The 230,686-nt window shown below is 54.1% G+C and carries 187 protein-coding genes and 5 pseudogenes (2 of these 192 only partly in view); 101 read left to right on the plus strand and 91 right to left on the minus strand.

Going from position 1 to position 230,686, the window contains the following annotated elements:
• Nucleotides 1-67: the end of an MFS transporter gene (locus ACG0Z5_RS00870; protein WP_394444869.1), read on the plus strand. Its footprint begins 1,310 nt before the window's first position; the window shows 67 of its 1,377 coding nt (coding positions 1,311-1,377); its start codon lies beyond the left edge, outside the window; its stop codon occupies nt 65-67.
• A 155-nt stretch (nt 68-222) separates the two neighbouring features.
• On the plus strand, nt 223-1,686 hold the full coding sequence (locus ACG0Z5_RS00875) for a mannitol dehydrogenase family protein (protein ID WP_394444870.1): 1,464 nt from the start codon (nt 223-225) through the stop codon (nt 1,684-1,686).
• Nucleotides 1,687-1,729: 43 nt separating this feature from the next.
• Here ACG0Z5_RS00875 and ACG0Z5_RS00880 read toward each other — a convergent pair whose 3' ends face one another.
• Nucleotides 1,730-2,416, minus strand: a complete 687-nt coding sequence (locus tag ACG0Z5_RS00880) for a GntR family transcriptional regulator (protein WP_394444871.1) — start codon at nt 2,414-2,416, stop codon at nt 1,730-1,732.
• Nucleotides 2,417-2,509: 93 nt separating this feature from the next.
• Entirely contained in the window at nt 2,510-3,259 is a 750-nt protein-coding gene (ydfG, locus tag ACG0Z5_RS00885; protein WP_394444872.1) for a bifunctional NADP-dependent 3-hydroxy acid dehydrogenase/3-hydroxypropionate dehydrogenase YdfG, read from the minus strand.
• A 404-nt stretch (nt 3,260-3,663) separates the two neighbouring features.
• Between ydfG and guaD the strand changes: the two genes are divergently transcribed.
• Genes guaD through dcp form a run of 5 tightly spaced genes read left to right on the plus strand, consistent with a single transcriptional unit; the run spans nt 3,664 to nt 11,601 of the window.
• Entirely contained in the window at nt 3,664-4,992 is a 1,329-nt protein-coding gene (gene guaD / locus ACG0Z5_RS00890; protein WP_394444873.1) for a guanine deaminase, read from the plus strand.
• The gene (gene xdhA / locus ACG0Z5_RS00895) at nt 4,989-6,407 is read left to right on the plus strand and encodes a xanthine dehydrogenase small subunit (protein WP_394444874.1); all 1,419 of its coding nucleotides are present in this window, start codon (nt 4,989-4,991) and stop codon (nt 6,405-6,407) included. Before guaD ends, xdhA begins: the two co-directional genes overlap by 4 nt.
• Entirely contained in the window at nt 6,397-8,763 is a 2,367-nt protein-coding gene (gene xdhB, locus ACG0Z5_RS00900; protein ID WP_394444875.1) for a xanthine dehydrogenase molybdopterin binding subunit, read from the plus strand. The genes xdhA and xdhB overlap by 11 nt, the downstream gene beginning before the upstream one ends.
• Nucleotides 8,747-9,556: a xanthine dehydrogenase accessory protein XdhC gene (gene xdhC / locus ACG0Z5_RS00905; protein ID WP_394444876.1), complete on the plus strand. Its 810-nt coding sequence runs from the start codon at nt 8,747-8,749 to the stop codon at nt 9,554-9,556. Before xdhB ends, xdhC begins: the two co-directional genes overlap by 17 nt.
• Nucleotides 9,556-11,601, plus strand: a complete 2,046-nt coding sequence (gene dcp, locus ACG0Z5_RS00910) for a peptidyl-dipeptidase Dcp (protein WP_394445060.1) — start codon at nt 9,556-9,558, stop codon at nt 11,599-11,601. The genes xdhC and dcp overlap by 1 nt, the downstream gene beginning before the upstream one ends.
• Nucleotides 11,602-11,868: 267 nt before the next feature.
• On the opposite strand, the gene mgtS is transcribed toward dcp, so the two are convergent.
• The gene (gene mgtS, locus ACG0Z5_RS00915) at nt 11,869-11,964 is read right to left on the minus strand and encodes a protein MgtS (protein ID WP_319630398.1); all 96 of its coding nucleotides are present in this window, start codon (nt 11,962-11,964) and stop codon (nt 11,869-11,871) included.
• A gap of 354 nt (nt 11,965-12,318) precedes the next feature.
• Between mgtS and ACG0Z5_RS00920 the strand changes: the two genes are divergently transcribed.
• The 7 genes from ACG0Z5_RS00920 to zinT all read left to right on the plus strand — a co-directional run bounded on the left by ACG0Z5_RS00920 (nt 12,319) and on the right by zinT (nt 19,887).
• Nucleotides 12,319-13,422: a cobalamin-independent methionine synthase II family protein gene (locus tag ACG0Z5_RS00920; RefSeq protein WP_394444877.1), complete on the plus strand. Its 1,104-nt coding sequence runs from the start codon at nt 12,319-12,321 to the stop codon at nt 13,420-13,422.
• Nucleotides 13,423-13,627: 205 nt separating this feature from the next.
• The gene (gene urtA, locus ACG0Z5_RS00925) at nt 13,628-14,899 is read left to right on the plus strand and encodes an urea ABC transporter substrate-binding protein (protein ID WP_394444878.1); all 1,272 of its coding nucleotides are present in this window, start codon (nt 13,628-13,630) and stop codon (nt 14,897-14,899) included.
• 134 nt (nt 14,900-15,033) lie between these two features.
• On the plus strand, nt 15,034-16,599 hold the full coding sequence (gene urtB / locus ACG0Z5_RS00930) for an urea ABC transporter permease subunit UrtB (RefSeq protein WP_394444879.1): 1,566 nt from the start codon (nt 15,034-15,036) through the stop codon (nt 16,597-16,599).
• Entirely contained in the window at nt 16,599-17,672 is a 1,074-nt protein-coding gene (gene urtC, locus ACG0Z5_RS00935) for an urea ABC transporter permease subunit UrtC (RefSeq protein WP_394444880.1), read from the plus strand. Before urtB ends, urtC begins: the two co-directional genes overlap by 1 nt.
• Nucleotides 17,672-18,469 carry an urea ABC transporter ATP-binding protein UrtD gene (urtD, locus tag ACG0Z5_RS00940; protein ID WP_394444881.1) on the plus strand — a complete coding sequence of 266 codons (798 nt, stop codon included), beginning with the start codon at nt 17,672-17,674 and terminating at the stop codon, nt 18,467-18,469. Before urtC ends, urtD begins: the two co-directional genes overlap by 1 nt.
• A gap of 9 nt (nt 18,470-18,478) precedes the next feature.
• Nucleotides 18,479-19,177: an urea ABC transporter ATP-binding subunit UrtE gene (gene urtE, locus ACG0Z5_RS00945; RefSeq protein WP_394444882.1), complete on the plus strand. Its 699-nt coding sequence runs from the start codon at nt 18,479-18,481 to the stop codon at nt 19,175-19,177.
• 74 nt (nt 19,178-19,251) lie between these two features.
• Nucleotides 19,252-19,887 (plus strand): metal-binding protein ZinT, encoded by a 636-nt coding sequence (gene zinT / locus ACG0Z5_RS00950; protein ID WP_394444883.1) that lies wholly within the window; start codon nt 19,252-19,254, stop codon nt 19,885-19,887.
• 50 nt (nt 19,888-19,937) lie between these two features.
• Here the strand turns inward: zinT and ydeE are convergent, their stop codons facing one another.
• Entirely contained in the window at nt 19,938-21,137 is a 1,200-nt protein-coding gene (ydeE, locus tag ACG0Z5_RS00955; RefSeq protein ID WP_394444884.1) for an efflux MFS transporter YdeE, read from the minus strand.
• A gap of 204 nt (nt 21,138-21,341) precedes the next feature.
• On the opposite strand from ydeE, the gene eamA reads away from it, so the two are divergent.
• On the plus strand, nt 21,342-22,241 hold the full coding sequence (gene eamA, locus ACG0Z5_RS00960) for an O-acetylserine/cysteine exporter (RefSeq protein ID WP_394444885.1): 900 nt from the start codon (nt 21,342-21,344) through the stop codon (nt 22,239-22,241).
• 46 nt (nt 22,242-22,287) lie between these two features.
• On the opposite strand, the gene marB is transcribed toward eamA, so the two are convergent.
• The 3 genes from marB to marR are packed head-to-tail and all read right to left on the minus strand — an operon-like array spanning nt 22,288 to nt 23,375.
• The gene (gene marB, locus ACG0Z5_RS00965; RefSeq protein ID WP_319630387.1) at nt 22,288-22,506 is read right to left on the minus strand and encodes a multiple antibiotic resistance protein MarB; all 219 of its coding nucleotides are present in this window, start codon (nt 22,504-22,506) and stop codon (nt 22,288-22,290) included.
• A gap of 29 nt (nt 22,507-22,535) precedes the next feature.
• On the minus strand, nt 22,536-22,919 hold the full coding sequence (gene marA, locus ACG0Z5_RS00970) for an MDR efflux pump AcrAB transcriptional activator MarA (RefSeq protein WP_394444886.1): 384 nt from the start codon (nt 22,917-22,919) through the stop codon (nt 22,536-22,538).
• A 21-nt stretch (nt 22,920-22,940) separates the two neighbouring features.
• Entirely contained in the window at nt 22,941-23,375 is a 435-nt protein-coding gene (gene marR / locus ACG0Z5_RS00975; protein ID WP_319787216.1) for a multiple antibiotic resistance transcriptional regulator MarR, read from the minus strand.
• A gap of 265 nt (nt 23,376-23,640) precedes the next feature.
• On the opposite strand from marR, the gene ACG0Z5_RS00980 reads away from it, so the two are divergent.
• Entirely contained in the window at nt 23,641-24,309 is a 669-nt protein-coding gene (locus tag ACG0Z5_RS00980; RefSeq protein ID WP_394444887.1) for a MarC family NAAT transporter, read from the plus strand.
• Nucleotides 24,310-24,573: 264 nt separating this feature from the next.
• Entirely contained in the window at nt 24,574-24,954 is a 381-nt protein-coding gene (locus tag ACG0Z5_RS00985; RefSeq protein WP_394444888.1) for a tautomerase family protein, read from the plus strand.
• Nucleotides 24,955-24,978: 24 nt separating this feature from the next.
• On the opposite strand, the gene ACG0Z5_RS00990 is transcribed toward ACG0Z5_RS00985, so the two are convergent.
• From ACG0Z5_RS00990 to ACG0Z5_RS01000, 3 genes are all read right to left on the minus strand, one after another.
• Nucleotides 24,979-25,803 carry an aminoglycoside phosphotransferase family protein gene (locus ACG0Z5_RS00990; RefSeq protein ID WP_394444889.1) on the minus strand — a complete coding sequence of 275 codons (825 nt, stop codon included), beginning with the start codon at nt 25,801-25,803 and terminating at the stop codon, nt 24,979-24,981.
• A gap of 43 nt (nt 25,804-25,846) precedes the next feature.
• Nucleotides 25,847-27,043: a sugar transporter gene (locus tag ACG0Z5_RS00995; RefSeq protein ID WP_394444890.1), complete on the minus strand. Its 1,197-nt coding sequence runs from the start codon at nt 27,041-27,043 to the stop codon at nt 25,847-25,849.
• Nucleotides 27,044-27,125: 82 nt separating this feature from the next.
• Nucleotides 27,126-27,575: a hypothetical protein gene (locus tag ACG0Z5_RS01000; protein ID WP_394444891.1), complete on the minus strand. Its 450-nt coding sequence runs from the start codon at nt 27,573-27,575 to the stop codon at nt 27,126-27,128.
• A 293-nt stretch (nt 27,576-27,868) separates the two neighbouring features.
• Between ACG0Z5_RS01000 and ACG0Z5_RS01005 the strand changes: the two genes are divergently transcribed.
• Together ACG0Z5_RS01005 and ACG0Z5_RS01010 are read left to right on the plus strand one after the other, a co-directional pair.
• Nucleotides 27,869-28,669: a PhzF family phenazine biosynthesis protein gene (locus ACG0Z5_RS01005; protein ID WP_394444892.1), complete on the plus strand. Its 801-nt coding sequence runs from the start codon at nt 27,869-27,871 to the stop codon at nt 28,667-28,669.
• The gene (locus ACG0Z5_RS01010) at nt 28,669-29,457 is read left to right on the plus strand and encodes a PhzF family phenazine biosynthesis protein (protein WP_394444893.1); all 789 of its coding nucleotides are present in this window, start codon (nt 28,669-28,671) and stop codon (nt 29,455-29,457) included. Before ACG0Z5_RS01005 ends, ACG0Z5_RS01010 begins: the two co-directional genes overlap by 1 nt.
• Nucleotides 29,458-29,475: 18 nt before the next feature.
• On the opposite strand, the gene ptrR is transcribed toward ACG0Z5_RS01010, so the two are convergent.
• Nucleotides 29,476-30,354: a putrescine utilization regulator PtrR gene (gene ptrR, locus ACG0Z5_RS01015; RefSeq protein WP_394444894.1), complete on the minus strand. Its 879-nt coding sequence runs from the start codon at nt 30,352-30,354 to the stop codon at nt 29,476-29,478.
• A gap of 102 nt (nt 30,355-30,456) precedes the next feature.
• Here ptrR and sad point away from each other — a divergent pair, with 102 nt between their 5' ends.
• The 5 genes from sad to ACG0Z5_RS01040 all read left to right on the plus strand — a co-directional run bounded on the left by sad (nt 30,457) and on the right by ACG0Z5_RS01040 (nt 36,696).
• Complete coding sequence (gene sad, locus ACG0Z5_RS01020) at nt 30,457-31,845, plus strand: succinate-semialdehyde dehydrogenase (protein ID WP_394445061.1); 1,389 nt, start codon at nt 30,457-30,459, stop codon at nt 31,843-31,845.
• Nucleotides 31,846-31,975: 130 nt separating this feature from the next.
• Nucleotides 31,976-32,902: a glutaminase B gene (glsB, locus tag ACG0Z5_RS01025; protein ID WP_394444895.1), complete on the plus strand. Its 927-nt coding sequence runs from the start codon at nt 31,976-31,978 to the stop codon at nt 32,900-32,902.
• Between the two features lie 163 nt (nt 32,903-33,065).
• Complete coding sequence (locus ACG0Z5_RS01030) at nt 33,066-34,505, plus strand: diguanylate cyclase domain-containing protein (RefSeq protein ID WP_394444896.1); 1,440 nt, start codon at nt 33,066-33,068, stop codon at nt 34,503-34,505.
• A gap of 95 nt (nt 34,506-34,600) precedes the next feature.
• The gene (locus ACG0Z5_RS01035; protein ID WP_394444897.1) at nt 34,601-35,137 is read left to right on the plus strand and encodes a GNAT family N-acetyltransferase; all 537 of its coding nucleotides are present in this window, start codon (nt 34,601-34,603) and stop codon (nt 35,135-35,137) included.
• A 107-nt stretch (nt 35,138-35,244) separates the two neighbouring features.
• A complete protein-coding gene (locus ACG0Z5_RS01040; protein ID WP_394444898.1) occupies nt 35,245-36,696 on the plus strand; it encodes a tagaturonate reductase in 1,452 nt (483 codons plus the stop codon).
• 189 nt (nt 36,697-36,885) lie between these two features.
• On the opposite strand, the gene ACG0Z5_RS01045 is transcribed toward ACG0Z5_RS01040, so the two are convergent.
• A complete protein-coding gene (locus ACG0Z5_RS01045; RefSeq protein ID WP_394445062.1) occupies nt 36,886-38,010 on the minus strand; it encodes a Fic family protein in 1,125 nt (374 codons plus the stop codon).
• Between the two features lie 166 nt (nt 38,011-38,176).
• Between ACG0Z5_RS01045 and ACG0Z5_RS01050 the strand changes: the two genes are divergently transcribed.
• A complete protein-coding gene (locus tag ACG0Z5_RS01050) occupies nt 38,177-39,091 on the plus strand; it encodes a bestrophin family protein (protein WP_394444899.1) in 915 nt (304 codons plus the stop codon).
• A gap of 212 nt (nt 39,092-39,303) precedes the next feature.
• Here the strand turns inward: ACG0Z5_RS01050 and tam are convergent, their stop codons facing one another.
• The 3 genes from tam to ACG0Z5_RS01065 all read right to left on the minus strand — a co-directional run bounded on the left by tam (nt 39,304) and on the right by ACG0Z5_RS01065 (nt 42,479).
• Nucleotides 39,304-40,065 (minus strand): trans-aconitate 2-methyltransferase, encoded by a 762-nt coding sequence (gene tam, locus ACG0Z5_RS01055; protein WP_394444900.1) that lies wholly within the window; start codon nt 40,063-40,065, stop codon nt 39,304-39,306.
• A gap of 145 nt (nt 40,066-40,210) precedes the next feature.
• The gene (locus ACG0Z5_RS01060) at nt 40,211-41,485 is read right to left on the minus strand and encodes a Glu/Leu/Phe/Val family dehydrogenase (RefSeq protein WP_394444901.1); all 1,275 of its coding nucleotides are present in this window, start codon (nt 41,483-41,485) and stop codon (nt 40,211-40,213) included.
• Between the two features lie 352 nt (nt 41,486-41,837).
• Complete coding sequence (locus ACG0Z5_RS01065) at nt 41,838-42,479, minus strand: TetR/AcrR family transcriptional regulator (RefSeq protein WP_394444902.1); 642 nt, start codon at nt 42,477-42,479, stop codon at nt 41,838-41,840.
• A 299-nt stretch (nt 42,480-42,778) separates the two neighbouring features.
• Here ACG0Z5_RS01065 and ACG0Z5_RS01070 point away from each other — a divergent pair, with 299 nt between their 5' ends.
• Complete coding sequence (locus tag ACG0Z5_RS01070) at nt 42,779-43,969, plus strand: PLP-dependent aminotransferase family protein (protein WP_394444903.1); 1,191 nt, start codon at nt 42,779-42,781, stop codon at nt 43,967-43,969.
• Nucleotides 43,970-44,015: 46 nt separating this feature from the next.
• Here the strand turns inward: ACG0Z5_RS01070 and ACG0Z5_RS01075 are convergent, their stop codons facing one another.
• On the minus strand, nt 44,016-44,381 hold the full coding sequence (locus ACG0Z5_RS01075; RefSeq protein ID WP_394444904.1) for a phage holin family protein: 366 nt from the start codon (nt 44,379-44,381) through the stop codon (nt 44,016-44,018).
• A gap of 268 nt (nt 44,382-44,649) precedes the next feature.
• Between ACG0Z5_RS01075 and ACG0Z5_RS01080 the strand changes: the two genes are divergently transcribed.
• The 6 genes from ACG0Z5_RS01080 (at nt 44,650) to ACG0Z5_RS01105 (ending at nt 52,324) form a co-directional block, all read left to right on the plus strand.
• On the plus strand, nt 44,650-46,176 hold the full coding sequence (locus ACG0Z5_RS01080; protein ID WP_394444905.1) for a transglycosylase SLT domain-containing protein: 1,527 nt from the start codon (nt 44,650-44,652) through the stop codon (nt 46,174-46,176).
• Nucleotides 46,177-47,146: 970 nt separating this feature from the next.
• Nucleotides 47,147-48,259, plus strand: coding sequence for an AI-2E family transporter (locus tag ACG0Z5_RS01085; RefSeq protein WP_394444906.1), 1,113 nt, complete (start codon nt 47,147-47,149; stop codon nt 48,257-48,259).
• The gene (locus tag ACG0Z5_RS01090; RefSeq protein ID WP_394444907.1) at nt 48,228-49,772 is read left to right on the plus strand and encodes an efflux transporter outer membrane subunit; all 1,545 of its coding nucleotides are present in this window, start codon (nt 48,228-48,230) and stop codon (nt 49,770-49,772) included. The genes ACG0Z5_RS01085 and ACG0Z5_RS01090 overlap by 32 nt, the downstream gene beginning before the upstream one ends.
• Nucleotides 49,769-50,863: an HlyD family secretion protein gene (locus tag ACG0Z5_RS01095; protein ID WP_394444908.1), complete on the plus strand. Its 1,095-nt coding sequence runs from the start codon at nt 49,769-49,771 to the stop codon at nt 50,861-50,863. The genes ACG0Z5_RS01090 and ACG0Z5_RS01095 overlap by 4 nt, the downstream gene beginning before the upstream one ends.
• Nucleotides 50,864-50,874: 11 nt before the next feature.
• Nucleotides 50,875-51,897 carry a DUF2955 domain-containing protein gene (locus ACG0Z5_RS01100; protein ID WP_394444909.1) on the plus strand — a complete coding sequence of 341 codons (1,023 nt, stop codon included), beginning with the start codon at nt 50,875-50,877 and terminating at the stop codon, nt 51,895-51,897.
• A 1-nt stretch (nt 51,898) separates the two neighbouring features.
• Nucleotides 51,899-52,324, plus strand: a complete 426-nt coding sequence (locus tag ACG0Z5_RS01105; protein ID WP_394444910.1) for an ion channel — start codon at nt 51,899-51,901, stop codon at nt 52,322-52,324.
• 48 nt (nt 52,325-52,372) lie between these two features.
• Here ACG0Z5_RS01105 and ACG0Z5_RS01110 read toward each other — a convergent pair whose 3' ends face one another.
• The 7 genes from ACG0Z5_RS01110 to ACG0Z5_RS01140 all read right to left on the minus strand — a co-directional run bounded on the left by ACG0Z5_RS01110 (nt 52,373) and on the right by ACG0Z5_RS01140 (nt 60,797).
• Nucleotides 52,373-53,575, minus strand: coding sequence for a glycoside hydrolase family 5 protein (locus tag ACG0Z5_RS01110; protein WP_394444911.1), 1,203 nt, complete (start codon nt 53,573-53,575; stop codon nt 52,373-52,375).
• A gap of 78 nt (nt 53,576-53,653) precedes the next feature.
• Nucleotides 53,654-54,484 carry a DUF2861 family protein gene (locus ACG0Z5_RS01115; protein ID WP_394444912.1) on the minus strand — a complete coding sequence of 277 codons (831 nt, stop codon included), beginning with the start codon at nt 54,482-54,484 and terminating at the stop codon, nt 53,654-53,656.
• Nucleotides 54,481-55,143 (minus strand): response regulator transcription factor, encoded by a 663-nt coding sequence (locus tag ACG0Z5_RS01120; RefSeq protein WP_394444913.1) that lies wholly within the window; start codon nt 55,141-55,143, stop codon nt 54,481-54,483. Before ACG0Z5_RS01120 ends, ACG0Z5_RS01115 begins: the two co-directional genes overlap by 4 nt.
• Nucleotides 55,127-56,530: a DUF3404 domain-containing protein gene (locus tag ACG0Z5_RS01125; RefSeq protein WP_394445063.1), complete on the minus strand. Its 1,404-nt coding sequence runs from the start codon at nt 56,528-56,530 to the stop codon at nt 55,127-55,129. The genes ACG0Z5_RS01120 and ACG0Z5_RS01125 overlap by 17 nt, the downstream gene beginning before the upstream one ends.
• Before the next feature lie 21 nt (nt 56,531-56,551).
• A complete protein-coding gene (locus ACG0Z5_RS01130) occupies nt 56,552-56,797 on the minus strand; it encodes a DUF2543 family protein (RefSeq protein WP_394444914.1) in 246 nt (81 codons plus the stop codon).
• A 72-nt stretch (nt 56,798-56,869) separates the two neighbouring features.
• Nucleotides 56,870-60,169 (minus strand): transporter substrate-binding domain-containing protein, encoded by a 3,300-nt coding sequence (locus ACG0Z5_RS01135; protein WP_394444915.1) that lies wholly within the window; start codon nt 60,167-60,169, stop codon nt 56,870-56,872.
• A 4-nt stretch (nt 60,170-60,173) separates the two neighbouring features.
• The gene (locus tag ACG0Z5_RS01140; protein ID WP_394444916.1) at nt 60,174-60,797 is read right to left on the minus strand and encodes a response regulator; all 624 of its coding nucleotides are present in this window, start codon (nt 60,795-60,797) and stop codon (nt 60,174-60,176) included.
• Nucleotides 60,798-61,205: 408 nt separating this feature from the next.
• Here ACG0Z5_RS01140 and ACG0Z5_RS01145 point away from each other — a divergent pair, with 408 nt between their 5' ends.
• The 5 genes from ACG0Z5_RS01145 to ACG0Z5_RS01165 all read left to right on the plus strand — a co-directional run bounded on the left by ACG0Z5_RS01145 (nt 61,206) and on the right by ACG0Z5_RS01165 (nt 67,158).
• Complete coding sequence (locus ACG0Z5_RS01145; RefSeq protein ID WP_394444917.1) at nt 61,206-61,733, plus strand: fimbrial protein; 528 nt, start codon at nt 61,206-61,208, stop codon at nt 61,731-61,733.
• Between the two features lie 80 nt (nt 61,734-61,813).
• Entirely contained in the window at nt 61,814-62,497 is a 684-nt protein-coding gene (locus tag ACG0Z5_RS01150) for a molecular chaperone (protein ID WP_394444918.1), read from the plus strand.
• A 30-nt stretch (nt 62,498-62,527) separates the two neighbouring features.
• Complete coding sequence (locus tag ACG0Z5_RS01155) at nt 62,528-65,080, plus strand: fimbria/pilus outer membrane usher protein (RefSeq protein ID WP_394444919.1); 2,553 nt, start codon at nt 62,528-62,530, stop codon at nt 65,078-65,080.
• A 24-nt stretch (nt 65,081-65,104) separates the two neighbouring features.
• On the plus strand, nt 65,105-66,130 hold the full coding sequence (locus tag ACG0Z5_RS01160; protein WP_394444920.1) for a fimbrial protein: 1,026 nt from the start codon (nt 65,105-65,107) through the stop codon (nt 66,128-66,130).
• A gap of 11 nt (nt 66,131-66,141) precedes the next feature.
• Nucleotides 66,142-67,158, plus strand: a complete 1,017-nt coding sequence (locus ACG0Z5_RS01165; protein WP_394444921.1) for a fimbrial protein — start codon at nt 66,142-66,144, stop codon at nt 67,156-67,158.
• A gap of 44 nt (nt 67,159-67,202) precedes the next feature.
• Here the strand turns inward: ACG0Z5_RS01165 and ACG0Z5_RS01170 are convergent, their stop codons facing one another.
• The 5 genes from ACG0Z5_RS01170 to ACG0Z5_RS01190 all read right to left on the minus strand — a co-directional run bounded on the left by ACG0Z5_RS01170 (nt 67,203) and on the right by ACG0Z5_RS01190 (nt 73,348).
• Nucleotides 67,203-67,826, minus strand: a complete 624-nt coding sequence (locus tag ACG0Z5_RS01170; RefSeq protein ID WP_394444922.1) for a response regulator — start codon at nt 67,824-67,826, stop codon at nt 67,203-67,205.
• Nucleotides 67,827-67,841: 15 nt separating this feature from the next.
• Nucleotides 67,842-71,009, minus strand: coding sequence for an ATP-binding protein (locus ACG0Z5_RS01175; protein ID WP_394444923.1), 3,168 nt, complete (start codon nt 71,007-71,009; stop codon nt 67,842-67,844).
• A 242-nt stretch (nt 71,010-71,251) separates the two neighbouring features.
• Nucleotides 71,252-71,680, minus strand: a complete 429-nt coding sequence (arsC, locus tag ACG0Z5_RS01180) for a glutaredoxin-dependent arsenate reductase (protein ID WP_394444924.1) — start codon at nt 71,678-71,680, stop codon at nt 71,252-71,254.
• A 12-nt stretch (nt 71,681-71,692) separates the two neighbouring features.
• Nucleotides 71,693-72,982 (minus strand): arsenic transporter, encoded by a 1,290-nt coding sequence (locus ACG0Z5_RS01185; protein WP_394444925.1) that lies wholly within the window; start codon nt 72,980-72,982, stop codon nt 71,693-71,695.
• A gap of 45 nt (nt 72,983-73,027) precedes the next feature.
• Nucleotides 73,028-73,348 carry a transcriptional regulator gene (locus ACG0Z5_RS01190; protein WP_394444926.1) on the minus strand — a complete coding sequence of 107 codons (321 nt, stop codon included), beginning with the start codon at nt 73,346-73,348 and terminating at the stop codon, nt 73,028-73,030.
• A gap of 87 nt (nt 73,349-73,435) precedes the next feature.
• Between ACG0Z5_RS01190 and arsH the strand changes: the two genes are divergently transcribed.
• A complete protein-coding gene (gene arsH, locus ACG0Z5_RS01195; RefSeq protein ID WP_394444927.1) occupies nt 73,436-74,140 on the plus strand; it encodes an arsenical resistance protein ArsH in 705 nt (234 codons plus the stop codon).
• A gap of 165 nt (nt 74,141-74,305) precedes the next feature.
• On the opposite strand, the gene ACG0Z5_RS01200 is transcribed toward arsH, so the two are convergent.
• From ACG0Z5_RS01200 to ACG0Z5_RS01230, 7 genes are read right to left on the minus strand one after another with little or no spacing between them, the layout of a single operon-like run.
• Complete coding sequence (locus ACG0Z5_RS01200; protein ID WP_394444928.1) at nt 74,306-74,773, minus strand: tellurium resistance protein TerW; 468 nt, start codon at nt 74,771-74,773, stop codon at nt 74,306-74,308.
• 2 nt (nt 74,774-74,775) lie between these two features.
• The gene (locus ACG0Z5_RS01205; protein WP_394444929.1) at nt 74,776-75,057 is read right to left on the minus strand and encodes a hypothetical protein; all 282 of its coding nucleotides are present in this window, start codon (nt 75,055-75,057) and stop codon (nt 74,776-74,778) included.
• 10 nt (nt 75,058-75,067) lie between these two features.
• A complete protein-coding gene (locus ACG0Z5_RS01210; protein ID WP_394444930.1) occupies nt 75,068-76,024 on the minus strand; it encodes an HpcH/HpaI aldolase/citrate lyase family protein in 957 nt (318 codons plus the stop codon).
• Nucleotides 76,024-77,106 (minus strand): cysteine protease StiP family protein, encoded by a 1,083-nt coding sequence (locus ACG0Z5_RS01215; RefSeq protein WP_394444931.1) that lies wholly within the window; start codon nt 77,104-77,106, stop codon nt 76,024-76,026. Before ACG0Z5_RS01215 ends, ACG0Z5_RS01210 begins: the two co-directional genes overlap by 1 nt.
• On the minus strand, nt 77,107-77,880 hold the full coding sequence (locus ACG0Z5_RS01220; protein WP_394444932.1) for a hypothetical protein: 774 nt from the start codon (nt 77,878-77,880) through the stop codon (nt 77,107-77,109).
• Nucleotides 77,873-79,015 carry a phosphoribosyltransferase domain-containing protein gene (locus ACG0Z5_RS01225; RefSeq protein WP_394444933.1) on the minus strand — a complete coding sequence of 381 codons (1,143 nt, stop codon included), beginning with the start codon at nt 79,013-79,015 and terminating at the stop codon, nt 77,873-77,875. Before ACG0Z5_RS01225 ends, ACG0Z5_RS01220 begins: the two co-directional genes overlap by 8 nt.
• Nucleotides 79,016-79,025: 10 nt before the next feature.
• Nucleotides 79,026-80,084 carry an ATP-grasp domain-containing protein gene (locus ACG0Z5_RS01230; protein WP_394444934.1) on the minus strand — a complete coding sequence of 353 codons (1,059 nt, stop codon included), beginning with the start codon at nt 80,082-80,084 and terminating at the stop codon, nt 79,026-79,028.
• 324 nt (nt 80,085-80,408) lie between these two features.
• Here ACG0Z5_RS01230 and ACG0Z5_RS01235 point away from each other — a divergent pair, with 324 nt between their 5' ends.
• The 6 genes from ACG0Z5_RS01235 (at nt 80,409) to ACG0Z5_RS01260 (ending at nt 84,964) form a co-directional block, all read left to right on the plus strand.
• Nucleotides 80,409-80,990: a TerD family protein gene (locus tag ACG0Z5_RS01235; protein ID WP_174341385.1), complete on the plus strand. Its 582-nt coding sequence runs from the start codon at nt 80,409-80,411 to the stop codon at nt 80,988-80,990.
• Entirely contained in the window at nt 80,990-82,150 is a 1,161-nt protein-coding gene (locus tag ACG0Z5_RS01240; protein ID WP_394444935.1) for a TerD family protein, read from the plus strand. Before ACG0Z5_RS01235 ends, ACG0Z5_RS01240 begins: the two co-directional genes overlap by 1 nt.
• A 22-nt stretch (nt 82,151-82,172) precedes the next feature.
• Nucleotides 82,173-82,628, plus strand: a complete 456-nt coding sequence (locus ACG0Z5_RS01245) for a tellurite resistance TerB family protein (RefSeq protein WP_394444936.1) — start codon at nt 82,173-82,175, stop codon at nt 82,626-82,628.
• Between the two features lie 23 nt (nt 82,629-82,651).
• Complete coding sequence (gene terC / locus ACG0Z5_RS01250; protein ID WP_394444937.1) at nt 82,652-83,692, plus strand: tellurium resistance membrane protein TerC; 1,041 nt, start codon at nt 82,652-82,654, stop codon at nt 83,690-83,692.
• A 48-nt stretch (nt 83,693-83,740) separates the two neighbouring features.
• Nucleotides 83,741-84,319, plus strand: a complete 579-nt coding sequence (locus tag ACG0Z5_RS01255; RefSeq protein ID WP_394444938.1) for a TerD family protein — start codon at nt 83,741-83,743, stop codon at nt 84,317-84,319.
• Between the two features lie 69 nt (nt 84,320-84,388).
• Entirely contained in the window at nt 84,389-84,964 is a 576-nt protein-coding gene (locus tag ACG0Z5_RS01260; protein WP_174341390.1) for a TerD family protein, read from the plus strand.
• Between the two features lie 124 nt (nt 84,965-85,088).
• Here ACG0Z5_RS01260 and ACG0Z5_RS01265 read toward each other — a convergent pair whose 3' ends face one another.
• A complete protein-coding gene (locus ACG0Z5_RS01265) occupies nt 85,089-85,775 on the minus strand; it encodes an HAD-IB family hydrolase (RefSeq protein ID WP_394444939.1) in 687 nt (228 codons plus the stop codon).
• Between the two features lie 192 nt (nt 85,776-85,967).
• On the opposite strand from ACG0Z5_RS01265, the pseudogene ACG0Z5_RS01270 reads away from it, so the two are divergent.
• Nucleotides 85,968-86,623: pseudogene (locus ACG0Z5_RS01270) on the plus strand (transposase); the annotation flags it as partial.
• Between the two features lie 231 nt (nt 86,624-86,854).
• Here ACG0Z5_RS01270 and ACG0Z5_RS01275 read toward each other — a convergent pair.
• From ACG0Z5_RS01275 to ACG0Z5_RS01285, 3 genes are read right to left on the minus strand one after another with little or no spacing between them, the layout of a single operon-like run.
• Complete coding sequence (locus ACG0Z5_RS01275; protein WP_394444940.1) at nt 86,855-87,577, minus strand: hypothetical protein; 723 nt, start codon at nt 87,575-87,577, stop codon at nt 86,855-86,857.
• Between the two features lie 20 nt (nt 87,578-87,597).
• On the minus strand, nt 87,598-87,867 hold the full coding sequence (locus ACG0Z5_RS01280; protein WP_394444941.1) for a hypothetical protein: 270 nt from the start codon (nt 87,865-87,867) through the stop codon (nt 87,598-87,600).
• A gap of 57 nt (nt 87,868-87,924) precedes the next feature.
• The gene (locus ACG0Z5_RS01285; protein WP_394444942.1) at nt 87,925-88,344 is read right to left on the minus strand and encodes a hypothetical protein; all 420 of its coding nucleotides are present in this window, start codon (nt 88,342-88,344) and stop codon (nt 87,925-87,927) included.
• A 501-nt stretch (nt 88,345-88,845) separates the two neighbouring features.
• Here ACG0Z5_RS01285 and ACG0Z5_RS01290 point away from each other — a divergent pair.
• Nucleotides 88,846-89,511: pseudogene (locus ACG0Z5_RS01290) on the plus strand (IS3 family transposase); the annotation flags it as partial.
• A gap of 436 nt (nt 89,512-89,947) precedes the next feature.
• Here ACG0Z5_RS01290 and ACG0Z5_RS01295 read toward each other — a convergent pair.
• The 4 genes from ACG0Z5_RS01295 to ACG0Z5_RS01310 all read right to left on the minus strand — a co-directional run bounded on the left by ACG0Z5_RS01295 (nt 89,948) and on the right by ACG0Z5_RS01310 (nt 96,289).
• Nucleotides 89,948-90,538, minus strand: coding sequence for an NTP transferase domain-containing protein (locus ACG0Z5_RS01295; RefSeq protein ID WP_394444943.1), 591 nt, complete (start codon nt 90,536-90,538; stop codon nt 89,948-89,950).
• A gap of 62 nt (nt 90,539-90,600) precedes the next feature.
• Entirely contained in the window at nt 90,601-91,059 is a 459-nt protein-coding gene (locus ACG0Z5_RS01300; RefSeq protein WP_394444944.1) for a (2Fe-2S)-binding protein, read from the minus strand.
• Between the two features lie 12 nt (nt 91,060-91,071).
• Nucleotides 91,072-94,284, minus strand: a complete 3,213-nt coding sequence (locus tag ACG0Z5_RS01305) for a molybdopterin cofactor-binding domain-containing protein (protein WP_394444945.1) — start codon at nt 94,282-94,284, stop codon at nt 91,072-91,074.
• Nucleotides 94,285-94,513: 229 nt separating this feature from the next.
• Nucleotides 94,514-96,289, minus strand: coding sequence for a sigma 54-interacting transcriptional regulator (locus tag ACG0Z5_RS01310; RefSeq protein WP_394445064.1), 1,776 nt, complete (start codon nt 96,287-96,289; stop codon nt 94,514-94,516).
• A gap of 476 nt (nt 96,290-96,765) precedes the next feature.
• Here ACG0Z5_RS01310 and ygeW point away from each other — a divergent pair, with 476 nt between their 5' ends.
• The 5 genes from ygeW (at nt 96,766) to arcC (ending at nt 102,890) form a co-directional block, all read left to right on the plus strand.
• Nucleotides 96,766-97,953, plus strand: a complete 1,188-nt coding sequence (gene ygeW, locus ACG0Z5_RS01315) for a knotted carbamoyltransferase YgeW (RefSeq protein WP_394444946.1) — start codon at nt 96,766-96,768, stop codon at nt 97,951-97,953.
• A 58-nt stretch (nt 97,954-98,011) separates the two neighbouring features.
• On the plus strand, nt 98,012-99,211 hold the full coding sequence (dpaL, locus tag ACG0Z5_RS01320; RefSeq protein ID WP_394444947.1) for a diaminopropionate ammonia-lyase: 1,200 nt from the start codon (nt 98,012-98,014) through the stop codon (nt 99,209-99,211).
• A 65-nt stretch (nt 99,212-99,276) separates the two neighbouring features.
• Nucleotides 99,277-100,488: a YgeY family selenium metabolism-linked hydrolase gene (locus ACG0Z5_RS01325; RefSeq protein WP_394444948.1), complete on the plus strand. Its 1,212-nt coding sequence runs from the start codon at nt 99,277-99,279 to the stop codon at nt 100,486-100,488.
• Nucleotides 100,489-100,538: 50 nt separating this feature from the next.
• On the plus strand, nt 100,539-101,945 hold the full coding sequence (hydA, locus tag ACG0Z5_RS01330) for a dihydropyrimidinase (RefSeq protein ID WP_394444949.1): 1,407 nt from the start codon (nt 100,539-100,541) through the stop codon (nt 101,943-101,945).
• Between the two features lie 12 nt (nt 101,946-101,957).
• Entirely contained in the window at nt 101,958-102,890 is a 933-nt protein-coding gene (gene arcC / locus ACG0Z5_RS01335; protein ID WP_394444950.1) for a carbamate kinase, read from the plus strand.
• Nucleotides 102,891-102,924: 34 nt separating this feature from the next.
• Here arcC and ACG0Z5_RS01340 read toward each other — a convergent pair whose 3' ends face one another.
• Nucleotides 102,925-103,725 (minus strand): XdhC family protein, encoded by an 801-nt coding sequence (locus ACG0Z5_RS01340; protein WP_394444951.1) that lies wholly within the window; start codon nt 103,723-103,725, stop codon nt 102,925-102,927.
• A 447-nt stretch (nt 103,726-104,172) separates the two neighbouring features.
• On the opposite strand from ACG0Z5_RS01340, the gene ygfK reads away from it, so the two are divergent.
• Together ygfK and ssnA are read left to right on the plus strand one after the other, a co-directional pair.
• Entirely contained in the window at nt 104,173-107,277 is a 3,105-nt protein-coding gene (ygfK, locus tag ACG0Z5_RS01345; RefSeq protein ID WP_394444952.1) for a putative selenate reductase subunit YgfK, read from the plus strand.
• Complete coding sequence (ssnA, locus tag ACG0Z5_RS01350; RefSeq protein ID WP_394444953.1) at nt 107,274-108,608, plus strand: putative aminohydrolase SsnA; 1,335 nt, start codon at nt 107,274-107,276, stop codon at nt 108,606-108,608. Before ygfK ends, ssnA begins: the two co-directional genes overlap by 4 nt.
• Before the next feature lie 75 nt (nt 108,609-108,683).
• Here the strand turns inward: ssnA and ACG0Z5_RS01355 are convergent, their stop codons facing one another.
• Nucleotides 108,684-109,160, minus strand: a complete 477-nt coding sequence (locus ACG0Z5_RS01355) for a 4Fe-4S dicluster domain-containing protein (protein WP_394444954.1) — start codon at nt 109,158-109,160, stop codon at nt 108,684-108,686.
• On the minus strand, nt 109,157-111,097 hold the full coding sequence (gene ygfT, locus ACG0Z5_RS01360) for a formate-dependent uric acid utilization protein YgfT (RefSeq protein WP_394444955.1): 1,941 nt from the start codon (nt 111,095-111,097) through the stop codon (nt 109,157-109,159). The genes ACG0Z5_RS01355 and ygfT overlap by 4 nt, the downstream gene beginning before the upstream one ends.
• A 516-nt stretch (nt 111,098-111,613) precedes the next feature.
• Between ygfT and ACG0Z5_RS01365 the strand changes: the two genes are divergently transcribed.
• A complete protein-coding gene (locus tag ACG0Z5_RS01365; RefSeq protein WP_394444956.1) occupies nt 111,614-113,086 on the plus strand; it encodes a nucleobase:cation symporter-2 family protein in 1,473 nt (490 codons plus the stop codon).
• A 145-nt stretch (nt 113,087-113,231) separates the two neighbouring features.
• Nucleotides 113,232-115,379: a formate dehydrogenase subunit alpha gene (fdhF, locus tag ACG0Z5_RS01370; protein WP_394444957.1), complete on the plus strand. Its 2,148-nt coding sequence runs from the start codon at nt 113,232-113,234 to the stop codon at nt 115,377-115,379.
• A gap of 184 nt (nt 115,380-115,563) precedes the next feature.
• Here the strand turns inward: fdhF and ACG0Z5_RS01375 are convergent, their stop codons facing one another.
• From ACG0Z5_RS01375 to ACG0Z5_RS01390, 4 genes are read right to left on the minus strand one after another with little or no spacing between them, the layout of a single operon-like run.
• The gene (locus tag ACG0Z5_RS01375) at nt 115,564-116,682 is read right to left on the minus strand and encodes a Gfo/Idh/MocA family protein (RefSeq protein ID WP_394444958.1); all 1,119 of its coding nucleotides are present in this window, start codon (nt 116,680-116,682) and stop codon (nt 115,564-115,566) included.
• The gene (locus ACG0Z5_RS01380; RefSeq protein ID WP_394444959.1) at nt 116,679-117,743 is read right to left on the minus strand and encodes a sugar phosphate isomerase/epimerase family protein; all 1,065 of its coding nucleotides are present in this window, start codon (nt 117,741-117,743) and stop codon (nt 116,679-116,681) included. The genes ACG0Z5_RS01375 and ACG0Z5_RS01380 overlap by 4 nt, the downstream gene beginning before the upstream one ends.
• Nucleotides 117,743-118,831, minus strand: a complete 1,089-nt coding sequence (locus ACG0Z5_RS01385) for a Gfo/Idh/MocA family protein (RefSeq protein ID WP_394444960.1) — start codon at nt 118,829-118,831, stop codon at nt 117,743-117,745. The genes ACG0Z5_RS01380 and ACG0Z5_RS01385 overlap by 1 nt, the downstream gene beginning before the upstream one ends.
• Nucleotides 118,821-120,068: an MFS transporter gene (locus ACG0Z5_RS01390; RefSeq protein ID WP_394444961.1), complete on the minus strand. Its 1,248-nt coding sequence runs from the start codon at nt 120,066-120,068 to the stop codon at nt 118,821-118,823. Before ACG0Z5_RS01390 ends, ACG0Z5_RS01385 begins: the two co-directional genes overlap by 11 nt.
• A 185-nt stretch (nt 120,069-120,253) precedes the next feature.
• Here ACG0Z5_RS01390 and ACG0Z5_RS01395 point away from each other — a divergent pair, with 185 nt between their 5' ends.
• Nucleotides 120,254-121,225: a LacI family DNA-binding transcriptional regulator gene (locus ACG0Z5_RS01395; RefSeq protein ID WP_394444962.1), complete on the plus strand. Its 972-nt coding sequence runs from the start codon at nt 120,254-120,256 to the stop codon at nt 121,223-121,225.
• 156 nt (nt 121,226-121,381) lie between these two features.
• On the opposite strand, the gene ACG0Z5_RS01400 is transcribed toward ACG0Z5_RS01395, so the two are convergent.
• On the minus strand, nt 121,382-129,229 hold the full coding sequence (locus tag ACG0Z5_RS01400) for an Ig-like domain-containing protein (protein WP_394444963.1): 7,848 nt from the start codon (nt 129,227-129,229) through the stop codon (nt 121,382-121,384).
• 759 nt (nt 129,230-129,988) lie between these two features.
• Here ACG0Z5_RS01400 and ACG0Z5_RS01405 point away from each other — a divergent pair.
• The 6 genes from ACG0Z5_RS01405 (at nt 129,989) to ACG0Z5_RS01430 (ending at nt 135,988) form a co-directional block, all read left to right on the plus strand.
• Nucleotides 129,989-130,255, plus strand: a complete 267-nt coding sequence (locus tag ACG0Z5_RS01405; protein WP_394444964.1) for a DUF1471 domain-containing protein — start codon at nt 129,989-129,991, stop codon at nt 130,253-130,255.
• Between the two features lie 116 nt (nt 130,256-130,371).
• On the plus strand, nt 130,372-131,421 hold the full coding sequence (locus ACG0Z5_RS01410; protein ID WP_394444965.1) for a DUF4331 family protein: 1,050 nt from the start codon (nt 130,372-130,374) through the stop codon (nt 131,419-131,421).
• 70 nt (nt 131,422-131,491) lie between these two features.
• Nucleotides 131,492-132,328, plus strand: a complete 837-nt coding sequence (locus ACG0Z5_RS01415) for a DUF4198 domain-containing protein (RefSeq protein WP_394444966.1) — start codon at nt 131,492-131,494, stop codon at nt 132,326-132,328.
• A complete protein-coding gene (locus ACG0Z5_RS01420; protein ID WP_394444967.1) occupies nt 132,325-132,909 on the plus strand; it encodes a HupE/UreJ family protein in 585 nt (194 codons plus the stop codon). The genes ACG0Z5_RS01415 and ACG0Z5_RS01420 overlap by 4 nt, the downstream gene beginning before the upstream one ends.
• Nucleotides 132,910-132,974: 65 nt before the next feature.
• Nucleotides 132,975-134,657, plus strand: coding sequence for an arylsulfatase (locus tag ACG0Z5_RS01425; protein ID WP_394444968.1), 1,683 nt, complete (start codon nt 132,975-132,977; stop codon nt 134,655-134,657).
• A gap of 68 nt (nt 134,658-134,725) precedes the next feature.
• Complete coding sequence (locus tag ACG0Z5_RS01430) at nt 134,726-135,988, plus strand: anaerobic sulfatase maturase (protein ID WP_394444969.1); 1,263 nt, start codon at nt 134,726-134,728, stop codon at nt 135,986-135,988.
• 42 nt (nt 135,989-136,030) lie between these two features.
• Here the strand turns inward: ACG0Z5_RS01430 and ACG0Z5_RS01435 are convergent, their stop codons facing one another.
• The 5 genes from ACG0Z5_RS01435 to ACG0Z5_RS01455 all read right to left on the minus strand — a co-directional run bounded on the left by ACG0Z5_RS01435 (nt 136,031) and on the right by ACG0Z5_RS01455 (nt 141,812).
• Complete coding sequence (locus ACG0Z5_RS01435; RefSeq protein ID WP_394444970.1) at nt 136,031-137,032, minus strand: HAD family hydrolase; 1,002 nt, start codon at nt 137,030-137,032, stop codon at nt 136,031-136,033.
• Nucleotides 137,033-137,121: 89 nt separating this feature from the next.
• Complete coding sequence (locus ACG0Z5_RS01440) at nt 137,122-137,526, minus strand: DUF302 domain-containing protein (protein ID WP_394444971.1); 405 nt, start codon at nt 137,524-137,526, stop codon at nt 137,122-137,124.
• A gap of 33 nt (nt 137,527-137,559) precedes the next feature.
• Nucleotides 137,560-138,441, minus strand: coding sequence for a hypothetical protein (locus ACG0Z5_RS01445; RefSeq protein WP_394444972.1), 882 nt, complete (start codon nt 138,439-138,441; stop codon nt 137,560-137,562).
• 507 nt (nt 138,442-138,948) lie between these two features.
• A complete protein-coding gene (locus ACG0Z5_RS01450; RefSeq protein ID WP_394444973.1) occupies nt 138,949-140,412 on the minus strand; it encodes a pyridoxal phosphate-dependent decarboxylase family protein in 1,464 nt (487 codons plus the stop codon).
• 14 nt (nt 140,413-140,426) lie between these two features.
• The gene (locus ACG0Z5_RS01455) at nt 140,427-141,812 is read right to left on the minus strand and encodes a diaminobutyrate--2-oxoglutarate transaminase (RefSeq protein WP_319630321.1); all 1,386 of its coding nucleotides are present in this window, start codon (nt 141,810-141,812) and stop codon (nt 140,427-140,429) included.
• Nucleotides 141,813-142,380: 568 nt separating this feature from the next.
• On the opposite strand from ACG0Z5_RS01455, the gene lysC reads away from it, so the two are divergent.
• Nucleotides 142,381-143,742 carry a lysine-sensitive aspartokinase 3 gene (lysC, locus tag ACG0Z5_RS01460; protein WP_394444974.1) on the plus strand — a complete coding sequence of 454 codons (1,362 nt, stop codon included), beginning with the start codon at nt 142,381-142,383 and terminating at the stop codon, nt 143,740-143,742.
• Nucleotides 143,743-143,949: 207 nt separating this feature from the next.
• Here the strand turns inward: lysC and ACG0Z5_RS01465 are convergent, their stop codons facing one another.
• Nucleotides 143,950-144,837, minus strand: a complete 888-nt coding sequence (locus tag ACG0Z5_RS01465; RefSeq protein ID WP_394444975.1) for a LysR family transcriptional regulator — start codon at nt 144,835-144,837, stop codon at nt 143,950-143,952.
• Nucleotides 144,838-145,225: 388 nt separating this feature from the next.
• Between ACG0Z5_RS01465 and ACG0Z5_RS01470 the strand changes: the two genes are divergently transcribed.
• The 4 genes from ACG0Z5_RS01470 (at nt 145,226) to ACG0Z5_RS01485 (ending at nt 155,985) form a co-directional block, all read left to right on the plus strand.
• On the plus strand, nt 145,226-146,149 hold the full coding sequence (locus ACG0Z5_RS01470) for a LysR family transcriptional regulator (protein ID WP_394444976.1): 924 nt from the start codon (nt 145,226-145,228) through the stop codon (nt 146,147-146,149).
• 20 nt (nt 146,150-146,169) lie between these two features.
• A complete protein-coding gene (locus ACG0Z5_RS01475) occupies nt 146,170-147,012 on the plus strand; it encodes a LysR family transcriptional regulator (RefSeq protein WP_394444977.1) in 843 nt (280 codons plus the stop codon).
• Between the two features lie 71 nt (nt 147,013-147,083).
• The gene (locus tag ACG0Z5_RS01480) at nt 147,084-147,248 is read left to right on the plus strand and encodes a YnfU family zinc-binding protein (RefSeq protein ID WP_394444978.1); all 165 of its coding nucleotides are present in this window, start codon (nt 147,084-147,086) and stop codon (nt 147,246-147,248) included.
• Between the two features lie 157 nt (nt 147,249-147,405).
• On the plus strand, nt 147,406-155,985 hold the full coding sequence (locus ACG0Z5_RS01485) for a GH36-type glycosyl hydrolase domain-containing protein (protein WP_394444979.1): 8,580 nt from the start codon (nt 147,406-147,408) through the stop codon (nt 155,983-155,985).
• A 25-nt stretch (nt 155,986-156,010) separates the two neighbouring features.
• Here the strand turns inward: ACG0Z5_RS01485 and ACG0Z5_RS01490 are convergent, their stop codons facing one another.
• Nucleotides 156,011-156,295: a VF530 family DNA-binding protein gene (locus tag ACG0Z5_RS01490; protein WP_394444980.1), complete on the minus strand. Its 285-nt coding sequence runs from the start codon at nt 156,293-156,295 to the stop codon at nt 156,011-156,013.
• A gap of 205 nt (nt 156,296-156,500) precedes the next feature.
• On the opposite strand from ACG0Z5_RS01490, the gene ACG0Z5_RS01495 reads away from it, so the two are divergent.
• Both ACG0Z5_RS01495 and ACG0Z5_RS01500 read left to right on the plus strand, forming a co-directional pair.
• Nucleotides 156,501-156,839 (plus strand): ProQ/FINO family protein, encoded by a 339-nt coding sequence (locus ACG0Z5_RS01495; RefSeq protein WP_394444981.1) that lies wholly within the window; start codon nt 156,501-156,503, stop codon nt 156,837-156,839.
• 133 nt (nt 156,840-156,972) lie between these two features.
• A complete protein-coding gene (locus ACG0Z5_RS01500) occupies nt 156,973-158,277 on the plus strand; it encodes a glycoside hydrolase family 10 protein (protein WP_394444982.1) in 1,305 nt (434 codons plus the stop codon).
• 38 nt (nt 158,278-158,315) lie between these two features.
• Here the strand turns inward: ACG0Z5_RS01500 and ACG0Z5_RS01505 are convergent, their stop codons facing one another.
• The 3 genes from ACG0Z5_RS01505 to ACG0Z5_RS01515 form a co-directional block, all read right to left on the minus strand.
• Entirely contained in the window at nt 158,316-159,284 is a 969-nt protein-coding gene (locus ACG0Z5_RS01505) for a hypothetical protein (protein WP_394444983.1), read from the minus strand.
• A gap of 44 nt (nt 159,285-159,328) precedes the next feature.
• Nucleotides 159,329-160,129 (minus strand): MipA/OmpV family protein, encoded by an 801-nt coding sequence (locus ACG0Z5_RS01510; RefSeq protein WP_394444984.1) that lies wholly within the window; start codon nt 160,127-160,129, stop codon nt 159,329-159,331.
• A gap of 190 nt (nt 160,130-160,319) precedes the next feature.
• A complete protein-coding gene (locus ACG0Z5_RS01515; RefSeq protein ID WP_394444985.1) occupies nt 160,320-161,234 on the minus strand; it encodes a LysR family transcriptional regulator in 915 nt (304 codons plus the stop codon).
• A 129-nt stretch (nt 161,235-161,363) separates the two neighbouring features.
• Here ACG0Z5_RS01515 and ACG0Z5_RS01520 point away from each other — a divergent pair, with 129 nt between their 5' ends.
• On the plus strand, nt 161,364-162,788 hold the full coding sequence (locus ACG0Z5_RS01520; protein ID WP_394444986.1) for an MFS transporter: 1,425 nt from the start codon (nt 161,364-161,366) through the stop codon (nt 162,786-162,788).
• A gap of 35 nt (nt 162,789-162,823) precedes the next feature.
• Here ACG0Z5_RS01520 and ACG0Z5_RS01525 read toward each other — a convergent pair whose 3' ends face one another.
• On the minus strand, nt 162,824-163,252 hold the full coding sequence (locus ACG0Z5_RS01525) for an OsmC family protein (RefSeq protein ID WP_394444987.1): 429 nt from the start codon (nt 163,250-163,252) through the stop codon (nt 162,824-162,826).
• Between the two features lie 352 nt (nt 163,253-163,604).
• On the opposite strand from ACG0Z5_RS01525, the gene sra reads away from it, so the two are divergent.
• From sra to ACG0Z5_RS01570, 9 genes are all read left to right on the plus strand, one after another.
• Nucleotides 163,605-163,745, plus strand: a complete 141-nt coding sequence (gene sra, locus ACG0Z5_RS01530) for a stationary-phase-induced ribosome-associated protein (RefSeq protein ID WP_319630305.1) — start codon at nt 163,605-163,607, stop codon at nt 163,743-163,745.
• Between the two features lie 196 nt (nt 163,746-163,941).
• Nucleotides 163,942-165,639, plus strand: coding sequence for an NAD-dependent malic enzyme (locus tag ACG0Z5_RS01535; protein ID WP_394444988.1), 1,698 nt, complete (start codon nt 163,942-163,944; stop codon nt 165,637-165,639).
• 318 nt (nt 165,640-165,957) lie between these two features.
• Entirely contained in the window at nt 165,958-167,670 is a 1,713-nt protein-coding gene (locus ACG0Z5_RS01540; protein WP_394444989.1) for an ABC-F family ATP-binding cassette domain-containing protein, read from the plus strand.
• A gap of 226 nt (nt 167,671-167,896) precedes the next feature.
• Complete coding sequence (gene adhP / locus ACG0Z5_RS01545; protein WP_319630302.1) at nt 167,897-168,907, plus strand: alcohol dehydrogenase AdhP; 1,011 nt, start codon at nt 167,897-167,899, stop codon at nt 168,905-168,907.
• 250 nt (nt 168,908-169,157) lie between these two features.
• Nucleotides 169,158-169,841 carry a DUF1120 domain-containing protein gene (locus ACG0Z5_RS01550; protein WP_394444990.1) on the plus strand — a complete coding sequence of 228 codons (684 nt, stop codon included), beginning with the start codon at nt 169,158-169,160 and terminating at the stop codon, nt 169,839-169,841.
• 211 nt (nt 169,842-170,052) lie between these two features.
• Nucleotides 170,053-170,754 carry a fimbria/pilus chaperone family protein gene (locus tag ACG0Z5_RS01555; protein ID WP_394444991.1) on the plus strand — a complete coding sequence of 234 codons (702 nt, stop codon included), beginning with the start codon at nt 170,053-170,055 and terminating at the stop codon, nt 170,752-170,754.
• Nucleotides 170,755-170,790: 36 nt separating this feature from the next.
• On the plus strand, nt 170,791-173,205 hold the full coding sequence (locus ACG0Z5_RS01560) for a fimbrial biogenesis usher protein (RefSeq protein WP_394444992.1): 2,415 nt from the start codon (nt 170,791-170,793) through the stop codon (nt 173,203-173,205).
• On the plus strand, nt 173,202-173,774 hold the full coding sequence (locus ACG0Z5_RS01565) for a hypothetical protein (RefSeq protein ID WP_394444993.1): 573 nt from the start codon (nt 173,202-173,204) through the stop codon (nt 173,772-173,774). Before ACG0Z5_RS01560 ends, ACG0Z5_RS01565 begins: the two co-directional genes overlap by 4 nt.
• Before the next feature lie 91 nt (nt 173,775-173,865).
• On the plus strand, nt 173,866-174,798 hold the full coding sequence (locus ACG0Z5_RS01570; RefSeq protein WP_394444994.1) for a LysR family transcriptional regulator: 933 nt from the start codon (nt 173,866-173,868) through the stop codon (nt 174,796-174,798).
• Here ACG0Z5_RS01570 and ACG0Z5_RS01575 read toward each other — a convergent pair.
• Entirely contained in the window at nt 174,791-175,312 is a 522-nt protein-coding gene (locus ACG0Z5_RS01575) for an RrF2 family transcriptional regulator (RefSeq protein ID WP_394444995.1), read from the minus strand. The genes ACG0Z5_RS01570 and ACG0Z5_RS01575 overlap by 8 nt on opposite strands.
• 130 nt (nt 175,313-175,442) lie before the next feature.
• Here ACG0Z5_RS01575 and ACG0Z5_RS01580 point away from each other — a divergent pair, with 130 nt between their 5' ends.
• The 3 genes from ACG0Z5_RS01580 (at nt 175,443) to ACG0Z5_RS01590 (ending at nt 177,426) form a co-directional block, all read left to right on the plus strand.
• Nucleotides 175,443-176,645 (plus strand): NAD(P)/FAD-dependent oxidoreductase, encoded by a 1,203-nt coding sequence (locus tag ACG0Z5_RS01580; protein WP_394444996.1) that lies wholly within the window; start codon nt 175,443-175,445, stop codon nt 176,643-176,645.
• A gap of 212 nt (nt 176,646-176,857) precedes the next feature.
• Nucleotides 176,858-177,136, plus strand: a complete 279-nt coding sequence (locus ACG0Z5_RS01585) for a type II toxin-antitoxin system RelE/ParE family toxin (RefSeq protein WP_394444997.1) — start codon at nt 176,858-176,860, stop codon at nt 177,134-177,136.
• Nucleotides 177,136-177,426: a HigA family addiction module antitoxin gene (locus ACG0Z5_RS01590; RefSeq protein ID WP_394444998.1), complete on the plus strand. Its 291-nt coding sequence runs from the start codon at nt 177,136-177,138 to the stop codon at nt 177,424-177,426. Before ACG0Z5_RS01585 ends, ACG0Z5_RS01590 begins: the two co-directional genes overlap by 1 nt.
• Nucleotides 177,427-177,469: 43 nt before the next feature.
• Here the strand turns inward: ACG0Z5_RS01590 and fdnI are convergent, their stop codons facing one another.
• From fdnI to fdnG, 3 genes are read right to left on the minus strand one after another with little or no spacing between them, the layout of a single operon-like run.
• Nucleotides 177,470-178,129: a formate dehydrogenase-N subunit gamma gene (fdnI, locus tag ACG0Z5_RS01595; protein WP_394444999.1), complete on the minus strand. Its 660-nt coding sequence runs from the start codon at nt 178,127-178,129 to the stop codon at nt 177,470-177,472.
• Nucleotides 178,122-179,006 (minus strand): formate dehydrogenase subunit beta, encoded by an 885-nt coding sequence (gene fdxH / locus ACG0Z5_RS01600; RefSeq protein WP_319786799.1) that lies wholly within the window; start codon nt 179,004-179,006, stop codon nt 178,122-178,124. The genes fdnI and fdxH overlap by 8 nt, the downstream gene beginning before the upstream one ends.
• Nucleotides 179,007-179,017: 11 nt before the next feature.
• Entirely contained in the window at nt 179,018-182,065 is a 3,048-nt protein-coding gene (gene fdnG / locus ACG0Z5_RS01605) for a formate dehydrogenase-N subunit alpha (RefSeq protein ID WP_394445000.1), read from the minus strand.
• 210 nt (nt 182,066-182,275) lie between these two features.
• On the opposite strand from fdnG, the gene yddG reads away from it, so the two are divergent.
• Nucleotides 182,276-183,154, plus strand: coding sequence for an aromatic amino acid DMT transporter YddG (gene yddG, locus ACG0Z5_RS01610; RefSeq protein WP_394445001.1), 879 nt, complete (start codon nt 182,276-182,278; stop codon nt 183,152-183,154).
• Here the strand turns inward: yddG and ACG0Z5_RS01615 are convergent, their stop codons facing one another.
• Nucleotides 183,155-184,645: an MFS transporter gene (locus ACG0Z5_RS01615; RefSeq protein ID WP_394445002.1), complete on the minus strand. Its 1,491-nt coding sequence runs from the start codon at nt 184,643-184,645 to the stop codon at nt 183,155-183,157.
• A 119-nt stretch (nt 184,646-184,764) separates the two neighbouring features.
• Here ACG0Z5_RS01615 and ACG0Z5_RS01620 point away from each other — a divergent pair, with 119 nt between their 5' ends.
• From ACG0Z5_RS01620 to narI, 6 genes are all read left to right on the plus strand, one after another.
• On the plus strand, nt 184,765-185,340 hold the full coding sequence (locus tag ACG0Z5_RS01620; protein ID WP_394445003.1) for a TetR family transcriptional regulator: 576 nt from the start codon (nt 184,765-184,767) through the stop codon (nt 185,338-185,340).
• 180 nt (nt 185,341-185,520) lie between these two features.
• Nucleotides 185,521-186,915, plus strand: a complete 1,395-nt coding sequence (locus ACG0Z5_RS01625) for a NarK family nitrate/nitrite MFS transporter (protein ID WP_394445004.1) — start codon at nt 185,521-185,523, stop codon at nt 186,913-186,915.
• Complete coding sequence (locus ACG0Z5_RS01630; RefSeq protein WP_394445005.1) at nt 186,908-190,648, plus strand: nitrate reductase subunit alpha; 3,741 nt, start codon at nt 186,908-186,910, stop codon at nt 190,646-190,648. Before ACG0Z5_RS01625 ends, ACG0Z5_RS01630 begins: the two co-directional genes overlap by 8 nt.
• Nucleotides 190,645-192,189, plus strand: coding sequence for a nitrate reductase subunit beta (narH, locus tag ACG0Z5_RS01635; RefSeq protein ID WP_394445006.1), 1,545 nt, complete (start codon nt 190,645-190,647; stop codon nt 192,187-192,189). Before ACG0Z5_RS01630 ends, narH begins: the two co-directional genes overlap by 4 nt.
• Nucleotides 192,189-192,884: a nitrate reductase molybdenum cofactor assembly chaperone gene (gene narW, locus ACG0Z5_RS01640; protein ID WP_394445007.1), complete on the plus strand. Its 696-nt coding sequence runs from the start codon at nt 192,189-192,191 to the stop codon at nt 192,882-192,884. The genes narH and narW overlap by 1 nt, the downstream gene beginning before the upstream one ends.
• A complete protein-coding gene (gene narI / locus ACG0Z5_RS01645) occupies nt 192,881-193,561 on the plus strand; it encodes a respiratory nitrate reductase subunit gamma (RefSeq protein ID WP_394445008.1) in 681 nt (226 codons plus the stop codon). Before narW ends, narI begins: the two co-directional genes overlap by 4 nt.
• A 32-nt stretch (nt 193,562-193,593) precedes the next feature.
• On the opposite strand, the gene nhoA is transcribed toward narI, so the two are convergent.
• Nucleotides 193,594-194,439 (minus strand): N-hydroxyarylamine O-acetyltransferase, encoded by an 846-nt coding sequence (gene nhoA / locus ACG0Z5_RS01650; protein WP_394445009.1) that lies wholly within the window; start codon nt 194,437-194,439, stop codon nt 193,594-193,596.
• A gap of 152 nt (nt 194,440-194,591) precedes the next feature.
• Between nhoA and ACG0Z5_RS01655 the strand changes: the two genes are divergently transcribed.
• Entirely contained in the window at nt 194,592-195,164 is a 573-nt protein-coding gene (locus ACG0Z5_RS01655; RefSeq protein ID WP_394445010.1) for a flavin reductase family protein, read from the plus strand.
• Here the strand turns inward: ACG0Z5_RS01655 and ACG0Z5_RS01660 are convergent, their stop codons facing one another.
• Nucleotides 195,165-196,145: an isopenicillin N synthase family dioxygenase gene (locus ACG0Z5_RS01660; protein ID WP_394445011.1), complete on the minus strand. Its 981-nt coding sequence runs from the start codon at nt 196,143-196,145 to the stop codon at nt 195,165-195,167.
• A gap of 519 nt (nt 196,146-196,664) precedes the next feature.
• Between ACG0Z5_RS01660 and ACG0Z5_RS01665 the strand changes: the two genes are divergently transcribed.
• From ACG0Z5_RS01665 to ACG0Z5_RS01680, 4 genes are read left to right on the plus strand one after another with little or no spacing between them, the layout of a single operon-like run.
• Entirely contained in the window at nt 196,665-197,633 is a 969-nt protein-coding gene (locus ACG0Z5_RS01665; RefSeq protein ID WP_394445012.1) for an ABC transporter substrate-binding protein, read from the plus strand.
• Nucleotides 197,634-197,642: 9 nt separating this feature from the next.
• Nucleotides 197,643-198,461 carry an ABC transporter ATP-binding protein gene (locus ACG0Z5_RS01670; RefSeq protein ID WP_394445013.1) on the plus strand — a complete coding sequence of 273 codons (819 nt, stop codon included), beginning with the start codon at nt 197,643-197,645 and terminating at the stop codon, nt 198,459-198,461.
• Complete coding sequence (locus ACG0Z5_RS01675; RefSeq protein WP_394445014.1) at nt 198,454-199,248, plus strand: ABC transporter permease; 795 nt, start codon at nt 198,454-198,456, stop codon at nt 199,246-199,248. Before ACG0Z5_RS01670 ends, ACG0Z5_RS01675 begins: the two co-directional genes overlap by 8 nt.
• An 8-nt stretch (nt 199,249-199,256) precedes the next feature.
• Nucleotides 199,257-200,675, plus strand: a complete 1,419-nt coding sequence (locus ACG0Z5_RS01680) for an amidohydrolase family protein (RefSeq protein WP_394445015.1) — start codon at nt 199,257-199,259, stop codon at nt 200,673-200,675.
• 78 nt (nt 200,676-200,753) lie between these two features.
• Here the strand turns inward: ACG0Z5_RS01680 and pptA are convergent, their stop codons facing one another.
• From pptA to ACG0Z5_RS01735, 11 genes and pseudogenes are all read right to left on the minus strand, one after another.
• Nucleotides 200,754-200,984 (minus strand): tautomerase PptA, encoded by a 231-nt coding sequence (gene pptA / locus ACG0Z5_RS01685; protein WP_394445016.1) that lies wholly within the window; start codon nt 200,982-200,984, stop codon nt 200,754-200,756.
• A gap of 136 nt (nt 200,985-201,120) precedes the next feature.
• Nucleotides 201,121-201,390, minus strand: a pseudogene (locus tag ACG0Z5_RS01690) (glutathione S-transferase N-terminal domain-containing protein); the annotation flags it as partial.
• Between the two features lie 45 nt (nt 201,391-201,435).
• A pseudogene (locus ACG0Z5_RS01695) lies at nt 201,436-202,276 on the minus strand (transporter substrate-binding domain-containing protein).
• A gap of 44 nt (nt 202,277-202,320) precedes the next feature.
• Nucleotides 202,321-203,097 (minus strand): amino acid ABC transporter ATP-binding protein, encoded by a 777-nt coding sequence (locus tag ACG0Z5_RS01700; RefSeq protein ID WP_394445017.1) that lies wholly within the window; start codon nt 203,095-203,097, stop codon nt 202,321-202,323.
• Nucleotides 203,081-204,001 carry an amino acid ABC transporter permease gene (locus tag ACG0Z5_RS01705; protein WP_394445018.1) on the minus strand — a complete coding sequence of 307 codons (921 nt, stop codon included), beginning with the start codon at nt 203,999-204,001 and terminating at the stop codon, nt 203,081-203,083. Before ACG0Z5_RS01705 ends, ACG0Z5_RS01700 begins: the two co-directional genes overlap by 17 nt.
• Nucleotides 204,002-204,010: 9 nt before the next feature.
• A complete protein-coding gene (locus ACG0Z5_RS01710; RefSeq protein ID WP_394445019.1) occupies nt 204,011-204,520 on the minus strand; it encodes a GNAT family N-acetyltransferase in 510 nt (169 codons plus the stop codon).
• Nucleotides 204,521-204,530: 10 nt separating this feature from the next.
• Nucleotides 204,531-206,806 (minus strand): annotated as a pseudogene (locus ACG0Z5_RS01715) (NtaA/DmoA family FMN-dependent monooxygenase).
• A gap of 21 nt (nt 206,807-206,827) precedes the next feature.
• Nucleotides 206,828-207,949, minus strand: coding sequence for an amidohydrolase (locus ACG0Z5_RS01720; protein WP_394445020.1), 1,122 nt, complete (start codon nt 207,947-207,949; stop codon nt 206,828-206,830).
• A complete protein-coding gene (locus ACG0Z5_RS01725; protein ID WP_394445021.1) occupies nt 207,946-208,947 on the minus strand; it encodes an LLM class flavin-dependent oxidoreductase in 1,002 nt (333 codons plus the stop codon). The genes ACG0Z5_RS01720 and ACG0Z5_RS01725 overlap by 4 nt, the downstream gene beginning before the upstream one ends.
• 91 nt (nt 208,948-209,038) lie before the next feature.
• Nucleotides 209,039-209,590: an AAA family ATPase gene (locus ACG0Z5_RS01730; RefSeq protein ID WP_394445022.1), complete on the minus strand. Its 552-nt coding sequence runs from the start codon at nt 209,588-209,590 to the stop codon at nt 209,039-209,041.
• A gap of 108 nt (nt 209,591-209,698) precedes the next feature.
• A complete protein-coding gene (locus ACG0Z5_RS01735) occupies nt 209,699-210,097 on the minus strand; it encodes a cupin domain-containing protein (protein ID WP_394445023.1) in 399 nt (132 codons plus the stop codon).
• Nucleotides 210,098-210,202: 105 nt separating this feature from the next.
• Here ACG0Z5_RS01735 and ACG0Z5_RS01740 point away from each other — a divergent pair, with 105 nt between their 5' ends.
• Entirely contained in the window at nt 210,203-211,093 is an 891-nt protein-coding gene (locus ACG0Z5_RS01740; protein WP_394445024.1) for a LysR family transcriptional regulator, read from the plus strand.
• Between the two features lie 272 nt (nt 211,094-211,365).
• Nucleotides 211,366-212,829, plus strand: coding sequence for an L-asparagine permease (ansP, locus tag ACG0Z5_RS01745; protein WP_394445025.1), 1,464 nt, complete (start codon nt 211,366-211,368; stop codon nt 212,827-212,829).
• Between the two features lie 76 nt (nt 212,830-212,905).
• On the opposite strand, the gene ACG0Z5_RS01750 is transcribed toward ansP, so the two are convergent.
• Nucleotides 212,906-213,967 carry a YncE family protein gene (locus ACG0Z5_RS01750; protein WP_394445026.1) on the minus strand — a complete coding sequence of 354 codons (1,062 nt, stop codon included), beginning with the start codon at nt 213,965-213,967 and terminating at the stop codon, nt 212,906-212,908.
• Nucleotides 213,968-214,223: 256 nt separating this feature from the next.
• Here ACG0Z5_RS01750 and pqqU point away from each other — a divergent pair, with 256 nt between their 5' ends.
• Nucleotides 214,224-216,338, plus strand: a complete 2,115-nt coding sequence (gene pqqU / locus ACG0Z5_RS01755) for a TonB-dependent receptor PqqU (RefSeq protein ID WP_394445027.1) — start codon at nt 214,224-214,226, stop codon at nt 216,336-216,338.
• Between the two features lie 63 nt (nt 216,339-216,401).
• Here pqqU and ACG0Z5_RS01760 read toward each other — a convergent pair whose 3' ends face one another.
• The 3 genes from ACG0Z5_RS01760 to ACG0Z5_RS01770 form a co-directional block, all read right to left on the minus strand.
• Nucleotides 216,402-217,061 carry a GntR family transcriptional regulator gene (locus tag ACG0Z5_RS01760; RefSeq protein WP_394445028.1) on the minus strand — a complete coding sequence of 220 codons (660 nt, stop codon included), beginning with the start codon at nt 217,059-217,061 and terminating at the stop codon, nt 216,402-216,404.
• Nucleotides 217,062-217,321: 260 nt separating this feature from the next.
• Nucleotides 217,322-218,359, minus strand: a complete 1,038-nt coding sequence (locus tag ACG0Z5_RS01765) for an NADP-dependent oxidoreductase (RefSeq protein ID WP_394445029.1) — start codon at nt 218,357-218,359, stop codon at nt 217,322-217,324.
• Between the two features lie 64 nt (nt 218,360-218,423).
• A complete protein-coding gene (locus ACG0Z5_RS01770) occupies nt 218,424-218,999 on the minus strand; it encodes a helix-turn-helix domain-containing protein (RefSeq protein WP_394445030.1) in 576 nt (191 codons plus the stop codon).
• Between the two features lie 121 nt (nt 219,000-219,120).
• Here ACG0Z5_RS01770 and ACG0Z5_RS01775 point away from each other — a divergent pair, with 121 nt between their 5' ends.
• Nucleotides 219,121-219,639: a GNAT family N-acetyltransferase gene (locus ACG0Z5_RS01775; RefSeq protein ID WP_394445031.1), complete on the plus strand. Its 519-nt coding sequence runs from the start codon at nt 219,121-219,123 to the stop codon at nt 219,637-219,639.
• Entirely contained in the window at nt 219,636-220,085 is a 450-nt protein-coding gene (locus ACG0Z5_RS01780; RefSeq protein ID WP_394445032.1) for a DMT family transporter, read from the plus strand. The genes ACG0Z5_RS01775 and ACG0Z5_RS01780 overlap by 4 nt, the downstream gene beginning before the upstream one ends.
• Nucleotides 220,086-220,183: 98 nt before the next feature.
• On the opposite strand, the gene ACG0Z5_RS01785 is transcribed toward ACG0Z5_RS01780, so the two are convergent.
• From ACG0Z5_RS01785 to ACG0Z5_RS01815, 7 genes are all read right to left on the minus strand, one after another.
• Nucleotides 220,184-220,756, minus strand: coding sequence for a hypothetical protein (locus ACG0Z5_RS01785; RefSeq protein WP_394445033.1), 573 nt, complete (start codon nt 220,754-220,756; stop codon nt 220,184-220,186).
• A gap of 126 nt (nt 220,757-220,882) precedes the next feature.
• Nucleotides 220,883-221,464 carry a hypothetical protein gene (locus ACG0Z5_RS01790; protein WP_394445034.1) on the minus strand — a complete coding sequence of 194 codons (582 nt, stop codon included), beginning with the start codon at nt 221,462-221,464 and terminating at the stop codon, nt 220,883-220,885.
• A 10-nt stretch (nt 221,465-221,474) separates the two neighbouring features.
• Nucleotides 221,475-222,596 (minus strand): PAAR-like protein, encoded by a 1,122-nt coding sequence (locus ACG0Z5_RS01795; protein ID WP_394445035.1) that lies wholly within the window; start codon nt 222,594-222,596, stop codon nt 221,475-221,477.
• Nucleotides 222,596-223,480, minus strand: coding sequence for a hypothetical protein (locus ACG0Z5_RS01800; protein ID WP_394445036.1), 885 nt, complete (start codon nt 223,478-223,480; stop codon nt 222,596-222,598). Before ACG0Z5_RS01800 ends, ACG0Z5_RS01795 begins: the two co-directional genes overlap by 1 nt.
• A gap of 33 nt (nt 223,481-223,513) precedes the next feature.
• Entirely contained in the window at nt 223,514-225,400 is a 1,887-nt protein-coding gene (gene tssI / locus ACG0Z5_RS01805; protein ID WP_394445037.1) for a type VI secretion system tip protein VgrG, read from the minus strand.
• Between the two features lie 543 nt (nt 225,401-225,943).
• Entirely contained in the window at nt 225,944-226,177 is a 234-nt protein-coding gene (locus ACG0Z5_RS01810; protein WP_319630256.1) for a DUF2526 family protein, read from the minus strand.
• Between the two features lie 9 nt (nt 226,178-226,186).
• The gene (locus tag ACG0Z5_RS01815; protein WP_394445038.1) at nt 226,187-227,788 is read right to left on the minus strand and encodes an ABC transporter substrate-binding protein; all 1,602 of its coding nucleotides are present in this window, start codon (nt 227,786-227,788) and stop codon (nt 226,187-226,189) included.
• 272 nt (nt 227,789-228,060) lie between these two features.
• On the opposite strand from ACG0Z5_RS01815, the gene ACG0Z5_RS01820 reads away from it, so the two are divergent.
• Nucleotides 228,061-229,404, plus strand: a complete 1,344-nt coding sequence (locus ACG0Z5_RS01820; RefSeq protein ID WP_394445039.1) for an SrfA family protein — start codon at nt 228,061-228,063, stop codon at nt 229,402-229,404.
• 2 nt (nt 229,405-229,406) lie between these two features.
• Nucleotides 229,407-230,686: the beginning of a virulence factor SrfB gene (locus ACG0Z5_RS01825; protein WP_394445040.1), read on the plus strand. Its footprint extends 1,702 nt past the window's final position; the window shows 1,280 of its 2,982 coding nt (coding positions 1-1,280); the start codon lies at nt 229,407-229,409; its stop codon lies beyond the right edge, outside the window.

A 230,686-nucleotide genomic window follows, 5' to 3' on the forward strand; every position in this document is an offset into this window, starting at 1 on the left:
TCTGCCGCAGGATGCCGCCGAACGTGCCCCGGCGACCGCTGACTCACGACTGGGGCAATATAGCTAAAGGCAACCGTGTGGCAGCCAGAGTCTGATAAGGCTGTCACACAACTTTCATTTCATGTCATACCACTTGCACAGAAATTAATGCAAATCAAAGTACGGGATGTTCATGTGGCTATTCTAGTATGGCAATGAGCGTCCTCAACAGTGAGTCATATAATGCAAAACACGCTTTTAACCGCTAAGGCGACCGTACCCGCTTACGACCGCACCAAACTTGTTTCCCGCATCGTGCACCTCGGCTTTGGCGCGTTTCACCGCGCACATCAGGCCGTCTACACCGATATTCTGGCTCAGGAGCACAACAGCGACTGGGGCTATACCGAAGTGAATCTGATTGGCGGTGAGCAGCAAATCGCTGACCTCAAGCGCCAGGATAACCTGTATACCGTGGCAGAAATGTCTGCCGATGCCTGGACCGCACGCATGGTCGGGGTGGTCAAAGACGCCCTGCATGCGCAGGTTGATGGCCTGGAAACCGTGCTGGCAAAAATGTGCGAGCCGCAGGTGGCGATCGTCTCGCTGACCATTACCGAGAAAGGCTACTGCCACTCCCCGGCGACCGGGGAACTCAACCTTGATCACCCGCTGATCGCCGCCGATCTGCAAAACCCGCATCAGCCGACCTCCGCCCCGGGTGTCGTGGTGGAAGCGCTGGCACGTCGTAAAGCTGCGGGCCTTCCGGCGTTCAGCGTGATGTCCTGCGACAACATGCCGGAAAACGGTCACGTGCTGGGTAAAGTGGTCCGGGCCTATGCCCGGGCGCTGAACGGCGACCTGGCAGAGTGGATTGAGCAGAACGTCACTTTCCCGTCCACTATGGTTGACCGCATCGTACCGGCCGTCACGCCCGAAACGCTGGATAAAATCGAAGCCATCACCGGCGTGCGCGACCCGGCTGGGGTGGCCTGTGAGCCGTTCCGTCAGTGGGTTATCGAAGATAACTTTGTTGCTGGTCGTCCGCAGTGGGAAAAAGCCGGAGCCGAACTGGTGTCTGACGTTATCCCGTTTGAAGAAATGAAACTGCGTATGCTCAACGGCAGCCACTCGTTCCTCGCCTATCTCGGCTATCTGGCCGGTTATCAGCATATTAACGAGTGCATGGAAGACGACAACTACCGTCGTGCCGCCCATGCGCTGATGCTGAAAGAGCAGGCCCCGACCCTGAAAGTGCAGGGCGTTGACCTCGGGCGCTACGCCGATCTGCTGATCGATCGTTACAGCAACCCGGCGCTGCGCCATCGTACCTGGCAAATCGCGATGGACGGCAGCCAGAAGTTGCCCCAGCGTATGCTGGATTCCGTGCGCTGGCACCTGGCGAAAAACAACGACTTCTCGCTGCTGGCGCTGGGCGTAGCAGGCTGGATGCGTTACGTCGATGGCATCGACGAGCAGGGCAATGCGATTGAAGTATGCGATCCGCTGCTGAGCACTATCCAGACCGTGGTGCAGAACAGCGCCCAGGGCGAAGCGCGTGTTAAAGCGCTGCTGGGGATCGACGCGATTTTCGGCAACGAACTGCCGCAGGAAAGCCAGTTTGTGACGCAGGTGACGGATGCCTATCTGTCACTGCTGGAGAAAGGGGCCAAAGCCACCGTGGCGGCCTTCGCGGCCAGGCTGTAAAGTGTTTTGCCCGGCGGCGCTGTTCGCCGGGCCTACTACTGAATTACTCTTCGCTAAACCAGTCGCGATTTTCCTGACGAATGAGCAGCACCGATTCGCTAATTTCCTGTAGATGAACGGTCATCGCTTTATCCACGGCGTCGACGTCACGCTTCTCCAGCGCACTAAAAATATCCTGATGCTGACGTAACAGCATCTCCGGGGAGGAGATGTGGTCGAGGCTCATGTAGCGCACCCGGTCAATGGCGGCTTTGATGTTTTCGATAGTTTCCCACGCTAGCTGGCAATCGGCGATTTGCGACAGCAACTGGTGGAACTCATCGTCGAGTTGAAAGAAATCGGTCAGCTGCTGACGGTCGATGGCGATGCGCTGCTGATGCAGATTCTGCTCCAGCTGGTAACACTGGGCATCGGTAATCATCGCTGCGGCCCGGCGCACCACCGCACATTCAATCGCCTGGCGCACGAAGCAGCCGTTGCGCACCTGCGAGAGGGAAATCTTATTAACATAGCTGCCGCGCTGCGGTCGGATCTGAATCAGCCCGTTTTCAGCGAGTTTGATAAACGCCTCGCGTACCGGCTGGCGCGACACGTCAAAACGAACCGAAACTTCTTTCTCGGACAGCGGTGTCCCCGGGGCTATCAGGCAGTGCACGATATCCCGGCGCAAAATACGGTAGATTTGCTGGTTCACGGGCTGGGTCGGATTGAGTTGCGATTCTGCGGCCATGGCTCTTTCTTCATTGCGGGGTAAGTGCGTTATTTTACGCGGATTTTAGCGCTACGCCCAGCCCGGTCTGCTGACCGGGCGGGTTTATTATCGCTAGCCCTGGCGGTGAACGCTCAGCCCGGCGTAGGTCTGACTGACCGGCATCATCTCAAGGGTATTGATGTTGACGTGTTTTGGTAGCGTCGCCACCCACCATACCGCTTCGGTCACGTCTTCCGCCGACAGCGCATTGGCATTTTCATAGGCTTTTTCAGCTTTCGCATCGTCGCCTTTGAAGCGGACGTTGGAAAACTCAGTCCCGCCCACCAGGCCCGGCTCGATATCGGTCACGCGAACGGCGGTGCCGTGCAAATCAGTGCGCAGGTTAAGGCTGAACTGACGCACGAAGGCTTTGGTCGCCCCGTAGACGTTGCCGCCCGCATAAGGCCAGTTTCCGGCGGTTGAGCCGATATTGATGATGTGCCCACGATTACGTTCTACCATGCCCGGCAGTACCGCGCGGGTCATGTAGATCAGGCCTTTATTGTTGGTGTCGATCATCGTTTCCCAGTCATCGACGTTGGCTTGATGCGCCGGTTCCATTCCCAGCGCCAGCCCGGCGTTGTTAACCAGAATATCAATATTGCGCCAGTCGGCAGGGAGGTTGGCGATCATCTCTTCAATGGCGGCGCGGTTACGCACGTCGAGCTGTGCGGTCAGCAGATTGTCGCCGAGCTCTTCTTTCAGCTCCTGAAGGCGTTCGTGACGACGGCCAGTGGCGATAACTTTATGGCCATTGGCGATAAAACGGCGGGTGATGCTTTCCCCGAACCCGGCTGTAGCGCCGGTAACCAGTACGATCATTCTTGCTGTTCCTCAATGCTTTAACTGTCTTACTACCATAGCACGCACGGTTATTCTGCGGTAACGGAAGTTGCTGCCCCTGATAGCGGCATTTCGACCGATCGGCGTGCCCGGTAACGGTGCAAATGCGCTCCCGCTGTGCAATGAAAAACACTGCATTCGTCAGACGCCTTTAATAAAGACATCCCTATATGCAAAGCAACCGTTTGCCGAAATAAGCAATCGGTTGCGGAGTGAATATTATTCAGTTTGTTGCGCAAATGAATGAATAATAACTAACTGATTGAAATAAATAAGAAATAATAAAATCCAAAGCTGGCACTCTCTTTGCAATCTACTCTGATAATACACCTGCAAATCGTTGCCCGGCACGCATCGGGTAAGAGATAAAAAAGAGGTCAGAGATGGTGAAATACCACCGTGTGGTGCGCGGGAGCTTTTTTGATATTGCTGCCGTCGCAGAACATCCGCAAGACATTGCCCGCCAGGCGCGCTTTCTGGAGGACGGGCTACTGTTTATCGCCGACGGACGGGTGACGGCGTTAATGAGCTGGGAAGAAGGGCAGTCGCAGCTGACGCAGCCGGACGCGTGGGTCGATTTACGCGGCAAGTTAATCGTACCGGGCTTTGTCGATACCCATCTCCATTATCCGCAAACCGAAATGATCGGCGCGTTTGGCGAGCAACTGCTTGAATGGCTGACCACCTATACCTTCCCGGTGGAAAGTCAGTATGGCAACGCCGGGCACGCGGCGCAGATGTCGGCATTTTTCCTTAACCAGCTACTGTCGAACGGCACCACTACCGCGCTGGTATTTGGCACCGTGCATCCGGAATCGGTTGACGCACTGTTCGCCGCCGCCGCGCAGCAAAACATGCGAATAATTGCCGGGAAAGTGATGATGGATCGCAATGCGCCGGACTACCTGACGGAAACCGCCGAGCAGAGCTATCAGCAGACACGCGAGCTGATCCTGCGCTGGCATAACCAGCAGCGGTTGGGTTATGCCATCACGCCGCGCTTTGCGCCGACGTCGTCGCCTGCCTTGCTGGAAGCGGTGCAGCGCCTGCGGGAAGCGTTTCCTGACACCTGGCTGCACACCCATTTAAGCGAAAATGCGCAGGAAATCGAATGGGTCAAAAGCCTGTGGCCGGAGCACGAAAACTATCTCGATGTGTATCACCATTACGGTCTGACCGGGAAACGTAGCGTGTTCGCGCACGCCATCCATTTGCAGGAAGCCGAGTGGGACTGCCTGCATCACAGCGATTCGGCGGTGGCGTTTTGCCCGACCTCCAATCTGTTCCTCGGCAGTGGCCTGTTCCGGCTGCAAACCTGCTGGCAGAAGCAGGTCAAAATGGGCATCGGCACCGATGTCGGGGCAGGCACCACCTTCAGCATGCTACGCACCCTCGGCGAAGCCTACAAAATCGGCCAGTTGCAGAGTTACCGCCTGTGCGCCAGTGAAGCGTTCTATCACGCGACCCTGGGCGGCGCCCGGGCGCTGTGTCTGGATGACAAAATTGGCAATTTCGCGGTCGGTAAAGAGGCCGATTTTGTGGTACTCGACCCGGCGGTGACCCCGCTGCAACAGCTGCGCAGTGCCCGCTGTAACGACATCTATGAACGCCTGTTTATGCTGATGACCCTTGGTGACGACCGCAACATCGCCCAGACGTGGATCAACGGCGAATGCGCCTGGCGACGCGATGCTCTGGAGGTGGCGGCATGACTCAGTTCTTACTCAATCAACAGGCCATCACTATCGACAATATCGACCCGAATCTGACGGTGCTGAACTGGTTGCGTACCGACCGATTGCGCTGTGGCACCAAAGAGGGATGCGCCTCCGGTGACTGCGGGGCCTGTACCGTGGTGATCGGCAGCGTTGACGAGGGCAAAATGCGCTACCAAAGCGCCAATGCCTGTTTACTGTTAGTCGGTCAGTTGGCCGGGAAACAGTTGCTGACGGTGGAGGATCTGGCTGACGGCGGTGAATTGCATCCGCTGCAACACACTCTGGCCTGTGGACACGCCTCGCAGTGCGGATTCTGTACCCCCGGGATCGTGATGTCGGCTTTCGCGATGCACAAAAGCGGCGCGGCAGCAGATAGCGCCACCGTCACGCATCATCTCGGCGGCAATCTGTGCCGCTGTACCGGCTATCGGCCGATTGTCGAAGCGGCAAAACAGATCCTCAACATGCCCTGTAGCGATAAATTCACGGCGTCAGAGGCCCAAACGGTGAAACAGCTTCAGGCCCTGAGCGTAACGTCTGACGACGCGCTGTTGAGGCCGGGCTCGCTGGAGGCACTGGCAGACGCCTGTCTGCGCTATCCGCAGGCGAGCCTGCTGGCGGGCGGCACCGATCTCAATCTGCGGGTCACTCAGGCCCATCAGCCGCATACCCGGCTGATTTCACTGGCGCAGGTGGCGGAGCTTCACGGGGTAACACGCGAGGGTAATCAGCTGATTATCGGAGCCATGACCAGCCTGGACACGCTCCAGCATCAGCTGAAAATGGTGATCCCGACTTTCAGCGAGATGCTTAATCGTTTTGCGTCACAGCAGGTTCGTAACCAGGGCACGATCGGGGGCAATATTGCTAACGCCTCGCCAATTGGCGACTGCGCCCCGGCGTTGCTGGCGCTGGATGCTCGCCTGCGACTGCGCTGCGGAGCACACTCGCGGGAAGTGGCGCTGGCTGAGTTCTTCCCCGGCTATCGCCAGACGGGGCTTAACCCTGGGGAGTTTATCTCGCATATCGTGATTGATGACGTGACGTTGTCACAGAATCTGCGGCTGTGGAAAGTCTCTAAACGGCGCGAAGATGATATTTCAGCGGTCTTTGCAGCGATTAACCTGCAGGTAACACACGGCATGATTTCCTACGCGCGTATTGCCTTCGGCGGTATGGCGGCCACGCCTGCCAGAGCGTTTAGCGTCGAGGCGCTGCTGCTGGGCAAACCGATGGATAACACAACCCTGAAAGCCGCCTGTGCGGCACTGACGCAGGATTTTTCCCCGCTGAGCGACGTTCGCGCCAGTGCGGAATACCGTCTGCAGGTGGCGCAGAATCTGCTGAAACGCTATTTCCTGCACATCACATCTGACCACGCCGTGGAGGTTACAGACTATGTCGGCTAAACCCCCTCTATTTTCCGAAGCGGCGCTGAAAGCGCAGTTTTTACAACAGTTGCAAGGGCGGGCAGGTCAATCCCGGCCCCACGACAGCGCCGAGCGCCACGTCAGCGGCACGGCGGAGTATATCGACGATAAAACCCCGCTGGCGGGGATGTTGCATCTCTGTCCGGTCCTGAGTGATTGCGCCCATGGCCGCATTCTCCATATCGAGACCGCGGCCTGCTTCAGCGTGCCCGGCGTAGTGCGCGTTTTGAGCTGGCAGGACGTTCCCGGCGAGCTGGATATCGGCCCGTTGGCACCCGGCGATCCGCTGTTCGCCAGGGAGATCGTCGAGTATCACGGGCAGGTGGTGCTGATGATTGCCGCCGAGTCTCCCGCCGCCGCGCGCGCCGGAGCTTTAGCCGCAAAGGTTGAGATTGCGCCACTCGAGGCGGTGCTTGACGTCGAGCAGGCGCTGGCCAAAGGCCATTTTGTCGAACAGCCGCACATCCAGCAGCGTGGCGACGCCGATGCGGCGCTTGCCTCAGCACCTCAGCGTTTGCAGGGCCAGTTTCACATTGGCGGCCAGGAGCATTTTTATCTCGAGGGGCAGGTGGCGATGGCGCTACCGGGGGAAGACGGCGCGATGCAGATTTGGTCTTCCACCCAGCATCCGACTGAAGTGCAAAAGCTGGTGGCCTCGGTGCTGGGCGTGATGCAAAGCAAGGTCACCGTGGACGTGCGTCGGATGGGGGGCGGCTTCGGCGGGAAAGAGACCCAGGCGGCGGGCATCGCCTGCCATGCTGCGCTGGTGGCTCGCCTCACCGGACGCCCGGCGAAGCTGCGGCTTTCTCGCCGGGACGATATGCGGATAACCGGTAAACGCCACCCGTTTTTTGTGCGCTACGACGTGGGTTTCACCGACGAAGGTTTACTCCACGGGATCGTCATCGATCTGGCCGCGAACTGCGGCTATTCATTGGATTTATCCGGCTCTATCTGTGACCGGGCAATGTTCCATGCCGATAACGCCTATTACCTCGGCGATGCCCGGGTCACTGGCTATCGCTGTCGTACCCATCTGGCCTCGAACACCGCATTTCGCGGTTTCGGTGGGCCGCAGGGCATGGTGGCTATCGAACAAATCATGGACGCTATCGCCCGTTATCTCGGACAGGATCCGCTGCGGGTACGTCAACTGAATTTCTATGGCGGCCCCGGGCGGGACGTGACCCACTATCATCAGCCGGTAAAACAGAATCTGGCCCAGCGAGTGACCGGACAACTGGCCGATTCCGCACGCTATTGCCAGCGGCGGGCGGATATCACAGCCTTTAATGCGCAAAGCCCGGTATTGAAGCGTGGCCTGGCGCTAACGCCGGTGAAATTCGGCATTTCGTTCACGTCCAGTTTTCTCAATCAGGCTGGGGCGCTGATCCTGATTTACACCGACGGCACGGTGCAGCTCAATCACGGCGGCACGGAAATGGGCCAGGGGCTGAACACCAAAGTGGCACAGATTGTCGCCGACGTGCTGCAGATCCCGCTCGATACCATTCAGATGACGGCCACCAGCACCGGCAAAGTGCCGAATACCTCGCCCACGGCGGCCTCGTCCGGCGCTGACCTTAACGGTAAAGCGGCGGAAATCGCCGCCCAGACGCTGCGCCAGCGTTTGGTGGAGATGCTGTGTACGCGGCATGAGTGCGACGCAGAGCAAGTGCGTTTCTCAAATGGCGTGGTACAGGTCAAAGATAGCTATTACAGCTTTGCGCAGGTGGCAAATCTGGCGTGGCTGAATCAGGTCCCGCTCTCGGCGACCGGATTTTATAAAGTGCCTGGGATTCACTACGACCGTCAGGCCGGGCGAGGCGAACCGTTCTACTATTTTGCGTGGGGCGCCGCCTGTTCTGAAGTGCTGGTCGATACCCTGACCGGAGAATACCGCCTGCTGCGGACCGATATTCTGCATGACGTTGGGCACTCACTGAACCCGGCACTGGATATCGGCCAGATTGAAGGCGGATTCATGCAGGGCGTGGGATGGCTGACCACCGAAGAGTTGAAGTGGGACGATAAAGGCCGACTGCTATCCGACGGACCGATGAGCTACAAAATTCCGGCGATTACCGATATGCCGGAGGTGCTCAACGTGTCGCTGCTGGAGGCGCACGGCAATAGCGCGGAGACGGTCTATCGATCGAAAGCGGTCGGTGAACCGCCGTTTATGCTAGGGATATCTGTGTGGTGCGCGTTGCAGGACGCGGTCGCGGCGGTGGGGGATTATCGTCAGCACCCTCATTTGGACGCGCCAGCCACACCGGAGCGCGTGCTGGCCGGGGTCAGCCAACGGGAGGCGTGGGATGCAAAAAACGGATGAATGGCTCGATGTGCTGCTGCGCCTGCGTGACCGGCGGGTTCCGGCGATTATTCTTACGCTGTTGCAGGATAAAGGCTCGGTGCCGCGCGGGGCGGGCACTAAGATGGTAGTGAGTCTGGATGAAAGCTGGTTGACCATCGGCGGTGGCAATCTGGAATTTCAGTGCATGGCGATTGCCCGGGAGATGCTGGCCTCCGGACAGCAAACACCTCGCCAGGAAACCTTCGCCTTAGGTGCGCGCACCGGGCAGTGCTGCGGCGGCATGACTCAGGTGCTGTTTGAACCCTGGGGCTTGCCGCAGCCGGAAATCTATCTGTTTGGTGCCGGGCATGTGGGGCAGGCGCTGGTGGCTATTCTCGCCACGCTGCCGTGCCGGGTTAACTGGGTGGATGAACGTGAAGCGCAGTTTGGCATCATCCCGGCGAGCGTGCGCTGCCTTCATACTGATGACCCGTGCGACGTGGCCCGCCATGCCCCGAGTAACAGTTTGTTCGTCGTGATGACTCATCATCACCCGTTGGATCTGGCGCTGGCAGAAACGGTATTAAAGCGGGGTGACGCTGGCTATTTGGGCGTGATTGGTTCCCGGACCAAGCGCCAGCGCTTTGATTATCTGCTGGAAGGCAAAGGGATCAACCGTGAAAAACGCGAGACAATGCGCTGCCCGATCGGCCTGCCGGACGTCAAAGGCAAACTGCCCGCAGAAATCGCCGTGGCGGTGGCAGGGGAAATCATTGCGGTTTATCAAGGGGTTGCCTACTCTAAGGACAGTCCCGTTTTCAGGAGTGAATGATGAGCAATGAGAATCCGTTTTTAACCGTCAGCCTGCTGCCGTATCAGGCCCCACGCTTTGACCTGATTGAGGACCACCATTACCGGCCTGCGTTTGACGAAGGCCTGCGCCGTAAGCGGGAAGACGTGGCCGCCATCGCCGGGAATACGCAGCCCGCGACCTTTGACAATGTCTTTGTGGCGCTGGAAAAAAGCGGCGAACTGCTGGAGCGCGTCACCTCGGTGTTTTACGCCATGACCAACGCGCATACCAACGACACGCTTCAACAGCTCGATGAACAGTTTTCCGCTGAGCTGGCCGGACTGGCGAACGATATCTACCTCAACGACGCGCTATTCTCGCGGGTGGAGCAGGTCTGGCAGCAGCGAAGTACGTTGAATCTCGATGCCGAATCGCTGCGCCTGGTGGAGGTGGTTTATCAGCGTTTTATTCTGTCGGGGGCAAAACTGGCGCCAGCGCAAAAAGACCAACTGCGTGCCCTGAATACGCAAGCGGCTACGCTCAGCACGCAGTTCCATCAGCGTTTACTGGCCGCCGCGAAAACCGGGGGGCTGGTGCTAAATGAACGTCACTTACTCGACGGCCTGAGCGACGAAGAGATCTCCGCTGCCGCCAGCGCGGCCCGTGATAAGGGGCTAACCGACCGCTGGCTGCTGCCGCTGCTGAACTGCACTCAGCAGCCTGCGCTGGCTCAGCTTCAGAACAGGCAGACGCGTGAAAATCTGTTCAATGCGGGCTGGTTGCGCAATGAGAAAGGCGACCAGAACGATACCCGGGAACTGATTTTACGTCTTGTCAGCGTGCGCGCCGGGCAGGCAAAACTGCTCGGCTACCGCGATTACGCCAGCTGGAGCATGGCCGATCAGATGGCGAAAACGCCGGACGCGGCATTCAGCTTTATGCGTAAAATTACCCCTGCGGCTCGGGCTCGCGCCGAACGTGAATGGGCGGATATTCAGCAGGTTATCGACCAACAGCAGGGCGGTTTCCAGGCCCAGGCCTGGGACTGGGCTTACTATGCCGAACAGGTGCGGTTGGCGCGATATTCCCTCGATGAATCGCAGATAAAGCCTTATCTGGAACTGAACAACGTCCTGACCGAAGGCGTGTTCTGGACCGCGTCGCAGCTGTTCGGTATTCGCTTCGTCGAACGTTTTGACATCCCTGTTTATCATCCTGACGTGCGCGTCTGGGAAATTTTCGACGCCAACGGGGAAGGGCTGGGGCTGTTCTACGGAGATTTCTTCGCCCGTGACTCGAAAGGCGGCGGGGCGTGGATGGATAACTTTGTGCAGCAGTCGACGCTGCTTGAACAGCGGCCGGTTATCTATAACGTCTGCAATTATCAGAAACCCACGGCGGGCAATCCGGCGCTACTGACCTGGGATGATGTGGTCACCCTGTTCCACGAGTTTGGTCATACGTTGCACGGGTTGTTTGCCAGCCAGCGCTATCCGGGCCTGTCCGGCACCCGTACTCCGCGTGATTTTGTCGAGTTCCCGTCGCAAATCAACGAGCACTGGGCGCGTCATCCGCAGGTGTTTGCCCGTTTTGCCCGGCACTATCGCAGTGGCGAACCGATGCCCGAGGCGCTGCGCGACAGCATGATGCGTGCCGCGACCTTCAACAAAGGCTATGACATGACCGAACTGGTCAGTTCCGCGCTGCTGGATATGAACTGGCATAGCGTGACCCCCGAGACGGTGCCCTCTGACGTGAACGCCTTTGAAAACGAGGTCATCGTTAAGGAAAAACTCAATCTTGCTGCCGTTCCGCCACGCTATCGCAGCAGCTATTTCGCGCACATTTTCGGCGGCGGTTATGCGGCAGGATATTACGCGTATATCTGGACGCAGATGTTGGCTGACGATGGCTATAAGTGGTTTGTCGAGCACGGCGGGCTCAGCCGGGAAAATGGTCAGCGGTTCCGCGAAGCGATTTTATCTCGTGGCAACAGCAGTGATTTAGAGGCGTTGTACCGCGACTGGCGTGGGCACGATCCCCGCCCAGAGCCGATGCTTATAAATCGCGGATTAAGTGAGTGATTTCGCTACGCCATGCCCGAATTAACCGCTTCGTTTAGGCTTCATTGAAGTCAGGCGTGATAGGTTGATTTCATGTTGCATCCGGGCAAGGAATCGCCTGAGTTGCTGACTAATCAAAACACAGATCTATCCATGCAAGCATTTACCGCCACACCGTTGGCGGTTTTTTTTGTCTTTTTTTCCGCTCGCATAACAATGGCACCAACAAAAAGCCCCTTGCGCTAAAAGCAGCAAGGGGCCGTTACGGGTCGGGTGTGTCAGTGTTCATCAGTCATCCCATTTATGGCTGAAATACGCAGCAAGAAAACCACTGAATACGATAGTGCCTAAGACTGCGATAAAGACATGCATATTTCCCAGCATGATTAACCTCCGTTGATATTAAAGACGTGCGATACAAGCCTCACTTACCTTTTTATTTAGCCGCGATGAACACAGCATACCGGATGAAATCTAAACGAATCGTTAATTGTGTGAACTATTTAGTCGGTTGCGTAAATTTTTTGCGATAAGTTTGTGGGCTCACGGCGAAATGCAGGGCCAGCGACTCCACGCTGTTGCCACAACATGAATTTATTTCACGGCTGATGAATTAATCTCGTTTGCCTGCGCCTCTCCCGCATGGCAAGTTGAAGACATATAGCCATCCAGAAGTCTAAAGTTGTTTTCCCTAATTATCACGTCAGGCAATCAGTTGCCTGACGGCGAGGAGAGTCCATGTCACAGCCTACTGCCCCATTCCGCGCCGATATCGTCGGCAGTTTTTTACGTCCAGACAGCATTAAACACGCCCGTCAACAGTTCGCCGAGGGGGCCATTGATGCCCCGACGCTGCGTGCAGTTGAGGATGAAGCTATTTTGCATGTCGTACAGCATCAATGTGACTGTGGTCTGAAAGTGGTGACCGACGGTGAATTCCGTCGCGCCTGGTGGCATTTTGATTTCTTTGATGGCCTGCAGGGCGTGGAGCGCTACGATTCCGAGCAGGGGATTCAGTTTAACGGCGTGCAAACCAAGGCGCACGGCGTGCGTGTCACGGATAAACTGGGCTTTGGTCATCACCCAATGCTTGATGATTTCCGCTATCTGAAAAGCATCAGCGGTGATGCACAGCCAAAAATGACCATTCCCAGCCCGAGCGTGCTGCATTTCCGCGGCGGGCGCAAAGATATCGATGCCACGGTTTACCCGGACCTGGCCGACTATTTTGACGATTTGGCGACCACCTGGCGCGACGCTATCCGCGCGTTCTATGACGCGGGATGCCGTTATTTGCAGCTGGATGATACCGTCTGGGCGTATCTCTGTTCCGACGAGCAGCGCCAGCAGGTACGTGAGCGCGGCGACTGTCCGGATGAGCTGGCGAAAATCTACGCCCGGGTGCTGAATAAAGCGCTGGAAGGCAAACCGGCAGATTTAACCATCGGGCTGCATGTCTGTCGGGGTAACTTCCGCTCGACGTGGATCTCCTCCGGTGGTTACGAGCCGGTGGCGGAAGTGCTGTTTGGTAGCGTCAACGTCGATGCGTTCTTCCTCGAATACGATAACGATCGTTCCGGTGACTTCCAGCCGCTGCGCTTCGTCCGTCCGGGGCATCAGCAGGTGGTGCTGGGCCTGATCACCACCAAAAACGGCGAACTGGAAAACCCGGAGGGCGTTAAAGCCCGTCTGGCGGAAGCCGCGCAGTTTGTGGCGAAAGAGCAAATTTGCCTCAGCCCACAGTGCGGATTTGCTTCCACCGAAGAGGGCAACAGCCTCAGCGAATCCCAGCAGTGGCAGAAAGTACGCCTGGTGACGGAGATTGCCGCCCAGGTCTGGTAATGTCCGCTTAACCCAGGGCAACGCTGCACTCTTTTAAAGCAGCGTTGCCCTGAATCTGACGTTCCACCCTGCAACAAAAGTTGTCATTCTTCAGTCTACCCGCCTGTTTTCATCTCAGTTTTCCACTCTGGCATCTTTCTTGCCTTACTCCTGACGACTACACGATGTTCTTAACCTTGTTGCCGTCTCTATTCAGGAGTGAATCATGCGCCGTCGAACGTTACTTAAAGCTTTTGCTCTCTCTGCCTCTGTGGTTGCCATGGGTTTCAGCGTGAGTGTCTATGCCGCCGACACCATCAAAGTGGGGATCATGCATTCGCTGTCCGGGACCATGGCGATTTCCGAAACGCCGCTGAAAGATGTCGCTCTGATGACCATCGATGAGATCAACGCCAAAGGCGGCGTGCTCGGCAAAAAACTCGAGCCGGTAGTGGTCGACCCTGCGTCTAATTGGCCGCTGTTTGCGGAAAAAGCGCGTCAGCTGCTGACGCAGGATAAAGTAGCGGTGGTGTTTGGCTGCTGGACGTCGGTGTCGCGCAAATCGGTGCTGCCAGTGTTTGAGGAACTGAACGGTCTGCTGTTCTATCCGGTGCAGTATGAAGGCGAAGAGATGTCGCCAAACGTCTTTTACACCGGGGCGGCGCCTAATCAGCAGGCGATCCCGGCGGTGGAATATCTGATGAGCGAAGATGGCGGCAGCGCCAAACGCTTCTTCCTGCTCGGCACTGATTACGTCTATCCCCGCACCACCAACAAAATTCTACGGGCTTACCTGCACGACAAAGGCGTACAGGATAAGGACATCGAAGAGGTTTATACCCCGTTTGGCTACAGCGATTATCAAACGATCGTCGCCAACATTAAGAAGTTCTCCGCCGGGGGCAAAACCGCAGTGGTGTCGACCATTAACGGTGACTCTAACGTGCCGTTCTACAAAGAGCTGGCGAATCAGAGCGTGAAAGCGACCGATGTCCCGGTGGTGGCGTTCTCCGTTGGCGAAGAGGAACTGCGCGGGATTGATACCCAACCCCTGGTCGGCAACCTCGCGGCGTGGAACTACTTTGAGTCGGTCGATAACCCGACCAACAAAGCCTTTGTCGCCGATTACCGCGCCTACGCGAAAGCCCACAAGCTGCCGAACGCCGATACCGTGGTGACCAACGATCCGATGGAAGCCACCTACGTCGGGATTCATATGTGGGCGCAGGCGGTCGAAAAAGCGGGTACCACCGACGTGGATAAGGTGCGTGCTGCAATGGCCAATCAATCCTTCAAAGCGCCGTCAGGCTTCACGTTGACCATGGACGCCACCAATCACCATCTGCATAAACCGGTGATGATCGGCGAAATCGAAGGTAACGGTCAGTTCAACGTAGTGTGGCAGACCGATAAACCGGTTCGCGCGCAGCCCTGGAGCCCGTTCATTCCGGGTAACGACAAGAAACCCGATCAGCCAATGAAAATGGCCAGCAACTGAGTCTGTTCTCCCCCTCACCCTAACCCTCTCCCTCAAGGGAGAGGGAACTGTTGGCGCTGTTTTCTCCCTCTCCCTATGGGAGAGGGTCGGGGTGAGGGCACCACCAGCACAGTATTCACAAAAAGGAATTCACCATGACATTCGCTCGCTGGCTGCTGATCGTAGCCTGGCTGTTGCCCTGTTTTGCCCGCGCAGGGGATGCCGATGATTTCGTCGCCGCCACCCGCAGCCAGCAGTCAACCCTGTTGACGCAGTGGGCCGCCGATCCTCAGCCTCAGCGCCTGCCGCTCTTACAGGCGCTGGCCGCGGAAAGCGTACGCCGCGACGAGGCGAATCATGCGTTCAGCGTCGAAAGCGGCCAGCCGCAGGCTCTCGGCGAGTCGGCAACGCCCACGGGGGAACTGACACCGGTACGGCTAACCAACCGACTGCGTAACTTAGTGGCCGGGGCGTTGGCGACGCATCAGTTGGTGAGTGACAGTGTCACGCAAAGGCTGGCGGCGGCTAAGACCCTCCAGCGCGAAGCCTCGCCGGCGCTACTGCCAATGCTGGAAAAACGGCTGGAGGTTGAACCGGATGATGGTGTTAAACAGCAACTGGAAATGACGCTGGCGAATTTGCAGCTCACCAGCCCGGAGGCGGCGGTACGCCAGCTGGCGGTCACGCGGCTGGGGGATTCCAGCGATCCAGAAACGCAGGCGCGATTGTTACCTTACACCGACGCGCAGCGCGAGCCAGATGCGGGCGTGCGCGCGGCGGCGGCGGAGAGCCTGAAACACATTCAGCAGCGTCTTTTTTGGGGCGACATTCTCGGGCAGGCGTTTATGGGCATTTCGCTGGGCTCCATTTTGCTGTTAGCCGCGCTGGGGCTGGCGATCACCTACGGTCTGCTCGGCGTCATTAATATGGCGCACGGGGAAATGCTGATGCTTGGAGCCTACAGCACCTGGCTGGTGCAGCAGGCCCTGAGTCAATACGCACCGCAGTGGCTGGCATTTTACCCGCTGCTGGCGTTGCCAGTGGCGTTTGGAATAACTGGAGCGATCGGCATGCTGCTGGAGCGTACGGTCATCCGCCATCTGTACGGGCGTCCACTTGAGACGCTGTTGGCGACGTGGGGGATAAGCCTGATGCTTATCCAGTTAGTGCGGATGCTGTTTGGCGCGCAGAACGTCGAAGTGGCAAACCCCGGCTGGTTGTCGGGAGGCATTCAGGCGTTGCCAAATCTTATTCTGCCGTGGAATCGCCTGGTGGTAATAGGTTTTGTGCTGCTGGTGTTGTTCTTCACCTGGCTGATTCTGAACAAAACGCGGCTGGGTCTGCACGTGCGGGCGGTGACCCAGAATCGGGCGATGGCGGCCTGCTGCGGGGTGCCGACCGGGCGGGTGGATATGTTGGCGTTTGGCCTCGGATCAGGCATTGCCGGGCTGGGGGGCGTGGCGCTGTCGCAGTTAGGTAACGTCGGACCGGAACTCGGTCAGGGCTATATTATCGATTCCTTCCTGGTGGTGGTTCTCGGCGGCGTCGGGCAACTGGCAGGCAGCGTGGCGGCGGCGTTTGGGCTGGGCATTTTCAATAAAATTCTCGAACCCCAGATGGGCGCGGTGCTCGGTAAAATCTTGATTCTGGTGCTGATCATTCTGTTTATACAGAAGCGTCCGCAGGGGCTGTTTGCGCTGAAAGGGAGGGTGATTGACTGATGAGCCAGCCATTAACCTTAACGCTTGCCCGCCGGGCACCGCGTCCACTGCGCTGGTTAGGCGGTGCGGTGGTGATCGCCTTGCTGATGATGCCGTTTCTGGCACTGCTGCCCGCCACGCATCCGTTGGCGGTATCCACCTGGACGCTGACCCTGGTCGGGAAAATCCTTTGTTACGCAGTGGTGGCGGTGGCGCTGGATTTGGTCTGGGGCTATGCCGGGATGTTGTCGCTTGGGCACGGTCTGTTCTTCGCCCTCGGGGGCTATGCGATGGGCATGTACCTGATGCGCCAGGCCGCAGGCGATGGACTTCCGGCGTTTATGTCATTTTTGTCGTGGAATGAACTGCCGTGGTTCTGGTGGGGAACCCAGCATTTTGCCTGGGCGATGCTGCTGGTGATGCTGGTGCCGGGCCTGCTGGCGCTGGTGTTCGGCTGGTTCGCCTTCCGCTCCAAAATCAAAGGCGTCTATTTCTCGATAATGACCCAGGCGCTGACCTATGCCGGAATGCTGCTGTTTTTCCGCAATGAAACCGGGTTTGGCGGCAACAACGGCTTTACCGGGTTTTCCACCATTCTCGGCTTTTCGGTCACCGCCACCGGCACGCGGGCCGCGCTGTTTCTGGCCACGGTGCTTCTGCTGTTGGTAACCCTGGCTATCGGTTTTGCCCTGGCACGCAGCAAGTTTGGCCGCATTTTGACGGCGGTGCGTGATGCGGAAAACCGGCTGATGTTCTGCGGCTATGACCCGCGTGGCTTCAAGCTGCTGGTGTGGACGCTCTCGGCAGTGCTGTGTGGCCTGGCGGGGGCGCTGTATGTCCCGCAGGTCGGGATTATTAACCCGGGTGAAATGTCGCCGACTAACTCAATTGAGGCCGCTATCTGGGTCGCGCTCGGCGGGCGAGGCACGCTGGTGGGGCCGGTGCTCGGGGCGGCAATCGTTAACGGTGCTAAAAGCCTGTTCACGGTGGCGATGCCGGAATACTGGCAGTTGTTCCTCGGCCTGATTTTCATCGTTGTGACGCTGTTTTTACCGCGCGGCGTGATGGGCCTGCTGCGTAAAGGAGACAAATAATGCAACCTGACGAAGGACTGTTTACCCGCCAACTGCCGGGCGATCGCTACCGGAATCAGACCGACCCGGTGCTACAGCTGGAAAAAATCAACGTCAACTTTGACGGTTTTCAGGCGCTGACCGATCTGTCGTTACAGATTGGCGTCGGGGAACTGCGCTGCGTGATTGGCCCCAACGGTGCGGGAAAAACCACGCTGATGGATGTGATCACCGGCAAGACCAGACCGCAGAGCGGCAGGGCGATTTACGATCAGTCCGTCGACCTGACCGCGCTGGACCCGATTGCGATTGCTCGCCAGGGCATTGGACGTAAATTCCAGAAACCGACGGTATTCGAGGCGCTCACCGTGGCCGAAAACCTTGAGCTGGCAATGCGCGGCGATAAATCGGTCTGGGCCAGCCTGCGGGCGACGCTCTCCGGGGTACAGCACGACCGCATCGATGAGGTGCTGCAATTGTTGCGTCTGGAAGGCGAACGCGCCCGGCGGGCGGGCCTGTTGTCACACGGGCAAAAACAGTTCCTCGAAATTGGCATGCTGCTGGTGCAGGAGCCGCATTTGCTGCTGCTCGACGAACCGGCGGCAGGCATGACCGATGCAGAAACCGAATATACCGCGGAACTGTTTCGCACGCTTTCAGGCCGCCATTCGCTGATGGTGGTGGAGCACGACATGGGCTTTGTCGAAACCATCGCCGACCGCGTGACCGTCCTGCATCAGGGCCAGGTGCTGGCGGAGGGATCGCTTCGTGAAGTGCAGGCTAACGAGCAGGTCATCGAAGTCTATCTCGGGCGTTAAGGAGGCCGAATGTTACAGGTTCAGGAATTGCATCAGTATTATAGCGGGAGCCACATTCTGCGCGGGGTGAGCTTTAACGCACTGCCGGGGGAAATCACCTGTTTACTAGGCCGCAACGGGGCCGGTAAAACCACGCTGCTGAAATGTCTGATGGGGCTTATCCCGGCACGCAGCGGCAGCGTGAGCTGGCAGGAGAGCAACATCACCCATCGCAAACCGCATCAACGCGTGCAGGCCGGGATCGCTTATGTGCCGCAGGGGCGCGAAATATTTCCCAGGCTGACGGTTGAAGAGAATTTGCTGCTCGGCATGTCGCGATTTTCGGCGCGTGAGGCCAGCGTGGTGCCGGAAGACATTTATCAGCTGTTCCCGGTGCTGCGGGCAATGAAACAACGGCGAGGTGGCGACCTCTCCGGTGGGCAGCAGCAGCAGCTGGCGATAGGCCGGGCGCTGGCGAGTCGACCGCAGCTGCTGATCCTCGATGAGCCAACCGAAGGCATTCAGCCCTCGGTAATCAAAGAGATAGGCGAGGTCATCCGGCAGCTCGCCCGGCGCGGTGATATGGCTATTCTGCTGGTCGAGCAATTTTATGATTTTGCCGAAGATCTGGCTGACCGCTATCTGGTGATGTCGCGCGGGACGATTGTTCAGCAGGGGCGCGGAGAAAACATGGCGGCTGATGGCGTGCGGGGGATGGTGACGATTTGAACGGCCTAAGGGTTGATGCGGTAAATGTAATAATATAACATTGCATTTTCTGGTATCGACCCGAGGGAAAATAAGTGGCCGTGCAACGTTTATCAATGACTATTCTGGGGCTGCTGCTGAGCAGCAGCGCATTCGCGCATTCACATGGGCATCAAATGACCGAAGCCGAACAACAAGCGGCGAAAGGCATTTTTGCCGACGCTGACGTTAAAGACCGTTCGCTTGATGACTGGGACGGTATTTGGCAGTCCGTTTATCCTCTGCTACAAAGCGGTGATTTAGACCCGGTGTTTAAGCAGAAAGCTGATAAGGACAGCAGCAAAACCTTTGATCAGGTTAAAGCGTATTACCAGACGGGATACAAAACCGACGTCGGCAAAATTGAGATTGAAAATAAGGTAATGACGTTTTATCAGGGCGACAAATCAGCCTCGTGTGAGTATCGCTACGACGGTTACAAGATCCTGCACTATGCCTCGGGCAAGAAGGGCGTGCGTTACCTGTTTAGCTGCACCGACAGCGCCAGCCAGGCCCCGAAATTCGTTCAGTTCAGCGACCACACCATCGGGCCGCGCAAATCTCAGCACTTCCATATTTACACCGGCAACAGCTCGCAGGCAGAACTGCTCAAACAGATGGATAACTGGCCGACCTATTATCCAGAGCAGCTTTACGCCCGCCAGGTGGTGGACGAAATGCTGCATCACTAACCCGTAATCACGTTGCCCGGCGGTGTAAACTTGCCGGGTAACGCTGAACGTCAGGCCGTTTTTAATGTACTGTCTGCGTTCCACGCCTTTACGCTCATGCCGCGCAGGATCATCAGCCACGCCAGCACAATCGCCAGCATCATGAAGGCAAATAGCGTCCAGGCGGGCAGCGAACTGAGGATAATCCCGGTGACCATTGGGTTAATGGCAGCCCCCAGCCAACCGAGTGCCTGAGCGGAAAAATAGCTCGCTTTCATCCCCGGTGGGGCGATGTTGTCGATCAGCATATATTCGCCGGGCGCATAAATGATTTCTCCCAGTGTAAACACCGCCGCGGCAATACCCCAGTAGACAAGGTTTTCCCCCGAGAAGATAAAACCGCCGAGGCCGAGCAGGAAACAGAGCGTGCCGAGGGCCATCAGCGGCCGAATATTACTGGCGGTGATTTTCCGCCCGACGAAATATTGCAGACTAACGACCACGATGGCGTTTACCGGCAGCACCACCGAGACCACTTTTTGCGCAAAATCGGCGTTATCAGCCACGGTCAGCACGTACTGCGAAATGCAGGTGGCAAACGAACCGCCGACGTAAGAGGCCAGCAGGCCTGAGAGCGTGTACCAGAACAGCGCCTTGTCTTTCAGCAGTACCGACGGCTGCCAGACGTTGGTGCTTTTCTCCTCACCGCTTTCCACGCTGCGCTTAACGTAAAACTGAATAAACACTAGCGGGAAGGCGGCGCAGACGGCGGCAAGCCAGAACGGTAACTGCAGGCTGTACATGACAAGCCAGGTGCCAATCGGCGGGCCGACAGTCCAGCCAATATTCAGAAAGCTGTAATTGAGCGAGAAAATGCGCGCTTTTTCCCCCACGCTCAACACGTCGGCAAACCAGGCTTTCAGCACGGTGGAAAAGACCGAATAGGCGCAGTTAATTAGCGAGAAGAAGAACACCACCAGGGCAACGCTATTGACCAGCGGGATCGCCGCGAAACCGGCAATGAACGCCAGGATCGCCACAATCATGTAGCGCTTTTTATCGAATTTATCCGCCAGAATGCCAAAGCCGAGGCTGAAGACCACCCCGACGGTAAGGGCGAGGGTCAGCGCATAGCCGATGGCCTCGACGCTCATGCCGTACTGACGCGTCAGGTAAATGGTCATAAACGGCAGCGTGGCACCGCGGCCAATGGTTAACAGCAACGACGACGCCAGCAACGCTGAGGTTGAACGCTTCACAGAGGATTTCATTATTTTACCTGATGTCTGCCCGACAATTGCTTATCTTATTTTGTTGTGTCTTATCACAATTATCATGCCGTCCGGGGGCTTGTATAGATCCCAATTTATCCCCAAGTGCCTTGACCCCCTGCCAAAAATAATGATCTGTTCCTCGGCCTGAATTTTCGTTACCTTGAACTTGTTTACAAAAACTTAATAATTCAGAGGCTGGGTATGACGCGGAAAGATGGGCTGTTAGCGCTGTTGGTGGTCGTTGTCTGGGGACTGAATTTTGTGGTCATTAAAGTCGGTCTGCACAACATGCCTCCGCTGATGCTGGCGGGTCTGCGTTTTCTGCTGGTGGCTATTCCGGCCATTTTCTTTGTCGCACGGCCTAAAGTTCCCTTGTCGCTCCTGCTCGGTTATGGCCTGACCATCAGCTTCGGCCAGTTTGCCTTTCTTTTTTGCGCCATCAATTTCGGCATGCCAGCGGGGCTGGCGTCGCTGGTGTTACAGGCGCAGGCGTTCTTCACCATTCTTCTTGGTGCGGTGGCATTCGGTGAACGGTTGCAGGGCAAACAGATGGCGGGCATTTTGCTGGCGGTGTTCGGGGTACTGGTGTTGATAGAGGCAAGCCTGAATGGCCAGCATGTGGCGATGCTCGGGTTCTTCCTGACCCTGGCGGCGGCGTTTAGCTGGGCCTGCGGAAATATCTTCAACAAGAAAATTATGCAGCTGGACACGCGCCCGGCGGTGATGTCGTTAGTGGTGTGGAGTGCGCTTATCCCGATCCTGCCGTTTATGCTGGCCTCGGCGCTGCTGGATGGCCCGGCGGTGATGGTGCAAAGCCTGGTGAATATCGACCTGACTACCATTTTATCGCTGGTGTATCTGGCATTCGTGGCGACGATTGTCGGCTATGGGATTTGGGGTTCGCTGCTTGGACGCTATGAAACCTGGCGGGTGGCGCCGCTGTCACTGCTGGTGCCGGTGGTGGGGATGGCCAGTGCGGCAGCATTGCTGGATGAAACGCTCTCGGCGCTGCAGTTGGTCGGCGCGCTGTTGATCATGGGCGGGTTGTATATCAACGTCTTTGGGTTACGTCTTCGTCGGGCAAAAGCGGTGCAGGGCTGAGGCGGAAAGAATCAGAAAAAAGCCCCGCATCTGCGGGGCAAAAAAGTTACTGGGAGGTTCCGTTATAGTATGGCACGCCCAGTTCGTCGGATTTGTCGCTGCCTGAACCCATGTGATTGAAGTCAAACGGCGACTTGTCCTGTGCGGACGGCATCAACATGGTGTCCTGAGCCCCATGGCTGGCAGGGATTGTGGATTGCTCCGCATAACTCTGGCCGGAGACCAGCACCAAAAGGGTGAGGGCGGCGGAGGCGAACAGTTTCATTTTTTCCTCGATACGTCTTGTGCAGGCGATTAACAATTACAGTGGTTGAGCGGCATCAGATAACGCGACTCGCCGGGCATATTAGTGATGCGATATTTGTGCGGCGGTACATCGAAATAGTTTTTAAAGGTGCGCGTCAACGTCTGCTGGGATTCAAAGCCGTAACGTTCGGCCAGATACAGAATTGGCTCGTCACTTTTCTTCAGCTGCTGTGCGATTTCAGTCAGTTTACGGCTGCGAATATATTGACCCAGTGAATGTCCCGTCTCTTTTTTGAACATCCGTTGCAGGTGCCACTTGGAGTAACCGGAACGCTCTGACACTTTTTCAAGTGACAGTGGTGATTCCAGATTGCTCTCGATCCAGTCCAAAATGCTATGAATAGTGATAGCGTCAGTATTACGTCTGGACATCGTCTTACCTCTTTCTTCTGTTTACGGCAGGATTTTCTTGAGCAAAAGCTCAAGGGCTGCGACCTCGTCCGCCGTTAAGTTTTTTGTTAATTCCTGGTGCAGGTCCTGACCCACCAACTGGTGGCATTTCTCACATATTGCCGCGCCGTCCGGTGTCAATCGCACCAGTACGCCACGTTTATCATTTGGGTTGGGCAGGCGTTCAATCCAGCCTTTACACAGCAAACGGTCAAGCATTCGGGTTAATGCCCCGAGATCGACCGACAGGGCTTTTTTCAGTTCAACTGGCGTGATGCAGACCGCACAGCGAATCGAACACAGCGTTTTGAACTGTGAGGCAGTGATATCCAAAGGCGACAGATAGTCGTTCAAAAGACGATCTTTTTTCTGGTTGACCATATGGATCAAGCGACCAAGTGGGATGATTTCGTTAAACAGGTCACTGGTGCTTTTCACAAAGGTTGCCCTGGCAAGTAGTTTAGTTGCGGGGGATATTATTGCCCAGGCAATCATAAGTCAACCGAATGGATAAGCTTATGCCACAAATTGCTAAAACGCTTCACGGCACACTTTTTGCCTGATAACCGGTTGATGAATAACTGGCCGTTATGGCCTGGTGTAAGGGGAAAAGGCCTGAAAATAGGCTTAGGCAGGGGGACGAGAATGCTCTTATACTCACTCGGCAGTTGATTGTTATCTGCTCTCACAGGAGTGTTTCTTCATGCTGGACTTGATTAGAGCCATTGGCCTTGGGCTGGTGGTGCTTTTGCCGCTGGCAAACCCGTTAACCACCGTCGCGCTGTTCCTCGGCCTTGCCGGGGATATGAATAAAGCTGAGCGCGACAGGCAGTCATTGATGGCCTCGGTGTATGTCTTCGCTATCATGATGGTGGCGTACTATGCCGGTCAGGTGGTCATGAATACCTTCGGGATTTCGATTCCTGGACTGCGTATCGCCGGTGGACTGATTGTCGCATTTATCGGTTTCAGGATGCTGTTCCCACAGCAAAAGGCGCACGATTCTCTGGAAGCACGCCATAAATCGGAAGAGTTGAAAGAAGAGCCGACCGCCAATATTGCCTTCGTCCCGCTGGCGATGCCGAGTACCGCCGGGCCGGGTACCATCGCGATGATCATCAGTTCGGCTTCTACCGTGAATCACGGTTTTAATTTTCCCGACTGGGTGGTGCTGGTCGCGCCGCCGCTGATTTTCCTCAGCGTCGCGATTATTTTGTGGGGCTGCCTGCGCAGTTCCGGGGCCATTATGCGTCTGGTCGGGAAAGGCGGTATCGAGGCCATTTCACGTCTGATGGGCTTCCTGCTGGTGTGCATGGGCGTGCAGTTTATTATTAACGGCGTCCTGGAAATTATTAGCACATATCATGCCTGACTGTTCGCGGGCGGCAATCGTCGCCCGTCATTTCGCGTATTCATGCCTGCCGAGTACCGCATCTTTCATTAACGTCGCGAGTATTTCCTGCGCCGGACAGCCCTCTGACTCCGGTGCGTTTTGCACTAGTGTAACACCCAGTTTACCGGGAGAGGGCAAAAGGTCGTCTGCCGTTAGCAAATTGTCTGGTCTGCCAAAATACGTACGAAGTGTCAGACCTAACGCAGTAAGTGCATTGGGCTGCGTGGAAGAGGAGAAACGAGAATGCCGATAACCCGCATTGTCTGTCGCGCGACGTTAAGCGATGCCGATCTGGAACGTATTTCTGACATCTTACACGATAGTCTGGTTCGGGAATTCGCTGTGCCGTCCGACGATAAGTTTCAGATTTTTGAACGATTGCCTGAGCGTCAACGTGCTTATGACCGTCGATATCTTAGCGGTGGTCGCAGTGCTGATTTCATTCTGTTTCAGATAACTGCCGGTAAGCCGCGAAGTGCAGTACAGAAGCAACGATTTTACCGGGCGTTGAGTGCAGGATTGCATGAAAGGTTGGGGATAAACCCAAATGATGTGATGGTCACTCTTCAGTTCACCCAGGCTGAAGACTGGAGCTTTAGCCTGGGTGAACAGTACTGTCCTTAAGTGGGAACGAGGATCCGTTGCTGGTCACGGGTCCAGTTCGGCAATGGCCAGCTCAGCGACGCGAGATTGAATGGAAATGAGCTCGTGGCTTTCGAGTGACCAGGTTGCTGATAGTCCACACCAGGCGATTATCCACTTCAGAAGACGCTCCCTGTCCAGACCCGCCATCCCGGTGACAATAGCCAGACGCTGCCTGAAGATTTCCGCCACTGGCGCAACCTGCACAATGGGGTTGCCCAGATCGGGATTGGTGAAAATATTGGCATAATCGAATCCTCTTTCACCGATTAGCCCTTTCGGATCGATTGCCAGCCAGCCTGACTCTCCAAAATCAAGAACGTTATCATGATGCAGGTCACCATGTAATGCGATGACTTCGCGTGGAGCCGCTAGCAGTTCTGCTGCGATTTCAGCGCTGCGGATCAGGAAGCCGCCATGTTTATTGGCGGCAAGTGTTAATGGGGTAAACCATTCATCAAGCGGGGTAAGTTGAGATAACGGCTGTTTCTGGCAAGTATGCAGTCGGTGTGCGGTCAGACACATAACACGACAGGCTTCGGTATCTTCACCGTGTCGGGACATCGCGGCAAGTGACGCAGTACCGGTCGCGCGCGCCAACAGAATGGCCTCATTTTCATGGGCAATCACCGGGGCGGAACCATTCCCTGCCCACCACGCCATCAGTACATTACCGGTTTGTTCATCCTTGTCATCGGTGATTTTGAGCATGGCTGGCAAGCCGGTTGCTGTTCTCACCGGCAGCAGTTGGGACGTATGCGTCATGAACGGCGTGCCATCCGGAATGAGTTTCCAGCGGTGCAGCCAGGGGGTTAACGTATAGTGCTCCATGATATTTCCCTTTATCTTCCTGTCGGTTAGATGATGGTATGGGTTAGGGTTGCTGAACCGGATCTTCCAGCTTCACCGGCCAGCGGCGGAAAATAATCACCGACCACACCAGGGCCGCCAGCGCCGGAACCGCCCCGACGTAGCCGATATTCGCCATCGAGAAATGCAGGCTGACCTGATTGCCCACCAGCGCCCCGGCACCAATGCCGAGATTAAAGATCCCGGAAAACAGCGCCATCGCGACATCGGTCGCATCCGGGGCAATCGCCAGCACTTTAACCTGCATACCGAGGCCGATAATCATGATAGCGATGCCCCAGATAATGCTCAGAATAGCGAGCGACGTTTCGTTTTGCGCCGCCAGCGTCAACAGCCCCAGACACAGCGTCAGCAGCGCGATAGCCGCACTGACCAGCGTAGAGGCGTGGTGGTTGCCGAGCTTGCCGAAAATCACCGACCCGATGATCCCCGCGCCGCCCAACGCTAACAGCAGCAGCGTTGCAAAATTGGCATCGAACCCGGCGACGTTAATCACAAAGGGTTCGATATAGCTGTAGGCGGTGTAATGGGCGGTCACCACGACTACCGTCAGTAGATACAGACTCATCAGCGCCGGACGGCGAAACAGCAGCGGCAGGCTTTTCAGCGAGCCGGAATGTTCGCTCGGAATTTTAGGCAGGAGCTTAATCAAGGCGATCAGCGTGACAAGCGCGCCGAGGCCGATAATAAAGAAGGTAGTACGCCAGCCAAAATATTGGCCGACGACGCGGCCGATAGGCAAACCGAGCACCATCGCCAATGCGGTACCGGTGGCAATCAGACTCAGGGCCTGCGCTCGTTTCCCGGCGGGAGCAAGACGGATGGCAAGCGAAGCGGTGATTGACCAGAACACCGCATGGGCAAATGCGATGCCGATCCGACTAATCAGCAGCACGTTAAAATTCCATGCGAGGAAAGAGAGCACGTGGCTGGCGATGAACAACACGAACAGGCCAATCAGCAGTTTACGGCGTTCCATTTGGCTTGTGAGCAGCATAAACGGCAGCGACATCAACGCCACCACCCACGCGTAAATAGTCAACATGATGCCGACCTGTGCCGTCTGCATCGAGAAACTGTGGGCGATATCAGACAGCAGTCCCACCGGTACAAATTCCGTTGTATTAAAAATAAAAGCGGCAATGGCCAGCGTGACCACTCGCAGCCACGCGACCTTGCGTGAGACCGTATTTGTTGTCATATCAGTATTCTGGATGCGTTACAGGAAAGAGAAGAACCGCGATCTTAAAGCTTTCGCTGTACAAAACACAATCGTTTTGTGACTAAGATCTCATAACAGAAGGTGATGACGCGGTAACCGTCAGGGTTACGCTACGGTCCAGTTTGCGCAAGGCCAGTTCTACGGTTTCAACACGTGAGGAGTGCTCCACGTCGAGCAGGCGGTCAATTTGCGGGGGTTTTTGTTCCAGTTTTCTGGCGAGTTCTGCCTTGCGGGTGCCGGTTTCAATCATCGCGTTATGCAATGCGGCTTTCATGGCCACCAGTAACGGCACACTCACCGGGTATTCATCATTGACCGGGGCGCTCCCGGTAGGGATAGGGCGACGTTCATCCACTTCAATCGCAATCGCTGTCACCAGCCCGTAAACCCCTTCGGACAGGGCATGTTCGATGCTGTTGCCTACGGAGTGCATTAACGGCAGATCACGACAGGAAGCAATCCAGCTATTGGTGTCCGGGTCGTGGGTCAATGAGACAGGGTAAGTATACATAATCTGATATCTCCTGCGGTGTTAGTCTAAATCCAGGTCTTTAAGGATGGCCCGACGAAGCGGCTCTGGCATCTCTTTTGCGCCGTGATCGGGAAAAACGGAACGCTTCCCTCAGTGAAAATATCATCTATGATTAAAAATACAACATTTATGTTTATCTCTTTACGTACAACTTTACCCTGATGTCCGATGAAAGAAAAAACCCGCGCCCCAAACTGGAAGGAGGCTCGTAATTCGCTGCCAAAGACGGTATTAATGTTACTAAGTCGTTATAAAAACAAAGGATACAGACTATGCAGGAAATCCCGTTTTATATGGTCGACGCGTTCAGCGATCGGACGTTCGGCGGTAACGCGGCAGCGGTGTGTCCGCTTATCGAATGGCTGCCAGACGACACCCTGTTGAAAATGGCGCAGGAGCATAATCAGTCGGAAACGGCGTTCTTTGTACGCACCGACAGCGGCTTTGAGCTGCGCTGGTTCACCACCCAAGGTGAAATCAATCTTTGCGGGCACGCCACGCTCGCCAGCGCCCACGTCATTTTCGAGCTACTGGATTATCCGCATACCGAGATTCGTTTCTCGACCCGTTTTGTCGGCGACTTGACGGTGACCCGCAGCGGCGACTGGTTAACGTTGAATTTCCCGGCCTGGAGCACCGAGCCGGTAGATCCGCCTGAATTGTTGCTCAGCGCGCTCGGTGGGGATGTTGTGCAAGAAGTGCGTGTGGCGCGGGATTATTTAGTGGTGCTGGAAAATCAGCAGCAGCTGGAAGCCCTCACGCCGGATATCCACGCCATGTTGCCGCTCGGGAAGATGGTTTGCGTCACAGCCCCTGGCGACACGCATGATTTCGTCAGCCGTTTCTTTTGTCCGGGCGAGTCGGTGGCGGAAGATCCGGTAACCGGTTCGGCCCACAGTATGCTTATTCCTTACTGGGGCGAAAAACTCGGCAAACAGCAGATGGCGGCGCGACAGGTCTCCGCTCGTGGGGGCGAATTACGCTGTGAATGGCAGGGTGACAGGGTGCTGATCGGCGGCCAGGCCACGACGTATCTCATCGGCAGCATTTATCTGCGCGAAGGAGCGTTGTGATGAAAACGGTTCCTGTCTGGCTGATAGACGCATTCAGCGATCGTAACTTTGCCGGGAATCCGGCGGCAGTGTGCGCCCTTGAGCAGTGGCTGCCCGATGAACAGCTGCTGCAAATGGCGCAGCAGCATAATCAATCGGAGACCGCATTCTTTATTCCAGCCAAAGGCGGCTTCGAGCTGCGTTGGTTTACTACGCGTAATGAGGTCAACCTGTGCGGGCACGCCACGCTCGCAACCGCACATGTCATTTTCAATCATCTCGATTACCCGGATGCCCGCATTCATTTTGATACGCTGTCCGGCAGGCTGACGGTCAGCCGGGAAGGCGACTGGCTGACGCTCGATTTCCCCGCCGGGCCAACGGTCGAGCAGACCCCACCCGCGGAGATGTTGGCCGCGCTGGGCATTACGCAATATGTTCATGCGCGCAAAGGGCGGGCGTGGCTGATTGAGCTGGAAAGTCGGGCGCAGGTTGAGACGATAACCCCAAATATCGATGCCATGATACCGGTTGAGCACAAGGTCACGATCACCGCCAAAGGCAGCGATGATTACGATTTTGTCAGCCGCTTTTTCTCGCCGGGTGAAGCGGTATGGGAAGATCCGGTCACCGGCTCGGCGCACACGATGCTTATTCCGTACTGGAGTGAAAAACTCGCTAAAACGCAGATGCTGGCGCGTCAGGTTTCTGCCCGTGGTGGCGATGTGCGTTGTGAACTGCAGGGTAATCGCGTGCTGATGAGCGGTACGGCGCTGACCTGGATGCAGGGAAAGATTTTGTTGCGCTAAGGCCTGCATCCCGGCGTATTAAACCGTAGGCGCGGCCTGGGGCTGCTCATTCAGCAGGCTAATAAAGGCTTCGAGCTGACGGGTCATCCCGCCGCGTCGCCACACCAGCCAGGTCGTCAGCCAGCGCCACTTTTCCGCCAGCGCCCAGGCGTCGACCTGGTGATGTCCGGGCATACTTTCCAGCATGCTGCGGGGGATCATCGCCAGACCCGCACCGGCAATCACGCAGGCCAGCATTCCGTGGTAAGACTCCATTTCGTGAATGCGCCCCGGCGTGGCGCGATCGGCGTGAAACCAGCTTTCAAAATGACGGCGGTACGAACAATTGGCGCGAAACGCGTAAATACTGGTGCCGCTAACTTCACTTGCTCGCGTCACCGGGGCATGGCCTTTTGGGGTGACGATCATCATTTCTTCCTGATATACCGGCACCCCTTCAAGACTGGGGTGCATCACCGGCCCGTCGACAAATGCCGCGCTTAACCGGCCTTCGGTCACCCCGTCAATCATGGTGCCTGACGGGCCGGTTGCCAGATCGAACTGAATCTTGGGATAACGCTGGTTGTACAGCGCCAATGTCGGCGGAATGCGCACCGCGGCGGTACTCTCCAGCGAGCCTAACGAAAACAGGCCCTGAGGTTCATCGCCTGCGACCACCATTCTCGCCTCATCGACCAGGGCCAGGATCTGCTGACTGTAGCGCAGAAAACTGTGTCCGGCGGGGGATAAACGCAGGCGCTGGTTTTCACGGATGAACAGTTCCACCCCCAAATCCGCTTCCAGCTGGCGGATACGGGTCGTCAGATTCGAGGGCACGCGATGCACCATTTGCGCGGCCTGGGTAATACTTCCGGTCAGGGCGACGGCGTTGAACATCTCAAGCTGGGTTAAGTCCATAGCGTTCTCATATCGTGAATGGAGTGGTTAATATTATTCATTTTCCATAAATAGCAGAGTGGGCCACTATTAGGCAACAGCCTCAGTAAACAGAGAGAATAAATCATGACATCACCTGCAACTCACGCCATTTCCCTTAACCCCGCCACCGGTGAAACGCTGTCGACCCTGGCATGGGCCACTCAAGATGATGTTAATCAGGCGGTCGCTCTGGCAGACAGCGGTTTTCGTGAGTGGAAACGCACGTCCGTCGCCGATCGTGCAGCTGCGCTGCGTAACGTGGGTAACGTTTTGCGTCTACACGCGGAAGAGATGGCGCAGATGATCAGCCGCGAAATCGGCAAGCCGATTGTTCAGGCCCGCGGCGAAGTGACCAAATCTGCCAATCTGTGTGACTGGTACGCCGAGCAGGGCCCGGCGATGCTGTCGACGCAAGCCACCCAGGTTGAGAATAATAAAGCGGTGATTGAATACCGTCCGCTGGGCCCGATTATGGCGGTGATGCCGTGGAACTTTCCACTATGGCAAGTGATGCGCGGTGCGGTGCCGATCCTGTTGGCGGGTAACAGCTACCTGCTGAAACATGCCCCGAACGTCATGGGGAGCGCGAAGCTGATTGGCGATATCTTTAGTGAAGCGGGCATTCCTGCGGGCGTGTTCGGCTGGGTGAATGCGACCAACGAGGGCGTTTCGCAGATGATTAACGACTCGCGTATCGCCGCCGTGACCCTGACCGGCAGCATGCGTGCCGGGAAAGCGATTGGGGCGCAGGCCGGAGCAGCGCTGAAAAAATGCGTGCTCGAACTGGGGGGTTCTGACCCGTTTATCGTGTTGAACGATGCCGATATAGATGAAGCGGTCAACGCGGCGGTGATTGGCCGTTATCAGAATACCGGCCAGGTCTGTGCGGCGGCGAAACGCTTTATCGTTGAAGCGGGCATTGCCGATGTGTTCACCGAGAAGTTCGTTGCGGCGGCCGCCAAACTGAAAATGGGCAATCCGCAGGACGAACAAAACTATATTGGACCCATGGCGCGGTACGATCTGCGTGATGAACTGCATGACCAGGTGACCGCCACGCTGGAAGAGGGAGCCACGCTGCTGCTCGGCGGGGAGAAGATCGCCGGGAAAGGGAACTACTATCCTGCAACGGTGCTGGGGAACGTCACGCCAAACATGACCGCGTTTCGTCAGGAGATGTTCGGCCCGGTGGCGGCGATTACCGTTGCTCGTGACGCCTCCCATGCGCTGGCGCTGGCAAACGACAGTGATTTCGGGCTTTCTGCCACGGTGTATACCGCTGATGAAAAACAGGCGCAGCGCTTTGCCGATGAGCTGGAATGTGGTGGCGTATTTATCAACGGCTACAGCGCCTCTGATGCCCGCGTCGCCTTTGGCGGGGTAAAGAAAAGCGGCTTCGGTCGCGAGCTGTCGCACTTCGGCCTGCATGAGTTCTGTAACGTGCAGACCGTATGGAAAGATCGTCAGTAGTTTATGCCCGGCGGCGCTTGTGCTTGCCGTGCCTACGACCTACGAACGCGCAACGGTAATGCGCTTTCGTCTGCCTACCTGACGCTGATATACTCGCAGGCCGAAATTGGCCTGCGGGCAAGGAGCAAGAGTGGCAACGGTCATCAACAACAGCATGCTGGAATCAGTCCTGGCAGAAGTGAAACCGCTGATTGGGCAAGGCAAGGTGGCGGACTATATTCCGGCGCTGGCCTGCGTCGACGGCACAAAGCTGGGGATTGCCATCAGCACCGTCGATGGGCAGCATTTCAGCGCCGGGGATGCGCAGGAACGCTTCTCTATCCAGTCAATTTCGAAAGTGCTGAGTCTGGTGGTGGCAATGAACCACTATGCGGAAGATGAGATCTGGCAGCGGGTGGGAAAAGATCCGTCCGGCCAGCCGTTTAACTCGCTGCTACAGCTCGAAATTGAGCAAGGCATTCCGCGCAACCCGTTTATTAATGCCGGGGCGCTGGTGGTGTGTGACATGCTGCAAAGTCGTCTTAGTGCACCGCGTCAGCGGATGCTGGAAATTGTGCGCAAGCTGTCGGGTGTGGACGATATCGCCTACGATGCGGTGGTAGCGCGTTCGGAGTTCGACCATTCGGCGCGTAATGCCGCCATTGCCTGGCTAATGAAATCGTTCGGCAATTTCGATAATGACGTGACCACCGTTTTACAGAATTACTTCCACTATTGCGCCCTGAAGATGAACTGTAGCGAGCTGGCGCAAACGTTCCTGTTCCTTGCCAATCAGGGGCACTTCCCGCAGCGAGAGCAACCCATTATCACGCCGTTACAGGCGCGGCAGGTCAATGCGTTGATGGCGACCAGCGGGATGTATCAAAATTCCGGGGAGTTTGCCTGGCGCGTCGGGCTGCCAGCAAAATCGGGCGTGGGCGGGGGGATCGTGGCGATCGTACCGCAGGAGATGGCGATTGCCGTCTGGAGTCCGGAGCTTGATGCAGCCGGTAACTCGCTGGCGGGTGCGGCGGTGTTGGAAAAACTCACCCAGCGCATGGGCCATTCGGTCTACTGATCGGGCGATACGCATCGGTAACGTATCTGGTCACCGGGCAATAAATAACTATCCGGGATAATTGTTAATGCGCGTATTGTGATCAATAGTAGTGAGCATTCCCGATGAGTCACCTCGTTATTCCCGAAATAATCGCCAATAGCGATTATATGGAAAGATATTAATGCGTTCGATTTCTGTTCCCCGGCTAACCGTATTTAGTGAAGCGCACATCCTGCGTAATGCCCTTTTCCTGTTTGCTATTACCACGCTGTTTTATGCGGTGGGAGCGATGCTGCGCCTGGTGCAGGAGCTGTCGCTGTTCTGGCCGCTGAATGCGGTTATGGCGGGGATATTCGCCCGTTACGTATGGCTTAACCGGCTGCACTATTATGCGATTTGCTATGGCGCGATGCTGCTTTTTGACGTGGTTACCACTCAATGGGGAATGGCCTCATTGATAATCAATGCGTCGAATATGGTGTTTATCGTGATCGTGGCGCAGCTGGTGATGCGTGATAAACAACAGGCGGGAAGTGAGCCCGGCCCGATTAACGCGCTGCGTCTGTTCTATTATTGCCTGATTGCTGCGGTATTTTGTGCGTTGCTGGGGGCGATAGGATCGGAGGGGATCGACCGACAGTCGTTTATGCCGTCGCTGGCCGACTGGTTCAGCGAGCAATTCTCCACCGGGGTACTGATTTTACCCTGTGTGATGACCCTGACGTTACCGCATGAAATTACCCGTATCCACTGGAAACAGTTGCTGCCGCTCTTGTCCCTGGTGCTCTCTGTGCTGGCGGCGATTGCCGTGGGCGGGGCTGGCAGCCTGGCGTTTCCGCTGTCGGCACTTATCTGGTGTGCAATCCGTTATCCGCTGCCGGTGACCTGTGCGCTGACGCTCATTACCGGTGCCGCCGAAATCATTCTGGTTGCCAATTCGGTTATTAATCTTGCGGTCAGCGGCCCGCTGCAAACCGCACAGCTGTTTTCCACTCGCCTGGGGATAGCCACCCTGGCTATTAGTCCGGTGATCGTGTCGACCAGCGTGGCGGCGATTAACAATCTGATGCGTCAGGTGTCGCTGCGTGCCGACTTTGATTTTCTCACCCGGGTTTATTCGCGTTCGGGTTTGTATGAAGCCCTGAAAAAACAGCCGGTGAATGCCAATCAGCATATGACGGTGATGTTGCTCGATATCGATTTTTTCAAAAGCGTGAACGACAACTACGGGCACGAATGTGGGGATTATGTGCTGACGGCTTTCGCACGCCAGGTTCGTGAAGTGGTGGGCGAGCAGGGGCTGGTGGCGCGTATGGGCGGAGAAGAGTTCGTGGTGGCGGCGAAAACGCGCGATCCGCTGGACGGCTATCAGCTGGCAGAAAACATCCGCCGCCGCGTGGAATCAACGGTTTTCCATTGGCGACAACAGCCTTTGCGGACCACGGTCAGTATTGGCATCGGAAGTGGCACGCTGGGTAACCGAGCCACCATCGACGCTTTCAACGAATTGCTGGTGGAAGCCGATGAGTATCTGTATCGCGCCAAAAAGGCCGGGCGTAACAAGACCTGCGCCAAATCAGTGGCAGAAACGGATATCCACCATCAAGAAGCTTCCGCCTAAGCGCGCGAGGCGCTGATAAGTAAACCCTATGGTCGGCTAGTTGTGTTATCAACATGTTAAGTAGATAGTGATGAGGTCTTCTAAAGGAGCCTCACATGACGTCGTCGACCCGGGTTATCTCCCTCTCTCACCATGATATTTTGCAACGGCTGCCGGCATTGACCGAGATTCTGGTCGACTGCGTTCACGGCGGCGCGTCCGTCAGCTTTATGCAACCCCTTCACCTGGATACTGCCACCGCTTTCTGGCAAAAGGTTGCCCAAAGTGTGGCAGCCCGTGAACGCGTGGTTCTGGCCGTGGAGCAGGCGGATGGCAGTCTGGTCGGCACCGTGCAACTGATCACCGATCTGCCAGAAAACCAACCGCATCGGGCGGACGTCGCAGAGTTGTTAGTCCACTCTCGTGGCCGACGTCAGGGCATTGCGGGCCAGCTAATGACGGCGCTGGAACAGGAAGCGGTGCGCCAGGGTAAATCGGTTCTGGTGCTCGACACGGCGACGGGTAGCGGCGCGGAGAGCTTCTATCAGCGGTGTGGCTGGCAAAAGGTGGGTGAGATCCCACGCTACGCGTTGATGCCAGACGGCAAGATGACCGCCACCTCCGTATTTTATAAATTCCTGGAAAACCCTTAAAAAAGCTGCCAGCGGTTTGATCAAAACAGGGTTTCCTGGTTCTAAAGTCTGATAAGTTATTGGACCAATAACGCAGGCTGTATGACCAATCAATAAGGGAAACCATTGTGAAAACATTAAACCGCCGCGATTTTCCTGGCGCTCAGTACCCTGAACGCATCATTCAGTTCGGTGAAGGTAATTTCCTCCGCGCTTTTGTCGACTGGCAAATTGATCTCCTGAACCAACACACCGACCTCAATGCCGGGGTGGTTATCGTGCGCCCGATTGACAGCGATTTTCCGCCGTCGCTCAGCGCTCAGGACGGCCTGTACACCACCATTATTCGGGGTCTGAACGAGCAGGGCGAGGCGGTAAGTGACGCGCGTCTGATTCGATCGGTTAACCGTGAAATCAGTGCCTATGCCGATTATCAGGAATTCCTGAAACTGGCGCACAACCCGGCGATGCGCTTCGTCTTCTCTAACACCACTGAAGCAGGGATCAGCTATCACGCGGGCGATAAATTCGAAGACGCACCCGCCGTCAGCTATCCTGCCAAACTGACCCGTTTGCTGTTCGAACGTTACAACCATTTCAACGGTGCGGCGGACAAAGGCTGGGTCATCATTCCGTGCGAACTGATTGATTACAACGGTGATGCGCTGCGTGAACTGGTGCTGCGCTATGCCCATGAATGGGCGCTGCCCGCAGCGTTCATCACCTGGCTGAATACCGCCAATGCCTTCTGTTCCACCCTGGTTGACCGTATCGTGACCGGCTATCCGCGTGATGAAGCTGCCTCGCTTGAAGCTGAACTCGGTTATAAAGACGGCTTCCTCGACACTGCCGAACATTTCTATCTGTTCGTTATCCAGGGGCCGAAAACGCTGGCCAGTGAGTTACGCCTCGATAAACTCTCCCTCAACGTGCTGATTGTCGATGACATCAAACCGTATAAAGAACGCAAAGTGGCGATCCTCAATGGGGCGCACACCGCGCTGGTGCCGGTGGCGTATCAGGCCGGGCTGGATACCGTGGGTGAGGCGATGAACGATGCGGAAGTTTGCGCCTTTGTCGAAAAAGCGATTTACCAGGAAATCATCCCGGTGCTCGATTTGCCGCGCGATGAGCTGGAATCTTTCGCCAGTGCGGTTACCGGTCGTTTCCGCAATCCGTACATTAAGCATCAGCTGTTGTCGATTGCGTTGAACGGCATGACTAAATTCCGCACCCGTATTCTGCCGCAGCTGTTGGCGGGGCAGGCGGCAACCGGTAAATTACCGGCTCGACTGACCTTTGCACTGGCGGCGCTGATTGCGTTCTACCGTGCGGAACGTAACGGTGAAAGCTATCCTGTACAGGACGATGCGCACTGGATGGATCGCTTCCAGCAGCTGTGGGCGTTACATCGCGACAAGCAAATCAGTACCACGTCGCTGGTTGAATCCGTGCTGTCGGTGAAAGATCACTGGGAGCAGGATTTGACCGACGTTCACGGCCTGGTTGAACAGGTGACGCGGGACCTCGACAGCATTCTGACCAAAGGCATGCGTGAAGCGGTCAAACCGCTTTGCTAAAATCTGACCCGGCCACCGTGCCGGGTTTATAATATGCGCAATTAGTTACAACATACATATGGGCTTTATTAAATACCCCTTCTTAAACTCCTCTGCGGTTATAGCTTGATAGTCAATTCTCTGGCAGGTGAGCCAATTTCTGCATTTATTCGGCTCACAATTAGAGCCGAATAAAGTGCCGTTTTCGGCTCATGTCGGTTGGGCAATTTGATAGCGGGTGTTACGTCCGCCACCGGGCAGCTTTTCGAGTAACCCCTGCTCAAGCAGGTAGGCGAGATGACGCGTGGCGGTGGCTTTACTCACTTTCGCCACTTTTTGATACTGGCTGGCGCTGATCCCGTCGCTAAATCCAGACTCGCCGCCGTCGAGCAGACGATTAAGAACCTTCAGCTGTTCCGCGCTGAGCGTATGCCGGACCGCATCGTTATGTTTCCAAAAACGACTTTTCGCCAGCGTACTGTCGATTCTGGCCAGCGCGCTCTCCAGCGTTGCATCGAGCGTTTGTAAAAACCACACCAGCCATTCGGTGATGTCTAAGCCACCTTTTTGCGTTTGCTCAATTATCTGATAATACTGATTTCGCCGCTCAAGAATCGACACCGACATGGCGTATAAACGGATGCTCTGATTATCCGCCTGGGCGAGGGCCAAATCGGTCAGTGCCCGGGTTAAACGCCCGTTGCCGTCGTCATAAGGGTGTAGGGTGACGAACCATAAATGCGCCACCGCAGCGCGCAGGATAGGATCGGCCAGCGGATCGTCGTGGCTTTGATTAAACCAGGCGATAAACGCGCCCAGGCGGGCGTCGAGTCCTTCCCGCGGAGGCGCTTCGAAATGTACCACCGGTTTATCTAAGCGGCCAGACACCACCTGCATTGGTTCGCCACCGCGTAATTTACCGGCGTTAATTGGGTGTATGGCCCACGGATCCTGTGGGAAAAGCCAGCAATGCCATTGGTGTAAACGTGCCAGCGACAGTGGCTCATGGCGGTTATCGATAGCGTCCAGCATGATCGAAGCCACGCCTTCGGAGCGTTCGGACACCGGGAACGGCGTGTCGTCGTCAACCCCCAGCCGACGGGCGAGGGAGGAGCGAACCGACTGTGCATTCAGGCGTTCATCCTCAATGGCCGACGAGGCGAGGATATTAGAGAGCAGGGCATCCAGCGTCTGACGATCTTCATCCTGCATTTCACTGCGGCCAATCAAAACCCCGGATTTTCGCTGGAGCTGGCGCAGCAAAGGCAAAACGGTCTCATCCTGCCAATAAAAAACAGGCCAGTCCGAGTGTTGCCAGATCCATTGCGTCATGATCACCTCTGAGCCGAATAGCGCGTCAATTGGCTCACATTATGAGCCGAATGTGCAGCAAAGTAAAATTGGCGTTGTTATTAAAATGTAGCGAGATGTCGCAATAAACTTGAAAGAGTGATTTGGATCACGTTAAATAACGCAGCCTTTCTTTAAATGATAATGACCCATGATTGTAAGACCCCACGAACACTGGCTGTCCCGCATTTTTGTCTGGCACGGTTCGGTGTTACCAAAGATTTTCTCCCGACTGCTGCTCAACTTCCTGCTCTCCATCACCGTGATAGCGATGCTGCCGTGGTATTCCTCACTGGGTGTGAAGCTGACGGTTGCGCCATTCAGCATCCTCGGTGTGGCGATCGCGATTTTCCTCGGCTTTCGCAATAATGCCTGCTACTCGCGCTATGTTGAAGCGCGTCAGCTCTGGGGCCAGTTGATGATTGCCTCCCGTTCGCTGCTGCGTGAAGTGAAGAATACGCTGCCACCGGACAGCGATATTGCCTCGTTCGTACGCTTGCAAATTGCCTTTGTGCACTCGCTGCGCATGCAGCTCCGGCACGTGCCGCAGGAACCAACGCTGGCGAAATATCTGACTCAGGAACAACTGTCCCAGGTGCTGGCCGTCCAGTCTCCCGCCAACCGTATTCTGTTGTTGATGGGAAACTGGCTGGCAGCTCAACGCCAGCAGGGCGCTTTATCGGACATTCTGTTCCACAGCCTGAATAATCGGCTCAACGATATGTCGGTCGTGCTGGCGGGGTGTGAGCGTATTGCAGGCACCCCGGTGCCGTTTGCGTATTCGCTGATCCTGCACCGCACGGTGTACCTGTTCTGTATCATGTTGCCCTTCGCGTTGGTGGGTGACCTGCATTACATGACGCCGTTTATCTCGGTGCTGATTTCCTACACCTTCATCTCGCTCGATGTGCTGGCCGAGGAACTTGAAGAACCGTTTGGAGTGGAAAATAACGATCTGCCGCTGGACGCTATCAGTACCGCCATCGAAATTGAACTGCTGCAAATGAACGATGAAACGAACGTTCCGGCAAAGATTCTGCCTGACAAATGCTATCAACTCACCTAAGGCAATTTCACGATTTGGTGCTTAATCGGAAGAATCTGTAGCACTGGCCGATAAGAAATCATTAAGATTTTCCCTGGATAATGGTCAACAGGCCATCAGGGGGATCTTCGTGGAAAACAAAATCATGGAAAAGAAAATAGAAACCGCCGTAAACATCATTCTGTTTTTATCCCTGTTTGCGACGGCGTGGGACTTATCTCTAGTGCGCGATTTTAGCTGGTAATGCGACGCGCAATGATGAACAAACGCGGGAACGCCAGCAGGATCTGCCCATTTTGCTGGCGAGGATAGTGCGCTTCCAGCAGCTGCAGATAACGCTGTAAAAATGCCTGCTGGCTGACGCTATCCAACGCCTGCAAATAAGGGCGCAGCCCGGTGGCGCTCAGCCAGTCAACGATAGCCTGATGCGATTCCATCGGATGAAAATAGGTCGTCCGCCAGATATCCACCTCACAGCCACTGTGGCTCAGCCAATCATAATAGTTCTGCACGCCCGCCAGCGGCGTTCTGCCCCGCGGTGGATGGCCAAGCTCATTCGCGACCTGGCGCATTGACGCATGAGAGGGTTCCTCCCAGTTATCCGGCATCTGTACCGCTAATACGCCATCTTTCGCCAATAGCGAAGCCAGATACGGGAACAGCGTCGGGTGATCGGGCACCCATTGCAGGGAAGCATTGGCATACAGCACGTCCAGCGGCTGTTCCGGCTGCCACTGACCGATATCAGCATTCACAAACTGACAGTCCGGCAGCGATTTTTGCGCTTTATCCAACATCGCGGGGGAATTATCCACGCCGACAATCGCCGCATTCGGCCAGGCGGCGCGCAGCAGTTCGGTACTGTTACCGGGGCCACAGCCCAAATCAGCGATGTCACTTGCGGAGGGTTTGGCAATGCGCGCCAGCAGCTCGGCGGCAGGGCGTGTGCGTTCTGATGCGAACTGCAAATAGAGGGAAGGGTTCCAGTCAGCCATCTTTGGTTCCTTAGCGCGGTTTCAACGGCATACAGCATAGCGCAGGGAGTAGGATTCGACAGGAAAGCGGGAGACAGTTTTGTGAAACGGGGTGTTTAACGCTGAAGAAACGACGAGCTGCGATGCAGCCCGCCGTTGTCAGGGTTTAGCCTGGATAGATCCCACGATCTTTACGCGCCAGCAGGATGCGTTCACAGGCGACGATGTACGCCGCAGTACGCAGGGAGCAGGATTTTTCTTCTGCTTTTTCCCAGACGTGAACCATCGCGTCGGTCATGATTTTGTCCATACGGGCGTTAATTTCTTCTTCGCTCCAGAAGAAACTTGCCATGTCCTGAACCCATTCGAAGTAGCTGACGGTTACGCCACCGGCGTTACACACTACGTCTGGCACTACAATAATGCCACGGCTGGCCAATACGTCATCGGCATCCGGATAAGTCGGACCGTTTGCGCCTTCGAGGATCAATTTACATTTCAGCACTTCGGCACGGTGACGAGTTATCTGACCTTCCAGCGCCGCCGGGATCAGGATGTCCATGTCAACATCCCAGAACGCATCGCTGGCGATGGTTTCAGCCCCCGGGAAGCCGGCGATCTGCTTGTGCTCAATCTGCCAGGCGGTGAGGGCATTCATGTCGATACCCATGGCGTTGAACAGCGTGGCGGTATGATCCTGAATCGCCACCACGCGCGCACCGGACGCGGAGAACAGACGGGCGGCTTCGCTACCGACGTTACCGAAACCTTGCACTGCCACACGCGCACCTTCGACGGCGATATTGGCCCGACGCGCAACTTCACGACCGCTGATCCATACCCCGCGACCGGTCGCTTTTTCACGTCCAAGCGAGCCGCCGAGGTGGATAGGTTTGCCAGTGACAACCCCGGTAATGGTGGTGCCGTGATTCATGGAGTAGGTATCCATCATCCATGCCATCACTTTACCGTTGGTGCCGACGTCCGGCGCTGGAATGTCTTTTTGTGGCCCAATAATAATGCCGATTTCGCTGGTATAGCGACGGGTCAGACGCTCAAGTTCGCCTTCTGACAGCGCAAAGGGATCGACACGGATGCCGCCTTTCGCGCCGCCGTACGGCAGATTCAGCGCCGCACATTTAATGGTCATCCAGGCAGACAACGCCATTACTTCGTTCAGATCCACATCCGGGTGGTAGCGAACACCGCCTTTGCCCGGGCCGCGGGAGAGGTTGTGCTGCACGCGGTATCCTTCGAAATGACGAATGGTGCCATCGTCCATCTGTACTGGAATATCAACAATCAGGGCGCGTTTTGGATGGCGAAGGGTATCGACCCAACGGGACAGTTCGCCAAGATGGGGCGCGACGCGCTCGATTTGTTGCAGGTAGGTGTTCCAGGCAGATGTGTTGCTATCTGAAGCGTAAGATAACTTATCCATGATGAACCTTAAGTATTGTAGGTAATATGTTCTTAATTAGCCGTGGACCATAGTGATATCGACTATGTGAGTATAAATTTAACACTATTTTAAAATTTAGCATCAGGCGAAACGCGAAAATGAGAGGTAGTGGAAGGAATTTTTAACAGCAGGATTGAATAATTATCCATTAAAAAAAGGCGCAAGAGCGCCTTTTTAAGCCTGAATCCATTCATTTTAAGTGCATAATCATCGAAAACAACTATTTCTCAGAAGTATGATGCGCCTCTAAAAGTAAATATTATGATAATGAACTGTGTTGACTTTGTTTCTCACCGTCTTGGGTGATGTTCAATATTTACGACAGCCTGACTCAGGCGTAAAGCGTGCCACCTAACGCCGCTTTTTGCCCTACAGCACCTCTATCGACAAGTTCCAAAAACGTGGCGGCGGCGCGCGCAGGGTCACGCGTGAGCTGATATTCCTTATGCGCCTGGGTGAGCGCCGCGCTCCAGGTGGCGACGAGCAACGCGGCGGCCAGCCCGGCGTCAGCATCGGGTTCGGTAAGTCCTGCGCCGAGCGCCAGTTCAGCGGCAATGCCGTTGGCCACTTCATCACGAATGGCCCGAGCCCGGGCTTTCAGGGTCTCACTGGCGTTAATCATCGCAATAAAGCCCTGGCTGTTTTCGGAGAACTGCAGGAAAGGGCGCTGCTCAGCAACCAGCCGATGCGCCAGCAGACGCAGGGATTCTATCGGTGAATCGGCCTCTTTTCTTTGGCGCAGCGCCTCTGCCAGCGTGTCACGAATTTCATCGTCTGTGGCGAAAAACATATCCTCTTTGCGCGGATAATGGTTGAACACCGTCATTCTTCCTACGTCGGCAGCCGATGCAATTTCATCGATTGTCACGTTATCGAACCCTTTTTCGGCAAACAGGTCGGAGGCTGCCCTCAAAATAGCACGGCGCGTTTCCAGCCGTTTTCTGGAACGACGGTCGAGTATGTCTGACATCATTTCTCCTTTTTACGCGACATCGGTCGATTCGGTGATCGAGACAGATTGTTGTGAAGATAACAATCTGTGAATTATTCATAGGACTCTCTGAGAAATGGGAGTATGTACTGAGCATTAAAGTATACTGAGTACGTGTTTAATCTGGGCGAAAGCTGAACGCTTGTCAACTTGCCCGGTGGTGCTGCGCTTGCGAGGGGCACATGCGCGTTTTTATCAACGCGTTATCGGGCAAAAAAGGCATTGCTTATTCATTTGTTGGCTATGTATATTTCAATTGAATAAAAAACAGAGAAATAAATATGAGCAAGAGCAAGAGCAATCACCTCGCAGACCGCATCCAACAACTGCAACCCTCCGCCATCCGTGAACTGTTAAAACACAGCAAAATGCCCGGCGTCATCTCCCTGGCCGGGGGCATTCCTTCCGCGGAATTATTTGATAAAGAAGGTCTCGCCGCCGCCACACAGCGAGTGGTTGAAGAGAGCTTCGGCGACGCATTCCAGTACGGCTTAACCGAAGGTAATGTGGATTTACGCCAGCAGCTGGTCGGCTTGTGCCAGGCGCGGGGGATAACCACCTCCGCCGATCGACTGCTGATCACTTCCGGTTCGCAACAGGCGCTGGATCTGTTGATTCGTTCCTTGGCGAATCCGGGTGACGTGTTCGTGGTCGAACGTCCAACCTACCTCGCGACCCTGCAAATTCTCAGCCTCACCGAAGCAACAGTGAAATCAGTGGGCAGCGATGCCGACGGGATGAAGGTCGATGAGCTGGAAACGCTGCTCAATACCACCCGTATCAAAGCGGTTTATATTGTGCCGACGTTCGGTAACCCGAGTGGCACCACGCTCAGCGCCGAGCGCCGTGAGAAGCTGGTGAAACTGGCGATTAAGCATGATTTCGTGATCATCGAAGATGACCCGTATGGCGCAATCAGCTTCACCGAAGAGCGTCAGAAAACGCTGTTCCAGACTGCCGCAGAGTTAGGCGACCATCACAGCGTGGTGTATACCTCGACGTTCTCTAAAATTCTGGCACCGGGTCTGCGCGTGGGCTGGATTATTTTGCCGGAATGGATGCAGCAGAAAGTGGCCATCGTCAAACAGGCGACCGATTTGCACGCTAACTCTTTCACCCAATCGTTGGTGTCGGCGTACCTGACGATGGATCGCCTCGATCCGCAAATTGCGTTGATTCGAGAAGCCTATAAGCAGAAATGCCAGGCGCTGTCGCGTTTCCTGAAAGAGGAACTCGACGATCACATTACCTTCAATCAACCGCAGGGTGGCATGTTCCTGTGGGCGCAGTTCCGCTACGATTTCGACACCACGCAGTGGCTGAAGAACACCCTGGAAAAAGGCGTGGTTTACGTGCCGGGCGAATTCTTCTTTAGCGATCGCGCCGATAAGAAAACGCTGCGTTTCTCCTATGCGACCGCCACGGAAGATCAACTGTATGAAGCGGTTAAGCGTCTGAAGTCGGCGCTATAACTTCTGTCACGTTGGCCCGGTGGCGCGATGCTACTGGGCCTGAATATTAAGTCTCGTTATTTTTATCCTCTGAGTTTAGCAAATTAGGCCCAGCTTCTTTCTCGATATGTTTCGCCAGTTTTTTACCCAGTAAGGTAATTAATGGCCCTGCGAACAGGCCGCCTAATCCAGCCATTAATAATAGCTTGTCGTCCTGCGCATTTCGGGAGAGGACAAAAATACTTAAAAGCATACCGGTGAAACAGGAAACGATCATTTGACAGATAACACCAGGAATGTCCTTAAGACTTATTGCCTTATTTCTCAGCACTATGTAGCGAACCAGACCGCCCCAGGCTGATATTCCAATAACGGCAGCTAATATTTCTTTATCCAGAAAAATGACATCTCTGAATTGTGATGCACCAACCATAATTTAACCCTCAGAAGTAGGCGATGAACAATTAACGATACGGATAAAAATACGCCTCCAATGCGTGTTCAGTACAATCAAAAAACAACACAACTCAATTTATCTAAAATTGAGGAAATAAGAGGGAAATGACGGAAGATGATTGACTGTGATGTTATGGCCGCAATAAACAGTCTTGCTGTTGGTTTTATGGGGTTTTGGAATAATGAGGTGTAAGTCCGTACGGATTGACTAACCTATACAGATGCATCTGGCGGAGTATTGCTCCATGAATGCCTCTTTGTCGCAACGCCTCATCAACACGCTCATTATTGGGCCAATCGTCTCTCTTTTGCTATGCGCAGCCTACGCCGCGCCGACCAAAGCACCACCAGCGGATGCGCTGGCGGTTAATCTGGAGGATATCCAGCAACCCTGGGTCGGGGATTTGCCGGGCATGTATGACCGACGGGTGATCCGCGTATTAACAACCTACAGCAAAACGTTCTTCTTCATCGATAAAGGGACACAGCGCGGGCTGACGCATGATCTGTTTATGGAGTTTGAGCGCGACCTGAACAAGAAACTCATGAAGCAGGAAAAGCTCACGCACCGGCATCTTCGGGTGCGAGTCCTGTTCGTGCCTGTCACGCGAGGACAACTCTTTACTGCCCTGAACGAGGGAAAGGGCGATATCATCGCGGCCAACCTGACCATTACCCCGGCGCGTCAAAAACGCGTGGCCTTCAGTGATTCGCTTTACCCTAACGCGAAGGAGCTGTTACTCACCGGACCTTTCTCACCGAAAGTTGAAAACCTGGAGCAACTCTCCGGCAAAACGGTCTTTGTCCGCTATTCCTCGAGCTATTACGAAAGTCTGGTGGCATTAAATGCGCGATTTGCAAAAGAGTCACGGCTACCGGTGACCCTGGAACCGGCACCTGAAGCGCTGGAGGATGAAGATCTGATTGAAATGCTTAACGCCGGGCTGGTCCCGATGATCGTTGTTGACAGGCACAAGGCACTCTTCTGGAAGCAGGTGTTTCCTAAAATTCAGGTTCATGAAGACATTGTGCTGCGAGATCACGCCGATATCGCCTGGGCGGTGCGCAAAGACAGTCCGCAACTCCTCGCCTTGCTGAATGGCTTTGTGAAGCAGAATAAACTCGGCAGCACCCTCGGGAATACGCTGTTAGTACGTTATCTGAAGAGTGCCAAATACGTTAAAGATGCCACCTCCGTGCAAGGGCGGAGAAAATTTTTATCGATGGTGGAAGTGTTCAGAAAATATGGCAAGCGCTACAACGTCGACTGGCTGTTGATGGTGGCGCAGGGCTATCAGGAGTCACGCCTGAATCAGTCGGTAAGAAGTCCGGTCGGGGCGATTGGGGTGATGCAGGTGATGCCGAAAACAGGCAAAGAGCTCAACGTGGGTGATATTCGTCAGCTGGAACCGAACATTAATGCCGGGGTGAAATACATGCGCTGGATGATTGACCAGTATTATGGCGATGAGCCCATGACCCCGCTGGATAAGGCACTCTTTTCATTTGCCTCCTATAATACCGGGCCCGCAAGGATTGCGCGCCTTAGAGCGGAAACTAAAAAGCGCGGCTTCGATCCTAACGTATGGTTTGGCAACGTAGAAAACCTGGCCGCCGAAAAAATCGGCGCCGAGACGGTGACCTACGTGAGCAACATTTATAAATACTACATCGCCTATCGACTGGTAATGGATGAGATCGAACGAAAACAAAAAGCCGTTAAATTGGCAGGACCACAAACGCAACCCCAACCAGAATCGGTTAAGCCATAGCCAGAGAATTTAAGTCCTTGGCCCAGGAATCAATCTGGGATCGATAGATATACGCTGCCACACGGGTGCTATAGATGTCATCTGTATATTTTATCCAGCCGAGGCAGGGGTATTCTGCCGGAGCGCTTTCTATTAAGAGTGAATGGATGTCGTCTTCCGTTAGCAGATCCATCGACGAAAACGCCTCTAAAATCCAGGATTCAAATTGTGTACGGTCCTGTAGTAAAACGGTCTTCATTTGTTCACCTAATAATTAACAACACGTAAAGGCTTCGTGAATGCTCAGCCGGGCGCATCTTAAGGCAGAGTTGATATGATGCTTTAATGATCATTTGTAACAAAGTTGCAAATAATTATATTATTCCATGAAAGCAATGGGTTGTTTTAATGTTTACAGCCTATAAATAACTATAGTTACTATTTATAGGCTAGTTATTTTTTGTGTCATTCTGTTCATATAACTGAGTAAAGATCACTTCTCTTGATTACTCCATTCACATGCCATTTGAAATGTTATTACGCCAATGACTTTATGTTTATTTTAAAATAAATATCGTGTTGCAATAACCCTTTATTTATACAGCAAACCTGCCAGGTGGTTATATTACAACTGCTTACACATGTATTTTCGTAAAAGGAATGGGAATTAGCGATATTATATTCTGAAAAATTACGCTGCCAGCGGATTTAAATTCTGGGCTACAATCAAATATTTGTTGTATCAAGTTGTTTTATAAGTATTTTTAGGTCTAATGGTAAATACTATCCAGGGTCCCTGAGCTATCTTTGCAAGGGTGTTGGCTTGTTCTATCATAGACATAGTGGAATCTTCTCAGTCTCAACAGGTTTCATTCTTGTTATTGAAACAATGCTTAACTTCACTTTATGTCATGCCTGTTATTAGCTGGCCTGTGTTATTCGCACAGGTCCAGATAGCGACGTAGACACTATCAATTGGAATAACCTCATCATGGAAAATAACGAACTATCCACCGTCGTAGAGAAAAGACTGGTTGCCAGATTTCTGGATATGTTCATCAAGCTCTGTCTTATTCTCGGACTAGGCTCTTTTTGCTTTACCATCATTTCGCCTTTCTTAAATATGCTGCTGTGGGCAGTAATTTTGGCGGTCACGCTGTATCCGCTGCATCAACGTTTTGTGGCCCGTATGGGGGGCAAACAGGGGTTAGCGGCGACGGTTCTGGTGTTGTTGGGCATTCTGCTCATTGTGGCACCGACCGTGGCGATGCTGACATCGCTGGGTGATAGCGTCAGTGGCCTGATCGTTAATGTCAGTCATCATAATCTGGTGATCCCGGCACCGCCGGAAGGCATTGCCTCTATTCCATTAGTCGGTAAAAAACTGTACGCGGTCTGGCATCAGGCCTCGGTCGATTTACCCGGCCTGATTCAAAGTTATCGCCCGCAGCTCGGGGCGATCACCAAAACCGTGGTTGCGGTGATGGCCAGTATGGGCGGCGGGTTAATTGGCTTCGTATTTTCCTTTATCGTGGCCGGGATCGTAATGGCCTGGGGCGGGCCGGGTGCTCGCAGTGCCGAACGCATCGCGGTGCGTATTACCGATGAACGCCGGGGCGTGAATTTGACCAAACTGTGTACCAGCACCATTCGTGCGGTGGCGATGGGGGTTATCGGGGTGGCCTTTATTCAGGCATTGTTGGCGGGGGTTGTGATGGCGATTGCGGGCATTCCGGCAGTCGGCATCTTCTTTGTCCTGGCGCTGATCCTCGGTATCGCGCAGATACCGGTCCTGCTTGTCACGGCTCCAGCTATCGTCATCATGTGGATGACGGGCGACCACGGTTTGGTCATGAATATCGTGTTCACCGTGTTGCTGGTTGTGGCCGGTATGGTCGATAACGTGCTTAAGCCGCTGCTGTTAGGACGCGGGGTCGATGCGCCTATGCCAGTGGTCCTGATCGGCGCGCTCGGCGGCATGGCGGCCAGCGGTATCCTCGGGATGTTCGTCGGGGCGACGTTGCTCTCCATCGGTTATCGCATCTTTATGGCCTGGGTTGACCAAGGCCCAGATGGCCTGGCGGCAAGCGAAAATGCTCAATGACGACCACTTTGGGCGCTTCCTGATAACAGGGGGCGCCTGCCTGGTGCTGACGGCCTGCACAACACTTGGACCGGACTACAAAACGCCGCAGGTCCCGGAGATGAATCAGTGGCAGCCGACGACCAAAAGCAGTGCCTCTACCCCGACGCTGCAAAATTATGACCAGTGGTGGACCCAACTCAACGATCCGACGCTGACCATGCTTATCAATGAAGCGCTGCGTAAAAACCCGGATGTGAAGATTGCTGGACTGCGCATTCTGGAATCACGTGCTCAATTGGGCATTGCTGAAAGTTTACTCGGTCCGCAGGCCACTATCGGCAGCGGGGAAGTCATCACCGGCGGCCAGCAGCGGAATAATCGCTATATTTCGAGCACCAACTATGGCGCAGGATTCAATCTCGGTTGGGAGCTCGATTTTTGGGGCAAATTTCAACGCGGCGTGGAGTCTGCCGATGCGAGTTACTTCGCGACACTTGCCCAGTATGACGATATTCAGGTGTTGATGGCCGCCCAGGTGGCACAGCTCTATGTCAATATCCGCACCCTGGAAGCGCGGTTACAAATCACCCGCAGCAACGCCAAAATTCAGCGACGTAGCCTCGAAATCACCGAGAAACTGTTCCTCAGCGGCAACAGCGCGGAGCTTGATGTCCAGCAGGCGAAAACGCAATACCTGTCGACGCTCTCCAGCATTCCACAGCTGGAAACCAGCTTGAATCAAAGTCAGAACGCGCTTAGCGTGTTGCTGGCGCGTAAACCCGGCCCGCTGCCAGAGATGACGAGCAACACCGGCGTTATCCCGCAAGGTACGCTGGCGATGGTGTCTGAAGTCCCTGCGGATTTGCTACGCCGTCGGCCTGATATACGGATGGCCGAGCGGCAGCTGGCGGCGCAATCAGCGCTGATCGGCGTCGCTGAAAGCGAACTGTATCCCTCGATTTCACTGATTGGCAGCGTGGGAATTAGCGCTCGAAATGGCGGGAGTAGCAGCCTGTCGTGGGCAGCAGGCCCGACCTTCAGTTGGAATTTACTGGATCAAGGGCGGCTGGGTAATCAGGTGCTGGTTCAGGATGCGCGTTTTTTGCAACTGCATGAACGCTACCGGGATGCCGTGTTCCAGGCCGCGCGCGAAGTGGACGATGCGGCGGTTGCCTATGCCAATGACAAAGACGAAATCGCGCTCCTGACTCAAACAGGTGACGCGGCGAATCGTTCGCTGGCGATTGCCAATACGCAGTATCGCGAAGGGATGGCCGATTTCCAGCGGGTGCTGGATTCACAACGTGCCTTATTTAATCAGCAGGAGCGGCTGGTCAACAGTCGTGGTGCCCAAATGCGCGACCTGATAACGCTGTATAAAGCGCTCGGAGGCGGGTGGGAAAAAGGACGGGAACGACCGTTGGTTGACCCACAAACTGACGCGCATTTGCGCGAACGGGATAACTGGAAGCCTCTGCTTGATACCCCATTACCTGCCGCCACCCATCATAAAGAAGGGACCCAGCCATGACCGAATCCTCATCCCCGGCGGGGCAAGCCAGTCGTCGCGGAGTGTTGAGTCTTCTCGCCGTAATAGTGGTGCTGCTCTGTTGGTATCTCGCTGCCGACAGGTTGACGCCTTATACCTCTCAGGCTCGAGTCCAGGCGTTTGTGATCCCCATTTCTGCCGAAGTGGCAGGGCAAATCCAGAAAGTGTATGTCAAGGATAACCAGCGGGTTAAGCCCGGCGATCGCTTGTTCGAACTGGATCCTGAACCGTATGACATTGCATTGGCCAAAGCGCGGTCGGACTACGACACGGTGCTCAGTTCAGTCAACGCCAACAATGAAACTATTGCCGCAGCCAAAGCCGGTTTAGACGCCGCGACTGCGGCTTACCAGAATGCCGCCAAGGACGCCGACCGCCAGGAGCGGCTGTATCGGGAAGATCCCGGTACGATTTCGGTGCGTCGTCTTGAAGTGGCGCAGGCCACGCGGGAAACCGCCCGCAGCCAGATGACGGCCGCCGCCGCCGATCTGCGCCGTGCCACCGCGGCCAACGGCGTTGCCGGGGATAATAACTCGCAGCTTCTGAGCGCGCGTTCGGCGGTACACAAAGCCGAACTGGATCGCAAAAACACGCTGATCGTCGCGACCACTCGCGGCCTGGTGACGGATTTGCAGACTGATATCGGTCAGTTTCTCGGGGCCGGGGCGCCGGTGATGACGCTGGTGTCGATCAACGACGTCTGGATTAGCGCCGATATGACAGAAAACAATATCGGCAATATTAAGCCGGGCGATGACGTCGCTATTCTGCTCGATAGTCAGCCCGGTCATATTTTTAAAGGGCAGGTGAGCAGTATCGGGTATGGCGTGAGTGCCTCGTCAAACCCGCCTGCGGGGAGCTTGCCGACCATCGACAACAATCGTGATTGGCTGCGTCAGGCGCAGCGCTTCCCGGTCAAAGTGACATTCTCAAAAGAGGATGCCCCCCCGGTTGAAAGCCTGCGGGTCGGCGGGCAGGCGGATGTGCTGGTCTACGCCAATGGCAGCGGCCTGATGAGCGTCCTGGGCAGCCTCTATATTCGCCTGATGAGCGGGTTCTCGTATCTCTATTAAGGTGGCGTGCTATGCATAACGGCGATCGTGCCGTCCTGAGGATCAGCTGCGGAACCGCCGTTGCGGCGCTGGTCTGCTATAGCCTCGCGCTGCCGATGCCGCATCTGGGCTGCATCATGGCATGGATTGTGCTGTGCCAGGGCAAGCCGCTGCCAATCAAAAAAGGGATCGTCGTCGGCCTTCTGCTGATGACCACCCTGGCCGGTGGTGTATTGATGGTGCCAATGCTGACGCATTTTCCGCTGGCAGCGCTGCTGTTCACGGCGCTACTGCTGTATCTGTTGATGCTGATGGGGCTGGCGGGAAAGGGAACCCAGGCGATGCTGCTGACGGTGGCGGTAACGATCATTCCCATTGCCGGGTTGATTGAACAATCCCTCGCCGTCGGCATTGCCCAGATGATGGGTCTCGGGATCATTATCGGCACGGTGGTTAACCGCCTGGCGTTGGCGCTGTTTCCTCCACAGACCCCACCCGCGGGGGCTGCAAAAGTGCCTTTGATGCCGGAATCGCCCCATCAACTGGCCCTGCGAGCGGTGCTGATTGTGCTCCCGGTGTGGCTGCTGGCGTTGAGCAATCCAGCGTTTTATATCCCGGCAGTAATGAAAACCGTGATGCTGGCACAGCAGACCAATACCCTGGCGGCGAAACAGGTCGGTCAGGAACTGGTGCTGTCAACGCTGATGGGCGCAGTGCTGGCGGTCGGGCTGTGGTTTGGGCTGAGCCTCTGGCCGTCATTGCTGATGCTTGTCCTGTGGCTGGCGCTGGTCAGCCTGTGGGTCGCGCGTCGCCTGGTGCGACTGGTCGCTACCCGGTTCACGCCCTCATTTTGGAGCAACGCCTGGGTAACGGGGCTGATCCTGCTGGGACCGGCTATTCAGGATAGCGCCGCCGGGAAAGACGTCTGGTTGGCGTCGGCGATGCGCTGCTCTTTATTTATTATGGTTGCCCTGTATGGCTGGGCATGTGTTGTGTTTGTAGAGCGCTGGCATCCGAGCGGACGCCCCGCGGCAGAAGCGGTTGCAGGAGAGTAATATGTTGTTAGTTTTAGTGACGGGGATGCCGGTCATCCTGCTGAATATGCTGTTGCAGTCATGGGTGGCGGTGTGCTGTATCCGTTTTTACACCAAACGCTTTCATTATAAAGAAGGGGTGATCGCCGGGGCGCTGGCGCTATTTGGCATCATCTTAATTGTGCTGCTGGGTAATCTGCTGCAAATCATGCTGTGGGGGATCCTGTTCCTGTTGTTGGGTGAATTTTCAACGCTACACGAGGCGGTTTACCACTCTGGGGTCAACTTTGCCACCCTCGGCTATGGCGATATCGTCATGAGCGCGAAATGGAAACTGCTTGGCCCGCTGGAAGCGGTGAACGGTGCGTTGATGATAGGTCTGTCGGGAGCCAGCATGTTGGCCGTCTTACAGCATCATATTCGCAAGCAGGTTGGCGATTTTAAATGATCCCCCCGAGTCCGGGAGGCAGCCGGACTCGGGGGCTTACATCGCGGATTACTTTTTGCTTAGCCGCTGCCGGATCGGTTCAAACTCCGGGGTCGCGTGGCGCGGTAGGGTGTCGGGTTGATTGGCATCCACCGCCTGCCAGTAGGACCACGGCACTTTATCTTTACCTAACTCGTAATCCATCCCATCCCAGCTGTCCTCGCGAAAGCTGTAAAAGGCCCAGTGTGCCGGGGTCTTATCCAGTATGGTTAAGACATCCTGCAAATACTGCCGACAGCCGGGCAGGGTGCGAATGCAGCCAAATTCCCCGGCGACGACACGGTTAGCCGGGATCTGATGCTTCTTCGCCCAGTCAAAAGGCTGTTGTAAATAGGCCGCCACCCGCTGCGCGTTCCACATCTCGGCCCTCTGACCAAAGGGAGCAACGCCGGGATACTGATAACGTTTCTGACGCTGTTGATTCACGGCCCCCATCACTTCGTAAGGCTCGTACATATGAAAACTGTACAGCACGCGCGTGTCTTCCAGTTTGGCAGGCCAGTAGTTGAAACCGTCAGCGGCCCCGTACCAACCCCCATCGACCATGATCGGCGTGAGCGGGTCGACCTCACGAATCGCCTGAATCACGGTCTGGTAAAACGCAGGCAGGTCCCGGGCGGTGCCTTGATGATGTTGATACCAGTTCACCATTTCTGCCGGGCTGCTGTGCTCTGCCAGCTCGGCCATTTTTTCCGGGGCGGGTTCATTAACGATGTTATAGGCGGCCACGCCAGGGACATCCTTCAGGGCCGTCGCCAGGTCTCGCCAGAATTGTGCGCTCTGCTGCCAGTAAGTTTTGTCCTGCCAGAGTCGATCATCAAACTGGCCGTGATTGTTCTGCGACCAGCGCATACCGGGCAACGACAGCGGCGCGATGACCACTTTCAGGCCCGCCTGCTGGGCGCGTTTTAGCGCGGCTTTCAGCGTGATCAAATCCTCGGGCACCAGCCCCTGATAATGGTCGACGCTGCCGAGCAAAAAGTCCCGTAGTTTGGGCTGCCATTTGTCGTAGCTCAGCCGTACCCAGCTCGCACCGTAGTCATGCAGGGCGGTAAAATAGGCGCTTCTCGGCGGCAGGCGGTTGAAGCTGTTGCCGCCATATTGCGGGGTATCCCAGAAGGTGATTTCATCGCTGGCCAGCGACGGGGTGGACAGCGTCGCCAGAATCATTGCGGCGAGGTTCAGTTTTAGCGTTAGGGTTTTCAGGCTCATAGCAGGTTCTCAGAGATGACGATGAGCGCGCAGTATCCCCGGTTGTGGCAAGGCGATTGTCAGAGCAATGTCAGGATCTCAGTTTTGCAGCGTGAGTAGCGGCCCGGCCAACCGATGCTCGAGGCGTAAGGTCAGCCCGCCTCGGGCTTCTTCTCTGTCCACCGTGGCAATACCCCATAACTCAGATGCGTCTTCGCGCCGCGGCCAGGGCTGCATCTGCAGTTGATCGCTTTTGCGCGACCAAATTTGCTGATAGTCGCTTCCTTTGAGCATGGCTTGTTCGAGCCACGGAGCAGGGCAGGCGGACGGGGTTTCAGGCGGCTGTAGCGTGATGCTATGCCCCTGACGCTGGATCCAGTTCAGATTTCGCGTGCCCTGAAGCGCCAGTGATTGCTGCCACACCGCCGATCCGGCACGCAGCGTCAGTTGATATACCCCCATCGGCAGCGGTTCACCCAGCTCCTGGCTCTCCAGTTGGAACTGGTCCTGGGCGTAATACTCCGCCGTTGCGCCGAGCATCAGGTCTTTTCCATCCGGGGCAATTAATGATATTTGCAGATTACGATCCGGGCTGCCGCCAACCAACTGGATGCGGTAAATACGGTTCAGCGGAATATCGCGTTGAATGAGCACCAGCGTGGGACTGTCCAGCCAGGCTGGCGTTTTGACCGGTAAATCGTTCCCGCACTGTGCGGAGATCACGGCGTTCAGCGCCTCTTGCCATGCCCTGCGCTGCGCGTTGCTGTTGAGCTGTGGCCAGACGGCGATCAGCTGTTGCCACGCCAGCGCGGTTTGCTGGCTGAACAGGGCGTGATAGACCGGCTCCAGCGGCGTAACCGGCAGCGCGGCAGCCGTTTGATTCACCAGCGCCATCCACACCAGGGCCGGGAGCAGTAGCGATCGCCTCATGAGGTTTTATCCAGCCGGTAGCCGACGCCGCGTACGCTGGTAATGGCGATGCCCGGCAGTTTCTGGCGCAGTTGTAGAATATGTGTATCAACGGTGCGGGTGGTTGGAAAGGATTGATAGCCCCACACCTGATTGAGCAGTTCGTCGCGGGTGAACACCCGGCCCGCCATTTGTACCAGCATCGCCAGCAGGGAAAATTCCGTTGCGGTCAGGGATACGTCACTATTCCGCCAACGCACCGTCTGGCGTGACGGAAAAATCTGTAACTCGCCTGCACCCAGTTGGCCTTCGCCCAGGGTGCGTAACTGGGCGCGGATCCGGGCCAGCAGTTCGACATGGGCAAAGGGTTTGGTCAGGTAATCGCGCGCGCCGGCCTCGAGGCCGGCCACCCGATCGTCTACCTGAACCCGGGCGGTGAGAACAATCACCGGCAGCGCTTTTTTGGCCAGCCAGCCCGGCAGATAACGCAGGCTGTCACCGTCTGGAAACTGCCGATCAAGGATAACGAGGTCAGCCTTATGCCATTGGCTTGCCACCTCGGTGACGTCGGGTAACCACAGGCAGGTAAAACCTTCCTGCTGCAAAAAGGTCTGCAACCCCAGGCCTAAAGCCCGATCGTCCTCAATCAGTAACAGCGTCTCGCTAGTGTGTTTCGTCACAGGGCAGCTCCAGAGTAAACGTTGTTGGCGCAGGGCTGAACGTGAGCCGCCCGTTCAACCTTTTTATAACCCGCATCACAATCGATAACCCGAGGCCTAGTCCCGCCTGAGGTGAGCGCTGCGAGAGTAGTTGCGGCAGTTTGTTCACGTTCAGCCTCCCGCTATCGGTGACTTGCAAAGTGAGCGTGCCCAGACGCCAGCCCACGGTTAACCGCACCGGCGCACGTCCGTGGCGATAGGCATTTTCCACAAGATTGGTCAGACACAGATTGGTCCAGTACAACGGCAGCGCCAACCGTTGGTCACTTTCCAGGCAGAACATCAGGCCAGGATACGCCTCAGCGAGGTGAGTCAACCAATCGCTTAACCAGACGATGGAGGGCGTTTCGAGCCTGTCTCGCGGACCCTCAGCGGAAAGATAATGCTGGCTGGCCTGCGCCATCTGGCGCATCCGCTGCACGCTGTCGGCCAATGCGCCAAATCCTTCCTGTGACTGCGGCGGTAAGTTATCGAAGTCCCGGCGAAAATGCTCCACCACATTGCCCAATTGGGCAATGGGTGTACGCAGTTCATGGGTCAACATCTGCACAATAAATCGCTGGCGCTGCTGCATTTTCCTGCGCTGCCAGACCAGCCACAGCAGGCTCAGCAAGGCGATCAACCCGGTTACGCCCAGCAGTGAGCGCCAACCGATGGCATAAGATCCTTCGGGATTGGCACACAAGGTTCCCAGCGCTATTTTGCACTGTTGACCGGCAGCTTGCAGCGTCATCCCGGCCTGACGGGCCAGTGGTTGCCAGACCTCAGGCGCATAGCGTCGCCACTGTCGCTGATGTTGATGCCACAGGCTACCGTTTTGCAGCAGCCAGCGCTGCCCGGTTGCCAATGCCTCAAGATTGTCATCGGACAGCTGACCGATACCGCCTAAGGCGCGGGGTCTTTCCCGCACGTGCAGGAACGGTTCCAGCGCTGCGCTGTCCTGCGGATGGCGTTGCAGATAATACCAGGCGGTACTGCCACCCAAGGGGGATATCGGATGTGACTGGAACCAGTTTGCCGACAGCTCGGTATGCTGACATAACGCCTGGGCGAACTGGCGCATCGCATCAGTCAGCCCGGCGGTGGGGCCGGCGCATTGCTGTTGATAATGATAAAGCGTCGTTAAAATGGGCAGGGGCGTTTCGGAAAATTGTGGATAGAGCGAGCCGGGGCGTAAAAGCAGAGGATCCAGTTGTTGCAAGGCGGCAAGCGGAACCTGCGTTGCCGCCGGGGCCTGGTTCAGCGACGCGGTAAAATCAGCCACTGACTGCGAAAACGGAACGGGGGAACAGGCCCCGAGCAGCAGCCCGGTGATGGGCGCTAATAATCTTACGCGTAAACGTCCCATCACGGCGCGTATCGTTCCCGCTTATTCATTGCCCCATTGATTGAGGAAGTTGGCGATATCATCGATACGCGAATCTGCAATACCGGCCTCGCGCGCCAGTTCACTCTGTGTCTCTTCGCTGATTTCTTCGTTGTTCATTAAGCGGGTGACCAGCGCCTGGAAGTAACGTGCCAGCGGATCACGCTCAGCTTCACTGACCGGCTTCTCGGTTTCAGTCGAGTATTCATCAACGATGTCATAAAACTTCAGCGGGACTTCATTTGTCATTGGGTATTTCCTGTGGGTTTATTGTCTGTGCCATACCGGCAGGTTATTCGCCGCTGATAGTCTACACCAGTTTTACCCGATCATGCTGCCAGCCGCGCCGTGATCGAATAACCAGCCTTCCAGCGCCTGGTTAAATTCATTCAGGGCGTCATTCGCCTCTGACCACAGTGGCAGAATGCCCGAACCAGGCGGCTCGGGCAGGAGACACGCGGCCTCCAGCTCTCGACACGCGGCGACCACTCCCTGGGCTCCGCAAATTTGCGCCGCACCGGAAATGCGATGTATACATTTGGCCAGCTCTGGCCAGTCCTGTAGCTCGAGTAAATCCCTGGCGAGTCGCTGGTCATCCCGATTGCTGTGTAGGGTCAGGGTCAGCAGCTCCCGGAGCAGGTCATCGTCGTAATTGCTCAGTTCCTCAAGCTTCTGGTAATCGACCTGCTGGCGCAGCAGGTCCTTCTCACCGCCGTGGCCGGGTAAACGCTTAACCACCTCGTTGAGCAGAATTTTAAGCTGCGCGAGCTGCAGCGGCTTGAACAAACACTCGTTCATTCCTCCCGCCAGACAGCGGGCGCGTTCCTCGGGCCAGGCATTGGCCGTCAGCCCAAGAATCGCCACTGAACCCCCAGGGCTTTCGCGAATTAATCGGGTCAGCGCCAGACCATCCATACCCGGCATACTGCAATCGGTGATGACCATATCGAACGCTTCCGTCTGCCAGATTGCCCAGGCTTCGGTCCCGTCACAGGCTTCTGTCACCTGGTGACCGAGATGGGTTAACTGGCGTCGGAGCAACATCCGGTTGGCAGGATGATCGTCCACGGCAAGGATCCTCAGCGGAACATGGATAATCGATGTGTCGCTGGTTTCAAGCTGCGGGATTGCCGACTGCTTGTCGCGCATCATCCCCGGTACGGTAAAACTGACCCGCGTGCCTTTGCCCGTAGCGCTGGTCATGGCGATGGTGCCGCCCATCATATGGACCAGTTGAGCGCAAATCGCCAGCCCCAGGCCAGAACCGCTAAGCACCGGGCCATTTTTAGCCTGTACCCACGGGTCAAAAATATCTTTCTGTTCTTCCAGCGATATCCCTTTCCCGGTATCCGTGACGCTCACCTGAAGCAGGGTGGCTGCCGAATGGGCTTCTTCGGCTAACACCATTTCTACGCTGATATTGCCTTGTTCGGTAAACTTGATGGCGTTACTGACCAGATTGGACAGCACCTGGCGAAAGCGCAGCGGATCGATAAGCACCTGATAAGGCATTTGCGGTGGCATTGAGCAGTGCAGCCGCAAAGATTTCTGCCGCGCGAGCCCTTCGAACACCCGCACTACCGGCGGCAACAATTCCGTGGTTCTGACCCATTCAGGGGTCAGTTCCAGCCGCCCGGACTCAATACGCGCCATGTCCAGAATGTCGCCTATGAGCCCCATTAACGAGCGGGCTGATTCCCACGCGACCCTGAGCGGATCGTCCTCATCAAGTTCTTTTCCTGAGGTGTTCACCGTCAGTTCAAGTAAGCCAATAATCGCACTCACCGGGGTGCGTATTTCATGACTCATGGTCGCGAGGAAGGTACTTTTGGCACGATTAGCCTGCTCAGCACGTTCTGTCTCTTCTGACAGGGCATGGGTCAGCGTTTCGTTGTACTCCAGCTGAGATTGCAATTTATGCTGTGCCAGTTTGCGGGCGCCAATCTCCCGTCGCAGGTAATAAATCCAGATAAGCGACGTCAGGATGGTGACGCCCGCCACCCCGAATACCAGCCAGAAACGTGTTTTATACAATTCCCAGGTATCGAGCCGCACATCCGGCCGGGTTTGCCATTTGTCGATCACCCGGCTGATATCCGCCGGGGAGATATTTTCCAGGGATTTATTGATGATGCTTTGCAGTTCCGGCTGCGAGCGCGATACCGCAAAGGCGATTTTGGCGCTCTGTTCGCCGATTCTGCCGTTAATTTTCAGGCGATCGCGGAAGTAGCGTTCAATCATGTAACTGGCGCCGAAAAGGGTGTGGACCGCCACATCCGCGTTGCCATCATCGACCATTTGCATCGCGATACTGGCATTCGTCGTTTCGATGATCTTGATCCCCGGATTTTTACGGCGTAGTTCAGGGATCAGGGTGTTTTTTTTGACAACTGCCACCCGTGTACCGGGAGGCAGAAGGGCGGGATAATCCTTGTTTACCGATTCAACGAGCACAAAAGGCGAACTGAAATAGGGCCGCGAGAACAATAAATTCTGGTTGCGCTCTTCGCTTTGACTGACCGCCCCGATGAACAGCGCTTGCTGGCTGGCGATCTGCTCGTCCATCACCTCGACAGAATCTGCGGAAACCGGTTCGAAATGCAATCCGGTACGCAGGCGGATCATCCGCAGAATATCAGCAGTTACACCATAAAAACTGCCGCTGGCATCAATCATGGTAAACGGGGCATAGAAGGCATTTACCGCGACTTTCACCGTGGGATTTTCTGCCAGCCATCGCTTCTCGGCAGCCGAAAATTCAACTTTTTTGCTCACTTTCCACAGATTGGCTCCGGCGCTCCATTGCTGCGAAATTACCTGATTCTGGGTGCGTGGAATGGCCTGAAGCACGCGCTCAATCGAACGAATCAGCGGCGTATCCCCTTTGCGCATCACAAAATGGCTGCCGGTATCGCGCTCCGGATAGACCTGCTGAAAAACCAGAAAGTGCGGATAGTTTCGCTCGAGCAGATATGAGGTGGTGACCAGATTACCGATGTAGAAATCGTTTTCGCCGAAGGCAACGGATGCCATGGCCAGATCGTCGGTCTGATAATGGATGAGCGTTGCGCCCGGAAAGTTTTGTTCGATCCAGCTGTCGTCCACATACCAGCGGGCAATAGCCAGTCGCATGCCTTTCTCATAACGAAAGGGCGCATTTTGCGAATTTTTGCGATGAACTAATACCGGGTGATCGCTGATAAAATTGGGTGAGGTAAGCAGGGTATCATTGAGCGGTAATGCTTTTGCCGACGAGTCGGCCACCACATCGACCTGCTTTTGTGCCAGGGCGGCCAGGGCCGCATCACGGTTAGCATAAGCCTGAACATCGACTCGCAGGCCAAGATAATCGCCAAGGAGGGCGATGTAATCGGCGATCATGCCTTCATATCGCCCCTCGCCGGTATACAGATAGAGCGGCGGGATCTCTGGCAACCAGACCGCCACTTTCAACACGCGTTTATTTCCCAACCAGCGCCAGTCAGCATCGTCGAGCGTAAATACGGTTCGATCGTAGCTTTCCCGGCTAATGAGCTGCAGCTGCCCGACCGGAACAGTGGCATCTGAGAGCGTCGAAAACAGCAGTAAAAGCACCGCAAGCGGTCGGCTGAGAAGGTTCATCGTTTTAGTCCAGATTGTGGCGGCGTGCAAAATCCACCAGCCCGACCGTGTTGCTGATCTGCAGTTTATTCAGCAGTCGGGTCTTGTAAGTACTGACCGTTTTATTGCTGATAAACATTTTCTCGGCGATCTCGTTAATTTTCAGCCCCAAGGCCAGATAGTGCAGCACCTGGACTTCGCGGTTGGAGAGCATTTTCACCACGTCGGCTTCCCAGACCGGAACTTTACGCCCGGTTTCAGACTGTCGACGAAGGGGGAAATAACCGTAACCGCGCTCCACGGCTTTTACCGCATCTCGCAGCTCATCCAGATTATTGCTTTTGCCGACAAAGCCATCAGCGCCAGTGTGGATACATCGGCTGAGATAATGCTCGTCATCGCGACCGGTCAGGACCAACATTCTGCCGTTAAATCCAGACTTGCGAAGTCGGTCAATTAATTCCACACCGCTTAGACCAGGAATATCTAAATCGACAACGACAATTTCCGGCTGAAGTCTTTGCGTTAATCTATACGCCTCCATGCCATCACCACATTCCGCCACAATATGGTGCTGATCTTTTTCTAATAACATGCGAATTGCCAGACGGACCATCGGATGATCGTCAATGATGAGTATATTTGCCATGAAAGCCCCTGAGGTTGTGTGCTTTTTAAATGCTGACATAGAAGCCATATTAAAATCAATCATAAATATGAATTTAAAAATTAGCTTTAATAACAGGTTTGGGTTTTACGTTTCGCCCTACAGCAAAGGATGACAGCCCGCAGAGCACTGGCGACAGTGGCTTGGCCTGATTCCACCTGGGTTTCGCTGAAATTTGTAGTCCTTGGATTACAGGTGATGTCATCTTTGATTACACGCGCCGACGGCTATTCTCAATGTTTAATTATTTCTGACGAGTATAGTGAGTCTCACAAAGCGAAATTAATTACCGGGCGAGATGCTTAATGCGTAATGAAATAATGCGCTTTGTAAAACATCGGGATTAACCGGTAAGAAACAATACTTAATTTACTTACAGGAATTTGTTTTATGAAAAAGCAACTGCACGTCTTTGCATTAGTTTCAGTAATTTGTGGCGCATCGGTTTCAGCAGCAAATGCAGCTGACGGCACAATTCAGTTCAACGGCGAAATTATTGATGCCGCGTGTACTGTTTCGCCATCGAGCGCTAACCAGACCGTGAATTTGGGTCAGATCAGCGACAAAGCCTTCACCGGTGCAGGCGATACCGCGGGTGCTACCGCTTTCCAGATTGACCTGACCAGTTGCCCGGCGACCGTCAGCTCAGCGTCTGTGAAATTCGACGGGACGCCTTATCAAGGTGACAACAGTGCGCTGGAACTGACTCAGGGCGCTGGCGTAGCGACCGGGGTAGGTATCCAGATCCGTAATGCAGATAACAGCGTTCTGCCTCTGTTCACGCAGTCACAAAGCACTCCGCTGTCGCAGACCGGCACCAATACCCTGAAATTTAGCGCCGCTTACGTTGCCAAGGCCGCTGCCGTTACCGCAGGTCCGGCTAACGCTGCCGCGACTTTCAGCGTGGTTTACAACTGATTCAGCAAGGGCAGACCGTTCTGCCGTCACCCTTTAGAGCCGGCCTAAACGCCGGCTTTTTTTACCCAGGAGTCTTCAACGTGACGACAAAAATCTCAACGCTGCTGTTCGTGAGTTTCCTCGCCAGTAGCAGTATCGCGCAGGCTGGCGTAGTGGTCGGCGGAACCCGAGTCATTTATGACGGTGGTAAAAAAGAGGCGTCCATCGGGCTGGAAAACCCGGACTCTTCACCGTATCTCATCCAGTCATGGGTGGAAAACGAAGCAGGTCAAAGTGATAAAAGCCGCTTTATTGTGACCCCGCCGTTATTCCGTCTGGACGGTAATCAGAAAAATACCCTGCGGATCATGCAGGCCAACGGTGCGCTCGCGAACGATCGCGAAACGCTGTACTGGCTGAACATCAAGTCGATCCCAACCGCCGATCCGTCTCGCTCCGACAACACCTTGCAGCTGGCGGTCAATACGCGGATCAAGCTGATTTATCGGCCACAGGCATTGAAAAATTCAACCCCGGAAAATGCCAGCAGTGCGCTGAAATGGACCCGCCAAGGGGACCGGTTGTCCGTGAACAATCCGACGCCGTATTACATCAATTTTCAGTCTGTCAGCCTGAACGGACGTCCGCTTGAAAAAGTCACTTACGTGGCCCCTCATGCGACCGCTTTCTTCCCGCTGCAGCCAGACGCGCGTGGCAATCAGATCGAATGGAAAGTGATCAGTGATTACGGCGCTGTTGGCGCAGTTCATAAGACTTCTCTTTAACGCCCTGGAAACCGACCGCTGGAAAAAATAATGTGCCGTTTAACTCAATCTGTAAAAAAACGTCCTGACTTTCGCCCGACATCCTTAGCGATTGCCGTTGCGTTGCTCCTGCCTTCCCTGACTGCACAGGCAAAGGATTACTTTAATCCGGCGCTGTTAGAGCAAACCGGCGAGGGCGGTACTGCGCCTGATTTGTCTGCCTTTGAAAATGGCGGGCAGTTACCTGGGCGCTATCCCGTCGACATCTATCTCAATAACGAAATGGTAGACAGCCGGGAAGTCACGTTTTTTCAGACGCCAGATAAAGGGCTACAGCCTTGTCTTGATGTTGCCGAATTGGCGGGCTACGGCGTGAAGGTCGAATCCTTCCCTGATTTGCAGCCAGACGGGGCCAAGTGTGTCGTACTTACCGCGATCCCTGACGCCTCGGCTGAGTTCGTTTTCAGCGCCCAGCGTCTGGATATCTCTATTCCGCAGGCGGTCGTCAACCCACGTATCCGTGGCTACGTGCCGCCGTCACAGTGGGATGAGGGCATCAACGCGGCGCTGCTCAATTACAGCTTCAGCGGGGTCAGCGAAGTAGAAAATCAGCAGGGCGGCACCGGCAACAGCCAGTATCTTAACCTGCGCCCGGGTCTTAACCTCGGCGCGTGGCGCTTTCGCAATTACACCACCTGGACACGCAACAACAGCGGCGAAGGCGATAAATGGAGCACCATATACAGCTATGCGCAGCGCAGTATTGTGCCGCTGAAAAGTCAGCTTACCCTTGGCGAAAGCCTGGCACCGTCTGACGTTTTCGACAGCGTTCCGTTCCGGGGCGCGCAGCTGGCTTCCGATGATGAAATGTTACCGGAAAGTCAGCGTGGCTATGCGCCGGTAGTGCGTGGGATAGCCCGCAGCAACAGTGCTCAGGTGATCATCCGCCAGAACGGCTACGTGATTTATCAGACCACCGTCCCGGCTGGCGCTTTTGAAATCACGGATATGTATCCGACCGGTGGCAGCGGGGATCTGTATGTCACAGTGAAAGAAGCCGACGGCAGTGAACAAAGCATGGTCGTGCCGTTTGCCTCATTGCCGGTGTTGCAGCGCGAAGGGCGTCTGCGCTTCAGCGTCACCGGTGGCCAATACCGAGCCTACGACAACAGCGTAGAGAAAACGCCTTTTGCACAGGGAACCGCCATCTACGGCGTTGGCAAAGGATTAACGTTATATACCGGTGCGCAGGCGGCAGAGCATTACCGCTCGGTAGCGGCCGGGCTCGGTCAAAACCTCGGCACGTTCGGGGCGATTTCTGCCGACCTTACGCAATCGTGGGGCTCACCAAAAGATGAAGAGACGCGTCAGGGGCAATCGTGGCGAGTGCGTTACAGCAAAAGTCTGGCCGAAACCGGTACCCATTTGGCGATTGCCGGGTATCGCTATTCTACCGCCGGGTTTTACACCCTTTCAGATGTGCTCGAAACCTATAGCGACAATCCGTACAGGTTGAGCAATGACCGTAAACGCAACCGCGCCGAACTGACGCTTAGTCAGGACTTAGGCGACAATCGCGGATACCTGTCGGTGGGGGCGGTCAGCGAAGATTACTGGGGAAATAATCGTAAAACATCCTCGTGGAACCTTGGGTATAACAACAGCTGGAGTGGCATCAGCTACAGCCTCAATTACGCGATGAATCGCAACACAACCTCTTCCGGGGCCGGTGAAAACAGCTCTGGCAAAACCTATGACCGGGATGATGTGATTTCACTGAACCTGAGCATTCCACTCGACCGCTGGCTGAGCAAAACCTACGCCAGTTACAACGTGAGCAACAGTCGCGACCGGGGAACGGTCAACACGGTAGGACTGAACGGGACCGCGCTTGAGGACAACAATCTCAACTGGAACGTGACCCAGGGATACGCCTCGAACGGGCAGGGAAGCAGCGGTTACGCCAGCGCTAATTATCGCGGCACCTATGGCGAAGTTAACGGCGGTTACAGCTACAGCCAGGGGCAGCGCAACCTCAATTACGGCCTGCAGGGCGCTATTGTTGCGCACGCCGACGGCATTACCGCCGGGCAGACTATGGGCGAAACGTTCGGTCTGGTTAAAGTGCCAGACGCAGCGGGTATCGGGATCGATAACCAGACTGGCGTCAGCACAGACTATCGCGGTTATGCACTGGTGCCGAACCTGATGCCATACCGTCGGAATGACGTCACGCTGAGTACCGAAACCCTGGCAGAAAACGTCGACCTCAAACAGACCAGCCGCAGCGTGGTGCCTACCCGCGGGGCCATCGTGCGCGCGGAGTATCGTGCTCAGATAGGACAACGGGTGCTCATGAACCTCACCCGGGCCGACGGCAAAGTCGTTCCGTTTGGCGCGACGGTGGTAAATGAAGCCGATCCCGATGCCGGGAGCAGCATTGTCGGCGACGGGGGGCAGGTGTACCTCGCCGGTCTGCAAAGCAAGGGAACACTTCACGTTCAGTGGGGCAGCGAAGCCGACCGTCAATGTCGGGTGACGTACCGCCTTGGCGATACGGATAAAGGTGACGGCATTCCGATGGTAAACGGTCAGTGCCGCTGAGCACGCAATGAATAAGGCAACCCAATGAAAACATTAATCAAGAAATTAGTACAAAGCCGTGTGCTTTGCTGTTTGCTGCTGTGGGTGGTGTCCAAAAGCGCCCTGGCAGCCTGCAGCTTTATGGACAGTCGGTTTACGCCTAATGACTCGGTACAACTGAGCCTGGGAACAGTCACCGTGCAGCGGGATGCGCCGATTGGTAGCGTGGTGTGGAGCACCACCAACAGCGTGCTGGGCGGGCGTAATAACTTTATCGAATGTAATGCCAGCGGCTTTCAGACTCAGTGGGCTGTGGGGGCGGGGTTCGCGCCGGTGGCCTATAGCGGCCAGACCCTTTATCAGTCCGGGGTCCCTGGGCTGGCGTTCAGAATCGTAACGCCAGGAGCAGGCAGCACCGCCGGGCGTTATGGCACCGGTCCGTTACCACGTCAGATTTCAAATACCGCGTGTGCGAGCGGCGGCAACTGGTGGCGTTTATGCGGCGGGACCTGGGGGAATTATCAACTTCAGTTAGTGAAGGTGGCGCAGACGACAGGTTCAGGCCCCGTGACCTCCGGCACCCTGACAAGGGCGCTGATCGTTGGTCAAACCAACATTCTGGAGTACGCCATTGCAAGCGGCACGGTGCAGACGGTGGCCTGTTCCGTCACCAACAGCAATATTACGGTCAATATGGGGACGGCGAAAAACACGGATTTCAGCGGCCCGGGGAGCACCAGCGGGGATGCAGATTTTTCCATCGCCCTCAATTGCGATGCGTCCGCCAATATCAACATGCGGATCGATGCCGGTAGCGCTGGGGCAGCCGATGCCAGCAACGGCATCCTGAATCTGGATAATGCCGGAACGGCCGATAACGCAAGCGGAGTGGGCGTGCAGGTGTTGTTCAATAACGCACCTGTGGCTCTCGGCTCACGGATAGTGGTGGGTCGTCCAACCGCCGATGGTCCCTATGCGGTCCCGTTGAAAGCGCGCTATTACCAGACGCAGCCCGCCGTAACGCCGGGTAAAGCCAATGCCAATGCCACTTTTACAATGACTTACCAGTGATGAAGACAGTGATGATGAAAAGAATACGGATGCGATTAGTGGTCGGGAGTTTACTGCTGTTGGCCGCGAAAGGGGCGATGGCCTCATGCACGTTCATGGATACTCGATTCACCGCCAGTGACAACATTGCCCTTAATTTGGGGCACGTTGTGGTTCAGCGTGATGCCCCGGTGGGCAGCGTAGTGGCCACATTAAGCAATAACGCGCTAGGCAGTCGCAATGATTTTATCGAGTGCACAACGTCTTCATTCGTCACCCAATGGGCGGCAGGTGGCGGTGCTTACGCCCCTGTCAGTTATAACGCCGAGACGCTCTATCAGTCGGGCATCACCGGTTTGGCATTTCGCATTGTCACCCCTGGGGCCGGGTCCACAACCGGTCGCTACGGCAGGGGAGCATTGCCCCGCCGGGTGAGTAACATCCCGTGCCGCAGCTCGCCAACCTGGTGGCGATTGTGTGGCGGGAGCTGGGGGAATTATCAGCTGCAATTGGTCAAAATCGCGCCAGTAACCGGCTCCGGGCCAATAACGACCGGATCGATTACCCAGGCATTGGTGTTAGGTCAAACACAGGTCATGAATTACACCCTCGCCAGCGGTTCGGTGCAAACGGTAGCCTGTTCGGTCACCAACAGTAATATCATCGTCAATATGGGGAGAACGAAAAACACGGATTTCTCAGGCGCGGGAAGTACCGCCGGGGATGTGGCTTTTGCTATCGATCTGAACTGCGATGCGGCGACCAATATTAACCTGACGCTGGAACCCGGCAGTGCCGGGGCAGCAGATGCCAGCCACGGCGTGCTGAATATTGACCCCGCGGGTGCGGGACAGACCGCCAGCGGTGTCGGGGTGCAGGTTCTGCATAACGATATCCCGGTTGCGCTCGGTGAAATGCTCAAAATTGCCACAACCAGCACCGACGGGATCTTTGCCATTGCGCTGAAAGCGCGTTACTACCAGACCCGGAGTGATATCACGCCAGGGCGTGCCAACGCCAATGCGACCTTCACAACCACCTATCAGTAACCCGCCCAGCGGATCGCCAGCGTGCGATCCGCTGAATCTTCCCCTCAGGCCAAATGATTGCGTTTCGCGAATTCGATCATCTCCAGCGTTTTACTCATTCCCAGCTTGGCCATAATCCGTCTTTTATAGGTGCTGACCGATTTATTACTGACATGCAGTTTTTCCGCGATATCAACCAGCATGTCACCCCGGGCAATGTAGCCGAGCACCTGCAATTCGCGGTTTGACAGCAGGCTTAACAGTTCCTGTTCCGGCTGAGGTTCGGCTGTCATCCCCGAAGCGGCCTGACGCTGCGGGAAAAAGTCGTAGCCGTTCATCACCGCTTTAAATGCATCAGCCAGTTGATCAAGATGATTGTTTTTGCTGATAAACCCGTTTGCTCCAGCGGTTCTGGCGCGGTCGATAAAGTGGCGATCGTTGTGCGCAGTCAGCACCAGTATGCCGCCAGGGAAACCGTCCTGCCGCAGTCGGGTTATCACTTCCAGCCCATTCGGCGGGGGAATATCAATATCAATCACCACCAGATCGGCATGATTACTGCGCAGGAATATCAGGGCATCACGCCCGTTATCACAACTTCCCACGACGTCGTAGCCGTTGCCGGTGGCGACCACCTGGACGGCAAGCTGCGAGACAGGGTGGTCGTCCACGATGAAAATTTTGCTCATACAAAAGACCTGCGTTTATGGCTCAAGGGCATCGTTCCTTTTATTATCATCCAGCACCTGCTTCAACTGGGCGTCGAGCTGCATAATCTGCGCGACACATGTGGCAGCGAGCGTTTTAATTCGGGGTAAATTTGTTTCTTCCGCGGCAATTTCGACGGCCTGACACGTTTGCGCCAGCCCGGTAGCTTCAATCAGATGCGCTCCCCCCACCAGGCTATGGGCCGCGCGGCGGATAGCAGCAAAATCTTCAGCCTCAATCGCCTCTTGCAACGCCGACATATCCTGCTCATTTTGGTTAATGACAGCCAGAATCAATGTATTAAACATTTCCGGTTGTAATTTCGCCAGCTTAGCGAGGCTGAGAATAACGCCAGAATCGCGTTGAGAAGAAGGGGCCTGCTCGCTTTCTGCACCCTCAATACAGGCTAACAGACGCGCCAGTTCCACCGGCTTGAACAGACAATCGGTCATCCCAGCCTGAGCGGCGAGAGATTTCACCTTTTGTTCGGCCATTGCGGTTAAGCCAAACATGGGCTGCGGGTCACGCCCGGCCAGTTTTTCGTGTTCACGAAGCTGCCTGACCAGCTCAAAACCGCTCATTCCGGGCATATTACAGTCGGTTATCACCATCTCAAACGGCGGAACCTCTTCCAGCCAAAGCCGCAGCGCCTGAGCACCATTTTCAGCCGCCACGCTGTGGTGGCCTGCGTATTCTAGCTGTTGTGCCAACAGCATCCGATTAGGTGCGTGGTCATCTACCAACAGTATTTTGCGGGCGGTTGTCGCATTGATGAGCCCTGGCTTCTGCGTCCCCGTTTGGGGAACGATATCCGGCGACGCGGAGAAACGGAATATAAACGTCGTGCCTTCTCCGGGCGTGCTGTCGACCTCCAGCGTACCGTTGAGCAGCCCCGCCAATTGGCGGCAAATGCTCAGACCCAGGCCCGTACCCGTTTGCGATGTCTGGCCGGAGTCAACCTGTACAAAAGGTTCAAAGATAGCGGTTTGCTGTTCCGGGGTTAACCCCGGCCCCGAGTCACAGACTTCAAGCACATATTCAGCGTGCGTACCGCGTAACGATCGCGTCTGATAGATGATCATTTCGACTTCACCCTGCGGGGTGAATTTAATGGCATTACTCAGCAGATTGGACGCGATTTGGGTGAGCATCAGCGGATCGCAGATTATTCTGTCGGTCTGTACATCGAGCTGAGTCAGCAGTGTCAGACCTTTTTCTTCCGCACTGTAACGGAATAAGGTACTGACATTATTGAGTATTTCACCGAGAGAGACCGGCACCTGGCGTACCGAAAAGGTGCCGGATTCGATTTTAGCCATATCGAGAATGTCGCCAACTAACATTAGCAACGATTTCGACGATTCATAAGCTACAGCGATATTATTGCGTCGCTGTTCCGGCGAGGATTTACCCATATTCTCCAGCTCAAGCAGGCCAATAAGCGCATTGAGAGGGGTACGGATTTCATGGCTCATCTGTGACAAAAATACGCTTTTCGAGGCGCTGGCTTTCTCCACCTGCCGTTTAGTGGCTTTCAACTCATTTTGCAATTTCTGCTGGGTTTCGAGATTTCGTTTAAGAAAGCGGTTTCGCCAGTAATAAAACGCCAGCATCAGCACAATCACCAGCACTATCGCGGCCGCGACGGTGAGCGTCGTCCGATAACGCCCCCAGACTTCAAACCGCTCAAGGGCATAGCGCATCTGCCAACCGTTAAGTTGGGCATCCAGGGTGCGAGGTGGCAATTCGCGCAGCGCTTTATCAATGATGGAGAGTAATGGCCGATTAGCGGGGCTGGTCGCCATCGCCAGCCGCAACGGAGGAAGGGGCAGGGTGAGTGCGATGCGAAAACGATCTTCAAGATAACTTTTCAGCACAAAACTGGCTGAGGTTTGCGGCACGATAGCGCCATCAATCCGGTGCGTAACCAGAGACAGGGCGGTTTCCAGCGAAAAATCTTCTTCAACAAATTGCACTTCTGGAAACTGCTTGCGCAATGCGGGCAGATAATAGCTGCCGGTAAACACAGCGACTTTTTTGCCATTCATGGCCGACAGTGATTTCACCTGTGGGAAGCTTTTACGCGTCACCAGAACCCAGTTGGAAATTTGATATGGGCGAGAAAAAATAACATCCGGATCTTCATGGGCAGAGGCATCGGCAACGGCAATTAAGGCGTCAGGGGATGTTTTTAGCGCGTTGCGCATTTCAGTGACGTTTGAGAACGCATGCCAGCGGAGAGTGATTTCGTTTTGTGCCGCTATTTTTTTTAGTAACGCGCTGGCATAACCGCTTTCTTCGCCATCGTCGTTAATGTACGTCAGCGGGATGTGCGTATGTACCACAAACACCGACAGTTCCGGATGAAGCGCCACCCAGTCTGCTTCCTCGATGGTTAATGCCGGCGATTTAGGTGGGGCAGGTGCCACCGATTTGAGTCCCCAGGTTTGCGCGATCAGACTGTGCGTCTGTGGGCTGATATTATTCAGAACCTTATTAATAGCGCTGGCAAGCTGGGGCTGATCCCGGCGGGTAATAAATTTGAGATCCTGAACGGGCAGGGCGTGACTACGCGAGATAATCAGCCGCTTATCGAACATTCGCCGATTGAGATCTTCGGCAGTGATAGCGTTGGTCCACATCGCCACATTTTCATCGTTGATCACGGTCGTGAACGCGGTGTAATAATCGGGACTGGCGACCAGTTTGAGCTGTGGATAGGCTTCGTGCAGTGCCGCCTGCAATGCATTATTACCTACATAAACCAAGGCCTTATAAGGGGTTGATTGTGTCTGCTGTACCGTTAACTGACCGACCAGCACCGCGCGGTCGTTCAAGTAACTGTCTGTGGCAAGCAGCGAAGGATGCGCATCAGCCAGCCTCTGGTCTCCGGTTATCATATCGACATCGGCCGAATCCAGTGCCGCGATAGCCGCCTGGTCGTTGGGATATTGCAACACCTGGAGTGTGACGCCGAGTGCTGGCGCGAGTAACGCCAGATAATCTGCCGTTATTCCTTCGAAATCTGCCGGGTCTGTATCAAGCTGGAACGGTGGATGCGCCGAGGCCGAAACGCCAACCCGTAAAGTGGGGTGTTGCTTGAGCCATTGAGCGACGCCAGGCGCTTGCCCGGAGACCTCTGTTTGTATCGGTGTGTGAGACAACAGCGTTAAAGGAACCGGGGTTGCAGACAGTGCGCACGGAAGGCTGAAGATGCACATTATCCCTAAAACAGCGTATTTCAGATTCCGTAAAGAACGCATATGGCCTCAAAAAGGTTTACCGCAGAGTGCTTAACGAAATGATAGTAGAAATGTCAGGGGCGGAGTACAGATATCCTCAACGCAGTCATAGGGATATGAGCTTAATATTTAAACATTATTAAACTCATACCCTCGAGCAGTCCTTATTGGTTGATCTTTTTACCCTGAGCATCAACCACGCGTTCACCATCTTCTTTAGTGAATGCGCCACGTTGCTCTTCAGTCAAAATATCCAACACCACCTCAGAAGGTCGGCACAAACGAGTACCCAGCGGGGTCACAACAATGGGGCGGTTGATGAGAATAGGGTGCTGCAACATGAAATCAATCAATTGGTCGTCACTAAAGACGTTTTCTGACAACCCTAATTGCTCATAAGGTTCGACATTCTTACGTAACAATGACCGAACCGTGATACCCATATCGGCGATCAGCGTTACAAGTTCATCGCGGGTTGGTGGTGTTTCCAGATACAGAATAATCGAGGGTTCAATCCCACTATTGCGGATCATCTCAAGGGTGTTGCGGGACGTACCGCAAGCCGGATTGTGGTAAATGGTAATGTTGCTCATATCAGTATCTCATTACAAAGTGAAAGACAGGCGAAGTGCCAGTGCTGTCAGCGTGATAAACAGCACAGGGATTGTCATGACAATGCCCACCCGGAAGTAATATCCCCAGGTGATTTTGATGTTTTTCTGCGACAGAACATGCAGCCACAGCAAGGTTGCCAGGCTGCCGATAGGGGTAATTTTAGGCCCAAGATCGCTCCCGATTACGTTGGCGTAAATCATCGCTTCTTTGATAATGCCCGTTGCTGTACTGCCATCAATCGACAGCGCCCCGACCAGCACGGTCGGCATATTGTTCATGACAGAGGACAGGAAAGCTGTAAGGAAGCCAGTACCGAGCGTTGCCGCCCATAATCCCTGCTCTGCCAGCTGATTCAGCACCGATGAAAGATAATGGGTCAGTCCGGCGTTTCGTAATCCGTAGACCACCAGGTACATACCCAGCGAGAAGATAACGATTTGCCATGGCGCACCTCGTAACACCTTGCCTGTATTAATAGCATGACCTTTCTTCGCAACAGCAAATAAAAGAAGGGCACCAACAGCAGCGACCAGACTGACAGGTACGCCCAGCGGCTCCAGTCCGAAGAAACCTATCAGCAGCAACACCAGAACCAGCCAGCCGGTTTTAAACGTCCCGACATCACGAATCGCATCTTTCGGTTCTTTCAGCAGGGAAACGTCGTAGACGGCGGGAATGTCTTTACGGAAAAAGAGATGCAACATCACAAGCGTAGTGGCAATGGCCGCCAGGTTTACCGGCACCATCACCGCGGCATATTCAGAGAAGCCAAGCTTAAAGAAATCCGCCGAGACGATATTCACCAGGTTTGAGACAATCAGCGGCAGGCTGGCCGTGTCAGCGATAAATCCAGCGGCCATGACAAACGCTAAGGTTGACCCCTGGCTGAATCCCAACGCAAGTAGCATCGCGATGACGATAGGCGTCAGGATCAGAGCAGCACCGTCGTTAGCAAACAGTGCAGCGACCATCGCGCCAAGTAGAACAATCCAGGTAAAGAGCAAGCGGCCCCGGCCGTTGCCCCAACGGGCAACATGCAGTGCGGCCCATTCAAAGAAACCGGATTCATCGAGTAAAAGACTAATGATGATCACGGCAATAAAGGTGGCGGTCGCATTCCAGACTATCTGCCAGACGACCGGAATATCCCCCAGGTGAACGACGCCAGTTAGCAATGCCAGACCTGCGCCCAGCGTGGCACTCCAGCCAATCCCCAGTCCACGGGGTTGCCAGATAACCAGTACGAGCGTAAACAAAAAGATAACACCAGCCAGTAACATCAGAAACTCCATTCACATTTGTTTATTCGAATATATACACCGACGTTAACAGGAGGCCGATGCCGCGTTATTGAGCTTGTTGCGTATATTTTCACGTTCACAATTCCAGGCGGTGTCGATAATACCCGCAGCCCATGCAGGCATATGTGGCGACAGCCGATAGTGAACCCATTTTCCGTCGCGGCGGTCAATGACCAGCTCTGCTTCACGCAACAGCGCCATATGCCGAGAAATTTTTGGCTGAGATTCTGCGGTTGCTCCACAGATGTCACAGACGCACATTTCACCGGATTCCCTGAGGAGCAGTACGATGGTCGAACGGGTTTCATCGGCGAGCAGTTTAAAAAGCTGAACAGGTTGTAGCATGCTTAACCTCGCTAAAAAATAACAATACATATGATATTTCATATGTGATAGCTTTTAAAGCATAGCTTACAAGATGGAGAGTTTTTTATGACGCACTTACCTGCAATAGAACCGGCATACTTTGATGAGGCCATTGCCAGCAAACTGCTGAACGGCACTGAAACTATGCCGCGTATTCTTATCCTTTACGGCTCAGTACGAGAACGATCCTACAGCCGTTTTGCTGCAGAAGAGGCCGGGCGGTTGCTGACGAAGATGGGCGCGGAGGTGAAAATATTTAATCCATCTGGCCTGCCGTTACCTGATGATGCGCCGGACAGTCACCCTAAAGTGCTTGAACTCCGTGAACTGGTCAGGTGGTGTGATGGAATGGTCTGGAGCTCTCCAGAAAGGCATGGTGCCATGAGCTCGGTGATGAAGGCTCAGATTGACTGGATACCTTTAAGTGAAGGTGCCGTTCGTCCATCCCAGGGCAAAACGCTGGCCGTGATGCAGGTTTGCGGCGGCTCGCAGTCGTTTAATACGGTAAATCAGATGCGGATACTTGGCCGTTGGATGCGTATGTTCACGATCCCGAATCAGTCGTCAGTGCCAAAGGCATGGCAGGAATTTGATGATGAAGGACGGATGAAACCCTCAGCCTGGTATGACAGGATTGTGGACGTTGCCGAAGAGTTGTTCAAAATCACGTTAATCCTTAAAGGACACACGAACTATTTGGCCGACCGCTACAGCGAAAGGAAAGAGAGCCATCAGGAACTTTCTGCGCGGGTTAACCAGGCAAAAATCTGACAGTCAGACATGCCCGGATCGATACCGGGCTTTTAGCACACCGTGAACGGAAGGCCTGGTAAAAGAACCTATGAACTGACTCTTTGGCATGTTTCTGAACCGGTATTCTTGGTGGAACCGTAAACCGAGAAACCCGATGTGCCAGTTCGGGCTCAAACCAATAATTCATGATTTTCTGTTTTTCAAATTACTAATCAGTTCATCAACGATTTTTTCCGCTATCTGCTCAACAGCCTCGCTGCGTGACACACCTGAAAGTTCGGCAACTTTATCTATTTTCCTCAGAATTCTCATGCGTAAAGACAACGAAACTGCCGTTTTTTTATCCTTATCCAGCACGACTTTTCCGCCTGAATTACTGATTTTCAGCTCCGCGTTTAAAGCGAGAGCTTCATTCATTCGACGCAGCGTCTTCTTATCCAGTTGTCCCGGGATAACGAGCTGATACGTATGGTTAGCTTTGCTGTATTTAATTTCAGCGGAGTAGGAATCCCTGAGTTCTTTGAGTGCCCGGGTGAGCGTTGGCTCAGAGCATTCAAGGCAGTTAATAATATCGTGTGCAGCGACTGGCTTTCTTGAGCCGAGTAGGTTAGCAAGTGTAAAAATTCGCGCCTGTCTGGTGTTTAATCGCATGTTCAGTTAAAGCCTGCATTCAAAGTCAGTGGTTCAATTGGCTGAAAAATGAATGTTGAGATCATCTTTCTAATAACAGTGTGGCTGTTCAGTGCATCCACGGGGGCCACATTTTGTATTCCCATAAAATTAAGGTTTTCCATCGCCTGACGATTGCACCGGCAGGAAATAATGTATTCATCCTCCAGAGACCCCGTGCGTTCCAGAAAACCTACCCCCAGGTTTGCATAGGTACCACGGCCCCCCGGAAGAATGCTGATCGATTTACGAAATCTGAATCCCATTATGACAACCTTATTTTTGCTGAGACATAGGCATCAGTCTGATACCGTCCGGATTTTTCTCGGATGTCAGACCATAAACCCGGGCTCGTTCCAAAATACCTGCGGCCCAGCGTCTGTGTGTTGCGGGTTCACACATTGCGCCCTGGGATTTAAAAACAGCCTGGGTCGAATTAAGAATACGCAGGGCGTCAGAATGCTCACCCGGGGAGACCATTAACGCCTGTTCAATAACATCAATCTGCCCTGGATGGATAGCAGTTTTGCCTACCAGCCCATGCGCCATATCTAGCGACAACTCACGTGCCATCACCGCGTGATCGTCAATATGCTCGCAGACCGGCGCCGTCAGTGCAAAATCACGCGGGGCAAAAACAGACACCAGCATTTTGATGACATACCCCATCGGGCTGTCGTACAGCGTGAGGTTACGAGGGCGTCTGAGTGAAACGACATTCATCAGGTCATTACCGCCAATACGTAACGCTATAATTCGTTGGTGGCACGGATGGGACAAGAGCGTGGTTGCCAGTTCGCGCATCTGAACAACATCAAAAACCTCTTCCGTCTCAAGAGTCGGCATCAGGCACAAATGTGTATCGGCCATGATGTCCCACCATACTGGCAAAGAGGAGAGCGTGAATTTCGGCAATACAAAGCCGTCTATCGCACTAAGGTCAAGATTCTCAGCCAGCCATTGACCCATATCAGGATGGCGGGGGCGGATGAATAGCAGCGGCCATTCATTATTGCCATTGTTAATTTTTGCGGCATTCAGTTGTTGTAGTAACCGTTTGAGATTTTGCAGTGCCTGAGGAATGTCACCCTCGCTGACGGCATCTTCCAGACAGATAACCAGAGAGCGCAGACCCGGAATTTTTCCGTGCAGGACAGCATCGGCAATATCCAGTCGGGTGGCAGGCATATAAAGCGTGGCCCCCAGATTCCAGGGCGAAAGACGTTTGTCCATCAGAGCACCTTTTTAATGATTGTGACGGCCCTGTACTGGCCGATAGCGTTACCCTTCTCTGTCACCGGGATGCCTTTATCCTGGGCCAGCCCAACCAGCAGTGCAACATCGGGATCATCCACCGAGCGGACAAAGACATGGTCAGGCACACGGCGTAAAACGGCTCTTGTGGCCTCTGCAATCCCCGGCTTGATACGATTGATGCTGTCTACCGAATAATTATTTGCCAGACTTGAAATAACGTCACGGCTTTGCTGCCATAAGCCGGTGTTTTCCTCAGTATCCCAGGCCAGCGCTGGTAATTCCTGACCATCAAATTGTTCACGGAAACGCGCCACGGTTTCGACCAGCATTCGGCTGCATTCATAAGCAGTGAGATGGTCGCAGACGACACACCCGTGCAGTCCTTTATCAGTCCAGACTGAGCGGGAGATAAGGCCCGAAACGGGGGCGCCCATAATCCCAAAGGGGATAAGCCAGTCATCTGCGCTTGCGGCAAGCCATGAGCATCCGCAGGGATCGGCCAGCACGACAAGGCGCGGTTGTTCAGGATACCCGTTCCGGTCTTTCAGCGAACGGACCAGCTCGCCGGTAATCGCGCCTTTACCGGTCCAGCCATCGACAAAGACAATGCCCTGTGTACCATGTCGGGCTTCAATTAATTCCAGTGCAGCGGTATCAATTCCCCTGTCACGGATGATGCTTATCCCGTAATGAAAGGAGTTTTTCCCCATGGCCCGGAGTGCCTGCTGTAACATCACTCCCAACGGCACACCGGCTCTGACAAGGCTGGCAAGAATAATGGGCTCATCACCAAATCGCTTAACGAGTTCCCGTGCAAGCTGCGATACCTCTTTTGCCAGCCGTGCCGCGCCCATGTCAAGGGCGCGTGAAAACAGGTCAAGATGCCACTGCGTAGGAGCAGGTTCCTGACTCAGCATATCGGAGTAATGCTTTTTCCCGGATTGGATCAGCTCTTCTTTCAGATCAACAGGCGTCATTTCCATGGTCACCGGCTGAAGTAAAAACTGCACATCGTCAGGCGAGTAGGAGCCTGAGAAGGTCGATAATTCAGGCTGCATTTATTTTTCTCCAAAAATACGGTGTGAAATGGCTTCAGCAAACTGACTCTGACGAGGCAGACCATACCAGCTACATAGCTTCATGAACCGGTGGTCGCTCAGGCTGTCGCCGAGGCCAATCACCGGGAAAACCCCCCGTTCTGATCGCAGTTTTTCAAGGAGCCAGGTCACGGCCAGTCCTTTTTCAACCGGATGAGGTAACCAGGCAACATTGTTACTGTTGCGGTGGATATAAAAACCCTCGGATGGGAACAATTGTTCTATTTCATCGGCAATCGCATTGAGTTCATCAAGGCGGGTGCTGTCGCGGTGTTTCATCACCAGATAAATCGGTACGCCGTCGTACTCATAATTCAGCCGCGCCCACGCATTAATCCCTCTGGCCTCCATCAGTTCCGTGATTTGCCTTTGCATTCCCGTCAGTCTTTCGTCATACGGGGCAAGACTGTGAAGCATATGGGCTTTCCATTCTTCATCCGGTTGCCCTTGAGGAGTAAGGATGACCGCACCGTGAGTAGTGATAGCCCAGGAGCTAAAGGGAATTTGCACGCGACTGATTTCTTCCGTACCACGGGCCGTCACCGGGATCAGTTCAGCCTGTTCCAGCAGCCAGTCAACCAGCATAGACTGTTCTTCCGTCATGTAACTGCGGGGTGTAAGGCTGCGGTCCAGCGCACCGGTACGGAAGGGCTCAAGTGCCAGTTCATCCACCATTTTACGGCGGGTCTGGAAAAGCGTGTCATCGAGATCGCTCAATACAACAGGTTTATTCATAGGTCACAATCTCCACAACAGGGGCAACATCAGACAGCGCGGTTAACAGATACTGATCCACACTTTCAGCTGGCGTCTCGGTACACAGCAAGATACGGTCAAACTTCTGATGGGCAACGTTATAAACAAAGTTAGGGATACCCAGGCCATAGTTATCAGTGAACGCAATGGCCGACTGGATAGCGAAGCCGTTTGCGATAGGTGAACGGGTCGTTGAACTGTAGTGAACCGTGGCCCCCTGCGCTTCAAGACGCTCGGATAACAGGAAGGGCTCCCAGACAAACTCTCCGGTGCCCAGAACCAGAATACGCTCTCCCGAAAACGTCACAATATGGCGACCTAAATCCCTGGAAGGGACCGTCATGCCGAGTCTGCCCCAGGACTGCTTGCCCGTCACCGGGACTGCACCACGCGAGGTGACATTGACAAAGGGCATAACAGGAACAGGTGCATCCGGGATCGGGGTCCATTGCCACTGACCTTTGACCAGTGAAACGGGGGTCACAGGGAGGGGGCAGCGTTTTGTGAGAGCATCACCGCTCCAGTCAGTGAGTGTCACGGTGACCACCTGCTCCAGGTTGGCCAGGCGATGAGTACTCCGCAACGCACCCAGCAGATTGATAAAGGTATTCCCTGTGGTGGCTTCATCATCGATCAGGACAATCGTGCGAGCTTCGCAAACACGACGGCGCATTTCCGGCTCATCCGGTAAGTAAATCAGATGGTCTGTTGCGTGACTGTGCTCTTCTTTAAATTCGCACAACAGCTCGCCATCGACAGGATGACGAGTGGACGTCAGGTAGACGGACTCACTGAAGCGGTGACGGAGTTCATCAAAGACTCCCGCTCCCAGGCCCACGGCAGTTTCAGCCATACCGATAACGAGAACGGGCCCCGCCATACCTTCAGGAAACTGCTCAGCTAACTGGCGATACACCTGACGCATGACTGAGGGGGACACAGGAATATGACGGCCAAGCACTTTGCTGACAAAGAGAAACGCGCGTTTGGGATTACGTCGTTCTGCAATATCAAACAGGTCGTCCAACAAAAAATTCTGCTGCCTGCCTGTGACCTGAATGGTGCCGCAGGAAAGTGTACGGCGATAAACAATCTCATCATTCACTAAAGCCATAATCAATCCTTCAGTTCAGTCGGTTAGTCAGGTGAGTGGGGTACGCGATAACATCAGTTACGGATCGCACAGTGGCCGGAGCGAAATCGCGCTTTGCCATCTCAATGACGTCGCTTTTCGGCATCAGTCCCAGCTTATGGAAGGCAAACATTCCCGGTAAATTGACCCCGCTGTGTTGGGTATAACCAATGCCGCCAGACGGACGCATATTCGTTTCCAACAGAACGGGGTTGCCAGTGACGTTATTGCGGGTTTGTACATTGACCAGCCCATCAGCCTTCATCGCGCTTGCACAGGCGCAGGCAAGTTCAAATGCTTCACCACTATTTTCAAGATACTGAAGGGGGCCTTCTTTACGACGGGCAACCGCTGCGAGCACTTCACCTTTGTCCGCCAGGATATCAACGGAATATTCAGGGCCAGGAAGATAAGGCATTAAAACCAGGGGCGTAAACGTCTCTGTACCTGACAGTGCCGAAAGGTACTGGCGTGGGTGAACAACACGGTTTGCTGGATGGTTAAAAATGTCCATTGACGATGCCGTGTCATCAAAGCGCCAGAAACCCATGCCATAAATTCCGGTAACAGGTTTTACGCAGAGCTGTTGGCCTTCAAAAGGGGAATGACTGAGATGATGCTGCAATTCTTCAATGGAATTGATCCGCAAAGATGGCACCACAGGGAGGCCATTCTCTTCCATTACTCCAGCAAAAGTTACTTTGTCATCTGCCATTTCCAGCCATTCTGGCCCGGATGCACCGGTAGTCAGTGACGTACCTGAAGCCTCGATGCCCACACGGTGGTTTTCAAACCACTGGCCATGACGTCCGGCATGAAGGGCATTAATACCGTACTGTGCAATCGTGGAAAGGATAAAGGGCAGGCGCTGTTCGGCATCATTAGGCTCTGTCAGTGAAAAATCTGCGACAGAAAGAATTTCGTTACGTTCATTACGGTGTGAAGCGTAAACCGTCAGGTCAGTCTGCATTTTTGTTGCGAAAGACTTTATTCCCAGGATGATGTCTCTTTGAGACGATAACCCTTCCATTAGCCAAATTCTATTTTTCATATTTTCAAATTAACCTGCGGTGAAGAATCTTTTTGGAGAGTGTAATGAGTCTAAAAAGGTCTGCCAAACATGTCAATCATATTATGATTTTTGATGCCGTCCGAAAACGCATAAATGGATACAGTAACGAAACCCATTTTTATCCAATTATATCAATGACATAACCAGATTTATTTTTTTTAGATTCGAACTGGAAATAGAAAAATCCACAAATCTTTTCCAAAATTGGCTTGCTCGGGAACTTCATCATGATATGATTTTCTTCGCAGGCAAAATATCTTTATTTCTCCTTGTTTCAGTCAATACCATTTTAAGGAAATGAATATGGTTTCATTAAGCAAGAATCAGACGGTATCACTCAGCAAACAATCCACCGCGCTCAGTCAGCTTCAGTTTGGCCTCGGGTGGGACCCCATCAAGAAAAAAGGGTTATTTGGCGGGATGTTCGGTGGCAGCGACTCCATTGATCTGGATGCCGGTTGCGTCTTAATGGACAGCACCGGTAAAACCATTGATACCGTGTGGTTCCGCAAACTGAAATCAACGTGCGGTTCCGTGGTACACAGCGGTGATAATCTCACTGGCGAAGGTGACGGCGATGATGAGGTTATCAATGTCTACCTCAGCAAACTCTCCCCAAATGTTGAATATCTGGCCTTTACCGTAAACAGTTTCCGTGGACAGTCTTTCAATGATGTCGCTAATGCCTTCTGCCGCGTTGTTGACCAGTCGAATAAAGAACTGGCTCGCTACCAGTTGACCGAGCAGGGCCCTCATACCGGTATCGTTATCGCATCACTGCATCGCAATAACGGTAACTGGGACTTTACTGCTCATGGTCATGCATGCCGTGGTCGTACTATTGACGACATGCATGCTGACATTGTGGCTACGGTGGTCCGCTAATGAACCTGACGCCGGGGGGGAATGCCCCCGTTCCTTCAGAGGAGCTTCGCGTCCGTATTCTCTCCGGGGGACCGGTCGATGCATCCGCTTTTCGTTTGTTTACAAACGGGAAAGTGCAGGGTGATGCCGATATGGTCTTTTATGGTCAGCCCCGAAATGACGACGGAACCATCAGTCTGGTCAGTGAAGGTCATAACACCACCTTCACCGTTTCGCTTAATCGCCTGAAAGCAGATGCAGCGAAAGTCGCTTTTACTGTCACCTGTGACGGGGGGCAGGTCGTCGCTGGTCTGCGCAATCTGTCCATTCAGGTGGAAAAGGGCAATGAAGTTCTGATTGCCGGACCGGTAGAACTGACCGGACGCCAGGAAGCCGCTTTGATTCTGGGAGAGCTTTATCGCCGCAATAATGACTGGAAGTTTCGTTTTGTCGCCCAGGGATTTAACGGCGGTCTTAAACCACTGGCAGAACACTTTGGCGTCGATATTGCTGACACCCCAGCTCCGGTGTCCACCCCACCTGTCGCGACTCCGCCTCCTGCTCCCGCCGCCAGTAAAATCAGTCTGAGCAAGGTCTCTCTAACCAAAGAGAAACCGGCTATCAGTCTTGCCAAGCGCGACAACTTCGGGGAAATTCGCATCAACCTGAACTGGAATCGTACTAATAGCTCATCCGGGCTGCGTAGCATGTTTGGTCCCAAAGGTTTGGATCTGGATTTAGGGGCATTTGTTGAACTCCAGGACGGATACAAATCTGTCATACAGGCATTAGGTAACGCCTTTGGTGATTATCATAATGAACCTTACGTTCAACTCCAGGGTGATGACCGGACCGGCGCAGTTTCAGAAGGTGAGTGGCTGCATATTAATGGTAAAGAATGGAAAAACATCCGTCAGGTGCTTATCTATGCCTTTATCTACGAAGGTGCAGCCAGCTGGGATAAAACAGATGGCGTGGTCACACTCCATGTGCCGGAACAACCACCGATTGAAACACGTCTGACTGAGGGTGAAAACAAACGCACACTGTGTGCGATTGCCCGTCTCGTTAACGAAAATGGTTCCATTAAAGTCGAGCGAATTAACCAGTACTTCAAAGGGCAGTCCGAGATGGACCGTGCATTTGGCTGGGGCTTTCGCTGGAGTGCGGGTTCTAAATAACACAGCAACCAAGGATTCAAAAATGAGCTTTTTCAACAAAGTAAAAGGTGCTCTTAGTTCAGGCCGTGAAGAGCTGACCCGCCAGGTGGGTCGTTTTAAAAATAAGAAATTCATGCAGGGTACCGTCGCGGTATGCGCACGTATTGCAGTTTCAAGCGATGGCGTGAGTGCGGAAGAAAAACAGAAAATGATTGGTTTTCTTCGTTCCTCAGAAGAGCTGAAAGTTTTCGATACCACTGAGGTTATCGAATTCTTCAACAAACTGGTGACCAGTTTCGATTTCGATATGGAAATCGGGAAGGGCGAAACCATGAAACATATCCTTGCACTCAAGGATCAGCCTGAAGCAGCACAGCTGGCTTTGCGAGTGGGTATTGCTGTCGCCAAGAGTGACGGTAATTTCGATAAAGATGAACAACAGGCAGTCCGTGAGATTGCTACTGCGCTGGGTTTTGATCCAGCTGAATTTGGTCTTTGAGTCCAGACCTTTAAGAGGTAGTTATGGTTTCAACACACATCGGTTTTCCAACTGAAACAGTCATTGTTTTCATTGCACTGTCAGTCGGGGCCATCTTCATTGACTTGTTTATGCACCGTGACGACAAGCCAATCTCGTTGAAAAGTGCCGCCCTTTGGTCACTTTTCTGGGTCGTCGTGGCGATGGCTTTTGCCGGATTCCTCTATATTCATCACGGTGCAGAAGTTGCAAGTCTGTTTGTTACCGGTTACGCGCTGGAGAAAGTCCTCTCCGTTGATAATCTGTTCGTGATGATGGCTATCTTCTCGTGGTTCTCAGTGCCGGACCGTTATCGGCACCGGGTGCTGTACTGGGGCATTATCGGGGCCATCGTATTCCGTGGCATCTTTGTTGCTATTGGTACCAGCCTCCTGAGCCTTGGGCCGTATGTTGAAGTCGTCTTCGCGATCATTGTGGCCTGGACTGCTGTCATGATGCTCAAAAGTGGCGACGATGAAGATGAAGTTGAGGATTATTCCCAGCACCTTGCCTACCGTATGGTGAAACGCTTCTTCCCAATCTGGCCGAAACTGAAAGGGCATGCATTCCTGCTCTCGCAGAAAGAAGTTGATGCGGAGCTGGTAAAGCCAGAAAACAAAGATGTGACTATCGGTCGTGGAAAGAAAGCCGCAATGTACGCCACGCCGCTGTTTTTATGTGTGGCCGTCGTTGAGCTTTCTGATGTCATGTTTGCCTTTGACTCCGTCCCGGCCATCATTGCCGTCAGCCGTGAGCCATTGATTGTCTACAGTGCCATGATGTTTGCCATCCTCGGCCTGCGTACCCTTTATTTTGTTCTCGAAGCGCTGAAGCAGTATCTGGTCCATCTTGAGAAAGCGGTCATCGTGCTGTTGTTCTTTATCGCTGTAAAACTGGGGCTGAATGCAACAGATCACATCTGGCACCATGGTTACAGTATCGCAGCCACCACAAGTCTGTATGTTGTCCTTGGCGTCCTGGCTGTGGGTATTGTTCTGAGCATTATGTTCCCGGGCAAACCAGACGTTGAGAAAAAGGAGAGTTAATCTCCTGATATCATCAGATAAATTTAATTAAACGTAAGAGGTTAATGTATGAGTGTTTCTCTTTCCAAAGGCGGAAATGTATCCCTGAGCAAAGCAGCACCTACAATGAAAAATGTCCTGGTCGGCCTTGGCTGGGATGCGCGTTCGACCGATGGTCAGGACTTTGACCTGGATGCTTCCGCTTTCCTTCTGTCACAGAATGGTAAAGTACGCGGTGATGCTGATTTTATTTTCTACAACAACCTGAAATCGACCGATGGTTCAGTGACGCATACCGGTGATAATCGCACGGGTGAGGGCGACGGTGATGATGAATCACTGAAAATTAAACTGGATATGATCCCGGCTGATGTCGATAAAATTGTCTTCGTGGTCACGATCCACGATGCACATACTCGCCGCCAGAGCTTCGGACAGGTTGCCGGGGCATTCATTCGCCTGGTGAACGATGATAACCAGACTGAAGTGGCTCGCTACGATCTGTCTGAAGACGCGTCGACTGAAACCGCAATGTTATTTGGTGAACTGTACCGTAACGCGGGTGAGTGGAAATTCCGTGCGGTAGGCCAGGGCTATGCAGGTGGCCTGTCTTCCGTTTGTGCTCAGTACGGCATTAATGCTTCCTGAGAAAAGTAACTTTTTACATAGATGGGCCAGCAATCTGGCCCAAACTAAAATGATGAACAGGAGTTTACAATGGCAGTTTCTCTCGTAAAAGGCGGTAACGTTTCTCTGACTAAAGAAGCCCCAACCATGAATGTGGCGATGGTTGGCCTGGGCTGGGATGCGCGTGTGACTGACGGGCAGGCATTTGACCTTGATGCATCTGTATTCATGGTTGGTGACGACGGTAAAGTGCTGTCTGATTCACATTTCATTTTCTTCAACAACAAAATTAGCTCCGATGGCGCTGTTGAGCACCAGGGGGATAATCGTACCGGTGAAGGTGACGGTGATGATGAACAGGTTAAAATCGACCTGTCTAAAGTCTCTGCTGATGTGAAAAAAATGGTTTTTGCCGTCACTATCTATGATGCGGATGCGCGTAAGCAGAATTTCGGCATGGTGAGCAACAGCTTCATGCGTGTCTACAATAATGACAACGGTGCTGAAATTGCCCGTTTCGACTTGTCTGAAGATGCATCCACCGAAACGGCCATGGTCTTCGGTGAGCTGTACCGCCACGGGGCTGAGTGGAAGTTTAAAGCAGTAGGCCAGGGTTTTGCAGGCGGTCTGTCCGCACTGGCATCCCAGCATGGCGTGAATATCTGATAAGTAGAAATGATCTCAACCCCGGATATCCGGGGTTTTTTTATGCAACAAATGACGATGAAATTGCAATCAGGTCAAAATTTACTTCTGCAAACTTGAAATTAAAACGTCCTGCGGGGCGTTTTCAATCTTTAAAAGAGGTCGCTTTAAGGCGGGGTATCGCCGCTTTCTTCCTGTCCCAGCGGGAATGGAAATGCCGCCAGTGAGCATCTTTCGCCGCCGCCAGCAATTCATAATCACCCCGAGTATCTCCCCATGCCCGAAGATGATACTGGTCCAGAGACCCATAAATAGATTCCAGCCGGTTGATCTTCTGTATGCAACGACAATTGTGCCCTGTAATGCGCCCGGTCAAAATCCCATTTACACTTTCAAGTTCAGTGCCAATCAGCTTGATCCCAAGCCGCTCTGCAAAAGGCGCTAGCACAAGCCTTGGTGAGGCTGAACATAGTGTTACCTCCACGCCGGAAGATACTTCGGAAGCTACAGCCAGCAAACCTGACGATCGCATTAAGCGTCCCCAGTAAAATTTACAATAGAGTTCAGCTTTTTCTTGTACCCATTTTTCCTCGATACCCGTGAGAAACGTTGATATCAAAGTCTCTTTGAGCTCATCCCGCGTCAATTTACGCCGCAGACACCTGAGGGAAGGCATAGCAAGTTTTACAAGCCTGCGAGTAAAACAACGATTACCAAAGGCAAAGCGCAGAAAGGGTATAAAGCTGTCATGTCGGGTAAGGGTTCCGTCAAAGTCAAAAACGGAAAGAACCTTTGTTTCAGCACGCGTTGACGTATTCACATGTAAGTTCATTTAGAATGAGAAAGTTAATACGAATTTTATCACCTTCTTAAGGGGGCAAAAAGTTCACTGGGCAAGCTTCGGACCGAAAATAACCCGGTAGGTCCCCTGAACTTAACGTCCAGCCCGTACGTTATCAACTGATCCTACCCGCGAATAGTGGACACACGACTAAGTGAGTAAACTCTCAACCAGAGGTGACTCATGACAAAACCAGTATCAACCAGTAAGAAGCCCCGCAAACAGCACACGCCTGAATTCCGTAACGAAGCCCTGAAGCTTGCGGAACGTATCGGTGTTGCTGCCGCTGCCCGGGAACTCAGCCTGTACGAATCCCAGCTCTATGCATGGCGCAGTAAGATTAACAATGCCCGCTGCTCTTCCGAACGCGAGCAGGAAATGTCCGTTGAAATTGCCCGCCTTAAACGCCAGCTGGCTGAACGGGACGAGGAGCTGGCCATTCTCCAAAAGGCCGCGACATACTTCGCGAAGCGCCTGAAATGAAGTATGTCTTTATTGAAAAACATCGGGCTGAGTTCAGCGTCAAAGCCATGTGTCGGGTTCTGTGGGTTGCCCGCAGTGGCTGGTATGCCTGGCGCCTGCGTCGTCATCAGATAACCCCTCGACAGCAGTTCCGGCTTGTCTGCGATGCTGCTGTCCGAAAGGCATTCACTGACGCAAAACAGCGTTATGGTGCGCCCCGTCTTGTGGATGAGCTTCCTGCGTACAATGTCAAAACCATTGCCGCCAGCCTGCGGCGTCAGGGGCTTCGCGCAAAAGCGGCCCGGAAGTTCAGCCCGGTCAGCTACCGCGAACATGGCCTTCCGGTGTCTGACAATCTGCTGAAACAGGATTTTTTCGGGGGGATTACCTTGGTATCTGCGCTGGAGAAAGAGCTTTCAGAGGCCGTTAGTGACCAGACCAAAGATGACCACAAAACACCGGATTCTGCCTGACGCTATCTTGGTGCGCATAATGTATGACGCTATGTTACAAAAGGGTTCTGAGCCATTCCGGTAAAATGGGGTTGTTGTTTACCGGAATGGTGAAGGTTCGTCTTTACACATAGAGTGCATTATGCGAATCATTAGTTAAAAAATCCTGACTCCCTGCAATATCAAAAATATAATAACAAATGCAGCATAACCAGCAGTTGCTGTAGTATCTTTTATTTTAAAATTTAAAGCGCCTGATAGTAATCGAGCACCAATCCCACCTAAAAGAGAAACCACAACACTTAATATGATGTATTTACTCTTTGATGAGTCGTCGATCTCTAGGAAAAGCAGAAGGATTACCATGACGGTAATACTTATAATTCCAAGTATGGCAGAATAGATACGCTCATGTGTTTTTGTCATTCTGAATCTTCTTTTTGTATCAAACCCTTTTACAGGTAAGCCATTGTCTATACATTTTTCTTTTAATGCCCTAATTTCTTTTTTATTCTTTACTTGAACTATTAGTTGTTGCAACCCAGCAAAAGCATGTTTGCTTGGCTTATAATCATCACCATAATACGCACACATTATTGAATAATGATTCGGGATCGCCCCTTCAAGCGCATCACAAAAAAGACCTGCCAAATCAGTTAGTTGAGATGTTTTTTCACTGGTTAAACTTTCCTCCGCAGCATCTAATTCCGCATAGCATCCATCCATGAAATTGAATAGTTTTAACCCGGCATCATGCAGCTTATTAATTTTTGCATTATCAAGGCCGGAAGATTCAATATCTTCCATAATAGAATCATATTCATTATAGAGTAAATCAATTGTTTTGTTTTGATTCTGAACTAAATCTTCCAGCTTCACTTGATATCATTCCCTTATTGTTATTTCTTCTGGCTTTGAATCATTTTTAAAATTGTTTTCTGCAAAGTGTTAGTTCTTGCTTGGTCTCGACTTTCATTAGCAGAGCTTAATAACTCTCCCTTATAGTATTTTTTAATTACATCATATACTTCTTGATCGGTTGGCTTTCTTCCTAATTGATGGAGGTCATTAGCAATTTTTAGTGCTTGCTCTTCTGTTAGCTCTCCTGTAATGATCTTATTATGATCAAAAGCAAGCGCTGTTTTTAACTCTTCTACTAATTTAGACATCAGTAATATCCTTTTTTATTTAAATTAACTTCACAGTGGTACTCACTATTGAGGTTATCAGTAATATGAATTTCTTCTGTGCCACCAATAGAGCAGCCCATATCCCACAATAAGAATCCCGAAAAACATCAGAGACATTCCCCAACCGGTTCCGTACCACGAAACCATATCATCGAAAACCAATCCGCCAACGTCACGAACTCCAGCAGCTTCTTTAAGGATCGGTTTGAAAACCGGAATCAGAAGGGCAATTGCTAAGGGCGCTCCCCAGCGAACAAGGCCAGTTTCCATTTTGATCCCGAAGAAGATCCCGGCTCCTACTGCAAGAATCCAGACAATCAGGCTTGGGGCTGTTTCCAGAGCCGTTTGCCATCCAACATCGAATGTTTTCATCAGCCATCCTATAACCGCCAAAAGAAAAACAGCCACACCGATGAAAACCAGCTCTACACCATTTGTTTCGTTACTCCTACTCATCTATTTCATCCTTTTTTTGCATAGAAATTTTAGCCGCTAAAATTCTTCACATCGCCGCGAAGCGATTCGGGGTTCTGTGTGAAGTGGTCAACAAAAACTGGCCAAAGTTTTAGAGTTTTTCCAGAACAATCGCTCTGATTCATTGGGTGTTAAGCCACCGTTATATTGGTGGGGTCTGAGCTGGCTGTAATAACCAATGATGTAATATAAAAAATAATTTTGGCTCCGATTCAGAGCAAGTGAAGCATATTAATAAAGAAATTGAATATTGCGAAGAAAATGGAATCGTTCGTTTTGAACAGAAATTAAAATCACGTTATTTGCAGAAAAATAATCTTTTATTCTGGGGGCTTGTAAGTATCCCGCTTAACCGAACCATTCACTTTTAGAGATCTTCCGACATACTGATTATGTCCCCTGAGGAGATCGCTATGCGTAAGATCCGATTCACCGAAAACCATATCATCGCCGTTCTGAAGTCTGTCGAAGCCGGGCGTACCCGGATTTAAGAAGCTTTTTCAGGTACTTCGCAGGCAGGGTAACGCCTGGAATCATAAGCGTGTTCACCGGATTTACTGCCTGCTGAAACTCAATTTTCGCCGCAAGGGGAAACAACGACTTCCGGTGCGCAATCCGGCTCCGCTGGCGACGCCGGAAGCACTCAACCAGAGCTGGTCGATTGATTTTATGCACGATGCGCTGACATGTGGCCGACGTTTTCGGACTTTCAACGTCGTGGATGATTTTAACCGCGAGGCTCTGGCCATAGAAATTGACCTGAATATCCCGGCGCAGCGGGTTGTGCGGGTGCTGGACAGGATAGTGGCAAACCGTGGATATCCGCTGAAGATGCGGATGGATAACGGCCCGGAGCTGATATCACTGGCTCTGGCACAATGGGCTGAGGACCATGGCGTGATGCTGGAATTTATCAAGCCAGGCAAACCGACACAGAATGCCTTTATAGAACGCTTTAACCGGACGTACAGGACAGAAATCCTGGATTTTTATCTGTTCAGAACGCTGAATGAAGCACGGGAAATTACAGAGCGCTGGCTGACGGAATACAACAGCGAGCGGCCTCATGAATCCCTGAATAACCTGACGCCGGAAGAATACCGGTTGATGGCTGAAAAACCGGAACTCTCAAAAAGTGTGTGGAACTAAAACAGGTATGCTTACAGGCTATCTGATTACTCCATATTAAACGAGTTACAAAATACATTTTTAAATTTAAATGAAAAACTATCGGTGAATGCTATGGACTTTGAAACTATAAGCGAACATGTATGTTTTGCTGACCGCTCATATCATTCGTGCGCTGTAATGGATTGCGGGATGGGTGCGTCAAGTCCCGTCCCGTAAGCCATTAAGCGTCTTGTAGAATCATCGTCGATAGTAGCCAGTTGACGGTCAGTGTCAACGATTCCCGCCAGATTCCACCATCCTTATCATTGGTGCGCATAATGTATATTATGTTAAATGCAATAAAGGGCAATGAAAACAGACAGAACCACCGATACGCTTCGCAAGCTTCAGGGCTTCGTTGCGAAATTCAGGCATGTGCTTTGCGGGGCTTTTTACTGGTTGATACTGGGTAAGGTCACATCACCCTACTCCACCTCGCAACCTGTTCATAATCCACTGGCGTGTCCACGTCCCAGTGAATCCCCAGAGTATCAACCGGGATCACCTTGGTTTCCAGTTGGCGCATCACGTCCTTCATCGTCGTACCATTCGGTGCATTCTTTATCAGCTTAATCGCCGGATAAGGCAACAGTACGGGATGTCCCTTGCCGTGATCATAACCAGGGATAAGGCAGGTGCCGTGCTCGGGCCTGCACCACAACGCGTGGTAGACGTCGGGGGTGACTTCCGGCATGTCGCCCAGAGCGAGGAAAAAGCGCCGGGAGGTGATCGCTGCCACACCACGTTTCACCGAGGAGAACATACCCGCTTCAAAATCGGCATTGTGGACGATATCGATCCGCGGGTGATCCTGGTAGTAGGCTTTCAGTTCGTCGCCGCGAAATCCGGTGACCAGCACCACGCGATCACAGAAAGAGAGTGCGCTCGCCAGGGCACTGTCAAGAATGGTTCCTCCCCCCCAGGGCATCACCATCTTCCATTTCCCCATCCGGCTTGAGAGCCCCGCGGCTAATACTACGCATTGCTTGGATTGATTTTTGTACATTCCGTTGTCCTCGCCAGAATAGGCAAAAACGCCCCTCATGACGAAGGGGCGTGGATTGTTGCTTAGACCTTAAGAATTGCCTTGATAGAGGTAATGATCGGCTGATACCCGGTACAGCGGCAGAGATTACCCTCCAGCGCCTCCTTCAGCTCGTCATCGCTTGGCTGAGGATTCCTGTCCAACAGCGCTTTGGTACTCATTAGCACCCCCGGCGTACAGAAGCCGCACTGTACGCCGCCGTGACGGATAAAGGCATTTTGCAACTTTTTACCTACCGGATCGTGGTGCAGCGCTTCAACAGTGGTCACCTCCGCGCCATTGCACTGTGCCGCCAGCAGCAGGCAGGAGCAGACGGATTTACCGTCCATAACCACGGTGCAGGCACCGCATTCACCGACTGAACAGCCCTCTTTCGTGCCCGTTAGCTTGAGATCTTCGCGCAGTAAGTCAATCAGGCGCAGGTTGTCTTCTACATCGCGGGCAATGCGGATGCCATTCACTTTTAGCTCAATGTGGTTCATGGTCATTGCTCCTTATTTCTTCTGCTCTGTCATGACTTCTTCCAGCATCTGCCGGAACATGTCGATAAATACCGGGATTTTGTACGGCGCCGACCAACGACCGCCGATGGCTTTTTCGATCATGCCATTCAGCACCTGAGACGCACTATTGATAGTCTCCGCATTCAGCGGCTTGCCAGTCAGTTCCTGCTCAACCTCCAGCAGACGCTGCGGCTTGCTCATCAGGGCACCATCCACCAAGCGGCAAAGGCGGATAATGCCCTTATCGACGAGAAATTGGCCGGTGAGGCTCTGGCGCGTGATGTTCAGCGCGTTGCGGCGACCAAGCTGCAAGTAGCGATTGATCAACGGCTGCTGCATAGGCGCCGGCAAGATAAAGCGCGTGACCAACTCATCAGATTCCAGTCCGGTGCGGTAACCGTTAATGACAAATTCGTTGAGTGGTATCTGGCGGCTACCGCGTAGGCTTCTCAACTCCACTTCTGCATCGTAGATAATCAACGGTGGCATCGAGTCAGCGCACGGCGCGGCGTTGACGATGTTGCCGCCGAGGGTGGCACGGTTGCGAAGTTGAAGCGAACCGATGGTTTTACAGGCGGTAACCAACAATGGATAGCGCTGCTGAATCAGCGGATGGCTGACCAGATCGGTGAAACAGACACCCGCACCGATGGAAACACCGCCGTCTACGTCGAATATTTCATTCAATTCCGGCAGACCGGCAATATTGATTAGCGGCACGTCGCCGGACTGCATCCGAGCCTGCACCAGAACGTCGGTGCCTCCCGCAATGGGCATGGCCCCCTGTTCTGCCATCAGGGTCAACGCCTGTTTTAAACTCTGTGGCAGGGTCAGCGACAGCGTGTTAAGGCGATGCACCTGTTTTTTACCCCCGGACTCGAGCATCTGTTCGCTCTGGCGCTCCGGCTTCTTGAGGTTGTAGCCGAGACGCACCTGCTCCAGAGTCAGCGGCAGAGTACGGTTGTGGCGCTCGATGGCGAAGCTAACCGCGTTATTAAGCGCGGCAGCGCCCAGTTCCAGCACCGGTTCGCCGATGACTTTCGCTCCCATCGGACCGGCTTTGTCGTAATTCTCCACCGCAATAATATCAATGTGCGGCATATCCTTGATGGTCGGCAGCAGATAGGTATCGAAGTTCTCTGACTTGACCACACCCTGTTCGGTGTTGAAATCCTCCAGCATACCGTAACCAATCATCCCCTGTAGCACACCACCGTAGACCTGACCGGTGAAGCCTACCGGGTTTATCACTTTACCCACGTCGTGCGTTGCGACCACGTTGTTAACGGTCACCTTACCGGTACGCATATCCACGGCCACGTCGGCAACCTGACAACCATAAACCCAAGTGAAGTACGGGCTGCCGCAACCTTTTTCTTCGTCCCAGTGGATGCTTGGCGCAACGTGCCAGCCATAGGAAGAAAGGTTCGCCCCGGTGGCTTTGGTCATATCGCACACCTGTTGGAAGCTGAGGCTCAACCCCGGGTTATGGCGGTTAAATACCTTACCGTTCTGCCAGAGGATATCGTCGATCCCGTCGACTTTTAGGGTTTCTTTAATGGCGTCTGCCATGCGCTTTTTGATTTTGTCGGCTGCGCTGAGAATAGCCTTGCCACCCATTAGCGTACCGCGAGACGCCACCGTGGAGCCGCCGTCGGCAATCATGGCGGTGGCAGGCTCAGTGAACATCACGTGCTCAAGCTCAATGCCAAAAGCTTCCGCCGCCAGCATCGACATGGTGGTCTGCAGCCCCTGCCCGTTCTCAGAAACCGAGGTGGAGATATTGACGCTGGCATCGGCATTGACCTGAATCAGCGCCGAAGAGGCGTCCAGACCTTCCGCTCCGAGGGAGCAGCCGCGATGACTCAGGGCGAAGCCGATACCATAACGAATTGGGCCGCCCTGGGCGTTGAGCTGCTTATAGTGTTCCCGTTTAGCAACGTACTCGGCCTTGAGCAGCGATTTTTCGAGCACTTCCTGGGCCGATACGGTGTGATCGTTGAATACCTGTCCGGCCATGCTGGTGTCGCCCTGCTTGAGGATATTACGCAGACGAAACTCAACCGGTGACAGGCCCATCAGCTCGGCAACCTCATCCATAAGCGATTCGTTGGCGAAGATAACTTGCGGAGCACCGTAGCCACGGTAGGCTGAGGTGTAATTGTTATTGGTGTAGACGCCAACCAGATCAACACGCACGTTAGGAATGTTGTAAGGGCCTGCTGCCTGCACGGAGCTGCGCCAGGTAACGAACACCGTTTGGCCACAGTAGCTGCCGCCGTCTGCAATAATATCGATCTTAATCGCCTGAATACGTGCCTGATCATCGAGGCCAATCCGGTACTTCATCTTGTACGGGTGACGCTTGTAGCTTTCGCGCATCGACTGCTCACGGTTGTATGAGATCTTCACCGGACGTCCGGTGAGATGCACCAGCAGTGCCGCGCGGCAGGAGACGTTATCAATAATGTCATCTTTACCGCCGAAGGAACCGCCAAGCACCGAGCGTTTGATGTTCACTTTTGATTGAGGAAGCTTGAGGTATTTGGCGATTACCGCGCGGGTGCGATGCGCGTTTTGGATAGACCCCTCGATAGTCATGATCTGCTCGTTACTATCCAGATAGGCAGTAATGGATTCCGGCTCGATGTAGCCGTGCTCCTGGAAGCCAACCTCGTATTCGCGCTCGAAGACATGGGCAGAGGCCGCGAAACCAGCGTCTATATCACCCTTTACGGTGTGGTGTCGATTGATGACATTGCTGTCGAGCTCGCTGTGAATCAGGCGGGCATCTGGCTTCAACGCCTCTTCCGGCGAGGTTATTGGTTCCCAGGGGGTATAGGCGATTTTGATCTTGTCTACCGCAATGCAAGCGGCTTCATAGGTTTGTGCGGCAACCACGGCAACCACGTCGCCCCGATAGGCTATTTCGTTGTCGATAATTGGCGGATGGTCGGGCACGATCGCCCCTAATTTGCGTTGCCCGGGAATATCATTCCAGGTGGCAATACGTACGACGCCAGGGACTTTTTCTGCTTCCGACAGGTCCAGAGAGTCAATCCGTCCGGCGGGAATATCGACATAGCGACAGGCGCCATACAGCATATTGTTCATTTTAATGTCATCGCCGTAGATGGCTTTACCTGTCACCTTGGCGAGGCCATCTACGCGGGGCACTTCATTGCCGACAAGCAATGTATCCATGTTATTCAGTCTCCACTCGCAAAGAAAGATGCCTGAATAAAGCAATGGCTATGCCACCTGTCTCGAAAAGCATATTGAGTCATTGGATATGTGAGGTAAATCCAAAAATGGTGGGGGTGTGGTGGAATAAATCGGCGGGGATAGCAGCGAGAATTATCATAAAGAGAATCGGCGTATCACTATGATTATCCGCATCAGAAAGTGCGAAGGCAGAAGTTCTGAAGGGGATTTACTCCCCGACCAGCGCATATTTCTTAATTTTGCGATAGAGCGTGGCGATACCGATGCCCAGCTCCTCTGCTGCCTGCTTCTTGTTACTGTAGCGCGATAGCGCGTCGCGGATCATCTGCCGCTCCATCTTCTCCAGCGCTGTCACGCTGTCGTCCTGTGAGGCAACCGCTACTGCCGCGCAGGACGGTGCTTGCTCCGCCATCTCACTGTTGCAGACCAGGTTTGGCGGCAACAGCGATATATCGACGATATCCCCTGACGGCACCACATTGACCAAATACTCCATCAAATTGCTCAGCTCACGGATGTTGCCCGGCCAGCGATAGTGCTTGAGGAAATCGATCACATCCTGTGCCACGCCAGGATAAACCAGATCCAGCCGGCGGGTATGCAGATGCAGGAAGTAGTGGATCAGAAGCTCGATATCCTCCTGCCGCTCGCGCAGCGGTGGCAGACGCAACGGAATGACGTTGAGGCGATAATAGAGATCTTCGCGAAATTTTCTCTCGGCAATATACTGGTCAAGGTTCTGGTTGGTGGCGGAGATAATACGTATATTCACCGACACCGTATGGCTGGCCCCCACCGGCTGGATCTCCCGCGATTCGATAGCCCGTAGCAGCTTGGCCTGCAAGGTCAGCGGCATATCACCAATTTCATCAAGAAACAGCGTCCCGTTATTGGCCGCCTGAATCAGACCGGTTTTACCGTTGGCCGATGCGCCGGTAAACGCACCTTTAACGTAGCCAAACAATTCGCTCTCCAGTAATTGCTCGGGGATCGCCGCACAATTAATGGCAATAAAAGGCTTAGCCTGGCGGTCGCTGAGCTTGTGGATAGCCCGGGCTACAACCTCTTTACCCGTGCCGCTTTCGCCAACAATCATCACGCTGGAGGGGCTTGGGGCAATGCGGCGAATCAGCTTCTTCAACTGGCGCATCGGGCGGCATTCCCCCACCATCGCTTCGATCTGCGGTCCCTCCTGGCCGCTGGTGAAATCGGCAGATGAGTGAGACTGGTGGAAGGCCATCAGAAACAACTTGTGATCCTGCACCGCGTGCAACTGGCCGATGATCAACTCCTTACGATCGTCAAAGGCGATGATGTGTTGCATGTGACCGTGCTTGAAATTATCTTCGAAGGTCAGTGGCTGGAAGTTGAGGGTTTTACCTATTAAGCTTCCCTGATTGATGCCCATTATCTTCAGCGCCGTGTGGTTGGCGAATTTCACATTCTGGTCGCTACCAATCACTAGCACACCCTGATCCATATTTTCAATCATGGTTAAAAATATCTTCTGGATATTATCGCTACCGGACTGGTCATGCAAAAATCGGGAGACAAATATGGATGAAACGTGGCGGACGTAATCGGAGAATTCCTGAGTATTTTCGTTTATACGCTCCTGCTGCTCGCGTGTTAGTGCAACCAGGCTGACAACGCCGACGCACTGGTCATGATATATAACAGGTGTGCCGATAAATGCCTTTTCGTCGCATTTATCTTTCGTGCTGCAACCTTTACATAAGGGATCAAAGCGGGAGTGGGTAACAACTTTTTCTTTTTTTGTTTCAATTATGTAGCTAAGAAGTCGCGAATTTGTACTTAATTTCTGCCCAAGTGATTTATTGAACGTGCCAGTGCCCGCGACTCGATACAGTGCGCTATCAACTATCTCAACTTCCAGCTGAAGCACGCTAGAGAGCATCCTGGCAAACTTTTGAATCGTAGGTTGAACCTGCATCAAAATGGAAGGGGTCGTGGACGGTATCATAATCGGCCTTTTAATATTGCTCACCTGAAGCACTACAAGTGCAAGACGGTATATTTATTCGTTTGCAGAATTATACTCCCTCGCCTTCTTACAATATTGATATAGATAATGCTACTTATCTCCTTTGTCTAAAATATGCAATACCTATCACACTTTCCTATCAGTATGATAAAAATACCTCGCGATTTATCATATTGGTGTGATATCCGAACGTTTTTTGTGGCATGAATTTAATGAATTGATGAAAAATATGCCGCAGATAAAATGTCTATTTAAAATTTTCCTCTCTGAACCGATTAAATTCGTGATAGGCCTCGCATAATTATCCTCATTTAAACTTCACCGCCGTCCTTGTCGGGGATCTGGCACGCTTATTGTTAGTGATAATACAGCGCTGGCAGTCACTCATTCGGAAACATTGCATATTCGACCGCACAGCAATCATTAAGCCCGTCATTCACGACCAGGATTAAAGCATGAAAACTGTTAACGAACTGATTAAGGATATCAACAAACTCAACTCTCACCTCAGCGAGAAAGACTTTCTGTTGACCTGGGAGCAATCGCCGGACGAACTGAAACAGGTGCTGGATGTTGCTGCCGCACTGAAGACGCTACGCGCTGAAAATATCGCCACCAACGTGTTTAACAATGGGCTGGGCATCTCCGTTTTCCGCGACAACTCTACCCGTACTCGCTTCTCCTATGCCTCCGCACTGAACCTGTTAGGCCTGGCTCAGCAGGATCTGGATGAGGGAAAATCGCAAATCGCCCACGGAGAAACTGTCCGTGAAACCGCCAACATGATCTCCTTTTGCGCTGACGCGATCGGTATCCGCGATGACATGTTCCTGGGAGCGGGCAACGCTTATATGCGCGAAGTCGGCGAAGCGTTGGATGATGGCTACAAGCATGGCGTGTTGCCGCAGCGTCCGGCGCTGATCAACTTGCAATGCGATATCGACCATCCAACCCAGTCGATGGCTGATCTGGCCTGGCTACGCGAACACTTCGGCTCGCTGGAGAACCTGAAAGGCAAAAAAATCGCCATGACCTGGGCCTACTCTCCGAGTTATGGCAAGCCGCTCTCCGTGCCTCAAGGCATTATCGGCCTGATGACGCGCTTCGGCATGGACGTCACCCTTGCCCATCCGGAAGGCTACGACCTGATCCCTGATGTTATCGAGGTGGCGAAAAACAACGCCAAAGCCTCCGGTGGTAGCTTCCGGCAGGTCACCAGCATGGAAGAGGCCTTCAAAGACGCCGACATCGTCTATCCAAAATCCTGGGCGCCGTACAAAGTGATGGAAAAACGCACCGACCTGCTGCGCGCTAACGATCACGACGGCCTGAAGGCGCTGGAGAAAGCCTGTCTTGAGCAAAATGCCAAACACAAAAACTGGCACTGCACCGAAGAGATGATGAAGCACACCCGCGACAGCGAAGCGCTGTACATGCACTGCCTGCCAGCGGATATCACTGGTGTCTCCTGTAAAGAAGGTGAAGTCACCGAAGCCGTCTTCGAGAAATACCGTATCCCGACCTACAAAGAGGCTAGCTGGAAGCCGTACATCATCGCCGCGATGATCGTCTGCCGCAAATATTCGAACCCGGGCCAGGTGCTGGAGCAACTGCTTTCGGAAGCGCAGAAACGTATCAAATAATCGCCGGCTGGCCTGCGGGTCAGCCCACTATTTTGCCCTTAAAGGATAAGGATCGAGTATGTCTGCTTTCTCACTGAAAATGGATATTGCCGATAATCGTTTTTTCAACGGGGAGACATCGCCGCTGTTTTCACGCCAGCAGGCGCAACAGGCACGCCTCTTTCACCGAAAAATTAACGGTTATAAGCCTACGCCTCTGGTGGCGTTGAATGAACTGGCAGCCCTGTTTGGTGTGCAAAAAATTCTGGTTAAAGACGAATCTCAACGCTTTGGCCTTAACGCATTCAAAATGCTGGGTGGCTCCTACGCCATCGCCCAGTTGCTTTGTGAAAAATACCGTCTTGATATCAACGGTCTCTCCTTCGAAGAATTGAAATCAAGCATCAAAGAGAAAATGACCTTTGCCACCACCACCGATGGCAACCACGGTCGAGGTGTGGCGTGGGCAGCCCAGCAACTGGGGCAGAATGCTGTCATCTATATGCCTAAGGGTTCCGCGCAAGAGCGTGTTGACGCGATTTTGCACCTCGGAGCCGAGTGCATTGTCACCGATATGAACTACGACGATACCGTGCGCTTCACTATGCAAACCGCAGCCAAAAACGGCTGGGAAGTGGTGCAAGACACCGCCTGGGAAGGCTACACCAAAATCCCAACCTGGATAATGCAGGGTTACGCCACCCTCGCTGACGAAGCGGTTGAACAGATAGCCTTAATGGGTATCTCGCGTCCAACACACGTGCTGCTCCAGGGGGGCGTGGGAGCCATGGCTGGCGGTGTGTTGAGCTATCTGGCCGACGCTTACGGCGCGAAGAACCTGCACTCTATCATTGTCGAGCCGGAATTGGCGGACTGCCTCTATCGCTCCGGGGTTAAAGGCCAGATTGTCAACGTCAGAGGTGATATGCCCACCATTATGGCAGGCCTTGCCTGCGGTGAACCGAACCCATTGGGCTGGGAAGTGCTGCGTAACTGCGCCACACAGTTTGTTTCTTGTCAGGATGCCGTCGCCGCGCTGGGTATGCGGGTGCTGGGGAATCCGCTAGGCCACGACCCGCGCATCCTATCGGGTGAATCCGGAGCCGTCGGTCTTGGCCTTCTGGCCGCCGTTCACTTTAATCCACAGCGTGAAACGCTGATGCACAAGCTGAAACTGGACAGTAACGCCGTCGTGCTGGTGATTAGCACTGAAGGTGATACCGACGTTAAGCACTATCGCGAAGTGGTCTGGGAAGGCAAACACCCAGCAGTTCAGTAACAACAAACCTGTCAAATTCCGCCCGCTGGACGGGAAATCACTATTCAGAACCGGAGAGCACATTCATGGCTAAGCAAATTCCGTTCAAAGAAATTGTAGAAAAAGCACAGCAGTATGAGAAAGAGATGACCCGTTTCCTGCGCGATATGATCGCCATCCCGAGCGAAAGCTGTGATGAGAAGCGTGTCGTACATCGCATCAAGGAAGAGATGCAGAAAGTCGGCTTTGATAAAGTCGAAGTCGACCCGATGGGCAACGTGCTGGGCTACATCGGCCACGGTCCGCGTCTGGTGGCGATGGATGCTCATATTGATACCGTGGGCGTCGGCAATATCAAAAACTGGAACTTTGATCCGTACGAAGGTATGGAGACCGATGAACTGATCGGTGGGCGCGGCGCGTCTGATCAGGAAGGTGGAATGGCCTCGATGGTGTACGCCGGTAAAATCATCAAGGACTTGGGCCTGGAAGATGAATACACCCTGCTGGTGACCGGTACCGTTCAGGAAGAAGACTGCGATGGTCTGTGCTGGCAGTACATTATTGAGCAGTCCGGTATTCGCCCCGAGTTCGTGGTCAGCACCGAACCGACCGACTGCCAGATCTATCGCGGCCAGCGTGGACGTATGGAGATCCGCGTCGAAGTACAGGGCATTAGCTGCCACGGCTCGGCACCAGAGCGCGGCGACAACGCCATCTTCAAAATGGCACCGGTATTGACCGAGCTAGAGCAACTCTCTCAGAAACTTGGATATGATAAGTTCCTTGGAAAAGGCACCCTGACAGTGTCGGAAATTTTCTTCACCTCCCCAAGCCGCTGCGCGGTCGCGGACAGCTGCGCCGTCTCCATTGACCGCCGTCTGACCTGGGGCGAAACCTGGGAAGGTGCTCTGGAAGAGATCCGCGCCCTGCCTGCGGTGCAGAAAGCAAACGCCGTTGTCTCAATGTACAACTACGAGCGTCCATCATGGACTGGTCTGGTCTACCCGACCGAATGCTACTTCCCGACCTGGAAAGTCGAAGAGAACCACTTCACCGTTCGCGCCCTTAGCAACGCCTATGAAGGCTTATTCGGAAAAGCGCCGGTGGTAGATAAGTGGACCTTCTCTACTAACGGTGTCTCCATCATGGGCCGTCACGGTATTCCGGTTATCGGCTTTGGTCCGGGTAAAGAGCCGGAAGCCCACGCGCCAAATGAGAAAACCTGGAAACCCCATCTGGTGACGTGCGCCGCGATGTATGCGGCCATTCCGCTGAGTTGGCTGGCCACGGAGTAATCGTTCGTCCTGTCTCCCGCCGCGCCCTGCGGCGGGATGTTGAGGTTCCTATGCGCGTACTGATTAAGAATGGCCTCGTCGTCAATGCCGATGGAGTGGTGAAGCAGGACCTACTGATCGAAGATGGCCTCGTCAAACATCTTGCCGACGTCATTGAGGCGGAACAACCCTGCGAAATTATTGATGCCGAAGATTGTTATGTGATGCCCGGCGGTGTCGATGTCCACACCCACTTCAACATTGATGCTGGCCTTGCCCGCAGCTGCGATGATTTCTTTACCGGAACCCGGGCCGCAGCTTGCGGCGGCACCACCACTATCGTTGACCATATGGGGTTTGGTCCTGCGGGCTGTCACCTGCGCCACCAGTTTGACGTCTACCGTGGCTACGCCGCCTATAAAGCAGTGATCGACTACAGTTTTCACGGCGTGATTCAACACGTCAATCACGGCATTCTCGACGAGATCCCTATGCTGGTAGAGGCCGGGATCAGCAGCTTCAAGCTCTACCTGACCTACCAGTACAAACTGAACGATGATGAGGTGCTACTGGCCATGCGTCACCTGCAGCGCGCGGGGGCGCTGACCACCGTGCATCCAGAAAATGATGCCGCCATCGCCCAGCGTCGGGCAGAGTTTGTCGGCGCCGGGAAGACCGCTCCGCGCTATCACGCCCTGAGCCGCCCGCTGGAATGCGAGGCTGAGGCCATCGCCAGGATGATTAATCTGGCCCAGTTGGCAGGCAATGCCCCTCTCTATATCGTGCACCTCTCCAACGCGCTGGGGCTGGAGTATCTGCGTCTCGCCAGAGCGCGACAGCAACCGGTCTGGGTGGAAACCTGTCCTCAGTACCTGCTACTCGATGACCGTTGCTATGAGCGCGAAGATGCCCTCAACTACCTGCTTAGCCCTCCCCTGCGCAACGCCAGCAACAACGACGCGCTATGGTGTGGTATTCACGACGGTTCCATCGACACGGTCGCCACCGACCACTGCACCTTCTCATCGGTGCAGCGCAGGCAGATTTCCGGAGGCGACTTCAGCCGCTGTCCGAATGGCCTGCCGGGAGTGGAAAACCGCCTGCTGCTGCTGTTCTCCCACGGCGTGATGAGCGGGCGCATCACACCTGAACGCTTCGTGGCGCTTACCAGTGCCAATCCTGCGAAACTGTTTGGTTTGTGGCCGCAGAAGGGGCTGCTGGCCCCCGGTGCCGATGCCGATGTGGTCATTATTGACCCGAACCGCACCACCACCATCCACCATGAGATGCTGCACGACAACGCCGACTATTCGCCCTATGAGGGTTTTATCTGCCAGGGAGCCATTCGACAGACGCTCTCCCACGGCAAGGTCATTTTTGACAACGGCGTCTTTACCGGCAGCGCCGGTCAGGGCCGCTTCTTACGTCGTAACCGCTTTTCTACCGCTCACCTGCCCGTCAGCGGGCCAGAGAGTTAATGAGAGGAAATTATGAGTAAAAAAATTGTTCTCGCCCTCGGCGGGAATGCGCTGGGTGACGATCTCGCCGGCCAGATGCAAGCAGTCAAACAGACCGCCCAGGCGATCGTCGATCTCATCGCCCAGGGCCACCAGGTGGTGGTCACCCACGGCAACGGCCCGCAGGTGGGGATGATCAACCTCGCTTTTGAAGCGGCGGCGAAAACCGAAGCCCATACGCCGATGCTGCCGATGTCGGTCTGCGTAGCCCTCAGCCAGGGCTATATCGGCTACGACCTGCAGAATGCCCTGCGTGAGGAGCTGCTGTCGCGCCAGCTGGATATTCCTGTGGCGACGCTGATAACCCAGGTGGAAGTCGATGCCAACGATGAAGCCTTTCTCAATCCGACCAAGCCCATCGGCTCATTCTTCACTAAAGAGGAGGCCGAGAAGCTGACCCAAAACGGCTACACCCTGCGAGAAGACGCTGGACGCGGCTACCGTCGCGTTGTCGCCTCACCGAAACCGGTCGACATCATCGAGAAAAAAACAGTGAAGGAGTTGATGGATGCCTGCCACGTGGTGATCACTGCTGGCGGCGGGGGTATCCCGGTGATCCGCGAGGGCAACCACCTGCGAGGTGCCAGTGCAGTTATCGACAAGGACTGGGCCAGCGCCAAACTCGCGGAGATGATTGACGCTGACTTGCTGATTATCCTCACCGCCGTGGAAAAAGTTGCCATCAACTTCGGCAAAGCCAACGAGCAGTGGCTGGACAAAATATCCCTAAGCGATGCCGAGCATTTTATCGAGGAAGGCCACTTCGCCGAAGGTTCGATGCTGCCGAAAGTTGAAGCCGCCACCTCCTTCGCCCGCTCCCGTCCGGGCCGCAAGGCGCTGATTACGGTGTTGAGCAAAGCCAAAGAGGGTATTGAAGGGAAAACGGGCACTATCATTAGCCAGTAAAGCGGAAGCCGGGTTCGTCTGCCCGGCAACCTTTTTACTCCCCCTCTCTCAGATGAGTCATTAAGCCTCCCGACGCGCCATTTTTCACCTGCAGGATCTCTGCCAGCACGCTGATAGCAATCTCATTTGGCGTCTCCGCGCCGATGTCATAGCCAATAGGCGCTCGCAGACGCCCGATATCTGCCTCCGGCACGCCGTTCTCGCGCATCTGACGTAAAAAAACCTGCACTTTTCTGCGGCTGGCCAGTAATCCCAGCCAGGCAACCGGCTGAACGATCAATCGGTCTAGCGCCTCCCGGTCCTGATTGTTGGTGGCGATCAGGACAAAATCCTGCGGCTGGATCGCCATTGCATCCACCACCTCCCGAAAACTGGTCCCGTGAACCAGACGCACAGAGGCGGGAAAGTTGTCAGGATTCAGACTTCCGTAATAGATATCGCCCACGCAAATATCAAAATCTAACTGTGCGGCAGCGTGAGCAATGGCGCAATTGACATGCCCGCCGCCGATTAACAGCAGCCGGGGACGTTGGCAGTGGACGCTTATCCATACCGACATCGCGCCGCCGCAGTCAGAGCCGACCGCATCGCCACCGCCGCGTGCCATCCGACCGTGAAACATACGTGATACCTTCTCACGTAGCGCCTCAAGCGCTTCGTCAATGACTTTACGCTCAACCATGCCGCCGCCGATAGTGCCCACTATCGACCCCTCTTCACGGATTAGCATTCGGGCGGTGTGCCTGGGGGTCGATCCCCGACATTCAACAATTTCCGCCAGGGCGAAGGAACGGTTCTGTTCTTCAAGTCGTGCTGCTTCTGCAAAAATATTCATACCAACCTCTGGATGGCCGTCACAATGGTTTATGACGCCAATGCAATATTCATGCTGGTTGAAAGGCTTTTGTTTTAAAGCGTGAGAAGCGTCCTTTTTCTTGCCCGCAGAAAGCGAAAATTGCGAGGCAGAACAAGTTATTTTCCGCGCGATGCTACATCAAGTGATGTGTTAACCAGACATCGACGTAGAGAGATTATCATTCTGATATTTTCGCGCTTTATTTGATAAACAAGTGGAGAGAAGAACATGGAGTGATTTTAATTCTCATTAAACTACTGTGAATTAATTCACACACTGCCATCGAGTTTCGAGCCGCTTCACAAATTCCTGATTGTTAATCCTCTTATCTGAATAACTGGTGTGATTGTTGCTCTTCTCCTGTCATCCGTCGGGATTATGTAAACCGGCAATGTCGTTCTAACAAATATGTCTAAGGAGAGGGTTATGGGAGATATTATGCGTCCCGTCCCGTTTGAGGAGCTTTTGACGCGCATTTTCGATGAATATCAGACTCAAGGGTCTATTTTTGGCATTCCCGAACAGCAGTTCTATTCACCACAAGCACCGCACCCGTTTAGCGTGTTTGGCGAGCACTGCGCAACACCTCTCGGTCCTGCCGCCGGGCCGCACACGCAACTGGCACAGAACATCATCACCGCCTGGCTGCTCGGCGGGCGGTTTATCGAACTGAAAACCGTACAAATTCTCGACCGGCTGGAGCTGGAAAAACCCTGCATTGATGCTGAGGATGAAGGCTTCAACACTGAGTGGTCCACCGAGTTTACCCTGAAGAAAGCCTGGGATGAGTACCTCAAGGCATGGTTCGCGCTGCATCTGCTGGAGCACGTTTTTGCTCTGACGCCCAATAAAGACGGCAAGTCCTTTGTTTTTAATATGAGCGTCGGCTACAACCTCGACGGTATCAAGCAACCGCCGATGCAGGAGTTCATTGACAACATGATGGACGCCTCCGCCCATCCGAAATTCGCTCAGTACCGCGACATCCTTAATCGCTGGTTGCACGATAAGAACTTTATCGACAGCCTGCCGCAAAGTGCCCGCAAAGCGGAGCTCGATACGCTGGCGCAGCGCGTTCCCGGCATCCTGGTTCAGGGTGTCACCCTTTCCACCATGCACGGCTGCCCGCCGGATGAAATCGAAGCCATTTGCCGCTACATGCTGGCAGAGAAGCACATCAATACCTTCGTCAAACTGAACCCGACCCTGCTTGGTTTTGCGCGCGTACGTGAGATCCTCGACACCTGCGGCTTTGACTATATCGGCCTCAGCGAAGCGTCGTTTGAGCACGACCTGAAGATTGATCAGGCGCTGGAAATGCTGACCCGCCTGATGGCACTGGCGAAAACCCGCAATCTGGGCTTCGGCGTCAAGCTGACCAATACCCTTGGCACGCTCAACAATAAAGGCGCACTGCCCGGGGACGAGATGTACATGTCCGGCCGCGCCCTGTTCCCGCTGTCGATCAACGTGGCCGCCCTGCTCTCCAGAGCATTTGATGGCAAGCTGCCTATCTCCTATTCCGGCGGCGCCAGCCAAATCAACATCCGCGACATCTTTGAAACCGGCATCCGGCCGATCACCATGGCGACTGATCTCTTGAAACCCGGTGGCTACCTGCGCCTGACCGCCTGTATGCGCGAACTGGAACAGGCCGACGGCTGGAACATGACACAGGTTGACGTCGAGCGTCTGAACGCGCTGGCGGAGAGAGCGGTCAGCATGGAGTACACCCAGAAGCAGTGGAAACCGGACGATCGCATCGACACAGGCGAACCATTACCGTTGACCGACTGCTACGTCGCTCCCTGTGTCACCGCCTGCGCCATCAAGCAGGATATCCCGGAATATATTCGCCTCTTGGGCGAGCACCGCTACGCCGACGCGTTGGCGCTGATTTATCAGCGCAACGCCCTACCGGCCATCACCGGCCACATTTGCGATCACCAGTGCCAATACAACTGTACCCGCCTCGACTATGACAGCGCTCTCAATATCCGCGAGCTGAAAAAAGTGGCGCTGGAAAAAGGCTGGGAGGCGTACCAGCAGCGCTGGCATAAACCGGCTGGATCTGGCTCCATGCACCCGGTAGCGGTGATTGGCGCGGGTCCGGCAGGGCTTGCGGCGGGCTACTTCCTCGCGCGCGCAGGTCATCCGGTGACCCTGTTTGAGCGCGAAGCCAATGCAGGCGGCGTGGTGCAGAACATCATTCCGCAGTTCCGCATCCCGGGAGAGCTTATCCAGCAAGACATCGACTTTGTGGTCAATCACGGGGTCAACATTGTTTACGGTTGCGATCCGCACCTGACGGTTGAAAAACTGCAGGCGCAAGGCTTCCGCTACGTGCTTGTTGGCACCGGTACTGACAAGAACAGCGGCGTCACGCTGCGAGGTGATAACCAGAACGTGCATAAATCCCTCCCGTTCTTAAAAGCGTTCAACCGTGGCGACACACTGAATATGGGCAAACACGTCGCCATCGTCGGCGCGGGCAATACCGCGATGGACTGCGCTCGCGCCGCATTACGTGTGCCGGGCGTGCAAAGTGCCACTATCGTCTATCGCCGCTCGCAGCAGGAGATGCCCGCCTGGCGCGAAGAGTATGAAGAGGCAGCTCACGACGGCGTCAATTTTGAATGGTTGTGCAATCCCGAGCAGTTCAACGCCGACGGGACTCTCGAAGTGCGGGTGATGAGACTGGGTGAAGCGGATGAAAAAGGCCGCCGCCGTCCGATAGCCACCGATGAGACCCGGGTGCTGAAGATTGACTCCCTGATCACCGCCATCGGTGAGCAGCAGGATAGCGAGGCATTATCGGCGATGGGGATCCCGCTTGACCCACAGGGTTGGCCGGTGGTTAACGCCGAAGGCGAAACCAGCCATTCTAATGTGTTCCTGATTGGCGACGTGCAGCGCGGTCCCTCCTCGATAGTTTCTGCGATTGGCAACGCTCGCCGGGCAACCGATGTCATTTTGGCTCGGGAAAATATAGCCAGCCATCACAACAACAAGCGCTGGAACAACGTTGATCCCGCGGAGATTTACCAGCGTAAAGGCAACATCGCTATCACTCAGGTTGATAAAGACAATCGCGAGGTCTTCGTGGTGCAGGAAGCGAGTCGCTGCCTGGAGTGTAACTACGTCTGCAGCAAGTGCGTTGACGTCTGCCCGAACCGCGCCAACGTCTCAATTGCCGTGCCAGGATTCCAGAATCGTTTCCAGACGCTGCACCTCGACGCCTATTGCAATGAGTGCGGTAACTGCGCCCAGTTCTGCCCATGGCAGGGCCGTCCGTACAAGGATAAAGTGACCGTCTTCAGCCTGGAGCAGGATTTTGTCAACAGCACCAATCCGGGCTTCTTCATCGACAGCGGAAAAGTCACCGTGCGTCAGGACGGCAACGTTTGGCAGCGCCCTATCAATAGTAACGGCCAGTGCGACAGCGTGCCTGAAGGGCTTGAAGATATCTTTCGCATCATTAGTCATGTTCATCAGCATCATAGCTATCTGCTGGGAGGCGTCGAAGTATGAGCATCATCATTCTTAAAAATGCCACCGCCGCGCAGTTATATCCGGCGAAAGTGTGGGAAAAGGTCGATATTGCTATTGAAAATGGCAAAATCCTCGACGTCGGTCCAGCGCTGGCTCAGCGCTATCCGCAAGCGCAAACCAAAGAGATGCATGGGCGACTGGTCATGCCTGGAATGGTTTGCTCCCACAACCACTTTTACTCGGGCCTGTCCCGCGGCATTCAGGCGAATATCGCCCCGAGCCCGGACTTTATCTCCACCCTGAAAAACCTCTGGTGGCGGCTCGATCTGGCACTGGACGAGGAGTCTCTCTATTACAGTGGACTTATCTGCGCCATGGAGGCCGTGCGCAGCGGCTGTACGGCGGTCATCGACCACCATGCATCGCCAAACTATATTGCTGGATCTCTGAGCCAGCTACGTAACGCTTTCATTAAGGTTGGCCTGCGCGGAATGACCTGTTTCGAAACCACCGATCGCAACAACGGCAGCCGCGAGTTGTGCGACGGTGTGGAAGAGAACATTCGCTTCGCTAAAGAGATCGATGCCGCGCGGCAGAAAGGTGACGAACCTTATCTGGTGGAATCCCATATCGGCGCCCACGCGCCGTTCACCGTGCCCGACGAGGGGCTGGCGATGTTGAGCGAAGCGCTGAAAGCGACCGGGCGCGGCCTACACATTCATGCCGCGGAAGACAGTTACGATGTCTCTCATAGCCATCACCGCTATGGTAAGGATCTACTGGTACGGTTGGCGGAGTTTGACCTGATTGACAGCAAAACGCTGATTGCTCACGGCCTCTATCTCTCCGACGCCGACATTGAGCTGCTGAACGCTAAGAACGGTTTCCTGGTACATAATGCGCGCTCGAACATGAACAACCACGTCGGCTATAACCCTCGCCTGCCGCAAATCCACAACCTGGCGCTGGGTACTGACGGCATTGGCTCCGATATGTTTGAGGAAATGAAGTTTGCTTTCTTCAAACACCGCGATGCCGGGGGCCCGTGGTGGCCGGACAGCTTTGCGAAGACGCTGAGCAACGGTAACGAACTGTTGAGCCGCAACTTTGGCGCACCGTTTGGCCGGCTGGAGGCGGGCTGCATGGCTGACCTAACAATCTGCGACTACCTACCGCCGACACCGCTAATTGCAAATAACGTTGCGGGCCATATTGCCTTCGGTCTGGGATCCAACAACGTTCACAGTGTGATGGTGAACGGGCTGATGATCTATGAAGATCGCCAGTTCAGATTCAACTGTGCGCCAATCTTCAAAAAAGCACAGGACGTGGCGAAGAAGATGTGGGAGAGGATGGATGCCCTACCGTGATAGCGTCACTAGCGTAACGCTATCAGCAAGCCCGGCCAGCAATGGCCGGGCTTTTTACTGGCCCGGCAAAAGAACTTACAGTGTAAACAGCACGGCAGTAGCGATATTGCGCTGCTTTTGCAGGTCATCAAGCTGCTTTTCGGTCATCTTGCTAAGCGCAGCGGTAGGGCAAACGTCCACACAGGCGGGGCCGCGACTCCGGTCGCCGCACAAATCGCACTTCACGATAACCGGAGCCTGCCCGGCATTCACTTCAATGGTGATGGCACCAAACGGACAGGCCACCGCACAGCTCTGACAGCCGATGCAATGCCTGGCATCGGCTTCTACCCGCTCACTCCCCATACTGAGCGCGCCAGTGGGACAGGCCCCCACGCAGGGGGCGTTCTCACACTGATGACACATGACCGGCACGCTGAGATCATCGAGGCGCATCACGGTGAGGCGCGGATGAAACTCCGCGCCCGCAACCACATGCTCCAGCGCACAAGCCACCTCACAAGTTCTACAGCCGATACAATCTTGTGGGCTGGCGACGATAAAATTGGTCATACCTCCTCCTTCTCTCTGAACCGAGCCAACATCTCACTGGCTGCCGTCCGCCCTGCGGCCATGGCGGTGACCACCAGGTCTGCCCCGGTCACCGCATCGCCCCCGGCAAAGATTTTGTCATTGCTGGTTTGTGTGGTTGCGCGCCCTTTACCACCGGTAAGAATTTGCCCCCAGCGATCCCGTTTGATGCCGTGGCCGCGCAGCCACGGCATATCGTGCGCCTGAAAACCAAAGGCCATGATCAATACGTCGGCTGGCAGCTCAAACTCCGATCCGGCAATCGGCTGCGGGCGGCGACGGCCGTCCGGGCCAGGCTCACCCATTTTGGTGCGTATCATCCCGACTGCGCTGACCTGTCCTTTGCGGTTGCGCTGGATATACTGCGGCTGGACGTTGAACTCGAAGTTCACCCCTTCTTCCCGGGCATTCACCACCTCTTTTTTCGATCCCGGCATACTCAGCTCGTCTCGACGGTAAGCGCAGGTCACACTCGTGGCACCACGGCGAACCGCGGTACGCAGACAATCCATCGCCGTGTCTCCACCGCCCAATACGACCACATTCTTACCCTGGATGCCGGTCAGCGGATATTCAGCGCTCTCTTCCAACCCCATCACCTCTCGAGTGCTGGCAATCAGGAACGGCAGTGCCTGGATCACCCCCGGGGCATCTTCTCCTTCCAGACCGGCGGCCATCAGTCCATAAGTGCCGACGCCAAGGAAGAGGGCATCGTAGTTCTCTATCAGGTCGCTGAAGGCCACGTCGCGGCCGATCTCCTGGTTGAGATGGAAGTGAATACCCATGTTGCTGAAGATTTCACGCCGTACCGCCAGTATGTGTTTATCAAGTTTGAACGGCGGAATGCCGAAGGTCAGAAGACCGCCTATCTCCGGATGCCGGTCAAATACGTCAACATGCACGCCACTGCGGGCCAGAATATCCGCGCAGCCGAGACCGGCAGGCCCGGCACCGATTACCGCCACCCGCTCTTTGCGCGGGGTAATATCACCGATGGTCGGCCGCCAACCCATTGCCAGCGCGGTATCGGTGATATAGCGCTCGAGGTTGCCGATAGCTACCGAGCCGCCCTCACTCTTCAGAGTACAGGCCCCCTCGCAGAGACGCTCCTGTGGACAGACACGACCGCAGATCTCCGGTAGCGAACTGCTCTGGTGGCACAGCTCGGCGGCCTCAATTATTTTGCCCTCGTTCACCAGACGGATGAAATCCGGAATCGAGTTATGCAGCGGGCAGGTCCAGTTGCACCACGCTTTCTGTGCGCAGTAGAGGCAACGCTCGCTCTCGTATTCGGCATCACACTCTCCCAGCGGCGGATAGATCTCCTCGAAGTGCTCGCGGCGCGCATTCGCGGCAACTTTTTTCGCCCCAACCCGTGGCGCTTTATCGAGAATCGCGTTGCGGCGTTCGCCACGAAGCGGCCCCGTGAGCTGACCCATGACAGAACGAACCTGGCGTTCCTTTCGAAGCGCAGTGATGCTCACCTCATCTATCAGGCGCAGTGCCTGAGTCGGGCAACTGGCGACACAGGCCTGTTGCCCGGAAGAATGCTCGCTACAGAGATCGCATTTGTGTGCCAACAGCGGAGCATCGTCATCGTTAGCAACCATCTCGATTGCGCCAAATGGGCAGGCAACCACGCAATTTTTACACCCTATACACAGCGTCTTTTTAAACTGGACGCTGTTGTTGACGAATTGCAGCGCCTGAGTCGGACAGGAGGTGACGCAGGGGGCATTATTACAGTGGTGGCAGGTTGTCGCACTGCTCGCCTTGCTGTGGAATAAAACATGAATGCGCGGAAGAAAATCACTACGCTGCACGGGCCAGCTATCCTGATGATGCGCGGTAACACAGGCCACTTCACAAACGTGACATCCAATGCAGTTCGCGGAATCGGCAACGATAAATTTATTCATTTGCTTCCCTTTATTATTTTTAAACTCACTCAGGAAAACGATGCAATAATCAGGCGATTTTTGTTGTTTCATTCACACCGCACTCATTTTTGCGACTTACCTCAAATAAATATTCGCGTATTGATCAAGATATACAGTGCCTATCAATAAGATCACACGAGCTTACCGTTCAACCACTCTCTCCTTCGACCCTATTGATAATTTTATGCGCGGCGAATGATACCAATATGAGACATGCCCTATCTCATATTGATATCTCTCAATAATTAACGGCCTGGCCTATTCCTGCGCGATCACAATCGGCGAGCATAATATCCATTAACCCGTGAGTTATTTCACAATTATGCCTTTCGATAGGTGGTGTGCTTATTTTTTGGCACAGCTTACGCATATTACTCACCGTGTGCGCAACACGCTGATGATGCCATCAGCTCAGGGAGGTTGCGACCTTCGAATCGTAACTTCGGCTCTGTTCACTCACTTACCGGGCGAAGTCGTACAGGAGACAACAATTTCATGAAAGATAATGCCATTCCGGCCTCACGAATTTCGGGTTATGTCCCGCCTGTTGATGAAATATTACCCATCACACAGATGTTCCTTTATGGCCTGCAACATGTGTTGGTGATGTATGCGGGCGCGGTGGCGGTTCCACTGGTGGTCGGTAATGCGGTGGGTTTGCCACCCGATCACATTATTTTGTTAATCAGCGCCGATCTTTTTATCTGCGGTATCGCCACTATTGTGCAGTCGCTGGGCATCGGCAAGAGACTGGGCTGCAAGCTACCGCTGATTCAGGGCTGTACCTTTGCGGCACTGATCCCGATGGTGCTGATAGGTAAAGAGTACGGGATCGGCGGCATTTCCGGTGCAGTGATCGTTTCGGGGATATTTATCCTTTGCTGCGCCCCGTGGATAAGCAAACTGATTCGTTTCTTCCCGAAAGTGGTAATGGGCAGCATCGTGGCTCTTATCGGCATGTCGATTATGCCGGTTGCGGGCGGCTGGATCGGTGGTGGCAACAGTGAGATGGCAGGCTTCGGGGCGCCTTTCGCGCTGATAATGGCCTTCGTTACCCTTGTTATCATTCTGAATATCTATACCTTTGCCTCCGGAGTGCTGAAAAACACCTCAGTGCTGATTGGTCTGATCATCGGCACCGTGCTCTGGAGTTTTTTTAGGCCGCTCGACTTCAGTCTGGTGAATGCCACGCCATGGCTGCATCTGCCGAAGCTGATGCCATTTGCCAGACCGGAGTTTCACATTATCCCTGCCGCCCTGCTCTCCATGGTAATGGTGGTGGTGATGGTGGAAACGATGTCCTCGATGATGGCCACTGGCGAGATTGTCGGTAAAAAAGTCGATGCCACAATGCTACGAAATGGGCTTAACACATGCGGCATCGCCACGACTTTCTGCGGCTTCTTTAACCTCTTCCCCTACTCCGCCTTTGCGCAGAATGTTGGCCTGATCGGATTGACCGGAGTGCGCAGCCGATTTGTGGTGTCAATGTCAGGTATCATTCTGATTCTGATGGGGGTCTTTTCCAAGATGGCGGCGCTGGTGGTGCTTATCCCGAAACCCATTCTCGGCGGTGCGGGCATCGTGATGTTCGGTATGGTTGCCGTATCGGGGATACGAACTCTCGGCCAGGTTAACTATAAAAACAACAATAACGGCATGGTGGTCGCCCTGACCCTCGGGTTGGGTATGATGCCGGTGCTGGTGCCTAATCTGTTCACGCAGTTTTCACCCATGATTCAGCTGTTCCTGCACAGCGGGATCACCATCGGCACCCTGACCGCCATTGTCGCCAACCTAACGCTCAACGGTAGCGTTCCGTTACGCGTCAGCCACGAAGCCCTGACACCCGACCCGGCTCCGCCCAGTTCAGCGGCGCGCAACATGGCCGTCAGAACGGTCAGAATGTGGCTACTGCTGCGGAAAGTGAAGAAAGATCAGCTTCCCGAGGAACCCCAGGAAGAATAAATCATGCTCATTCGCCTTGTGTTTGCGCTGATAACGCTCCTGCTGCTGGCACTCCCTACCGTGCAGCAGGCAGTCGAGCTCGGTATCAACAGCCGCTTCAGCTTCGGTCTGCTGTTCTAAGTTTGGTTTCATCAGGAACATTGCTATGAATACTGTAACAACCGTCTGCCCCTACTGCGCCTCCGGCTGCAAAATGCAGCTAACGATGGATAATGGCAAAATTACCCGCGCCGATGCGGCGATGGGGAAAAACAACCAGGGAACCCTATGTCTGAAAGGCTACTACGGCTGGGATTTTATTGACGATCCACAGATCCTCACCCCGCGCCTGAAAAAACCGATGATTCGCCGCCAGCGAGGCGGCAAACTGGAGTCCGTATCCTGGGCCGAAGCGCTCGATTATGTGGCGAGCCGCCTCAGCGCGATCAAAGATAAATACGGCCCGGATGCCATTCAGACCACCGGTTCATCACGCGGTACCGGGAATGAAACCAACTACATCATGCAGAAATTTGCGCGCGCCGTTATTGGTACCAATAACGTCGACTGCTGCGCACGTGTCTGACACGGCCCCTCGGTTGCAGGTCTGCACCAGTCGGTCGGTAACGGCGCCATGAGTAATGCTATCACTGAGATCGATAATACCGATTTAGTGTTTATCTTCGGGTATAACCCGGCAGATTCTCACCCGATTGTGGCGAATCATATTCTTAACGCCAAACGCAATGGGGGAAAAATTATCGTTTGCGATCCGCGCAAAATTGAAACGGCGCGCATCGCTGATATGCACCTCGCGCTGCATAATGGATCTAATATTGCCCTGCTCAACGCTATTGGCCACGTGATAATCAAAGAAGATCTCTATGATAAATCGTTTGTGGCCAATCGCTCGGAAGGCTTCGACAATTATCGCAGCATCGTTGAGAGCTATACCCCTGAGTCGGTTGAGAAAATAACCGGCATCAGCGCCAGGCAGATCCGCGACTGCGCAAGAATGTACGCCACGGCGAAAACCGCCACCATCCTATGGGGGATGGGCGTGACCCAATTCTGGCAGGGCGTAGAAACCGTGCGCTCCCTCACAAGCCTTGCGATCCTCACTGGCAATCTCGGCAAGCCGCACGTCGGCGTCAACCCGGTGCGCGGCCAGAATAATGTCCAGGGTGCCTGCGACATGGGGGCGCTACCGGATACCTATCCGGGCTATCAGTACGTCAATAACCCGGCGCACCGCGAGAAATTTGCCAAAGCCTGGGGCGTGGAGAGCCTCCCGGAACATAGTGGCTACCGCATCAGCGAGTTGCCACACCGGGTGACCCACGGCGAAGTCCGCGCTGCCTATATCATGGGCGAGGACCCACTACAGACCGATGCCGACCTTTCCGAAGTGCGTAAAGCCTTTGAAGGTCTGGAGCTGGTGATCGTGCAGGATATTTTTATGACCAAAACGGCTGCTGCGGCAGACGTCATCCTGCCTTCCACCTCCTGGGGTGAACATGAAGGGGTATATACCGCAGCAGATCGCGGCTTCCAGCGCTTCTTCAAGGCCGTTGAACCGAAATGGGACCTGAAGACCGACTGGCAGATTATCTGTGAGATAGCCACCCGAATGGGCTTCCCAATGCATTACGATAATACGAAGCAGATCTGGGACGAGTTGCGCCACCTCTGCCCTAACTTCTTTGGCGCTACCTACGAGAAAATGGGCGAGCTGGGCTATATCCAGTGGCCGTGTTGCGATGAGTCAGACGCCGACCAGGGAACATCGTATCTGTTCGAGGAGAGCTTCTCTACCCCAAACGGGTTGGCGCAGTTTTTCACTTGCGAATGGCAGGCACCGTTGGACAAACTCAGCGAGGAGTATCCGATGGTGCTATCGACGGTGCGGGAAGTCGGCCACTACTCCTGCCGTTCGATGACCGGCAACTGTGCCGCGCTAGCGAAGCTGGCCGACGAGCCCGGTTACGCGCAAATCAACACCGCCGACGCCCGGCGTCTGGGGATCGAGGATGAGGAGCTGGTGTGGGTTAACTCCCGTAAGGGCAAGGTGATCACCCGGGCGAAAGTCAGTGATCGCCCCAACCTCAGCGCGGTATATATGACCTACCAATGGTGGATCGGCGCCTGCAACGAGCTGGTAACCGAAAATCTGAGTCCAATAACCAAAACGCCGGAATACAAATACTGCGCAGTGAACATTGAGCGGATTGCCGATCAGCAAGCAGCGGAGCGGTATGTGATTGAGGAGTATGACAAACTAAAGGATCGGTTGAGGGAAAGCGCTAAGGGGTGAGTTTGATTTATGCGGTTTTCCTGAGCCACTACACTTTGTCGTGATGTGATGGACGTTCCTCCCTCAGCATAAGTCCTGCCACACTTATGCTGAGTGTTAGAGGTACTGCATCATGACGGCTTTGTTAATGGAATGGTCGCCCCTACATAGTCGGTTGTGTTGTCCCAAACGAACATGAATTTTGCTACCAGTCCATCCACACTCCGCCCTGGTCGCTGCTGGCGCGCAGGGTTTCAATAAAGCGCATCCCGGACAGCCCTTCCATAATCCCCGGCAGCAGCGGCGTTGTGCCACCGCGAATTTTCGTTGCCGCCTCACGGTAGATTTGCGCGAAACCTTCCAGATAGCCCTCCGGGTGACCCGCAGGCGTGCGGCACTGATGGCGGATAGAATCATGATTATTCACGCCGTTACGCGTGACAACGTAACTATTCCCGTGCAGCGGATGGATTTCCAGAATCTCCGGCTGCTGCTGGCGGAAGCAGATGCTGCCCCGACTCCCCACAATTCGCAAACGCAGATCGTTTTCAAAGCCCGGCGCAACCTGGCTTGCCCACAGGCGGCCCCTGGCGCCGTTGGCATAACGCATTTCGGCGTAAACTTCGTCGTCCAGTTCGCGCCCTTCAATGCGGGTCAGCAGCTCGCCGCGAATGGATTCTGGCTCCATACCGCTGACAAACGCCGCCAGCTGCCAGGCGTGGGTGCCAATGTCGCCAATCGCCCCTGCCCCTGCAAACTGCGCTTTGCCGCGCCAGCTGGCCTGCTTGTTGTCCGTTAATTCCAGCCGGTCGTTCAGCCAGCCCTGCAAATATTCCACTTCCACGTTGCGGACATCGCCAATTTCGCTGTTAGCGATGCGCGCCCTTGCCTCACGCACCATCGGCAGCGCGCTGTAGTTATGGGTCAGAATGAAATGGGAACCGCTCTGCTTGATAAGAAACGCCAGCGCTTCCCCTTCCGCAAGGCTGACGCCCAGCGGCTTGTCGCAAATGACATGAATTTTCTTTTCAACAAATGCTTTGGCGATGGGAACGTGGAGGAAATTAGGCGTGACGATGGCTACGGCTTCAATACCGTCCGATCTTGCGACCTCTTGTTCCGCCATCTCCTGCCAGCTTGCGTAACAGCGATCGGGTTCGACAAACAGCGCTTCTCCGCTGCGTTTTGCCACCTCCGGCGAAGAGGAAAACGCGCCCGCAACCAGCTCAAACTGATCGTCCAGCCGCGCCGCGATGCGATGCACGCCGCCAATAAACGAACCTTCACCGCCGCCCACCATGCCTAAACGTATACGTTTTTTCATCGTTCCCCCTCCAGTCCTAGCATTTTACGCACTGCGGCGGTGTCGCTCTCGTGCTGGGCAAAATCGTCAAAAGCATAGTCAGCAACGGGAATGATGTGGTCTGCGATAAACGTCGCCCCTTCGCGCGCGCCCGCTTCGCCCGATTTCAGACAGCATTCCCACTCAAGCGTCGCCCACCCCTCGTAGTCGTACTGCGCCAGCCTGCTGAAAATGCCTTTAAAATCGACCTGCCCGTCGCCCAGCGAACGGAAACGCCCTGGACGTTCAACCCACGGCTGGAATCCTGCATATACGCCGCTGCGGGCAGAGCGTTGAAACTCCGCATCTTTTACATGGAAGGCCTTAATACGGGAGTGATAAAGATCGATAAAGCCGAGGTAGTCCATGTGCTGCAGCAACATGTGGCTTGGGTCAAAAAGAATATTGCAACGCGGATGGTTATCAACGAGTTTCAGAAAACGCTCGAACGTGACGCCATCATGCAAATCTTCGCCGGGATGTAGCTCATAACAAACGTCGACGCCAGCCTCGTCAAAAACATCCAGCACGGGCCGCCAGCGGTTTGCCAGCTCTTTAAAGGCCTCATCGATAAGTACGGCATTGCGCGGTGGCCACGGATAGAAATAAGGCCAGGCCAGCGCGCCGGAGAACGTGGCGTGGGCCTTCAGGCCCAGGTTTTGCGAAGCCCGCGCCGCCTGCTTCAGGCTTTCAACGCCCCACTGCTGGCGGGCCTTAGCATCGTGCGCCAGCTCCGGTGGGGCAAAACCAGCAAACGCGGCGTCGTAAGCCGGATGCACGGCAATCAGTTGACCCTGCAAATGCGTTGAAAGCTCGCTGATTTGCAGACCGACGTTAGCCAGCGTGCCGCTGATTTCCGCGCAGTAGTCTTTGCTTTCTGCGGCTTTGGACAGATCGAAAATATGCGGCAGATGCGTCGGGATCTGCACCGCTTTGTAGCCCAGTCCAGCAGCCCAGGCCGCCAGGGTTTCCAGCGAGTTAAACGGCGGTCTGTCACCGATAAACTGGGAAAGGAAAATGGATGGCCCTTTTAGCGTTTTCATTACGAAACCTCCTGAATGTTCACCATGCGCTGCTCGCGTGCCGCGAGGTCAGCCGCCAGCACCACCGCCAGGCTCTCAATGGCCTGCTGCTGGTGCTGCGTTAAATCGTTATCGTCAAGAATTGCACGGGCAAAGAACTGTTGTTCCATCCGGCAGAGTTCAAAGTGGTCGGGTTCGCTGGTAGCGCTTATCCATTCATCCATTCGGGCAAACACGCCGTCGGCGTTTAACCGGGAGTGATGCAGACGCAGGGACTCCGTGCGGGTATGCGCTTCAACGTTTGCGGACTGCCCTTCACCGCCCGCCTCACGGGCAACAATGGAGGCGGAACCCTCCGGGCCGATAACGTCCTTAATAAAGAACGCCGTCTGGCTCATCATCGGCCCCCAGCCCGCCTCGTACCAGCCTACCGACCCATCGGTAAAGCGCACCTGGAGCTGGCCGTAATTAAACTGTTTTTCCGGGATTTCATCGCTTAACCGCACGCCGATAGCGCTGACCGAAAGCGGGCTGGCCTGGGTCATCTGGCACATCACGTCCAGATAGTGCACGCCGCAGTCCACAATCGGCGACAGCGACTGCATCAGCATTTTGTGGGTGTGCCAGGCGGCCCCGGCACTCTGCTGGTTGAGGTTCATACGCATCACCAGCGGTTTACCGAGGGTATGTGCCAGCTCGATAAACTGCTGCCAGATCGGGTGATGACGAAGAATGTAGCCAACGACGACTTTTTTACCCGCCAGTTGGGCCGTTGCCACTACGCGTTTCGCACCGGAAACGGTGGTGGCAATGGGTTTCTCGATAAAGACATGGCAACCGGCGGCCAGGGCCGTCAGCGCGAGCGCTTCATGGGTGTCCGGCCAGGTAGCGATACAAACCGCATCCGCTTGGGTCTGTTTAATCGCCTCCTGCATATCATTGAACAGCAGGAGATCGGCCCCCAGCTGCCGCTGAAGACGATTTTTAGAGTCTCCACGGGCGACCAGACCGCAGAGCGTAAATTCCGGAAGTGCTTGATAGGCCAGAGCGTGGGCTGCGCCCATATTGCCGCAGCCCACTACCAGCACCCGGAGTGCTCTATCTGCCATTATCCGCACCTTCTTTGTAATGGAAGGTGAAGAAGAAGATCGCGGCGATAACGACCGCGGCGATTGCTGGCATCCACCAGAAGTGCTGCCACTGAACCAGCGCCTCGGCCCCCTGCGCGGTGACCGAGCGGTTGAACACCGCGCCGCTGATCTGCGAGCCGATGAGCATTCCCAACCCGTAGGTGAACAGCACCAACAGGCTCTGCGCCTGGCCTTTCACCTTGTCCCCCGCCACTTTATCGGTATAGATAAAACCGATAACGAAGAAGAAGTCGTAGCACACCCCGTGCAGGATAATGCCGATGTAAATCATCCAGCGGGTTTCCTCTGCAATGCTCAGCGCGAACATGGCGTAACGCGCAAACCACGCCAGCATACCGATCAGCAGCATCATTTTGATGCCCAGGCGGCGGAAGAAGAACGGGATCAGCAGCATAAACAGCAGCTCGGACATCTGCCCGAAGGCCATTACCCCGCTGACGTTTTCAAAGCCCAGCGCAGAGATAAACGGCGCGGCGTAGGCGTAGTAAGCGGCCAGAGGAATGGAGATCAGCGTGGCGCAGATGATAAACACCATGAAGTGTTTTTGCTTCAGCAGCGCGAAGGCATCGGCGCAGACCAGGTCACGCATGGAGAGAGGTTTGCCGCGATCCGGCGCTGGCGTGTTGGGCAGCGTGAAGCTGTAGATGCCCAGCACCACCGAGGCAACGGCGGCCATGGTAAAGATCCCAGTGCTGTCAGACAGCCCGCTCATCCCGACAATCAGACCGGCAACAATCCAGCCGATGGTGCCGAAGGCGCGCACGATCGGGAAGCCCTTCTCGCTGTTTGCCAGGCTGTGGAACGCGACGTTGTTGCTGAGCGCGATGGTCGGCATATAGCAAAGCATGTAGGCGAAAACCACCCACAGCAGGCCGCTTTGCCCGCTTTCAAACATGCTCGGCAGCCACCACAGCAGCGCCGCACCAACCAGATGCAGGATGCCCAGCACTTTCTGCGAGGCAAAGAAACGGTCCACCAGCATCCCGAGCACGAACGGCGAAAGGATCGAGGCGATTGGCCCGGTGGAGTACGCATCCCCTATCACCGCGCTCAGCCCGTATTTGCCCATCACTACGCCCAGCGTTACGTACCAGGCACCCCAGACGAAAAATTCCAGAAACATCATTAACGACAGGCGCGGGATCACCCATTTATGGGTAAGAACCTGAGCCCCAACGGCTGATTGAGAAGACATACATCCTCCACGACAGAGTATTGATTTAAGGGTAAGAAGTTATTTTTGTAATCGATTACATTAACAGAACACTAAAAATGTAATCGATTTCAGAAGGGTTGCCATCCTGTCTGCGGATTATTTGATACTATTGATGCAAATCTGGAATGTGCTTCACAAATAGCCAATGCGCTTAAAGGATCAGCATGTCGATAGAGAAAGTCGCGCGTACCGCAGGTGTCTCCACCGCCACCGTCTCCAGAGTGCTAAACGGCAATCCTGCGGTTAAGCCCCATACCCGTGACAAGGTACTGGCTGCCATTGAGTCCTGCGACTACCAGCCTAACCTGCTCGCCCGTCAGCTTCGTACGGCGCGCAGCCGCATGTTATTGGTTCTTGTCTCCAACATCACCAACCCCTTCTGTGCCCGCGTCGTGCGCGGCATTGAGGAAGAAGCGGAAAAACACGGCTACCACATTCTTCTGTGTAACTCTGAATCCCGACTGACGCGCGAATCCGCCTATCTGCAATTGCTGAGCGGCAAAGTTGTGGACGGCGTGATCACCATGGATGCCATCAGCTGTCTGCCGGGTTTAACGACGCTTATCGGCGATTCCCCGTGGGTGCAGTGCGGCGAAGGTGATCCGAGCTATAACGCCTCTTCCGTAACGATCGATAACTTCAAAGCGGCCGCGGCTGCGGTGGATCACCTTACCAATGCGGGCTACAAGCGTATCGCGCTGATCAACGGCGATCTGCGTTACCTCTATTCCCAGCAGCGTGAGGCAGGTTACCGGTCGGCGACAAGCAGTGCCTGGCAGGCCGTAGTTTATGCGGACAGTCTCGAATATCAGGCAGGTGTACAGGCAATGGCGGAACTGTTTACCATGCCGGAGCCACCGGACGCCGTGTTTGCCATCTCGGACGCATTAGCCGGAGGGGCATTACATTACGCCCACATGAACGGACTGCGAGTACCGCAAGACGTAGCTATTATGGGCTTCGACGGCGTGCCGTTCGGCTCGGTAACCCACCCGCCGCTGACCACGGTCGAACAGCCAATGCACCAGTTGGGCGTGCGCAGCGTACAGCTCCTGTTAGAGAGAATTGATAACCCGGAGGTGGAAACGGTGAATGAAATTCTGGACTGGAAGCTGGTAGTGCGGGGATCGGTGTAGGGGGAACGCTTTACGCGCGCTTACTCGGACAAACATTTAAGGTGAAATATAAAGGTTCAGTTGTTATTCCCTTCAGGATGTCCTCCATTGCAAAACCAGATGAACTTTCGCCACGCTCTACATCAGCGTGGCGAAATTCAGCGTGGCGAAAGGCTATCAGTAAATTTGTTTCCAGGTTGTTCCAGTCGAATACCAGGTACTGTTGGTATTTGCACTTAACGTTTTTATACCCCCCCCATTCTGTTTCAGGCCCAAGCCGACATTACTGCCGACTGAGATGTAAACCCGATTGCCGGTATTCGCTGCAGACGATGCAGGCAAGTCAAGCGTCGGGTTATAACCGCCGGAGGCAACAACGTTAAACAGCGCATTCCCGGTACCGCTTAGCAATGACTCCACCTGGCTTTGCGAGACACTCTCCCCGCTCCCTGTAATCGTATATTCTGGGGTTCCCTGCGGGGCTGGCCAGCTTAGGTAATTCACAATATACGGGTCCATATCGGAGGTTTTGGAGCTGTTACCTGCAATATCCGTGGTTTTAGCCTGGAATTGGTATTCCCCTGTAGTTTGGAACACCCTCATATCGGTGATGGCGATTTGCCAGTTACCACTGCTGTTAGCCACTACAGTGCCCACTGGGGCCAGGATGCGGTCAGCCATGCGCAGCACATACACGTCCACCGTCGCGTCTGGCTCCGTTGTGCCTGACAGCGAAACGCTGTCACCGTTGGTTGTTCCTGTATGTTCAACCTCACCATTACTGTCGGTCACACTCTCAATGACCGGTAACTGTGCCACGGTGTCCAGATTAAGGATGAAAGCACCAGATGCGGAAGACTGCTCGCCTTCAGCCGTCAATGCCCCTGTCACGCTCAGGGAATGATCCCCTTCGCCGGTTAAGGCATTATCCGGTGTGACGCTCCATGCGCCCTCTTCACTTGCTGTCGTGCTGCCTACCAGCGTGCCATTATCAAACAGGCGTACGGTCGCATTACTGTCCGCCGTGCCGCTCAGCGTGGGTAAAGAATCATCCGTCACCTTACCGCTGGTTAATGTTCCTGTGTGGATCCCAGCATCATCTTCTACGCCGGTAATCACCGGAATGGTGGCGGCGATAAAGGTGAGCTCCACGGTCTGGCTGCTGCCGTTGATGCTGGCCGTCACTTCACTGATACCTGACTGAATCGTTGTCACCGGTACGCTAACCACACCCTTCGCATCAGTCTGAGCTGAGGTAGGCACTACAGCGCCATTCGTAGCACTGAATGCCACATCAGCCCCGTCGACGACGTTACCGTTAGCATCCTTCACCGTGACTTGCACCTGGTTCTGCGCTTTGCCGTCAGCCAGCGCCCCGTTGGCCGTGACCAGCATATCTCCGGCGAGAATTTGCGCCGTGCTGCTATCTGCCACAAAGGTCGCGGTCAGGCTTTCAGTGCTGCCATTGACGGTTGCCGTTACCGTGCTTGATCCTGCATGAATACTGGTCACCGGTATCGTGACGATACCTTGCTCATTGGTTGTGCTGCTTGACGCAACCACCGCATTGTTATCCGCGATGAAGTTAACAACCTGCGCCGCCACCAAATTGCCGTTGGCATCTTTCACCGTCACCTGCACCGTATCCGGATCGCTGCCATTTGCTTTAGCATTGTCGCTAAGCAGGATCATATCCCCGCTGGCAATAGCAGCCGTGCTACCGTCAGCAATGAAGTGCAGAGCAATACTCTGGCTGCTGTTATTAATAGTTGCGGTCACGTTGGTTACCCCAGCCATGGTGTTCCCAACGGTGAGCGTTGTTTCCCCGTTACTGTCGGTCAGGCCCGGAAGTCCTTTCGTCGCGCCATTATCCACACTGAAACTGACTGTCTGTCCTGCCAGCGGGTTACCCTTGGCATCGGTGACCCGGACTTTCACGCTATTCGACTGATTTCCATCGGCGATTGCATTATCGCTGACCACCGTTAAATCTCCATCGGCAATCTGCGCTGTCTCTGTATCAGCAGTAAAGGTCACGTCCACCCGCTGACTGCTGCCGTTAACGGTCGCCGTGATGGTGCTATTCCCTGCGATTGTACTGGTCACATCGACAATAGCGCTCCCCGCATCATCCGACGTGGCGCTGGCGGAAATCGCAGCGCCATTGCCAGCGCTGAAGCTGATAACCTGGCCGGATACCGGGTTGCCTTGCGCATCACTCACCTTGACCTGTACCTGATTGACTGCTGAACCATCTGCAAGCGCGTTATTGGTGATGACAGTAAGATCGCCCGACGATATCTGAGCGGTACTGCTGTCAGACACGAAGGTCACATCCACACTCTGGCTGCTGCCATTGATCGTCGCCGTAATCGTGCTGGTCCCGGCCTTAAGGCTGGTGACGGGAACCCGAGCCGAGCCATCTTCGGCGGTCACCGCACTGGCGGCCATCGTCGCACTATTGCTGGCGCTAAATGCGATGCTCTGACCGGCCAGCGAATTGCCATTGGCATCGGTAACCTTAACGTCAACTTCGTTTGCGTCCACGCCGTTAGCCACAGCATTATTGATGGTAACGGTCATATTCCCCGCCGCTACCTGTGCCGTGTCGCTGTCGGCCAGGAAGGTAACGCCCACGCTCTGGCTGCTGCCATTGACCGTTGCTGTCACCGTGCTCGGCCCGGCGACCAGGCTGGTAAGAGACTGCGTGATGCGCCCTTGTGCATCCGTTATCGCGCTGTCGTCAATGGATGCGCCATTACTGGCGGTAAAGTTGACCGTCTGGTTTGCGAGTGGGTTGCCGTTGGCATCCGTGACCAGAACCTGGACCTGATTACTGCCCTGTCCATTAGCCACTGCATTATCAGCCGTTACGGTCATATTACCCGTGGCTATCTGGGCGCTGCTACTATCGGCCACAAAGGTCAGATCAATGCTTTGACTGCTGCTGTTGACCGACGCCGTCACCGTGCTTATCCCTGCGGTCAGGCTGGTCACCGGCATAATCAGGCTCCCGTTTGTATCCGTGGTTCCGCTCGCCCCCATCGTTGCGCTATTGGTTGCACTAAAACTGACCCGCTGTCCGCTGACACTGTTGCCGTTTTTGTCCGTCACCCTTACGCGTACGGCATTAGGCGTTGAACCGTTAGCCACCGCATTATTCGACTCGATTGACAACGCTCCGTCGGCTATCTGCGCCGTGCTGGCGTCAGCCACGAAGGTCACCTCGGTGGATAAAGAGGTGTTATTCACCGTCACCTGAATCGTACTTTTATCAGCCTTCATGCTGGTCACCGGTACGATAAGCGAGCCATCGGTGCCCGTCGTGCCGCTGCTGACCACCGTTGCGCCATTACTGGCGGTGAAATCGACACGTTGTCCTGCCACCGGGTTACCGTTCGCATCGCTGACGCTCACCTGGACCTGGTTGGCTGCTATACCATTAGCAATGGCGTTGTCGGTTATCACCGAAAGGTCGCCTTCGCGGATTGTTGCGGTGCTGCTGTCTGCGATAAACGTAACGTCCGTTGTCTGGCTGCCGCCGTTGACCGTCGCGGTGACTGTACTGACCCCTGCCGTTTTACTCGCCAGTGACACCGTAACGTTACCTGATGCATCCGTGGTGCCCTGGGCGTCGATCGCCGCGCCATTGCTGGCGCTGAAGAGAACGGTCGCACCGTTCACCGGGTTATCGTGCTCATCCACAACCGTCGCCTGCACTTGATTGGTGGCGCTACCGTTGGCCACCGCGTTGTTGGCGGTCACCTTCAGCGATCCGGAGGATATATGGGCCGAATTACCATCGGCCAGGAAGGTCACCGTGACGCTCCGCTGGCTGCCGTTGACCGTCGCCGTTATCTGGCTGTCGCCAGCCCGGGTACTGGTAATCGATTCTTCAATGATGCCTGCATCGTCGGTACTGCCCTGAGCGGCGATCGCGGCCTGGTTATCTGCGCTGAAATTAACCTGCTGACCGGCCAGCGGGTTACCGTTCGCATCCGTGACTACTACACGAACAATGTTAGCGGCGGTGTTGTCCGCTTTTGCATTATTGACCATGACGGTCATGTTGCCGCTGGCAATCTCGGCCGTTGAGGTGTCCGCCTTAAAGGTGACATCCACACTCTGGCTCTTACCATTCACGCCGGCAGTCACCGTGCTGATCCCCGCATGAACGCTGGTGATGTTCATCTTCAATGTGCCGTCAGCGCCCGTCTTACCGCTGGCATTTACCTGCGCCCCATCCGTGGCGCTGAAACTGACGGTCTGATCGGCTAGCGGATTGTTGTTCGCATCAGTCACTTTGACCTGGACCTGATTCTGAGCACTGCCGTTAGCGACGGCGTTGTCGCTAATAATCGTCATATTGCCCGTCGTAATCTGCGCCGTGCTACCGTCAGGTATGAAGGTAACCTCCACGCGTTGACTGCTGCCGTTGATGGCCGCCGTCACCGTGCTGGCACCCGCGCGGGTACTGGTTAGCGACGCTTGCAATGTGCCATCGGATCCCGTCGTCGCGCTGCTGGCAATGACAGCACCGTTACTGGCAGTGAAGTTCACGATTTGGCCTTCCAGTGGATTACCGTTGGCATCCGTTACCTGTACAGCGATTCGGTTAACGGATTGACCATTCGCCAGGGCATTGTCATCCAATACGGAGAGTGCATCGGTTGTAATCTGCGCCGTAGAGGCATCCGCCACAAAGTGCAGGTCAACCGTTTGACTACTGCTCCCTGCTATCGCTTTGACCGTGCTGGTTCCTGCCGTGGTGCTGGTTACAGGCAGTTGCACGCGCCCATTGTTGTCGGTCATCGCACTGGCGGCAATCATCGCCCCATTGCTGGCACTGAAACTCACTTTCTGCCCGGCCAGGGTATTTCCTCCGGCATCCGTGACAATGACCTGGATTTGGTCAGCAGCACTGCCATTCGCCAGGGCGTTATCCGTGGTCACCGTTAATGCGCCTGCCGCAATGGTGGCCGTGCTTGCATCGGCGTTGAACGTAACGTCAACCGTCTGATGGCTGTTGTTGACCGTGGCGGTAATGGTGCTCAGACCGGCGCTCATGCTGGTGACTGGTGCTATCAGTAGCCCCTGATTGTCTGTTTTGCCGGACGCAATAATTGTCGCGCCATTGCTGGCGCTAAAGCTGACTGACTGACCTGACAACACATTGCCGTTGGCATCGGTCACTTTGACCTGAACTTGATTCTCTGCATGACCATCTGCAATCGCATTATCAGCAAGGACAGTAAGTGCCCCGCTGGCTATCTCCGCCGTCGACGCGTCTGCATTAAATGTCATCGTTACGCTCTGGCTGTGGCCATTAATCGTTGCTGTGAGCGTGCTGTCACCCGCCGTGTTGCTGGTAACAGGCATTTCTACGATGCCTTGACTGTCCGTATTGCCCGCTGCCGCCACGGTCGCACCGTTACTGACGGTAAAGGTCACTCGCTGGTCGGACAGGGGATTGCCGTTGGCATCGGTCACTTTGACCTGAACAAGGTTGGTCTGTACCCCGTTCGCCAGCGCGTTATTCGTTATTACGCTCAGATCGCCGGTAGCAATGGTCGCTGTGCCACTGTCCGCGGTGAAGGTCAGATCAATACCCTGACGACTGTCATTCACACTGGCGACAATATGACTACTGCCTGCGACCATGCTGGTGAGCGGTTGCTGTACCGTCCCATCAGCCCCGGTCACCGCCGTGGCGGCGATTTGAGCGCCGTTGTCCGCACTAAAGTTGACGGTGACATCCGGCAACGCATTTCCCTGAGCATCCGTAACCCTGACATTAATTCGATTTTCTGCAACACCGTCAGCGAGGGCATTATCGGTAACAACGGTTAAATCCCCGGTGGCGATTTGTGCAGATTGGGCGTCAGCGGTGAAGGTAGTATCTACCTGTTGAGTTTGCCCGTTAATCGTCGCCGTTACCGTTACCACACCAGCGGTGAGACTGGTCAACGGCATCGCGATCGTGCCCTTATCATCCGTCGTTGCCGATGCCGCAAGCGTTGCACCATTGTTCGCGCTAAATTGAACGACCTGCCCGGCTACCGGGTTGCCGTTAGCATCGGACACCAGGACATTGACGCGGTTCTGGCTGACACCGTCGGCTAAGGCGTTATTAGCCACCACCGTCATATCCCCTGTTGCAATATGCGCACTGCTCTCGTCACTGGTCAGACTGATGCGGGCACCTAAACCCGACATGGGTTTACCTTCAAGCGTTGGCGTGACGGTAACCTCACCCGCCACTATCCCGCTGAGCGTGGCGACATACTCACCCGCCCGGGGTTCACTGACGTCACTGAGTGTCGTTCCGGAAACACCTGATAATGCAAAAGCAACCGACGTTAGACCACTCACCGGTCGAGATAGGCTGTCCTGCACCGTCAGCGCTAACGTGCTTTTTTCAATGCCGTTAGCGACCAGTATGGCTGGAGAGGCACTCAGGCTGGAGTGCGCCGCATCAGGTTGGGAATCGGCATAATGCACCGTGGACCGACTGCTTTCACCGTCTGAAAGCTGTGCCACCACCTGTGCTTCACCGGCAACGATACTGGTCAGCATTAGAGCGGCTTCGCCGTTTTTATCAGAATTGACAGACTGGGTTCCGCTTGTTCCGTCAGCAAAGGTGATGCCAAAAGCAACCTTTTCGCCCATCACCGCCTGGTTATCACCATTGACGATGTGATAAAGCACTTTCACAGGTGTCGTTCCATCTGGCGGCGCGTAATCGCCCTCAACCGAAGCATCACCCATAAAATGCGCCACGGGAGGCGTTACCTGGACGGTGACCTGCTCGGACGGGGAGCGATTCCCCTTACTGTCCTCGGCCACGGCGGTCAGAACATAGGTATTAAGGATAAGGCTGGCGTCACTTGTCGCATAGGCTCCTTTCTTTGCTGCCTGTGCAGTCTGCGCCGCCTGCCAACGCGGCAGCGTCAGCCGATAATGCGTAGCATCGACTTTTGCGACTTTACCGCCGGCTGCGGTGTAGGATGCACCTTGCCAGGCTATATTTTTAAGGCCGTGCTTTGCCGTCACTACCGTGGTGAGCGCCTGTACGCTCCCACCAGGGCCGGTGACTGTTTCAGGTGACAGCGACAGACGGATAACCTGCTGCTTACGATACTCAAGTACGATATCGTTATTACGCTCAACCAAATCGTAACGACTATGTGACAGCTTTCGCATCGCGTCAACGGCATCTGGTGACACGTTTTCGCGCAGAGATTTATCCAGTTGCAGGGTCAGATTGAGCGCCAGATTAAGTTCATTTTGATCGCCTTTACCCATGCGCTGCTCTGCGCTGAAGGTCAACATGGGAATGGGGGTATAATTCGCCCCTACCGTCACCGCATAGGGATTTTTCTGCAGATTGTCTTTGCCAAACAGGGCGACGTCATTACCGAAGTACTGCTCATATGCCAGCGTTCCACCAAGCTGTGGCAAGGCAGGCAAGAAACCATTCACCCGAAGATCGAACCCGTTAGCCGGGCGCTCATCATAGTCTTCTAAATCATGGGACTGATGCCAGCCACTCAGCCGACGATACCCATTGGCAGATAGCTTAAGGTAATCACTCCAGGCTTCCATCCCCATACCGAGACGGTAGTTATGACCGGTGACATCGCTGTCGATGAAGGAGTTCAGGCCGAACATCCAGTTATTAGCCAGGAAAAATCGGCTGCCGATCCCTACGTTTATCGTATTACGGTCGTCTTTGTGACGCATGCCAAGCTGAGTGAAAAGGAGATTTTTAGGTGTGTCATAGATAGGAACAAGCCAGTCAACGCTACTGTTGCCAAGTTTGCCCTGCTCTTCAAGACTTAACTGCACGCTCGCGGTACCAAACTGACTGAGCCAGGCTTCGGCATTACTGTTAATCGCGCTAGTGGCCTGCGAACGCGCGTAGTCAGACAGCGCTTCGGATGAGGTACGATCCTCATCCGAAAGCGTTGTCCCAATAGCAACAGCGCCACTGGCGAGTTGTTGCTCAAACGGGTTTTCTTTCACGGCAGTCTCTGCGGTATCGTTGTGCAGAAGAAAGTGCTCCCCACCCTGAGCCATGACAGGAATGATCAGACCCAGGGAGCTAAAACAAGGCATTAATTGTAGAAATACACATCCCACCGCAATAATTTTATTGAGTGTGTCAGATTTAATAATTCGCATATAAGAAAGAGCCTTTATAGACTTTACAACACCATTGAAATAATCAAGAAACATGCAGTTACGTTACTACACTTGCTCAGAATGAGATAGTTCCCATAACTTTATTATGTTTAATTTAAAATTAAACACCAAATAAATTGAATTCTTAAAAAGGTAATGATAGTCGGCATTGGATGAAAAAAACGCAATGCCATTCAGTTTCACGCGATGATATTCGGTTGCACCATGCGTGTTGAACATCACATTTTAAGATGCAATAAGTGAAACACTCATCTATAGGAGTCACACCCTCTCAGCAATATTCAATGATCAACATTAAAGTGTGCGGATTATCTCAATATGATTATTTAATATTCACTTTTTCGGTATTTTGAATTTCTTCAGGAAACAGCCAATAACAAAGGAAAAACATACCTTTCCAGGTCATTCCACTAAAAATAATGAATATTCAAAATAATAATTTGCGACACAGATAAGGTACGCTGACTTTACCCTACCCAACACTTTCCTCTATTGAAGAACTTATATTTATAAACTAATCTCGAAACGCTTATTGAAAAGCATTGTGTTTACATTAATTTATGGAAAGGATTTTTAATTATGAAATATATCATCCCCTCTGTTTTACTTTTGACCGTAAGTTTCAGCACCTTTGCTGCAAAAGAGATCCGTAGTTCTGAGATGGCTAACATGAAACAAAAAGTGGGTGAGATCTCGGTTGACGTTAAAGACGGTACTATTGACGAAGCAACGGATGCATTGTCTAAAAAAGCCGACGCGCAAGGCGCTGGTTTTTATCACATCACGTCCATTGGTATGGATGGTATGGGTTCTGATGTGAGTGCAACAGCTGAAATCTATAAATAGCAGTTAAGATCGTTTAAAAATTAAATATTAAAGGCTGTACCTCTTGTTGTAGGGGGCAGCCAGATTCACTCCACATATACATGAGAGCTGTTTTTTAATTTCATATGAGGGTAGTTATGAATAAGTTCAAACTAACATTAGTGGCATCATTGTTGGCCTGCTCCACAGGCGCTATGGCCAGTCACCATTTTGAATCGGCGGCAGCATTACAGGACCCAACTATCAACCAACTGGATAATTATGTTTTCCAGTCATCTCGTCCCGATGCAACAGCAATCATTATGGATGTGAATCCTTCACCTAAAGATACCGCTGATGGCGTGTTTAAACCTGGCGCGCTCTACAATATTCATATTTCAGACGATACAAAATTCAAATCAGGTCATACCTTTTCCCTGAAATTTGATGAGCAAGGAAATTACACCGTCTATGAAATCGATTCGCCAAATGCGCCTGTAGGCACCGAAGGCAAAGCCATCGGCAAAGGAAACATTAACCAAAAAGCAGAGCTGACTAACGGAATCCATCTATGGGCGGGCGTAGCCAAAGACCCGTTCTATGGCAATTCACCTGGTCTTCATATCCTTCGCCAGCAGTTGGCGGAAGGAACCTATGATCCGACTATCTGGACCTCGGTAAAAGGCAAGAACATCTTTACGGGTCGTAAGTGCGGCGCAATTGTTATCGATATTCCTAACAAAATGCTGGGTAAAAAAGTTGAAGTCTTTATGACTACAGCCGTTCAGAAAGACAATGCCTGGAAGCAAGTACAGTACTCTGCTATTCCGCTGTTCTCTCACTCTATGCTTTTTGAAAATGAATCCCTCAAAGCAGAACATAACCAGAGCCGTCCTGATAACTCACAGGATATGAAGAACTTCGTGTCGGCTCGTACGGCTCGCGCCAGTACCTTCGCGCATTCCCAGAAAGAGCCTCAGGCTTATGGTGACAAAGTTGCCAATATGCTGGTACCGGATGTTATCACCTATAACGTAGGTACTCCGGCGAAGTTTTCCGCACAATCGATTAATGGTCGCAGTCTTAGCGATGACGCCATGAGCGAAATGCTGACATTACTGCTGGGTCAGCCAACCGATCAGCACATCACAAATCAAAAACTGTATACGCAGGATTTCCCGTATTTAATCCCTGCCGCCTCTAAATAAGTATTTCCTCCTTTCAGCCATATCAAAGGGTATGGCTGAATATTTGCGACCTGACATGAAGGATAGAAGTATGACAGGAAGTATTTTCAAGACTCCTGGTCTTGTGGGGAAAATAAAGCCCCACCTGTTTGCCATTATTACACTCTGTAGTAGCCCCGTTTTTGCGCATGATTTCTGGATCCTCCCCCACGATGCTCTGTCACAACAAGACCAAAAGATCTTATTTGAGCTACGAATTGGGCCTGGTTGGCCGGGCAAGCAAACGCCTCGACTTCCGGGACTTATCGATTCTTTCACCGCATGGGATACGCTGGGGCAGCAGAAAGTCGAAGGTCATGATGGTTCTCTTGTTATTGGGCATATTAACACCCGCACCCCAGGTACAACCATCGCCTCACTGACCACGAATGGTGCAAAAATAACCCTGCCTGCGGATGAATTTGAGGAATACCTCAAGGATGAGGGGCTCAATAAAATAATTGAAATCCGCAAAGAACGTGGTGAATCTTTACAACCAGGGGTTGAGTTATTCTATCGCTGTGCAAAGACACTGATCTTTGTTGATAATCAGAGTGCGGGATTCGACAAAGTTATCGGTCTTGAGCGCGAACTTATCCCCGTTACTGAACCGCTTAAGTATAAACCCGGCACCCCTTTTACGGTGAAATTACTCCACGCAGGTGTTGCTTTGGCGGGAATACAGGTTAAAGCAGAATTAAATACCACCCCTCCCACCGTTTTACGGGCCACCACTGACGCTAAGGGTCTTGCCAGTTTCATCCTCCCGAAAAGAGGTGAATGGTTATTTAGCGCTGTTGATATGGATATTTCACCAGTAGACGGCGCTGACTGGAAAAGTGTCTGGGCATCGCTGACTCTCCCGGTCGCAGGAGGAACGATTCCATGACAATAAATAAGTCTCTGATTAACAGTGCTATAACCATGGCGGCTATTTTAATGGTCAACAATGCATACGCGCATACCACTGCCAATTCATCAGGTTGGTTGCACCCTATATCGGGTATGGATCACCTGCTAGCTATGATTTCTGTAGGTGCCTGGAGTAGCCAAATTGGCGGCAGGGCCATCTGGATTGTCCCCTCGTGTTTTGTGTGCTTTATGTTTATTGGTGGTTTAATTGGTTTTGAACATATAGAACTCCCCGCAACGGAAATCGCGGTCTCTTTATCCGTCGTGCTGCTGGGGCTGGCTATTTCAGTAAAAAAAATCCTTCCACTGTTTCTGGCGGCGGGAGCGACAGCTCTCTTTGGTATTTTCCATGGTTATGCCCACGGTTATGAAATGCCGCTGATGCAAAACAAACTGATATATACCCTGGGATTTTTAACCACTACGGCCTGCCTGCATGTTGTTGGCGCCGTCGGCGCGCATTTTCTCCTGAAGTCACGCACTGGCGATGAGTTGCTGAAGATTCTGGGCGGATTCAGTGCGGCTTGCGGGTTGTATCTGCTCAGCTCCGTTATCTAGCGCACGGAGCGGTTAGAACGTTTACCGCGGTTATTCTTTTTTTCACAAACCATCAAGGAAATACCATGATTAAACCTTACAAAGGCTTCGGCGTACTTGCTGTCGCAGCAGGTTCGCTTTTGCCTAATGCACATGCAGCTAATCAGGAAACTCCGGTGCAAAATGTCGGCACAGCAAAGAAACCTAATATTATTCTGATTGTTTCCGACGATATCGGATATGGCGATCTGGGTGTTTACGGCGGCGGTGAAGGTCGCGGTATGCCAACGCCAAATCTCGATCGGATGGCCGATGAAGGCATGACGTTCTTTGATTTTTATGGTCAACCCAGCAGTACGCCAGGTCGCGCCGCAATGCAGACTGGCCGTATCCCTAACCGAAGCGGAATGACGACCGTGGCCTTCCAGGGCCAGGGCGGCGGTCTGCCTAAAGAAGAATGGACATTGGCATCCGTGCTGAAAACCGGCGGCTATAAAACCTTCTTCACCGGCAAGTGGCACTTGGGCGAGGCCGATTACGCGCTGCCCAATGCTCAGGGCTACGACGAAATGAAATATGCCGGTCTTTACCATCTCAACGCTTACACCTATGCCGATCCTAAATGGTTCCCGGATATGGATCCTAAACTTCGTGAGATGTTTGCACGCGTAACGAAAGGCGCGATGTCCGCTAAGGCTGGCGAAAAGCCGCATGAAGACTTCAAAATTAACGGTCAGTATGTCAACACGCCGCAGGTCGATGGTAAAGAAGGCGTTGTCGGTATTCCTTACTTTGACCGTTATGTGGAAAAAGCGTCTCTCGATTACCTGGATGCCAACGGCAAATCCTCTGAACCGTTCTTCATGAGCATCAACTTTATGAAGAGCCACCAGCCAAACATGCCGGATCCTGATTTCATCGGCAAATCCATGTCCAAAACCAAATATGCGGATTCAATGGTGGAGATGGATGCACGTGTCGGCCATATCATGGATAAGTTGCGCGAGCTCGGCATTGATAAAAACACCCTGGTTATCTGGACTACGGATAACGGCGCCTGGCAGGACGTCTATCCGGATGCGGGATATACCCCGTTCCGTGGCACCAAAGGCACCGATCGCGAAGGCGGTAACCGTGTTCCTGCAATTGCCTGGTGGCCAGGTAAAATCAAGGATCACAGTCGCAATCACGATATCGTCGGCGGTTTAGATTTGATGGCGACTTTCGCTTCAGTCGCAGGTGTGAAATTGCCGGAAAAAGATCGCGCCGGTCAGCCCATTATTTTTGACAGCTATGATATCTCGCCAGTGTTGTTTGGCACCGGTAAAGATCCCCGTACGTCGTGGTTCTATTTTACTGAAAACGAACTCTCTCCAGGCGCAGCCCGAGTGGGTCACTACAAAGCTGTTTTCAATCTGCGTGGCGACGATGGTCAAAGCACCGGTGGTTTAGCCGTCGATTCCAACCTCGGCTGGAAGGGACCTTCATCCTATGTGGCGACCGTTCCGCAAATCTTTGACCTCTGGCAGGATCCGCAGGAACGTTATGACATTTTCATGAATAACTACACTGAGCATACCTGGACGTTGGTGACCTTTAATGAGGCCATCACCGAACTGATGAAAACCTATGTCAAATATCCCCCACGTAAAACGCAGAGCGAAGGCTATACCGGCCCGATCACTCTGAGTCAGTACGAACGTTTCAAGAATGTGCGTGACCAACTGCAACAGGAAGGTTTCAAGCTGAGTATGCCTACGGGTAACTAAAATAATAAAATGGCCCGTCAGCCTTGCTGCGGGCCAGCATTAATATCGTACAGCACAAGGCCCTGCCCATGAAAAAAAGCACCACAATTCCGCTAACCCCGCTCCAGAATCAGGGCAAATATCTCCCGGCTTACAAACGTCGCTACCATATGATGGCCAAACCCAGCGGTTCAACCTGCAACCTTGACTGCAATTACTGTTTTTACCTGCACAAAGAACACCTGCTCCAGCAACCTCATGATAAGGGCATGAAGGATGAAGTACTGGAAACCTTTATCCGCCAGTACATTCAAAGTCAGGATGGGGAAGAAATTATCTTCTCCTGGCAGGGTGGCGAGCCCACATTGATGGGGCTTGAATTCTTTGAAAAAGTCGTCGCTTTGCAACGTAAATATCAGCCCAAACATCAGCGTATCGAAAATGATCTGCAGACCAACGGGGTGCTGATAAACGACAGATGGGCCTCTTTTTTGAAAGAGCACAATTTCCTGGTAGGCATTTCAATTGATGGTCCGCGGGAGATTCACGATCGCTTTCGTGTCACACGCAGCGGCAAGCCCACATTCGACAAAGTGATGGCCGGCATTGATGCGCTTAAGCGTCATCAGGTCCCCTTTAATGCACTGACCGTTGTCAACAAGGTCAACGCCCGCTTTCCCCGTGAAGTGTACCGTTTTCTGACCCGTGAACTGGGTGCCACCTACATTCAGTTTACCCCTTGCGTTGAGGCGAGGGATTTTACCACCATCGCCCCGCATTTTTGGCATGAGGAGAGTACCCCTGTCACCGGCAGTCCTCGTGCAAAACCTGGCGGCCTGGACTCGATTGTGACCGACTGGTCAGTTGATCCGGATGACTGGGGCCACTTCCTGACGGAAACATTTACTGAATGGGAGACCTATGATCTGGGGCGTGTACAGGTCAATTTATTCGAAACGGCGGTGGTACAAACGATGGGGCTGCCCGCCCAACTATGTATTACCGCGCCATTTTGTGGCAAAGCACTGGCCATCGAGAAAAATGGTGATGTCTACTCCTGTGACCACTATGTCTATCCCGAATACAAACTTGGCAATATCCAGAGGCTTAAACTGACGCATATGGTGTTTTCAGAACGTCAAAAAGTCTTTGGTATGGGGAAAAAGGATACCCTGCCCGCTTATTGTAAAGCCTGCCCACATCTGAATTTGTGTTGGGGAGAGTGCCCGAAAAATCGTATCGTGTGTGCACCTGATGGTGAGGAAGGGTTGAATTATCTATGTCCGGGATTCAAATATTTTTATGCTGCGGTTCGCCCTCAGTTGGAAAGAATTGCCGCCATGCTGAAATAGGGAAACATCAACTCAGAAGGCCACCCGAGAGTGGCCGTTTTATCACTTTCTGCACAACTCAGGATCGTAGACCCTATTCCAGTCCTGCTTCATATCCACGATACTCCAGCCCTGCTTTGCTGCCAGCGCTAACCCATCGACCAGCTTGCCACTCGCAGGCGGGTGGCTGTCATAGGCATATTCGCGGATTGCATCGGTATGATGAATCAGCATTTCAAAGGTTTTATAGTCGGGATTAGCCGAGGTGTACTGCAACATCGCCAGATCGCCATCACTGTTACCAAACGCGGCTACCGGGCGTTGACCCATAAACAAATGGATAGCGACCGGTTTCATGGCTTTGTCATCGTTAAAAGCGCCTTTCATCGTTTTGCGCAACTGTGGCCCGTCCTTCGTCAGCCTGAATTCCGTGAGTGCAAATGAGCCAATGACCTGCTCCGGCGGGATACCATACATTTTCTGCGACATCACACGCATAAAATCACTGCCGCCGCCGGAAACAATCCAGGTTTTGAAACCATTAGCGCGGAGATAATCCAGCAACTGCCGCATAGGTTGATATCCCAGTTGGTCATAACGACAGCCCGTATGTCTATTTTTATGGCTGTCGAGCCAGTGACTCACGCGATGACTGAATTCTTCAGTGGTCATGCCGCTGTGTGTCAGAGCAACGAGCTTCAATAGCCCTTTATCACCAGAGGCTGCTACGGTTTTAAAATCGTCATTAAGTACCGCCATCACCAGGGGATCGTTTTTCCATTCCAGGTTAACGGGGGCCAGACGCTTAATTTCATCCATCGCAAACTGTAGCTGAAACGTCAGAGGCGCCTCTGGCCAAAGCGTTCCGTCGTTATCAAAAACAACGTAACGTTTGTCCAGTGGGATGTAATTTGGGCTACCATCGCGGGTACTTTCCTGCACCCACTTCTCAATGGCCTGCTTTACCGGAGTCTCCTTCCATGCAGATAACGGATCAACAGGGTTGCTAGCGGCATAACTGACACAGCTCAGTAACAGGGGGCTGAGCAAGACTATTTTTCTCATATCAAATTCTTCAGATGGTCAAAAATTCTGGCCTAAGCAACAACGACACAGTCGCTTGTTGCTTGGGCCAGAAGACAAATCCGTTAGGGTTATTTACTGACGGTATGATCGAGCCAATCCGGTAACAGGTTGAAAATCGTGTCAATCGCCCCGAATCCACCATTGAGGTGATAAAAATCATTCATATAGTCGATGTCGGTACAGCGGATCTGAACCCGCCCGTCTTCTGTTTTCCAGATAAATGCTTTGATTGGCAATTCAAAACCGACGTCAATATTGCTCGAAAGCAAGCTGCCCACCAGATGCGTGTTCTGAAACAACAGACACACCGCCTCATCGACAATTTTATTTGATAATGCAGCGACCTTCTGTTGATCAACATCGGCGATAATCATCACTTCTGGAAATTCTGCTAACTTTGCCAGCAAGCGGTCTGCTGTTTCTCTAACAGAGTAAGGACTTGTTCTGACCCAGCGCTGATTAATACCTTGCATAAATTATTCCTTTATAAATATCTGTCACAGGTTTTAGATAGCACCAATGTCTTTTGGATCCCATAATTCAAAGACCAGGTAGTCAGTAACCGCCGTTGTTGAATTATTTTTGATGGTCACTTTCCCGGTATTCACAAGGTCAGCAGTTTCCAATTTGCCTAACGGTGTCGTATCTTTCTCTCCGCTCTTATCAACAATCAGCGAACCATCAAGCACCAAAAGATAAGTAGGACGATTACTGAAATCCTGCTCCGGCACAGAGGTCCCTGCTGATAACGTCACTTTTCGAACGCGCATTACACGATCTGTCAGCTTGTCGCTACTATTTGAAAATTGAATATCGCTGACGTTATGCTTGTACACCGGATTACTTTTCTCAAGACCGCCTGCTTTTGGCGCACTGACATAGAAACTGTCCTGGTCAGCTTTCAGCTTTTTCAGCAACGGGGTGTTTTGTGGATAAGTCACTCCCTTGCAAGGCGTGCCATCATCAAGCAGGTCAAAAGTGGTCATGGTCAACATTTCGGTCTTTGAACCATTTCTGGCGTAATGCACATTGGCATATTCTTTATAAGAGTCCCCTATGTGCAGCGTCACGGGTTTATGTTGATAGGGGTGGACAATCGCCGTTCCTTTGGTCACACCCAACATTGCGGGCCGATTCTCATGACTGTGTAAATTAATAAACGAACCAGGTTTTACATCAACGGTACGAAAGCGCAATTTTCGACATGTCAGTGGCTTGTTTCCATCAGGGAGGTGGATGTCTGATATTTTCAGTGTATTCAACACTTCTGATTTAATGCCATCAGGAAGCATAGGCTGAATGGCTGTAGGCATTGATTCTGCATACGTGGTACTGATAAAGAAGGAAGATGCAACCATAACAGCAATTGCCGTATTTTTTATTTTCACCTATTCACCTCGACTATTTTTGGGAGAAACAACGCTATCTGGAGTAAGCATGAATACATGCTCAGATAAACGAACAAATACCCTTTATGAGAGAGTACATTACAAGCCGATTTGAGAGTAGCCTGTAGGCAAGGAGATAACAACATTAACCAAAATTAGCACAACGGTGAAATAGGCTTTCAATAGTTTTTAATTTCAAACTTAACGCGCTGTACAACCTATTGTTCGGCCATACTGTACAGATCAACAAAATACTTCGGCGGACGCATGAAGTTTAAATTAATAGAAATGAAGTTCTGAATAATTAAATCTATTTAGGTCAAAAGACAGCGAGGCAATTTATTAAATAACAGCGGCATATTTGGAATGCTATATGACTGAATTTAATTTTTAACAATAGTGCTTCCATGTAATGGAAAGGGGCATGATTTAGAGGTGTGAAATAGTTGAAAGAATATCCTCCGTACTGGCACGGAGGATATTTTTAGTAAAAAATAAACTGTGGGGTTATGCGTTGAGCAGTTTCTCTGCAGTCTCTTTTACGCTTGCCAACAGGATTTTCACATCCTCCAGACAGACGGTTGGATTCAACAGGGTCATCTTCAGGCACGTAACGCCATCAGCTTCCGTTACTCCAACGTTGGCGCTACCGGATGCCAGCAGCACGTCACCGATACGCTGATTCAGCAATGCGACAAATGCGCTATCGCCGCTTTCCGGGCGGAATCGGAATAGTACGCTTGCCAACTGTGGCTGCATAACCAGCTCCAGATGCGGCTGAGCAGAAACATATTCCGCCACTTTTTGTGACAGCGTCACGCCGTTATCAATGATCTCGGCGTACTGCTTTTTGCCCAATGCTTCAAGGCCCATCCACAGTTTTAAGGCATCAAAACGACGGGTGGTTTGCAGTGATTTTGATACCAGATTTGGCACGCCGTGCTCTTCATCAAAATCAGAGTTCAGGTATGCCGCCTGGTAACGCATCAGCTCATAGTGACGTGCGTCCTTCAACAGGAATGCGCCACAGCTGATAGTCTGGAAGAACTGCTTGTGGAAATCCAGCGTCACAGAGTCTGCACTTTCCAGGCCGTTCAGATAGTGGCGATACTTCTCAGACAGCAGCAGCGCCCCGCCCCATGCGGCGTCAACATGCACCCAGATATTTTCCTGCGCGGCCAGCGCAGTAATCTCGACTAACGGATCAATCGCCCCTGCATCGGTGGTACCGGCAGTGGCCACAATCGCCATCACCTGCTCACCGTCAGCTTTCGCCTGTGCCAGTTTGGCTTTCAGATCAGCGACGTCCATCCGCGAGAACGCATCGGTTTTCACCAGGGTGACAGACCGGTAGCCCAGTCCCATCAATGCCATATTTTTTTGCACAGAGAAATGGGCGTTTTCAGAGCAGAACACTTTGATTTTGCTCAGATCGCCGGTTAATCCCTGCTGCTGTACAGAGTGACCCTGACGTGCGAAGAATGCATCGCGCGCCAACATCAGCCCCATCAGGTTACTCTGCGTGCCACCGCTGGTGAACACGCCCGCATCCCCGGCACCGTATCCCACCTGCTCACGCAGCCACTCGATGAGTTTAATCTCAATGATGGTCGCCGACGGGCTTTGATCCCAGGAATCCATGCTCTGGTTAGTGGCGTTGATCAACACCTCTGCTGCCTGGCTAATCACCAGGCTTGGGCAGTGCAGATGCGCCACACATTGTGCGTGGTGGACAGACAGGCTGTCTTTGAGGAAATACTCAATCGCACGCGCAATAGTGGCCTGGTTGCCCAGGCCTTCGTCGGTAAAGTTTAACTGGATACGATCGCGCAGCTGGTCGACGGTTTTACCCTGATACATTTCAGGCTGCTTTAACCAGTCGATGACGGCCTGGCTACTCTGCTCAATGGCTTCCTGATAGGCGGCGATACTTTGCGCCGAACCAGACAGGATCGGATTGTTATCAGACACTATCGTAACTCCGATTAAACCGGCTTAACGCCAGCGCCCAGCAAGGCGTTTTCAAATTTATCGAGGAAAATTTCCAGCTCCGCGTTGGTTATCAACAGAGACGGCAGCAGACGCAGAACGCAACCGTTACGGCCACCGCGCTCCAGAATCAGGCCAGACTCGAAGCATTTTTTCTGCAAAAGTGCTGAGAGCTCGCCATCTGCCGGGTAGCATCCCATGTGATCCTGTGCTTCGTTCGGCTTCACGATTTCAATGCCGATCATCAGACCCAGACCGCGAACGTGACCGATAACCGGGAAACGTTTTTGCATGTCGGCCAGTTTGCCTTTCAGCCACTCGCCCTGGGCGGCAACTTTATCGGCAATACCGTCGTCTTTGATGATTTTAAGCGTGGTCAGGCCGGTGGCCATCGCCAGCTGGTTACCGCGGAAAGTCCCGGTATGGTGGCCTGGTGCCCATGCGTCAAACTGTTTTTTGATGCCCAGAACGGCTAACGGCAGACCGCCACCGACGGCTTTGGACATGACGATGATGTCTGGCTCGATCCCGGCGTGTTCAAACGCGAACAGTTTCCCGGTACGTGCGAAGCCCGCCTGGACTTCGTCGATGATCAGCAGAATGCCATGCTCCTGCGTGACTTTACGGATACGCTGCAGCCATTCGACCGGAGCCGGGTTCACACCGCCTTCGCCCTGCACGGCTTCGAGGATCACCGCCGCAGGTTTGCGCACGCCGCTTTCCACGTCGTTGATCAGGTTTTCGAAATAGTAGGTCAGCGCTTTCACGCCAGCGTCACCGCCAATACCCAGCGGGCAGCGGTACAGATGCGGGTAAGGCATAAACTGCACTTCCGGCATCATATTGCTGACGGCTTCTTTTGGTGACAGGTTGCCAGTTACGGAGAGCGCACCGTGCGTCATACCGTGGTAGCCGCCGGAGAAGCTGATAATGCCTGAACGGCCAGTCACTTTTTTCGCCAGTTTGAGCGCGGCTTCAACGGCATCTGCGCCAGATGGCCCGGTGAATTGCAGGCAGTATTCTTTGCCCTGACCCGGTAATAAAGAGAGTAAATAAGATGAAAATTCATCTTTTAGAGGGGTGGTCAGATCCAGCGTATGTAACGGTAAGCCGCTGCTGATGACACTTTGAATGCTTTGAAGCACGTCAGGATGATTATGACCCAGCGCCAAGGTTCCGGCGCCTGCCAGACAATCAAGATATTGATTATTTTCAACGTCAGTTATCCATACACCCTGCGCTTTGGCTATTGCCAATGGCAGTTTACGGGGATAGCTTCTGACGTTAGATTCAAACTCAGCTTGTCTCGCTAAAAAGGTATCATTGCTTTGTGGTAATGAATTAGCACTTAAAGTATCAATACGGACTTTATCCGTCATCATATCACTCCTACAACCTCGGGTATTATTAACGCCGGGTTGAATAAAGGTTAAGGGACTGGCCTGTAAAAAACGCGGCTAATATATGCCGTTTTAAGAAAGGACTCAATCATTTATTTTTATGTGTGAAATACCCTTTAAAATCAAAGCATAACAAGAAAATGCATTGCCCATTTAGTTTAAGGATAAATGGATAAACAGGCAGTATACAACGTCATGAAACCCATCGAATTGACATGGTTTTACGCTTTCGCAACACAATTTTACTGTTTAATGTCTTGGGCCTTACTCTTCAAGGCATTCTTTTTTACTAGTTTATTTCTAAATGTAATAAAAACATCGACCCCTCCTGATAAATCACTTACTATGGCGCGCTTTTTTACGCTACGTGTAAATAAGCGCACCGGTAACGCGTAAGAGGCAATACATGTTATCGACAACAGGATGCATTCCTGGGTTGTCATCAGAAATGTTCGCGGGCGGACATTTCGTAAGGCGAAGCGTGCTTCCCTTATGCCGAGAATGAAAATTTTCTTGCCATCTTTATATGGCGCCCTGATATGAGATTGTTATGACTCGCGTTTATCCACAATTCGTCGTTGCCAAATTTGGCGGTACCAGCGTTGCTGATTTCGATTCAATGAATCGCAGTGCCAGTATAGTTCTTGCAGATGACCACGTTCGCTTGGTCGTTTTATCTGCCTCCGCAGGGGTCACAAATCTATTAGTCGAACTTTCTGAAGGGCTGGAAAGTCGCGATCGTATGGATAAAATTGATACCCTCCGCGCTATCCAGCACAACATTATTTCCCGCCTTAAATCGCCATCGATCATTGGCAAGGAAATCGACCAACTCCTTGAAAACATAACACGTCTTTCTGAAACAGCGTGGGAAGCGCCTTCCCCTGCGTTGAGCGATGAACTGGTTAGCCATGGCGAGCTGATGTCGAGCCTGTTATTTGCTGAAGTGCTTCGTGAACGTGAAGCACAGGCTGAATGGTTTGATGCGCGGAAAGTCATTCGAACCAACAACCTGTACGGCTGCGCTGAACCCAATATCAGCCTTGTAGAAAAACACGCTGAAGCCCATCTGCGGCCGCGAATTGAACAGGCGATTGTGATAACCCAGGGTTTTATCGGCAGTGATGACGCCGGGCATACCACGACCCTGGGACGAGGCGGGAGCGACTACACCGCGTCCCTGTTGGGGGAAGCATTACACGCCGCCCGGGTGGATATCTGGACGGATGTGGCCGGCATCTACACCACCGATCCGCGCATTGTGGCGCAGGCCCAGCGTATCGACCATATCTCCTTCTCCGAAGCCAGCGATATGGCTGCTTTTGGTGCAAAAGTGCTCCATCCAGCGACGCTGTTACCGGCAATGCGCAAAAATATCCCGGTGTTTGTCGGTTCCAGTAAAAACATCTCTGCCGGTGGCACGCTGGTTCGCCGCGAGACGGAGAATCCGCCGCTTTACCGTGCCATTGCCGTTCGACGCAAGCAAACCCTGCTGAGATTACATAGCCTTAATGCGCAACCGGCATACGCATTTTTTGCCGAAACGTTCGCGATCCTGGCAGAACATCAGGTAGATGTGGATTTGGTTACGACCTCGGAGAAAGGGATAGCGCTGGCCCTGAACGCCACGAGTTCAACTTCTGGCGAAGATAACACCCTGACTACCGCGCTACTCACCGCCCTCTCAGCGCATTGCCGCGTCGAGATTGAAACCGGGCTGGCGCTGGTGACGCTGATTGGCAATCAACTTCATCGTAGCGCGGGCGTCTGCCGCGATACCTTCGTGGAGTTGGATGCGCATTGCGTGCGCATGATTTGCCATGGCGCATCCAATGATAATCTCTGTTTCCTGCTGCCAGACGATGCCGCTAACGACGCGGTTGCGGCACTGCACCGCCGATTATTTGAGTGAGTGAGATCAGGGGCGTATATGCGCCCCTGATCTATTTAAGACCTCACCTGTTCACTCGTCTGCGGCTGATTTCCATCCTCGCAGGCGTTCTCTGTTACTTTACCATTCCCGCCTATTTAGCACGTTGCAACGCCTGTTAATCATTTTGGGCCTATCGGTCAATGTGAGCGCTGGATTGCTAAGCTGGAGTGGATTAGGTTAACAGCCTCAGAGCAAACTCTTGATCTTCCTTATCACCTGCTGGAAGTGCGGATCGTTGATAAAAGAGTGGTGATAATGCAAATAGCATTCATAGGTCAGATGCAAATTGTCTGGCAAGCTGTGCTGCTTCACCGGCAGAATGGACTCCAGTTTGCTACCCAGGTTTTTGGGCATTCGGGTGACACAATCGGAATAGGCGCATAGCATCACGGCATTCAGAGAGCTACTGGAAACACATGCTGGGTTTTGTTGTTCGAAGAGATTGTGGAAATCCTGCGTCTGCTCAATATCATCACTGAAAAAATACATCCCTCGCGACCACAGCGCATGTCTATTTTCATGCCAGTCCTCTATGGTGAACCTCTCACCAATCGTTGGATGATCCTTGCGGGCGATCATCCCCACTTCAGCTGTAAACAGTTTTACTTGAATGATCGAACTATCAATCTGCAGCCTGGAACCCAGATCAATATCGACTTCTTTATTTCTCAGCGCTGCCAGCCGACGAGACTTATCCTGATCGCTCGTAACGTAGCGCAATTCGGCCTCGTCCTCAGACGTAGGTCCCCATGCCAAAGCAAGAAGAAACTCTATAAGCGTATAGGTACTGATAATAAACGATCGCTGATGGTTTGCGGCTCCTGTGTCATCAGGAGGAAACGCCTCTATCATGTTCTGGTAACGCTGGCTAAGTTCTGTCGCCAGTGTATTCGGTTTCATCCCTTCCTTAGTACGAAAAAACAGCGCCGAACCGGTCGCTTTTCGTGCTTTATTGATGAGATAAGTTACCGCACCAGGCGTCACCTGAAGCATTTCCGCCGCTTTGGTGACACTACCAGCAGTACTCAATGTATCAATAGCCCTGAGTACTTTGACATCCAATTCTACACTCATTTCAAATTACCCTGCCCATATCAGTGACGGTAGTATAGACACAATCGCTGTATTAAATGACCAATTTGATGATCTAGCCAGAGATGATATCGAATATCATCTCCGCCGGAGACGAAAACTTCGATCAGATGGCTTTCGAATGAAACTCAATATGTCTTTTTTACTTTTTAAAGAAATTAAATAACAAACATAAAGCCTTACAAAACAGTTTGTTGCGCTATCATCGCCCCGACAAACCTCACTGCTACAAAGTTTTCAGTATTGTCTGAAAAGTCTTAAAACCTTACATTCCTTCTGGCATTGTGGTTGTTTGATCTTCCAAATAGAAACTTTCACTTTGCCAAATAACTTATAAAAATAATTCCATGCCTTACTGGAGTGTTACGTAATGTCACACACAATAGAGTTAAAGTTATTAAAAATCATCAATACCCTGGTGATATGTGGTAGTGTCAAAACAACAGCCAAGATACTTAATTTAAGTCCAGCGGCAATCAGTTACTCATTGAAAAAGCTCAGGGAGATTACTGGTGAGCATCTATTTATTCGTACCCGGACGGGAATGAAACCCAATAGTACGGCGTATGAACTCAGCCAGCGGTATCAAAAACATTTCGCTGCTGACTTTGAATGTGACACATTAGATAATCATCAGACTTCTACCGAGTTAACCATACTGACATATTCACCTATTGAAATGTTGCTATCAACCTCAATAGCCAATTTGGAACAAAAGTCGCACCATGACCGTTATGTTTTTTTGCCTTATACAACTAATGCTAGCGAACGTCTGGATAACTTGATCAACAAAAGTGCGTATATTGATATCGGCTCTGAATTGCCGCAAGACTCAGCGGTGAGTAAATTAAAACTATTTACCTCGGATATTTCCATCCTTGCTGGAATTAACAATCACGATCTCCCGGATGTGTTGACCCTTAAAGATATGTATCAACTAAAACATGCTTTATGGTCCTCGCTGGGTGACTATTATTGCGAAAGCATGAATGTGTCGGCCGAGGTTATAAAATACATTCAGGAACGCGAGATTGCGGTTGTCTCTAGCAGCATAATTAATATGGTGGAATTTTGCTCGCGCAGTGAGTGTATTATGCTGATCCCCGATGTTTTTACTCCCTTATTTACCAGGACATTTCCGGTAAAATCCCTTCAACTTCCTGCTGAGCTGCATATGAAACATGATTGCTACATCCATTTCAATAACCGCGTGTCCGAAAACGCCCTGATGACCCGGTCGATTGATGCGATCATTCGCTCCGTCAAGTCAACCATTATCAGTCAGTCACCATGAATACAACCCTAGATATTAAAATGAATAAAATCAGTCTACAAAAGTTAAAGATCATCAATGAAGTCATTGAATGTGAAAGTGCAACCGAAGCCGCGAGACGTCTGAATATCTCTACCTCGGCGATAAGTTACACCATAAAAGGCCTTAGGGATTATCTCGGCACAGATATTTTCACTCGGACCAAATTAGGTTTAAAACCTAATGAAACATCTCTCGCATTACAGCAGCGTTATCGTGAGATAATGTCGCTGAATAGTACTAAACGAAAATTTCACGTCGCCACCTATTCTTTGATTGAACTATTGCTGACCAATTCAGTTCAAGCGATGGAAGGGAATACTTTATTCCATTTCCAGACCATGGATGAGAACGAGGAAGAACGATTACGCAAGCTGAAACTGCGAGAAGTGGATATTGACATCGGTGGAAAACTGCCCGATGACATTTCTATTACATCTAAACGTTACCTACAATCCGACACCACCATTTTGGTCCGTGAAAATCACTCAAATATCAAAGATAGCTTTACCCTAAATGACTGGGAAAATAATACACACTTGCGCTGGCGTCGGGATTTAGGCAGCATTACCAGCATGATTGATGAAATTAAATTTGCAGATGAGCTGTTTCTGAATCGGAAGATTTCCTGGGAAAGCCCAAATTTACTGACCATGGCCTGGTTATGTGCCAACAGCGACGCGATCATGGTCATTCCTGAAATATTCGTTGCACCGTTGAAAAAGCTGTTTGCCTTAAAGTCTTTAACTCCACCGGTGGAACTGAGGATGAAATTTGAATGCTATATTCACTATCACCGCGCGTTGAATTCCGAGCTCAATCAGTTGGACCTGACGTTTATTTGACATGATTTAGCTAGATACTCTTTCAGCGGCACGTGCTATGGTGAGGCCCGTTCATTGGAAGGTTAAGCATCATGTCTTTTCTCAATTACGCAATGAAGCTCATGGGTGGTGCGTCAACCACCACCATCACCTGCCCCAATTGCGGGCTGAAATCAACACAACCGGCCTCAAAAATCCGCCTCAAGCAGGCCATGCTGTGCCCTGGATGTAAATCCCTGTTTGTCGCCTCGCGCTAATCCCTGACGAGCGCGGCAGCTCCACGCCCATGTTCTATACTTAAGAGTTAATCCGGCAGCTGTTAAATCCCCGATGCCTCACGCCCATCCTGAGAGAACGTTTCTGAACTGATTTCGCAACTGCTCCTGCGCGTTCACGTCGCATCAGAGCAAGCCTATGAAAATGAATCCGAAGGAGTGGTTGAGCCGCTCCTTGCCCCTGGTCAATGCACCCGATCTCGTCCCGTTCCCGGCAAACGATCCTGCCGGAGAAACAAGCCTACGCGCTGAACTCTTTTCCTCAGCCCAGATGGAACGTTTTGGCAAAAAACTCGCCGGTTCGCATAAATTATCCCCTGCTAAATTGCCTTATTACCTGCTCAAGCGCCTGAGCGACAACGAAACCGTTATCACAGAAAACTGCTACGTGCTGAATGCCGGGAAAAAGGCCAGCATAATGCCCGCCGGGGAATGGTTGCTGGATAATTACTACCTGATTGAAGAGCAGATCCGCATCGTGCGCCAGCACCTGCCAAAAAACTTCGGTAAAGGCCTGCCTGCACTCGCGTCACCTCATCACTGTCCGCGCATTTATGATATCGCGGCGGAAGCTATCGCCCACGGAGACGGTCGCTGGGATGCCGCCAGCCTGACCAGCTACATCAGCGCCTATCAGCTGCAAACCCCGCTAACCTTAGGCGAGGTTTGGGCATTACCCGGCATGATGCGGCTGGCACTCATTGAGAACCTGCGCCGGGTTAGCATTGACGTGGTAAAGGCCCAGCAGGAACGTAATCTGGCCGACAGCTGGGTGACGCGCATTTTCGAATGTGCGGAAAATGCCCCTGCGGATGTCATTATGGTGATTGCCGACATGGCACGATCGCAGCCGCCGCTTAGCAGCGCTTTTGTCGCTGAAATGGTGCGTCGTCTACAGGGTCGCAGCAATATGCTGGCGCTCCCGCTCACCTGGATTGAGCAGCGTCTGGCGGAACAGGGCGTCACCACTGAGGCCCTCATTCATCGCTTTAATCAACAGCTGGCCGCCAGTCAGCTGTCAGTGAGTAATAGCATCGCCGGTTTACGCCTGCTCAGTGAAACCAACTGGGCTGATTTTGCGGAAGCGATGAGCGTGGTCGAACAGACGTTGCGCCTTGATCCGGCGGGAACTTATCCGCTGATGCATTTTGATACCCGCGACCATTACCGCCATGTAATAGAAATCCTCGCCAGAGGCAGTCGTTTCACCGAACCCGCCGTGGCCCAACATGTGCTCAGCCTCGCCGAACAAAGCGCAGCCGATACGCCCGCCCAACATATTGGCTTCTGGCTGATGGGTGACGGCCGTCAACAGCTGGAAATCGCCCTGGCGGCGGACACCTCGCACTTCATACGCCTGCGCCACAGTTTTAACCAAATCCCCCTGCTTTCCTGGCTCGGCAGCCTGAGTCTGTTGACTACCGCGATAACCGCCGGGATCTTGCACCAAACCGTCCTGTCCGGCATGAACGCCCTGCTTATTGTGCTGGCGCTGCCGCTGATTATGACGGTGGGTCAACTGGTAAGTGACCTGCTGAGTGAAATGACAACCCGCTTTCGCCGACCGCGCCCTCTGCCGCGGATGGATTTTTCCGCTGGGATCCCGGCGGAGTTCGCCACGATGGTGGTGATCCCCTGCCTGCTCACCAGCAGCGAAGGTATCAGCAAGCTGCTGACCAGCCTTGAAGTCTGCTGGCTCGGCAATCAGCATGAACACCTGCGATTCGCACTGTTGACCGACCTGACTGATTCCGCCAGCCAAAACTGTGCTGGTAGCAGCGCCCTGCTCGATCAGGCCGTCTCGCAAACCCAGGCACTTAACCGTCGCTACCCGGCGAGCCGACCTCGCTTTTATCTGCTGCATCGCGCCCCGGAATGGAACCCGCCGCAGGGCGTATGGATGGGGTACGAACGCAAACGCGGCAAACTGGCGCTGTTGAACAGCTGGTTACGCCAGCCCTCGGCGCAGTTTTCCAGCGTGGAAGGCGTGCCTGCTGACCAACTGCCGGAGCAGATCAAATATGTGATTACGCTCGACAGCGATACCGTCCTGCCGCGCGAGACGGCGCACAAGCTGGTCGCCACGATGGCGCACCCGCTTAACCGCCCCGAATACGATCCCGCTCGACAGCGGGTGGTGAAAGGCTACGGCATATTGCAGCCTGGGCTTGCAGAGGAGATGCCGCGCAACGGGCAAGGCCGCTATGCCGCCCTGCGCAGCAGCGTGCCGGGGAATAATCCCTACTCGATGATGTCGTCCGATATCTATCAGGATTTGTTCGGCGAAGGATCGTTCGTCGGGAAAGGCATCTACGATGTGGATGTGTTTGTGCAGGCCACCGCCAATACCTGCCCTGAAAATCTGGTGCTCAGCCATGATTTACTCGAAGGCTGTTACGCCCGCTCCGGGCTGTTGAGCGAGGTGTTACTCTACGAGCAGTATCCGAATAATTATCTGTCAGATGTGGCGCGACGCACCCGCTGGATCCGTGGCGACTGGCAACTGCTCAACTGGCTTAAACCCCGGGTGCGTAAAGCCGATGGCAGCCGCGATAAAAACCCGCTATCGGCCCTTTCTTACTGGAAACTGTTGGATAACCTGCGCCGCAGCCTGGTGCCGCCTTCGCTGCTGGCACTGCTGTTTTGTACCCTGCTGTGGGTGCCGAATCCACTCTACTGGCTGGGCGTGCTGGCGGTAGTGTGGCTGCTGCCGACCGGACTGGCGGTCGCCCACGATCTGCTGCGCAAGCCTGCGCGCCGCCCTTTAATGCAGCATCTGCTTCTGGTGATGTCCGGCGCGCTGAAGCGGCTCACCCGCGTCGGACTGAACTTTATCACCCTGCCCCATGAGGCCGGGTATTCGCTATACGCCATTGGCGTGACGCTGTGGCGACTCGGCTTCAGCCAGCGCAACCTCAGTCAGTGGGTCAGCTTTAGCCCGGATAATGAGCAGGCCAAAGTCTCCCCAATCCGCTTTTACCGCGCGATGTGGCTGAACGTGGTCTGCGGAGTGGCGATCACGGTATCTACTGCGCACGTCGCGCCCTGGTTCTCGACCGTCGCTTTACCGATTGGCATTCTCTGGTGTCTGGCCCCACTGCTGTTGAGCTGGCTGAGCCGTCAACCGGTGCGGAAAACCTTTTCGCCGAACAAAGAGCAAAAACAGCTGTTGCGCCAGACCAGTCGCGAAATCTGGGCCTTCTTTGAAACCTTTGCCAGCGCCAAAGAGAACTGGCTGCCGCCGGATAACTATCAGGAAATTCCACAGCCGACCATCGCGCACCGCACCTCTCCAACCAACATTGGCCTGTCGCTGATGGCCAATCTGACCGCCTGGGATTTTGGCTATCTGCCAATGGGTGAAGTCTTGCAACGCATCACCCTGACCCTGGATTCGCTCGATAAAATGGAGCATTACCGGGGCCATTTGTATAACTGGTACGACACCCGCACGCTTGCTCCGCTGAGCCCGCGCTATGTCTCCAGCGTCGACAGCGGCAATATGGCCGGTCATTTGTTGACCCTGCGCGAAGGGCTGACGGCGATGCGCACCCAGCCGGTGCTGAACGGCACCCAGCTGCTGGCCGGGCTGGACGATACCCTGAGTATTCTGGAAAAACACTGGGGACAACATGCGCCTACCGGGCTGCGCCTGATGCGCCAACATTGCCGCAGTGCCGCCCATTTGCCGCCCGCACTCTTGTTCACCGAGCTGAAATGGATGCGCACCCAGAGCAACCACCTGTATGCGCAGTGCAACCATGAAAACCGACTGGTCGTGCGCTGGATAGAACATCTCCAGCATCAACTGGTGCTGATGTGCCATGAATGGACGCACCTGCTGAGCTGGATAACCGACGCCTGGGACGCGCCCGCCTTGCCAACATTGAGCGAGCTTGCGCAGGCCAAACACACCGGCGCAGGCACGCCGTGTGCCGCCTCTATCTCTCTGGCACGGATGCGGCTCGACATCATCACCGAGCTTGAGCAGCGGCTGAACGATCACGCGCAGATGGATTTCACCTTCCTGTACAGCGAGGTCACCAGCCTGTTGAGCATCGGCTATAACTGCGACAGCAACATGCCGGACAAGAGTCATTACGACCTGCTGCCCTCCGAAATTCGTCTGACCAGTTTCCTCGCGATTGCCACTAATCAGCTGCCACTGAAAAGCTGGTACGCGCTGGGGAGACTGTTCACGACGATTGATAACGAAACCGCACTGATGTCCTGGAGCGGATCGATGTTTGAATATCTGATGCCGAACCTGGTGATGCCCACCTGGCCCGGCAGTCTGCTGGATGAAATGAGTCAGTCCTCGGTGATGCGCCAGATAGACTGGGGCAAAGAGCGCGGCGTGCCGTGGGGGGTGTCGGAATCCGGCTACTACGCGTTTGACGTGCAGCAAAATTACCAGTATCAAGCCTTTGGCGTACCCGGTCTCGGGCTGCGTCGTGGGCTGGCAGATGATATGGTCGTCGCGCCGTACGCCACCCTGCTGGCGCTGATGATCTCGCCACAAAAGGCCTGTGAAAACCTGGCCCGGCTGGAAAAAATCGGCGCGCGCGGTGAGTTTGGTTTTTACGAAGCGCTGGACTACACCCCGTCGCGACTGGCCACCGGGCAACTGTATGCCGTGGTGCAATCGTGGATGGCGCATCACCAGGGTATGGCGTTTCAGGCGCTGGCCCATGTGTTGCTCAATGCCCCAATGACCGACCGGTTTATGGCCAGCACCGCCTTCCAGTCGGCGAGCCTGCTGTTACAGGAACGGGTGCCGGACGAGGTCGATCTCTACAGCCCGCGGCGCCATTTTGAATCGCATGAAGGTCGGGTAAAACCGGTGCGCTATGAACCGCGTGTTTTCACCGATGCAGACAGCCCGGTGCCGGAAGTTCAGCTCCTGTCCAACAGTCATTACCATCTGATGATGACCCACACCGGCGGGAGTTACAGCCGCTGGAACGATCTGGCTCTCACCCGCTGGCACAGCGACACTACCCGCGATAACTGGGGCGCATTCTGTTATATCCGCGATGCCCAAACCGGCGAACTGTGGAGCAATACCTGGCAGCCCATCGGCGAGGCAGACAGCAATGATGAAGTGATATTTACCGACTCGGGCGCGGAATACCGACGCTCACTTGGTACGTTGAGCGTCAAAACCAAGGTTGTGGTTTCACCCGAAGATGACATCGAACTGCGTCGCGTCACCCTGCTGCACCGGGGCCGCCAGCCGCGCACCATCGACCTGACCACCTACGCCGAAGTGGTGCTGGCCCCTGCCGCCAGCGACGAAGCGCATCCGGCATTCAGTAACTTGTTTATCCAGACGGAACTGATTGCCGCGCAGAATGCGATTCTGTGTCACCGTCGCCCGCGCGCGCCGGACGAAAAAACGCCCTGGCTGTTGCACATGATGGTGGTGCATGGCGATAAGCAAAGCGACGTATCATTTGAAACCGACCGGGCAGCCTTCCTCGGACGTGGCAGAGGCCCGGCGGATGCGCTGGCGGCTCATCAAAGCGGCCCGCTCAGTAATACCTCCGGTTCGGTGCTGGATCCGATGCTGGCCATTCGCCAGACCCTCACCCTGCAACCGGGCCTGCCGGTGACGCTGGATATCGTGTATGGCGTGTGTGAAAACCGTCAGCAAAGCCTGGGCCTGCTGGAAAAATACCGTGACCATCCGATTGCCGATCGGGTCTTTGAACTGGCCTGGTCGCACAGCCTGGTGGTGTTACGCCAAATCAACGCCAATGAAGATGACGCCGCGCTGTTTAACCGCCTCGCCAGCGCCATTCTCTATCCGTGTCAGGAGCTGCGTGCCGACGGTCGCGATATCAGCCGCAATCGCCGGGGACAATCTGGCCTGTGGGGCTGGGCGATTTCCGGCGATCTGCCGATTGTGCTGCTCACCATCACCAGCGAGGAAAGCATCCTTTCAGTCACCACCCTGATTCAGGCGCACCGCTACTGGCGGCTGAAAGGGTTGGCGGTGGATTTAGTTATCCTTAACAACAGCCCCGGCGGCTATCAGCAAGGGCTGCAAAATATGATCATGGATTTGATATACGCCGGGTCGGAAGCCAGCCAGTTAGATAAATCCGGCGGCATTTTTGTGCGTAACGGCGAGCATCTTTCCGCCGAAGACAAACTGCTGTTAATGAGCGTGGCGCACCTGTACCTCGATGATCGCTCAGGCGGCCTGAACGAGCAGCTCGATCAGCGCATTCATACTCTGAAAGCGCTCCCGAGACCGTTCGTGCCGCACGCGGGCCCGGGTGACAATCTGCATATTCCGTGGTCGCCGGACACCCGTCAACTGCTGCATTTCAACGGTCACGGAGGCTTTTCTGAAGATGGGCGAGAATACCAGATTGTGCTGCGGGAAAACGAACCCACGCCAGCCCCGTGGTCAAACGTGCTGGCTAATCCTCATTTCGGCAGCGTGCTGTCCGAGGCGGGTCAGGCCTACAGCTGGTATGAGAACGCCCATGAATATCGGCTTACGCCGTGGGAAAACGATCCGGTTAGCGATCGCAGCGGCGAAGCGTTTTATCTGCGCGACGAAGAGAGCGGCGCGTACTGGTCCCCAACCACCCTTCCTGTGCGTGGCGAAGGGGATTACCTCACCCGTCACGGCTTTGGCTACAGCGTATTTGCCCACCGTGAGAACGGCATCGACAGCGAGCTGACCATCCTGGTGGCCGAACAGGACCCGGTTAAGCTGGCGATTCTGACGCTGAGCAACAACTCCGGGCGGCCGCGTAAGCTGTCGGTCACCGGGTTTGTGGAATGGACGCTCGGGGCGTCACGCGCGCATTCCGCCCTGCACGTCGTCACCCGTGAGGCCAGCGTGAACGGTGGCTGTGGCGTGATGGCAAATAACTTTTACGGTGCAGACGGCGGCGGTCGGACAGCCTTTTTAGCCGTGAGCGGCGTCCACTGTTCAATGACCGGCGATCGCCGTGAGTTTATTGGCCGCAACGGCACGCCAGCCAAACCAGCGGCGATGAACTTACGCTGGCTATCGAACAAAACCGGGGCCGGGCTTGATCCCTGTGGTGCGGTGCAGTCTGCAGCAACGCTGATAGACGGCGACCAGAAGACCTTCATTTTTGTCCTCGGCGTCGGGGACGATCAGGCGCAGGCTCACACGTTGCTCAACCGCTATTTGAATGAAGACGCGGCCCGGGAAGCGCTGAACCATGTGCATCAATACTGGCACAACCTGCTGGATAAGCTGGTCGTTAATACCCCGGATACCAGCGTGAATTTGCTGGTTAACGGCTGGCTGCTGTACCAAACCATCGCCTGCCGTTTGATGGCGCGCAGCGGCTACTACCAGTCCGGCGGCGCGTTTGGTTTCCGCGATCAGTTGCAGGACACCCTCGCCCTCAGCCACGCGGCACCGGAGCGCCTGCGGGAACAAATCGTGCTTTGCGCCTCACGGCAGTTTATCGAAGGCGATGTGCAGCACTGGTGGCATCCCCCGCATGGCAACGGGGTGCGCACCCGCTGCTCGGATGATTATCTCTGGCTGCCGCTGGCCGTCTGCCACTATGTGGAAACGACCGGCGATATCGGGGTGATCGATCAGCGCATCTCCTGGCTGGAGGGACGCCCCCTGCAGCCAGGCGAAGAATCAGTGTATGACCAACCGGTGATCAGCAGTCTTGAAGAAACGCTGTGGCAACACTGCGTCAAGGCCATTGAGCACGGTCTGCGCTTTGGTCAGCATGGCCTGCCGCTGATGGGAGCGGGTGACTGGAACGACGGCATGAACCGGGTCGGGATCGACGGCAAAGGTGAAAGCGTATGGCTCGGCTTCTTCCTGTATGACGTTTTAAACCGCTTCGCCGGACTGGCCGAACAGCGCCCGGACAGCAGCATGGCCGAACGCTGCCGCACCGAGGCGGCGCGTTTAGGCAAAAACCTTGAAGCGTCAGCCTGGGACGGCGAATGGTATCGTCGCGGCTATTTTGACGATGGCAGCGCGCTGGGGTCACACGCCTCACAGGAGTGTCGCATTGATGCGATAGCCCAGAGCTGGTCGGTGCTTTCCGCAGCGGCTAGCCCGGAACGCAGCCGCCAGGCGATGCAATCGCTGGATAACTATCTGGTGGATGACGAGGCTGGGCTGATTAAGCTACTCACCCCGCCGTTCGATGGGCATGGGCCGAACCCCGGCTACATTCAGGGGTATCTGCCGGGCGTGCGTGAAAACGGCGGGCAGTATACCCACGGCGCAATCTGGGCAGTAATGGCCTTTGCCCGGATGGGCAATACCGAACGCGCCTGGCAGCTATGGGCGCGGATCAATCCGATTAACCATGGCCTGAACGCGGAGGATATTGAGCGTTATAAAGCCGAACCTTATGTGATGAGTGCGGACGTTTACAGCGTTGAGCCGCATACCGGGCGTGCGGGCTGGAGCTGGTATACCGGATCGGCAGGCTGGGCCTATCGCCTGCTGACAGAGGAACTGCTGGGGATAAAACGTTACGGCGTCACTTTCTCGGTACATGCTCAACTGCCAGACGCTTGGCCTGCAATCAACCTTAGCTGGCAAAACGGCAGCAGCCAGTATCAGATAAGCGTCACGCGTGGCAATGAAGACTACAGGGTAATGCTCGACGGTGTGACGCTGCCGGATGACAGAATTCCGTTAGTCGATGACGGGCAAAGCCATAGGGTTGAGATTACACAAAGGTAAAACGGTAAGGCCGAAAGAGCGGGACTTAATCCTCGCTCTTTTTGCCCTGCCAGTTGGCCCACGGATTGTCGGCGGCGTCGGCTTGCTCTATGTCTTCCAGTGAATCAATGTACAAATCTTCAACCTCTTTGCGTGCCCACGGGGTACGGCGCAGGAACTTGAGGCTCGACTTAATACTCGGATCGCTTTTGAAACAGTTAATCTTGACGTGCTTCGCCAGCCCCACCCAGCCGTATTTGGCCACCAGCGCAGTCAACAAGGCTTCGAGAGTGACGCCGTGGAGTGGATCTTTTGAGGGCTGAGTGGTCATGATTTTTCCTGCGATATCTGTGAAATTGCGCACACCATACTGGCTGTAAAAGCCTTCTGCAACATTCGTAAAATACGCTGCTGCTGTCTATCCAGCATAATCAATAGCCTGAATACCCCCCAATATTTGCCCCTGCCCGTCCACTACACCAGTTACCGCTTTGTTTTATACTCATCGAAAAGACCAATACCGATGGGGCACCACAGTGGATAAAAACCAACGCGCCGTTATGCTGCGTGAGAGTTGGCCGTTGCTCTTTGCGCAGCAACCGCCCAGGCCGCTTAAAGTCGGCATCATGAAGGATCTGATTGCCGATGCTGCGAGGCGCGACATTGATTTCCCGGGGGTTGAAATTGGCAAAGCCCTGAAGCGTTATACCCGCACCATTCCCTATCAGCTGGCGCTCGCCAGTGAAAGCCAGCGCTACGGGATCGACGGCAAACCCGACGGCGTGATCACCGACGAACAGCGCGCTATGGCATTGAACTGGTTGAATAATAACCCAAACTACCCGCAGACCGCTGCGCCTTCGGAACAAACTTAAACCCTGAATGCCTTTTGATGCGGCGACCCGCTTTCCCGGTTGCTCCCCCTGGCGAATCATACGAGAATGAGTTTCGCTAATGTGAAGGCCTGAATAAGACAGGGATATGATTATCAGCTCACGAATCCACCCCATGATTGCCCGAGTGACCTGGACCAGCGCCCTGATTGCCAGTGCGCTGCTGCTCGCCAGCTGTGGCTCAAAACCACCTAAGTCGCTCGTGACCCCGCTGCCGCCGGTAGCAAAACATCCACTGCCGAATAAACCGGATGATAACCGCCCGGTACGCGGCGTGTGGCTTACCACCGTGTCGCGCCTCGACTGGCCGCCGGTCTCTTCGGTTAACGTCAGCAATCCTGCTACCCGTGCCAGCCTGCAAAAGAAAGCGCTGACCGATAAGCTGGATAACCTGCAACGCCTGGGTGTGAATACCGTCTTCTTCCAGGTTAAACCGGATGGCACTGCCCTTTGGCCGTCAAAAATTTTGCCATGGTCCGATATGCTGACCGGAAAAGTGGGCGAAGATCCGGGCTACGATCCGCTGCAGTTTATGCTCGATGAAGCCCATAAACGTGGAATGAAAGTCCACGCCTGGTTTAACCCGTATCGCGTCACCACCAATATCAAACCGAGTACGGTGGCCGAACTGAATCGTACCCAATCCCTGCATCCGTCCAGTGTGTATGTCGCGCATCGCGACTGGATCCGTGTTTCCAGCGACCGCTACGTGCTCGACCCGGGTCTGCCGGAAGCACGAGACTGGATCACCAGTATCGTCGCGGAAGTGGTAGCGCGTTATCCGGTCGACGGCGTGCAGTTCGACGACTATTTCTATACCGAAACGCCCGGCTCCACCCTGAATGACAGCCAGACGTTCCGCACCTACGGCCAGGGGTTTGCGTCGAAAGCTGACTGGCGACGCCATAATACCGAGCAGTTGATTACTCAAGTCTCGCGCACCATTAAACAGCTAAATCCGAACGTGCAGTTTGGCGTCAGTCCGGCGGGCGTGTGGCGTAACCGGTCGCACGATCCGTCAGGCTCAGACACCCGAGGTGCTGCCGCCTATGACGAATCTTATGCTGACACCCGCCTGTGGGTGCAAAAAGGGTTACTCGATTACATTGCGCCGCAGGTTTACTGGCCATTCGCCCGGGATGCCGCCCGCTATGATGTGCTGGCAAAATGGTGGGCAAACGTGGTGAAACCGACGCATACGCGGCTGTATATCGGCGTGGCGCTGTATAAGGTGGGTGAGCCGTCGCGTAATGAGCCCGACTGGACCGTTCAGGGCGGCGTGCCGGAACTGAAAAAGCAGCTCGATTTAAATGACTCGCTACCGGAAATTCAGGGCACCATTCTGTTCCGTGAAAATAACCTGAATCAGCCACAGACGCAGCAGGCGGTGAACTACCTGCGAAACCGTTGGGGCAGTTGATTGGCGTTATCCGGGGCATGAAATATTGCTGAAAAAAATCAGAAACTCATCGCCAGGCCGATGCCGTACCCGCTGGTGTTTTCGCCGAACATATAACGCGCCACCAGCCGGGTGCGGGTGATAAACACTGGATATTTACTGCTGTCGAGTTCCAGGCCCAGCCCGACGGAGCTCAGGCTATTGAAGCCCAGTTGGCCGCGCTGTTCGCCGAGATATGCGGTATGCGCGCCTTCCAGTACGTAGCGCACCGGGCTTTGCAGCAGCGTCCAGTCAAACAAAGGCGCACGACGACGCAGGTAAAGGCCGAGGTTTTCAGCATTTGCCTCGCCCTTTACCCCCTCTGAGGTGCTGCCAAACGTCTGCAGATTCATCGCTGAATAGCGCAGCTCGACGTCAATATCCTGCGGGGTGGAAATCAGCTCATAGTCCAGCATCAGTGACCCGCCCAGCCCGTAGGCGTTGAGCCTGCCGCCATCCAGGAACTTGAAATCGGCATCGCGGCGTTGCTCAACCACAAAGCTGCCAATCCGTACATCGCTGGCCATTGTCCCGAGCATAAAATTGGCTATCGGGCGCAGCACCAGATTTCCGCCCCAGCGATCGGTATGCAGTTTAAAATCCCAGCCGATGCCGCCAGTGGCGGTCAGACTGTTCCATTTGGTGGGAATGCTTCGGGTTTCGGTGCCATTAGAAAAGACAAAATGCGGATCGTAGCGGCTGTAGCCCATCGCGCCTTCGAGATAAATCGGAACGCTGTCGCTGAGCGTCGCCCCGCCGCCGAACTGCGTCATCGACAGGTCGTTACTCTCGCCGCTGCCGTTATTAATATTCAGGTCGCTGGCGGTGACGTCGGGGAATACCGAATAGCTCATTAAGGAGAGAACCGCATCCGCACGCTGTTTGATACGGCTCCCGTCCGCCGCGGCATCGCTACAGGCGACGTAAAACGCGGCGCAAAGACAAATCGTCTGCGGCAGGAAACGACGTTCCGGGAACAATACAGTCATCGGTATTCACACCTCCCGCAAAACAAACTCCCCGTGTTTATGCCCTACCAGGTATAGCCCACCCCGGCAATGACATAAAACTCCCCTTTATGCTGCACTATCGGGCTGTCGGCAATGTCTTTGTCGTACAGTTCGTAGTTAGCGGCGAACAGCCCCATCCAGTGCGGGCTGAAACGGTAGCTGGTAATAACCGCCGCCATCGGAGAGACCGTGGTTCCGGTGTCCCACGCTTCGCGCTGCGGCGTGGCTTCGTCTGACGAGACGCCGCCAAAATAGTAGTTCGCCATTTTATCGCTGCGAATCATCACGCCCATACCCGGCATGACCAACAGATTATCGCGAACGATCGGGAAATCAGCCCATAGCAGCAATTCCTGGCCGTTACTGCGCCCGGTGACATCCGAGGCAAAACGGGCGGAAAACAGCGCATACGGGGTGATGATCGTCCCGCCGACCCCGGCTTCAAGTTCACCTTTACGCTTATGCATCCCGTGCAGCGAACCCGCGTCATCCGGGTCAAGATTGCCAAAGCGATAGCGGCCGTATCCATACAGCGCCACGTTATCATCCAGATGGAAGTAGTAGCGTGCACGATCGCCGAGATACATCAGGTTATCGCCGAAATAAAGCCCGCCGGGAATAAAGTACGTGCTGTTATCCTGGTCTTTATAGCGTGCCTGGCCGCCCAGCGTGGCGGCACCGACGACAAAACCCTTGGGTACCGGGCTGTTCGGATTGTCTCGGGCCAGAATATCCATCGAGCCGAGATCCACTTCGGCGCAGGCAAACGAACTGAAAAGCCATAGCGCGCTAAGCGCAGCCGCGGCATTGCGGTTAAATGTCATTATTATTCCTGAACGTGCTGTTGGCTTTCATAGCGCAATAATTGAATGCTTAAATTTATCAACCGATTAATGTAGACGTATCCCGACACAAAACCAAAAACTTCACGGCAGGATCGTCTTAATCATGATGAAACGAAGCCGTGCGCTTCGCGATGAAAAGAGCCTGGCACAACGCCAGACACTTTGCGAATCAGGCTGATAACTCTCCTGGATAGCGCTGCTGGCAGACCGTCAATACCGTTTGTCGCAGCCAGCGATGAGCCGGATCGACCTCCATACGCGGGTGCCACATTTGCGAGATGATGATAGGCCGGGTTTTAAACGGCAGTTCAAACGTGTGCAAGTGGTGTTGCGGCTGAAGAAATGAGGCAGGAATGAGCGCGATAAGATCGGATGCCTGGGCCACCGCCAGCGCCGAAGGAAAACCCGGGACGATACTGACAATTTTTCGCGTCAGCCCTAACGTGGCCAGGGCTTCATCAACCGGGCCATGCGGTTGACCGCGCCGGGAAGCCACCACATGCCCCCAGTGAAGATAGTCCTTCACCTCGACCGATTCTGCCGCTGCCAGCGGATGGTCCTTGCGCACCACCCCGACATAGCGATCGCGAAACAGGGTCTGGAGCCGAATTTCCGGCCCCATATTGCTCTGTACGCCAATCTCTAAATCCACCAGTCCTTCACGCAGATAGCGGGTATTTTTCTCCGGCTTCGGCATAAAGCGCAGACACACCTGCGGCGCGACCTTCGCCACGGCGGCAATCAGCGCTGGGCCAAACGCATCGACAAACCCATCGTTGGTGCGCAACGTGAATCTTCTCTCAAGTTGAGCAAGGTTCAGTTCAACGGATGAGGGTTGCAGGACCGCCCTTACCTCCAGCACCGCGTTGCGCGCCCGGTCGCGACTCGCCTGGGCATAGGGCGTCAACACCATGACTCGTCCGGCGCGTACCAGCAGCGGGTCGCCAGTGACTTCGCGTAAACGACCTAACGTGCGGCTCATTGCTGAGGTACTTAAATTCAGGCGGCGAGCGGCTCCGGCGACGCTCACCTCGGTCAGTAGCGCATCGAGGGCAATCAGCAGATTAAAATCGGGATCGGTCATCAAAATATTTCCCTGAAAGCGCAGATAAGGCGTTTGATGCAACTATACAGTAACAATGCTGCGTCTTCCGCCTGTTTTCGATTACGCATAAAGTTGCCTCATCAAATTTCCCCTGACGAGACAAAAATAATGGAACTCTTTTCTGATAAACCCGGAGATGAAGGATTACCCGGGCGTGAACGCGCTCTGGCGATGGCCGCCGTGATGACCTCCACTCTGATGGCCGTATTCGACGGGTCGATGGTCAATATTGCCCTGCCTCAGATGGCACAATCCCTACAGGTTGCCGCCCCGCTCGCGGTCTGGTTTGCTAACGGGTATCTGCTGTCTGCCGCCATGACGCTGGCCATTTTCGCCGCGCTGGCGACCCGCTTTGGCTTTCGCCCGGTGTTTATTTTCGGCCTGAGCCTGTTCACATTGACCTCGCTGGGCTGCGCGATGTCGTCTTCCGCTGAGATGCTGATCGTGATGCGGATATTGCAGGGCGTCGGCGGGGCTGCCACGCTGAGCATCGCCCCGGCGATATTACGCTCGGTATTTCCGGGCCGCCTGCTGGGCCGCATTCTTGGTCTGAACGCGCTGCTGATTGCGGCCAGTACCGCCCTTGCTCCTGTGCTGGGCGGCACACTGCTTGGCACGTTGAGCTGGCAGTGGCTGTTTGCGATTAACGTCCTGCCAGGCCTGGTGGCGCTGGGGCTGGCCATTAAAGCCATTCCGCAAAAACCGATGCTAAATAGACAGCGCTTTGATGCGCCCGGCGCAGTTCTTTCCGCTACCCTGCTCGGCGCGTTAATTATGGCTGCCAACGGTTTCGCCGATCCGCATGCGTCCAGCCATGCGCTAGACGCCACGGTAATGGGCTGGGGCGTACTGGCGCTGCTGAGCGGCGTGGCTTTCGTGTGGCTCATTCGTCAGGCCGAACACCCCCTGCTGCCGCCGGTGATGTTTGGTTCCCGACGCTTTTCCCTCGCGGCGTTAACCTCACTGGCATCGTTTATCAGCCAGGGCATCACCTTTGTCGCCCTGCCATTTCTCTTCCAGAGCGTGTACGGCTATAGTGCGTTTACCTCAGCGCTGTTGTTTACCCCCTGGCCGCTCGGCATTGTTCTGATTGCGCCACACGCTGGAAGACTGGCTGATAAATACGCCCCATCAGTGATTTCTTCGATGGGCCTGCTGGTGTTTGTGGTTGGGCTGGCATTGCTGGCAACGTTGCCCGCGCACGCGGCAGCCTGGGATATTGGCTTGCGCAGTCTGGTGTGCGGCGTGGGATTCGGTTGTTTTCAGAGCCCGAATAATCGGGAAATGCTGTCGAATGTGGCGAGGGAATACAGCGGGTATGCCTCAGGCGTGCTGGCGATCATGCGTACCTTCGGGCAATGCCTGGGCGCGGCGTTAGTGGGAGTATTATTGGCGGTAATGGCATCCTCACCCCGCGTCGCGCTGGAGGAACAGGCGGTAAGAATGAGTTTATGGGTCGCTGTCGCCGCATCCGGGTTGGCTATCTTGCTGAGTCTGAGTCGCCTGAGCAGGCATAAAAAAACAATCCTGTAGACCCGGCAAGCTTGCGCCGCCGGGCGTTCAAAGGATCAGTTGAGTTTGTAATCGAGGGTTATCTCGGCTTTCAGAACCTGAGACACCGGGCAGCCCGCTTTGGCTTTCTGGATAATTTCATCAAAGGTGCCTGGGTCGATATCCGGGAGCGCAATTTTGCTTTGCAGCGCCACTTTAGTAATCGCAAACCCAGCGTCGACTTTATCCAGCGACACGGTGGCTTCGGTGTCAATCGAGGTGGCGGTAAATCCGGCTTCGCTCAGCATCAGCGACAGCGCCATTGAGAAGCAGGAGGCGTGCGCCGCAGCAATCAGCTCTTCTGGATTGGTGCCTTTTGCGCCTTCGAAACGGGTGTTGAAGCCGTACGGTTGCTTCTCAAGCGCCCCGCTTTCGGTGGAAACGGTGCCTTTACCGCGTTTCAGATCGCCTTCCCAGTGTGCCTGACCTTTCTTGTGGATTGTCATCGTTTACTCCTTTTTCCATTGGACTAACAAGTATAGAACACGTGCTTCACAGCGTCGGGGCCGACAATTTCATGGCCCGGAACCAGCGGAGCGGTGCGGAATCCCCAATCGTTGCGTGCCTGGTCAACAAGCTTAGCCCATGGAGCTGACAATGTGACGCTTGTCGCACAAAGGGTTAAATACAGAGGCTAAATGTCAGAGAGTTCCTGAAAGCGCCGACTGGTGTTGCTATTTTGCGCGCAATGGTCAAGTATCAATCACGCAGGCAGTCGTCTTGTCTGCGCTAAGGGGTAAATTTCGCCCGGTAAACCGGGATTGACCTTGAAACCATTCACAGGATTAAGGAGTCAGCATGAAATCGAACCGTCAGGCACGTCATATCCTTGGCTTGAACTACAAGCTATCCAACCAGAAAAAAGTCCTTATCGAAGGCGATTCGGAAACTCAGGTAAACCATTCCCACGCAACTGGCCGTAAACGCCGCACCGAGTAATTCCAGGCGATTGAGCCGTTTTTTCGATAAAGACCGACACCATCGTGAGCCAGCGATGGTGTTTTTTTTTAGTTAATGAACTGACGCTATTCCCCTTTTTATTAACACTTGCTTTATACTTTGCCGCGCCGAAGTACCCGCCAGCCCTACCCGCTACGCATGTCCGGGCAGGCAGTGATGACAAAGGATCAGTGAGATGTTAATCAACCATAAAAACAACCGTTCTCTTTATATCCCCTATGCAGGTCCCGTTTTACTGGAGTTTCCTCTTCTCAACAAAGGCAGCGCATTCAGCCTCGAGGAACGTCGCAATTTCAATCTGTTAGGCCTCCTGCCTGCGGTTGTGGAAACGATCGAAGAACAGGCCGAGCGCGCCTGGATCCAATACCAGGGCTTCAAGACTGAAATCGATAAACACATTTACCTGCGCAATATCCAGGATACCAACGAAACCCTCTTCTACCGTCTGGTCGAAAATCACCTCGACGAGATGATGCCCGTTATTTATACCCCGACCGTGGGTGCCGCCTGTGAGCGTTTCTCTGAGATCTACCGTCGCTCGCGCGGGGTGTTCATCTCCTACGAAAACCGGCACAACATGGACGATATCCTGCAAAACGTGCCTAATCACAACATCAAAGTGATTGTGGTGACCGACGGCGAGCGCATTCTCGGCCTTGGCGACCAGGGCATCGGCGGGATGGGGATCCCTATCGGTAAGTTATCGCTCTACACCGCCTGTGGCGGCATCAGCCCGGCGTATACCCTGCCGGTGGTGCTCGATGTGGGCACCAACAATCAGCAGTTGCTCAACGATCCGCTGTACATGGGCTGGCGTCATCCACGTATCACCGACGACGAGTATTATCAGTTTGTTGATGATTTTATTCAGGCAGTGAAACAGCGCTGGCCAAACGTGCTGTTGCAGTTTGAAGACTTCGCGCAGAAAAATGCGATGCCGCTGTTGAACCGCTATCGGGATGAGATTTGCTCCTTTAACGATGACATTCAGGGCACTGCCGCAGTGACTGTGGGTACGCTGATTGCCGCCAGCCATGCAGCGGGCAGCCAGCTGAGTGAGCAGAAAATTGTGTTCCTCGGCGCAGGTTCCGCAGGCTGCGGGATAGCCGAGCAAATCGTGGCGCAAATCCAGCGTGAAGGCCTGAGCGAAGAACAGGCGCGAGCGCGCGTGTTTATGGTTGACCGCTTTGGCCTGCTCACCGACCAGATGCCCAACCTGCTGCCGTTCCAGAACAAACTGGTGCAGAAGCGCGACAGCCTCAGCGGCTGGGATACCCGCGAAGATGTCCTGTCGCTGCTGGACGTAGTGCGTAATGTGAAGCCGGATATTCTGATCGGTGTCTCGGGCCAGACCGGGCTTTTCACTGAAGAAATCATCCGTGAAATGCACAAGCACTGCCCGCGCCCTATCGTGATGCCGCTGTCGAACCCGACCTCCCGCGTTGAAGCTACGCCGCAGGACATCATCACCTGGACCGAAGGCTGTGCGCTGGTCGCTACCGGGAGTCCGTTCGCCCCGGTGACCTGGAAAGAGAAAACCTATCCGATTGCGCAGTGCAACAACTCCTACATCTTCCCGGGCATTGGTCTGGGGGTGATCGCCTCCGGCGCGTCACGCATTACCGATGAGATGCTGATGTCGGCCAGTGAAACGTTGGCCAAGCACTCGCCGCTGGTCAACAACGGTGAAGGCCTGGTGTTACCGGAGCTGAAGGATATTCATACCGTATCGCGGGCCATTGCGTTTGCCGTCGGTAAAATGGCGCAGCAGCAAGGCGTGGCGGTGAAAACCTCTGCCGAAGCCCTGCAACAGGCGATTGAAGATAACTTCTGGCAGCCGGAATACCGCAGCTACCGTCGGACCTCTATCTAAGCAGGCCCCCGAGGGCGTTACGTGGATCAGGCCTACCGAAAATAGTAGGCTTGTAAAACATAGCGCCGTCGGGCACTCTCATTCCACCCATTAATCTATCGAATATCAAAAAGGAGGATCCCATGCTGTATTGTGAAAAGTTTACTTTTTCACGTACTTTTGGCGATCGCACCTGCTCAAGCGTTATCCGTACCGTGCTGCGATAACTTCGGCTTGAGCGAAGACACCAAAGACTGAATCCCTTCCTCGGGCTTACCGGGTTATCGTCGGCGTTATCTGACGAGGCGTCTTTACGCCAGTAACACTTGAGTAAGTTCTATGACCACATTATTAAGTGCACACTCGCTGTGCAGCGAAATGGCCTTCGGCCCGCTGTTTTCCGATCTCTCTTTCACCCTTCAGAAAGGCTCTCGCGTCGGGCTTATCGGTTATAACGGCTGCGGTAAAAGTACCCTGTTAAAACTGCTCGATGGCACCCTGGCCCCCACCTCTGGCACGATTTCTGTCGCCGGCCACTGCCTGCTCTCCCGCGTAGAACAGCACTTACCGGAATCGCTCGGCCCGCTGACGATGCTGGAGGCGGTGTTGAATAACCTTCCCGCAGCGGAGCGCGACGTTCAGTGCTGGCGAGCCGAAGCTCTACTGGCGGAAATGGGTTTTAGCCCGGCGGATATCACCTTAACCGCTGCCACGCTGAGCGGGGGGCAACACACCCGCCTGCTACTGGCCCGGGCGTTGATCACTTCGCCGGACCTGCTGTTGCTGGATGAACCCGGTAACCATCTGGACCTGCCGACGCTGCTTTGGCTGGAGCGTTTCCTCAACGGCTGGAACGGGAGCTTTATCGTGGTCTCGCACGACCAGCAGTTGCTCGACAACGTGACCAATACCAGTTGGATCCTGCGTGACCGCAAGTTACATAGCTTCTCCCTACCCTGTAGCGCCGCCCGTCAGGCGCTGTCGGCACAGGACGAAAGCGATGCGCAGCGTTTCAAAGCCGAACAGAAGGAAATCGACCGGGTCACCGCCAGTGCCAAACGGCTTGCCGTCTGGGGGCATGTGTATGACAACGAAGATTTGTCACGAAAAGCCAAACAGATGGAGAAACAGGTTGAACGGCTGAAAGAGAGCCAGACCGACGTCACCGCCGGGAGTCAGTGGCGTTTGCAGCTGCAAGGCGACATGCTTCGGGCTGACCGTTTGCTGGAGCTGGAAAATCTGTCCGTGTCACCGGCTGAAGGCGTGGCACCGCTCTTCAACATCCCTATGGCACGACTTAAAAGCGGTGACCGGGTGGCGGTGATTGGCCGCAACGGCTGCGGGAAATCCTCGCTGCTACGGCTTATCTGGCAGCAATATCGGCAAAACGCGTTAGCCGAAGGACTGAAAATCCATCCGCGCGTCGAATTGGGATATTACGACCAAACGCTGCATCAGTTAGCCGATGAGGCCACATTGTTTGACGCTCTGGAACCGTTCGCCCCTGCTCCGGAAGAGCGAAAAATGGCACTTATCAGCGCCGGATTTGCGTGGAGTCGGCACGGCCAACGCGTCGACTCTCTCAGTGGAGGGGAACGGTCGCGGCTACTGTTCATCGGCCTGACCCTGGCGCGTTACAGCCTGTTGATGCTCGATGAACCGACCAACCACCTCGACATGGAAGGCAAAGAAACGCTGGCTGAAACACTGCAAACCTTCGCCGGTGGCGTGTTGCTGGTGAGCCACGACCGACATCTGATGCAGCAGAGCTGTAATCGCTTCTGGTTGATTGAAAACGGGGTGCTGGAAGAGTGGCACGATGCTGATGCCGCATGGGAGCGCTTGCGCGAGCCTGCGAGTACCAAGCCCACGACACCCGCGCGGACGGGATCGACCGTCCAGACTCAGGACGACGTGCTGGAGCAGTTGATCGCACTGGAAACGCTGCTGGCGGACGATATCGCCCGCAAACCTAAACACCAGAAGCCGCATTTACAGGCGCAATGGCAAAAGGAGATACGCCGGCTCAACGCGCTAATTGAAACCCTGTAGTCCTTTCAGGCACCTTCGGGTGCCTTTTTTATCTCTAACAACAGACATTCATAACTGAATCTAATGGATTTTCCCGCAGGGATAACTACCATTTCCTGTAGAATTATTACTTTATGTTACAGCTCCCTTGCTAATTTCGCAGAAAGCTTTAACTCTAAAGGAGTAACGACGTACCTTATCACGCCGTGCCTGCATCGCAGATTTTCATCACTAAAAGGAGAGATCTATGAAGGCTGCAGTAGTTACCCAGGACCATCAGGTTAACGTCACTGAAAAAACACTTCGTCCGCTGAAACACGGCGAAGCGTTATTGAAAATGGAATGCTGTGGGGTCTGTCACACCGACCTGCACGTTAAAAATGGCGATTTCGGTGACAAAACCGGCGTCATTCTGGGACATGAAGGTATCGGTGTCGTCAAAGAAGTCGGCCCCGGCGTGACCTCGCTGAAACCCGGTGACCGTGCCAGCGTGGCGTGGTTCTTCGAAGGCTGTGGGCATTGTGAATACTGTAATAGCGGCAACGAAACGCTGTGCCGCGCGGTGAAAAACGCAGGCTACTCCGTCGACGGCGGTATGGCCGAAGAGTGTATCGTGGTTGCGGATTACGCGGTCAAAGTGCCTGACGGCCTGGAATCCGCCGCCGCCAGCAGCATCACTTGTGCAGGCGTGACCACCTATAAAGCGGTGAAAATCTCCGGCATCAAACCGGGCCAATGGATTGCCATTTACGGCCTTGGCGGCCTCGGAAACCTGGCGATGCAATATGCCAAAAACGTGTTTAACGCTAAAGTTATCGCACTCGACGTAAATGATGAACAGTTAAAATTGGCCGCAGAGATGGGGGCCGATTTAACCATCAACTCTCGTAGCGAAGATGCGGCGAAAATTGTGCAGGAAAAAACCGGTGGCGCGCATGCCGCGGTGGTGACCGCAGTAGCAAAAGCAGCGTTTAACTCCGCTGTCGATGCGGTACGGGCCGGTGGTCGTGTAGTGGCCGTGGGCCTGCCGCCAGAATCAATGAGCCTTGATATTCCGCGTCTGGTGCTGGATGGCATTCAGGTAGTAGGCTCGTTGGTTGGCACCCGTCAGGACCTGATTGAAGCGTTCCAGTTCGCCGCCGAAGGTAAAGTGGTGCCGAAAGTGACGATGCGTCCACTCGGGGACATCAACGCTATCTTCAAAGAGATGGAACAAGGGCAGATTCGCGGTCGTATGGTTATCGACCTGCGTCATTAAGTTTCATTTCGTCTCAACGTCCGGGCAGCCTTGCCCGGATTTAATCCTAAAAACAGATTAAAAACATAATCTATTAATACGTTAGTTAACGCCTAAGGTTAACTAATGGAGTCTGTTAGCCCTCCTAATTTCCTTTAAGCGAATAGTTGCGATAATACGCGAAGAATTAATATTCTTTTTTGATTTTATTTGCTGAGTTTTACAGCAGCCATCAACATTATTAACTTAATATTAATAATCAAGGTATCCAATGAAAAAAATTGTGCTGGCCACCGTTCTGGCTGCATGCGTGTCTTCTGCTTTTGCCGCAGACACCGCAACACTTAAAGTGAAGGGAACGCTCACCACTGGCGTCTGTACACCTACGCTGAGCAATGGCGGCGAAGTGGATTTCGGTATCATCGAACTGAGTACGCTTTCGGCATCAACAATTAACCAGTTGGGTCAGAAAACCCTCACCCTGAGTATTAATTGCGATAACCCGACGAAAGTTGCTTTCACTACCATGGACGATCGTCAGGATTCCCTGAAGAATATCAATATCGTCGGCGGCGGTGCAGACGGGCGTGACATTCCTGAGACATCAGGCCAATACGGACTGGGTAAGACGGCTGAAGGCGTGAATATTGGGGCGTATTCCATTGCCGTCGATACCGCACTTGTCACCACCGAAGCAGGCAGCAAAGCGACCATCGATCAGGAGCTCAATGCTGAAGAATGGATCAACTCGACTGCAGGGATAACACTGGATGGCCGGTCCGGTTTTGGGCGCAAATTTACCGTTGCGGACACCGGTACTATCGTTCCTATCGCCTTCACCGAAGCCGTGTTCCCTCTTCTGGTCACCGCAGCTATCGACTCGACAACCAATCTGGGTATTACTGACAACACCCCATTAGATGGTCAGGCAACAATCAGTCTGGTTTACCTGTAATTATTATTTTTTAGCAAACAGATAACATTTTTTATTTATTAAAGCACTCATCGACATGAGTGCTTTCGATATTACCGCAAGGATTGGCGAGCATTTCTACGTATCGATAAAACCACCCAGCATTTTTTATCGCCAATCTGAAGCGACACCCCGCGCTTCAGTAACCAACCACTCGCCCAATATTGGGGCATGATGCAAGGATCTACTGAATATGTTTTTAAAGCGCGCATTGATCATCTCCCTACCTTTATTAGGTGCCGCCCTGTACACCGTATCAGTGAAAGCCGCTGGCATCGTGCCAGAAACGTCTTTACTGATGATTGAAGAAGCCGATATGGGCGGCACAATGAATTTGACCAACACCGATTCCCATCCCAATTTGCTCTACACCACCATTACCGACCTGCCTGATGATCAAGGCATTCACCTGATGGTGACCCAGCCGGTAGTCCGCGTTGAGCCGGGCCAGATACAGCAGCTGCGCTTTATCCTGCGTAGCGATAAACCATTGACGACAGAACATTTAAAACGCGTTGTCTTTGAAGGGATCCCGCCGAAAGACCCGTCCAAAAAAATGAAGATTGGTTTTAACCTGCGTCAGGATATTCCCGTGCTGATTCACCCTAAAGGCCTGCCCGTGGTGAAAGATGCATGGAAATTACTGAAATGGTCCGCGGCGGGCACCACCGTTACGGTGAAAAACCCGAGCCCTTATGTAGTCCGTCTGGCGCAGAACGTCAAAACGCTGCCTTCAGGGACGAATGGCATACTGGCAAAAACCTACATTCTGCCAGGTGAAACCCTGTCGGCCAAACTCAATAAAACAGCGGGGAACGACAGTCAACTGCAGTTTATTCCTGCCAGCCGCTACGGAATTGATGTGCCGAGTTTCACAGCCCCGCTAAACCAGTAACGTTTGATACCAGCCATTGACCGATCGGAACCCACAATGAAGACGTTACCTGCCCTGCTTTGTGGGAACCGCGTGCTGAATAAAATCCTGCTACTGACCATTATTATTTTCAGCACAACAGTCTCAGCCCAGGACTATACCTTCGACAGCGATATTCTTAAGCTCCGTGGCGTGGACAGCAGTGTGAACACCTATTTTGCCAAAGAGGCAAAATATCTGCCGGGCACCCATTCAGTTTCTTTAAAAGTGAATGGTAAAGACAAAGGCACATTGGCCGTACGCTTTGGACCTGAAGGCGAGCTATGTGTAGACAATGATTTTCTTTCTGCCGCTGGCCTGCAGCCCATCGCCGATCCTGGTCCGCAGGCATGTCATGATTACCGCATCAATTTCCCGAATGTCACCATCACGCCATTGCCCAACAATGAGAGCCTGCTTCTGGTCGTGCCACAGGAAGCGCTTAACAACAGCCTGAATTCAATGCCAGCCAATGTGCAACATGGCGGTACCGCAGGTGTGCTGAACTACAATGTGTTCGGAGTTCATAACCAGTATGCAGGCGGCAGTTCTGATTATCGCCAGCTCTCTCTCGACGGCGGGGTAAATATCGCCGACTGGCTGCTGCGCAGCAGTTATCTCATCACCGACAATGATGATACGGTTTCCGCCAATAGCCTGTTCACCTACGTTGCGCACACTTTTGTTGACCAGAAACTGCAGTTGCAGGCAGGCCAGGTCAATGCGGTGTCGGGTTTGTTCAGCGGGGCGCCGATCAACGGTGTTCAGCTAACGCCTGCCAGCGCACTGATTGCCGGAGATTCGGGTGTAACCGTGCGGGGTATTGCCCGCAGCCCGCAGGCGCGGGTTGAAGTCCGCCAGACGGGCCAACTGATCTATTCCACGCTGGTTCCCGCCGGGCCTTTTGTGCTGGATAGCGTCCCGGTAGTGCGTACCAATACCGATTTGGACGTAACAGTAGTCGAAACTGACGGTTCATCGAGTCAGTTTGTCATCCCCTCATCGACGCTGCGCGCAACCCGTCTGGCGCGCCCACAGGGATTATCCGTCTCATTTGGACAGGTCCGGGATGTCGATAGCGATTACGACCATCCGCTGGTGGCTAACCTTTCCGACGGATGGCGACTCAGCCCGAACTTTACCCTGACGGCATCAGGCGTGGCGGCGGCCGATTATCAGGCCATGGGTTCCGAACTCAACTACCTGCCCTTTGAGAACCTGTCATTCAGCGGTAGCGTACTCGCCAGCAGAGAAACCTTTGGCGACGCCACCCGTGGCACGAAGAGCGAGATATCGACCAGCTACTCGCCCGTCAAATCGGTATCAGTTTCTCTCTCAGCGGCAAAATATAGCGATGATTACCGTGAACTCACCGATGCGTTAAATGATGACTACACCAGCTATCAGAGCAGCTACAACGCGTCGGTCAGCTGGGATCGGTCTGCGCTTGGCGTATTCGCACTCAGTTATAGCCTGAACAAAGGCAAAGACGCCGACACGGACTCACGCTATGTCAGCGCATCGTGGGGAAAAACGTTTAAATATGCGACCGTTCAGGTGAACTGGCAAAGCCAGGTTGGCAGCAGCGATCCTGAGCAAAAGGACGAAGATTTACTCTATGTCACGATGAGCATTCCGATTGGCGAACAAAGCATCAGCACCCATTACCGCCAACAAGGCGATGACAGAACAGCAGGCGTCAGTACCAGCGGTTCAATTTCGCAGAACACCGCGTATTCAATTTCTGCGGACCATAATCTGGAAGATAACAGCGACAGCTTTAACGGCAGCGTGAACACCAATCTGCACTATACCCAGCTTAACGTTGGTGCCGGTTCGGGGTCTAATCATCAGCGCAATTACAATATGACCCTCAGTGGCGGCATGGTGGCACATGATAATGGCCTCACGTTTTCACCCTATGCGGTTAAAGACACCTTTGCCATTGCCCACCTGAGTGAACCGGTGAGTGGAATTGAAATCGCAACCCCTCAAGGCAACGTCTGGACAGATGCCTGGGGTCAGGCGGTCGTTCCGGGAATGCCGTTGTACCGCAACGCTCGCGTCGAGATAAACGCCAATAGCCTGCCGCAGAGCATGGATCTGGCTAACGGCACAAAAGTAGTCGCCGCCGGACATGGCTCCGTCAGTAAACTGGGGTTCAAGGTGCTGAACTCACGACGCGTAATGATTCAGGTTAGAAACGCCGACGGCGCATTGCTCAAGAAAGGCAGCACCGTTGTTGATGATAAAGGTCAGTACATCGTCACCGCCGTCGATGATGGCCAGGTATTTCTCAGTGAAGCTGACGATGTATCGACTCTGTTCGTCATTGACGATAACGGTCAACGTCAGTGTCAGATCCACTGGAAAATGGCGGACAAGCAAGATAAAGACGCATTTTATGAAGTCACCCAAGGCCAATGCCAATGAAAAAACTCTCGCGAACCACTATCACAGCCCACGTTCTTGGTGCCTGTATGCTCGTCTTTATGGGTAATTGCCAGGCTGATGACTCCTGCCAAATTACCCTTTCTCAGCCGCTGCTTGATCTACATATGCTCAATAAAAGCGAGGCGATAAAATCGGCTCAGGGCTGGAATCAAATGCAGGACGTGGATGTGAACGTCAGCGTTTTTTGCCCCACCGAACGCACCATTGCCGTCTTCTTTGCGGGAAGTGCAGGCGATAAAGGCCGTTTTAAGTTCGGACAGCAAAGCGGCTTAAGCCTGAAAGTTAGCCAACTCTCCCTCGATGGAAAACAGTACGCGGTCACTAAAATAGTTCACCCTGGTAGCCTGACGAATTTTGACAGTGTGGCAGATATTCAACCCATTTATAACCATCAGGGAATTATCGCGACCTCCGGCAATCGAGCCGTTGAGGGGCAACAAATGAATTTTACGCTGACGGTTACGCCGTACGTCAAAGAGAGTGAATTCAAGGCATCAGATCGACAAACACTGAGTAGTGATTTAGCTTTAGCTGTAATGGATAACTGATTTATTTTCTCTAAAAAATTCTGAATAGGCTATAATTATCGCTAATAAATAAACTATTTGGCACTCAGTATTTGAAAAGGAAATTAATCTCTTGACTAAACGACAAAGTCTGACTGGGCAGCCGGGAAACATTGCAAAATTAGATTTAAATCTCATCACCTTATTTGAGCTGGTCTACCGCCATAAAAGTGTGGCAAAAGCGGCTGACGTGATGGATGTCACTGCCTCCGCGGTGAGTCAGGGATTGAACCGGTTACGCACCCATTTTGATGATCCCCTGTTTGTCCGCAATGGATCGAGACTTGAGTCCACGGCTTTTGCAGAGAACGTACACAGCAGTATCGCCAGTAGCTTTGAAGACGTGTTAACGCAGCTGCAATCCCTCTCCCCAACCGTGGCGCAATCTCAATTAAATATCATTTGCCCCCCCTATTTATCCTTATTTATATTCAAACCACTGGTGCGAATCGTCGCGGAAATTTCACCCCAATGTAAAATCCTGCATACTCCGGATGATAATCAGGAAGAAACTACCGACAAGGCGCTAACCTTTCGCAAAGCAGATATTATTTTTGATCTTCAGCCGCATAATATGCACTCGCGAGTTTCTCACCTGCTTTACGAAGAAGAATTGGTCTTTATTCGCGCTAAAAATCACCCTCGCGTCAGCGGGTTTGTTTCCTCAGATCAATTGTCGAAGGAACAATTCACAATCGTGAATAGCAATAAATTTTCCGTTGCAAATATTCAGGATGAAATAAACACCCGCATTAATGCTATTCGTGATATTCGCTTTCGCTCGGGATCCACTTTTTCGATTATCGCTATGGTCAGTGCCTCAGATACCATAGGCGTCGTGTCGCGGAACCTGGCCGAGATGTTTTCAGAAACCTTCGATATTTGTATTGTGGAAACAGACATCAGCATTCCCGCCGTGCCTGTTTATATGGTTTACAATAAATTTTCGTTAAAAAATTCACTGATGAAAAATATTGTTGATCGAATGGTGGAAGAATTTACGTAATTTTTGGGGCTTTGTTCCGACGATCATGAATCCATTCTTTGACTTCAATAGTGAAAGACTCAGGCGCTTTACGGAACATCTTGCGCGCCAGATCGAGGATGGTATGACGACCAAGCTCCTCCTCCATCCGCTGCTGCGCACTGTCCATCACTGAACGCACGCCGCAAGGTCCCTCGCAGACCCAGGCAGGCGGCGTTTCTTCAAATAATGCCAGCCGCTGGCGAATCTCGCGACACTCGAACATCGACTTTTGCCCGTCTATAGCGTGAACGATATCCAGCACGCTAATCAGCTCACTGGCCCTCGCCAGTCGAAATCCCCCGCCCTTGCCTTCGGTGCTCACCACCAGCCCAGCCCGGGATAAACGAGTAAATATTTTCGCGAGATAGTCATACGGCACATTTTGCAGCTCTGCCAACTCGCGCACGCTCATTTCACGCGCGTTACCGTTCGCATCAACCATGCTCATCAGGCTGTGAATACCGTATTCCACCCCAGAACTGTAAAACGCCATTCTGTACTCCTTTTCTGTTCCTGCCGGGATGATAACTCAGATACTCAGAAAGATCTTGTCGGAGTTAACTCCGACAAGTATAGTCTCAGTTATCGAGGCGGAACGGCCTGTAAATCAGAAGGACAGAAAAATGAAACAACGTATTCTTATTATCGGCAGCGGGTTTGCTGGCATGTGGGCGGCGGTGAGTGCAGCCCGTCTGGCGCATCTGCAAAACAACGATGCGGTGGAAATCGCCGTGCTGGCCCCGCAGCCGGAACTGCGCGTCAGACCGCGTTTTTATGAAGCGAATGTCACCACGACCACTGCCGATCTGCAGCCGCTGTTTGCTGAACTGGATATCCGTTTCATCGCCGGTCACGCCGAGCGGATTGATGCTGCTGAGAACGGGGTCTGGTACAAAACGCCGCATTCTGACTCGACCTTTATTCCTTACGGTAAGCTGATCATGGCGAGCGGCAGCCAGCTGCATCACTTCGGAATCAAAGGCATTGCCGAGCATGGTTTTGATATTGACCAACTGGACACCGCTCGCCGTCTTGAGGAACACCTCAATGACCTGGCAAATCAGCCAGAGAGCGCGGCCCGTAATACGGTAGTCGTCTGCGGGGGTGGATTTACCGGCATTGAGCTGGCGACGGAACTGCCCTCTCGCCTGAAGACGCTGTTTGGACATCATTCAAAGACAAAAGTAGTCGTAGTTGAGAGAGGTCCGGTGATAGGCGGCCGATACAGTGAAGCGCTGCGGAACATTATTCGTGATGCATCAGACGAACTGGGCATCGAATGGCGTCTGAATGCGGGGATTGAAATGGTGAATGCCGAAGGCGTAACCCTTCAGGATGGCAGCCGAATTAACGCCGCCACCGTGGTGTGGACCGCAGGTGTGAAAGCCAGCCCGCTGGGTGAAAACCTGACCGCAGATCGCGACGCGCTTGGCCGCTTCGTCGTCTCTCCTGAGTTGCAAATCCCGGGTTACAGTCACATCTACGCCACCGGCGACATGGCGCATGCCAAAACCGATGATCTCGGCAATACGGCGCTGATGACCTGCCAGCACGCCATTCAGTTGGGTAAATTCGCCGGACACAATGCCGCCGCCAGCCTGCTTGGGGTGGAAGGTTTACCCTATCGCCAGCAGAATTACGTCACCTGTCTTGATCTCGGCGCATGGGGCGCGGTCTATACCGAAGGCTGGGATCAGCAGGTGAAACTCGTACGTGAAGACGCCAAAAAGCTAAAAATAGCGATCACCAATGAGCTTATCTACCCACCTAAAGCCGACCGTGACATCGCCTTCGCTGCCGCCGATCCGCTGGCGAAATTTGTGTAACCGCAACCCTTCCCTGTGATAGAACGGGTCCGGTTTCATACCGAACCCGTTGTCTTTTTGCGGCGATGCTCGGGCATTGGCTGCGTTCTGCTTGTTGTTTTCCCTTTCCCCTGCAAAATCACCTTCGCCATCTTACATGACGAAAAAATATCCGTTGCGTAATGCGCAACACAGTATATGCTGTTCCTCAAGAAGGAACGGGAGAGGGACTGATGATCATGAGTTTCCGCCACAAGGGATTACGCAACCTGTTCTTTTACAACGACACTACGGGTGTAATGCCCCAGCACGCGAAACGGTTACGCAACCGGCTAACGGTTCTTGATATTGCTTCAAAAGCGACAGAGCTTAATCTGCCGGGTTACCGCTTACCTGCATTGAGCGGCGATCGTGAGGGTGTCTGGGCGATAACGGTTTCAGGAAACTGGCGTTTGACCTTTGAGTTTATCAACGGCAATGCCCATTTACTCAATTATGAGGATTATCACTGATGAAAATGGCAGCCCCTTCCTGTCCTGGCGACATCATTCAGGAATCACTGGATGAACTGAACGTCAGCCTGCGCGAATTCGCCCGCGCGATGAACATCGCCCCCTCCACCGCCAGCCGTTTGCTCACAGGAAAAGCGGCGCTTACGCCCGAGATGGCCATCAAACTTTCGGTGGTGATCGGCAGTTCTGCCGAGGTGTGGATGAATTTGCAGACCAACTGGAGCCTGGCCGTGGCTGAGAGCCGGGTGGACGTGTCGCACCTGCAGAAACTGTCGTTCAAGAAAGTGTAAAAATGGCGCCGCTCGAACAGCGGCGCCACAGGACGTTAACCGCTTAGCGGCTGCTTTCTGCCTTTGCTGCCGCTTCGGCTTCGCGCCGTTCAACCTCATCATACCAGCGCGGATGATGTTTCTTCGCCCAGCGACGGCTGACTTTACCTTCAACCATTCCTTTGATAGACCCTTTCACCCAAAATGCCATGTACATGTGGATGAGGATGGCGTGGATTAGAATGATTGCCGATGTGGCGTGGATCAGCAGGCTGTAGCGAATCACCTGAATCGGGAAATAATCGGCAAAATACGGACGCCAGATAATCACCCCGGTCACCAGCAGCACAAAGATCATGCTCATGATGGTCCAGAACATCATCTTTTGCCCGGCGTTGTATTTACCCACTTTCGCCACTTTATGTTCATTCCCCTTCAGCACCTCCACAATCCCTTTCAGCCAGGGAATGTCCTGCTTGTCCGGAATGTTGTGATGCACGAAGCGAACGAACATAAACATCAGCGCCACGAAAATCAGCACGCCAAAGAAAGGATGCAGAATGCGCCCCATCTGCGGTGTACCGAAGGTTTCCGTCAGCCATTGCAACGTCGGGAAGAAGAAAGAAATCCCGGAAAGCGAGACCAAAAAGAAGCACACTACGACCGTCCAGTGACAGGCCCGGTCAATGAAAGCGGTGCGCACGATCATCTTAGACTTACTCATCGTGGCTCTCCTCATCGTCATCCACTTCGTTGTTCGGCCCAATACCGATGTAGTGATACATCAGCCCGGCGAAGGTCGCGATAAACCCAGCCGCAGAGAGCGGTTTGAGGATCCCCTTCCACAGATTGACTGCAGCATCAACTTTCGGTTCTTGAGGCAGCTTGTGGTAGAGCTCCGGCTGGTCGGCATGATGAAGGACATACATCACATGCGTGCCTCCCACACCCTGCGGGTTATACACCCCGGCCTGCGCGTAGCCGCGAGCCTGTAACTTGCTCACCCGCGCTTGTGCCACCTCCAGCATCTCTTTTTTGCTGCCAAAGTGAATGGCCCCCGTCGGACAGGTTTTCACGCAGGCAGGCTCCTGACCGACGCTGACGCGATCGACACAGAGCGTGCATTTGTAAACCCGGTTGTCCTCTTTATTGAGGCGCGGCACGTTGAACGGGCAACCTGCAATGCAGTAGCCACATCCGATGCAGTTATCCTGCTGAAAATCGACGATTCCGTTGGCGTACTGAATAATCGCCCCCGCTGAAGGGCACGCCTTCAGACAACCCGGATCCTCGCAGTGCATACAGCCATCTTTGCGAATCAGCCATTCCAGTTTGCCGTTCTGCTCCGTTTCACTGAAGCGCATCACCGTCCAGGATTTGGCGCTCAGGTCGGCGGGGTTGTCATACACCCCGACACAGTGCCCCACTTCATCGCGGATATCGTTCCACTCGGAACAGGCGACCTGGCAGGCTTTGCAGCCCACGCAGGAGGTCACATCGATAAGCTTCGCTACCTCGGCCTTATAGTCCCGCGCACGCGGCGCAGGCGTTATGGCGTTGGTCGCAGAGCGCTTAATGATGTCCTGAGTTTCCATTGACATAAGCTTGCTCCTTACGCTTTCTCGATGTTAACCAGAAACGCTTTGTATTCCGGCGTTTGGGAGTTGGCATCACCGACGTTCGGCGTCAGGGTATTGGCGATATACCCTTTCTGCGCCACGCCTTCAAAGCCCCAGTGCAGTGGGATCCCGACCGTTTCAACCTGCTGTCCATTGACGTTCAGCGTCTGTAAACGACGGGTGACGACCGCCACGGCGCGAATAAATCCACGCTGGCTGCTGACTTTCACCCGGTCGCCATTGCTTATCCCTTTGTTTTTCGCCAGCTGTTCGCTGATTTCCACAAATTGTTCCGGCTGCGCAATGGCATTAAGCCGTGCGTGTTTGGTCCAGGTGTGGAAATGTTCGGTCAGGCGATAGGTGGTGCCGACGTAAGGGAAGCGCTCTTTCTTGCCGAGTCGCAGGGCATCTTCCTCGTACAAACGCACTACCGGGTTGGACACCACATTCGGATGCAGCGGGTTGGTCCCGAGCGGCGTTTCCATCGGTTCGTAATGCTCGGGGAACGGACCTTCGGCGAGTTTATCGAGCGCAAACAGACGCCCCATCCCTTCCGGCTGCATGATGAATGGCCCAGTCGCGCTGCCCGGCGGTGCGGTATTGAAATCAGGGATGTCGTTCCCGGTCCATTTGGTCCCGTTCCATTGAATAAGCATTCGCTTCGGATCCCAGGGTTTACCGTTGATATCCGCAGACGCACGGTTATAAAGCACGCGACGGTTAAGCGGCCACGCCCAGGCCCAACCTGCGGTGTTCCCGAGTCCCGACGGATCGGCGTTATCCCGGTTCGCCATCTGGTTGCCTTTTTCCGTCCAGCTGCCGGTGTAAATCCAGCAGGCAGATGCGGTTGAACCGTCATCACGCAGCAGCGCAAAGCTGTTCAGCAGTTCGCCTTTTTTGGCAACCTGCACGCCGTTGGCATCAAAGAGATCGTCCAGCGCATAGCCGTTATTCTCTTTTGCCACCTCGTCGGAAGCCGGGCTGTCCGGCAGATGATAGTGCCAGCCCATGTTTAACAGAGGCTCAACGCCTTTGCCGCCTTCCGCCTGATACATTTCACGCAGACGATGGTAAATCCCGGCCAGGATCTCACCGTCATTACGCGCCTCTCCCGGCGGCTCGGCTGCTTTCCAGTGCCACTGTAACCAGCGCCCGGAGTTGGCAATCGAGCCGTCTTCTTCGGCAAAGCAGGTCGATGGCAGACGGAACACTTCGGTTTGAATATCGGCCGAAGAGACATCGTTCATCTCGCCGTGGTTTTGCCAGAACGTGGATGTTTCCGTCACCAGCGGGTCGATAACCACCATATACTTGAGCTTGCTTAGGCTTTGCACGACCTTATTTTTATCCGGGAAAGAGGCCACCGGGTTGAAGCCCTGGCAGAAATACCCGTTCACTTCGCCTTTATCCATCAGGTTGAAGTATTTAATAACGTCGTAGGCCTGGTCCCATTTCGGCAGCCAGTCGAAGCCCCAGTCATTCTCTTTCTGCGCTTTATCGCCATAAAACGCTTTCATCAGACTGACAAAGAATTTCGGGTAGTTGCCCCAATAGTTAACCTGATCCGCCAGCGTCGCTTTCGGGGTGTTGGCCTGCAGATACGTTTGCAGCGTGGTGTGTTTCTCTGAAGGCAGCGTCAGATAGCCCGGCAGGCTGGTTGAAAGCAGCCCGAGGTCCGTCAGCCCCTGAATGTTCGAGTGACCACGCAGGGCATTCACCCCGCCGCCCGCCATCCCCATATTGCCCAGCAGGAGTTGGATCATCGCCATGGTGCGGATGTTCTGCGCGCCCACGGTATGCTGCGTCCAGCCCAGCGCATACAGGAAGGTGGTGGTTCTGTCGGCCGCACTGGTCGAGGCCAGCACGTCGCAGATTTTCAGGAAATCCGCTTTCGGCGTACCGCAAATGTTCTCCACCACTTCAGGCGTGTAGCGGGCCACATGCTGTTTCAGCAGATTCCACACGCAGCGCGGACTGCTGAGCGTATCATCACGTTTAGCAAAGCCATTCTCGTCGAACTGGTAGTTCCAGGAGTCTTTGTCGTACTGTCTTTTTTCCGCGTCGTAGCCGCTGAATAACCCGTCTTCAAAGCTGAAATCATCCCGAATCAGCAGGCTGGCATTGGTGTAATGCTTCACGTACTCGGCGTTGATTTTGTGGTTTTCAATCAGATACCGCAAAACGCCGGACAGGAAGGTAATGTCCGTCCCGGAGCGGATCGGCGCATAAATATCGGCCACTGACGCCGTGCGCGTAAAGCGTGGGTCAACGACGATCAGCGTCGCATCATTATTATTTTTGGCTTCCATCGCCCAACGGAAACCGACCGGATGCGCTTCTGCCGCATTCCCGCCCATCACCATCACGACGTTGGCGTTTTTGATATCCACCCAGTGGTTGGTCATCGCACCGCGACCAAATGTTGGAGCAAGACTTGCTACCGTTGGTCCGTGTCAAACGCGCGCCTGGTTGTCTACCGCCAGCATCCCCAGGGAACGGGCAAATTTTTGCGTCAGCATCCCCGTTTCATTACTCGCCGCTGAGGCACACAGCATACCGGTGGAGAGCCAGCGATTGACCGTGGTGCCGTGCTCGTTTTTCTCAATGAAATTGGCATCACGGTCAGCTTTCATCAGGGTAGCGATACGGCTAAACGCCTCATCCCAGGAAATACGCTGCCACTTATCAGAGCCCGGCGCACGATATTCCGGGTAACGCAGGCGGTTTTCACTGTGGACATAATCGAGCAAACCGGCCCCTTTCGGGCACAGCGCCCCACGGCTTACCGGATGATCCGGATCGCCTTCGACGTGATAGAGTTCTTCGCGCGCATTTTTCGCGCCATCACCCTGGCTGTACATCAACAGCCCACATCCCACGGAACAGTATGTGCAGGTATTCCGAACCTCTTTGGCACGCAGCAATTTATAATTGCGTGCCTGAGCCAGCGCGAGTTTGGGTGCAAATCCCAGAACCGCCGCTGTTGTTCCTGCCATCCCGCCCGCGCAGATTTTGAAGAATTTTCTGCGACTGACGTCCATTTTTTCCCTCGTTGATTAGGACAAAAACTCGCGAAAAAATAGCACCGGCGGCAGCGCGCTTTTTGCGTCAAATCAATGTCTTCAATCAGCGCCCTATTAATAGTCGGGAAGGCCAAAATTTTGTAATCCTTAGGGATTAATCAGCAGAAGTGCTATAAACGTAGGCTGCATTTTTCGGTTATCAATTCAATCCATTATCAAAACAATCCAATGACTAAAAACAGAGCAACTTCTATCGGGCTGCTGGCTATTCTTCTCTGGAGCACCATGGTCGGCCTGATCCGCGGCGTCAGTGAAGGCTTAGGCCCGGTCGGCGGTGCGGCGGCGATTTACACCCTGAGTGGCGTATTGCTCCTGGTCACCGTCGGGTTTCCACGGCTAAAAACCTTTTCGTTCCGCTATCTGCTGGCAGGCTGTGTGCTGTTCGTTAGCTATGAAATTTGCCTCGCACTTTCACTGGGCTATGCTGCGACTCGCCAACAGGCGATTGAAGTCGGCATGGTCAATTATCTGTGGCCCAGTCTGACGATCCTGTTTGCGATCCTGTTTAATGGGCAGAAAGCACGTTGGTGGGTCATTCCCGGTCTGTTGATATCACTGTTAGGCGTCAGCTGGGTGTTAGGCGGTGAGCATGGCCTGAACCTGGAGGAAATAAAGCACAATATCGCCAGCAGTCCGCTGAGCTATATTCTGGCCTTCTGTGGAGCATTTATCTGGGCGACGTATTGCACGGTGACCGCCAAATATGCCCAAGGCAAAAACGGCATCACGCTGTTTGTTTTACTGACCGCCGTCAGCCTGTGGGTTCATTATTTAGCCAGCCCGCAGCCGCCAATGATCTTTAGCTGGCCAGTCGTGATGAAGTTGATTATGTGTGCGCTGTCGCTGGGAATTGCGTATGCGGCGTGGAATATCGGCATCCTGCACGGGAGCGTCAGCCTGCTGGCCGTCGGGTCTTATTTTACACCGGTGCTCTCCTCTGCCCTGGCGTCTGTTTTGCTCAGCGCCCCGCTCTCCTGGGCTTTCTGGCAAGGAGCCTGCATGGTGTGTGCAGGCTCCCTGTTATGCTGGTCCGCGACGCGGAGCTAGTTACACGGTCTGGCGTGCTTTCGACAGACCAAACCAGATCCCCACCGCCAGCACCAGCATCATGCTACCCGCGCTGAATAACGCCACGCTGTGCGAGGTGATAAACGCGCTTTTCGCCGCTTCCGCCACGGATTCCGCAAGCGTTGGGGTTAGCGTTTGTGCCGCCTGCATCGCTTCGCCAATCGACGATCCGGCGCGCTGGGCAGCCTCCACGTCAAGCCCTTCCGGCAGCACGATCGAGGCGGTATAGCTACGGGTCAGAATCAGGCCAAACAGCGCAATACCCAGTCCCGCACCCAGCTCGTAGGCCATGGTTTCGATAGCACCCGCAGCAGCCGCTTTCTCTTTCGGCGCGGCGGCCATAATAGCGGCCGTCGAGGCCAGTAACGCACTGGCCGCACTGAAGCCTAACAGCGTCATCAGGCCCCACGCCTGCCACTGTTGGGTGCTAAAATCGGTCATCGACAGGCCGAGGAAGCTGATCGCGCTCAGCGCCATCCCGCCCGTCGCCACCTGACGTAAACCCAGACGCGAAACCAGAACACCCGCAATCGGCCCACTGAATCCGCTCGCCAGCATCAGCGGCAGCATAAACAGCCCGGCTTCAAACGGTGATTTACCATGAACAAACTGCAGTTCCTGCGCCATCAGCAGCTCGAACCCGACCAGCGTAATCATTGCCGTCACCGCCATCATCACCCCGCTGAGGATAATGCGATGGGTAAACAGACGCATGTCGATCATCGGCGTGCGGGCGTTAAGCTGAATACGCACAAACGCAGTGAGCAGCGTCGCCCCGAACAGCAGCACGATGCCGACAACCCACAGTGCCATCACGCCTTTCATCGCCGTTTTAGCACTCCACACCAGCAGTAAAATCGCCACAATCAGCATCAGCGCATGGCTGAAGTTCAGCGGTTGTTCACGACGCCCAGCCTGCTTCGGTACGACGCGGGCACTCAGCGCCATCACCACCAGCACAATCGGGACGTTGATCAGGAATACCGCCCCCCACGAGAAATGCTCAAGCACGATCCCACCGATCAACGGGCCAAACGCTGCCCCGCCGGAACCGACCGCAGCCCACATCCCAAGCGCCATATTACGATGACGCGCTTCGCTAAACGTATTGCGGATCCCCGCCAGGGTGGCCGGAACAATCATTGCCGCACCCACTGCCAGCACCGCACGCGCCGCAATCAGCCATTCCGCGGTGGTCGCAAACGCGGCGCACAGTGAAGCCAGACCGAACAGACCGCTCCCGATCAGCAGCAGACGTTTAAAACCAATTCGGTCACCCAGCGCGCCCATCGGCAGCACCATCCCCGCCATCACCAGCGAGTAGATATCAATGATCCACAGCAGTTCATTACCGCTCGCGCCGAGCGCAACGCTCAGCGTCGGCGCAGCGACGTGTAAAACCGTGGCATCAATCGCTACCGGGATATACACCAGTACGATAGCAACTAACGTTAACCATTGACGAAACATAACCTTTCCCTCTTTCATAACCATTCTGGACACTTGTCCAGGTTGCGATCCTGCTTGAGAGTTGAACGCTTGTCCAGCTTTTTGTTATCATCGCCTCATTATCGACAGGGACTAACACTATGAGCTATCTGAATCGGGAAGAACGTCGCGAAACCATTATGCAGGCCGCCATTCAGGTGGCGCTGGAAGAAGGGTTCAGTGCGATGACCGTCCGTAACATCGCCACCCGCGCGGGCATTGCCGCCGGACAGGTCCACCATCACTTCACGTCATCGGGGGAGTTACGATCGCAGGCATTTGTGCGGGTGATCCGCGACATGATGGCCCTGCCGCTGGTGCCAGAAAATGCCAGCTGGCGCGAGCGTCTGTTTTCGATGCTCGGCAGCGAAGACCGCAGGCTCGAGCCCTATATTCGTCTGTGGCGACAGGCGCAGCTGCTGGCCGACAGTGACCCGGAGATTAAAGCCGCGTATCTGTTGACCATGTCAATGTGGCACGGCGAAACGGTGCGCATCCTCCTTGCCGGGCAACAAGCCGGAGAGTTCACCCTGCGCGACAGCGCCGAGGATATCGCCTGGCGCTTAATTGCGCTGGTCTGCGGCATGGATGGGATCTACGTTCTGGGGATGGCGGAAGTGGATGATGCCGCGTTTAGCCGCCATTTACAGCGCGCCATTACACTCGAATTATTTTAATTACTTACAATTAGTAACACTTAAGCGCGGCGATATTCTGAGCCCATTCGCGTGGCTGCGCTTTTTTATCTATCCTTCATTCTCATAACCCTAAAAATCCTTACTTTTCGCGGAACAACACGTTTCGACGATCTCCTTATGCTTATTTTTTCATAACGAACTGGTGTAAACGAGGGCGATATGTCACAACGAGATGAGAAGAATAATCATTACCTTTTAAATAACTGGAAGCCGGAAAACCCGCAGTTCTGGGAGAATAAAGGCAAAGGCATCGCCCGGCGCAACCTCTGGATATCCGTGGCCTGCCTGCTTCTGGCCTTCTGCGTATGGATGTTATTCAGTGCCGTCACCGTTAATCTCAATAAAGTCGGATTTAATTTCACTACCGATCAGTTATTTTTATTAACTGCCCTGCCTTCCCTTTCTGGTGCAATATTACGCGTTCCCTACTCCTTTATGGTGCCTATATTTGGTGGCCGTTACTGGACGGTATTAAGCACTGTCATCCTCATTATTCCTTGTGTCTGGCTAGGGTTTGCGATTCAGAATGTCGCTACTCCGTACTGGGTATTTATTACTATCGCCCTGCTGTGCGGATTTGCTGGCGCTAATTTCGCTTCCAGCATGGGGAATATCAGCTTCTTCTTCCCGAAAGCCAAACAGGGCAGCGCCCTTGGGATAAACGGAGGGCTGGGCAATCTTGGGGTCAGCGTGATGCAACTGGTCGCGCCGCTGGTGGTATTTCTCCCGATCTTTGCCTTTCTCGGCGTTCATGGCGTCACTCAGGAAGACGGTTCCACGATGTGGCTGACCAACGCCGCATGGATCTGGGCCCCGCTGCTGTTGCTGGCGACCATCGCCGCCTGGTTTGGTATGAACGATATCGCCAGTTCCAAAGCCTCGATCGCCGACCAGTTGCCCGTGCTGGGACGCATGCACACCTGGATCCTGGCGCTGCTGTACCTCGCGACGTTCGGCTCCTTTATCGGTTTTTCAGCCGGATTCGCCATGCTGGCCAAAACCCAGTTCCCGGATGTGAACATCCTCAAACTGGCGTTCTTCGGCCCGTTCCTTGGCGCACTGGCCCGCTCGTTTGGCGGAGTGATTTCAGACAAACTCGGCGGCGTGCGCGTGACGCTGATTAATTTCATCTGCATGGCCATCTTTAGCGCGCTTATCTTCCTCACGCTGCCGGGCGGCGGTTCCCCGGGCAATTTCACCACCTTCTACCTGGTCTTTATGGGCTTGTTCCTGACGGCTGGGCTCGGCAGTGGCTCGACCTTCCAGATGATTGCGGTGATTTTCCGCCGCATCACCATCGAACGGGTAAAAGCCAAAGGCGGAAGCGATGAACAGGCGCAACAGGAAGCGGTCACGGATACCGCCGCCGCGCTGGGCTTTATCTCCGCCATCGGCGCCGTCGGTGGCTTCTTCATCCCCAAAGCGTTCGGCACCTCGCTGGCAATGACCGGCTCTCCGGTTGGCGCAATGAAAATCTTCCTGGTGTTCTACATCGTTTGCGTGGTGGTGACATGGTTTGTGTATGGTCGTCGCAAGGAGAAATATCATGAGTAAGCTTCTGGACCGGTTCCGCTACTTTAAGCAAAAAGGCGACGCCTTCGCCAACGGTCACGGTCAGGTGTACAACACCAATCGCGACTGGGAAGACAGTTACCGCCAGCGTTGGCAGTTTGACAAAATTGTGCGATCTACCCACGGCGTCAACTGTACCGGCTCCTGTAGCTGGAAAATCTACGTCAAAAATGGTCTGGTGACCTGGGAAACGCAGCAGACCGATTATCCGCGTACTCGCCCTGACCTGCCTAACCACGAACCGCGTGGCTGCCCGCGCGGGGCGAGTTATTCCTGGTATCTCTACAGCGCCAACCGCCTGAAATATCCGCTGATCCGCAAAAGCCTGATTTCATTGTGGCGTGAGGCATTGCAACAGCATCCCGACCCGGTTCACGCCTGGAATTCCATCATGCAGGATCCGGCCAAATGCCTGAGATACAAACAGGCGCGGGGTCACGGTGGTTTTGTGCGTTCAGACTGGAAAGAGCTGAATACGCTGATCGCGGCGGCCAACGTCTGGACCATTAAAGAATACGGCCCGGACCGGGTCGCGGGCTTCTCGCCGATCCCGGCGATGTCGATGGTCTCTTATGCCGCTGGCACCCGTTATCTGTCGCTGCTGGGCGGCACCTGCCTCAGTTTTTATGACTGGTATTGCGATTTGCCCCCCGCTTCGCCGATGACATGGGGCGAGCAAACCGATGTCCCGGAATCCGCCGACTGGTACAACTCGTCGTACATCATCGCCTGGGGCTCAAACGTGCCGCAAACGCGCACGCCGGATGCCCACTTCTTTACCGAAGTGCGCTACAAAGGCACCAAAACCATTGCCATTACCCCGGATTTCTCGGAAGTGGCGAAGCTCAGCGATCAGTGGCTGGCCCCGAAACAAGGCACCGACAGCGCGCTGGCGATGGCGATGGGTCATGTGATGCTGCGTGAATTCCATCTCGATAAGCCGAGCGACTACTTCATCAACTACTGCCGGCGTTACACCGACATGCCGATGCTGGTACAGCTTGATGCCCGGGACGATGGTAGCTACGTGCCAGGCCGGATGCTACGCGCTTCCGATCTGGTTGATAACCTCGGCGAGGCCAATAATCCGCAATGGAAAACCGTTGCGTTCAACACGGCTGGAGAGTTGGTGGTGCCCAACGGCGCGATTGGCTTCCGCTGGGGCGAACAGGGAAAATGGAACCTCGAACCGGTGGCCGCAGGCAGCGAAACGGAACTCCAGCTCAGTTTGCTCGGTAATCACGACCGCGTGGCAGGCGTGGCATTCCCCTATTTTGGCGGCAACGAAAACCCGCATTTCCGCAGCGTAAAACAGGACCCAATCCTGGTTCGTCAGGTTCCCGTGAAGCAGTTAACGCTGGCCGACGGCACATCGGGTCTGGTGGTCAGCGTTTACGACCTGATCCTCGCCAACTATGGGCTTGACCGTGGATTAAACGACCCGCTCGCCGCGCAGGGCTACAGCGAAATCAAGGCTTACACCCCAGCCTGGGCCGAGCAAATCACCGGTGTGCCGCAATATCACATCGCACAAATCGCCCGGGAATTTGCCGATACCGCGCATAAAACCCATGGCCGCTCGATGATTATTCTCGGGGCCGGGGTCAACCACTGGTATCACATGGACATGAACTACCGGGGGATGATCAACATGCTGGTGTTCTGCGGCTGCGTCGGTCAGAGCGGCGGCGGCTGGGCGCACTACGTCGGTCAGGAAAAACTGCGTCCGCAAACTGGCTGGCTACCGCTGGCGTTTGCCCTGGACTGGAACCGCCCCCCACGCCAGATGAACAGCACCTCCTATTTCTACAACCACTCCAGCCAGTGGCGTTATGAAAAACTCACGGCTAAAGAGCTGCTCTCCCCGCTGGCCGACGCCAGTCAGTTCACCGGGCATTTGATTGATTTCAACGTCCGCGCCGAGCGTATGGGCTGGCTGCCGTCGGCGCCGCAGCTTAATCTCAACCCGCTGTCGGTCAAAAAAATGGCCGATGCCGCAGGCGTTTCCCCGGCGGATTACACCGCACAGGCGCTGAAATCGGGCGATATTCGCATGGCCTGTGAACAGCCGGACAGCGGGAACAATCACCCACGAAATCTGTTCGTCTGGCGCTCTAACCTGCTTGGTTCATCCGGTAAGGGGCATGAGTATTTACTCAAATATTTGCTCGGCACCGAAAGCGGTATTCAGGGCGAGGCGCTTGGCGAAAGCGACGACGTGAAGCCGGAAGAGGTCGAATGGCAGACGGCGGCGATTGAAGGCAAACTCGATCTGCTGGTGACCCTGGATTTCCGGATGTCCAGCACCTGCCTGTTCTCCGATATCGTGCTGCCCACCGCCACCTGGTATGAAAAAGACGACATGAATACCTCGGATATGCATCCGTTTATTCACCCGCTGTCGGCGGCGGTCGATCCTGCCTGGGAGTCACGCAGTGACTGGGAAATCTATAAAGGGATCGCTAAAGCGTTTTCAACCGTCTGCGTCGGCCATTTAGGCACCGAAACCGATGTGGTGCTGCAACCGCTGATGCATGATTCTCCGGCTGAACTGTCCCAGCCTTTCGACGTTGCCGACTGGCGCAAAGGCGAATGCGAGTATGTGCCGGGCAAAACCGGGCCAGGCATCGCGGTGGTCGAACGTGATTACCCGGCCACTTATGAGCGCTTCACCTCGCTCGGCCCGCTGCTCGACAAACTGGGCAACGGCGGGAAAGGCATTTCGTGGAATACCGAAGCCGAAGTCGAGTTTCTCGGTAAGCTCAATTACGTCAAAGCCGACGGTCCGGCGAAAGGCCGCCCGCGCATTGAAACCGCTATTGATGCCTCGGAGGTTATCCTCGCCCTCGCCCCGGAAACCAACGGTCAGGTGGCGGTCAAAGCCTGGGAAGCGCTGAGCAAAATCACTGGCCGCGAGCACGCCCATCTGGCACTCAACAAAGAAGACGAGAAAATTCGCTTCCGCGATATTGTCGCCCAGCCGCGCAAAATCATCTCCAGCCCGACGTGGTCTGGCCTCGAGAGCGAGCATGTGTCGTATAACGCCGGTTACACCAACGTGCATGAACTGATCCCGTGGCGCACGCTGTCCGGTCGCCAGCAGCTGTATCAGGATCATCTGTGGATGCGCGCCTTTGGTGAAAGCCTGGTGGCCTACCGTCCGCCGATCGACACCCGGAGCGTGAGCCAAATGAACGCTATCCCGCCGAACGGCTTCCCGGAAAAAGCGCTGAACTTCCTGACGCCGCACCAGAAATGGGGCATTCACTCCACCTACAGCGAAAACCTGCTGATGCTGACCCTGTCGCGGGGTGGGCCGATAGTCTGGCTCAGTGAAACCGATGCCAAAGAGCTTGGCATCGAGGATAACGACTGGATAGAGGCCTTCAACGCCAACGGCGCCCTCACCGCCCGCGCGGTGGTCAGCCAGCGAATCCCGCCGGGAATGACGATGATGTATCACGCCCAGGAACGCATCATGAATATTCCGGGCTCAGAAGTGACGGGCCGACGTGGCGGGATCCACAACTCGGTGACCCGCATCTGCCCGAAACCCACGCACATGATCGGCGGCTACGCCCAACTGGCGTGGAGCTTTAACTATTACGGTACCGTCGGCTCCAACCGCGACGAATTCATCATGATCCGCAAAATGAAAAACATTAACTGGCTGGATGACGAAGGCAGTGATCAGGTCCAGGAGGCGAAAAAATGAAAATCCGTTCTCAGGTTGGCATGGTACTCAATCTCGACAAATGCATCGGCTGTCATACCTGCTCGGTGACCTGTAAAAACGTCTGGACCGGTCGCGAAGGGATGGAATACGCGTGGTTCAATAACGTGGAAACCAAGCCCGGCATCGGTTATCCAAAAAACTGGGAAGATCAGGAGCAATGGGAAGGCGGATGGATCAGAGGGATTAGCGGCAAATTAACCCCGCGTCTTGGCGGGCGAATTGGCCTGATGGCGAAAATCTTTGCTAATCCGGTGCTGCCCGCTATCGACGATTATTACGAACCGTTCACCTACGACTATCAGGATTTACATCGTGCGCCGGAAGGCAAACATCTGCCCACCGCCCGACCACGTTCACTAATCAGCGGCGAACGGATGAACAAAATCGAATGGGGCCCGAACTGGGAAGAGCTGCTCGGCGGCGAGTTTGAAAAACGCGCCAAAGACCAAAACTTCGAGAACATGCAAAAGGAGATGTACGGACAGTTCGAAAACACCTTCATGATGTATCTCCCGCGCCTGTGCGAACACTGCCTGAACCCCAGCTGTGTAGCGACCTGCCCGAGCGGGGCCATCTACAAACGCGAAGAAGATGGCATCGTCCTGATCGACCAGGATAAATGCCGGGGCTGGCGCATGTGCATCAGCGGCTGCCCGTACAAAAAAATCTATTTCAACTGGAAGAGCGGCAAGTCAGAAAAATGTACTTTCTGCTATCCGCGCATTGAGTCCGGCCAGCCCACGGTCTGCTCGGAAACCTGCGTCGGGCGCATTCGCTATCTCGGCGTGCTGCTGTACGATGCCGATCGCATTGAAGAAGCGGCCAGCACCGAGCATGTGACCGACCTCTACGAACGCCAGTGCGAAGTGTTCCTCAACCCGCACGACCCGGCGGTTATCGAAGAAGCGATCAAACAGGGTATTCCGCATAATGTGATAGAAGCTGCGCAGCAGTCACCGGTGTACAAACTGGCGATGGAATGGCAACTGGCCCTGCCGCTGCACCCGGAATATCGCACCCTGCCGATGGTGTGGTACGTGCCGCCGCTGTCACCGATTCAGTCGGTCGCCGACGCCGGAGCACTGCCCCATAATGGCAATATTCTGCCTGCGGTGGAAAGCCTGCGTATCCCGGTGCAATATCTCGCCAACCTGCTGGCGGCGGGCGATACCGGCCCGGTGCTGCGCGCGCTGAAACGCATGATGGCGATGCGCCATTATAAACGCTCGCAAACCGTGGAAGGCGTAACCGACACCCGTGCGCTGGAAGAAACCGGCCTCACCGTGGAACAGGTGGAAGAAATGTACCGCTATCTCGCCATCGCCAACTACGAAGACCGCTTTGTGATCCCAACCAGCCATCGAGAAATGGCGAAAGAAGCTTTCCCGGAGCGTAACGGCTGTGGGTTCACCTTCGGCGACGGCTGCCACGGGTCTGACACGAAATTCAATCTGTTCAACAGCAAACGCATCGATGCCATCGACGTCTCAGGCGTGCGTCGGCATGGGGAGGGGGAATAATGCCAATCCTCAAGCTGATTGCCCTGCTGCTGGAATACCCTGACGCGGTGCTGTGGGACAATCGTGAAGACGCTCTGGCGCTGACCACGCAGGATGCGCCAACCCTGGTGCCGTGGGTGGAGAATTATCTCAGCGCTCCGCTGCTCGATCAGCAGGAACTGTGGTGCGATCTGTTTGAACGCGGCAGCGCCATGTCGCTGCTTTTGTTTGAACACGTCCACGGCGAATCCCGCGATCGCGGTCAGGCGATGGTCGATTTGATGGCGCAATATGAACAAGCGGGCCTGCAACTCGACTGCCGAGAGCTGCCGGACCACCTGCCGCTGTATCTGGAGTTTCTTAGCACCCGCCCGCCGGACGAAGCCCGGGAGGGGTTACAGAACGTCGCCCCGATCCTGGCCCTGCTGGGCGGCAGACTCAAAGAGCGGCAGTCGAACTACTATCAGCTGTTCGACACCCTGCTGCTGCTGGCCAACAGTCCGTTAAGAAGTGACAGCGTCACGCCGCAGGTGAAAGCCGAACCGCGCGACGATACCCGTCAGGCACTGGATGCGGTCTGGGAAGAAGAACAGGTGAAGTTTATCGAAGATAACGCCACCGCCTGCGACAGTTCCCCGCTGCAAAGTTATCAGAAACGTTTTAGTCAGGACGTCGCCCCGCAGTACGTCGACATCCGTTCAGGAGGCCCCAAATGAGCCACTTCTTTGACGTCTTCTTTTACGACATTTACCCCTACATCTGCGGTTCGGTGTTTATTATCGGGAGCTGGCTACGCTACGACTACGGGCAGTACACCTGGCGTGCCGGCTCCAGTCAGATGCTCGACAAACGCGGGATGGTGCTGTGGTCGAACATGTTCCACATCGGCATTCTGGGGGTGTTTTTCGGTCATGCGTTCGGGATGCTGACCCCGCACTGGATGTACGAGTCGTTCCTGCCGATTTCGGTCAAACAGCAAATGGCGATGATCCTCGGCGGAGCCTGCGGGGTGTTAACGCTGATTGGGGGGGCCGGACTGCTGATTCGTCGCTTGTTTAACCCGCGTGTCCGTGCCACATCGACGACGGCAGATATCCTGATCCTCAGCATTTTGCTGATTCAGTGCATGCTCGGCTTATCGACGATTCCGTTCTCTGCGCAGCACCCGGACGGCAGCGAGATGATGAAACTGGTTGGCTGGGCGCAATCGGTTGTGACCTTCCAGGGCGGCGCATCCAGCCATCTGGCGGGCGTCGCCCCGATTTACCGCGTGCATCTGGCGCTCGGGATGACCATCTTCCTGCTCTTCCCGTTCACCCGTCTGGTGCATGTCTGGAGCGCGCCGGTGGAATATTTTACCCGGCGCTATCAGATTGTGAGGTCACGCCGCTAACATACTTCCCTTATACTCCGGGCCGGGACGCCCTATTTCCCGGCCTCGGGGTGCGTATCAAATGCCGCCATTACTGCGGCTAAATCTGCCAGCGTGAACCCATTTTTCGGGTCATCCACCCCCTGCCCGAATTTATCCTGGAGCAGTAAATACAGGCTCTCCACGTCGGGCAGATGCTGCTGCTCGACGGTATGACCGTTTTCCTGATGGGTGAAATGGAAATTGGTGAGCGTCAGCTTGCCGCCGTCCGGCAAATGGCGGCACATCAGCAAATGATGACGGAAATGCGACTGCGGCCAGTGCGCTGACCAGAAGTTACCCGCTACGTGATCGGAAAAATACTGCGGTACCAGGTCAAAGTGGTACATCGACTGCCAGCGGTCGTGATGACGGTACTGTAAAATCCAGTCGTTGCCCTCATGCAGCAGGCGATACACGCCGTGCGGCGTGGTCTGCTCTTTATCCGCCTGCAGCAGAATCGGCGCGGTGAGCGTCTGTCCACCAAATCCAACATCGGCAATCCAGCGCTCGCCGTCCAGTTCGACAACCAGCAAACGGTGCGTGCGCGGCGGCATCTGCGGCGGATTCGACAACACCACGCGGCCAAGCACACTGCGCACGTCAAAACCAATTTCGCGCAGTACCCGCTCAAACAGACCGTTCTGTTCGAAACAGTAACCGCCTCGTCGCGCCGAAATTAGCTTATCCTCAAGTGACTGGTCGTCGAGCTGAATTTCACGCGGTAACAGCACGTCGAGATTTTCAAACGGAATGGTACAGTTGTGGCGCAGATGCAGCCCACGTAGCGTTTCAATGTCGACCGCGACGGAATCGGTCCAGTTCAGACGGGCTAAATACGCAGTTAAAAATGGGCTCATACGGCCTCCATGCTTCGGTTATTATGCTTTTTATAACGTATTTGATTTATTCGCCAGGCGATTTTGTGCGGTCATTTTTTCCGTTTGTGCGCCATCGCTGTTTTCCGCATCCGGAACCCGCTTAAATGCAGCAAACCATCAGGAGAATTGCTATGAGCCGTTTTTGCCCCGTGGAATTAAAACATGCCAGCCGCCTGCTCAATCATGGCCCGACGGTGTTGATAACCAGCTACGACGACAGTATCGACCGCCGTAATATCATGGCCGCCGCCTGGTCAATGCCGGTGGAGTTCGAGCCGCCGCGCATTGCGATTGTGGTGGATAAAAGTGCCTGGTCGCGGGAGTTGATTGAGCGCAGCGGAAAATTCGGCATCGTTATTCCCGCCGTGGATGCGGCGAACTGGACCTATGCGGTCGGCAGCGTCAGCGGGCGCGATGAGGATAAATTCAACTGCTACGGTATTCCAGTCGTGCGTGGCCCGGTACTGGGTCTGCCGGTCGTGGAAGAAAAATGTCTGGCGTGGATGGAGTGCAAACTGCTGCCCGCCACGGCAGCGCAGGAGAAATACGACACCCTGTTTGGCGAAGTGGTGGCCGCCGCCGCAGACGAACAGGCGTTCATCGCCGGGCGCTGGCAGTTCAACGGTGACCGACGCAACACCCTGCATCATCTCGGCGCTGGCACCTTTGTCACCAGCGGCCGGATGATTAAAGCGGCAGAATAATCAGTATTTACCAGAGAAATTGGCGCTGATACGCTGCGCCAGATAATCCCGGGCGGTGATAGGCGGGTATTTTTTGTTTGGCCCCTCAATCACCACGTCCTCGTTGGCCTGGCAGAAAAACGCCAGGCTGTAACGCGCATCGACCGATTCCCCCGGCAATGGGCTGCGGACGCGATGGAAATTCGACGGCAGTTGGTCATCGCTCCAGCGCATCAGCATATCGCCGATATTGCAGGTGATCAGCCCTTCCAGCGGCTCAATCGAGGTCCAGCTCTGCGTCTCCAGTTCTTTCCCCGGACAGACCTGTAATCCGCCCTGACCCGCCTGTTGAAACAGCAGCGTCAGGCAGTCAAAATCGGTATGTGCTCCGGCACGCCATGGGCCATCCGGTTCGCCGGTCAGCGCGAAATAATGCAGCATCCGCAGCGTGCTCTGATAGGTTTCACGGGACGGGTCGTGTGCCTGGCTGAAAAACGCTTCCGGGAAGCCCATCTTCAGCGCAAAGCAGGACAATAACTTCATCCCCACCTCCCAGCACTGACGCTCAAATGCCAGCACCTCGTCACGAAAGCCCGGCAGAGTGACATCGTCTGGCCACAGCCCGGACATGCGCGGGCGCGTCACCTGATAAGACTCTTTCTGATCCGGTTTGCCGGTTGAGGGCCTGATTTGCGCCCGGTATTCCCAGCCCGCATTGCGGTTGAGCGGATAACGGGCCTTCACCTCCTGCGACAAGGCAAAAAACTGTGCCGCACGAGCAAAAGCCGCATTAATATCGTCCAGAGGAATGCCGTGTCCTGAGACCTGGAAAAAGCCAATTTCAGTCGACGCTTGCCACAGCGCATCGGCGATTTCTGTCTTGCGCTGATCGAAGTCAGTCAGGTCAATAATGCGGATTTCGCGGCTGGCTTCCAGCCCGCGCGCGCCCATGCGCGATTCTTTGGTGAGTTCATGCATTGCGTAAGTCGATGTGCTGTTCATTGGGATACCTCGTTAACAGAAATAACGGAGGACCTGCCGTGGCGCATTGATGTCTGGCGGGCAGATCTCGGCATCGTCTGCAACAGACGACAGAGCAATGACCCACCGGCATGACGCCCGGCTGACAGCTTCTACTCAGGCTGACCCAAGCAATGCCCGTGCCAGGCTGCTAAATCCTTTTCTTTCAGTTAATTACCCTATCGCCCTCACCCGAATTGCACGCCAGTTGTGCAACGATGAAACGTTTTGCTTCATCGTTGTGCAATGTATTAGCGCCTGAAACAATCCTTTCACCCCCATCTACCTCACCTGCCGCTAACCGCCTGATAAAGCAAGCCCGCAGGATATTTGGCACGCGCCTTGCTTAATCATTGCCAGAGTATAAGCGGTCAGCGTGACAGCACGCGGGACATTGCTCTACAGCTTCGGCTGTACCTCGTCAGGGGGCGGCGCATGGCGTCGTGAGCATCGCTTACCCCCGGACAGACCGTATATCACGTTTCGATTTGGGGGTCTTTTATGTCGATGTCGTCCGTTCGTCTGCTTACCCTGTGCGTCACGCTGGGCACCTGCTCCCTCTCCTTTGCTGCCGATAAACTGGTGTTACAAACCACCTGGGTCGCCCAGGCGGAGCAAGGCGGTTATTACCAGGCCGTTGCGGCAGGAATCTACAAAAAATACGGGCTGGATGTTGAGGTGCGTTCCGGCGGGCCGCAGCTGAATAACATGACCCTGCTGCTGGCGAACCGGGCAGATGTGATTGTCAGCTACGATTTGCAGGTGCTGAAAGGCGTGGAGCAAAACTTCCCCCTGAAAGCGATCGCCGCCCCGTTCCAGTTCGATCCGCAGGGGATCCTCACCCACAGCAACGTCAATTCTCTGGCTGACCTGAAAGGTAAAACCGTGCTGGTGTCCGCCAGCGGCCAGGCCAGCTGGTGGCCATGGCTCAAGAACCAGTACAAGCTCGAAGACAGCCAGGTTCGCCCATATACCTTCAACATGCAGCCGTTCCTTGCCGATCGGAACACCGCTCAGCAGGCGTATGCCACCTCCGAAGTGCAGCAGGCCAAAGCCGCCCAGCCCGACAGTAAATTCTGGCTGTTCGCCGAACACGGCTATCCGGCGTACGGCGGTATTTTAGTGACCCGCACCAACCTGCTGGCCGAAAAGCCGGACGTCATGAAGCGCTTCGTTGAGGCGTCAATGGAAGGCTGGAAGGCGTATCTGGCCGATCCAACCCTCGGCAATCAGTTGATCAAAAAAGAGAATCCGCAGATGAGCGATGCGGTGCTGGCTTTCGGGATCGCTCAGATGAAAACCCTACACCTGATCGACGGCGGCGATGCGGCGAAAAAAGGTCTGGGCGTAATGACCGACCAGCGCTGGCAGGCTACGCGCAACTTTATGGTCAGCGCCGGGCTGCTGGACAAGGCCACTGATTATAAAGCGGCCTTCACCACCCAATTCTATCCACAGGCCGCGATGTAAGGAGCCTCTATGCATCACATCTTACCTTTCGAACCGCCTGGCACGACCCAATCGTCAGAGGAACCGCGTTTCCTGATGGCGCGCGGCGTGGAAAAAACCTGGCCGAACGGCACCGTCGCGCTGGCGCGCCTGAACCTGAACATCGGTCGTGGGGAACTGGTATCGCTGCTCGGCCCGTCGGGCTGTGGCAAAAGCACGCTGCTGAAGATGTTCGCCGGGCTCGAACAGCCCAGCGCCGGGATGCTGCGCTGGAATGGACAACCATCGCTGGCGCAGCAGTGCCAGATGGCAATGGTGTTTCAGGAAGCCACGCTAATGCCGTGGGCCACCGTCGAAGAGAATGTGCGCCTGCCGTTAACCTTGCGCGGCGTGGGTAAAAAAGAGAGTACCCCGCAGGTGATGCAGGCGCTGCTGGCGGTCGGGCTGGAGAACTTTCTCCACGTCCGCCCACGGGAGCTTTCCGGCGGGATGCAGATGCGGGTGGCGCTAGCGCGCGCGCTGGTGACCGAGCCGGATTTGCTGCTGATGGACGAACCCTTCGGCGCACTGGATGAGTTCACCCGCCACAAACTTGATGCCGATATCCGCGCGCTGTGGGGCCGTCGCAACCTGACGGTGCTGTTCGTCACCCACAGTATTTATGAAGCAGTATGGCTGTCGTCGCGGGTGATTGTGATGGGGGCTCGTCCGGGGCGGGTCATCGCCGACATCGAGATTGACGGGCCGTCGATTCGTGATGCGTCCTTCCGTACCTCACCGGCGTTTATCCGCCAGGTGGCACAACTTTCCGACTTACTTGAACAGGCCAGCGGAGGCGTACATGACTAAACCTCTTATCCAGTATCCGCAGGTGCAGCGGGCGCTATGGCCTCTGCTGGTGCTGTGGGTGCTGCTCATCGTCTGGGAAGCCGGGTTCCGCCAGTTTGCCGTCCCGGTTTATCTGGCTCCAAAACCGAGCGACATTGCGCTGACGCTGTATAGCCAACATTCAGCCCTGTTTGCCAGCCTGCTGGTGACGCTCAAAGTCACGCTGCTGGCGTTTCTGCTGGCGGTGGCGATCGGCACGCTGGTCGCGTTTTTATGCGTGCAAAGCCGGGTGATTGAATCCTGCCTGATGCCGTGGGCGATCCTCTTTCAGGTCACGCCGGTGGTGGCGATTGCGCCGCTGGTGATCATCTGGATCCACAACACCACCCTGGCACTGGTAGTGTGCGCGATGCTGGTGGCGGTATTTCCCATTCTGACCAACACCACGCTCGGGCTGCGCAGCGTCAGTCCTGGGTTACTGAACCTGTTCCACATTAACCAGGCCAGCCGCTGGCAGGTGCTGATGCGCCTGCGGGTGCCCAACGCGATGCCCTATTTCTTCAGCGGGCTACGGATTTCCTGCGGGCTGGCGCTGATTGGCGCCGTGGTGGCGGAATTTGTCGCCGGAACCGGCGGCACCGGTGCCGGGCTGGCGTGGCAAATTTTACAGGCCGGGTTCCAGCTCAATTTACCCTTGATGTTTGCCGCCCTGTTTCTGATCACCTGCACCGGCCTCGCGCTGTGGGCATTGATGTCATTATTAACCCGTTGGTGCCTGCGTGGCTGGCACGACAGTGAGCTGGCCTGAGGATAACCATGAACATATTGATTAAAGGCTGTACCGCTGTCATGACCGGCAACCGCGACAGGCCTCGCAGTTCCGGCCACGACATCCGCGTGGCCGACGGACGGATTGCCGCTATCGGTAGCCTGACGCCGCAGGCCGGTGAACGGGTCATTGATGCGCGTGACTGCGTGGCCTATCCCGGCTGGGTCAACACCCATCATCATCTGTTTCAGTCGTTACTCAAAGGCGAACCACAGGGGCTGAACCAGAGTCTCAGCGCCTGGCTGGCCTCCACTCCTTATCGTTTTCGCGGCGCGTTTGATGAACACACTTTTCGCCTCGCGGCGCGCATTGGGCTGGTGGAACTGGTGCGTTCAGGCTGTACCACGGTGGCCGATCATCACTATCTGTACTGGCCGAACATGCCCTTTGACGGCGCGGCGATTTTGTTTGAGGAAGCCGAGGCACTGGGCGTCCGATTCGTGCTCTGCCGGGGCGGCGCGACGCAAACCCGTGGCCTGGAAAGCGCCTTACCCACCGCCCTGCGCCCTGAACGTTTTGACGACTGGATGCAGGATGTTGAGCGTCTCGCCGGACAATATCACCAGCCGCAGGGTGACGCGATGCGCCGGGTGGTGATGGCCCCGACCACCACGTTACACTCAACCACCGCCCTGGAGTTGCGTGAAAGCGCGCGACTGGCGCGGGCACTCGGCCTGCGTTTGCACAGTCATCTGTCCGAAACAGTCGATTATCTAGATGCGTCACAAGCCAAATTTGGCATGACGCCGCTGCAATTTTGCGCCGAACAGGAGTGGATCGGTCACGATGTGTGGTTCGCGCATTTGGTCAAACTGTTGCCAGAAGAGATAGCTCTGCTGGGTGCCAGCGGCAGCGGCATCGCCCACTGCCCGCAGAGTAATGCCCGGCTCGGCAGCGGGATTGCGGATGTGGTAGCACTGGAACAGGCGGGCGTTACGGTGTCGATTGGCGTTGACGGCGCAGCATCGAATGAAGCCGCCGATATGCAGAGTGAAGCCCATGCCGCCTGGCAGCTACAGCGCGTGCGCAAAGGGATGCTGGCCCGCCCGCGCTATGAGGGCGGCACCTTTGAAGGCGGGGGTGATGCCGCCCCGGTGGAAGATGTGATCCGCTGGGGAACGTCGGGCGGTGCGACGGTATTGGGCCTGGATACCGGAGAGCTACGCCCGGGCATGGCAGCCGATATCGCGCTGTATCAGCTTGATGACCCGCGCTACTTCGGCCTGCACGATATCGCTATCGGCCCGGTGGCCTGCGGCGGTCGGGCGCATCTGAAGGCGCTGCTGTGTCAGGGGAAAATGATTGTCGAAAATGACGCGATCCCAGGACTGGATCTACGAGAGTTAGGGGGTCAGGCGGCAGAAGCAGTAAAGCAACTTCAGCAAAGATCGGGCGTACGTGGATAAGAATAATGCCCGATGGCGCTAACGCTTATCGTGCCTACAATCGTAGGTCTGGCAAGCGTTAGCGCCGCCGGGCTTGTATCAAAGACTGTAGCCCGGTTTTTTCAGCAGCGTCTCGAGCTGCGGGCCAATCTCTTGATCCCAGACCTGCGCTTTCCAGTCGGCTTCGGCTACCTGCTCCAGACCGACGCTAATCGAGCCGTCTTTACTGCCCAGATGACGGCTAATCGCAGCGGCGATGTCGGCCGCCAGGGCGTTTTTCTGTTCGTCGTTCAGGTCACGGGGAAAACATTTAATGGCTACGTGCGGCATGGTGGTCTCCTTATTGTGTTCCCTAAAACTATCATCTTCTCAGCGACTTAATTAGCGTTTTGTGCAGTTAAGAGGTCGTTATTGCGCAAGACGTTTTGCAGTTCCTCGCGCTGGGCGATGTGGTCGGCGATGGCGCTCGCTGTGGTGTGCCAATGGGCGGCGCAAGATGAGGATGGGTGTCGAGGATCATCAGCGCGATGGCGGCGGATTCGGTCATCACGCTGCCATCGTCGAGCCGCAACGTTGGCACCTGACACAGTGGATTTATCTGTTCCAGCACGTCGTGCTGCGGGCCTGGATTGTCGAAGCCGCTGACATCGACGAAGTGGTACGGGATTTCCGCCATCGTTAGCATCACTTCGCTGATTGCCGAACCCCAGCCCGGCACGCCATAGAGCGTTAACATACGTTGTTCCTCTTTGGATGCAGAAACCAACAGTATGGACCCAAATCACGGATAGGTGATCCCCGGCGGGTTCACTTCGGATTGCGCCACACCCTCGCCATCCTCTCCCCAGCGGGCAAGGATTTTTTGCACCTCCCCTCCCGTTCAGCGCGGTTTGCAGGGCATACACCAGCCGGTTCCCCTTTTTGGTGGTGGTAGCCACAAACGCCTTTTTCGGCCCCAGCCCGACCACTTTGGTTTTGCCGCTCAGGGCTGCTTTATACGACGACACCGACTGCGGCCCGAAGAACACATCCGCCCGGCCCGACTGGATATAGAGATTGCCCGAGGCATCATCGGTCAGATACACCGGCAGCGCCGGGGCGCGCCCGGCCTTCTCATTCTCTGCATTCCAGCCAAGTAAAATGCGTTCCTGGTTGGTGCCCGAGCCGACAATCACTTTTTTACCAGCGAGATCTGCCGGGCCTTTCACCGACGCTATCGCACTGTCTGATTTCACCGAAAACGCCAGCGAATCGACGCGGTAGGTCGCGAAATCGAACTTCTCTTTGCGCTGCTCGGTGACCGCAATATTCACCAGCGCCACGTCATAACGCCCGGAGGTAATGCCGAGCGGCCAGTCTTCCCACGCGGTCGGCACCAGTTTGAGCTTCAGGCCCAGGCTTCCCGCCAGCAATCGGGCGATATCCGGGTCGCTGCCGATTCGTGTGCGGTTATCACTGGCCAGCAGCGCCAACGGCGGAGAGTTAAGAGCAGAAATCGCCACCGTCAGCGTGCCCGGCTCAACAAACTGGTAGCTCGCGGGGATCTTCGCGATCGCTTTTTCATCCCGCGTGACCGGGAGCGGCTGCTCGTTGGCCTTCAGGTCGATGCGCCCTTCTGCCATCGCTGAACTGGCGCACAGCAGTCCGCAAAGTAGGGTCCATTTAGTCATGACAGTACCTTCGATAAAAATTGTCGCGTTCGTGGATGCTGCGGGCGATTCAGCACCGCGTCGCTTTCGCCCTGCTCGACGATTTTGCCATCAACCATAAACACCACCTGATCCGCCACTTCGCGGGCGAAACCAATCTCATGGGTCACCACCACCAGCGTGGTGCCGGACCGTGCCAGGGTTTTGATCACATCCAGCACTTCACCCACCAGCTCCGGATCCAGTGCCGAGGTCGGTTCATCAAACAGCATCACCCGCGGTTTCAGGGCCAACGCACGGGCGATGGCGATGCGCTGCTGCTGCCCGCCGGACAGATGACGCGACCAGGCGTCGGCCTTATTGCGCAGGCCAACCACATCCAGCAGTTCATAGGCCCGCTCTGTGGCCTGTTTCTTTGTGAGCTGGCGGTGCGCCACCGGGGCTTCAATCAGGTTCTCCAGCACCGTCATGTGCGGGAACAAATTAAAGTTCTGGAACACGTAGCCGACGTTGACACGCTGGCGCAGGATCTCCTTTTCCTTGAGTTCATACAGCTTGTCGCCCTGTCGACGGTAGCCGATGTAATCGCCATCAATCTGGATAAAGCCTTCGTCCACCCGTTCCAGATGATTGATGGTGCGCAGCAGCGTCGATTTTCCCGAGCCTGACGGGCCTAATATCACCGTCACCGTACCGGGCGGGATCTCCAGCGACACGTTATCCAGCGCCTTGTGGCGGCCAAAATATTTGCTGACGCCGGTAATCGAAATGTGGCCTTCAGGAGAGTTGAGCATGGGCAGGCTCCTGGGTTGCAGTGGCAGCAGGCGTAACGGCGCGGCTGCGGTTGGTATTGACGGCGGAGCGGCGCTCGCTCTTCGCCAGGGCGCGTTCCACCAGATACTGAATGGCGGACAGGAAGCTGGTGATCACCAGATACCACACCGCGCCCACCATCAGCAGCGGAATAACCTCCTGGGTGCGGTTGTAGATCATCTGGATGGTGTAAAACAGTTCCGGCATAGCCAGGACGTAGACCATAGCAGTGCCTTTGGCGAGGCTGATAATTTCGTTAAAGCCGGAAGGCAAGATGGTGCGCAGCGCCTGCGGGAGAATAATACGCAGCGTGCGTCGCCAGGCAGGCAACCCCAGCGCCGAGGCCGCTTCATACTGACCGTGATCGACCCCCAGAAAACCGCCGCGAATGATTTCAGCGGTATAGGCACTCTGCACCAGCGTCAGGCCAACCACGGCGGTGGAAAACTGCCCCAGCACATTGATGGTCTGGTAACTCGCCCACGTAATGCCGGTGAACGGAATCCCGACCGATAGGGTGTCATAGAGATACGAGAAGTTGTACAGCACGATCAGTACCACGATCAGCGGTAGCGAACGGAACAGCCAGATGTATCCCCATGCCAGGCTGCTGAGCAACCAGGATGATGACAACCGGCACAGGGCCAGAACACCGCCGAAGAGAACGCTCAACACCGTACCAAGCAGGGTCAACAGCAGCGTTTGCCCTAACCCTTCCAGGATTATCGGATCGAAGAACCAGCGGGCGAACACCCCCCATTCCCAGCGCGGATTAAAGGCGACCGACTGGATAACGATCGCCAGAATCAACAGCGCCACCCCGGCACCGACGATGCGCAGCGGGTAGCGCGCGGGCACCACTTTAATGGTTTCGTGCGTCTTCATCGTCACTCCTCAGGCGCTTTTACTGAGCGCGGGCACCGCCAGCGCTTTGGTGAACCGAAGTCGTCCATCGAACGGCGGGCGGCTGTACTCTTCCGGATCGCGATAAAGATCGAACTGCGGCTGATAGTCCTGGCTCAGGTACAGACGCACCGCCTCGGGCTGGCGAAAACCGGTGGTCAAATACAGTTGGGTATATCCGGCGAGCAGCGCCCGCCGTTCCAGTTCTGCCACCACGCGTCCGGCCAGCCCCTGCTGACGCAGGGTTTTATCGGTCCAGATACGTTTGATTTCGGCGGTCTGGGCGTCATAGGGTTTGTAGGCCCCGGTGGCAATGATCGCCCCCTCACGCTCCAGCACAATAAACAGTCCCTGCGGGGGCAAATACCATTCGGTCAGCTCAACCTCGGCGTCACGTGAAAAGTAGTCGCCGTAGCGGGCGGCATATTCTGCAAACAGCCCGTTCAGAATCGGCTGGAGTTCCGCATCTTCCGGGGAAACATCTCGAAAGTGTTCGCTCATGATAAGCTCCTCAGTCGCCGAGTCCGGCCGGGTTAACTTCTGATTGCGGAATGCGCTCCACGCCTTCGCCCCAGCGGTTCAGCACCTTGTCGTAGTCACCATTTTTAATGACCCCGTTGAGCGCGGTCTGCACCGGTTCGGCTAAGCCGCTGCCTTTTTTCAGCGTCACGGCGATGTGTGCCGCCTTCGGCCAGCCACCGTCCACGCTGCCCACCAGTTTGGTTTTGCCATTCAGCGCCGCTTTCCAGGCACCGATCACGTTGGGGCCAAAGTAGGCATCGGCGCGACCGGACTGTAATGCCAGCGTCTGGGCGGCATCGTCTTTGGTGTACACCGGGGTAAACGGCTTCAGACCTTTTTTGACGTTATCGGCGTTCCACGCCAGCAGGATCGCTTCCTGGTTGGTGCCCGACCCGACGATGATTTTCAGCCCGGCGATATCTTCGGCTTTCTCAATCTTGCCGATATCACTGGTCGATTTGACGTAGAAGCCGAGTGAATCCTTGCGATAGGTGGCGAAATCGAATTTCTCTTTACGCTCTTTGGTCACCGTAATGTTGCTGACCGCCGCATCGTATTTGCCGGAAGCCACGCCGAGCGGCCAGTCTTCCCATGAGGTCACCACCACGTTGAGCTGCAGGCCAAGGCTATCGGCCACCAGACGCGCGATATCCACTTCGCTGCCGAGCAAGGTTTTGTTGTCATCGGAGAACACGGTCAGCGGCGGCTGATTCAGCCCCGCCACGGCGACGGTAAATTTCCCCGGCACCGCGGGTTTGAAGCCCAGCGGTAATTGCGCAATGGCCGAAGGGTTTTTATCGGTATTAACCGGCGCTTTATTGGCTTCGACGCTCACGCCAGTGCCGTTGATGGTGACGTCACTGGCCTGCGCCAGCCCGGAAAATGCCAGCGTGATAGCCAGCAGCAGCGATGATTTTTGCATGGTGAAGTGTCTCTTATTATTTATTTGGCGAGTGGCGTGAACTGATTAACGGGTTGAGCCAGACCTAAGCTTTCTCGCAGGGTATGGCCCGGATACTCACGGCGAAACAGGCCGCGCGCCTGAAGCACGGGCACTACCTGGTCGACAAAGCGCGGGAAAGTGTCCGGCGTGCCGCCCTGAATAATGAATCCGTCGGCGGCGTGGCTGTCGAACCACTGTTGTAAACCGTCGGCGACGTCTTCTGCCGTTCCGGAAAAACGCGGGCGCGGGCTGGCGGCTTCCAGCGCCACCTGACGCAGAGTTAACCCCCGCTCACGCGCATTACGTTTGATTTCATCGGTGGTGCTGCGAAAGCTGTTCTGGCCCAAATCGCCCAGTTCCGGGAAGGGTTCATCCAGCGGATACTGGCTGAAATCGTGATGCTCAAAGTAGCGCCCGAGATAGTTCAGCGCGTCGGTCATCGACACCAGCGCCGCCGTGGTTTGGTACTGCTGTTCCACATCGTCGGCATCGTCACCGACAATCACGCTCACGCCCTGGAAAATATGCAGTTCATCGGCGCGACGACCCTGAATTTCCAGCTGACTTTTCACATCACGATAAAACGCCTGCGCTTCTTCGCGCGTGTCGTGATGAGTGAAAATCGCGTCAGCGTGCGTCGCCGCCAATTTTTTTCCGTCGTCCGAGGCGCCTGCCTGAAATATAATCGGCCTGCCCTGCGGCGTGCGGCCAATATTCAGCGGCCCGGAGACCTGGAAAAAATCACCGTGGTGATTGAGAGTATGTAATTTGCTCGCATCGAAGAATTGACCGCTGGCTTTATTACGCACAAACGCGTCCTCTTCCCAGGAATCCCACAGCCCTTTCACCACCTGCAAATATTCATCGGCGATGCGATACCGCAGGGCATGCTCCGGGTGCTGGGCGCGGGAGAAATTCTTCGCCGACCCTTCCAGCGGTGACGTCACCACGTTCCAGCCCGCACGGCCGTTGCTGAGATGGTCGAGGCTGGCAAACTGACGGGCGGTAATAAACGGCTCGCTGTAGGAGGTCGACAGCGTGCCCACCAGACCCAGATGCTGGGTCACGCTCGCCAGCGCTGATAAGACCGTCAATGGCTCAAAACGATTTAAAAAATGGGGAATCGATTTTTCGTTGATATATAACCCATCGGCGACAAAAATAAAGTCCAGTTTCCCTTCCTCTGCTTTTAATGCCGTTTGTTTAACGAATTCGAAATTAATGCTGGCATCAGCCTGTGCCGCCGGATGACGCCAGGCAGACATATTTCCCGAGGCGCCGTGTAATATCGTGCCGAGCCGTAATTGTCGTTCTGAAGACATAATGACCCCTTAAGTGAACGCTTAAATGTGCTGTAAAGCTTTTTCCGCCAACGTCGCAAAATAGTGCGCCGCCGGGGCGAGTAATTTCTCATCCGGATTAAACGCCGGATGATGCAGGCCAAATTCACTGGCGCTGCCGATACTGACGAATGCGCCGGGGATCTGTTGCAGATACACCGCAAAATCTTCACCGCCCATATGCAAATCCGCCTTCGCGGTGTGATAGCCCACCTCGTCGGCAACCTGAGTGGCAAACTCCGCCCATTCGGCGGTATTGACCAGCGCCGTGGGTCCCGCGTACCAAATCACGTCGATTTGCGCATTAAAGGCGCTGGCAAAACCGGCGGCCATTTCACTGACCCGCGCTTTGACCTGCTGCTGCACTTCGGTGCGATGGGTGCGCAGCGTGCCTTCCAGTTCGACGTTTTCGGGCAACACGTTCCAGGTATTACCGCCCTGAATACGCGTCACGCTCAGCACCACCGAATCGAGAGTGTTCACCTCGCGGCTGGCGACGCTTTGCAGGGCGCTCACCAACTGGCTGGCAAGCAAAATGGCATCCTTTCCTTCATGAGGGCGGGCTGCGTGGGCGCCCTTTCCGTGCACCCGCACCACGAAGCGATCGACGTTGGCGTAGAAGGCTCCGCCGCGGGTGGCAAAGGCGCCCACCGGCAGCCCAGGTTCGTTATGCATACCGAAAATGGCGGAAACCCCCTCCAGCGCACCGGCGCGGATCAGGGTTTTCGCCCCGCCAAAACTTTCCTCGGCAGGCTGAAACAGAATACGTACGCGGCCCGGCAGCTCGGCTTCGCGCGCTTTTAGCAGTAGCGCGGCCCCAAGCATCACGCTGGTGTGAACATCATGCCCACAGGCGTGCATCACCCCGCTATTTTGCGATCGAAACGCCACTTCAGCGGCTTCTTCAATCGGCAACGCGTCGATATCGGCGCGCAGCGCAATCACCTTTTCACCTGTGCCTATTTCCGTCACCACGCCCGTTTTCAGCGCGTACGGCGAAATCGACAGACCGGCGCTTTGCAGCCAGTCACGGATCCGCGCGGTGGTGGCCACTTCCTGCAAAGAGAGTTCCGGGTACTGGTGTAGTTCGCGCCGCCAGGCAATCAGCTGTTGTTCGAAGTTCATGACAGCACCTCCGCGCGGTTCAGCGCCTGGGCCAGCAGACGTAATGACGTCTGACGGGCAGCGCCTTCGGCAATCGGGGTGTCGATAATGAATTCGTCCACGCCGTAATACTGATGGAGGGCGTCCAGCTGGGCGCGCACCTGTAAGGCAGTACCGGCAATTAACGACGATTCACGACGCACGATCTCCACCGCAGGGCTGCCCGCCTGATGCGCAAAGGCTTCGGCCTGCTGCTGAGTGGCGACCGACACGCGCTGGCCGTTTTCCAGCCGCACGCCCCAGACTTCAACCTGTTCCGCCAGGGTAGCCGCCTGAGCGGCATCCGGGGCGACAATCACCTGCACCGCGACAATCGCATCGCGCAGGCTCAGCGTCCGCCAGCGGGTTATCACCTCGCGGAGCAGGTTTTTATCGCCGTTCAGGTGCGCGGCGAACACAAAATTCCAGTCCAGCTGCGCGGCGAGTTCTGCACTTTCGAGGCTGGCCCCTAACAGAAAACCGTCCGGGCGCTGCGGTGGAACCGGCGTCGCCAGCACTGCATCGGCGCTTTCCGCCCGCGTGAGCGATAACCAGTTGTCCAGTTGTGCAAGCTGGTCAGCAAAGCTGCCCTTCTGCTGGGGATCCACGCCCTGCTGTAAGGCGCGAGTAGAATGCGGTAAACCGCCCGGTGCTTTGCCCACGCCCAAATCGACACGACCCGGCGCAAGAGAGGCCAGCAGGTTGAAGTTTTCCGCGACTTTATACGGGCTATAGTGTTGCAGCATCACCCCGCCGGACCCGATCCGAATCCGCTGGGTCTGCCCCAGCAGCCAGCCAATCACCACTTCCGGTGACGGGCTCGCCAGCTGCGGCGTGTTGTGGTGTTCGGCGATCCAGAAACGGTGGTAGCCCCAGGCATCGGCCTGTTGCGCCAGCGTTAAGGTACGGGCCAGGGCCTGAGATGCGGTCTCGCCATCTGCCAGTGGGCTTTTATCCAGGATACTGATTCGATAAGACATGTCGCAGGCTCGTTATGAGGAACATGTCTGCATTATTAGGAGGGGTTGTGTCGCCTGAGAAACAATTTATTTACATTTGCTCAGCACAAAATTAGATATCAGGGGAACGTTGTTGCGACAATTGGGTAATAAAGGCTTCAGTTTCGGCCTGATTGCGCAGTCTGACGAAGGTCAGCCCTGCAAACTGCGGATCGTGCATATCTGTCAAATAGCGCTGCCGATTTTTATGCCATGTTTTAAGCGTCCAGAGAATAATAGAGTCACGGCTAAAAAAAGAACGGCGAAAACGTTCCCTGTTACCGGTGCCTGGCCACAGTTCCTGTTTCGTCCAGGCACGCGAAAAGGCTCGACCAACAGCCTGCCGTAACGTTCGCCAGAAACCATAATCCACCCATACAATCATCTCGACGTTGCGCCATTTCACCGGACGCGTACGATTATAATTCCCGTCGAGCACCCAACCTTCGCTGGCGGCTAATATGTTTTCCAATCGAGCAAACAACTCATCGTCCGGTGTTCCCTGCCAATCAGGCCGCCAATAAAGCGTATCCATTTCGATATAAGGCACATTCAATTGTGTAGCCAGACGGCGAGCCAGCGTTGATTTCCCCACCCCGCTCGTACCAACCACGTTAATTCTCATCTCGTCCCTCTTTTTTGATTGCCCTGCTCTATCACTTTAACCAAGAAAATTGTGAGGCAGGCCTGAATTCACGCTTCAGGCCTGCCTCAAAGTTGATAAGAACGGCGTTTAACGCCCGGCGTATTGTTCGTCGGTAACTTTCTCAAGCCAGGTGACCGGCGATCCATTCTCGGATTCGGCGATGGCGATGTGGGTCATCGCGGTTTCTGAACTCGCACCGTGCCAGTGCTTGATGCCCGGCGGGATCCAGGCGATATCGCCCTGGTTCAGCGCCTGAGCGTCTTTTCCTTCTTCCTGCAACCAGCCACGCCCCTGAGTCACAATCAGCGTCTGTCCGAGTGGATGGGTGTGCCAGGCGGTACGCGCCCCTGGCTCAAACGTGACCGTCGCCCCGCCCACTTTGGCCGGTTCCGTTGCCTGAAACGGCGCATCAACTCTGACCGTACCGCTAAACCATGCTTCCGGGCCTTTGACCGACGGCAGTGAACCACTACGAATAATTTTCATACTTCCTCCTGGTTGATGGATCTAGCGTAGCGCGGATTGAACAAGACGATTAGACTGCATAATCAGAATGGAACTATGAACTCAATTCATTAATCAGGGTAGGCAATGCTGAAAGACAATATTCATGACCTGCTGTCGTTTATGGTGGTGGCGCGTGAGCGCAGCTTTACCCGTGCGGCGGCGCAGTTGGGCGTGTCGCAGTCAGCGCTCAGCCATGCGATGCGTAACCTCGAGGCGCGGCTCGACGTGCGACTCCTGACACGCACCACCCGCAGCGTGGCGCCCACCGAAGCGGGTGAAAAGTTGCTGACCCGCCTCGGCCCACAGCTTCAGCAAATCGAAGACGAACTGAATGCGTTGCATGCATTGCGCAATAAACCCGCTGGAAATATTCGGATAACCGCCGGAGAACACGCGATGCAGTCGGTATTGTGGCCTGCGCTGCGCCCGTTTCTGGCGCGTTATCCGGATATCCATGTCGAAGTGACGGTCGATAACGGTCTGACGGATATTGTCGATGGGCGCTTTGATGCCGGCATCCGCCTCGGTGAGCAGGTAGCGAAAGATATGATTGCGGTGAAAATCGCCCCGGAAATGCGAATGGCGGTGGTGGCGTCGCCGGATTATCTGGCGCGTTTCGGAACACCCGTTTCCCCACGCGAGCTGGAACATCATCGCTGCATCAATATGCGCCTGCCGACACGCGGTGGATTGTACGCCTGGGAATTTGAACAAGGCGACCAGGTGCTGCGGGTGAGAGTCGAAGGTCAGCTGACGCTCAATACGTTGCCTCAGCGTATTGACGCCGCGCTTGCCGGGCTCGGTTTTTGCTATGTGCCGGAAGACACCATCGCCGACGCCGTCAGCTCAGGAAAACTGGTCAGTGTACTGGAAGACTGGTGTCCCCCCTTCCCCGGTTACTACCTCTATTACCCTGACCGTCGCCAGCACACGGCGGCGTTCGCGCTGTTGATTGATACGTTGCGGCTGACATAACGTACTGGAAACGCTACCAAATAATTATGCTATCGGTTCTCTGATAGGCAGCAGATCTGACCACACGAAATGTTTCGACGGCCGTCACTGGAACGGCGGGTATCTTTTGCGTCGCTTAACATTTGCAGGTAGGATGCTGCGCCATGTTTTGCCTTATCTCTACGTCAGAATGTTCAGAAAGGCAGAACTCTGTGCTGCCGCGCAATCGTTTAAACGCTGCGGCACTTTTTTGGGCCCCGGTAAGGGGTAAAGACAGGAAAACGGGATACAACATGAGCACAAAACACGACAGCGCGGCGGAGCATCACGCAGCTAAACGCCGCTGGCTGAACTCGCATGAAGCGGGTTATCACAAGGCGATGGGCAACCGTCAGGTTCAAATGATCGCCATTGGCGGCGCAATCGGTACCGGTCTGTTTTTAGGTGCCGGGGCGCGCTTACAGATGGCAGGCCCCTCTCTCGCCATCGTCTATCTGGTGTGCGGCATTTTCTCTTTCTTCATTCTTCGTGCCTTGGGCGAACTGGTTCTGCATCGTCCATCAAGCGGGAGCTTCGTTTCCTACGCCCGTGAATTCCTCGGCGAAAAAGCGGCCTACGTGGCGGGCTGGATGTACTTCGTTAACTGGGCGATGACCGGCATCGTCGACATCACCGCCGTGGCGCTATACATGCACTACTGGGGCGCGTTTGGCGACGTTCCGCAGTGGGTCTTTGCCCTTGGCGCACTGGCTATCGTCGGCACCATGAATATGATTGGCGTGAAGTGGTTCGCCGAGATGGAGTTCTGGTTCGCCCTGGTTAAAGTGCTGGCAATTGTGGCTTTCCTGGTGGTCGGGACTATCTTCCTTGGCAGCGGTAAACCGCTCGACGGCGGCACCACCGGCTTCCATTTAATCACCGATAACGGTGGCTTCTTCCCGCACGGCCTGTTGCCTGCGCTGGTGCTGGTTCAGGGCGTAGTGTTTGCGTTTGCGTCCATTGAGCTGGTCGGTACAGCGGCAGGGGAATGTAAAGATCCGCAGACCATGGTGCCAAAAGCGATTAACAGCGTTATCTGGCGTATCGGTCTGTTCTACGTCGGCTCGGTCGTGCTGCTGGTGCTGCTGCTGCCGTGGAATGCCTACCAGGCCGGACAAAGTCCGTTCGTCACCTTCTTCTCGAAGCTGGGCGTGCCTTATATTGGCGATGTGATGAACATGGTGGTGCTGACTGCTGCGCTGTCCAGCCTGAATTCTGGGTTGTATTCAACCGGCCGTATTCTGCGCTCCATGTCGATGGGCGGTTCTGCGCCGAAGTTCATGTCAAAAATGAGCAAACAACATGTCCCTTACGCGGGGATCCTGGCCACCCTGGTCGTGTATGTGTTTGGCGTGTTCCTGAACTATCTGGTGCCATCACAGGTCTTTGAGATTGTGCTGAACGTGGCGTCGATCGGCATTATCGCCTCCTGGGCGTTCATCGTGGTGTGCCAGATGCGCCTGCGCAAGTTCATTAAAGAAGGCAAATGCGCCGACGTCAGCTTCAAGCTGCCAGGCGCGCCGTTCACCTCATGGTTGACCCTGCTGTTCCTGCTCAGCGTACTGGTGCTGATGGCCTTTGACTATCCCAATGGCACTTACACCATCGCCTCGATCCCACTGTTAGCCGTGCTGTTGATTGCGGGCTGGTTCGGTGTGCGCAAGCGTGTGGGTGAGATCCACAGCACCGCCCCGGTACATCCTGACGACGTGAAGTAGCTGTAAGCCCAGCGGCGCATATGCTGGCCGGGTCTGAACAACGTAGGCCCGGCAAGCGTTAGCGCCGGGCTTTTTTTTACAGCGAAATTCGGATCACATCGTCCGGCTGGGTGGCTTCTTTCTCACGGCTGGATGCCTGCTTCACGCTGACGTACAGCGTTTTGCCATCGGCGGAAAGCGCCAGGCTGTTCGGGTTGGTTGGCGTATCGAACGTTTTCACCACTTTATGGGTTTTGGCGTCAATCACGCTGACCTGACCGGCTTTACGGTGAGTCACGTAGACTTCGTTCCGGGTTGGGTTGAACAATACGGCCAGAGATTCCGGCACCGCGATTTTGTTCAGCACTTTACCGTCACGGTAATCGACGACCAGCAATTCCGGCTGTTTGAAATCGGTGATATACGCCCGATGATGGGCGGTATCCAGCGCGATATTCAGGAACGCATGTTCTTTGCCGTCATCCACCAGTTTCTGGCGGGTGAGAATGCTGTTTTTTGCGGTGTCGATGGTGACCAGTTCACCCTCTGCGCTCACGGTGTACAGACGCTGCGCGTCGGTATCCAGCGCCAACGCCGTCGCCCGACTACCGATGCCGCTGATGGTCGCTTTTAGTTTCAGCGTTGTGCCATCAATCACCCACACCACGCTCTCTTTACCCACCCCGGTGACGTAAACGGTATTGGTTTTGTCATCCACGGCCAGCTCGCGCGGCTGCAACGGTTTCACCGTTTCGCTGCGCTGACGTGAATCCAGCACCACACGCCCTTTCACATCACCCGTTTTCGCATCGATGGCGGTAACGGTGCCGTTAGTGGTATTGCCGAACCACAACGTTTGCGTCTGGTTATCAAGTGTGGCACCAAACGGTTTTAAATCGCTGTGAATGATCTGGGTCGCCTCCAGCGTCACCGGGTCAAGACGGTAAATCACCCCGCCCTTATCGATTTTACGGCTCTGTGAGGTTGCAACCCACAGCGCGTTTTCCTGCTGGCTGACGGCCATCTCATAAACCCCTTTCCCAACGGCTTTACGCAGCATTTCATCCGCGGCGTGGGCGCTGAACGATCCGGCCAGCAGTAAAGAGGACAACAGCAGAGAACGGCGAAAACGCGGCATGGACATATGACGTAAAGACATGACGACTCCCTTTGAAATGCAAAATGATGTACTGCCCGACATGCTTCCTGCTCGCAGCGTCATGGCACTGCGTTAGTTGTTGAGAATAGTAATCATTAATAACTCAAAAGGGGAGCGTTTATTCCGCCGCTTCGGTAGAAATGTGCCATTGTTAAACCTGCGTTTAACGTAACGTGCCGTTAAACTTTTCAAATAATTTACAAAAGAAGTAACATATTCACAGTTGTTCCATTTGGTTCATTATCACGAGAATTGCATGAAAATCATTACTGTCCGCAGGGCCGCGCTTCCGGCATTACTCTTGCCGCTTCTTTCACTGCCTGACGCCCAGGCTGCCGACGAACAGACGATGGTGGTCTCAGCCAGCCCACAATCCGTTTCTGAACTGGATACGCCCACCGCCGTCAGCGTCGTTAACGGCGAGGATATGCGCCATGCCGCCCCGCAGGTGAATCTATCGGAATCACTGGGCGCGGTACCCGGCCTTCAGGTACAGAACCGTCAAAACTACGCCCAGGATTTACAGCTGTCGGTGCGGGGTTTTGGTTCGCGTTCGACCTTCGGCGTGCGCGGCATCCGTATTTATGTGGACGGCATTCCGTCAACCATGCCCGATGGACAGGGTCAAACCTCGAATATCGACATTGGCAGCATCGACAACGTGGAAGTCCTGCGCGGTCCGTTCTCGGCGCTGTACGGTAACTCCTCCGGCGGGGTGGTCAACGTCACCACCCAAACCGGCCAGCAGCCAACGACCCTTGAAGCCAACAGCTATTACGGTAGCTTCGGCAGCTGGCGTTACGGGCTGAAGGCCAGTGGCGCGGTGGGGGATGGAACGCAGGCAGGCGATGTGGATTACACCGTTTCTACCTCCCGGTTCGATACCCACGGTTACCGCGATCACAGCGGCGCGCGGAAGAATCTTGCCAACGCCAAACTTGGCGTGCGCATCAATGACGTCAGCAAACTGACGTTGCTGTTCAACAGCGTGGATATCAAAGCTAACGATCCGGGCGGCCTGAGCTACAGCGAATGGCGAGCCGATCCGCGTCAGTCGCCGCGCGGCGATCAGTACAACACCCGTAAAGAAACCAAGCAGACTCAGGCGGGCCTGCACTACGAGCGTGAGCTCAGCGCCCACGACGATTTGAGCGTGATGATGTACGCCGGTGAGCGCCAGACTACCCAGTATCAGTCGATCCCCATGGCGCCGCAGCTCAAACCTTCACACTCCGGTGGCGTTATCGACCTTGACCGTCATTATCAGGGGATCGACACCCGTTGGACGCACCGCGGTGAGCTGTTAGTTCCGGTCACCTTCACCACCGGTCTCGATTACGAGAATATGAGCGAGAAGCGCAAAGGTTACGAAAACTATGTGCTGAATAACGGCGTGCCGGAATACGGGCAACAGGGTGCGATGCGTCGTAACGAACGCAACCTGATGTGGAACCTCGACCCGTATCTGCAAACTCAGTGGCAGCTGACCGATAAGCTGACCCTGGATGCAGGCGTGCGCTACAGCTCGGTGTGGTTCGACTCCAATGATTCCTATGTCGCACCGGGTAACGGCGACGATAGCGGCGACGCCAGCTATCACAAATGGCTCCCGGCGGGCTCACTGAAATACGCAGTGACCGACGCGTGGAACGTCTATGTTTCAGCGGGGCGCGGGTTTGAAACGCCGACCATCAACGAACTGTCCTACCGTCCGGATAATCAGAGCGGCCTGAACTTTGGCCTCGAGCCCTCGACCAATGAAACGGTCGAAATCGGCAGCAAAACGCGAATCGGTAACGGGCTGCTCACCGCCGCCCTGTTCCAGACCGATACCGATAATGAAATCGTGACCGACACCAGCAGTGGCGGGCGTACCACCTACAAGAATGCCGGTAAAACCCGCCGTCAGGGCGCGGAGCTGTCGCTCGATCAGCAGTTTGGTGAAAGCTGGAAATTGAAAGCGGCATGGACGTGGCTCGACGCGACTTACCGCAGCAATGTGTGTGACGACAGTAACTGTAACGGCAATCGTATTCCGGGCATTGCGCGCAATATGGGTTACGCCTCGTTTGGTTATGAACCTGAAATGGGCTGGTATGCAGGGAGCGATATTCGTTATATGAGCGATATCATGGCTAACGACGAAAACACGGCCAAAGCACCGTCCTGGACCGTGGTCGGGCTGAACACCGGCTACAAGTTTGGCCTCGGCAACAACTGGAAAATGGACCTGTATGGCCGCGTCGATAACCTGTTCGACCGTGAATATGCGGGATCGGTGATTGTGAACGAATCCAACGGACGTTATTACGAACCTGCCCCAGGACGTAATTACGGCGTCGGTTTATCGGTAGCGTATCAGTTCCAGTAGTTTTTTTGCGTGCCGGAACATCCGGCACGCTATATTAAGTTCGTAATTCGTTAATAACGGAAATTAATTAATATACTGCCGCTGTAAAATAGCGGTCCCCTGATCGATGGCCCGACACATCGCCGCCCCACTCTCCGCTTCATCTTTTTTTTCCAGCGCACCCAGCAAATCGTCATAATAACGATGCTGTTTAAACACTTCGCACGACATCGGATGCAAATAATGAAAGCACGGCCCAATACGCACCCACAGTTGTTCGATGAGTGCCGCCAGCGTCGGCATTTCGGCATAGTCGTACAAGCGAAAGCGGAAACGGCAGTTGGCCTGCAACGCCCGCTCCATATCACCCTGCGCTTTGGCCTCGTGGAATGCCTCCACGTAGTGACGTAAATCGTGCAGTTTGTCCTCGGTCATCAATGCCGCCGCCGCGGACGCCGCCATGCTCTCCAGTTTCTTGCGGATCTGATTGATTTCGTTGTAACGCTGGAGTGTTACCTCTGGTACCAGAAACGCCTGCGCAGGCGTGGCCTGGAGTGCGCCGGAAGAAACAAGGCGCAACAGCGCTTCCCGTACCGGGGTGATACTGGTTCCTAATTGCTCGGCAAGATCCCGCGTGACCAGGCGAGCACCGGGCTTAAGTGCGCCAATAATCAGCGCACTCTTTAAATTCACTTCCACCTGCATGGTCAGACTCATTCGCTGTGCTTTTTCAAAATCAAGCATGGTTATTTCCTGTTTCCATAAGCATTGTTCTCGTCACGGCCTAAGAGAAAACAACTCTGCACGGTGGCAAAAACTCGCCTGTATCGTGGTGGTGTTGGAAATAACATGGAGCAATCTGCTACAAATATTAATTTTTTAATTATTAGGTTGTTATAAAGGCCGTGCACATCATACAAATTAACTATTGCACGGTTAATTAAAGACGCTAATCGAATTTTTGCACGAAAAGTTGCGGCGCCCGGGGCGCCGCTCGTCACTTTTTACTCGTCGGACCCGACGCGAATAACGACTTTACCGAAATTTTTACCCTTTAACAGACCGAAAAAGGCCTCTGGCGCGTGTTCCAGCCCGTCGGTAATCTGTTCACGATATTTTATCAATCCTTCACTGATCCATTGCCCCATCGCCTGCTGGAACTCACCAATGCGATGACCATAATCCTGACCAATGATAAAGCCCTGCATGCGGATACGTTTTTTCAGTATCGTGCCCATCAGCAGCGGCAGACGGTCCGGACCGGCAGGCAGGTCAGTCGCGTTGTACCCGCTTACCAGGCCGCAGACCGGCACGCGCGCCGCGGTGTTCAGCAACGGCAATACCGCATCAAACACGTTGCCGCCGACATTTTCGTAGTAGACGTCAATACCCTGTGGACAGGCTTTCGCCAGCTGTTCGGCGAAATCATCCGCGCGGTGATCGAGACACTCATCAAAGCCCAGCGTGTCGATGGCGTAACGGCATTTTTCACTGCCGCCAGCAATGCCGACGACCCGACAGCCTTTGATCTTGCCAATCTGCCCAACGGTCGCGCCGACCGGCCCGGTTGCGGCAGCCACCACCAGGGTTTCACCGGCTTTCGGTTGGCCGATATCCAGCAGGCCCATATAGGCGGTAAAGCCCGGCATCCCGAGAATGCCCAGCGCCCAGGACGGATGTTCCGGGTTATCCCCCAGCTTCACCAGCCCTTGTCCGTCTGAAATCTCATAGTTCTGCCAGCCGCCGTAGCTCAGCACCCAGTCACCCGGTTTAAAACCATCGAGATTGGACTGCTCAACGCGGCTGACCGTGCCGCCCACCATCGTCGCGCCAATTTCCACCGGCGGCGAATAGGACGGGGCATCGCTCATGCGGCCACGCATGTATGGGTCAAGCGAGAGATAAACGGTGCGCAACAGCAGTTGTCCGTTGCCCGGGGTGGGAATGTCGCCCTCTTCCAGGCGGAAATTGTCCTTTACTGGCTCGCCGTGGGGACGGGACGCCAGAACCCAGCGACGATGACGTAACGCGTGTTGACTCATGGTCTGCTCCTTGTGTGAAAACATCTCCTGAGACTAGTCGTTCCTCGCCGGCTGTGCATTACCATTAAGAGCCAGAATGATTCAGACGCACCACGAGATAGACGCAGGTTTCAGAGGTTTCATTGATAAAACGACAGTCGTTCGGCGGCCCGAGCTCCAGGCAATCTCCGGCCTGCATCGCGTGTCGGGTATCGCCTTCAATAAACAGCAGTTCGCCCTGTTGCAACCAGATAAGCTGACGCGCCAGGGCGTATGACGATGCAGGCATCGGAATATCGCTCCCGGCAGGCAGTTCGACCTGCACCAGGTCGATCGGTAAATCGCTGCGCGGGGACACGTGACGACGCAAATAATGGCTTTGCGGATCGTGCCAGACCGGTTGATTGGCAAAGCGTAGCAGTTTTCCTTCCTGCATTTCGGCCCGGGCGATCAGCGTGGACATGCTGATGCCGAACGCGCCGGATAAGCGACCCAACATCGTCGCCGTCGGGCTACTGTCGCCGCGTTCGATCTTGTGGATCATCGCCCGCGACGCGCCCGCGCGCTCCGCCAGTTCGCTGAGTGACCAGCCCCGGGATTCACGTTCGATGCGGATCCGCGCGCTTATGCGCTGATTAAGATTGTCTTCGATAGTATTCATGGCGTAATACTATAGTGCATTGGCCTGGGTTTTCTACCCACCGTTTCACGGGCCTCTTGTCAAACCTGACAAAACTATAGTATCTATACCGTACTACTATAGTGAACACCCGAGGCTTGCCATGAACATTCGTTACGCCAGCATTGATGACTGCGCGGCGATCGCCGAAATCTATAATCATGCGGTACTGCACACCGCGGCTATCTGGAACGATCAAACCGTTGATACCGACAACCGTATTGCCTGGTATGAAGCGCGGAAGATAGCCGGATATCCGGTGCTGGTGAGCGAAGAAAACAGCACAGTGACCGGCTACGCCTCTTTCGGTGACTGGCGTGCCTTCGACGGATTCCGCCATACCGTTGAGCATTCGGTATACGTTCATCCTGACCATCAGGGGAAAGGTCTGGGCCGTGCGCTGCTGAGTCAACTTATCCTCGAAGCGCAACAGATGGGTAAACATGTGATGATTGCCGGCATCGAATCGCAAAACCAGGCTTCATTGAAGCTGCACGCCTCGCTCGGATTCATCACTACCGCGCAAATGCCGCAGGTAGGCACCAAGTTTGGTCGCTGGCTGGATCTGACCTTTATGCAACTCCAGCTCGACGATCGCCGGGACCCGGACGCACGCGGATGAACCAGTCGTTAACCCTCACCTTTCTGATTGCCGCCGGAATCGGTTTGGTTATCCAGAACACGCTGATGGTGCGCATCACCCAGTCGGCATCGACGATCCTTATCGCCATGCTGCTCAATTCGCTGGTCGGCATTGTGCTGTTCGTGTCGATTTTGCTGATTAAACATGGGCTGAGCGGTTTTCAGGAACTGGCTTCTACCGTCAAATGGTGGACCTTAATCCCTGGATTATTGGGCTCGTTTTTTGTCTTTGCCAGCATCAGTGGTTATCAGTATGTCGGCGCAGCGACTACCATTGCGGTGCTGGTCGCCAGCCAGCTGATTGGCGGCCTGGCGATGGATATCCTGCGCCAGCAGGGCATTCCGTGGCGGGCGCTGATCGGCCCGGTTTGTGGGGCAGTGATGCTGGTGGTCGGCGCATGGCTGGTCGCCAGACGTTCGTTCTGAGCCTTCTTTACCACTCATCCACTTTGACTCTTTTATCTATAGTGATTCAACGAATAGAGGAATCTGTATGGGCTCCTCTACGTTTCCTACAGGTATTTTTATCCAAAGAGTTTCTTAAAATCTTCTTTAGATAAAAAATGGTCCAGATATTGCTCTACAAAAATTCGATTAAGATCATCCGGGACATCAAATGCCACTTGAGAGTCCCCGGTTCCACTTTTAATGACTTTCACACCGAATACAGGCACCGGGTTGGCTTCAGTGCCGTAAGCGGGGTCATTCCACTGCACCTGGTTAGCACGAACTAAGAAATCACCACCAGAATATATTATTACATCTCTAGTTTTATTATTATCATAATGATACTCACCCCGAAAATCATAACCATTAAAGGTGATCAACTCCATATATTTATGATGTGCCAGCGAATAAAACTGGACTCTAATAACTCTTTTTAGGTTATTACCTTGAGTTAATTTTGGATAGTAACCTTCAGAAATTTCTGCAGACTCAGACGGTATGGAAACTTCAATAACTTTTGACCCAGAAATATATTCACCCACCTCTTTTTGTGTCACATCGTTACCACTAAAGAATAAAAAATTAACTACAATGAGAATGAGTGGGAATCCAATGAAAACCCCTAGCGTATAACCTAGTCCCTTAACCATGAATTTTCCCTTGTTTACGTTGGTATTTTGTAGATGTTAATTCCATTATTTAGACATTTTCAAATCCCATCAACGTACAGACTTTCGGGATTAAGAGAGATGTACGGATCCCTCTGCCGTTCAATTTTATGTCTTAGACCTAAATAGTTTGTCAAATGCATCTTCTGATAAGAAATGATCCAGATATTGCTCTACAAATATTCGATTAAGATCATCCGGGACATCAAATTCCACCTGAGAGTCCCCGGTTCCACTTTTAATGACTTTCACACCGAATACAGGCACCGGGTTGGCTTCAGTGCCGTAAGCGGGGTCATTCCACTGCACCTGGTTAGCACGAACTAAGAAATCTCCACCAGACCGGATGACTTCAATTCTAGTTCTATTATTATCATAATGATACTCACCCCGAAAATCATAACCATCAAAAGTAATCAACTCCATATACTTTTGATGTGCCGCCGAATAAAAATCGACACGAATGATTACTTTAACATTATTCCCTTGTGTTATTTTTGGATAGTAGACGTCCCAAACCTGTTTAATCCCGGCTGAAACGCGGACCTCAATAATCTTTGAGTTAGCAATGTATTCACCCACCTCTTTTTGTGTAACCTGGTTACCACGGAAGAACAGAAAATTAACGACTATGACAATGAGCGGTATACCAATAAACATACCAAAAGTATAACCCAATCCCTTAATCATGCCTTTTTCCTTATTTTTTAGTGGATATTACTTTGATATTATATCCATCAATATTATCTTTCGAATCAAATGAACCCATTGTATCACTAGCTTTCCGTTCATAATCGACTTCAAATTTATTGGATACTTGATCTACCGCAAAACTAACCACAGCACCAGAGAGCCCCTTCAAAAAATTAGCACCAAGACCTTTCCATGAAAAGCTCTCTCCATTATTGGCCAACCAATTTAATACGGCATCACCATGTACTTGCGTTAATATTCCTTTATTCATCCCTATAATGGTGACATCTAAAATAACTGAACCACCGCGATTGATTAAACTTTGCTTAACCGCAGCCTCTGTTACAGTGCTCACTGCATGATCCTGTATCGCTTTACCCACTTCACCCAGCATATTAGCATTCTGATTGGAAAGACCTTTGTCCGTCACCGTACTATAGATCTCCAACCCTGAACCTATAGTTACACCTATTGGCCCCCCAAGGCAAAAAGCAATAAAGCCTGTAATAAATTTACTTCCCCACTGTAGCCAAACCTCCTTATTGTTTGCACTGGATATTAATCTTGCCGCCTGTGAAGCCAGTTGGTCACTAATAATAATATTAAGCCTGCCACCGACAGGGCATAGTAAATATGATTGATTGAGCAGCGCATAGTGTTTCTCAAATAAAACCGTATTGTGGAAATCCATCCATTGTGCATCGAAAATCTTGTCGCATTCATGACTTAGCTTATAAACAGCATAGACTGTGGATACTATACCACCTACGGCAGCGGCTGAGCCAACAACAATAGCAGATGTTACAGTTGCAATCCCGGCTATTGCGGCAACAATTGGACCCGAAACAGGAGCCGTAACCACCACCACTATTAAAATTGCCACAATCGCAACACCTGCAAAAAATGCAGCCAGTCCGCCCCACACTTTTTTCGGCATTTTGCATTTAAAACAATCGTCTAGTTTTTTATCCAGAATATTCAGCAATGGTGCAGGGACAACAGTGTTTATCGTAATGCCTGCAGTTTTAATTGGTACTTTACCCGGATGCAAGCCTAACTTTCTGGGTGATGAAACTGTCATATTACTACAAACAATATTCACCCCCTGACGAACAAATGATTGCGCCATTAGTTTTTCCTCCGAATTCGACAACTAATATCCAATTCGACATTACTCTCTACTCGCTCCCTCATTCGGATGTCAGCGTATTCCAAATATTTACCAGCTGTATTAAATTCAATCTGAGAATCATACTCCATAGAGTAGGCTGAGAACTTATAATCAATAGAGGGTTTGTATTTTTGATTATATTGCCGTTCTATTTCACCCACATCGATAAAGCCAGCGGGTTTTGCCGTTTTGCGCACTACGATGCTCTCAGGGGATTCCTGAACGATCTTCTGTGTTACCGTTAGTGGAGTCACCACTTTTTCAAAAAGCTGCGAATGAAAATCCATCAATACATCACTCTCAAAATTTTGGCTGCGAACTAAAAGGTGATCAAAATAAGTTGTAAAGAATAGCTGAGTGTCCAGATTAGACACTAACTGTTCATGGGAGTGAATTTGATCATCGAAGGCTGAAATGAAATTATTAATATGTTGCTTTACTTCTTCGGCACGAATGAATTCGTTCTTTTTGAGAAATTCCTCTTTATAAGATTGCCATTCAGTAATAATCTGTTGATGATTCATTATACTCACAGGTTTTCCTGTCGAGGGATGAATCCACAAAGCAACATTACTTTTTATCCTGTCGATTTCTTTCACTACATCTAATAAAGGCTGGTGTGAATCTGGAGATATCTTTGAAATATAATCGTCAACATGCACGAAATATAACAGAGGTTCATGTTCACTATGTGATAGAGTATAGTCCGTTTTAACCTGAGTGCTGTTAACAGGGATGTCATTAAGTTTTATTGCAATCTCTTGCTCAACCCTATATTTTGTAATGCGTAGCAGTGAATTATTCGTTGTTATCACAGCATCACTACTTTCGTTCATTGTCATAACTCATCCCTCGTAGAAAGAACGACGTTGCCATTAATTAATTTGCACTTCGGAACCATCAATATCAACAATTCCGCTTCCATTAATCGTAATTGTTGCTCCTCGAATATCAATCTCACCACTTGCTTTCATTGCAATAGAGGCGGCGCCAACTTTTAAATTAATGGATTCATTCATTAACTCCATATTGGCACCCCCGCGTATAATTTTACAGGAATCTGATTTAACCGTTAGGATATAGCTCCCATCAACGGTAACAACTTCATTTCCACCAATGAAAATGGTTTCATTACCTTTAATATTGTCTATTTTGTTTTCTTTAATCGTCAGGGTCTGATCTTTATCTACCGTGATGCTCTGAAATCCTCCAATGGTTTCTGCATCGTTGTTGGCTACTGTCATCGTGCGATCATGTAATATTTTGGTATTCATATCTTTCTGGGCATGGATAAACACTTCCTGCTTGCCCTTTTCATCTTCAAAACGTAACTCATTAAACCCAGCACCTTTATGGGTCTGAGAGCGCAGACTCATCTGGGTTTTTGTTCCTGGCAGGCCACCTGGTGGCAAATTATTGACATGGTATGTCCGCCCTATGACCACTGGCTGGTCGGGATCACCGTTCAGAAATTCAACAATGACTTCATGCCCGATGCGGGGAATTGCCAGACTTCCCCAACCTTTCCCCGCCCAGGGCTGGGAGACTCGTATCCAGCAGGAGCTACTGTCATCGGTTTTCCCTGACCGGTCCCAAAGAAAACGAACCCGAATACGACCATACGCATCGCAGTAAATCTCTTCGCCGGGCGGGCCGGTGACAATGGCAATTTGCGCCCCATCAATACGCGGTTTATCCGTCAGCAGAGGACGCCAGGTCTGGTTGCGGGGTATAAAGTTGAACTGATTGACCAGCGTGGTTCCCGTCTCACCGGCTTCCTCTTCCAGCGCCTGCGGTTGATTTCCTCTGTGGGTAATGGAGGTTATCTGCCAGCGGGTGTTCATGTCAGGGCGTGGATGGTGAGTTAGCGTAAAATCTGTACCGGGTTGCAGGCCGGCGTAATTAGAAGATCCGTCTCCCTGATGGGCATTATTACGCAGAGCCTCCACCCGCCAGCGGGAAAAGCGTTCTCCGGAGTCATCTTTGTATCGCCCCGGATAGTCGTAATGAAAATAACGCTGATTTTGATACTCCATGTCCCGGGCATACTCTCTGAAGACAGCGTCCCAGGGCGGATTTTTAAAGGTGTAATCCTTTAGCATGACTTCTGAAGGGCGAAGGCTTTCACGTCGACGCAACGTCGTGATACAGGGCTCCTGAGCCGGTGCGGGATTGTAGGGTAAAACGGGCCCAGCATTCTGGGTATCACAGTGGTCAGCGAAGACCAGCGTGTGCCTGTCACCGTCATGTTCAAAGAAGTAAAAGATACCTTCCTCGGCAAACATGCGTTCAATGAATGTTAAATCATCCTCCTGATACTGGACGCAGAACTCACGGACGGCATGTTCATAGCGCAGTGAATAGGCATAGTCACTGATACCATGCTCACCCAGCAGCGTTTCCACGATGGTTTGCAGATTTTGTTGCTGAAATATCCGTGAATTACGCCTCAGGCTGGCACGCCAAAGAGCAGGCCGAACAGAAAGAGAATAACGGGTACGGCGAAACCCAGTGTCCCCCTGCTCCATTGAAACAACAATGCCATTGACCGCGCGTTGCATGACGGCATCGCGCCAGACCATCAGCGTTATATCTTTATCCAACACTTTACCAAAATCGACAGCCGGTATAGCGCTGGCGAGTTCCAGTTCGAGCGAGAACAGTGCTGAATACTGTTCCTGTAAGGTAAAGCCCACTACCGAAAAAGTCTCACGGGGTAAATCTTTAACATTCAGCGTAAAATACAATCCATTATTTATCATTGATATGGTCCATAATTACCTGCGTTATATTTATCATCCATAAACTGCTATCCAGTAGTAGTGTGTTAATATTTGGAGCATCAGAATATGTCGGTTTTATATAGCCTTTGAATTCAATAGACAACTCTCCAGCTTTTTGGCAATGCGTTAAATGACAAATCACAGTAATAAAACCAGCCAAATCGTTTATAAAACCTGCATGATCAGAACAATATTTTGCGTGATGATTCTCTTTAAGAGCATTGCCCCGCAAGAATTATTCGGAAAACAACCCGATAGAATCCATCTCACTGATTTCATTGCAGTAGCTGGGGGTACGTATTGGGATTTACAGTAATAACGTTTTCGTTTGATTTATATCAACCCGAAATAAAATAGCGGTAAGAAACCCAAAAACGTTCAAGAGTGCCTTATATTGATTTTATCAATATAACGATGGCTTAATTGATTAATCAAAGTTCAGGAGAATATCGCGCTTGTGAAGATAGGTTTTGAACTGGAGAGTGACACTCCCCCGCGTCGGGGGAGTGCCGTAAAGCAGAACTAAATAATCGATCCACCTTTGGTGAGATTCTCGTGGCGCTCTTCCTCTTCTTCCTTGTGATGCCGCCCTTTATGCGCGATGGCGGTACGCAGACGCTGCTGCTGGGTAAACCTGTCTTCCCGGCTCAGCTCGGCGTCATCGCTCAGCGTCACCAGCAATTCATTCATCCCAATGATAGAACCATCGTTAATGGCTGCATCCACACGGGTGCTGACCTCATCCAAATGTGACATACCGTCTCCTTAATTCAGCTTCGCTTTTGAAAAATCACTGCCCATCAGGCTGACACTGTATCCGGACACATTGCTGCGGGTGGCGTAGAAGGTTTTCCCGTTAGCAAGCGCAATCCACGGTGCCTGCTTATAGAAAATTTCCTGCGCCTGTTGATATAGCTTCGCGCGCGCGGCCGGATCGCTGGTCAGTTTGGCTTTTTTAACCAGGCCATCATACCCCTTATCGCACCAGCGTGCGGCATTTGAGCCGGTCTTTATGCTGTCACAACCCAGCAGCGTATCGGCGAAGTTATCCGGATCGCCGTTGTCCGACATCCAGCCAAACAGCGCCGAATCATGCTCCCCTTTGCGCATACCGGAAAGGTATTCTCCCCACTCATAGGTGGTGATCCTGGCCTTAATCCCGACTTTCGCCCAGTCGCTCTGGATCATCTCGGCAATACGACGGGAGTTCGGGTTGTACGGACGCTGCACCGGCATCGACCACAGCGTCACTTCCGCGCCCTTCTCCAGCCCGGCCTGCTTCAGCAGCGCTTTGGCTTTTTCAGGATTGTAATCGTAGTCCGGCAGGTTAGTGTCGTACCCGAGCATTTTCGGCGGCAGCGGAGATTTAGCAACCGTGCCAGAGCCCATAAACACCGCATTGACGATGGCTTTTTTATCGGTGGCGTAGTTCAGCGCCTGACGGACCAGCACGTTATCGAACGGTTTTTTCTCGGTGTTAAACGCCAGATAGCCGACGTTGAGCGCCTCAACCGCATTCAGTTTCAGATCTTTATTTTTCTTGATGACATCAAACTGCACCGGCGATGGCGCAGGGATAATCTGGCATTCGTTGGTTTGCAGCTTCGCCAGACGGGTTTCAACATTCGGCGTGATGGCGAAGATCAGATGTTTAGTTGGCACTTCACCGTCCCAATAATTCGGATTGGCAAGATAACGAATTTGCGAATCGGTTTTATACTGCTGTAACACGTATGGCCCGGTGCCGATAGGCCAGGTATCAACGTACTCCGGCGTGCCCTTTTTCATCATTTCATCCGCGTATTCCGCCGACAGGATTGAAGCGAAATCCATTCCCCAATCGGCAAGAAATGCGGCATTCGGTTCGGTTAACACAAACTGGACGTGATAATCATCAATCTTCTTCACGTCTTTAATCAGCTTATCGAGGCCCACATCGGTGAAATATTCGTAATTACCCTGCGACACTTTGTGATACGGGTGATTTTCATCTTTCTGACGCAGCACGGAGAAAATAACGTCATCGGCGTTAAAATCGCGCGTCGGTTTAAAGTATTTGTTGCTGTTGAACTTCACGCCCTGACGTAGCGTAAAGGTATAGGTTTTACCGTCCGGGGAGATAGTCCAGGCTGTGGCCAGTGACGGAACCGGCGTATTTTTCTGCGGATCGAAGTTGATCAGGCGGTTATACAGGGTTTGCGAGCTGGCCACAAACGTCGGTCCGGAGCTGGCTATCTGTGGGTTGAATGACTCCGGTGACGCTTCAGAGCAATAAATCAGTGTGTCGTTATTCGCCGCGATAGCGGTCCCTGCCGGGAATAATGCGCTGAGGGTCAGCGCCAGCAGCGTTTTACCTTTTAAGGTCATGGTTATAAGCCTTTCGCTTTTATTATATGAGGCTTAATCACAGCACAGGAGGTGTATCCTGGCAAATAACCAAAGCGCATCAGGTTATACTTAACACGTAAATTCCGCTGGTTTATTCACCAGTGATTTCGCTTAAGTCCTTTATCGAAAAGCAAGCCTTTAGCGCAAATTCAATAGCCAGAGTATTTGCTGTTTTTGCCTTTTCCTCGCCCGTTTATCCCTTACTCGCCTGCGGTAGAGTAGCGGCGTGAAAAAGTCGATGGGATAAGAACGTGGCAAAAACTTTACTACGCAGCGGCAGTCTGGACGATTTCCAGTCCGTGGGCGGCGGCGGCCAGGCCGTATTTGCATCAGCATTACAGATACGTGAGACGCTGCGCCTGCGCAAACAGCAGATGCTGGTTGACTGTCTGGCGGTGCCGCAGGTCAACGATGAAGGCGACCGCGTGGACTGGTACTCCCCGGTGGAAGGCGACGTGCTGGCGTGGAAAGCGGCAGACGACGACCTGCGCGAACAGGCGCTGCGCCAACTGGAAACCATGGCCGACGGCGCGATGAGCCTGGCCCGCAAATGTCAGCAGTCCGACAAAACCGCCCAGCAACTGTTCGGCGCATTGCTGGAAAAAGCGTTGCAGTTTCCTGGCGAAAACCACGTTTTCCTCGTCGGCGGCAAGCCGGTGATCACCTTCTGGGGTTTCGTCAATCTGAACGAAAGCGCCCGCGAAGAGCTGTTTGGCTGCCTGCATCTCGCCCCGGTTCCAGAACCGGAGATTGAACTCGATGACGACATTCCTGAAGCGGACAGCGTAAAAGTCACCTTTAGCGATGCCGATGAACCGCTGCTGGCTGCACCTTTATCATTAAGTATCGTCCAGCAAGCGGAAGCCGAAGCCGAGCCTGACCTCATCCCGGAACCGGAGGCACCTGCTGAAATCGACATTGCACCCGCGCCTGTGGTTGAGAAAAAAGCCCGGCGCATTCCGCTGTGGAGCCTGCCGGTGGCCGCCGTGATTGTAGCCGCCGTCGCCGGGCCGCTGCTCTGGCCGCGTCAGACTACCTCCGCTGAACCGGTAGTGGCACAGGTGGAGCCTGAAAAAGTTGTACCTGAACGAACCGCCCTGCCGCTGCCAACCCTTAATCCTACTCTGCCGCTGCATCAGGCGATCGTCACCGCATCGGTAACCCAGACGGTAAAAGAAGACGCGAAACCGGTGGTGATCGCTGCGATCCCGAAAGACGCGCTGGTCATGGAAGCCGATCAAATGCGGGCGGGCACCACCAAATTCCTTAATGGCAATTGGCGCGTGCTGGTTGACGTGAAAGATCCGGTGACTGGCAAAGCCCCGTCGCTGCGCTATCAAATTCAAAATAACAAAGGCACCGTCCGGCTGGTGCATGGCGACAGCGTGGTCTGCAAAACCGAAATATTCTCAGGCCTGCATCAGAACGGTGAGTTGATGATAAAAAGCCGTGGCAATGCGCGCTGTAGCGACGGATCGCGCTACCCGATGCCAGAAATCTCCTGCAAAGCAGGCACCAGCGATGTTGCCGAATGCACAGGCCGCTACGACGCCAATACCGTCGTGCCGATAACCTTCCGTAAAGTGGGAGCGTGATAATGCTGGTTACCCTCTGCGATTACCAACAGAGCGTCACGCTGATTGCCAACAGCGGCGTGCAGTTCCTCGACTTTGGCCTGACGCCACAGGATTCCTTGAGCAACGGCCGCTTCGTGCGTAAAACCGCCAACGGCCCGCTGCTGCGACTGAATTACGACATCGTCAATTGCCGCTATACCCTGCCGCCCATCGACGGTCAGCAGGCTGAAGTGGTCAAACCGGAAAGCACGCTGCCGCTGGAGCAATCGCTGGCGGTGCTCGACGGCGTCTGGCTTCCCCTGCCGTTCCTGCGCTTTAACCCCCCGCGCACCTTCGTTGAAGGGCCGGACAACTGGGCGCGCGTACAAATTCGTAAACTGCCGGAGCCGGACAGTGCCGGTAACACCCATCGCGTGACAATCGCTCTCGACAGTCAGATCCGGGATGATGCGCCGATGGGGTTGGCCCCGGTGGACAATGACCTGCTGAACGGCACCCGATTTGCACTGGCCTGGCGCGATGAAGAAGTCGCCGATTTTCTCGATCAAACCTGGATTGACGGCTGGCTGCGGGAAGTCTTCAGCCACTTTGCCAGCGTTGAGGAAAACCGTAGCGAGCGCGAAATTGCCCAGGCGATGCGCGGCTTTGAGTATCAGGGCCACTGGCTGAACCTGCTGGCGCTGCTCGGCGAACAGCTCAAGGTGCCGGAAGTCAAAATCGTCACCGCCACCGTCAGCACCCCGGCGATACCGGTCGACTTAATCCTCGACGTCGGTAACAGCCACACCTGCGGCGTTATCATTGAAGATCACGGTGATGCTAACGACGGCCTGCGCCAGACGGCTGAATTGCAGGTGCGATCGCTGAGCGAACCGCAGTTCCTCAATGCCCCCCTGTTCACCAGCCGCCTTGAGTTCTCCGAAGCGCGTTTTGGCAAGCAGCACTTTTCCGTCGAAAGCGGGCGGGAAGATGCTTTCGTCTGGCCGTCGATCGTCCGGGTGGGCGATGAGGCCCGCAAACTGGCGATGCAGCGTTTGGGTACAGAAGGCAACAGCGGTATCTCCAGCCCACGTCGTTACCTGTGGGATGAAACCCCAACCGTGCAGGACTGGCGTTTCAGCCAGATGAACAGTCGAACCCAGCGCGAGCCGGTCGCCGCCGCCTTCCCGCTCGCGTATCTGATGAACGATGACGGTCAGCCGCTGTTTACCCTGCCGCAGGATGAGCGGATGCCGGTGTTTTCGCCGCAGTACAGCCGCAGCACCCTGATGACGCATATGCTGTGCGAAATTCTTGCTCA

Origin of the sequence: Scandinavium sp. M-37 (assembly GCF_043558715.1) — a bacterium.
Taxonomy (GTDB): domain Bacteria; phylum Pseudomonadota; class Gammaproteobacteria; order Enterobacterales; family Enterobacteriaceae; genus Scandinavium; species Scandinavium vulneris_A.

Excerpts from the sequence above, each read along its gene's own strand:
- ACG0Z5_RS00875 (WP_394444870.1), top strand. The coding sequence starts at position 223 with ATGCAAAACACGCTTTTAACCGCTAAGGCGACCGTACCCGCTTACGAC.
- ACG0Z5_RS00880 (WP_394444871.1), bottom strand. The coding sequence starts at position 2,416 with ATGGCCGCAGAATCGCAACTCAATCCGACCCAGCCCGTGAACCAGCAA.
- ydfG (WP_394444872.1), bottom strand. The coding sequence starts at position 3,259 with ATGATCGTACTGGTTACCGGCGCTACAGCCGGGTTCGGGGAAAGCATC.
- guaD (WP_394444873.1), top strand. The coding sequence starts at position 3,664 with ATGGTGAAATACCACCGTGTGGTGCGCGGGAGCTTTTTTGATATTGCT.
- xdhA (WP_394444874.1), top strand. The coding sequence starts at position 4,989 with ATGACTCAGTTCTTACTCAATCAACAGGCCATCACTATCGACAATATC.
- xdhB (WP_394444875.1), top strand. The coding sequence starts at position 6,397 with ATGTCGGCTAAACCCCCTCTATTTTCCGAAGCGGCGCTGAAAGCGCAG.
- xdhC (WP_394444876.1), top strand. The coding sequence starts at position 8,747 with ATGCAAAAAACGGATGAATGGCTCGATGTGCTGCTGCGCCTGCGTGAC.
- dcp (WP_394445060.1), top strand. The coding sequence starts at position 9,556 with ATGAGCAATGAGAATCCGTTTTTAACCGTCAGCCTGCTGCCGTATCAG.
- mgtS (WP_319630398.1), bottom strand. The coding sequence starts at position 11,964 with ATGCTGGGAAATATGCATGTCTTTATCGCAGTCTTAGGCACTATCGTA.
- ACG0Z5_RS00920 (WP_394444877.1), top strand. The coding sequence starts at position 12,319 with ATGTCACAGCCTACTGCCCCATTCCGCGCCGATATCGTCGGCAGTTTT.
- urtA (WP_394444878.1), top strand. The coding sequence starts at position 13,628 with ATGCGCCGTCGAACGTTACTTAAAGCTTTTGCTCTCTCTGCCTCTGTG.
- urtB (WP_394444879.1), top strand. The coding sequence starts at position 15,034 with ATGACATTCGCTCGCTGGCTGCTGATCGTAGCCTGGCTGTTGCCCTGT.
- urtC (WP_394444880.1), top strand. The coding sequence starts at position 16,599 with ATGAGCCAGCCATTAACCTTAACGCTTGCCCGCCGGGCACCGCGTCCA.
- urtD (WP_394444881.1), top strand. The coding sequence starts at position 17,672 with ATGCAACCTGACGAAGGACTGTTTACCCGCCAACTGCCGGGCGATCGC.
- urtE (WP_394444882.1), top strand. The coding sequence starts at position 18,479 with ATGTTACAGGTTCAGGAATTGCATCAGTATTATAGCGGGAGCCACATT.
- ydeE (WP_394444884.1), bottom strand. The coding sequence starts at position 21,137 with ATGAAATCCTCTGTGAAGCGTTCAACCTCAGCGTTGCTGGCGTCGTCG.
- eamA (WP_394444885.1), top strand. The coding sequence starts at position 21,342 with ATGACGCGGAAAGATGGGCTGTTAGCGCTGTTGGTGGTCGTTGTCTGG.
- marB (WP_319630387.1), bottom strand. The coding sequence starts at position 22,506 with ATGAAACTGTTCGCCTCCGCCGCCCTCACCCTTTTGGTGCTGGTCTCC.
- marA (WP_394444886.1), bottom strand. The coding sequence starts at position 22,919 with ATGTCCAGACGTAATACTGACGCTATCACTATTCATAGCATTTTGGAC.
- ACG0Z5_RS00980 (WP_394444887.1), top strand. The coding sequence starts at position 23,641 with ATGCTGGACTTGATTAGAGCCATTGGCCTTGGGCTGGTGGTGCTTTTG.
- ACG0Z5_RS00985 (WP_394444888.1), top strand. The coding sequence starts at position 24,574 with ATGCCGATAACCCGCATTGTCTGTCGCGCGACGTTAAGCGATGCCGAT.
- ACG0Z5_RS00990 (WP_394444889.1), bottom strand. The coding sequence starts at position 25,803 with ATGGAGCACTATACGTTAACCCCCTGGCTGCACCGCTGGAAACTCATT.
- ACG0Z5_RS00995 (WP_394444890.1), bottom strand. The coding sequence starts at position 27,043 with ATGACAACAAATACGGTCTCACGCAAGGTCGCGTGGCTGCGAGTGGTC.
- ACG0Z5_RS01000 (WP_394444891.1), bottom strand. The coding sequence starts at position 27,575 with ATGTATACTTACCCTGTCTCATTGACCCACGACCCGGACACCAATAGC.
- ACG0Z5_RS01005 (WP_394444892.1), top strand. The coding sequence starts at position 27,869 with ATGCAGGAAATCCCGTTTTATATGGTCGACGCGTTCAGCGATCGGACG.
- ACG0Z5_RS01010 (WP_394444893.1), top strand. The coding sequence starts at position 28,669 with ATGAAAACGGTTCCTGTCTGGCTGATAGACGCATTCAGCGATCGTAAC.
- ptrR (WP_394444894.1), bottom strand. The coding sequence starts at position 30,354 with ATGGACTTAACCCAGCTTGAGATGTTCAACGCCGTCGCCCTGACCGGA.
- ACG0Z5_RS01030 (WP_394444896.1), top strand. The coding sequence starts at position 33,066 with ATGCGTTCGATTTCTGTTCCCCGGCTAACCGTATTTAGTGAAGCGCAC.
- ACG0Z5_RS01035 (WP_394444897.1), top strand. The coding sequence starts at position 34,601 with ATGACGTCGTCGACCCGGGTTATCTCCCTCTCTCACCATGATATTTTG.
- ACG0Z5_RS01050 (WP_394444899.1), top strand. The coding sequence starts at position 38,177 with ATGATTGTAAGACCCCACGAACACTGGCTGTCCCGCATTTTTGTCTGG.
- tam (WP_394444900.1), bottom strand. The coding sequence starts at position 40,065 with ATGGCTGACTGGAACCCTTCCCTCTATTTGCAGTTCGCATCAGAACGC.
- ACG0Z5_RS01060 (WP_394444901.1), bottom strand. The coding sequence starts at position 41,485 with ATGGATAAGTTATCTTACGCTTCAGATAGCAACACATCTGCCTGGAAC.
- ACG0Z5_RS01065 (WP_394444902.1), bottom strand. The coding sequence starts at position 42,479 with ATGATGTCAGACATACTCGACCGTCGTTCCAGAAAACGGCTGGAAACG.
- ACG0Z5_RS01070 (WP_394444903.1), top strand. The coding sequence starts at position 42,779 with ATGAGCAAGAGCAAGAGCAATCACCTCGCAGACCGCATCCAACAACTG.
- ACG0Z5_RS01075 (WP_394444904.1), bottom strand. The coding sequence starts at position 44,381 with ATGGTTGGTGCATCACAATTCAGAGATGTCATTTTTCTGGATAAAGAA.
- ACG0Z5_RS01080 (WP_394444905.1), top strand. The coding sequence starts at position 44,650 with ATGAATGCCTCTTTGTCGCAACGCCTCATCAACACGCTCATTATTGGG.
- ACG0Z5_RS01085 (WP_394444906.1), top strand. The coding sequence starts at position 47,147 with ATGGAAAATAACGAACTATCCACCGTCGTAGAGAAAAGACTGGTTGCC.
- ACG0Z5_RS01090 (WP_394444907.1), top strand. The coding sequence starts at position 48,228 with ATGGCCTGGCGGCAAGCGAAAATGCTCAATGACGACCACTTTGGGCGC.
- ACG0Z5_RS01095 (WP_394444908.1), top strand. The coding sequence starts at position 49,769 with ATGACCGAATCCTCATCCCCGGCGGGGCAAGCCAGTCGTCGCGGAGTG.
- ACG0Z5_RS01100 (WP_394444909.1), top strand. The coding sequence starts at position 50,875 with ATGCATAACGGCGATCGTGCCGTCCTGAGGATCAGCTGCGGAACCGCC.
- ACG0Z5_RS01105 (WP_394444910.1), top strand. The coding sequence starts at position 51,899 with ATGTTGTTAGTTTTAGTGACGGGGATGCCGGTCATCCTGCTGAATATG.
- ACG0Z5_RS01110 (WP_394444911.1), bottom strand. The coding sequence starts at position 53,575 with ATGAGCCTGAAAACCCTAACGCTAAAACTGAACCTCGCCGCAATGATT.
- ACG0Z5_RS01115 (WP_394444912.1), bottom strand. The coding sequence starts at position 54,484 with ATGAGGCGATCGCTACTGCTCCCGGCCCTGGTGTGGATGGCGCTGGTG.
- ACG0Z5_RS01125 (WP_394445063.1), bottom strand. The coding sequence starts at position 56,530 with ATGGGACGTTTACGCGTAAGATTATTAGCGCCCATCACCGGGCTGCTG.
- ACG0Z5_RS01130 (WP_394444914.1), bottom strand. The coding sequence starts at position 56,797 with ATGACAAATGAAGTCCCGCTGAAGTTTTATGACATCGTTGATGAATAC.
- ACG0Z5_RS01135 (WP_394444915.1), bottom strand. The coding sequence starts at position 60,169 with ATGAACCTTCTCAGCCGACCGCTTGCGGTGCTTTTACTGCTGTTTTCG.
- ACG0Z5_RS01140 (WP_394444916.1), bottom strand. The coding sequence starts at position 60,797 with ATGGCAAATATACTCATCATTGACGATCATCCGATGGTCCGTCTGGCA.
- ACG0Z5_RS01145 (WP_394444917.1), top strand. The coding sequence starts at position 61,206 with ATGAAAAAGCAACTGCACGTCTTTGCATTAGTTTCAGTAATTTGTGGC.
- ACG0Z5_RS01155 (WP_394444919.1), top strand. The coding sequence starts at position 62,528 with ATGTGCCGTTTAACTCAATCTGTAAAAAAACGTCCTGACTTTCGCCCG.
- ACG0Z5_RS01160 (WP_394444920.1), top strand. The coding sequence starts at position 65,105 with ATGAAAACATTAATCAAGAAATTAGTACAAAGCCGTGTGCTTTGCTGT.
- ACG0Z5_RS01165 (WP_394444921.1), top strand. The coding sequence starts at position 66,142 with ATGATGAAAAGAATACGGATGCGATTAGTGGTCGGGAGTTTACTGCTG.
- ACG0Z5_RS01170 (WP_394444922.1), bottom strand. The coding sequence starts at position 67,826 with ATGAGCAAAATTTTCATCGTGGACGACCACCCTGTCTCGCAGCTTGCC.
- arsC (WP_394444924.1), bottom strand. The coding sequence starts at position 71,680 with ATGAGCAACATTACCATTTACCACAATCCGGCTTGCGGTACGTCCCGC.
- ACG0Z5_RS01185 (WP_394444925.1), bottom strand. The coding sequence starts at position 72,982 with ATGTTACTGGCTGGTGTTATCTTTTTGTTTACGCTCGTACTGGTTATC.
- ACG0Z5_RS01190 (WP_394444926.1), bottom strand. The coding sequence starts at position 73,348 with ATGCTACAACCTGTTCAGCTTTTTAAACTGCTCGCCGATGAAACCCGT.
- arsH (WP_394444927.1), top strand. The coding sequence starts at position 73,436 with ATGACGCACTTACCTGCAATAGAACCGGCATACTTTGATGAGGCCATT.
- ACG0Z5_RS01200 (WP_394444928.1), bottom strand. The coding sequence starts at position 74,773 with ATGCGATTAAACACCAGACAGGCGCGAATTTTTACACTTGCTAACCTA.
- ACG0Z5_RS01205 (WP_394444929.1), bottom strand. The coding sequence starts at position 75,057 with ATGGGATTCAGATTTCGTAAATCGATCAGCATTCTTCCGGGGGGCCGT.
- ACG0Z5_RS01210 (WP_394444930.1), bottom strand. The coding sequence starts at position 76,024 with ATGGACAAACGTCTTTCGCCCTGGAATCTGGGGGCCACGCTTTATATG.
- ACG0Z5_RS01215 (WP_394444931.1), bottom strand. The coding sequence starts at position 77,106 with ATGCAGCCTGAATTATCGACCTTCTCAGGCTCCTACTCGCCTGACGAT.
- ACG0Z5_RS01220 (WP_394444932.1), bottom strand. The coding sequence starts at position 77,880 with ATGAATAAACCTGTTGTATTGAGCGATCTCGATGACACGCTTTTCCAG.
- ACG0Z5_RS01225 (WP_394444933.1), bottom strand. The coding sequence starts at position 79,015 with ATGGCTTTAGTGAATGATGAGATTGTTTATCGCCGTACACTTTCCTGC.
- ACG0Z5_RS01230 (WP_394444934.1), bottom strand. The coding sequence starts at position 80,084 with ATGAAAAATAGAATTTGGCTAATGGAAGGGTTATCGTCTCAAAGAGAC.
- ACG0Z5_RS01235 (WP_174341385.1), top strand. The coding sequence starts at position 80,409 with ATGGTTTCATTAAGCAAGAATCAGACGGTATCACTCAGCAAACAATCC.
- ACG0Z5_RS01240 (WP_394444935.1), top strand. The coding sequence starts at position 80,990 with ATGAACCTGACGCCGGGGGGGAATGCCCCCGTTCCTTCAGAGGAGCTT.
- ACG0Z5_RS01245 (WP_394444936.1), top strand. The coding sequence starts at position 82,173 with ATGAGCTTTTTCAACAAAGTAAAAGGTGCTCTTAGTTCAGGCCGTGAA.
- terC (WP_394444937.1), top strand. The coding sequence starts at position 82,652 with ATGGTTTCAACACACATCGGTTTTCCAACTGAAACAGTCATTGTTTTC.
- ACG0Z5_RS01255 (WP_394444938.1), top strand. The coding sequence starts at position 83,741 with ATGAGTGTTTCTCTTTCCAAAGGCGGAAATGTATCCCTGAGCAAAGCA.
- ACG0Z5_RS01260 (WP_174341390.1), top strand. The coding sequence starts at position 84,389 with ATGGCAGTTTCTCTCGTAAAAGGCGGTAACGTTTCTCTGACTAAAGAA.
- ACG0Z5_RS01265 (WP_394444939.1), bottom strand. The coding sequence starts at position 85,775 with ATGAACTTACATGTGAATACGTCAACGCGTGCTGAAACAAAGGTTCTT.
- ACG0Z5_RS01280 (WP_394444941.1), bottom strand. The coding sequence starts at position 87,867 with ATGTCTAAATTAGTAGAAGAGTTAAAAACAGCGCTTGCTTTTGATCAT.
- ACG0Z5_RS01285 (WP_394444942.1), bottom strand. The coding sequence starts at position 88,344 with ATGAGTAGGAGTAACGAAACAAATGGTGTAGAGCTGGTTTTCATCGGT.
- ACG0Z5_RS01295 (WP_394444943.1), bottom strand. The coding sequence starts at position 90,538 with ATGTACAAAAATCAATCCAAGCAATGCGTAGTATTAGCCGCGGGGCTC.
- ACG0Z5_RS01300 (WP_394444944.1), bottom strand. The coding sequence starts at position 91,059 with ATGAACCACATTGAGCTAAAAGTGAATGGCATCCGCATTGCCCGCGAT.
- ACG0Z5_RS01305 (WP_394444945.1), bottom strand. The coding sequence starts at position 94,284 with ATGGATACATTGCTTGTCGGCAATGAAGTGCCCCGCGTAGATGGCCTC.
- ACG0Z5_RS01310 (WP_394445064.1), bottom strand. The coding sequence starts at position 96,289 with ATGATACCGTCCACGACCCCTTCCATTTTGATGCAGGTTCAACCTACG.
- ygeW (WP_394444946.1), top strand. The coding sequence starts at position 96,766 with ATGAAAACTGTTAACGAACTGATTAAGGATATCAACAAACTCAACTCT.
- dpaL (WP_394444947.1), top strand. The coding sequence starts at position 98,012 with ATGTCTGCTTTCTCACTGAAAATGGATATTGCCGATAATCGTTTTTTC.
- ACG0Z5_RS01325 (WP_394444948.1), top strand. The coding sequence starts at position 99,277 with ATGGCTAAGCAAATTCCGTTCAAAGAAATTGTAGAAAAAGCACAGCAG.
- hydA (WP_394444949.1), top strand. The coding sequence starts at position 100,539 with ATGCGCGTACTGATTAAGAATGGCCTCGTCGTCAATGCCGATGGAGTG.
- arcC (WP_394444950.1), top strand. The coding sequence starts at position 101,958 with ATGAGTAAAAAAATTGTTCTCGCCCTCGGCGGGAATGCGCTGGGTGAC.
- ACG0Z5_RS01340 (WP_394444951.1), bottom strand. The coding sequence starts at position 103,725 with ATGAATATTTTTGCAGAAGCAGCACGACTTGAAGAACAGAACCGTTCC.
- ygfK (WP_394444952.1), top strand. The coding sequence starts at position 104,173 with ATGGGAGATATTATGCGTCCCGTCCCGTTTGAGGAGCTTTTGACGCGC.
- ssnA (WP_394444953.1), top strand. The coding sequence starts at position 107,274 with ATGAGCATCATCATTCTTAAAAATGCCACCGCCGCGCAGTTATATCCG.
- ACG0Z5_RS01355 (WP_394444954.1), bottom strand. The coding sequence starts at position 109,160 with ATGACCAATTTTATCGTCGCCAGCCCACAAGATTGTATCGGCTGTAGA.
- ygfT (WP_394444955.1), bottom strand. The coding sequence starts at position 111,097 with ATGAATAAATTTATCGTTGCCGATTCCGCGAACTGCATTGGATGTCAC.
- ACG0Z5_RS01365 (WP_394444956.1), top strand. The coding sequence starts at position 111,614 with ATGAAAGATAATGCCATTCCGGCCTCACGAATTTCGGGTTATGTCCCG.
- ACG0Z5_RS01375 (WP_394444958.1), bottom strand. The coding sequence starts at position 116,682 with ATGAAAAAACGTATACGTTTAGGCATGGTGGGCGGCGGTGAAGGTTCG.
- ACG0Z5_RS01380 (WP_394444959.1), bottom strand. The coding sequence starts at position 117,743 with ATGAAAACGCTAAAAGGGCCATCCATTTTCCTTTCCCAGTTTATCGGT.
- ACG0Z5_RS01385 (WP_394444960.1), bottom strand. The coding sequence starts at position 118,831 with ATGGCAGATAGAGCACTCCGGGTGCTGGTAGTGGGCTGCGGCAATATG.
- ACG0Z5_RS01390 (WP_394444961.1), bottom strand. The coding sequence starts at position 120,068 with ATGTCTTCTCAATCAGCCGTTGGGGCTCAGGTTCTTACCCATAAATGG.
- ACG0Z5_RS01395 (WP_394444962.1), top strand. The coding sequence starts at position 120,254 with ATGTCGATAGAGAAAGTCGCGCGTACCGCAGGTGTCTCCACCGCCACC.
- ACG0Z5_RS01405 (WP_394444964.1), top strand. The coding sequence starts at position 129,989 with ATGAAATATATCATCCCCTCTGTTTTACTTTTGACCGTAAGTTTCAGC.
- ACG0Z5_RS01410 (WP_394444965.1), top strand. The coding sequence starts at position 130,372 with ATGAATAAGTTCAAACTAACATTAGTGGCATCATTGTTGGCCTGCTCC.
- ACG0Z5_RS01415 (WP_394444966.1), top strand. The coding sequence starts at position 131,492 with ATGACAGGAAGTATTTTCAAGACTCCTGGTCTTGTGGGGAAAATAAAG.
- ACG0Z5_RS01420 (WP_394444967.1), top strand. The coding sequence starts at position 132,325 with ATGACAATAAATAAGTCTCTGATTAACAGTGCTATAACCATGGCGGCT.
- ACG0Z5_RS01425 (WP_394444968.1), top strand. The coding sequence starts at position 132,975 with ATGATTAAACCTTACAAAGGCTTCGGCGTACTTGCTGTCGCAGCAGGT.
- ACG0Z5_RS01430 (WP_394444969.1), top strand. The coding sequence starts at position 134,726 with ATGAAAAAAAGCACCACAATTCCGCTAACCCCGCTCCAGAATCAGGGC.
- ACG0Z5_RS01435 (WP_394444970.1), bottom strand. The coding sequence starts at position 137,032 with ATGAGAAAAATAGTCTTGCTCAGCCCCCTGTTACTGAGCTGTGTCAGT.
- ACG0Z5_RS01440 (WP_394444971.1), bottom strand. The coding sequence starts at position 137,526 with ATGCAAGGTATTAATCAGCGCTGGGTCAGAACAAGTCCTTACTCTGTT.
- ACG0Z5_RS01455 (WP_319630321.1), bottom strand. The coding sequence starts at position 141,812 with ATGATGACGGATAAAGTCCGTATTGATACTTTAAGTGCTAATTCATTA.
- lysC (WP_394444974.1), top strand. The coding sequence starts at position 142,381 with ATGACTCGCGTTTATCCACAATTCGTCGTTGCCAAATTTGGCGGTACC.
- ACG0Z5_RS01465 (WP_394444975.1), bottom strand. The coding sequence starts at position 144,837 with ATGAGTGTAGAATTGGATGTCAAAGTACTCAGGGCTATTGATACATTG.
- ACG0Z5_RS01470 (WP_394444976.1), top strand. The coding sequence starts at position 145,226 with ATGTCACACACAATAGAGTTAAAGTTATTAAAAATCATCAATACCCTG.
- ACG0Z5_RS01475 (WP_394444977.1), top strand. The coding sequence starts at position 146,170 with ATGAATAAAATCAGTCTACAAAAGTTAAAGATCATCAATGAAGTCATT.
- ACG0Z5_RS01480 (WP_394444978.1), top strand. The coding sequence starts at position 147,084 with ATGTCTTTTCTCAATTACGCAATGAAGCTCATGGGTGGTGCGTCAACC.
- ACG0Z5_RS01485 (WP_394444979.1), top strand. The coding sequence starts at position 147,406 with ATGAAAATGAATCCGAAGGAGTGGTTGAGCCGCTCCTTGCCCCTGGTC.
- ACG0Z5_RS01490 (WP_394444980.1), bottom strand. The coding sequence starts at position 156,295 with ATGACCACTCAGCCCTCAAAAGATCCACTCCACGGCGTCACTCTCGAA.
- ACG0Z5_RS01500 (WP_394444982.1), top strand. The coding sequence starts at position 156,973 with ATGATTGCCCGAGTGACCTGGACCAGCGCCCTGATTGCCAGTGCGCTG.
- ACG0Z5_RS01505 (WP_394444983.1), bottom strand. The coding sequence starts at position 159,284 with ATGACTGTATTGTTCCCGGAACGTCGTTTCCTGCCGCAGACGATTTGT.
- ACG0Z5_RS01510 (WP_394444984.1), bottom strand. The coding sequence starts at position 160,129 with ATGACATTTAACCGCAATGCCGCGGCTGCGCTTAGCGCGCTATGGCTT.
- ACG0Z5_RS01515 (WP_394444985.1), bottom strand. The coding sequence starts at position 161,234 with ATGACCGATCCCGATTTTAATCTGCTGATTGCCCTCGATGCGCTACTG.
- ACG0Z5_RS01520 (WP_394444986.1), top strand. The coding sequence starts at position 161,364 with ATGGAACTCTTTTCTGATAAACCCGGAGATGAAGGATTACCCGGGCGT.
- ACG0Z5_RS01525 (WP_394444987.1), bottom strand. The coding sequence starts at position 163,252 with ATGACAATCCACAAGAAAGGTCAGGCACACTGGGAAGGCGATCTGAAA.
- sra (WP_319630305.1), top strand. The coding sequence starts at position 163,605 with ATGAAATCGAACCGTCAGGCACGTCATATCCTTGGCTTGAACTACAAG.
- ACG0Z5_RS01535 (WP_394444988.1), top strand. The coding sequence starts at position 163,942 with ATGTTAATCAACCATAAAAACAACCGTTCTCTTTATATCCCCTATGCA.
- ACG0Z5_RS01540 (WP_394444989.1), top strand. The coding sequence starts at position 165,958 with ATGACCACATTATTAAGTGCACACTCGCTGTGCAGCGAAATGGCCTTC.
- adhP (WP_319630302.1), top strand. The coding sequence starts at position 167,897 with ATGAAGGCTGCAGTAGTTACCCAGGACCATCAGGTTAACGTCACTGAA.
- ACG0Z5_RS01550 (WP_394444990.1), top strand. The coding sequence starts at position 169,158 with ATGAAAAAAATTGTGCTGGCCACCGTTCTGGCTGCATGCGTGTCTTCT.
- ACG0Z5_RS01555 (WP_394444991.1), top strand. The coding sequence starts at position 170,053 with ATGTTTTTAAAGCGCGCATTGATCATCTCCCTACCTTTATTAGGTGCC.
- ACG0Z5_RS01560 (WP_394444992.1), top strand. The coding sequence starts at position 170,791 with ATGAAGACGTTACCTGCCCTGCTTTGTGGGAACCGCGTGCTGAATAAA.
- ACG0Z5_RS01565 (WP_394444993.1), top strand. The coding sequence starts at position 173,202 with ATGAAAAAACTCTCGCGAACCACTATCACAGCCCACGTTCTTGGTGCC.
- ACG0Z5_RS01575 (WP_394444995.1), bottom strand. The coding sequence starts at position 175,312 with ATGGCGTTTTACAGTTCTGGGGTGGAATACGGTATTCACAGCCTGATG.
- ACG0Z5_RS01580 (WP_394444996.1), top strand. The coding sequence starts at position 175,443 with ATGAAACAACGTATTCTTATTATCGGCAGCGGGTTTGCTGGCATGTGG.
- ACG0Z5_RS01585 (WP_394444997.1), top strand. The coding sequence starts at position 176,858 with ATGATCATGAGTTTCCGCCACAAGGGATTACGCAACCTGTTCTTTTAC.
- ACG0Z5_RS01590 (WP_394444998.1), top strand. The coding sequence starts at position 177,136 with ATGAAAATGGCAGCCCCTTCCTGTCCTGGCGACATCATTCAGGAATCA.
- fdnI (WP_394444999.1), bottom strand. The coding sequence starts at position 178,129 with ATGAGTAAGTCTAAGATGATCGTGCGCACCGCTTTCATTGACCGGGCC.
- fdxH (WP_319786799.1), bottom strand. The coding sequence starts at position 179,006 with ATGTCAATGGAAACTCAGGACATCATTAAGCGCTCTGCGACCAACGCC.
- yddG (WP_394445001.1), top strand. The coding sequence starts at position 182,276 with ATGACTAAAAACAGAGCAACTTCTATCGGGCTGCTGGCTATTCTTCTC.
- ACG0Z5_RS01615 (WP_394445002.1), bottom strand. The coding sequence starts at position 184,645 with ATGTTTCGTCAATGGTTAACGTTAGTTGCTATCGTACTGGTGTATATC.
- ACG0Z5_RS01620 (WP_394445003.1), top strand. The coding sequence starts at position 184,765 with ATGAGCTATCTGAATCGGGAAGAACGTCGCGAAACCATTATGCAGGCC.
- ACG0Z5_RS01625 (WP_394445004.1), top strand. The coding sequence starts at position 185,521 with ATGTCACAACGAGATGAGAAGAATAATCATTACCTTTTAAATAACTGG.
- ACG0Z5_RS01630 (WP_394445005.1), top strand. The coding sequence starts at position 186,908 with ATGAGTAAGCTTCTGGACCGGTTCCGCTACTTTAAGCAAAAAGGCGAC.
- narH (WP_394445006.1), top strand. The coding sequence starts at position 190,645 with ATGAAAATCCGTTCTCAGGTTGGCATGGTACTCAATCTCGACAAATGC.
- narW (WP_394445007.1), top strand. The coding sequence starts at position 192,189 with ATGCCAATCCTCAAGCTGATTGCCCTGCTGCTGGAATACCCTGACGCG.
- narI (WP_394445008.1), top strand. The coding sequence starts at position 192,881 with ATGAGCCACTTCTTTGACGTCTTCTTTTACGACATTTACCCCTACATC.
- nhoA (WP_394445009.1), bottom strand. The coding sequence starts at position 194,439 with ATGAGCCCATTTTTAACTGCGTATTTAGCCCGTCTGAACTGGACCGAT.
- ACG0Z5_RS01655 (WP_394445010.1), top strand. The coding sequence starts at position 194,592 with ATGAGCCGTTTTTGCCCCGTGGAATTAAAACATGCCAGCCGCCTGCTC.
- ACG0Z5_RS01660 (WP_394445011.1), bottom strand. The coding sequence starts at position 196,145 with ATGAACAGCACATCGACTTACGCAATGCATGAACTCACCAAAGAATCG.
- ACG0Z5_RS01665 (WP_394445012.1), top strand. The coding sequence starts at position 196,665 with ATGTCGATGTCGTCCGTTCGTCTGCTTACCCTGTGCGTCACGCTGGGC.
- ACG0Z5_RS01670 (WP_394445013.1), top strand. The coding sequence starts at position 197,643 with ATGCATCACATCTTACCTTTCGAACCGCCTGGCACGACCCAATCGTCA.
- ACG0Z5_RS01675 (WP_394445014.1), top strand. The coding sequence starts at position 198,454 with ATGACTAAACCTCTTATCCAGTATCCGCAGGTGCAGCGGGCGCTATGG.
- ACG0Z5_RS01680 (WP_394445015.1), top strand. The coding sequence starts at position 199,257 with ATGAACATATTGATTAAAGGCTGTACCGCTGTCATGACCGGCAACCGC.
- pptA (WP_394445016.1), bottom strand. The coding sequence starts at position 200,984 with ATGCCGCACGTAGCCATTAAATGTTTTCCCCGTGACCTGAACGACGAA.
- ACG0Z5_RS01700 (WP_394445017.1), bottom strand. The coding sequence starts at position 203,097 with ATGCTCAACTCTCCTGAAGGCCACATTTCGATTACCGGCGTCAGCAAA.
- ACG0Z5_RS01705 (WP_394445018.1), bottom strand. The coding sequence starts at position 204,001 with ATGAAGACGCACGAAACCATTAAAGTGGTGCCCGCGCGCTACCCGCTG.
- ACG0Z5_RS01710 (WP_394445019.1), bottom strand. The coding sequence starts at position 204,520 with ATGAGCGAACACTTTCGAGATGTTTCCCCGGAAGATGCGGAACTCCAG.
- ACG0Z5_RS01720 (WP_394445020.1), bottom strand. The coding sequence starts at position 207,949 with ATGAACTTCGAACAACAGCTGATTGCCTGGCGGCGCGAACTACACCAG.
- ACG0Z5_RS01725 (WP_394445021.1), bottom strand. The coding sequence starts at position 208,947 with ATGTCTTATCGAATCAGTATCCTGGATAAAAGCCCACTGGCAGATGGC.
- ACG0Z5_RS01730 (WP_394445022.1), bottom strand. The coding sequence starts at position 209,590 with ATGAGAATTAACGTGGTTGGTACGAGCGGGGTGGGGAAATCAACGCTG.
- ACG0Z5_RS01735 (WP_394445023.1), bottom strand. The coding sequence starts at position 210,097 with ATGAAAATTATTCGTAGTGGTTCACTGCCGTCGGTCAAAGGCCCGGAA.
- ACG0Z5_RS01740 (WP_394445024.1), top strand. The coding sequence starts at position 210,203 with ATGCTGAAAGACAATATTCATGACCTGCTGTCGTTTATGGTGGTGGCG.
- ansP (WP_394445025.1), top strand. The coding sequence starts at position 211,366 with ATGAGCACAAAACACGACAGCGCGGCGGAGCATCACGCAGCTAAACGC.
- ACG0Z5_RS01750 (WP_394445026.1), bottom strand. The coding sequence starts at position 213,967 with ATGTCTTTACGTCATATGTCCATGCCGCGTTTTCGCCGTTCTCTGCTG.
- pqqU (WP_394445027.1), top strand. The coding sequence starts at position 214,224 with ATGAAAATCATTACTGTCCGCAGGGCCGCGCTTCCGGCATTACTCTTG.
- ACG0Z5_RS01760 (WP_394445028.1), bottom strand. The coding sequence starts at position 217,061 with ATGCTTGATTTTGAAAAAGCACAGCGAATGAGTCTGACCATGCAGGTG.
- ACG0Z5_RS01765 (WP_394445029.1), bottom strand. The coding sequence starts at position 218,359 with ATGAGTCAACACGCGTTACGTCATCGTCGCTGGGTTCTGGCGTCCCGT.
- ACG0Z5_RS01770 (WP_394445030.1), bottom strand. The coding sequence starts at position 218,999 with ATGAATACTATCGAAGACAATCTTAATCAGCGCATAAGCGCGCGGATC.
- ACG0Z5_RS01775 (WP_394445031.1), top strand. The coding sequence starts at position 219,121 with ATGAACATTCGTTACGCCAGCATTGATGACTGCGCGGCGATCGCCGAA.
- ACG0Z5_RS01780 (WP_394445032.1), top strand. The coding sequence starts at position 219,636 with ATGAACCAGTCGTTAACCCTCACCTTTCTGATTGCCGCCGGAATCGGT.
- ACG0Z5_RS01785 (WP_394445033.1), bottom strand. The coding sequence starts at position 220,756 with ATGGTTAAGGGACTAGGTTATACGCTAGGGGTTTTCATTGGATTCCCA.
- ACG0Z5_RS01790 (WP_394445034.1), bottom strand. The coding sequence starts at position 221,464 with ATGATTAAGGGATTGGGTTATACTTTTGGTATGTTTATTGGTATACCG.
- ACG0Z5_RS01795 (WP_394445035.1), bottom strand. The coding sequence starts at position 222,596 with ATGGCGCAATCATTTGTTCGTCAGGGGGTGAATATTGTTTGTAGTAAT.
- ACG0Z5_RS01800 (WP_394445036.1), bottom strand. The coding sequence starts at position 223,480 with ATGACAATGAACGAAAGTAGTGATGCTGTGATAACAACGAATAATTCA.
- tssI (WP_394445037.1), bottom strand. The coding sequence starts at position 225,400 with ATGATAAATAATGGATTGTATTTTACGCTGAATGTTAAAGATTTACCC.
- ACG0Z5_RS01810 (WP_319630256.1), bottom strand. The coding sequence starts at position 226,177 with ATGTCACATTTGGATGAGGTCAGCACCCGTGTGGATGCAGCCATTAAC.
- ACG0Z5_RS01815 (WP_394445038.1), bottom strand. The coding sequence starts at position 227,788 with ATGACCTTAAAAGGTAAAACGCTGCTGGCGCTGACCCTCAGCGCATTA.